The sequence below is a fragment of the Streptomyces sp. A18 genome, assembly GCF_059026065.1.
Genome location: NZ_JBWLKL010000006.1, coordinates 1 through 222224 on the forward strand (window position 1 = coordinate 1; position 222224 = coordinate 222224).

The window sequence follows — 222224 nt, forward strand, 5'->3', positions numbered from 1 at the left end:
GCTGTTGAGTTCTCAAGGAACGGACGCTTCCTTTGTACTCACCCTCTCGGGCTTTCCTCCGGGCGCTTCCCTTCGGTATTTCGTGTTTCCAACCCTACCAGATCCGTTTTCCGTTCCGTTCCCGGTTCGGATTTCATTTCCAGTGGCCGTTGGAGGGCCTTTGCCTTTCGGCGTGCTCACTACGTTAGCGGATTCCCTCTGCAACTCATAATCGAGTTCCGCGGGTTCGAATTCCGGCATGCGAGCATGCGAAATAAGCCCCCGCTGGGGGGAAGTCGTAGGTAGTGGTTGGCCGCTTCCGGCTGCTGGCAGAACGCCGTACCCGGGTCAAGCGGCTCGGGCTACATTACGGTCCCCCATGGGCCGCGTCAAGTTCGGCGGCGTCGGGGCGTATGGGCCCGATAAGGGCTCACAGTCGGGTCGTTGGGGGTCCAGAAGCGCCAGGGGTGGACGGATCCATCGCCGCCGACTCCCGTGCGGGGGCCGTTGCTGACCTGGTCGGGGTGGACGGGGGCGCCCGTAAGGAGGGTGAGGGGAGAGTCCTCGTCCGCGCAGAGGTCGAGGCCGTTCAGGCTTCGGTCCACGTCAAGGGCTGTGGCCAGGCGCGCCGGGCCTTTGGCCAGTTCCCTGTCGTTGCGGGCCGAGAGTCGACGCTTGCGGGCGATCTCGGCGCCGGTCGTGATCTCCCCGGCCCGGAGCAGCACTCCGCTCGCCATTCCCTCCGGTCCGCACACCACGTTGAGGCAGTGCCACATTCCGTAGGTGAAGTAGACGTACGCGTGTCCGGGCGGACCGAACATCACGCTGTTGCGGGCGGTGGGTCCGCGATAGGCGTGTGATCCGGGATCGGCCTCGCCTGCGTACGCCTCCACCTCTGTCAGGCGCAGCTCGATCGGACCGTCCGGTGAGGTGCGGACGAGGATGCGGCCCAGGAGATCCGGGGCGACATCGAGGACAGGGCGCTCGAAGAAGTCTCGTGTGAGGGGCGTACGGTCAGGGGCCTCGATCATGGCGTCCGAGACTAACGGAGACGGTCTGGGAGACGGTCTGTACGGGTGGCTGGTCACCGGCCGGACGGATTGCCAGGGTGAGGCGCGGAACCGGACGTGGGTTCACCGCGTTTGTATGGATCAAGGATTGAAGTCGAGTCGAACCACAGGCGGGGCCTGGGGGAGGAGAGTCATGGGGTTCAAGAAGCTGCTTGCGAGCCTGGGTGCCGGCGGTGCGTCGGTGGAGACGGTGCTGACCGAGGTCAACGTCGTACCCGGTGGCGTGGTCCAGGGTGAGGTACGGATCGAGGGCGGGTCCGTCGACCAGGAGATCGAGGGTCTGTCCGTCGGTCTGCAGGCGCGGGTCGAGGTCGAGGGCGCCGACCAGGAGACGAAGCAGGACATCGAGTTCACCAAGGTGCGGCTCGGCGGGGCCTTCACGCTCAAGGCCGGCCAGGTGCACGCGGTGCAGTTCGGCCTCGAGATCCCGTGGGAGACGCCGATCACGTCCATCGACGGGCAGCAGCTGCGCGGGATGAACATCGGCGTGACCACCGAGCTCGAGATCGCGCGGGCCGTGGACTCCGGTGACCTGGACCCGGTCAACGTGCACCCGCTGCCGGCGCAGCAGGCCATCCTGGACGCCTTCATCCAGCTGGGCTTCCGCTTCAAGAGCGCGGACATGGAGCGCGGCCACATCCGCGGCACGCGCCAGAAGCTGCCGTTCTACCAGGAGATCGAGTTCTTCCCGCCGCAGCAGTACCGCGGCCTGAACCAGGTCGAGTTGAGCTTCGTGGCCGACGACCGCGAGATGGACGTCATCCTGGAGATGGACAAGAAGCCGGGCCTCTTCAGTGAGGGCAGCGACTCGTTCCGCTCCTTCAAGGTCGGGCTCAACGACTTCCAGGGCACGGACTGGGCGGCGTACCTCAACGAGTGGCTCTCCCAGGTCGGCAGCAAGCGCAACTGGTTCTAGGCTCGGAACGGAAGAGCTGCAGAGCTACCGCCGATCAGGAACCAACCAGGAGGTGCCGACGTGACCGAGCTCAAGAGGCCGCCGCTTCCCCATGACTTCCATCCGCCCGTGCCGTCGTTCACGGTCGTGAGCGAGGATTTCGAGCCGGGGGCGGTCCTTAAGGACGCTCAGGTCCATGCGGCCGGGAACACCTCGCCGCACCTGCGGTGGGAAGGCTTCCCGCCGGAGACCAAGAGCTTCGCCGTGACGTGCTTCGACCCGGACGCCCCCACGGGCAGCGGGTTCTGGCACTGGTCCGTCATCGACATCCCGGTGTCGGTGACGGAACTGCCCACCGGTGCGGGCAGCGGCAAGTTCGAAGGCCTGCCCGAGGGTGCGGTCCAGGTGCGCAACGACTATGGGACGAAGGAATTCGGGGGCGCCGCGCCACCGCCCGGTGACCCGGCGCACCGCTATGTGTTCACCGTGTACGCGGTGGACCAGGAGAAGCTCGGCCCGGACTCCGACGCCTCGCCCGCCGTCATCGGATTCAACCTCCGGTTCCACACGATCGGGCGGGCACAGGTGCTCGCCGAGTACGCCGCTCCCGCGTAGTAGCTGAGCGTTCACGGAACGTTTGCCCGCCCCTGGTCATGGAAGTGATCAGGGGCGGGCATTTTTTATTGCGTTGTCCATCTCGGCGCGCCCGGCGAGAGTTGATCCCAGCCCGCCAGGGGGTGGGTCGGTGTGCATACGGGAGGTGGGCGAAATGCGGGACACGCTGGTACTGAACGCGAGCTTCGAGCCGCTGTCGACGGTGACGCTGAACCGTGCCGTCGTGCTGGTCCTCAGCGACAAGGCCGTCGTCGAGCAGGCCCACCCCGGACTCCGTGTGCGCGCGGCGGCGGTAGAGATACCGGTGCCACGGGTGATCAGGCTCTGCAGGTACGTACGGGTGCCGTTCCGAAGACGGGCTCCCTGGTCGCGGCGGGGTGTGCTCGTGCGGGACCAGCACAGGTGCGCGTACTGCGGGAAGCGGGCGACGACCGTGGACCACGTGGTACCGCGGGCGCAGGGCGGTACGGACTCCTGGCTGAACACGGTTGCTTCGTGCGCGACGGACAATCACCGCAAGGCGGACCGTACGCCGGAGGAGGCGGGAATGCCCTTGTTGCGGCAGCCCTTTGAGCCGACTCCTGCGGACGCGATGCTGCTCGCTCTGGGCAGGGACGGCATAGCCTCACTGCCGAAGTGGCTGGCGCAGTCGGCCGCGTAGCCGCGTGCACGTTGTTCTTGGCTGAGCGCGGCCACGCGGTGGAGCCGCATATGTGACAGTCCCGCGCCCCTACGGGGCGCTCAGTCGATCGGCGGCTGTTCGCGGCGCTCCTTGGGGGCGCCGCCCGAGCCGCCGCCCATGGGGTTGAAGTTGCCGAGCGCGCCGCCGAGGCCCTTGAGGGCGTCGCCGATCTCGCTGGGCACGATCCAGAGCTTGTTCGCGTCGCCCTCGGCGATCTTCGGGAGCATCTGGAGGTACTGGTAGGAGAGCAGCTTCTGGTCCGGGTCTCCGGCGTGGATGGACTCGAAGACCGTACGGATCGCCTGGGCCTCGCCCTCCGCGCGCAGAGCCGCGGCCTTGGCCTCACCTTCGGCGCGCAGGATCGCGGACTGCTTCTCGCCTTCCGCGCGCAGGATCTCCGACTGCCGTACACCTTCGGCCTGGAGGATCGCGGCGCGCTTGTCGCGGTCGGCGCGCATCTGCTTCTCCATCGAGTCCTGGATGGAGGTCGGCGGCTCGATGGCCTTGAGCTCGACGCGGTTGACGCGGATGCCCCACTTGCCGGTCGCCTCGTCGAGGACGCCGCGCAGCGCCGCGTTGATCTCCTCGCGGGAGGTCAGGGTCCGCTCGAGGTCCATGCCACCGATGATGTTGCGCAGCGTGGTGACGGTGAGCTGCTCGATCGCCTGGATGTAGCTGGCGACTTCGTACGTCGCGGCGCGGGCGTCGGTCACCTGGTAGTAGATGACCGTGTCGATGTTCACCACGAGGTTGTCCTGGGTGATCACCGGCTGGGGCGGGAACGGGACGACCTGTTCGCGGAGGTCGATGCGGTTGCGGATCGAGTCGATGAACGGGACGACGATGTTCAGGCCCGCATTCAGCGTCCGTGTGTAGCGGCCGAAGCGCTCGACGATCGCCGCGCTGGCCTGCGGGATGACCTGGATCGTCTTGATCAGGGCGATGAAGACCAGCACCACCAGAATGATCAGGACGATGATGATTGGTTGCATCGTTGTTCCCCGTACCCCTCTTGCCTCGGTGTTCCCGGAAGATCCGCAGAGCCGGAACGCGGGTCGGCGAAGATCTTGCTGCTCGAGTCTGTCAGACCGCCGCACACCCCGTGGTCGATTCACATGACGATGGCCGTCGCTCCGTCGATTTCGACGACATCCACCTCGCGCCCCGCCTCGAAGCTCTGCGCGGTGTCGAGTGCGCGGGCCGACCAGATCTCGCCGGCGAGCTTGATCCGTCCCCCGGAGGCGTCGACACGTTCCAGGACGACAGCCGTCTTGCCCTTCAACGCCTCCACTCCCGTGGCCAGTTCGGGCCGTTGAGCTCGATGCCGCGCCGCCACGGGGCGTACGACCGCGATGAGCGCGACCGACACCGCGGCGAAGACGACGACTTGGAGCACGATGCCGCCGCCGAGGCCCGCGGTCACGGCGCCCGCGACGGCGCCCACGGAGAGCATGCCGAACTCCGGCATCGCGGTCAGTACGAGCGGGATTCCGAGCGCGGCGGCGCCGATCAGCCACCACACCCATGCGTCGATGTCCACATGGTCATGGTAGGACCGCGGGACCTTCCCGCACAGGGCACGTGATCTATCGGCCGGAGCGGGCGCGGGAGTTCGCGCCGGTGTCAGCCGAGCGGGAGGCCCTGCGCGCTCCAGCGCTCGCCGCGCTCCTCGACCACCAGGGGCAGTCCGAAGCAGAGCGAGAGGTTCCGGGAGGTCAGTTCGAGCTCCAGCGGGCCCGCGGCCATGATCTTGCCCTGACGGATCATCAGGACGTGGGTGAAGCCGGGGGCGATCTCCTCGACGTGGTGCGTGACCATGATCATCGAGGGGGCGATCGGGTCGCGGGCGAGACGGCCGAGGCGGCGTACGAGGTCTTCGCGGCCACCGAGATCGAGGCCCGCGGCGGGCTCGTCCAGGAGGAGCAGCTCGGGGTCGGTCATCAGGGCGCGCGCGATCAGGGTGCGCTTGCGCTCTCCCTCGGAGAGGGTGCCGAACTTGCGCTCCAGGTAGTCGGTCATCCCGAGGCGGTCGAGGAAGGCGCGGGCGCGCTGCTCGTCGATGTCCTCGTAGTCCTCGTGCCAGCCGGCCGTCATGCCGTACGCGGCCGTGAGCACCGTCTGGAGCACGGTCTGGCCCTTGGGCAGCTTCTCGGCCATCGCGATGCCGGCGACGCCGATGCGCGGTCGGAGTTCGAAGACGTCCGTGCCGGGCTTGCCCAGGGTCTCGCCGAGAATGGTGGCGGTACCGGTGCTCGGGTAGAGGTAGCTGGACGCGACGTTCAGGAGGGTGGTCTTGCCCGCGCCGTTCGGGCCGAGGATGACCCAGCGCTCCCCCTCCTTGACCGACCAGGAGACCTGGTCCACCAGAGCCCGGCCCTCGCGGACCACGGATACGTCCTCCAGCTCCAGTACATCGCTCATGAGCGCGTTGTCTCCCAATGTCAGTCTCGGCTGTCGCTCGCGTCTGTGGACGCAATCCCCTGGGAGAAAACCTACGCCACCGGTCGGGCACTCCAGCCCTTAGCCCGGTCCTTAGGCTGTACGCATGCTCTCGGAACCACGCTCAGGACGCTTGGCGGCATGGGGAAATGCCCTGCTTGCCGGACTTGTCTCGCCGGATGACGCGGTGCTCGCGATGGTCGGCGACGACGCCGTGCACCGGGTCGAAGGCCTCCCCGGCGAGTCGGGGCCCGTCGGTCTCACGCTCGCACTCGGAAGACTGCGCACGCTCGGGGTGACCGGACTGCGGGTCGCGCTGCCCGCGCCGGGCCATCCGCTCGGCCTGAGCGGGCCGCCCGCCTTCAACGCGCGGGCCCTGGACGCGGAGGAGGCGGTCGTCGCCTACGGGGCGCCGTACGGCCTTGTGCCCGAGGTGTCCGAGGCGGGCCCCGAGGGCGATGTGCACGTGGAGGTCCTCTGGCACTGCCTGCCCGTACGGGAGGCGCCGCCCGCCGACGTGCCCTCGCTGAGCGAGGCGGAGCGCGAGCTCGCGGAGGCGCTGCGGGATGCGACGGAGGTGCTCTCGCGGCTCGACGTGGCCGGCTCGGGGCCGGTCGCCGAGGCCGCGGTTGACGCGTACCGGGCGCGGGCGGAGCGGGGGCGCGAGGCCCTGGCGCCGGGATATCCGCCGCGCGCGGTACGGGTGTTGGAGCTGGCCCAGCGAGTCGGCCTGCTGATCTCGGTGGCGTACGAGAACGGCCACGGCGGCGCTGTGAGCGCCTCGGAGATGGCGGCGAGGGGGGCGGCGTTGCGCCCCGTGGAGCGGACGGCTCGGCGGGCGCAGGTGGCTGCGTACAACGCTTACGTGGAGGAGCGGGAGCGGGGCTGAGCCCCGCTGCCCGGGGGCGGCCGTGGCTCCGGGGCCGTTTGTTCCGGAGAGACTGTCGACTGCGGCACCGTCGTAGCTGATCGCGCAGTTCCCCGCGCCCCTTTGGGGCGCAGTCCGCGGCCCCGGGGCTTGCCCCGGGGCCGCGGCTTCGGGGTGCGTCAGTGGTTGACGCCGAGGTTGCCGAAGGCCGGGTTGAGGGCGCCGATGACGGACACGGTGTTGCCCACGGCGTTCACGGGGACGTGCACCGGCGCCTGGACGAGGTTGCCCGAGCCGACGCCCGGCGACTTCACGGCCTTGCCGTTGGCCTGCGCACCGTCCGTGGCAGAGGCGAGACCGGCACCGGCGACGACGAGGCCACCCGCCACCATCGTGACAGCAGCGGCCTTCTTCAGGTTCTTCACTTCTGGACCCTCCTAGCGATCGCTGCGGCCAGCCGCCGCAGCACGCACTGGAGAACGGCCGGGCGACGCACAGGTTGCGCCAAACGGGGGACATCCACACGACGGTATGAATCTCAGTCCGGAACGCGACGGTCCGCATTGTGGGTTGACGGAGTGCGCCGGAGCGTGGATCAGCCGGTCACACCATGTCGTACGGCCCACAGCGCGGCCTGGGTGCGGTCGGCGAGGTCCAGCTTCATCAGGATGTTCGACACGTGGGTCTTGACGGTCTTCTCGGAGAGCACCAGGGCACGCGCGATCTCACGGTTCGAGCGACCGTCGGCGATGAGCCCCAGGACCTCGCGCTCCCGCTCGGTGAGCGAACCACCCCTTCCCTGCCCGGTGTTGGACTCCTCCTGGGAGAGCAGCGCCCCCGCCACCTCGGGCTGGAGGAGCACGTGCCCCGCGTGCACGGAGCGGATGGCGCCCGCCAGGGCCTCCGGGTCGACGTCCTTGTAGACATACCCCGCGGCGCCCGCGCGCAGGGCCGGGACGACCGTGCGCTGCTCGGTGAAGCTGGTGACGATGAGCACGCGCGCGGGGTTGGCCAGTTCGCGGAGCTTGCGCAGCGCCTCGACGCCGTCCATGCCCGGCATCTTGACGTCCATGAGGACGACGTCCGGCTTCAACTTCTCGGCCTGCTCGACCCCTTCGGCGCCGTCCGACGCCTCGCCCACGACCTCGATGTCGTCCTGCACCTCGAGGAACGTACGCAGACCGCGGCGGACCACCTGGTGGTCGTCGACCAACAGCACCCGGATCCCTGTCTTCGGATGGAACACAGCGTCAGCCACCGGGAACCTCCATCTCGATCGTCGTGCCCTTTCCGGGCTCCGATTCCACGGTCAGCCGTCCGCCGACCCCGCCGGCCCGGTCCCGCATGGAGACCAGGCCCAAGTGCCGCCCCGCGCGGCGGATCGCGCGCGGGTCGAAGCCGCTGCCGTCGTCCGTGACGCTCAGCACGGCTCCCGTGCCGCGCCGCACCAGGGTCACGCACACGTGTTCCGCGCCGGAGTGGCGCAGGGCATTGTGCAGTGCCTCCTGGGCGACGCGCAGCACCGCCTCCTCCTGGGCGGCGGGCAGCGCGCGAACAGTGCCGCTCTCGAAGGTGACTTGGGCGGAGTGCGCACGGTCGAGGACCTGCGTGTGCGTGCGCAAGGTGGCCACCAGGCCGTCCTCGTCCAGGGCGGCGGGGCGCAACTCCACGACGGCGGCGCGCAGTTCGTCCGCGGCCTCGGCCGCGAGCGCGGCCACCTGCTGGAGTTCGCCCTTGGCGCGCGAGGGGTCGCGGTCCACCAGTGCGGCCGCGGCCTGGGCCGTCAGGCGCAGCGAGAACAGCTTCTGGCTGACGGCGTCGTGCAGTTCGTGGGCGAGGCGCGAGCGCTCCTCGGCGATGGTCAGCTCGCGGCTGCGTTCGTAGAGCCGGGCGTTCGTGAGGGCGATCGCGGCGTGCTGGGCGAGGATCGAGAGCAGCTCTTCGTCTTCGGCGGTGAAGCCGCAGCCGCCGTCCGGCTTGGGACAGGTCTTGTTGGCGAGGAAGAGCGCGCCGAGTGTCTCTTCCCCGTACCGGATCGGCAGGCCCAGGAAGTCCGACATGTCCGGGTGGGCGGACGGCCAGCCCTCGAAGCGCGGGTCCTTGCGCACGTCGGCGAGGCGCTCGGGCTCGGCCTTGCGCAGCATCGCGGCGAGGATGCCGTGCTGACGCGGCAGGGGACCGATGGCACGCCACTGCTCGTCGCTGACGCCGTCCACGACGAACTGGGCGAAGCCGCCGTGGTCGTCCGGGACGCCGAGCGCCGCGTACTCCGCGTCGAGCAGTTCGCGGGCCGAGACGACGATCGTCTTGAGGACGTCGCGCACCTCGAGCTGTCTGCTCATGGCGAGAAGCGCGGAGCTCACCGCGTTCAGGCCGGACCGATGACCTTGGCTCATGGCCTCACCGTACCGGCGGGGTGTGACAGCGCGTATCGGACCTGTGGCGGCCGCCGCCTAGGCCCGTGGGCGTAGGCCCAAGGGCCCTGAGCCGTTGCGGCCCGCGCACGAGGCGCCGGGGGCGGGTCCGTTCCTACCGTGAGGGCATCCGCTGGAGAAGCGGCTGCTGGGCGACCCGAGGGGACGGATGTCATGCCGGTAGCGATCATCACGGGGGCTTCGAAGGGACTCGGGCGTGCGCTGGGCGCGGCGCTCGCCGAGCGGGGGTGGGATCTGGTGCTCGACGCGAGAACGGCATCCGCGCTCGATGAGGCCGCACGGGACCTGGCGGGGCGCGGCACGCGCGTGGAGGCCATCGCCGGGGATGTCACGGATGCCGCGCACCGGGCTGATCTGGTGGCCGCGGCGCACAAGCTGGGCGGTCTCGATCTCCTGGTGAACAACGCGAGCGCGCTGGGCGCGGAGCCTCTCGTACGCCTGGAAGGGCTCACGCTCGACGGGCTGCGGCAGGCTCTGGAGACCAATGTGGTGGCCGCTCTGGGGCTGGTCCAGGGGGCGCTGCCCCTGTTGCGGGCCTCGGGGGCGGGGGCGGTGGTCGACGTCAGCTCGGACGCGGCCGTCGAGCCGTACGAGACGTGGGGCGGGTACGGAGCGTCCAAGGCCGCTCTCGATCATCTGTCGGCGGTCCTTGCCGGGGAGGAGCCGGGGATCAGGGTGTGGGCGGTCGATCCCGGTGACATGCGGACCGATCTCTACGAGGCGGCCGTTCCGGACGACGACGACTTCTCGGGGCGGCCGTCGCCGGAGACGGTGGCGCCGGCCTTCCTGCGGCTCCTCGACGAGCGGCCTGCCAGTGGGCGCTACGCCGCCTCCTCTCTCCTGGACCTCCGATGACACTGGCCGTGCGGGTGCCCGATGAGCTGTCGGCCCGTATCCCCGCCGAGCAGCGGGGCCAGGGGCTCGGCAGGGACGCGGTGCGGCTGCTCGTGTCGCGCGGGACGGAGGTCTCGCATCACGCGTTCGCCGACCTGCCCGTACTCCTGCGGGCCGGGGACCTGCTGATCGTGAACACCTCACAGACGCTGCCCGCCGCGGTCGACGGAACAGTCACGGCCGACGGAACCGCAAGGCACGCGCGCGTGGTGGTGCATTTCTCGACGCGGGGCGACGACGGACGGTGGGCCGTCGAGTTGCGGGATCCGGACGGCCGGGGCACCACGCGGGCGCGCGCGGGCGGGCCCGCGGATTCAGTCGTGCGGCTCCCCGGTGACGTACACCTCGTTCTCGACGAGCCGCTGGCCCCGGGGAGCGGGCGGTTGTGGTGGGCCAGGGTGTCGGCCGACGTGCCCGCGCTGCTGCGGCGGCACGGGCGCCCCATCCGCTACTCCTATACAGAGAGGGATCAGCCCCTCTCCGCCCACCAGACCGTGTTCGCGCTGCCGTCCGCCGACGGGACGGGCAGCGCGGAGATGCCGAGCGCGGCCCGGCCGTTCACCGCGGGCCTGGTGGCGCGCCTGGTGAGCCGGGGTGTGCAGTTCGCGCCGGTCACGCTGCATACGGGGGTGGCCTCACCCGAGGCGCACGAGCCTCCGTATCCCGAGCTCTTCGAGGTGCCCGAGGCTTCGGCGCGGCTCGTCAATGCCGCGAGGGTGGGTGGCGGGCGGGTCATCGCGGTCGGCACGACGGCCGTGCGCGCCGTCGAGTCCGCCACGGGGTCCGACGGGGTGGTCCGGGCGGCGGCGGGCCGTACGGAACTCGTGGTGACGCCCGAGCGTGGCGTGCGCGTGGTGGACGGGCTGCTCACGGGGCTGCACGAGCCGCAGGCCTCGCATCTGCTGATGCTGGAGGCGATCGCGGGCCGGGCCGCGGTGGACCGGGGTTATGCGGAGGCGGTACGCCGTCTCTACCTGTGGCACGAGTTCGGCGACGTGCATCTCCTCCTTCCGGAGGATGCTGCTCACGCAGAGAGTTGCGACGGCAACTGTTGGTGAGGCTGTTACGTGTTCGATGTGAGCCCGCGCATAGGACGCACGTCACGTACGAAGTCTCCTAGTGGATGCAATATCCCTTTATGCGCGGCGGTGCAATGCCGTCAAAGGGTACGGCGCACCCCCTGATCCACTACCTGGCTTCGTACGTCACTGCTTTGCCACAGAATTTTGCGGCCGCTAAGAATTGCACCCGTCGCTCGGCGCCGCGGTCTCGCACCGCGGCGTTTGTGCCGGGTAAGCAATGTCCCCGCCGGCCAGAGCGACCTCCGCGATTCGAAGAGGTCCATCTCCCATGTCCAAGCTCAGCACCCCCGGTCATAGTCGCCCCGCGCCGACCAAGACCCAGAAGTTCACGATCGCCGGTGTCGCCACGCTCGGCGCCGCTGCCCTCGCGTTCTCCCTCGTGCCGGGCAGTGCCGATGCCGGAACCCAGACGCAGAGCGTCGAGGCCGCCCCGGTGGCCTTCAAGCAGAACGCCGACGCCCAGCAGGCCGTCGAGGCCGGTGTCATCAAGCAGCACACCGCCGTCGACAAGCAGGCGAAGGACGCCGCTGCCGCGAAGGCGAAGGCCGCGGCCGACGCCGCCGCGAAGAAGAAGGCCGACGAGCAGGCCGCCGCCAAGAAGAAGGCCGAGGCCGACCGCAAGGCCAAGGAAGCCGCGAGCCGTGCCGCCGCGCGCAAGCCGGTCTACGCCAACAACCTCGACGGCTGGATCCGCCAGTCCCTGGACATCATGAAGTCCAAGGGCATCCCCGGTTCCTACGAGGGCCTGCACCGCAACATCATCCGTGAGTCCTCGGGCAACCCGAACGCCAAGAACGGCTGGGACATCAACGCCATCAACGGCACCCCGTCCGTCGGCCTGCTCCAGGTCATCCAGCCGACGTTCAACGCGTACCACGTCGAGGGCACGTCCACGAACATCTACGACCCGGTCGCCAACATCACGGCCGCGGCCAACTACGCGGCCGACCGGTACGGCTCGATGGACAACGTGAACGGCGCCTACTGAGCCTGATCCCTGATCAACGGACCTCTTCGCCGAGGCTCCACAGACGCCGAAGGGCGGCACCCCGCACGGGGTGCCGCCCTTCTCGTCTGCCCGCGGGCAGCTGCTTACTTGCGCATGACCTCGGGCTCGTGGCGGCGCAGCAGTCGCGCGACCGCGAAGCCGCAGGCGATGCCGATCAGGAGCAGGATCGTGATGTTCATGCCCCACTGCCCGGCCGTGTGCTCCCACAGCGGGTCGAGGTCGCCCGGCTTCTTCGGGTCCCACGGCGGCATGAGGTGCGCCAGGTCAAGCGTGGAGCCCGCACCGGCGATGGCCCAGCGCGAGGGCATCAGCCAGGCGAACTGTTCCAGGCCCGGCGAGCCGTAGACCTGGAAGAGCACGCCCGTGAAGACGACCTGGACGATCGCGAACATCACCAGGAGCGGCATGGTCTTCTCGGCGGTCTTCACCAGCGAGGAGATCACCAGGCCGAACATCATCGAGGTGAAGCCCAGGGCGATGATGACCAGGCAGATCTCGACGGCCGGGGGCATGATCAGGCCCTCTTCCGGCATGTCGCGCGTGGCGAAGCCGATGCCGCAGATGATGACGCCCTGGAAGGCCGTGATCACGCCGAGGACGATGACCTTGGACATCAGGTACGCCGAGCGGGACAGACCGGTGGCCCGCTCCCGTTCGTAGATGACCCGTTCCTTGATCAGCTCACGTACGGAGTTGGCCGCGCCGGAGAAGCACATGCCGACCGCGAGGATCAGCATGATCGTGCCGGCGTCGCCGTTGAACTTCGACGGCGGCTTGGGCGGGCCGAGCCCGAAGTCGGCGGGGATGACGACGCTGACGATGCCGAGGACGGCGGGCAGGATCACCATCAGACCCAGGAAGCCCTTGTCGGACGCGATCACCGAGCTGTAGCGGCGGATGAGGGTCCACAGCTGCGAGCCCCAGCCCTGCGGCTTGGGCGGCCTGATCGCCTGCGGAGGCGGCATGTGGACGGACTGCGGGGCCACGGCGTCGATGTCGGCGGCGTACATCTGGTAGTGCTGCGAGCCCTTCCAGCGGCCCGCCCAGTCGTAGTCGCGGTAGTTCTCGAACGCCGAGAAGACGTCGGCCCACGTCTGGTAGCCGAAGAAGTTGAGCGCTTCCTCCGGCGGACCGAAGTACGCGACCGAGCCGCCCGGCGCCATCACCAGGAGCTTGTCGCAGATCGCGAGCTCGGCGACCGAGTGCGTGACGACCAGGACCGTACGGCCGTCGTCGGCGAGGCCGCGCAGGAGCTGCATGACGTCGCGGTCCATGCCCGGGTCGAGGCCGGAGGTCGGCTCGTCCAGGAAGATCAGCGACGGCTTCGTGAGCAGCTCGAGGGCCACCGACACACGCTTGCGCTGGCCACCGGAGAGGGAAGTGACCTTCTTCTCCTTGTGGATGTCCAGCTTCAGCTCGCGCAGGACCTCGTCGATGCGCTGCTCGCGCTCCTGCTCGCTGGTGTCCGAGGGGAAGCGCAGCTTGGCGGCGTACTTGAGCGCCTTCTTGACGGTCAGTTCCTTGTGCAGGATGTCGTCCTGCGGGACCAGACCGATGCGCTGGCGCAGCTCGGCGAACTGCTTGTACAGGTTCCGGTTGTCGTAGAGGACGTCACCCTTGTTGGCGGGCCGGTAGCCGGTGAGCGCCTTGAGCAGGGTGGACTTTCCGGAGCCCGAGGGGCCGATGACCGCGATGAGCGACTTCTCCGGGACGCCGAAGGAGACGTCCTTGAGGATGTCCTTGCCGCCGTCGACCGTCACCGTGAGGTGGCGCGCGGAGAAGGAGATCTCACCGGTGTCGACGAACTCCTCGAGCCGGTCGCCGACGAGCCGGAACGTCGAGTGACCGACGCTGACGATGTCGTTCGGGCCGATGAGGGCCGTGCCCGACTTCGCGACCGGCTGACCGTTGATGTACGTGCCGTTGTGCGAGCCGAGGTCGTGGATCTCGAAGCGGCCGTCCGGAGTGGCCGTGAACTCGGCGTGGTGGCGGGAGACCTGGAGGTCGGAGACGACCAGTTCGTTCTCCAGGGCGCGGCCGATGCGCATCTTGCGGCCGAGCGCGAGCTGGTGGAACGTCGTCGGGCTGCGGTCTCCGTAGACCGGCGGGGCCCCCGCGACACCGCCGGAACCCGCACCGGGGCCCTGCTGCTGCGGGACCTGCGGTTGCTGGGGCTGCTGGTGCTGAGCCTGCTGCTGTGGCTGCTGCCAGCCCTGCTGCTGGGGCATCTGCTGCTGCGCCTGGTACTGCGGCGCCTGCGGCTGGGCTGCCTGCTGCTGGGATGCCTGAGCGGCCCAGCCGGGTCCGCCCTGCTGCTGCGCCTGGTGTTGCGGCACCTGATGAGCGGGTGCCTGCTGAGCGGCCTGCTGCGGTGCGGAAACGGCGGCGGCGCCGGAGGCACTGCCCGACACATTCAGCCGCGGACCGTCGGTCGCGTTGCCGAGGTTCACCGCCGAGCCGGGGCCGATTTCCATCTGGTGGATCCGCTGGCCCTGCACAAAGGTGCCGTTGGTGCTGCCGTGGTCCTCGATGACCCAACTGCGGCCGCTCCAGCTGATCGTGGCGTGACGCCAGGACACCCTGGCGTCGTCAAGCGCGAGATCTCCCTGCGGATCACGTCCGAGGGTGTACGACCTGGATGGATCGAGCGTCCAGGTCCTTCCATTCAATTCCAGTACGAGTTCCGGCACTCCAGCCCCACTGAGTTGTCCCCCGAGCTAGCCCCCGTCATGGGGAGTCTAGGGATGTCGAACATCGGGAGGAACTATTTCAGGCGGAGGCCTCTGACCGAAAGTCGGGCCTTGTGAAGACTGCGTACGGGCCTGAGCGACCGCCCCGTTGACGGGGCAGAAACCGCCCCGGAGAGTAGTAACCGCCCATGAGTGCGTACGGATCATGCGCATTGCACACATCCCGTACGAATGGGGCGACGCGGTGCGAGTCGGGGGGTCCTTCATGGAGACCGGCGGGAAACGGGCCGAAGACCGGGGTGTGCGGTGGGGCGATGTGCTGCTGTCCGCGATCGCCGCCGTGAGCTGGGCTCTTGTCGGCATGGCCGGTACGGCCGCGCTCGGCCTGCACCTCCTCGGCGCGGACGCGGTGGGGTCACTGGGGCCGATGACGGCGGCTGTGGTGGCGCTGGGCGCGGGCGGCTCGGTCACGCCGTCCGGTGACGTATCGGCGTTCGGACTCGAAGGTGCCGAGGCGACCACCGCGATCGACATCGCGCCGCTGGGCGTGGGCCTCGCGGGCGCGGTCCTCCTTGCGTATTTTTTCCTACGTTCCTTGCGCGGGACGGGAGTTGCGATCACGGCCGCCGAACTGGCGGCGCGCGCGGGCGCCGTGATCGCCCTCTTTCTGGCGATGCTCGGCGGGTTGGCATGGGCGGGTCACGACATCATCACGATCGACGGCGACCAGCTGGGGATCGACAAGGGCATCGACGAGGGGATCGACCAGCTCCCTGACGACATCACGGACAAACTCCCCGACGGGCTCGGTGACATCGGCGGTCTGCTGCCCGACCGGCTCGGCGACCTCGCGCAGGCGAAGGCGGCGGTCGGCTTCACCGTGGACACGGGCCCGACGCTGCTCGGCGGCGCGGTGTGGGTGACCGGCGTCCTGCTGATCGCGCTGCTCGCCTCACGTCGTACGCCGCTGCCGGGCGGGTGGGACGCCGTGCACCGCGTGCTGCGGCCCGCGACGTCCGCGCTGGTCACGGTGGTGCTCATGGCGGTGGTCGCCGGGCTCGCGGCGGCGCTGTACGCGATGATCGGCGACGCGCATCCCAAGCGGATCGCGGGCGCCGCGCTGCTCGGGGCCCCGAACGGGGTGTGGCTCGGGGTGCCGATCGGGCTCTTCGTGCCGTGGGACGGCGAGGCGACGGGTGAGCTGGCGAAGCTCCTTCCCGATCCGCTGGACGACTTCCTGTCGGGGTCGGGCGGCTCGGGGACCGAGGCGGTGACGCTGGGGCGGCTCGCCGAACTCGACAGCAGGGTCTGGCTCCTGGGCGTCGCGGCGGCCCTGATGATCCTCTTCGCGGGGGTGCTCACGGCTGTCCGCACTCCCTACTTACGTGGCGAGACGGGAGCTCTGAGGTTCGCGGGGCAGTGCGCCGTGCGGCTCGGCGTGGTGACGGCGCTCGCACTGCCGTTGATGGTGTGGCTGACGGGAGTGTCCGCGGATGCCTCACTCTCGGTGCTCGGCTTCGACGCGTTCGGGGCGGGGATCGAGCTGCACGGGCAGCTGGGGGCGGCGGTGCTTCTCGGGGCGGCGTGGGGCGTGGGTGCGGGGGCGGTGGGGGCGGTGCTTGCTGTGGCCAGTGGGGCTGCGGGCGGTCGGGTCGCGCCGTTCGCCCTCGCCGGGGAGGTGCGTGAGGCGGTGCCGCCGGCGGAGGTGGCGACCCCTGCTGCGGGGCCGTACAGCCCCAGCGATCCCTACCGGCCCGCGAACCCTGACACGAACCCCTACCTCCGGCCGCCGCGCGATGTCTCCGGGGCGCCGACACAGGTGGGGCCGATCATGCCTCCCCCGCAGCCGAGGCCGCGGCCCCGTTCCTCGGGCGACGGCGACTGGCCACCGCCGCCTCCCCCGCCGCCACCGCCTCCGGGGCAGGGCCCTCCGGGCGGAGGGAGGCGGTAGCGCCGCTTCTCCGCCTGGCGGTGGGGCGTTCCTGCGTCGCCGCGAAGCGGGCGGGACGGGAACGCCCCACCGGCCGGCAGACGAAGACCCGCCCCTCTCCCCCCACCGGGAGGTGTCCGGCACGCGGACCACCCCGGCGGCCGAGCCGCGCCGCCGGATACGGTGGGCTCACCATGAGCGCTCCGCAGCCCCCGCAGCCCGCCGATGTCCCCACGCTCCTCGTCAAGATCTTCGGCAAGGACCGTCCCGGAATCACCGCTGGACTCTTCGACACCCTCGCCGCCTACTCCGTCGACGTCGTCGACATCGAGCAGGTCGTCACCCGTGGCCGCATAGTGCTGTGCGCGCTCGTGACCGCGCCGCCGGCCGGCCTGGAGGGTGACCTGCGATCCACCGTGCACAGCTGGGCCGAGTCCCTGAAGATGCAGGCCGAGATCATCTCGGGCATCGGTGACAACCGCCCGCGTGGCCTCGGCCGTTCCCACGTCACCGTGCTCGGCCACCCGCTCACCGCCGAGTCGACCGCCGCCATCGCCGCCAGCATCACCGGCACCGGCGGCAACATCGACCGTATCTTCCGGCTCGCCAAGTACCCGGTCACAGCGGTCGAGTTCGCCGTGTCCGGCACGGAGACCGAGCCGCTGCGCACCTCCCTCGCCCTGGAGGCCGCGCGGCTCGGCGTGGACGTCGCCGTCGTCGCCTCGGGGCTGCACCGCCGGGCCCAGCGGCTCGTCGTGATGGATGTCGACTCGACCCTCATCCAGGACGAGGTGATCGAGCTCTTCGCGGCGCACGCCGGCTGCGAGGACGAGGTCACTGAGGTCACCGCGGCCGCGATGCGCGGCGAACTGGACTTCGAGCAGTCGCTGCACGCCCGCGTGGAGCTCCTCGCCGGGCTCGACGCCTCGGTCGTCGACAAGGTCCGCTCCGAGGTCCGCCTCACCCCCGGCGCCCGCACCCTGATCCGTACGCTCAAGCGCCTCGGCTATCAAGTGGGCGTCGTATCGGGCGGGTTCACCCAGGTCACCGATGATCTGAAGGAACGTCTCGGCCTCGACTTCGCCCAGGCCAACACCCTGGAGATCGTCGACGGCAAGCTCACCGGCAAGGTGACCGGCGAGATCGTGGACCGCGCGGGCAAGGCCCGTCTGCTGCGCCGCTTCGCCGAGGAGGCCGGGGTCCCGCTGGAGCAGACCGTCGCGATCGGCGACGGCGCCAACGACCTCGACATGCTGAACGCGGCCGGTCTCGGTGTCGCCTTCAACGCCAAGCCCCTCGTCCGCGAGGCCGCGCACACCGCGGTGAACGTCCCGTTCCTCGACACCGTCCTCTACCTCCTCGGCGTCACCCGCGAAGAGGTCGAAGCGGCGGACACGCACACCGACTGACGCACGTACGCCGACGGGCCCCGGAACCGCTGCGGTTCCGGGGCCCGTCGGCGTACGTGCGTCGGGTGAGGCCTATTCGGAGGGCGCCCAGTAGTCGGCGAGCGTGCCGACTCCCGGCTCCAGGGCCTTCCACGAGCCGGAGTACGTCAGGACGGCGAAGGCCGAGGTCGGAAAGCCGCGTCGGTCCATCCGGGTGCGGGCGTCACCCTCGGCGTCCCCGGCGAGAATGTCGGCGAGCCCCTGCACTCCGGGGTTGTGGCCGATCAGCACGACGTTCTGTACGTCGTCCGGGGTTTCGTTGAGCACGGCGATCAGCTCGCCCGGAGAGGCCTCGTACAGCCGCTCCTCGTAGACGGTCTTGGGCCTGTGCGGCAGCTCATGGACGGCGAGCTTCCATGTCTCGCGGGTCCTGGCGGCGGTCGAGCAGAGGGCCAGGTCGAAAGGGATGCCGCTGTCGGCCAGCTTGCGCCCGGCGACGGGGGCATCCTTCCGGCCGCGCTCCGCGAGCGGACGCTCGTGGTCGGACACCTGCGGCCAGTCGGCCTTCGCATGCCGGAAAAGGACAATCCTGCGGGGTTCTGCGACGCTCATGCGTCCCAGCTTCGCATGAAAGGCGGCAGCGGGCGCAAGGAGTTGGCGCGCTCCCCCGGCACGGGTGACCGCGTCCGTCAGGGGCAGGTCACGGGGTCGTACGGAAGACCGTCTCCTGGATGCGCTCGAGCACGTGCGTCACCACCGGCTCGCCGCTCGCCGCGTGTGCGTCGGCGGGGTTCAGTATCAGCAGGAGCAGGGCGGCGAAGGCGACGGCGGGCAGGGCGATGGCCCACCACGGAAGCTGGATCTCGACGCTCGCGGAGTCCTTGCGGGCTCCCGGGTGGCACCGAGTGTGCGAACGGGCCGACATGCCGCCTCCGTGGTCTTCGAGTCCTGCGCGCCGCGTCTTCGCGGCCACATCTCGAAGGTACGGATCCGGCAACCCTCAGCACATCCGGTGATCCACCCACTTGACCCTGACACTGACCCCCTAGGGGATGGTGGTGCTAGCCCCACCATCCGCTCCGCCGGGGGCAGTTCACGGCGAGGCGATGGAGGCGATGATCCCGATGATCACGGTGATGCCGATCATCGCGCCAAACACGATGAGCAGCTTCTTCTGGCCGTTCGGGGGGTTCGGATCGAGCACAGGCATGCGAAGAGTCTCGCACCCTTCGTCCGACGCGTCGCCGCCGGGGTTACGAGAGTGACCCCCGCCGGGGTCACGGGAGCGACCACCGCCAGGGTCACGGGAGCAAGGCCGCCGTGGTCGCGCGAACGGCCGCCCCCGAGTCGCGGGAGCGGCCGTTGCCCGCATCAGGCTGCCGCCGCGACCTCGTCCTCGACCGTGCGGTTGCGGCCCGCCAGGATGCCCACCACGATCTGCGGCACCATCAGACCGGCCATGAGCGCGATCGGCAGCTCCCAGCCGCCGCTGTGCTGGTAGAGCACGCCCACCAGGAGCGGCCCCGGGATCGAGATCAGGTAACCGGTGCTCTGCGCGAAGGCCGACAGCTTGGCGACGCCCACGCTGCTCTTGGCCCGCATGCCGACCATGGTGAGGGCCAGCGGGAAGGCGCAGTTGGAGACGCCGAGCAGCAGGGCCCAGGCCCAGGCGCCGCCCTGCGGAGCGAGGTAGAGACCCGCGTAACCGGCGAGTCCGCAGGCGCCGAGCACGACCACCACGGGGCCCTGGTTCGGCAGCCGTGTGGCGACCCGCGGGATGACGAAGGCCAGCGGCACGCCCATCGCCATGATGACGGCGAGGAGCACGCCGGCCTCCCCCGCCGGGACACCCGCGTCACGGAAGATCTGCGGGATCCAGCCCATCGTGATGTACGCGGCGGTCGCCTGGAGCCCGAAGAACACGGCAAGCGCCCACGCCGTACGGCTGCGCGTGATGCGCAGGCCCGCGTCCTCCTGGCGCACCTCGGAGCTGACGTGCTCCGGGGCGGCGGACGCGGCACTCTTGTCCCGCACGAGCGGCACCCACGGCACGACCGCGACGACGGCGAGCGTCGCCCACACCGCGAGCCCGGACTGCCAACTGCCGCCCAGGGCATCGGTCATGGGCACCGTGATGGCCGCGGCGAGCGACGTGCCGAGCGCGAGCGCCATCGAGTAGAGCCCGGTCATCGAGCCGACCCGGTCGGGGAACCAGCGCTTGACGATCACCGGCATCAGGACGTTGCTGACCGCGATGCCCATGAGGGCGAGCGCGCTCGCGGCGAGGAAGCCTGCGGTGCCGCCGAGGAAGGGGCGGATCGCCAGGCCGGTGGCGATCGCGACCATGCCCGCGCAGACCACGGCGCTGGGGCCGAACCGGCGGGCGAGGCGCGGCGCCATCACTCCGAAGACCGCGAAGCAGAGCGGCGGGACGGAGGTGAGCAGTCCGGCGAGCGAGCCGCTCATGCCGAGCCCGTCACGCACCTCTTCGAGGAGGGAGCCGAGGCTGGTGATGGCCGGGCGGAGGTTGAGGGCGGCCAGGACGATGCCGACGATGACGAGACGCGTGGCCCACGCGCGCGTGGGGGGCTGTTTCTCCGCTGCCCCGGTCGCCGCGTCGGTACGTATCGGTGTCGGTGTCGGTGTCATCGTCGTGGATTCCTCACTAGCCATGGGGCCATCATAGAATCATGGGATGATTGGCTGTCCAATCCCTTGCCGCTGTTTTCCGTCACACCACTGCCTCCGCTCCCCCTGTCACCGCCACATCGCGTACGAAGGAACGTCATGCCGCTGACCACCCCGCACCGCTCAGCGCTCTCCGAGCAGGTCATCGCCGAGCTGCGCAACCAGATCTCGTCGGGAGAGTGGCCGGTCGGCTCCCGCATCCCCACCGAACCCGAGCTGGTCGAGCTGCTCGGCGTGGCACGCAACACCGTCCGCGAGGCGGTCCGCGCCCTGGCGCACAACGGCCTCCTCGACATCCGCCAGGGCTCGGGCACCTATGTGGTCGCCGAGAGCGAACTGGCCGGCGTGATGCAGCGCAGGTTCGCCGACGCGGATCCGCGGCACATCGCGGAGCTGCGCAGCACCCTGGAGTCGAGCGCGGCGAAGCTGGCCGCGCAGCGGCGCACGGAGCGCGACCTCAAGCAGCTCGACGCCCTCCTGGAGCGGCGCGAGGAGGCCTGGGAGTCGGGCGACGCGGAGGCCTTCGTGACGGCCGACGCGACCTTCCACCTGGCCGTCGTGGCCGCGTCCCACAACGACGTGATGACGGCGATGTACGCCGACCTCGGCGAGGTCATGCGGGACTGGCTGCGCGAGGACGTCGGCGAGAAGCTGACCGTGGAGAGCCACATGGACCACGCCCGGCTCGTCGACGCGATCCGGGAGAACGACGCCGAGGCGGCCGCCAGGGAGGCCGCCGCCTATCCGTTCATGTGCCGCCCGGAGCTGTTCACTTCTGGTGACTGACCCAGACGGACCGGATCTCCTTCCAGCACCGCCCGGTGAGCCGCACGGTCTGGGCGGGCCCTGCCTCCACGGAGACGCCGTCGCTGTCGATGTCCCACCACTGCTCGCACTCCACGTGCAGCCGGACCCGGTCGGTCTCGGGGTACGGGTTGTGGCAGTGCACGACCACCTCCGAGCCGTTGACCCTGGTGCGGCACTCCGCGCCGAACGGCCGGGGCTCGACCTCCACGCGCGCGCGTGGAGGCTTCGCCTCTCCGACGGCATGCGACGCGGCGCCGTACGGCAGGGCGATCAGCAGGGTGAGAGCGGCGAGCACCGCAGGAGGTGACGGGCGCACACCTCAGGGTGCGCGCTTGTGCCTCGGCCGCGCCTGGCCAGTGGGCCGAACGGGGGACGCCCCGCCTCCCGCGAGACACGGGGGACGGGGCGTCAGGAACGTACGAAATGCCTGCTCAGGCACCCATCATGTGCACGCCGCCGTCGACGTGGATGATCTCGCCCGTGGTCTTCGGGAAGAAGTCCGAGAGCAGCGCGACGATGCCGCGGCCCGCGGGCTCGGCGTCCGCCATGTCCCAGCTCAGCGGCGAGCGGGTGTTCCAGACGTCCGCGAGGTCGGCGAAGCCCGGGATGGACTTGGCCGCCATGGAGCCGAGCGGGCCCGCGGAGATCAGGTTGCAGCGGATGTCCTCCTTGCCCAGGTCACGGGCGAGGTAGCGGTTCGTGGCCTCCAGGGCGGCCTTGGCCGGGCCCATCCAGTCGTACTTGGGCCATGCGAACTGCGCGTCGAAGGTGAGGCCGACGACCGAGGCGCCGCCCTCGAACAGCGGCCGGCAGGCCATGGTGAGCGACTTCAGGGAGTACGCCGAGACGTGCATCGCCGTCGCGACGTCGTCGAAGGACGCCTCGAGGAAGTTGAAGGCACCCTGCGGGGCGAAGCCGATGGAGTGCACGACGCCGTCGAGGCCGCCGAGCTCGTCCTTGACCAGGCCCGCGAGCCGGTCCAGGTGCTCCTGGTTGGTCACGTCCAGCTCGATGACCTTGGCGGGCTTGGGCAGCTTCTTGGCGATGCGCTCGGTGAGCGTGGGCCGCGGGAAGGCGGTGAGGATGACCTCGGCGCCCTGCTCCTGCGCGACCTTGGCCGCGTGGAACGCGATGGAGGACTCCATCAGAACGCCCGTGATCAAAATCTTCTTGCCGTCGAGAATTCCGCTCATGGTGATCAGTGACCCATGCCCAATCCGCCGTCAACGGGGATGACGGCTCCAGTGATGTACGAGGCGTCGTCCGAGGCGAGGAACTTCACCGCGGCGGCGATCTCCTCGGGCTGCGCGTAACGGCCGAGCGGCACCTGCGCCATGATGTTCGACCGCTGCTCGTCCGTGAGCACCTTGGTCATGTCGGTGTCGACGAAACCGGGCGCCACGACGTTGAAAGTGAGGTTGCGCGACCCGAGCTCACGGGCCAGGGAACGCGCGAAGCCGACCAGACCGGCCTTGGAGGCGGCGTAGTTCGCCTGCCCCGGACCACCCATCAGACCAACGACGGAAGAGATCAGCACGACGCGGCCCTTCTTGGCGCGCAGCATGCCGCGGTTGGCGCGCTTCACGACACGGAAGGTGCCGGTGAGGTTGGTGTCGAGGACGGACATGAAGTCCTCCTCGGACATGCGCATGAGGAGCTGGTCCTTGGTGATCCCGGCGTTGGCCACCAGGATCTCCACCGGACCGTGCTTCTCCTCGATCTCCTTGTAGGCCTGCTCCACCTGCTCGGTGTCGGTGATGTCGCACTTGACTGCGAGGACTCCGAGCTCGGCAAGCTCCTGGGGTGGTTCACCCGAGCGGTAGGTGATCGCGACCTTGTCGCCGGTGTCGGCGAAGACGCGGGCGATGGCGAGGCCGATGCCCCGGTTTCCTCCGGTGACGAGAACCGAGCGGCTCAACGGATCACCCTTTCGATAGCGGTCTGGTACCTCGAAAACCTATCGGTACGGTGCTCCATACGGAGAATCGACCACCGACAGTGGCGTACCGGACTCACTGTCGGGTCCCTACAGAAATCTCTGGCCGCCGGGCCCTCACGCGCGACATGATCTGACCGACCGGTGCCGACAGCAGGGAGACATCCGTGCCTCATTCCATCGATGAAGCCTTCACGGCGCTGCCGCTGCGGGCTCTCGCCGACGCCGCCCTCGCCCGCGCGCGTGCCCTGGGCGCAGACCACGCGGACTTCCGCCTCGAGCGGGTACGCAGCGCGTCATGGCGGCTGCGGGACGCCAGGCCGTCCGGCACGTCGGACAGCACGGACCTCGGCTACGCGGTCCGCGTGGTGCACGGCGGTACCTGGGGGTTCGCCTCGGGCGTCGATCTGACGATGGACGCGGCGGCGAAGGTCGCGTCCCAGGCCGTGGCGATGGCCAAGCTCTCCGCGAAGGTCATCAAGGCGGCGGGCTCCAAGGAGCGGGTGGAGCTGGCCGACGAGCCGGTACACGCGGAGAAGACCTGGATCTCGTCGTACGAGATCGACCCGTTCTCCGTGCCGGACGAGGAGAAGAGCGGGCTGCTCGCCGAGTGGAGCTCCCGGCTCCTCGCCGCCGACGGCGTCTCGCACGTCGACGCCTCGCTGCTCACCGTGCACGAGAACAAGTTCTACGCGGACACGGCGGGGACGGTGACCACGCAGCAGCGCGTGCGCCTGCACCCGCAGCTCAACGCGGTCGCGGTGGACGAGACGAGCGGCGAGTTCGACTCGATGCGGACCATCGCGCCGCCGGTCGGGCGCGGCTGGGAGTACCTCACCGGCACCGGCTGGGACTGGGACGCGGAGCTCGCGCGCATCCCGGAGCACCTCGCCGAGAAGATGCGGGCGCCGAGCGTGGAGGCGGGCTCGTACGACCTGATCGTCGACCCCTCGAACCTCTGGCTGACCATCCACGAGTCCATCGGCCACGCCACCGAGCTCGACCGCGCGCTCGGTTACGAAGCGGCGTACGCGGGGACGTCGTTCGCCACCTTCGACCAGCTCGGCAAGCTCGCGTACGGCTCGTCGATCATGAATGTGACGGGCGACAGGACCGCCGAGCACGGCCTGTCGACCATCGGGTACGACGACGAGGGCGTGGCCGCGCAGTCCTGGGACCTGGTGAAGGACGGCACCCTGGTCGGCTACCAGCTGGACCGGCGGATCGCGAAGCTCACCGGCTTCGACCGCTCGAACGGCTGCGCGTACGCGGACTCCCCCGGCCATGTGCCGGTGCAGCGCATGGCGAACGTGTCGCTCCAACCGGATCCCGGCGGGCTCTCGACGGAGGACCTGATCGGGGGTGTGGACCGGGGCATCTACGTGGTGGGCGACCGGTCCTGGTCGATCGACATGCAGAGGTACAACTTCCAGTTCACCGGGCAGCGCTTCTACCGCATCGAGAACGGCCGCATCACCGGCCAGCTGCGCGATGTCGCGTACCAGGCGACGACCACCGACTTCTGGGGTTCGATGGCGGCGGTCGGCGGCCCGCAGACGTACGTCCTCGGCGGCGCCTTCAACTGCGGCAAGGCCCAGCCGGGCCAGGTCGCGGCGGTCTCGCACGGCTGCCCCTCGGCCCTGTTCCGAGGCGTGAACATCCTCAACACGACGCAGGAGGCAGGGCGATGACCTCTCGTACGAACGGCACGAACGGTTCGAACAAGCCGCACGAGATCGTCGAGCGCGCCCTCGAACTGTCCACGGCCGACGGCTGCGTCGTCATCGCCGACGAGCACTCGACGGCGAACCTGCGCTGGGCGGGCAATTCCCTGACCACGAACGGCGTCACCCGCGGCCGCACCCTCACCGTCGTCGCGACCGTCGACGGCAAGGAAGGCACCGCATCCGGCGTCGTCTCGCGCTCGGCCGTCACCAAGGACGAGCTGGAGCCGCTGGTGCGGGCGGCCGAGCACGCCGCGCGCGGGGCAGGGCCCGCCGAGGACGCGCAGCCGCTGGTGGCCGGGGCGAAGGAGTCCGCGGACTTCAGGGACGCGCCCGCCGAGACGTCCTCCGCGGTCTTCGCGGACTTCGCCCCGGCGCTCGGCGAGGCGTTCGCCACGGCCCGCGCGGGCGGGCGTGAGCTGTACGGCTTCGCGAACCACGAACTCGTGTCGAGCTATCTCGGTACGTCGACGGGGCTGCGCCTGCGGCACGACCAGCCGGGCGGCACCCTGGAGGTCAACGCGAAGTCCCCGGACCGCACGAAGTCGGCGTGGGCGGGGCGCGCGACCCGGGACTTCAAGGACGTCGACCCGACGGCGCTCGACGCGGAGCTCGCCAAGCGTCTGGGGTGGGCCCAGCGGCGCATCGACCTGCCCGCGGGGCGGTACGAGACGCTGCTCCCGCCGACCGCCGTCGCGGACCTCCTGATCTACCAGCTGTGGTCGGCTTCGGCCCGGGACGCGGCCGAGGGGCGGACGGTGTTCTCCAAGCCTGGCGGCGGCACCCGCGTCGGCGACCGGCTCGCCGAGCTGCCCCTGACGCTGCGCAGCGACCCGAACGAGCCGGGCCTGGAGTCCGCCCCGTTCGTGCTCGCGCACGCGTCGGGCGGCGACTCGTCCGTGTTCGACAACGGGCTTCCGCTGGCCGCCACCGACTGGGTACGCGCGGGCGAGCTCGCGCATCTGACCAGCACCCGGCACAGCGCCTCCCTGACCGGCCTGCCGGTGGCCCCGGCCATCGACAACCTCATCCTGGACGGCGGCACCGACCGCTCCCTGGAGGAGATGGTCGCGAGCACGGAGCGCGGGCTTCTCCTGACCTGCCTCTGGTACATCCGCGAGGTCGACCCGGCCACCCTGCTGCTCACCGGGCTCACCCGCGACGGCGTCTATCTCGTCGAGAACGGCGAGGTCGTGGGCGAGGTGAACAACTTCCGCTTCAACGAGTCGCCGGTGGACCTGCTCTCGCGGGCCGCGGAGGCCGGGCGCACGGAAAAGACGCTGCCCAGGGAGTGGGGCGACTGGTTCACCAGGGCCGCGATGCCCGCCCTGCGCATCCCCGACTTCAACATGAGCTCGGTCAGCCAAGGCGTGTGACGCCCATAGACTGGCCGGTACCAACCGGTACCGGCCGGAAGCTTTTCCCAGCAGCCTTTCAAGGAGACACAAGACCGTGACGGACATCGTCGACGAGCTGAAGTGGCGCGGGCTTTTCGCCCTGTCCACTGACGAAGATGCACTGCGCAAGGCGCTCGCGGACGGCCCCGTCACGTTCTATTGCGGCTTCGACCCCACTGCGGCCAGCCTGCACGTCGGGCACCTGGTGCAGGTCCTCACGGTGCGCCGCCTCCAGCAGGCCGGGCACCGACCACTCGCCCTGGTGGGCGGCGCCACGGGTCAGATCGGTGACCCGCGGCCGACGGCCGAGCGCACCCTGAACGATCCGGAGACGGTCGCGAACTGGGTGGCCCGCCTGCGCTCGCAGATCGAGCCGTTCCTGTCCTTCGAGGGCGAGAACGCCGCGCTGATGGTCAACAACCTGGACTGGACCGCGGGCATGTCCGCGATCGAGTTCCTGCGGGACATCGGCAAGCACTTCCGCGTGAACAAGATGCTGACCAAGGACTCCGTGGCCCGGCGCCTGGAGTCCCAGGAGGGCATCTCGTACACGGAGTTCAGCTACCAGCTGCTCCAGGGCATGGACTTCCTGGAGCTGTACCGGCGCTACGGCTGCACGCTCCAGCAGGGCGGATCCGACCAGTGGGGCAACCTCACGGCGGGCATCGACCTGATCCATCGCCTGGAGCCTGACGCCGGCGTCCACGCGATCGCGACGCCGCTGATGGTCAAGGCGGACGGCACCAAGTTCGGCAAGACCGAGGGCGGCGCCGTCTGGCTCGACCCCGAGATGACCACGCCGTACGCGTTCTACCAGTTCTGGCTGAACGTGGACGACCGCGATGTCACGACGTACTCGCGCATCCTCAGCTTCAAGTCCCGCGAGGAGCTCGAGGAGATCGAGAAGCTCACCGAGGAGCGCCCGCAGGCCCGCGCGGCCCAGCGCGCGCTCGCCGAGGAGCTGACGACGCTGGTGCACGGCGCCGACCAGTGCGCCGCGGTCATCGCCGCGTCGAAGGCGCTCTTCGGCCAGGGCGAGCTCGGCGACCTCGACGAGGCGACGCTGGGCGCGGCCCTCTCCGAGCTGCCGCGTGTCCAGGTCAGTGAGCTCGGCCCGGTGGTGGACCTCCTTGCGGAGGTCGGCCTGGTGGCGAGCAAGTCCGCGGCCCGGCGCACGGTCAAGGAGGGCGGGGCCTACGTGAACAACGCGAAGGTCGCGTCCGAGGACGCCGTACCGTCCCGCGACGAACTCCTGCACGGGCGCTGGCTGGTGCTCCGCCGGGGCAAGAAGAACCTGGCGGCGGTCGAGCTCACCGCGGGCTGACCCGCGTTCCTTTGCACGCGAGAGGGGCCGGCCCCTATGGACCGGCCCCTCTCGCGTGCCGCGTTCCCGCAGGTCAGGCGCGCTGTTTATTGCCCCTGATCATCTTGTAGAGCATGTCTCCGACGCCCACGACGACGAGGGCCGCCACAAGTTGCAGGGCATGTCGACCCCAGTCGATTCCCTTGGTGTCATCGATGCCGAACCCAGAGGCAAGCGAGTTGCCGATGATCGCGCCGATGATGCCGAAGATCGTGGTCAGCCAGAGCGGACTGTGCTGCTTGCCGGGCAGGATCGCCTTGGCGATCAGCCCCAGCACGAATCCGACGACGATGGCCCACAACCAGCTCATAGCTGCCTCCTCATCCGGCTCAACATGAGCATTACGGTCAGTCTCGGCCGATCCTCCATACGGCGCATGTCGGGCACGCCCATACGTGTCATGACGCAGACAGGACACCCAGAACAGACCTGCCCCGGTCTCGAAGGCTGCGCAGCCGCGGCGTAACGTGGAGCGCGTCCGGGCCGGGGAGCGCCCGGCTTCTTGTGAGCAGGCGGTGGAATGTGATGCGGAAGCAGAGCGGCGCCCAGGTCTTCCGGATCACAGGGGCCCGACAGGGTCTCGCGGACGACGTGCGCGGCAGGCAGCGCCGGTACGTGATCTCGATGTCGATCCGTACGCTTTCGGTCATTGCCGCGGCAGTGCTGTGGAACGTCGAGCGGCATGTCGCCCTTGTCGCCCTGGTGCTCGGCATCCTCCTTCCGTACATCTCCGTCGTGATCGCCAACGCGGGCCGGGAGAGCGTGCCTTCGCTGCCGTCGACCTTCGTACCGGCGCCGTCCCGGCCGATGATCGCGCCGCCGACGGCGCACGACGAGTCCGCGGAACCCTTCCCGGAAGCCGGCGCGGGCCCCGCGCCGGACGGGCCGGGCGCCCCGTCCGGCCACCAGAAGTGACCGTCGACGTTGCGCCAAGCTCAAGAAAAGCTCAGATCAATCATGTAGTTCCGGTGCCAGGCACCGGGTCCCCCGTGACATACTTCGTACGCGCTCCGCATCCCCCGTCGGAGCGACAGACCGACGCCGGGCAGCTCCCCCCGTGGCTGCTCGGCGTCGCCTTGTTTTGAACGCACTTGGACGTTACTCGTGAGCGACGAAACACCGATCTGTTCCGCCAAGGGCTGCCGCGCCGCCGCGGTGTGGGTGCTCGCGTGGAACAACCCGAAGATCCACACTCCGGAGCGCCGCAAGACGTGGCTCGCGTGTGAGGAACACCGCGAGCACCTCTCTCAATTCCTCGGTGTGCGCGGCATGTTGAAGGACACCGTGCCCCTCGCCGACTGGGAAGCCCCGGAGAGCTAGCCGCCGATCGCCGACATCGGGCGGTCCGGCTGCAGGAACGTCGGGTCGTCGAGGCCAGAGCCCGCCTTCTTGCCCCACATCGCGAGCTTCCATATGCGCGCGATCTCCTCGTCCGAGCCGGCTGCGTCGTCGGCGCTGTCCTCCCCATTGGCCCGCAGGGCGGCCCTCAGGTCCGTCTCCTCCGTGGCGAACAGGCAGGTGCGGACCTGGCCGTCGGCCGTCAGGCGGGTGCGGTCGCAGGCGGAGCAGAACGGGCGGGTGACGGAGGCGATGACGCCGACGCGATGCGGCCCGCCGTCCACGATCCAGCGCTCGGCCGGCGCGGAGCCGCGCTCGCCGGAGCCTTCTTCGGTGAGCTCGAAGCGCGTACGCAGCGACTGCAGGATGTCACCGGCGGTGATCATTCCGTCGCGCTTCCAGCCGTGCTGGGCGTCCAGGGGCATCTGCTCGATGAAGCGCAGCTCGTACTCGTTCTCGACGGCCCAGGCGAGCAGGTCGGGGGCTTCGTCGTCGTTCAGGCCCGGCATCAGGACCGTGTTGACCTTGACCGGGGTCAGGCCCGCGTCTCGGGCCGCTTCGAGGCCCTCAAGGACGTCCTTGTGGCGGTCGCGGCGGGTGAGGGTCTTGAAGACGTCCGGGCGCAGCGTGTCCAGGGAGACGTTCACCCGGTCGAGGCCCGCGGCCTTGAGGGCGGCCGCGGTGCGCTTGAGGCCGATGCCGTTCGTCGTCAGGGACATCCTGGGGCGCGGCTCCAGCTGGGCGCAGCGCTCGACGATGCCGACGAGGCCGGGGCGCAGGAGCGGCTCGCCGCCGGTGAAGCGGACCTCGGTGATGCCCAGCTGCGTCACGGCGATGCGGATCAGGCGCACGATCTCGTCGTCGCTGAGCAGCTCGGACTTGGACAGCCATTGCAGGCCTTCTTCGGGCATGCAGTACGTGCATCGCAGGTTGCACTTGTCCGTCAGCGAAACCCGCAGATCGGTGGCCACTCGGCCATAAGTGTCGATGAGCACGTGGGCCCCCTCCCTGATCCTGATCAAGCCAGTCTGGTTCAGATACCAACGAGCCTACGTGACGGGACTGACATCGACGGGGGCACGATCCCACGAGGAGCGGCACGGCCGCGTCGTAGAGATCTACCAACGATCTACGACGCGGCCTCTGACGTGCGCGTTCAGGCGGATCCGGACGGTATCAGTGGGCTCCGGTACCGGTGAGGGACCGTACCTCCAGCTCCGCGTACTTGCCCTTGTCCGGCTCTTCCTTCGACAGCATCGTGCCGAGCCAGCCGAGCAGGAAGCCCAGCGGGATGGAGATCAGGCCCGGGTTCTCCAGCGGGAAGAGGTCGAAGTTCGCGTCGGGGAACATCGAGGTGGGCTTGCCCGAGACGACCGGCGAGAACAGCACCAGGCCGACCGCGGCCACGAGCCCGCCGTAGATGGACCAGAGCGCGCCCTGCGTGGTGAACCGCTTCCAGAAGAGGCTGTAGAGGATCGTCGGCAGGTTCGCGGAGGCCGCGACGGCGAAGGCGAGGGCGACGAGGCCCGCCACGTTGAGGTCGCGGGCCAGGGCACCGAGCGCGATGGAGACGATGCCGATGAAGACGGTCGACCAGCGAGCGGCCTTCATCTCCTCCTTCTCGGTGGCCTGGCCCTTGCGGATGACGTTCGCGTAGATGTCGTGCGCGAACGAGGACGACGAGGCCAGGGTGAGGCCCGCGACGACCGCGAGGATCGTGGCGAAGGCGACCGCGGAGATCACGGCGAGCAGGATCGCGCCGCCGGCCGAGTCGCCGCCGCCGCCGATCTCCAGGGCGGCGAGCGGCGCCGCGGTGTTGCCCGCCTTGTTCGAGGCGATGATGTCGCCGGGCTTGAGCAGCGCGGCGGCGCCGAAGCCGAGGACGATCGTCATCAGGTAGAAGGCGCCGATGATGCCGATGGCCCAGTTCACGGACTTACGCGCGGCCTTGGAGGTCGGCACCGTGTAGAAGCGGATCAGGATGTGCGGCAGTCCCGCGGTGCCGAGCACCAGGGCGATGCCGAGCGAGAGGAAGTCCAGCTTCGAGGTGTTGCTGACGCCGTACTTGAGGCCGGGCTCGAGGAAGGCCGAGCCCTTGCCGCTGTTGGAGGCGGCGGTGCCGAGCAGGTCGGAGACGTTGAAGTTGAACTTCAGGAGGATCAGGAAGGTGATCAGCACGGTGCCCGCGATGAGCAGCACGGCCTTGACCATCTGCACCCAAGTGGTGCCCTTCATGCCGCCGATGGTGACGTAGACGATCATCAGGACGCCGACGAGGGCGACGATCAGGATCTTGCCCGCGTCGCTGGTGATGCCGAGCAGCAGCGAGACCAGGACACCGGCGCCCGCCATCTGCGCGAGCAGATAGAAGATCGAGACGACGATGGTAGAGGTGCCCGCGGCAGTGCGCACCGGACGCTGGCGCATGCGATAGGCCAGCACGTCACCCATCGTGTAGCGGCCGGAGTTGCGCAGTGGCTCGGCGACCAGGAGGAGCGCCACCAGCCAGGCGACCAGGAAGCCGATGGAGTAGAGGAAGCCGTCGTACCCGAAGAGCGCGATGGCGCCCGCGATGCCCAGGAAGGACGCGGCGGACATGTAGTCGCCGGAAATCGCCAGGCCGTTCTGGAAGCCGGTGAACTGGCGGCCGCCCGCGTAGAAGTCGGCGGCGCTCTTGGTCTGGCGCCCGGCCCACACGGTGATGAAGAGGGTCGCGACGACGAAGGCCGCGAAGAGGCTGATGATCAGCACCCGGTGCTCGGAGGCGTCGGACGTCGCGGCCAGGACAGTGGTGTTCAGCGCGGGGCTCATGCGCCGCCCTCCAGACGGGACTTGATTGCCTCGGCCTTGGGGTCGAGCTTCGCGTTGGCGTGGCGCGAGTAGAACCAGGCGATGAGGAACGTGGTCAGGAACTGCGCGAGGCCGAGGACCAGGGCGACGTTGATGTTGCCGAACAGCTTGGTGCCCATGAAGTCGCCCGCGTAGTTCGAGAGCAGGACGTACGCGAGGTACCAGACGATGAAGGCGACGGTGAGCGGGAAGGCGAAGGAGCGGTGCGCCTTGCGGAGTTCACCGAACTCGGGGCTCGCTTGCTCCTCGAGGAATTCTGCCGTGGTCGGCGCGTGCGGAGTGGGGGCTTCTCCGTCCTTGGACGGTGGGGATGCTTCGGGGGCCACGGAGTCTCCTCGTGGTGCGGGTGCGGTGGGGACGGACAGCTGATCCATTGACTCTCTCTGATCCGGCAGTGACGCGGATCACGTGAGCCACGGATGGCGATGCTAAGGCCATGGGACGTGATCCGACAGGGGTCGATGTTGCTTCTGTTTCTTGTTCAACGTCACGGCGGCGCGCCCGGCGCGGTGAAGCGCGCTGCTTTCTTCCGGAATCCATTGCTGGCCTGGGAGTTCGGGGGATAGCTTCACCCCGTACAACCCGTCATGTACCTGCCCGATCACAGATGTGCTCGGGCAGTTCACGTATCCGGATGATGTGGAGATCCCATGGCTCATCTGCGTTCCAGACGCCGCATCGCGCTCACCGTGCCCCTCGGTATCGCGCTCGCGGCGTCGGTCGGCTTCGCTCCGGGCGTCGCGACCGCGGCCCCCGTCGACGCACCCGCCACCGCGTCGGCGAAGGCCGAGGCCCCGAAGCTCGCGTACGTCGTCAACACCCGCACGGACTCCAAGACGATCGCGTACGTCAAGAAGGCGATCGCGAGGGCGGACGGCTCGGTCGTCGTCGCGTACCCGAAGATCGGCGTCATCGTCGCGCACTCGGCCAACCCCGACTTCGGCAAGCAGATACGCAAGGTCAAGGGGGTCCAGTCCGCCGGCGCGACCCGCACCTCGCCCCTGACGGCGGCGGGCACCACGGAAGAGGGCGCCCCGTCCTTCGTGTCCAAGGCGGAGGCCAAGTCGCAGGGTCAGCAGGCCGCTCCGGACGCGGAGCCCCTGGAGGCCGACCAGTGGGATCTGCGCGCGATCGGCGCCGACAAGGCAGCGAAGATCAACCCGGGCAGCAAGAAGGTCACCGTCGGCGTCATCGACACCGGAGTCGACGACACACACCCGGACCTCGCGCCCAACTTCTCGGCCTCGCAGTCGGCGAACTGCGTCGGCGGCAAGGCGGACACCTCACCCGGCGCCTGGCGCCCGGAGAAGCCGGACCACTACCACGGCACGCACGTGGCCGGCGAGATCGCCGCCGCGCGCAACGGACAGGGCGTCGCGGGTGTCGCGCCCGGCGTGAAGGTCGCGGGCATCAAGGTGGCCGACCCGGTCAGCGAGTTGTTCTACCCGGAGAGCGTGGTCTGCGCGTTCGTGTTCGCCGCCGACAAGGGCATCGAGATCACGAACAACAGCTACTACGTGGACCCGTGGCTCTACAACTGCATGGACGACCCGGACCAGCGTGCCATCGTCGACGCGGTCAACAGGGCCCAGCTGTACGCCCAGAAGAAGGGCACCCTGAACCTGGCGTCGGCGGGCAACTCCAACCACGACCTCGCGTCGGACGAGATCCTGGACGACTCGAGCCCGGACGACTCGACGCCGGTGCCGCGCACCATCGACCCCTCCGAGTGCTTCGACCTGCCGACGCAGCTGCCGGGCGTGGTCACGGTCAGCGCGACGGGCGTGAAGGACCTCAAGTCGTACTACTCCACGTACGGCAAGGGCGTCATCGACGTCGCGGCCCCCGGTGGCGACAAGTACCAGATCCCGGGCGACACCCCGTCGAAGGACGGCCGCATCCTCTCCACGATGCCGGGCAACAAGTTCGCCTGGCTCCAGGGCACGTCGATGGCATCGCCGCACGCCTCGGGCGTGGCCGCGCTCCTGAAGTCGACGCACCCCAAGGCGAGCCCCGCCGAGCTCCAGCGGCTGCTCAAGAAGCAGGCCGACAACCCGGGTTGCCCGACGGAGCCGTACGACCCGGACGGTGACGGCAAGGTCGACGCCGTCTGCGAGGGCGGCAAGAACAAGAACGGCTTCTACGGAAGCGGCATCGTCGACGCGCTCGACGCCGTGCGGAAGTAGCAGGCACGCAAGGCGAGTAGGGCCGGGCGGCCGCGTGCCGCCCGGCCTTTCGCGAGAGGATCCCGTTCCATGTACGAGTACAAGGACTCCCGGTTCGTCGTTTCCGGCACGGAGCACTGGGTGCCGTGGCCCGTCCGTCCCCGGTGGCAGCTGGTGCTCGGTTTCGTCTGCATGGTCGCCTACGTGCCGTTGTGGTGCGCGCTCGCGGTGGTGGTGATCGCCGGGGTCATCGTGGTCCTGTTCCTCGCGGAGATCGTCGAGGCGGTCAGCAGCTCGGGCGAGAGGAAGCTGAACGCCCTGTCGGACCGCATGCTGGATCGTCTCGGACTGCCCGACTGGTGCGTGACCTGGCCGGAGCTGCGCCACGAAGGGGACACGGACCACTACCGCGCCCGGGTCGACAAGGTCATCGGCCGCTGGACGACGCAGGCTTCCGCTCCCCGAACGCCCAAGACGCGCCCGCCCGTCGAGTGCGAGATCCCGTGGCGCGACTACCGCGGCGTGGGCGGCGGTTACGTGGTCGAGGCCGCGGCCGCCCAGGGGTGGGAGCTGCGGCCGTCGCACCCTGAGGAGTCGATCAGGCTGTGGTGGTCGGCGGCCTCGCACGCCGCTGCGGATACACGTGCCGAGGAAACGGGCACCACGCACTGACCGACGCGGCATAGTGCATGCATGACGCACACACCGATGGCCGGTACGCGGGCGGCCTGGGCCGCACTCGGCGGCGACCCCGCGCTCCTCTCCCGTGTCACGCCCGTCGTGCGGGACGGCGCGCTGCCCGCGAGGCTCCCCGTCCGCGAGCTGGCCCGTGGCTGCGTCGGAGCCTGCGCGCTGGCCGCCGCCGAGCTGACAGCGGCCCGTACGGGACAGGCCGTGGCCGCGGTGCGGGTCGACGACGGGGCGGTGGCCACGGCGTTCACCAGTGAGCGGCATCTGCTCGTGGACGGGCGCGCACCCGCCACCTTCGCGCCCTTGTCCCGCTTCTGGCGCACCGGAGACGGCTGGGTGCGGACACACGCCAACTACCCCCACCACCGCAAGGCCCTGCTGGCCGTGCTCGGGCTCTCCGACGCCACCTCCGTGGACGCAGCGGACGCAGCGGACGCCGTGGCCGCGCGGCTCGCGGAGCGGTCCTCCCTGGACGTCGAAGACGCCGTGTACGCCGCCGGGGGACTCGCCGTGGCCCTGCGTACGCCCCAGGAGTGGGCCGCGCACCCGCAGGGCGTCGCGGTGGCGGAGCGCCCGCTGCTGAGCCGCGAGCGGGTCACTGAGGGGCCCGCACGGCCCCTCCCGGCCCTCACCGGCTCCCCCGCGCTGCCCGCCGCCGGGCTCCGCGTCCTCGACCTCACCCGGGTCATCGCGGGCCCGGTCGCGACCCGCACGCTCGCGCTGCTCGGCGCGGACGTGCTGCGCGTGGACCCGCCCCGGCTGCCCGAACTCCCGGACCAGCACGCGGACACCGGATTCGGGAAGCGGTCCACGACGCTCGATCTGGCGGTCCACGCCGATCGGCGTACGTTCGACGAGCTGCTCGCACGGGCCGACGTGGTCGTGACCGGCTACCGGCCCGGCGCCCTCGACCGCTTCGGGCTCACCCCGGAGGCGCTTGCCGAACGCGCCCCGGGTGTCATGGTGGCGCAGCTCTCGGCGTGGGGCTGGTACGGGCCGTGGGCGGGGCGCCGCGGTTTCGACAGCCTGGTGCAGGTCGCCACGGGGATCGCGGCGGCCGAGGGGGCACAGGAGCCCGGCGCGCTGCCCGCCCAGGCCTTGGACCACGGCACGGGCCATCTCCTCGCGGCGGCCGTCCTGCGGTCGCTCACCGAGCGGACGGCGGGCGAGGGCGGGACCCGGTGCGTACGGCTCGCTCTCGCGCGGACGGCGGGGTGGCTGCTGGCGGGGGACGGCGCGGACGAGCCCGGACGAGCTGATGCCTCGTACGAGGGTCCCGGCCCCTGGCTGACCGGGACGGACGGCCCGCTGGGCCGACTGCGTTACGCGCTGCCTCCGGTGAGCTTCGCGGGCGGTCCGGTCAACTGGGCGTCCCCGCCAGGACGTTGGGGAGCGGATACGCCCGAATGGCGCTGAGAGGAACCCGTCGGGCGGAATGGGATTCCGCCAGTTGTTTGCCAGGACTTGCCCGTTAAGGGTGCACCTGGTGAAGATCTTGTGGTGAGTTCCATACAGCCGTCCGCCGACCCCGGCGGCGAGGGCACGGCGGACGCGGTCGCCACCGCGCCCCCCGCCTCTCGTGGCGCACCGCGCCGCCGCCCCTCGACGGGCCATGCCGTCGCCGTGCTCGTCCTGGTGACCGCCGCCGCGCTCGTCCCGCTGCTCGGCCCGTCCGCCGCGCTGAACGGCACCGGCGAGGCGCAGGCGCCCGGCACGGCCGGGATCACGTTCCTGCGGACGGTCATGTTCGCCGCGCTGTGCGTGCAGTTGGGCGAGGTGTACGCGATCCGGCTCGCCCGCAGGGTGCCGGGAGCACCTCTGGACCGTGAGCCGCGGAGCTGGGCGGCGTACGCGGCGGGCGCGGGCCTCGTCGCGGCGCTCGGCCTCGCTTCGGTGGTGGCCAACGGCAATCTGGTGCCGCAGCAGCTCTCCGACATGGACCTGGGCGGTCTCTACGCCTCGCGGGACGGCAGGCTCGCGCTCCTGGAGGTCAACGCCTTCATCGTCGCGCTGCTGTGCGCGCGCTCGCGCCGCCCGTCCACTGCGGCGCTTCCGCTGGCCGCGGTGATCGTGGCCGAGGCCCTGCGGGCGCACCCTCCGGCGGAGGACACCCCCCTCATCGGCACCGGCCTGACGCTGGTGCATCTGACCTGCGGGGTGCTGTGGGCGGGCGGCCTGCTGCAGGTGCTGCGCATGCTGCGCCTGTGGCGGACGACGGCGCCGGAAGCGGGCGCGGCCGTACTGGGGCTCTACGCGCGCGTGGCGGCCGTGCTGTTCGCCGCGATCACCGTGACGGGGGTGTTCAGCACCCTGCGCCGGATGCCGGCAAGCACCGTCCTCGACCAGCTGACGGACACGGCCTATGGGCGCACGCTGCTCGCCAAGGTGCTCCTCGTGGTGGCCGTGGCCGTCCTCGCGCTGCTCGCGCGCCGACGGCTGCGCAAGGCCGCGGACCCGGTCTCCGCTTACTCCCCCGCGCGTGGTGAGGTCGTCGCGCTCGGGGTCGTGGTGACTGTGTCCGCGCTCCTCACGGCGTTGCCGCTGCCGATTCGCTGGTGAGGCGCACGGGCCGCTCGGCCTGCGCCCCAAGGACGCCCAGTACGCCTCTGACCAGGAGGAACTGCGCGGCGATGTACGTGAGCATGATCCAGAAGTCGGGGCGCGGGGCCTGCGGCCACTCGGCGACGCCGGTCGCGATGAGGGTGTCCGACAGGAGGAAGAGCGCGCCACCGGCGGCCGCGGTGAGGCCAAGTCTCGTGGCGGCGAACGCCATCGCGGTGAGCAGGAGGCTGTAGCCCGCCACCGGGCCGCGCATGTCCGGCGGGAGGTCGGGCCACAGGAGCGTGACCGTGGCGATGAGGGCGGCGGCGTACGCGGCCACCAGCAAGGCGCCACGCGCGCGTGGCGTGCCGTGGCGCCTGAAGAGGGTGAGGTAGCAGATGTGGCCCGCGGCGAAGGAGCTCATGCCCGCGAGGAACGCGGGGTCGGCGTCGAAGAGAAGGAGGGTGTCGCCTCCCCAGCCGAAGAGGAGCGCGACGGCCAGGAGGCGCGGGCCTTTGACCACGAGGACGTACGCCGCCAGGAGCGGCATCAGGAGGGGCTTGAAGAGGATGTGCCCCGTGTCCGAGTCCGCCAGGAGCGCCGCCAGGTCGCCCAGTGCCGCCAGGGCGAACGCGGCCAGGAGCAGGTGTGCGCGCCTGCCCACCACCGGTGCGGGACTCATGCCACGCGCTCCGGCACCGGCTCGGGAGCCTCCTGGGGCTGCCAGCCGGGGCCCCGGAACAGCCTTCCGCCCCGCTCGCGCCAACTGGTGGCCTTCCTGAGGTCCTTGGCGATCGCCACGTACTCGTGCGTGGCCACTCGCAGCGGGTTGTACGTGGTGATGTTCTTCGTGAGGCCGTAGACCGGGCGGTCCGTCTCCGCGACCCAGGAGCCGAAGATGCGGTCCCAGATGATCAGGATGCCGCCGAAGTTGCGGTCCAGGTAGCCGCCCTGCGACGCGTGGTGGACACGGTGGTGGGAGGGGGTGTTGAAGACGAACTCGAAGGGGCGCGGGAGCTTGTCGATGCGTTCGGTGTGGATCCAGAACTGGTAGACGAGGTTCGCGGACGAGCAGAACGCGAGCGCCGCCGGATGCACGCCGAGGGCGATCAGCGGGACGTAGAACGGCCAGACCGTCAGGCTCGTCCAGGGCTGGCGCAGCGCCGTCGTGAGGTTGAACTTGCGGCTGGAGTGGTGCACGACGTGGCAGGCCCACAGGATGCGGATGACGTGGTGCCCGCGGTGCGACCAGTAGTAGAAGAAGTCCTGCGCGAGCAGCATCAGCGGGATCGTCCACCACAGGACGGGGATGTGCAGCGGCGTCAGCGCGTAGATCGCCGTGTAGATCGCGACGATCGGGATCTTCCACAAGAGGTCGAAGGCCAGGCTGCCCAGCCCCATGGTGACGGAGGTGGCGGCGTCCTTCGTCTCGTACCCGGCTTCGTCCTCGTCCGGATGGATCCGGTGGCTCACGATCTCCACGACCGTGAGCAGCACGAACGCAGGTATGGACCACAGCACGACATCGGGCAGGTTCGGCGGCATGCGAGCACCGTAGAGGCCGCTGGTCGGCCGCCGCTAGACGTAGTTACCGACAAGTATTACCAGCGGTAAACAAGTGGATGTTGGTGACCTCCGCCAAAAGCGGGCGCTCAGACAGACGCCGACGCTCACACGCCGACCGCCCCGAGCAGCGCACCCGCCCCGTACGTCACCGCCATCGCGAGCGCCCCTCCCCCCATGTTGCGCAGCACGGCGGGCCGCACGTCCGCGGAGCCGAGCCGCGCGCTACTCCAGCCCGTCAGGGCGAGCGCACAAAGGACCGAGACGACGGTGACCCCCAGGCGCCAGTCGGCCGGCGGCAGCACGATCGCGAGCAGCGGAAGCAGCGCGCCCACCGTGAAGGCCACGAAGCTGGCCCAGGCGGCGTGCCAGGGGTTGGTGAGTGCGTCGGGGTCGATACCGAGCTCCACGCGCGCGTGCGCCCGCAGCGCATCCCGCTCGGTGAGCTGCCGAGCCGCCTCCCTCGCCACGTCGCGGCTCAGCCCGCGGTCCGCCAACATGTCCGTCAGCTCGGCCAGTTCGGCCTCGGGCTGCTCGCGCAGCTCGCGCTTCTCCATGGCGAGCGCGGCCTTCTCGGAGTCGCGCTGGGTGGAGACGGAGACGTACTCGCCCGCGGCCATCGACATCGACCCGGCGAGCAGCCCGGCGAGACCGGCCGTGAGCAGCGTGCTCCGATCGCCCGTCGCGCCCGCCACGCCGACGACGAGACCCGCCGTGGAGACGATGCCGTCGTTGGCCCCGAGCACGGCGGCACGCAGCCAGTTGAGGCGCGAGGCGAGGGCGCCGCCATGTGCTTCGTCGTGTTCAGGTGCCTGATCGCTCACCCGGGGAGGGTCTCACCCCCGGGTGAGCGACCAGGCGGGGGCACGCCGTCACCGGGCCCGTACCGTCACCAGACCCGTACCGACCCTCCCGGAGCGAACACCGGACTCGTCGCTCCGGCCGGTGTCTCCGTCAGGGGTTCGTCGAGTTCCTGGACCGTCGGCCCGACCTTCGCGGCGACGGCGTCGAGCCGCTCCAGGTCGAAGCCGTACACACGGGCCGCGTTGCCGCCGACCATGGCCGCTATCTCGTCCTTCGGAAGGCCCGCGTAGGCGATGCGGAGGCCTTCGCGCGAGAACGGGTGCGTGCCTTCGTCGTGCGGGTAGTCGCTCCCCCACATGATCTTGTCGAGGCCGATCCTGTCCCTCATCCGCGCCTCGTGCGGGCGCATGAAGCTCGCGCCGACGAAGCAGTTCTCGCGCCAGACCTCGGACGGACCCTTGCCCATCGCATCGGCGAGCCCCGCGCCGAACTTCGACTCCGCCGTGTCCGCCGAGTCCGCGCGCGACGCCGCCGCGACCAGGCGCCCGTGGTAGTAGTCCAGCATGTCGAGCACGCCCGGGATCCATCCCGAGCCCTGCTCGGTGAGCACGAGCCGCAGCTCCGGGTGGCGGCGGAAGGCGCCGCCGAACACCAGGTGCCACAGCGCCCGGTGCGAGAACCACGTCGTCTCCACCATGAAGACGGCCCGCGCGGCCGGTTCCTCGCCCAGCGGCGGCGAGGCCGATCCCGCATGGTGGTTGACCGGCACGCCGCGCTCGGCGCAGGCCGCCCAGATCGGGTCGTACGTCGCCGAGTAGAGCTCGGCGAGTCCGCTGCCCGGCGGTGTGCCGGGCAGCAGGAGACCGCCCTTCAGGTCCGCGTCGGCCGCCCAGTGGATCTCCTTGACGGCCTCGTCCACGTCGTTCAGGAGGATCTGGAAGACGCCCGCCCTGCGGCCGTCTGCCGCGGCGCAGAAGTCGGCGAGCCAGCGGTTGTGGGCGCGCAGGCCGGCCCAGCGCTGCTCGAACTCCTCACGCGTGGGCGCCGGTGCCATCAGGGAGGCGCTCGGGAAGAAGGGCGGGATGGTGTTCGGGAAGACGACCTCGGCGACGATGCCGTCCTGTTCGAGCTCGGCGAGGCGACGGTCCGAGTTCCAGTTGCGGTCGGCGGTGTCGGCCAGCAGGTCCTCGTAGGGATTGACGTAGGTGGCCGCCCACGCGTCGAACGCGTCGTGGTGGCGGGACTCCAAGTAGGGCTTGTAGTCCAGGAGATCGGCGCCCGCGTGGCAGTCCGCCGAGATGACGGTGTAGCGCTCCGCGGTCATGTCGGCCGTGCGCTGTGCGCTCATGTGTCCGCCCCCAGTACCGGGAAGTCGTGGTCGGTCAGCCAGTGGCGGCCCACGTCGCGCGAGCGCGCCCAGGAGGCCTCGACGGCCGACTGGGCCGCGTCCTCGGTGGACTGGCCGAGATCGGCGGGCGTCGGGCCGATGCGGCGGGCCAGCGGCGCCAGCTTCTCGGTGTCGAAGCCGAAGACGTCCGCCGCGGCCAGGCCCAGCATCCGGCGGGTCTCCTCCACCGGGATGTCGTGGAAGGTCTTCTTCAGCCACGCGCGCGTGTCGGGCCAGGTCCCTTCGGGGTGCGGGAAGTCGCTGCCCCAGAGGATGTTGTCGACGCCGATCTCGTAGCGCTGGGCCAGTTCACGGCGCTTGGTGTTGGTGGCGCAGACGAAGATCTGTCGGTCCAGGTACTCGTGCGGAGGCCGCTTGAGCTCGGCGAACGGGGAGAGCTTCTTGCCGCCGTGCGCGCCCAGGTAGAGGCGGTCCATGAACCACAGGAGGTTCGGCAGCCACCAGCAGCCGGACTCCGCGACACCGAACTTCAGCCCCGGATGCCGCTCGAAGACGCCCGACCAGAGCATGAACCACAGCGGCCGCGCGGGCCACCAGGTCACCTCGGAGACGTAGATCCCCAAGTGGTCGCCGTACTCGTGGCGGGGCGCCGCCCCGGAGTGGGTCACCACGGGCATCGCGCACTCGGCCGCCGCCGCCCACACCGGGTCGTAACGGCGGTCGTGGTAGGGCGCCTTGTCGACCCACATGGAGGGGATCATCAGCGCGCCGAGCCCGGACTCCTTGGCCCGGTGGACCTCGGCGACGACCCGGTCGACCTCCCCCGTGATGGGCAACAGGGCGACACCGCAGTGCCGTTCGGGATGCTCCGACACGAAGTCGGCGAGCCAGCGGTTGTGCGCCTGCGCGCCCGCCATGCCGAGCTCGGGGTCCTGGTCCCCGGAGAGGCCGAGTCCCACCCCGAAGGGCGCGGCCGTCTGACTGTCCACGGCGTCCGCGTCGGGGAAGACGACCTCGGCGGCCACCCCGTCGCCGTCGAGCTCCTTGAGGCGCTGCGAGGTCTCCCAACCGCCGCGCAGGCCCTCTTCGTTGTCCTGGAACCACTTGGCGGCGAAGGCGTCGTTGCGGATGCCGAGCCGGGTCGCCTCCGCGCGGCGGACGTCGCGCTCCCCCAGAAACCGGTCGAAGTCCCGGTGGAAGCGGCTGTCGAGATAGGGCCGGTACTCCTCGGTGGGGAGTCCTGCGTGGCAGTCGGAGGAGATGATCAGGTACGGGTCGTTCTGCTGAGCCGTCATCACACGTCCCTCAGTCAGTCGAGGATGAAACTTTCCAGATACGCCGGATCGGAGCGGTCGAGCATCGAACGCGACCTGGCCTTGATCTGCCGGTCGCTGTGCTCGCTCTGCGGAAGCAGCCAGAAGCGGCCGGCCGCGATGCCATCGGCCACGAAGTCCGCCACCTGCTCGACCGGGGTGAACTCCACCTCCTGGCCCGCGTCCCTCATCGCGCTCTCCCACTGGTCGAGGCTGCGGTACGGGGTCTTGCGGGGACGGGACTTGGCGTACCGATCGGGACGGTTGCGGTGCGACTCCCACAGCCCCGTGCGCAGCATGTGCGGCCCCGGGAAGAGCACGGAGGCGCCCACGCGCGCGTGCTCCGCCTTCAGATGGGCGTACAGGGACTCCGTCATCGTCACGACCGCCGCCTTGGTGACCGCGTACACCGACGCCGTCGGCAGCGGGGCGATGCCGCCGTCACCGGAGGAGGTGTTGACGACATGCCCCGGCTCACCACCCGCGATCATCCGGGGCACGAAGGCCTGGATGCCGTGGAAGACACCCCACACGTTGACCTCGAAGGCCCACTTCCAGTCGTTCGGCTCGTGCTCCCACATGCGGCCCTCGGCTCCCGAGCCGACCCCCGCGTTGTTGCACAGCACATGGACGGCGCCGAACTTCTCGTACGCCGCTTCGGCGAGCGCGAAGACCTGCTCGCGCGAGCCGACGTCGACCACGCGCGCGTGCACGCTCGCCCCGTCCTCGCGCAGCCCGGCCGCCGCCTTCTCCAGGGCGCCTTCCTCGACGTCCGCGAGGACCACCTTCAAGCCGTCCGCCGCGAACCGCCGCGCCATGGCGAGGCCGATGCCGCTCGCCGCGCCCGTGACGACGGCGACCTGACCTTCCCGCAGCTCCATCTCAGACGCTCCCCTCGGGCGGGCCGTCGAGGATCTGCTGCGGGTCGTCGTAGCGCTGGTGGATGTAGGGCAGCAGCGCCTGCGCGCTGACCCGCTCGGCCACCCGGCCCTTCTGGTCCGTGGTCTTCTCGCCGATGGTGATCTCGACGACCCGTCGTACGGGCAGGTCGGCGACCGGGTCGTACATCGACTCGCGCAGGACGACGTCCCCGGTGATGCCCTCCAGCTTGCGGACCTTCTCGTTGCGCACGCAGTGCACGAGCACCGGGTCCGCGTCGAAGCCCGAACCATCCACCGCGGGAAGGAACTTGAAGTAGAAGTCCGTCTTCTGCACCGGCTCCGGAAGCGGCAGGTCGCCGCTGACCGCGCCGCGCACCTCCACGAAGGCGATGCCGTGCCGCGCCAGCGAGGCGCGGACGACGAGACCGTCGCGCTGCACCTCGACCTCGCCCAGCTTCTTCGGCTCCCCGAAGACCTCACGCCCGCCGATCAGCGCCCGCTCATGGGTCATCGGCATGACCAGCGGATACCAGCCCTCCACCCCGCCGTGCTCGGCGGCGACGGCCACCGAGCCCGCACCGAGCGGATACCCGGGCAGTTCGACCTTGCTGATGTTGGCCCGCACCAGAGGGCGGGCCGTGGGCTTCAGCGGTGGCGGCAGGACGGCCGCCACCGCGTCCGGATCGCTCTCCCAGACGGCCACCACACCGGTGGACCAGATGTCGGGCAGCTTCGAACTCGCGGTGCGCGCCGCGGCGATCTCCGCCTCGGTGCGCGCCCCATAACGTACGCGTGCCATGTCGTACCACCCTTCGTCAGGACTACAAGAGGTCTTGCGGGCGGTTCTGTAACACAGTTACAACAGGAGGCGTGAAGAGTGAAGAGACGCGTGCGCATCCGGATCGGGAACGCGGCCATCTCGACCGGGAACAGGTCCTGGCCGCCGCCACGGCCCTCGTCAAGCAGCACGGCCCGCAGGCCCTGACGATGCGCAAGCTCGCCGCCGAACTCGGCACCGCCGTCACCTCGATCTACTGGCACGTCGGCAACCGCGAGTCGCTCCTGGACGCCCTCGTCGAGCGCACCCTCGCCGACCTCGGCGCGATCCACCCCACGGGCCGCACCCCCGACCGGCGCATCGTCTCCGTCGCGCGCGCCCTGCGCCGACAGCTGCGCGACCACCCGCACCTCGTCGCGATGGTGCACGAACGCGGCCTCACCGAGCGGATGTTCCTGCCCGCCCAGCAGGTCCTCGTCCACGAAGTCCACGCGGCGGGCCTGCGCGGCACCCGCGCTGCCGACGCCGTACGCGCCGTCCAGGTGCACGTCGTCGGCCACGTCCTGGTCGAGCGCAACCGCGAACGCGCGCCCGTGCAACGGCCCGGTGAGGAGGAGCTGTGGGGCGCCCGGACCGCCGAACAGGACCCGGCACTCGCCCGCGCGCTCGCCCGGCCCGTCGCCCCCGAGGCGCTGTTCACCCTTTCGGTGAGGGCACTGGTGTCCGGGCTCCTCGGTACACCGACCCGCGCGACCACGCCTCCCGGCGACGGAATCGGCCACGTCACCGACCCGCGCCTTGGACCGGGGACCTGACTGTCAGTCGCGGCCCGTATCCTCATGGACCATGCTCGAAGACCAGACGACCGCAGCGTCCGCAGCCACGTGGCCGGCCGCGTACCCAACGGGGTACGCGGTCGTCGACGTCGAGACCACAGGCCTCGCCCGCGACGACCGCATAGTGTCGGCTGCCGTCTACCGAGTGGACGCCCAGGGCGAGGTGGAGGACCACTGGTACACGCTGGTCAACCCCCAGCGTGACCCCGGACCCGTCTGGATCCACGGCCTCACCAGCGAGCTCCTCGCGGACGCACCGCTCTTCAAGGACATCGCCGACGAGTTCGCGGCGCGCCTCGCCGACCGCGTCCTGGTCGCGCACAACGCGGTCTTCGACTGGTCCATGATCGCCAGGGAGTACGCACGCGCGGAGCTCACCGCCCCCGTGCGCCAGCGCCTGTGCACCATCGCCCTCTCCAAGGAGCTGCGCCTCCCGCTGCCCAACCACAAGCTGGAGTCGCTCGCCGCGCACTTCGGGGTCGAACAACGCAACGCGCACAACGCCCTCGACGACGCGCGCGTGCTCGCCGAGGCGTTCCGGCCCAGCCTCAAGGCCGCGGCGAGCGGCGGGGTGCGGCTGCCGCTCCTGGAGTGCCGTCCACTCACCGAGTGGTCCGACGGCGCGCCCCGAATCGTCCGCCAGCCGACCGGGCCGGGCTCCGCCGGGGCAGCGGGCCCGTCGTATTCCTCGTACGGCCCGGGGAGTTGGCGCCCCTCACGCAAGCGGCCCGCCTGCCCCTACCCCAACCCAGGACGGTACGAACCGGGCAAATCACTCCAACAGGGCATGCGTGTCGCGTTCTCCGGCGACACCTCCATCGAGCGCGAGCTGCTCGAGGACCGCGCGGTCGAGGCAGGTCTGCACATCGCGACGAGCGTGTCGCGACTGACCAGCCTGCTCGTCACGAACGACCCCGATTCGGGCACGTCCAAGACCGTGAAGGCACGGTCGTTCGGTACGCCCGTCATCGACGAGGCCGCGTTCGGCCAGCTCCTCCAGGACGTCGCTCCGGCGGCGGAGGGCTGAGCCGCCGATGGGCGCGGCAGACGGGTGATTGTCGGACCGGCCACCGCCTGCTTGCTCGCATGCGGGCGCCGCGCGTCCCACCCTGTGGCGCATGGCACGTTGCGAGGTCTGCGGAAACGACTACGGCATGTCCTTCGAGGTTCATGCACAAGGGGCAGTACACGTCTTCGACTGCTTCTCCTGCGCCATTCACCGCATGGCGCCCATCTGTGAGCACTGCCGCTGCCGGATCATCGGCCAGGGCGTGGAGGCCGACGGGCAGTGGTACTGCGGTGCGCACTGCTCGCGGGCGGAGGGGCAGGTGGGGATCGTCGACAGGGTGTGACCCGGCCCCTCCCCCGCGGGCCTCTCGGGCTCCCGCAGCTCTGTTGCGGAGTACCCCACTCCCAGGCACCCCACGACCGAGTTGTACCGTCGTGGGGTGTACCGCTTCCTGTTGTCCCGGCAGTGGGTGATCCTCACCCTCATCGGACTCGTCCTCATCCCCACGATGATCGAGCTGGGCTTCTGGCAGCTGCACCGCCACGAGCACCGCGTCGCGCAGAACGCACAGATCTCCAAGGTGCTCGACGCGAAGCCGGTACCGGCAGAGCAGCTGACGTCGCCCGGCCACTCCGTGACGAGCTCCGAGCGCTACCACCGGGTGAGCGCGCGCGGGACGTTCGACACCGAGCACGAGGTCGTGGTGCGGCGCCGCACGAACTCCGACGAGGAGATCGGCTTCCACGTCCTGACCCCGTTCGTCCTCGACGACGGCAAGGTCCTGCTGGTCAACCGGGGCTGGATCCCGGCGAACGGACCGCAGACCGCGTTCCCCGAGGTCCCCGCGGCGCCCAAGGGCGAGATCACCGTCACCGGCCGCCTGATGGCCGACGAGACGTCCGCGGAGAGCGGCATCAAGGATGTGCAGGGGCTGCCGGACCGTCAGATCATGCTGATCAGCAGCGGGCAGCAGGCGCACAGCCTCGGCAAGGAGGTGCTCGGCGGCTACATCGAGCTGACCTCGCCGGAGCCCGCCGACGACTCCCCCCAGCTGATCGGCGAGCCCGAGCACGGCGACATCGGGCCGCACATGGCGTACGCCGTCCAGTGGTGGCTGTTCTGCTCGGGCGTCCCCATCGGCTGGGTGGTCCTGGTGCGCCGGGAGGTACGGGACCGCAGAGCGGCCGCCGCGGAGGCAGCGCCCGTGGCGGAGTCGACGCCGGCTGCCGTCTAGCGGGCCTCGCGTTCCGTGGCTGGGACGCGGCAGGATAGGGGCCATGGATCTTGGACTGAAGGACCGCGTCTACGTCATCACGGGTGCCACCCGGGGCCTGGGCAACGCCGCCGCGCGTTCCCTGGTCGCGGACGGCGCGAAGGTACTGATCACCGGCCGGGACGAGAAGACGGTCGCCGAGGCGGCCACCGAACTCGGCGACAACGCCCGTGGCCTCGCCGCTGACAACGCCGATCCGGCCGTCGCCGGTCGGCTGATCGCCGCCGCGCGCGAGCACTTCGGGCGCTTCGACGGTGTGCTGATCAGTGTCGGCGGGCCCGCGCCCGGTTTTGTCGCCGACAACACGGACGAGCAGTGGGAGTCGGCCTTCGAGTCCGTCTTCCTCGGAGCGGTGCGCCTCGCCCGGACCGCGGCGGAGGAGCTCGGCGAGGAGGGTGTCATCGGCTTCGTCCTCTCCGCCTCCGTGCACGAGCCGATTCCGGGCCTGACCATCTCCAACGGCCTGCGGCCCGGACTCGCGGGCTTCGCGAAGTCGCTCTCCGACGAGCTCGGGCCCCGGGGCATCCGAGTCGTGGGGCTGCTTCCGTCCCGTATCGACACGGACCGGGTGCGGCAGCTGGACGGCCTTTCCGCGGACCCCGAGGCGACGCGCGCGGGCCACGAGTCGCGGATCCCGCTGCGGCGGTACGGCACTCCGGAGGAGTTCGGGCGGACGGCGGCGTTCCTGCTGTCGCCCGCGGCGTCGTACCTGACGGGGATCATGCTGCCGGTGGACGGCGGGGCACGGCACGGGTTCTGAACCTTCCCGTATGAGGCGTCGGCCGGGCTGGAATCTCCGGCCCGGCCGACGCCTCGTACAGGCGCCTCATACAGGTCGTACAGGCCGTACAGGCCGTACAGGAACCCTCAACTCACCCGCTCAGCCCGATGCTTCACGGCCCGCAGCTGCACCACCGCGGGCAGCCGGGCCAGCCCCGCCGAATCCCTCGCATGCGTCAACGCCTCGACGGAGAGCAGGTGCAGCGCGTCCCCGGGCATCGCGTGGGGCTCCAGGAGCAGGGACACCCGCGCTTCGGGGGCGTTGCGGCGCCCGGTCAGGGAGACCGCGGCCCGCTGCACTCCCTCCAGCGACTCCGCCTCCCCCACGAGCACGCTCTCCAGGGCCCGTCCGCGCAGCAGCGCGCCCTCGCCGTCCCCGGTCTCCACGAGGACCTCGGCCAGCCTCCGCCGACGCAACTGCGCCACCAGCCACCACAGGGCGAGCAGCAGGAGCACCGCGAGCACGGCGATCACCGTGGGCCAGAACCAGCCCTCGTCACGCCACCGCGCCCGGTCCGCGTCGCTCAGCAGGACGTCACGCTTCCCGTCGTGGACCCACCACGACGGCGGCGAAGCCCCAAGCCCGACCGCGAGGACCGAGCCGCCCCCGAGCACCAGGGCCAGGCCGATCAGGCCGAGCACCACACGGTTGACCGTCTTCAGCATCGCGTGCTCAGCCCTTCCTGCCAGGCCGTGCCACCCGGACGGAGAGCGCGGGCCCGCGGGCGAGGCCCAGGTCCCTGATCCCGTCGGCCAGCGTGGTGTCCAAGTCGCTTCGTACGTCGTCGAGTTCACGGAAGTGCGAGACCGCGTGCACATCCACCTTGGAACGCGTCATGCGGACCCGCACCGACTGCACGCCGGACACGTCCATCGCCCGGTCCCGCAGCACCATCGCGGCGGCGCCCCGATGCAGCCCCGCCCGTACGTCCGCGTCCCCGCGGCGCATCGCGAGGACCGCCCGGAGGCCGGGCGTCACGGCGAGCACGATCAGCCAGATCCCGGCGGCCGCGGCCACCCCGGCGCCGATGAGGACCGCCATGTCGTCCAGGGGCCGCTCGGCGAGTTCGCGGGCGAGGTCGCGCCGCCAACCCAGGGCGGAGTGCCCGGCCCGCACCGCGGCGATGTCGTACAGCAAGAGCCCCGCGCCGCCGAGGAGCAGCAGCGCGATGACGGCGGCGGGCACACGCCGCGGTGACCAGAAGCGGGTCGCCTTGGTCTCGTCGGCCAGTGTGGGCGGCGGGTCGTAGGACGCGGCGGACGCCGACTGGTCGAGCTCGCTCTCGGCGCGTTCGACCACGGGCAGCGGCTGCGTACCGCCACCCCCGCCCGCGCCCTGAGACCCCTGAGCCTCGCTCATCGCGTCCTCCCCTGTGCCGCGGCGTGCACGTGGGCCGAGTGCAGCCGCTCCACCTGGACCGCGACCTCGGGCACTGCCATCCCCGCCAACGCCTCTACCCGCTGGGTGACTCGGCGACGCACGGCACCGCACTGTCCGCCGATGTCCGAGGGGTAGTCCAGCTCGACGCTGACCCGGACGCGGGCGACATCATGGCGTACGTGGACGGTCGCGTGCGGCGGCGAGCCGTCCGCGGGCACGTGCGTCAGCGCCTCACGTGCCGCCTGCGCCGCGATCTTCGCGACGACCCGGTCGGCGATCCGGGTCGCGCCGCGCTCCCCGGGCGCGACCTGTGCCACGGCTCACCGCCGCCGGTCGTCGCCACGGGTACGGAAGAAGTCGCCGACCTCGATGTCCCCCTCGAGGAACCGGCCCGCGACAAACCCTATGGCGCCCAGGGCCGCCACCAGCAGAAACGCCCCGAACCCGCCGAAGTACCCGGCGAAGCCGAGCGCCATTCCGGCCACCATGCCGATCACGGCCATGCTCATCGTGCGCTCCTAGCGTTACTGAAGGCGGCCTTGTGGCTCATCGTCTTCCTCGTCCGGGAGCTTCACATCGCTCACCGCGATGTTGACCTCGACGACCTCGAGACCGGTCATGCGCTCGACCGCCCCGATGACGTTCTCGCGCACGTCGCGCGTGACGTCCGCGATCGAGACGCCGTACTCGACGACGATCTCCAGGTCGAGCGCCGTCTGCACCTCGCCGACCTCGGCCTTGACGCCCCGCGAGACGGACTTGGTGCCGGAACCGCCCGGGACGCGGTCGCGCACGGCCCCGAAGGTCCTGGCGAGCCCGCCGCCCATCGCGTGCACGCCGTCGACGTCTCGGGCCGCGAGCCCGGCGATCTTCTCGACCACGCCGTCCGCGATGGTGGTGCGCCCCCGGGTGGCGGGGTCGCCGCCGCCTCTCTTGGTCGTACTGCTCTGCCCCGCCGCCTCGTCCGGGGATGCCTTCGTGAGGCCCTCCTGCGGCCGGTTCCGCTGTCCGGTGTCGGTCATCGCCGTCTGTCCCTTTCGAAAGGGGATCTACTCCTTCGCCCACACTAAGTGCGGTTACGTCCCCGCGCGCCAGGGATGCGGCAGGCTGGGGCAATGACCGGGAACGGATGGACTGAGGCGGTACGGCGGCAGCTCGGCCTGGGCCGGGTTCTCCCCTTGGGAGGGCCGGGCGACGGCTCCTGGCTGACCGAGGCGTGTGCGGACGGAGTACTGCGCCATGCGGCGGAACAGGTGAACGGCGTACGGCTCGGCGCCCTGCGGGTGGCGCTCGCCGATCCGTCGACGGCGTACGCCCCCTCCGTGCCCCCGCCGCCGAGCGCACTGCCGCCGGGGCCGCTGCGGATCACGGCGGAGTTCGCGGCCGAGCCGAGCGAACCGCTGCCCGCGGCGGCGGCCCGGCTGCGGGCGGCGCTGTTCGCGGCCGCCGACGAGCGGCTCGGCCTGGCGGTCGAGGAGGTGGACCTCAGCGTGACGACGCTGCTCGACGCGGGGCAGGTCCCCGTGGACGTACCGACGGACACGGAGACACCGCCGGACGGCGCGCAGGCGGCCCCCGGAAGCGGGGACGAGGCGCGCGCGGCCAGCGCGGCCCTCGAAGTGCCGGGCGTGCGGCGGCTGACGGGCGCGCTCGGCGGCTTCGGCCGCGCCGTCCATCTGGACGATGCGCCGGCGGCGGACACCGCTCTGCCGCGCCGCCACGCGCGCGTGGAGTTGGCGACGGACCGCGAACACCGTGCCTTGGACGTGGCGCTCGCGGTCCGCGCGGCGGTCGGCGACGCGCTGACGGACCACCCGTCGGTGGCCGTCCTGGTCACCGCGGTGGAGTGAGGGTCAGTCGCCGAGCCCCGCCAGGTCCCGCAGACGGCGTCCCTGCGCTGCACGCTCGGCGGTGCGCTGCTCCTCGTACGTCCGGCCGGGCACGCCCTGGAGCAGCGCCTTGGTCTCGATGACCGCGTCGCGGGGCGCGGCAAGCAGCGCGGCCGCCAAGTCGCTCACGGACGCGTCGAGTTGGTCGGCGGGCACGACAAGGTTGGCCAGGCCGACGCGCTCGGCCTCGGGCGCGTGGACGAACCGCCCGGTGGCGCAGATCTCCAGCGCGCGGGCGTAGCCGACGAGCCCCACGAGGGGGTGCGTGCCGGTGAGGTCGGGCACCAGGCCGAGGCTGGTCTCGCGCATGGCGAACTGCACGTCGTCGGCGACGATCCGCAGGTCGCAGGCGAGCGCGAGCTGGAAGCCCGCACCGATGGCATGCCCCTGCACGGCGGCGATGGACACCACGTCACTGCGCCGCCACCAGGTGAACGCCTCCTGGTACTCGGCGATCGTCGCGTCGAGGACGCCGTCGTCACCGCGCGCCAGATCGATGAAGGACGGCTCACCGTCGAAGCCCTCGGGCGTGAACGCCTGGCGGTCGAGGCCCGCGGAGAAGGACTTGCCCTCACCGCGGAGCACGACGACACGGACACTGCCCGGCAACATCCGGCCTGCCTCGGCCAACGCCCTCCACAGCGCGGGAGATTGGGCGTTGCGCTTGGCCGGGTTGGCCAGCGTCACCGTGGCGACGGCCTCGTCGACAGTCAGGCGTACGCCGTCCTTGTCGAGTACCGGTGCGGATCCGCCGAGTTCACTGCCGGGCGAAACCATGGGAGCCTCCGATGGTGGTGTGCAGTCGGTCCGGACGCATGTTCGCGCCCGTAAGTGACTGCACAGTAACCACCCGGCCGATCAGGGGATCGACCGGGTGGCCACCGTCGAAGCCGGTGAACCGCCCGCAGCCGTCAGCCGGCTGCGGCCTTCTTGCCTCGCGTCGCCCCGCCGCGTCCCCGCAGCGTGACTCCGGACTCACTGAGCATCCGGTGCACAAAGCCGTACGAACGGCCGGTCTCCTCGGCCAACGCCCGGATGCTCGCACCGCCGTCGTACTTCTTCTTCAGGTCTGCCGCGAGCTTGTCGCGCGCGGCGCCGGTTACCCGGCTGCCCTTCTTCAGAGTCTCGGCCACCCGTGCCTCCTCGTGGGAAGTGCGCTCTGGACTTCTCATGATCACCCCTCCCGGGCTTCCTGGCCACCCATTCGGCAAGGTCCGTACGACGAGCTTTCCCGCCGGGGAAGGGGGCACCACGAGCGGAATTAACGATTCCGCGCGTCGAATTCCGTACGGCCGAATGGGTTGCGGGCAGAAGTGCCAGGTCAGCGCGGTGGCAGAGGAGAAACGGGGCTGAGGCCATCGCCGCAAGGGAAATCCGTGTATCCCACACTTCGGTACGAGGAGACCTCACACAGATGAAGGATCACGGCTCGGCCGAATGATCCATACGCAGTGGATCAGTTATTCGATCAACCCATGTGGACGCTCAGGCGAGCGCGACCAGATCCGCGTAATCCTGGCCCCACAGGTCCTCGACACCGTCGGGCAGCAGGATGATCCGCTCCGGCTGGAGCGCGTCCACCGCGCCCTCGTCGTGCGTGACGAGGACGACCGCGCCCTTGTAGGTGCGCAGGGCGCCGAGGATCTCCTCGCGGCTCGCCGGGTCGAGGTTGTTCGTGGGCTCGTCGAGCAGCAGCACGTTGGCGGACGAGACCACCAGGGTCGCGAGCGCCAGACGGGTCTTCTCGCCGCCGGACAGGACGCCCGCCGGCTTGTCGACGTCGTCGCCGGAGAAGAGGAACGAACCGAGCGTCTTGCGCACCGCCACGAGGTCCAGGTCGGGGGCTGCCGAGCGCATGTTCTCCAGGACCGTGCGCTCCGGGTCGAGGGTCTCGTGCTCCTGCGCGTAGTAGCCGAGCTTGAGGCCGTGGCCCTCGATGACCTGCCCGGTGTCGGGCTTCTCGGCGCCGCCGAGCAGGCGCAGGAGCGTGGTCTTGCCCGCGCCGTTCAGGCCGAGGATGACCACGCGCGAGCCCTTGTCGATGGCGAGGTCGACGTCCGTGAAGATCTCGAGCGAGCCGTACGACTTGGAGAGCCCCTCGGCCATCAGCGGGGTCTTGCCGCAGGGCGAGGGATCCGGGAAGCGCAGCTTGGCGACCTTGTCGCTCTGGCGCACCTCCTCCAGGCCCGCGAGGAGCTTGTCGGCGCGCTTGGCCATGTTCTGCGCCGCGACCGTCTTGGTGGCCTTCGCGCGCATCTTGTCGGCCTGCGAGTGGAGCTGGGTGGCCTTCTTCTCGGCGTTCTGGCGCTCGCGCTTGCGGCGCTTCTCGTCGGACTCGCGCTGCTGCTGGTAGAGCTTCCAGCCCATGTTGTAGGCGTCGATCTGGGCGCGGTTGGCGTCCAGGTAGAAGACCTTGTTGACGACCGTCTCCATCAGGTCGACGTCGTGGGAGATCACGATGAAGCCGCCGCGGTACGACTTCAGGTAGTCCCGCAGCCAGACGATCGAGTCGGCGTCGAGGTGGTTCGTCGGTTCGTCGAGGAGCAGGGTGTCGGCGTCCGAGAACAGGATGCGGGCCAGCTCGACGCGGCGGCGCTGGCCACCGGAGAGCGTATGGAGGGGCTGGCCGAGCACGCGGTCGGGGAGGCTGAGCGCGGCGGCGATGGTGGATGCCTCGGCCTCGGCGGCGTAACCGCCCTTGGTGAGGAACTCCGTCTCCTGGCGCTCGTACTGCTTCATCGCCTTGTCGCGGGTGGCGCCCGAGCCGTTGGCGATGCGCTGTTCGTTCTCGCGCATCTTGCGGATCAGGGTGTCGAGTCCGCGGGCGGAGAGGATGCGGTCGCGGGCGAGCACGTCCAGGTCGCCGGTGCGGGGGTCCTGCGGGAGGTAGCCGACCTCGCCGGAGTTGCTGATGGTGCCGCCGGCCGGGACGCCTTCACCGGCGAGACACTTGGTGAGCGTGGTCTTGCCCGCTCCATTGCGGCCCACCAGGCCGATGCGGTCGCCCTTGGCGATACGGAAGGTGGCGTTCTCGATGAGGATGCGGGCGCCGGCGCGCAGCTCGATGCCGGAAGCGGTGATCACGGACAGACTCCTGGGCAGGGGTGGGTATGGACGGCGGAAGGGCTAGCAAGGTGGTGCCGCGCGCAGCGCGCCGTTGAAAGGGCGGTGGCGGGCTGGCGGGCGGGCGATCACGCCGTCTAATGCACGAGGAGAATGGCCATGAGGCCAATTCTAACGGGGCGGCGCAAGCTCATTTTCTGCCCGGGTGCCCACGCCCTCGGGGGCGCCGCCCGGCAGCTCGTTGCCCAGGGGCGTTCGCCGGGGCACGATCCGCCCGAGGTCGTCCACCGCGATCAGCTGCGACGTCCACGGCGTCGCGGCGTCGCCGCAGGGCTGGGCGACCATCAGGGCGCCACCGTGCCGCACGGAACGGGCCGGCTCGAAGGCGCAGCCCCGGTGGGCGGGCAGCACCCAGCGCAGGTCCCCGTCGGCACTGCGGTAGGCGGCGATGCGCTGCGGGGTGACGACGGCGAGCATGCGGCCGCGGGGGTCGAGCGGCTGCAGGACCCCGGCGGCGCCGCGGGCGGCCGGAGAGCGCAGCCAGGGGGCGCTGCCGGGGATGGCGCGGTGCCAGCGGACGGAGCTGCCGTCGGCGCGCGCGGTGTCGGTGACCAGGCCGTCGCTCCAGAGGGCGATGGCGTGCCCGGGGGTGGGGAGCAGGGCCAGCGGGCGGGCCCCCTCGCGGCTGTGGGTCCAGCGGGGGCTGCGTGTCACCGGGTCGTACGCCTCGACCGCGCGGCCCTTGGCGCGCAGCTCGGGGGCGGCCTCGGAGTCGGCCACGCGCGCGTGGACGGTGAGGTGGTCTCCGTAGGGGGCCGGTCGCGAGTGGTGGGCCGCGGTGATGAGAGGCAGCGCGAGGAGGCCGAGGACCACCGGGAGCGCGAGCCGGGAGCCGCGGCGTGCGGGCACCGGCCTTGCGGGCCCGGATCCGGACACCTCGAACGGCACGACGGACACGACTCCCCCTCTTCGGCACCTCTGCCGGTACCTCTTGCCTGCGCCTCTGCCTGGACCTGTACCTCTGTCGGCGCCTCTGCCCACGGAACAGGCGCAGAGCGTAGCGGCGTGATCACCGTGCGACCCCGGGCGGCGGTCGCGACACGGTGCGCCGTCCGGCGAGGGTCCCCCGTTCGGACCCCCGTCCGACGCCGCACGGAGTGGGGCATATCAGGATGAAGGCGCCGACATCTCGGCACAGGGCGGCCGGACGCCGCCCCCGGATGCGAGGCAGAGGGTGGTGCGCCCATGCAGTTCGACGACGACGCCAATCTGGACACGTCCGAGGTACAGGACGTGCGGGGCAGCCGCGTTCCCGGCGGCAAGGCGACGGTCGGCGGCGGCATCGCGGGCCTGATCGCGCTGCTCCTGGGGCTGTTCTTCGGGGTCGGCCCGGACCAGCTCGGCCTCTCGTCGGGCAACGAGGAGCCGGCCGCCACCTCCTCGTCCCTCGCGCAGGTGCAGCAGACCTGCCGTACGGGCCAGGACGCGAACACCAAGGAGGACTGCCGGACCGTGGCGGTGGTCAACAGCGTGCAGGACTACTGGCGCGCGGAGTTCCGGCGCAGGCAGGCGAGCTACACGCCCGCGTCGACCGTCCTGTTCACCAGCCGGGTGGGCACGGCGTGCGGCGCCGCGACGTCGGCGGTCGGCCCGTTCTACTGCCCCGGTGACCGCAAGGTCTATCTGGACCTGGGCTTCTTCGAGGAACTGCGGACGAAGTTCGGGTCCAGCGGTGGTCCCTTCGCGCAGGCGTACGTCGTGGCACACGAGTACGGGCACCACGTGCAGAACCTGATGGGGACGCTGCAGCGCTCCCAGGACGGGCGTACGGGACGCGACAGCAACGCCGTGAAGGTGGAGCTGCAGGCCGACTGTTACGCGGGGGTCTGGGCGCGGCACGCGACCCGTACCCCCGACGACAAGACGGGCAAGCCGCTGATCACCAGCCTCACCGAAGCGGATATCCGCGAGGGCCTGGACGCGGCGGCCGCGGTCGGCGACGACCGCATCCAGGAGAAGTTCCAGGGCCGGGTCACGCCCGAGTCCTGGACGCACGGCTCGGCCGAGCAGCGGCAGCAGTGGTTCTACCAGGGCTACCGCACCGGCGACATGGCGCAGTGCAACACCTTCCGGTGAGGTGCTGCTCCGCTACACCCCTCCGGTGTGCACCTGGAAGGCCGCGCGCCGCACGGCCTTGGCGAGCGCCGGGTCGGGGTGGGCCGCGGCGAGGGCGACCAGGACCTGGACCGTGCGGGGGTGGCCGATGCGGCGGACCTCGTCCAGGAGCGCGGGCACCGTGGGCTGCACCGCGGACTCCAGGTGACGGATGAGCAGATGGGTCTCCCCGTGGTCGGCGACCGCCGCGGCGGTGTCCACCCACAGCCACGTCGACTCGTCCCGCGTCAGGACCAGGTGGACGTCCTCGGGGTCGGCGCCCTCCTGCTCGGCGAGCCAGATGAGGGCGTAGGGCCGCAGCGGGGTCTCGTCCACGACGGCCCGCACCTCCGCCTCGGCCGGGGCGCCGACCACCCGCAGGGCCTCGAAGGCGAGGCCGCGCAGCAGGGCGTCCTCGCCGCGGGCGGCGTCCAGGAGCTCGGTGACGGCGCTGCCGACGGGACGGGCGGCGAGCCAGGCGCGGTACTCGGAACGGGCGGCGTTCGGGCGCAGGCGCGCGCAGCCGCGGAGCATGTCATCGGCGGACTGCTCGATGTTGCCCGCCGGGCTCTGCGCGGCGACGCAGATCTGCTCCAGCTTGACCCAGACCGCCCAGCTGCCGAGCGGGGTGAGCGTGGCCTGCCCTTCGGCGTACGTGAGCGCTCCCACGGCGGCGAGGCCGCGCAGCGCCCAGTCCAGGAGGGTGGCGAGGGCCGGGGTCTCGGCCGGGTCCACCGGCTCGGGCTGCGGGCCGTAGGGGATCTCGCAGCGTTCGGTGCGCAGTTCCGTGACGCGCTGGTCCAGGAGGTCCAGGAGCTGCGTCACGGGGACCGGGCCCGCCGAGAGCTGCAGCAGGGTGAGGAGTTGCGGCATGGCCTCGACGGTCTCGGCCACGGTGGGGGGCGCCAGTTCGCGTGATGCCGCGTGCGTGAGCGACCAGGCGTCGAAGAGGGCGACCCAGCCGCGCAGCACGGCGGCGTCGTCGCGGTCCCAGGCGCGCAGCCGCCAGCCGGGGCGTGCGATGTCGCCGTGCACCTCGATGAGGCCGGCGAGGCGTGCGGTGTCCCAGTCGGCGCGGACCTGATCCGGGGTCAGCGCCAGTTCGGCCGCGGCCCGTTCGGCCGTGGTGGCGGAGAGAGTGCCCCGGGTGCCTTTGGCCGGGGCGGCTCCTGTGGCCGCGGCCCCGTCGGGCACTCCCGCGGGCCTGCCTCCCGGACGCAGGGAGGCGTCGGCCCAGCGGGCGACCCGCACGGCGGCGGCGAGGCGCGCCCGTGCCATCCGGGCCAGTTCGCCGGGGGCGGGCGTGCCCTCGGGGGGCCGGGGCGCGGGGCGGCGCGAGCGCTGCTGTGTCACTGCGCCGGGGGCTGTCAGGGGTCGCGCTGCGCCGCGCTCGACCCCCGTTCGCCTCTCGGCCCTCGGGGACTGGGCGCGGACGAGTCGGAGCCTTGAGTCGCGCGGGATACGGGACGTCACGGGAGCAGTCTTCCTGTTGACGGTCCGAAAACCCAAACGGAATGCTTTGGTGACGCTCCGCAACGCTCGGTCGAGGGGGTCGCGCCCGCTACATGAGGGGCGTGAGGAAGCGCCGCAGCGCCTCTTCGTAGCCCGCGGGGTCGGCGTTCCACATGGCTCCGTGGGGCGCATCCGGAACGGTGTGGAGAGTGACCAGCTCCGGTCGCCGCTCGGCCAGTTGACGGGAGAGCGCCCAGGGGGCGATCACGTCGTCGGGGCCGTGGAAGAGGAGGGTGGGGACCTTGAGCACCTCGGGGTGGGCCGCCTCCAGGATGCGGTCGCCGCGCAGGCCCGTGCGGCCCTGGGCGGCGCGCACCGCGAGCGGCAGGAGGGGACCCGGCGTGCGCCGGGCCGCGGCGAGCGCCCGCAGCGTGGTCTCCCAGTTGAGCACCGGGGAGTCCAGGACGAGTCCGCTGATCCGCTCGCGCAGGGCCGAGTACGCGGCGGCGTGCAGGGCCATGGCGGCCCCGGTGGACCAGCCGTGCAGGATCACGTTCTCCGCCCCGTAGCGCACGGCGTAGCGGATGGCCGCGTCCAGGTCGCGCCACTCGGTCTCGCCGAGGTGGCCGAGGCCGTCCGGGGAGCGGGGCGCGCCGATGTCTCCGCGGTAGGCGAGGTCGAGCACGGGGAACTGCTGGCGGTGCAGGAAGTCCATGACGACCATGGGGTGCTCGCGGGTCGTGCCCAGGCCGTGCACGGTGATCACCCAGGTGTCGCGGACGCCCGGCACGAACCAGGCGGGCAGGCCGCCGAGTTCGCCGGGGATGTCGACGTCCGCGTGGTCGATGTCAAGGGCGGCGTGCGGGTCGCCGATGTGGACCTGCGGGGTGAGCCAGACCTTGTCGCCGGGGTCGAGGGAGCCGTGCGTGACGCGCTCCAGGCGGCGTACGACGGTGTCCGCCGCGTGCGGCGCGGAGTCCAGGACGGGGCCGATCACGGCATGGCTGCCGTTGCCGCTGAGGCCGTACGTGCCGGGGCGGAGGCTCGCGAGGGCGCGGGTCAGGGCGACCTGGCCCGCGGCCGTGGAGTGGACCGTGAGCCGGGGCTCGGTCGGCAGAGGGCGGCCCGCGGGTGCTTTCAGGGCCGCGTTGCTGGCGAACCGGCCCGCGGCGACGGCGGCTGCGCCGCCCAGGAGGGCGGTGGTGACGGCGGTGACGGCCGTTGCCGTCGCTTTGGCTGGGCGCACCTGCTCAGTGTCGGGCCCGGGGTGAGCCAGGGCCAGTGGGCGGGGCCCGCGGAGTGATGGCAGCCCTGGACGGGCCCCGGAGTGGTGCGGCCCCTGGGCGCGACGCCCGCCTCAGCGCTGCCCGTAGCCCCGCAGCCTGTCCTCCGCTTCCCTCAGCTGCCCCGCGGACAGGAGCGTCGGGGCGTGCCCCGGGATCGCGCTGGCCGTCAGCCAGAGGCGGGACATCCATTCGAGCTGTGCCGTGCGGTCGTACGCCTGGTCCAGAGTGTCTCCGTATGTGATGGTTCCGTGGTTCTGCAGCAGGCAACCTGTGCGCTCCCTGAGGGCCCGGAGCATGTTCTCGGCCAACTCGTCGGAGCCGTACGGCGCGTACCGGGCGACCCGGACCGGGCCGCCGAGAGCCGCCGCCATGTAGTGGATGGGCGGGAGCTCGGGGACGAGGGTGGAGACGGCGGTGGCGTGCACCGCGTGGGTGTGGACCACGGCTCCGGCGTCCGTGGTGCGGTAGACCGCCAGGTGCATGGGCAGTTCGCTGGTCGGTGCGAGGTCACCGAAGAGCTGGTTGCCGTCCACGTCGACACCGACCGCGTTCTCGGGCCCGAGGCGGTTGTACGGGACGCCGCTGGGGGTGACCAGGATCGTGCCGCCGACGCGCACCGAGACATTGCCCGACGTGCCGACCACCAGGCCGTCCGCCACCGTCCTGCGGGCCGCGGCCACCAGCTCGCTCCACGCCCGCTCCATCGCGTCCCGCCGGTCTTCGCCCCGCTGCTCCGTCATGCGGTGATCCTGCCAGCCGCGGCACGTGGCTTGCGATCGACCAGCGTTCAACGATCTTCCAGTACCCTCCGGGGGATTTGTCATGCACGTCGCCATCCGGGGGGAAATATGGCTCGTGACCACAATCCGTCCCGTCGCAGGGCCCGAGTCATCGCGGCCTCAGTAGCGACGCTGGCCCTTGGGGGGACCGCCCTCGCCGAGATTCCGGTTTCGGCGGCGGGCAAGCCGAAGGGACACGACGTCTCGTCGCACCAGAAGAACGTCAACTGGCAGAAGGCGAAGAGCAAGGGCGCGCGCTTCGTCTACGTGAAGGCCACCGAGTCCCACACGTACCGCAACCCGTACTTCGACCAGCAGTACAACGGCTCCCGCGGCGCGGGCATCATCCGCGGCGCGTACCACTTCGCCGTGCCGAACAAGTCGTCGGGCAAGAAGCAGGCCGCGTACTTCATGGACCACGGCGGCCGGTGGCGCGCGGACGGCTGGACGCTGCCGCCGGCCCTCGACATCGAGCACGATCCATACGGCTCGCGGAAGTGCTACGGCGTCAGCAGGACCGGCATGGTCAACTGGATCAAGTCCTTCAGCAACGAGGTGAAGCGGCAGACGGGGCGGCGCCCCGTGATCTACACGACCACCAAGTGGTGGAACGACTGCACGGGCGGCAGCCGCGCCTTCGGTTCGAATCATCCGCTGTGGCTGGCGCGCTGGTCGTCGACGTCCGGGGCGCTGCCCAAGGGCTGGTCGTACCTGTCGATCTGGCAGTACGACAACAGCGGCAGCCTGCCGGGTGATCAGAATCTCTTCAACGGCTCGCTGAACCAGCTGAAGGGGTTCGCCCGGGGGTAGTCGGGCACCCTTGGAAGCCCGGATTCCGGGCCTCGTGCCGCCGCTCCGGGCGATCTCCGTCAGGGCCGTGACGGAACCGGAGTGGCGGTGCCTCGATTTGGGTCACCACACGGCCCGACCCAGTTCACTTTCCGTTCACCCGGGTTGCCTACGTTCCACTTGCCACTGACGTCCAACAGAAGCCTGGGTAAATGGAACACATCACGCTTCTCCTCGGGATCGTGATCGTTACCGCTCTCGTGTTCGACTTCACGAACGGTTTCCACGACACAGCCAACGCGATGGCTACCACCATCTCGACTGGCGCTCTCAAGCCCAAGACGGCGGTGGCCATGTCCGCCGTGCTGAATCTGGTCGGCGCTTTCCTGTCGGTCGAAGTCGCCAAGACGATCTCTGGCGGCATCGTCAACGAGGACGGACTGAAGACAGAGGTGATCTTCGCGGCCCTGGTCGGCGCGATCCTCTGGAATCTGCTGACGTGGCTGGTGGGCCTGCCCTCCAGCTCCTCCCACGCACTCTTCGGCGGCCTCATCGGCGCCGCTGTCATGTCGATGGGCTGGTCGTCGATCGACGGCGGCACCGTCGTCACCAAGATCCTGATCCCGGCCCTCGCCGCGCCCCTCGTGGCCGGCCTCGCCGCGATGGTGGCCACGCGCCTGACGTACCGCATCGGGCGCAACACCGACACCAAGGCGACCGCCAAGGGCTACCGCACCGGTCAGATCGCCTCCGCGGGCCTCGTCTCGCTGGCGCACGGCACGAACGACGCGCAGAAGACCATGGGCATCATCACGCTCGCCCTGGTCACCGGCGGTGTCCTGAACCCGGGCGCCAACCCCCCGATGTGGGTCATCGTCTCGGCCGGTGTCGCCATCGCGCTCGGCACCTACCTCGGCGGCTGGCGCATCATCCGCACCATGGGCAAGGGCCTCACAGACCTCCAGCCGCAGCAGGGCTTCGCCGCCCAGACCAGCGCCGCGACGGTCATCCTGGCCTCCTCCCACATCGGCTTCTCCCTCTCCACCACGCAGTCCTGCTCCGGTGCCGTGATGGGCGCGGGCCTCGGCCGCAAGGGCGGTGTGGTCCGCTGGTCCACCGCGACCCGCATGTTCGTCGCCTGGGGCCTCACGCTCCCGGCCGCCGGCCTGGTCGGCGCGGGCGCGGAGTTCCTCACCAAGCAGGGACCCTGGGGCATCGCGGCCACCGCCGCGCTCCTGGTGGGCGGCTCGGCCGTCATCTGGGTCCTGTCCCGGCGCAACGCCGTCGACCACACGAACGTCGCCGACGACGAGATCGGCGGCCCCTCGGCCGGCGAGCCCGCCGGTGTCGTGACCACCGCGATGGCCGCCGTCACTCCGCCGCCCACCGGGTCGGCCACGACGGACTCGGACGTCGACCCCGTCAAGGCCACCATCCCGGCCCCGACCGGCACCGTGGCGGACCCCGCCCGGCCCGCCACGGTGTAAGGAAAAGTCAGCATGGACATCGACTGGGCAGCTCTCGGCTCCGTGTTCGGAGTCAGCCTCGGTGTGACGGTGGCCCTGGTGGGCCTGTTCACCCTCGGCATCGTCGGCCTCTCCAAGCACGAGGCGGCAACGTCCGGTGCCGCGTCCGCCACGGGCGGCACCGCCCCCGCGGCGGCACGCACGGGCGCGTACCTGTGCTTCGCGCTCTGCGCGGCGGCCGTGGCGTACGGGATCTATCTGATCGTCGCCTGACGACGATCACGGCCTCACAAGAGCCGGGAACAAGAGCCGGGTGGGACGCACCTCAGGGTGCGTCCCACCCGGCTTTCGCGTGTCCGCGCATCCCTCCTTTCACACGTACGAGCGCATGCGATGCGGCGAAGTGACATATGGCATAATGGCATCGAGCTGTCTGCTAGCGTCGGCTGCACATATCGCCACCTGCCTTATGTCAAAACTCTCAACAGCCGTGACGACAGCGAGGAGCCACCATGTCGAGGGATGTCGACCCGAGCCTGAATCGCCGCAGGCTGCGCATCGCACTCCGCAAGGCCCGCGAGGCCACGAAGCAGTCACAGGGCCAGGCCGCCCACGCACTCGACTGGTCGCTGTCCAAGATCATGAGGATCGAGCAGGGCACGGTCAGCCTCTCCGTGACCGATCTGCGCGCGCTTCTCCAGCAGTACGGGGTGAGCGACCCGGAGCTCACCGAGGAGCTCGAAGAAGCCGCCCGCGGATCCAAGGGCGCCAGCTGGTGGAGCCAGTACCACGACATCATCGGGCCTCAGTTCAGCCAGTACTTGGGGTACGAGAGCGCCGCCGCGTCCTTTCGCACGTACAACCCGATCATCGTGCCCGGCCTTCTGCAGACGGACGAGTACGCGATGGCACTCCTCGCCCCGCGCGTCGACGAGGCGCGGGCGCGGAGGATCGTGGAGCTGCGGACAGCGCGCCAGGAGCGCGCCCTGGAGGGCGAGAACCCGCCCTTCACGTTCTTCGTCGTAGACGAGGCCGCACTGCACCGGCAGATCGGCGGACCACGCGTGCAGCGCGCCCAACTGCAGCGCCTCATCGACATCTCCGCGCACCCGAAGGTGTCCCTCCAGGTACTGCCGTTCACATCGGGCGCCCACTACTCCACCCTGAGCAGCTTCATCCTGCTCGGCTTCCTCGACGACGAGGACCTGCTCTACCTGGAAGCCCAGGGAAACCAGTCGATCCGTGACGACCACGAGCTGATCGTGCGTCACCAGGAGTGCTTCGAATCCCTCCGCGAGACCGCATGCGCCGGAGAGACCGCCATCGACCTGATCCATCGGATCAGGGACGGCATTGACAGCAGCTGACCTCCCGGCCCAAGGAGTCCGGGAGGAGCGAGGAGGCCTCAAGATGCCAGCCGCGTTGCGAGAGTGGTGGTGTGAGGTCCTCGCGGCCATCAGGCGGCCACTGTGGGGAAGCGGTGGTTCGGGTGGTGCGCAAGGTGGCGGTGGGGCCTCCACCGGCAGCCCCGCGGGCCCGACCGCCGATGCCACCGGCGGCGCCGCTCTCGGACAGACACCGGCCGACGGCCCCTCGTACAACCAACTCGTCCGCGAAGCAATGACCGACCAGGGCCGTACGGACCGGATGGACACGCTGGACCGCCATCGCACGGACGACAACGTCCGGCTGTTCACGACCAGGATCGTCTACTGCACCGGCTGCATACTCGTTCTGCTGGTGACACTCACCGGAGTGCTCGTCGTCCTGGGCGCCGTCGGCATGACGGGCTTCTGGACGGTCGGCTCGGTGATCGCCGTCTTCTCGGCCCCGGTGATCGCGCTGAGTCGCCAGCTCGCGAAGCTGATCTCACAGGCCGGGGAAATCCCCACGCTCAGCGACGACCGCCGCGCTGTGATTCCCGCTCAGCGGCCCGAGCCCAAGGCAGACGATCCTGCCTGAACTCGGCGAAGCCCCACCACAGGCCCACGGACACCGAGGCCACCGCGGCCACGAGGACCCAGATGGCCAGCCGCGCCGCCGTCCCCTCGACCAGCAGGGAAGCCGCCACGCCGACCAGGGTGACGGCCGCACCGAGCAGCGCACACCCCGCCGCGACCGCGACAACACCGGACGCCTTCCCCTTCCCCCCGTGCACACCGCTCACCAGGTGCCGTACTTCAGCGAGATGATGCTCAGTCATCCTGTCCCCCCTCCCTCTCCCCCGCGCCGCCGAGAGCGTTCAGGAACGCTTGCCAGCGCTCGATGGAGAAGACGACGCGTGGCCCCGACGGGTTCTGCGAATCACGGACGATCACCGCTTCCCGCGCGAGGGCGACTTCGACGCAGTCTCCTTCGTCCCCGCTGAAGCTGCTCCTGCGCCACAACCGTCCGGACGACTTCTCATGGGACACGCCGACCTCCCCCTACCGGAGAGTCGGTATCCCGCACGATAGCGCCGTGATCTCCGCAGGCCGACAGCTCTGCCGAGAACCACCGCACCACGTAACGACCCGGACCAAATCACTCGTGGACCGCTCTCCCGTTGTCGTGTTCCAGTCTAGGAAAGTTCAATTTCCAGGCCTAGGGAGAAATCGGCCCCATGTGGGCCTCGGCACACTCTCCCGTCCCAGGTCAACGGCAAGTTGACGGGCGTTCGCGGGCGTGGTGGACTGCCGGAGCCATTACGGCGGCAGGAGAGGAAGCCGGTGCGAATCCGGCGCGGTCCCGCCACTGTCATCGGGGAGCTGCCTCCTCGGAAGCCAGGAACTCTCGCCCGTCGGTCACGTCGAACCAGGGCGCGGACACCCTGAGTGAGGACATATCGCCATGCGCGGCCGCCCGTTGCCGGTCTCTGTGCCCCTGCCCGTCCAGGCCGGGCCCCTCGCTCCTCTCCACGTCCCGGCCGGCTGAACGCATGCGTGCCGATCGCGACTTCGCGTACGGCGCCGCCGCCGGCCTCCTCGGTGATCTGCTCCTCGGCGATCCTCGCCGCGGGCATCCGGTCGCCGCGTTCGGGCGGGCGGCGGGCGCCGTCGAGCGTGTGCTGTGGCGTGACCACCGGGGGTGGGGCGCGCTGCACGCCGTGGTGTGTGCCGGGGGTGCGGCCGGTGCCGCCGTCCTGGTCTCTTCTCTTGTACGTGACTCACGTGCCGCGTCCGTCGCGCTGACCGCCGCCACGACTTGGGCCGTGGTCGGCGGGACCTCGCTCGGACGTGAGGCGCGGGCCGTCGGCGGAGCGCTCGCCGCCGGGGACATCGAGGTGGCGCGGGAGCGGCTGCCGCATCTGTGCGGGCGGGATCCGCAGGCGCTCGACGCCGACGGCATCGCGCGGGCCGTGGTCGAGTCCGTCGCCGAGAACACGTCCGACGCCGTGGTCGGGGCGCTCGTGTGGGGCGCTCTCGGCGGGGTGCCGGGGCTCGTCGCCTTCCGGGCCGTCAACACGCTCGACGCGATGGTCGGGCACAAGTCCGTGAAGTACCGGCGATATGGGTGGGCTTCGGCCCGCATGGACGACGTCCTGGGGTGGCCGGGCGCCCGGCTCACCGCAGTGCTCGCCGCTGCCGCCGGGGACGCTCCGAGGGGAGCGCTGCGGGCCTGGCGCGCGGACGCCTCGAAGCATCCGAGCCCGAACGCGGGGCCCGTCGAGGCCGCCTTCGCCGGGGCGTTGGGCGTACGGCTCGGGGGGACCCTCTCGTACGGAGGCCGGGTGGAGCACCGGCCCGTCCTGAACACGGACGGGCGGGCCGTCGAGGTGGCGGACATCGAGCGGGCCGTGCGGTTGTCGCGGCAGGTCGGGCTGCTGGCCCTTGGGGTCGCGGCAGTGGTGAGCACTATGCGGAAAGGCAGGGCCTGATGAGTGGTGGGCTGCTCGTTGCCGGGACCACGTCCGACGCGGGGAAGAGCGTCGTCACCGCCGGGATCTGCCGGTGGCTGGCCCGCAAGGGGGTCTCCGTCGCGCCCTTCAAGGCGCAGAACATGTCCCTCAACTCCTTTGTCACGCGCGAAGGCGCCGAGATCGGGCGGGCCCAGGCCATGCAGGCGCAGGCGGCCCGGGTCGAGCCGAGCGCGCTGATGAACCCCGTGCTGCTCAAGCCGGGCAGCGACCGCAGCAGTCAGGTCGTCCTCATGGGCAAGCCCGTGGGCGAGATGACCGCGCGCGGCTACCACGGCGGGCGGCAGGAAGCGCTGCTCTCCACCGTCATGGGATGCCTCGAAGAGCTTCGGGGCAGCTATGACGCCGTGATCTGCGAAGGCGCGGGCAGCCCCGCCGAGATCAATCTGCGGCGTACCGACATCGTGAACATGGGGATCGCGCGGGCCGCCCGCTTCCCCGTCGTGGTCGTCGGCGACATCGACCGCGGTGGCGTCTTCGCCTCGTTCTTCGGGACGACGGCGCTGCTCGCCGCCGAGGACCAGGAACTGATCGCCGGGTATCTCGTGAACAAGTTCCGGGGCGACGTCTCGCTGCTCGAACCCGGGCTCGACATGCTGCTCGGGCTCACCGGGCGGCGTACGTTCGGTGTGCTGCCGTTCCAGCACGGCCTCGGCATCGACGAGGAGGACGGCCTTCGGGTGTCCCTGCGGGGTGCCGTCAGGGAGTCCGTCGTCGCTCCCCCGGTCGGTGAGGACGTGCTGCGGGTCGCCGTCTGCGCCGTACCCCTGATGTCCAACTTCACGGACGTGGACGCCCTGGCCGCCGAACCGGGCGTCGTCGTGCGGTTCGTGGACCGGGCCGAAGAACTCGTGGACGCCGATCTCGTGATCGTGCCGGGCACGCGCGGCACCGTGCGCGCCCTGGAGTGGCTGCGCGAGCGCGGCCTCGCGGACGCCATCGCGCGGCGCGCCGCCGAGGGGCGGCCCGTGCTCGGGATCTGCGGTGGCTACCAGGTGCTCGGCGAGCACATCGAGGACGACGTCGAGTCGCGGGCGGGGGCCGTGGACGGGCTCGGCCTGCTGCCCGTGCGCGTGCGGTTCGCGCGCGAGAAGACCCTCGAACGGCCGGTCGGCGAGGCACTCGGCGAGCGCGTCGAGGGGTACGAGATCCATCACGGCGTCGCTCAAGTCCTGGGCGGAGAGGCGTTCATCTCTGATGGCGATGGACACGGCTTGGACGGCTGCCGGGTCGGCGAGGTGTGGGGCACGCACTGGCACGGCTCCCTGGAGAGCGACGCGTTCCGGCGCCGCTTCCTGACCGAGGTCGCCCGCGCCGCAGGGCGCCGCTTCGTGCCGGCGCCCGACACCAGCTTCGGCGCGCTGCGCGAGGAACAGCTCGACCTGCTCGGCGATCTGATCGAGGAGCACGCGGACACGGACGCGCTGCTCGGCCTGATCGAGAACGGCCCCCCGTCCGGCCTCCCCTTCATCGCACCGGGGGCACCCTCATGACCCGCGGAGGGGGACGCGCGCGATCCGCCGTCCCCTGCCCCGCCCCGAACCACGCAATGGAGGCCTTGTGAGCACCCCCTATCCGTTCACCGCTCTCGTCGGGCAGGACGACCTGCGGCTCGCCCTGCTGCTCAACGCGGTGTCGCCCGCCGTCGGCGGTGTCCTCGTCCGCGGGGAGAAGGGCACCGCCAAGTCCACTGCCGTGCGCGCCCTTTCGGCCCTGCTCCCGCAGGTGCCCGTCGTCGCCGGATGCCGCTTCTCCTGCGACCCGGCCGCCCCCGATCCCGCCTGCCCCGATGGCCCGCACGACGTCGGCGGTGCCTCGGTGCGGGACGCGCGGATGGTCGAACTTCCCGTCGGTGCCTCCGAGGACCGTCTGGTCGGGGCGCTCGACATCGAGCGGGCGCTCTCCGAGGGTGTGAAGGCCTTCGAGCCCGGCCTGCTCGCCGACGCCCATCGCGGCATCCTCTACGTCGACGAAGTCAACCTGCTGCACGACCACTTGGTGGACCTGCTCCTCGACGCCGCCGCCATGGGCGCCTCGTACGTCGAGCGCGAGGGCGTGTCCGTGCGGCACGCGGCGCGGTTCCTCCTCGTGGGCACCATGAACCCCGAAGAGGGCGAACTGCGCCCGCAGTTGCTCGACCGGTTCGGGCTCACCGTCGAGGTCGCCGCGTCGCGCGAGACCGATCAGCGGGTCGAGGTCGTACGGCGGCGGCTCGCGTACGACGACGACGCGGAGGGCTTCGCCGCGCGGTGGCACGACGACGAGTCCGCGCTGCGGGAGCGGATCGTCGCGGCGCGGGCGCTGCTGCCCCAAGTGCGGCTCGGCGACGGGGCGTTGCGGCAGATCGCGGCCACCTGTGCGGCCTTCGAGGTCGACGGGATGCGGGCCGACATCGTGATGGCGCGTACCGCGACGGCGCTGGCCGCCTGGGCGGGGCGCGGTGACGTACTCGCCGAGGATGTGCGCCAGGCCGCTCTCCTCGCGCTTCCGCACCGGCGCCGGCGCAACCCCTTCGACGCTCCGGGGCTCGACGAGGACAAGCTCGACGACACGCTGGAGCAGGCGGACGACGGCCGGCACGAGGAGAACGCCGGGAACGACGGGGACGACGATCCCGAGCCCGACGGCGACGGTCCCGGCGGTGGCGGGCAGCCGCCCCAGGGCGGCCCCGACACGCCTGACGTGCCCGACCAGCGTGCTCCGCATGACTCTCCGGCCGACGACGGCGAGAGCGGCCCACAGGACGGCCCACAGGAGCAGGAACCCGCGCAGGCCCCCGCCGCCGGTGGCGGTGCCGGGGAGCAGCAGGCCGTGCGGGCCTCCGAGCCCTTCCGTACGAAGATGCTGAGCGTCCCCGGCCTCGGTGAGGGTGCCGCGGGGCGCCGCTCGCGGGCGCGGACCGAGCACGGGCGGACCACCGGGGCCCGGCGGCCCCAAGGGGCGCTCACCAAGCTGCACTTGGCGGCCACCGTGCAGGCGGCGGCCCCGCATCAGCGCGCGCGTGGGCGCTCGGGTCGTGGGCTCGTCGTACGACGGGACGATCTGCGGCAGGCGACGCGGGAGGGGCGTGAGGGGAACCTCGTGCTCTTCGTCGTCGACGCCTCCGGGTCCATGGCCGCGCGGCAGCGGATGAGCGCCGTGAAGGGCGCGGTCCTCTCGCTGCTGCTCGACGCCTACCAGCGGCGGGACAAGGTCGGGCTCGTCACCTTCCGCGGGAATGACGCCGAGGTGGCGCTGCCGCCCACCTCGTCCGTCGACGCCGCCGCCGCCCGGCTGGAGACGCTGCCCACGGGCGGGCGTACGCCCATCGCGGCCGGGCTGCTCAAGGCGCACGACGTGCTGCGGGTGGAGCGGCTGCGGGACCCGGCGCGCCGTCCGCTGGTCGTGGTCGTCACGGACGGCCGGGCCACGGGAGGCGTGGAGCCGGTGGCCAGGGCGGGGCGTGCCGCGCGGCTGTTCGGGGCGGCCGGGATCGCATCCGTGGTCGTCGACTGCGAGTCGGGGCACGTACGGCTCGGGCTCGCGGGACAGCTGGCGGGCGAGCTCGGCGGGACGGCCGTGACGCTCGACGAACTGCGGGCGGAGTCCATCGCCGGGCTCGTCAAGGACGTACAGGGAACTCATACGAGGAGCGTGGCCTGATGCCTCAGGGACAGCCGAACGTGGTGCCGGACGACGGGCTCACCACGCGCCAGCGGCGCAATCGACCGCTGGTGATGGTGCACACCGGGATCGGCAAGGGGAAGTCCACCGCCGCTTTCGGGATGGCGTTGCGCGCGTGGAATCAAGGGTGGTCCATCGGGGTCTTCCAGTTCGTGAAGTCGGCGAAGTGGAAGGTCGGCGAGGAGAACGCCCTGAAGGTGCTCGGCGCGAGCGGTGAGGGCGGCTCCGTGGACTGGCACAAGATGGGCGAGGGCTGGTCGTGGATCCAGCGCGCGCCCGCCGATGGCGAGTTGAGCAACGAGGAGAAGGCCCGCGAGGGCTGGGAGCAGGTCAAGCGTGACCTCGCGGCGGAGACGTACCAGATGTACGTCCTCGACGAGTTCGCCTACCCCATGCACTGGGGCTGGATCGACACGGACGAGGTGATCGAGGTCCTCCGGAACCGTCCCGGCCATCAGCATGTCGTGATCACCGGGCGCAACGCGTCGGACGCCCTGATCGAGTTCGCCGATCTCGTCACCGACATGTCCAAGGTCAAGCATCCGATGGACGCCGGTCAGAAGGGTCAGAGGGGCATCGAGTGGTAGCTCGCCTCGTCGTCGCCGCGCCGTCCTCCGGGTGCGGCAAGACGACCGTGGCCACGGGTCTGATGGCCGCGTTCTCGGAAGCCGGGCTCGCCGTGTCCCCGCACAAGGTGGGTCCCGACTACATCGATCCCGGGTATCACGCGCTCGCCACCGGGCGCCCCGGGCGGAATCTCGACGCCTATCTGTGCGGGCCCGCGATGGTGGCACCCTTGTTCAACCACGGGGCCCGCGGCAGCGATCTCGCCGTGGTCGAGGGCGTCATGGGGCTGTACGACGGGGCTTCCGGGCAGGGTGAACTCGCTTCCACCGCGCATGTGTCGAAGCTGCTCCGGGCCCCTGTGGTCCTCGTCGTCGACGCGTCCTCGCAGTCCCGCTCCGTCGCCGCGCTGGTGCACGGCTTCGCGTCCTGGGATCCCGAGGTGCGGATCGGGGGCGTGATCCTGAACAAGGTGGGGTCCGCGCGCCACGAGGAGCTGCTGCGGGACGCGCTCGACGAGTCCGGGGTGCCCGTCCTGGGCGCGCTGGGGCGGGTGCAGCAGGTCCGGGCGCCCGCACGGCATCTGGGGCTCGTCCCGGTGGCCGAGCGGCAGCTCGAAGCCGTCGAGTCGGTGGCCGCCCTGGCCTCACGGGTACGCGAGGGCTGCGACCTGGAGGCGATCCTCGCGCTGGCGCGCAGTGCGCCCGCGATGACCGGTGGGACGTGGGATCCGGCCGCCGCCGCTCCCACGGCGCAGGACGGGCCGCGGGCCGCTGCCCGTCGTCCGGTCGTCGCCGTCGCCGGTGGCGCCGCGTTCTCCTTCTCGTACGCCGAGCATGCCGAGCTGCTCACCGCCGCGGGCGCCGAGGTCGTCACCTTCGATCCGCTGAACGACGAGGAGTTGCCGGCCGACACCGCCGGACTGATCATCGGGGGCGGGTTCCCCGAGGTGTACGCGCCCGAGCTCTCCGCCAACGAGCCGCTGCGGAAAGCCGTCGCCGAGCTCGCGCTGAGCGGGGCGCCCGTCGCCGCCGAATGCGCCGGACTGCTCTACCTGACCCGGGAGTTGGACGGAAAGCCGATGTGCGGCGTGCTCGACGCGCACTCCCGGATGTCCGAGCGGCTCACCCTCGGCTACCGCGAGGCCGTCGCCGTGTCCGACAGCCCGCTCGCGGCCGTCGGGACCCGGATGCGCGGGCACGAGTTCCACCGCACCGTCGTCGAACCGGGCGCGGGTGCGGCTCCCGCCTGGGGCATGCACTCCCCTCAACGGCGCGTCGAGGGCTTCGTACAGCAGGGTGTGCACGCGAGTTATCTGCACACGCACTGGGCCGCCGACCCGGGCGTCGCCCGTCGGTTCGTGGAGAGGTGCGCGGGATGACGGGCACGCCGGCGGGGGCCGGGCGGCGGGACGGGGCATGGTGACCCCGGTCCGTGTCATGGCCTCACTCCGCGATGCCCACCACCAGCCAGATGAACGCCGCCCCGGCCACCGTGCACAGCAGCGTCGAGCGCGCCGGATGCTCGTGGTGCGCCTCCGGCAGGATCTCCGCGGCGGCCAGGTAGAGCAGCGCGCCGCCGAAGAAGCCGAGATACACGCCGAGCAATTGCTCCGGAATGGTGAACAGGAGCGTCGACGCGGCGCCCGCCACCGGGGCAACCGCGTCCGCGAAGAGCATCGCGATGGCCTTGCGGCGGGCGTTCCCGTACAGACTGGTGAGCGTGTACGTGTTGAAGCCGTCCGCGAAGTCATGGGCGATGACCGCGAGCGCCACCGCCACCCCCATGCCGCCGCCCACCTGGAACGCGGCGCCGATCGCGACACCGTCCATGACGCTGTGTCCGACCATCGCCCCGGCCGCCGTCAGGCCCACCTGCGGGACCCGGCCGTTCGCGTGCTCGTCCGCCCCGTGGGCCGCCTGGCGGCCCGCGAGGAGGCGTTCCACCAGGTGCGCGAGGAGGAAGCCCGCGACGAACAGGAGCAGCGCCGCCGGTACGCCGAAGACCGGCTCGCCCGCGGCCTCCAACGCCTCCGGGAGCAGGTCGAGTCCGACCACGCCGAGCATCAGACCGCCCGCGAGTCCCAGGACGAGGTGGCGCCGGTCAGTGACCCGCTGGGCCGTCCAACCGCCCACCAGAGTCATCACAAAGGCGCCGAGCGCCACGAACACGGCCATGCGCCCTTGCTAGCCGATCGACCCCCTGCCTCGCACATCCACATCCACTTGTGACTCGGACACCACCCGTTCTTCACTCGTACGAGAGGAATCCCCACCCATGGCCGACACCGTCCACGAGCGGGCCGCCGCGTCGCGTGCCGGGAAGGCCACATCGTGATCACTGTCATCGGTACGGGGACGGGGGCGCCGCTCGACGCGGCGGCCCTCGACGCGGTGCGGACGGCGGGGCTCGTCGTGGGGGCCCGGCGGCACATCGACGCCGCCGGGCTGCCGCCGGGGACGGCCCGGGTGGTGATGGGGCCGCTCGCTCCCGCGCTCGACGCCGTCGAGGAGCACCTGGCGAAGGCGGACGGGGCGACGGAGGGCGGCGGTGTCGTCGTGCTCGCCTCCGGGGACCCCGGGTTCTTCGGGATCGCGCGGGCGCTCGCCGAACGGTTCGGGTCCGCGGAACTCGACATCCGGCCCGGCGTCTCGTCCGTCGCCACCGCCTTCGCGCGGATCGGGCTGCCGTGGGACGACGCGGTCGTGGTCAGCGCGCACGGGGTCAGCGGGCAGGAGGACAGCGGGCACGCGCGTGATCTGCGCACCGCCGTGAACACCTGCCGCGCGCACCCCAAGGTGGCCGTCCTGACCGGCCCCGGCAGCGGCCCCGCCGAGCTCGGCGCCGAGCTGATGCGCCGCACCGACTCGCGCACCCTCGTCGTCGCCTCCGCCCTGGGCGACCCGGAGCGGGAGCGGGTCGAGCGGGTCACGCCCGCCGAGGCCGCGGGACGCGACTGGGGCACCGGGGCAGACGTCGTGCTCTGCCTGGACGAGGAACGGGCCGTCGCGCCCGTGCGCGCCCATGCCGGTTCCCGCCTCTCTCCGGCCCAATGGGCCCTGGACGAGGGCGAGTTCACCCACAGCACGTCGGTGATCACCACGTTCGAGGTGCGGGCGCTGGCCCTGGCCCGGCTCGGGCCGCGCCTGGGTGACCTGGTGTGGGACATCGGCGCGGGGTCCGGTTCGGTCGCCGTGGAGTGCGCGCGGTTCGGCGCGGCCGTGGTGGCCGTGGAGAAGACCCTCGACGGCGTCGAGCGCGTGCGCGCCAACGCCGCCGCGCACGGCGTGGACGTGCGGGCCGTACACGGGGCCGCGCCCACCGTCCTGTCCGATCTCTCGGATCCGGACGCCGTGTTCATCGGCGGCGGCGGTCGTGAGCTGCCTGCCATAGTGACCGCGTGCGCACGGCGGTCACGGCGGGCCGTCGTCGTCGCCACGGCGGCGATCGACCGCATACCGGCGGTGCGGGCGGCGCTGAGCGGTGCCGGGTACGACTGTGACGGCGTACTGCTGCAGTCTTCGCGGCTCGCGCGGCTGCCCGGCGAGGTCTCGCGGCTGGCAGCGGCCGACCCGGTCTTCCTGCTGTGGGGCACACGCCCTTCAACTCCCCTTCCGCAAGGTGCGGTTCGGTGACCGGCCCGTCCACCGCCGCAGCGGGCTCGTCTCTCGTGGTGGGCATCGGCGCCGGGAAGGGCGTGCCCGCCGAAGAAGTACGCGGACTCATCGAGGACGCGCTCCGGGACGCGGGGCTCTCCCCCGCCTCCGTCGCCGCGTTGGCCACGGTGGACGCGAAGGCCGGGGAGCCCGGCATCGTCGAAGCGGCCGCGCGGCTCGGCGTGCCGGTCGTGACGTACACGGCCGACGAGTTGGCCCGCGTCGACGTGCCGAACCCGTCCGACGCGCCGCTCGCCGCCACGGGTACGCCCTCCGTGGCGGAGGCCGCCGCGCTGAGCGGCGGCGGTGAACTCCTCGTACCCAAGCGGAAGTCGGCGCCCGAAGGCCGGGCGTCCATGGCGACCTGCGCGGTGGTGCGCCGACCCGGATCCGCGGGCCTGCGCGTGCCCCACGCGTGCGCATCTCGCCCCAACGAAACAGGCAAAGCAATCAAGGAGTCCACCGAGTGACCACCCCGCCCGCACTGCTCATCGCCGGCCACGGCACCCGGGACGAGGCCGGGGCGGCCGCCTTCCGGGACTTCGTGGAGGAACTGGCCCGCCGCAACTCCGAACTCAGCGTCGCCGGTGGCCTCGTCGAACCGTCGTCGCCACCGCCGCGGCTGGGCGAGGCGGTCGCCGACCTCGTGGAACGGGGCTCGAAACGTGTCGCGGCCGTCCCGCTGACGCTGGTGCCGGCCGAGCACGCCGAAGGTGCCGTGCGGGCGGCGCTCACCCCCGAGCAGGAGCAGCACCCTGGCGTCTCCTGCACCTACGGCCGCCCCATCGGCCCGCACCCCTCGCTCCTGAAGGTCCTCGGCCGCCGTCTCGATGAGGCGCTCGGCGGCTCGGCCCGCACACCCCAGGACCGCGCGAACGTCACGGTATTGCTCGTCGGTCAGGGTGCGACCGACCCGGCCGCCAACGCCGAGGTCCACAGGGCGGCGCGGCTGCTGTGGGAGGGGCGCGGTTACGCAGGCGTGGAGACGGCGTTCGTGTCGCTCGCGGCGCCGGACGTGCCGTCGGGCCTCGACCGCTGCGTGCTCCTCGGCGCGCGGCGCATCGTGGTCCTGCCCTATTTCCTTCTCGCGGGCGCCCTGCCGGAGCGGCTCGTCCAGCAGACGGAGGGCTGGGCGGCGGCGCACCCCGACATCGATGTGCGCTCGGCGGACGTGATCGGCCCCGAGGAGGAGCTGCTCGACCTCGTGATGGAGCGCTACAGGGAGGCGGCCGAGGAGGAGCAGCGGATGACCTGCGGCTCATGCGGGTGCCACGGCGCGGCGACGAGGACTCATGCGTACTCCCACTGAGCACATGGAACCCACTGAACACGAGGACGGGCCCGATCTCCGGCATCACGGGGATGCCGAGGTCCGGGGCGCCGCGGACCTCACCGACCTCGCGGTGAACGTCCGCGCGAACACCCCGCCCGCCTGGCTGAAGCAACACCTCGCCGCCTCGCTCGACGGCCTGGCCGCCTATCCGGACGGCCGTGCGGCGCGGGCGGCGGTTGCGGCGCGGCACGGCGTGACCCCGGACCGGGTGCTGCTCACCTCGGGCGCGGCGGAGGCGTTCGTACTCATCGCACGCGCCCTGAAGGTACGTCAGCCCGTGGTGGTCCACCCGCAGTTCACCGAGCCCGAGGCGGCGCTGCGGGATGCGGGGCACGTGGTGGGGCGGGTACTGCTCCGCGAGGAGGAGGGGTTCCGCCTCGCGGGGGCGCAGGTGCCACAGGGCGCCGATCTCGTGGTGATCGGCAATCCGACGAACCCGACGTCCGTCCTCCATCCGGCGGCCTCGATCGCCGAACTCGCCCGCCCTGGGCGGATGTTGGTGGTGGACGAGGCGTTCATGGACGCGGTGCCCGGTGAGCGGGAGGCGCTGGCGGGCCGTACGGACGTGCCGGGGCTCGTGGTGCTGCGGAGCCTCACCAAGACGTGGGGCCTTGCGGGGCTGCGGATCGGCTACGTCCTGTCCGACCCGGAGACGATCGCGACGCTGGCGGCGGCGCAGCCCTTGTGGCCGGTTTCGTCGCCCGCGCTCGCAGCGGCGGAGGCGTGCGTGGCGCCTGCGGCGCTCGCGGAGGCGACTGCGGCGGCGGAGCGGATCGCCGCCGATCGGGCCTATCTCCTGGGCGGGCTGCGGCAGTTCGCTCCCTACGGGGTGCGGGCCGTGGAGGACGCCGACGGACCCTTCGTCCTGCTCCGGGCGCCTGAGGCCCCCGTCCTCCGCGCTCGGTTGCGGGAGCAGGGGTTTGCCTTGCGGCGGGGCGATACGTTTCCGGGGCTCGGGGTCGAGTGGCTGCGGGTCGCGGTGCGGGATCGGGGGACGACCGATCGGCTTTTGGGGGCGGTGGGGGTGGCGTTGGAGGGCTGACGCCCCGGGTGCTTCGGCTGCCGTCATCACCGGCTTCGCCGAGTTCGTCCTCGAACGCCGGACGGGCTGGATATGGCCCGTCCGGCGTCCGAGGCCCCCGCGGGGCCCCGCCTCAGCCCTTACGCACCCGCCGAGCCATCACAACCGCCCCGCCCCCTGCCGCGAGCAGCGCCGCCCCGCCACCCAGCAGATACGGAGTGGCCGAATTCCCCCCGGTCTCGGCGAGGTTCGCCTCAGCCGGCTTCTCCGGCTTCGCGGCAACCGGCTTCTTCCCCGCACCCCCCTGCGGCTCCACCGGAGCCGAGGGCTTCGGCTCCGCCACGGCCGCCGCGGGCGCCTCGCACGACGCGCCCGCCAGCGTCACCGTCCCCTCCACCTCCGCGACATTCAGCTTCAGGGGGTTCACGGACACCTTCAGCTCCAGCGCGGACGCCGCCGCCGTACGCGACGTCGTGTGCGTCTTCGACAGGTCGAGCCGCACCTCTCCGACCCCCGGCACCTTCACCTGGGTCGTGCCGCCCGCCGACAGCGTGACCTTCTTGCCGAGCACCGTCACCCCGCCCAGCAGGTTCGCCTCGGCGACCGGCCGCTTGCCCGCCGCGCAGACCGCCTTGGACGTCACCTGCTCGACCTCGATCAGGGAGAGCAGGGGCAGACCCGGTACGTGCATCCTGGCCCGCGCGATGTTGCTGTACCCCTCCGCCTTCCCCTTCTCGGCGGTCGCCTTCGCGGTGGCGACGTCCGCCCGCAGCACGCTGAACGCCTGCCCGCCGTTGACCCCGTCGAGCTTGGCGGTGAGCGCGGTCTTCTCGGCACTGGCCGGCGCCTGCACTTCGTTGAGCGAGACCCTGAGCGGGACGTTCACGGTCTTGTTGAGCAAGGACACGTCGAGCCCGGTGCGCAGCACGACGGCGTTCGCGCGGCCCTTGTCGCCGCCCGTCGCCGAGGCGGGACCCGCGGCGGCGAGCACCATGGGCCCGGCCACGAGAGCCGTGGCGGTGGCGATCACGCCGAGGCGGCGTGCGGGCAGGCGGAAGGTGTTGCTGTTCAAGGTGGTGGAACCCCCACAAGAGTTACGGAGCCGCCGGGAGCGTCGCGCTTCGCTGGATGGGGACATCGCTTGAGCGCGACCCCGGCAACATCGACAGAGGGAATCTTTACGCACTGAGAGTGAATAGCCAGCGACCGAGCGTGAGTTCACTCCAAAGGGAGGTTTCCGCCCCTGCTTTCGAATCTTTCGGCACGTGCGTTCCCCACAGTCACCCGAGCAACTCCCTGGCTCGAACACATCGGTTGACGCCGGGGCCATGGCGGAATGATGTGTAACGAGCCGCGTGCCGTGCGCGTAACGCTCCGTCAATATGAGGCAGATGGGACACATGAGGAACACGGAGCGCATGGAGCACACGAGCGACGAGGCGTGGTCCGCGCAGAGTGAGTACGCGGTGCGGTTCGAGTGGGGGCCCGAAGGCGCCCGGCGGCTCGTGGCGGGCGGGGACGTGGCGTGTCTGGTCGTGGTCGACGTGCTCTCGTTCACGACTGCCGTGTCCGTCGCGGTGGACACGGGGACGGAGGTCTTCCCCTACGCGTGGCGGGACGAGAGCTCCGTCGCCTTCGCCGCCGAGCGGGGCGCCGAACTGGCCGTGGGGCGGCGGGCGATGACCGCCGGGTCACCGTGGTCCCTCTCCCCCGCCGCACTGCGCCGGGCGCCCTTCACGCCCCGCCTCGTGCTGCCCTCGCCCAACGGGTCCGCGATCGCCGCGGCGGTGGGCACCTCCGGTGCGGTCGTCGCTGCCGGGTGCCTCAGGAACGCGGCGGCCGTGGGGAGTTGGCTCGCGGGGCAGGGGTACGGGGTGCCCGAGCGTCCGGTCGCGGTGGTCGCCGCGGGTGAGCGGTGGGGCGACGGGGGGTTGCGGCCCGCCCTGGAGGATCTGCTGGGGGCGGGGGCCATCGTCTCCGCGGTCGCCTCCGCGGTTGTCTCCTCGCATGTCCCGCCGGTGAGCGGAGCCGGGGTCTCCCCGGAAGCCTCCGCGGCGGCTGCGTCGTACGCGTCCTGTGCGGATGTCGCCTCCACGGTCGCCGACTGCGCGTCGGGGCGGGAGCTGCGGGGCTACGGCTTCGCGGAGGATGTGGCCGTGGCCGTGGAACTGGGGGCTTCGGAGCGGGTGCCGGTGCTGGTGGACGGGGCGTTCACGGCCCCGAACACCGGACGGGCTGAATAAGCTCGGGCTGAATAAGCCTGCCCGGCCTACCCCACCACCCTCCCGTTCAGCACGACCCTCCGCGGATTCCCCAACACCCCCACGTCCTCCCGCGGATCGGCCGCGTACACCACCAGGTCCGCCGGCGCCCCCTCCTCCAACCCGGGCCTCCCCAGCCAGGACCTCGCCCCCCACGTCGTCGCCGACAGCGCGTCCACCACCGGGATCCCGGCGCGCCTGAGCTCGGCCACCTCGGCGGCGACGAGACCGTGGGCCAGCGAACCCCCGGCGTCCGTACCCGCGTACACGGGCACGCCCGCGTCGTAGGCGGCCCGCACCGTGTCGTAGCGCCGCTCGTACAACTGCCGCATGTGGCGCGACCACTTGGGGAACTTCGACTCGCCACCGTCGGCCAGCGCCGGGAACGTCGCGATGTTCACCAGCGTCGGGACGATCGCGACGCCCCGCTCGGCGAAGAGCGGGATCGTCTCCTCGGTCAGGCCCGTGGCGTGCTCGATGCAGTCGATGCCCGCCTCCACCAGGTCGCGCAGGGAGTCCTCGGCGAAGCAGTGCGCCGTCACCCGCGCGCCCAGGCGGTGCGCCTCGGTGATCGCCGCCTCCACCTCGGGCCGGGGCCAGCACGCCGTCAGGTCTCCCGCATCGCGATCGATCCAGTCGCCGACCAGCTTGACCCAGCCGTCGCCGCGTCGCGCCTCCCGGGCGACGTACGCGACGAGGTCGGGGGGCTCGATCTCATGGGCGTAGTTGCGGATGTAGCGGCGCGTGCGCGCGATGTGGCGGCCCGCCCGGATGATCTTCGGGAGGTCCTCGCGGTCGTCGATCCAGCGGGTGTCCGACGGTGAGCCCGCGTCGCGGATGAGGAGGGCTCCGATCTCGCGGTCGGTCAGCGCCTGCTTCTCGGCCGTCGCCGCGTCCACCGGGCCGTGCGCGTCGAGGCCCACGTGGCAGTGCGCGTCGACGAGCCCGGGGAGGGTCCAGCCCTGGATCGTCGTGACGTCCGTCGCCCCGACCGGACGGTCGTACGTCACCCTGCCCCCGACCACCCACAATTCGTCCCGGACGTCGTCCGGTCCGACGAGCACCCGCCCCTTCACGTGCAGCACCGTGTGATCGCTCATGTACAGCAGCTTAGGAGCCTGTCGGTACGCTCGTTCCGGCAACCCGAACGAACTCGTGAGCGAAGTGAGCAGTGAAGTGAGCAGCACCGTGACGACGCACCCCTTCCTTGACCTGGCACCTCTCAGTGCCCAGCACTTCGCCTCCATCGAGGAGCGCGTCGCCGGGCTGCTCTCCACCTCGCAGGACGTCGTGATCATGCAGGGTGAGGCGCTGCTCCCCTTGGAGGGCTGTATCCGGGGGGCGGCGCGGCCCGGCACGACCGCGCTGAACGTCATCACCGGGCCCTACGGACAGACGTTCGGGAACTGGCTGCGGGACTGCGGCGCGACCGTCGTCGATCTCGCCGTTCCCTTCCACACCGCCGTGACGGCGGAGCAGGTCCGCGACGCGCTCGCCGAGCACCCCGAGATCGACTTCGTCTCGCTCGTCCATGCCGAGGCCGCCACCGGCAACACCAATCCCGTCGCCGAGATCGGTGAGGTCGTCGCCGAGCACGGCGCCCTCTTCATGCTCGACGCCGTCGCCTCGGTGGCCGCCGAGCCGCTGCTTCCGGACGCGTGGGGCGTGGACCTGTGCGTGATCGGTGCGCAGAAGGCGATGGGCGGCCCCGCGGGTGTGTCGGCCGTCTCGGTGAGCGAGCGGGCCTGGACGCGCCTCGCCGCCAATCCGCAGGCGCCGCGCCGCTCCTACCTCTCCCTCCTGGACTGGAAGGAGCGGTGGATCGACGGCGGGCGCAAGGCACTGCTGCACGCCCCGGCCCAGTTGGAGATGCTGGCCCTCGAAGCGTGTGTGGAGCGCATCGAGGCGGAGGGGCTCGACGCGCTGATGGCGCGGCACGCCACCGCAGCCGCGGCGACCCGCGCGGGCGCGATCGCACTGGGCGGCGGCCTCGAGCCGTACGTCCACGAGGCGCAGGACGCCGCCCCGGTCGCCACCACGCTGCGGGCCCCGGCCGGTGTCGACGCCTCGGAGCTCGTCGCCAAGGCGCTCGCGGCGGACCCGGTGCTTCCGCTGGTCGCCGGTGGCGGCGCCCTTGCCACGGAGATGATCCGGGTGAACCACTACGGTCCGGACGCGACCCGTGGCGTCGTGCACGCCTCGCTCGCCGCTCTGGGCGCCGCGATGGGCGAGGCCGGTCTCGCAGTGGACCTCGAAGCGGCACGGCGCGCGGTGACGGCCGCCTGGCGGTAGGCGCCCGCCCGCCACGGGGCAGCACGGGGTGCCCCATGGCGACAGCGAACAGCGGCCGTCCGAAGCGGCCGGCGGGAATCCTGGTCCACCTCATCGAGGAGTACGCGCGACACAACGGTCACGCCGATCTCCTCAGGGAGGGAATCGACGGAGCGACCGGGCCGTAAATACTCTACGTAAATTCACGGACGCATTCTCACCGCTTCTTTATCCACTTTATGAGCACAGCTTCCCGTATTCTTCTGCCCGCTTTCCAGAGAGCTAAACACTAAGATTTCGACAGGGCGAAGTCTCACAATACGGACATGCTTCGAGGGAGTTACGGTTCTGTGACGTACTCCACATCGCGAGCGGTATGCCCCCTATGACCCGCTCAAAATAGGCCATAGCGCCGGGGATTCCTGCGGGCGCGCACCCCCGCGTGATAACACATCAGGCGCTCCGAAGTAACCCCTCCCGGCGATGCAATTAAAGAAATTGCTCGGTAAATTCAATCCGCATGACCGCTGCACAAGCCGATCTACCGACCGACCTGCAAGCGAATTACCTGGAAATGCCCGAGGGGTTGCGCATCGACACCCCCGACGTCGCCGACGGCGCCGCGATCTGGCGGATCGCCCGCGACTCGAAGGTGTTGGACCTCAACTCCTCGTACAGCTACCTGCTGTGGTGCCGCGACTTCGCGGCGACCTCCGTGGTGGCCCGGGACGCGAACGGTGAGCCCGCGGGGTTCATCACCGGCTACATCCGGCCCGAGCGGCCGCGCACCCTGGTGGTCTGGCAGGTGGCCGTCGACCAGGCGCACCGAGGCCGCGGCCTTGCCGGTGCGCTGCTCGACGGGCTGACCTCCAAGGTCGCCGCCGACCGTGAGCTGGTCTCGGTCGAGACGACCATCACGCCGGACAACAAGCCCTCCGAGCGGCTCTTCACCTCCTACGCACAGCGCCACGGAGCGTCCGTCGAGCGCACCGTGCTCTTCGATGCGGGGCTCTTCCCCGAGGAGGGGCACGAGCCCGAGGTCCTGTTCCTGATCGAACCAGTCGGCTGAGTTCCGCTCTTCCCCCCACGCACCACCCGTCACCCCCCACTCCCAAGACTTTCCATCTCCCAGGAGATCTGCTGTGACCATCACCCAGCCCGACCTGAGCGTCTTCGAGACCCTGGAGTCGGAGGTGCGCAGCTACTGCCGCGGTTGGCCCACTGTCTTCGACCGTGCGCAGGGCAGCCGCATGTTCGACGAGGACGGCCACTCGTACCTCGACTTCTTCGCCGGGGCCGGATCGCTCAACTACGGCCACAACAACCCGGTCCTCAAACGCGCCCTGATCGACTACCTGGAGCGCGACAGCGTCGTCCACGGTCTCGACATGTCGACGACCGCCAAGCGCGCGTTCCTGGAGTCCTTCCAGAACATCATCCTGCGCCCGCGTGACCTGCCGTACAAGGTCATGTTCCCGGGCCCGACGGGCACCAACGCCGTCGAGTCCGCGCTGAAGCTGGCCCGCAAGGTCAAGGGCCGCGAGTCGATCGTGTCGTTCACGAACGCCTTCCACGGCATGTCGCTCGGCTCCCTCGCGGTGACCGGCAACGCCTTCAAGCGCGCCGGCGCGGGCATCCCGCTGGTGCACGGCACGCCGATGCCCTTCGACCGCTACCTCGAGGGCAAGACCCCCGACTTCGTCTGGTTCGAGCGCCTCCTGGAGGACCAGGGCTCCGGCCTCAACCAGCCCGCCGCCGTGATCGTCGAGACGGTCCAGGGCGAGGGCGGCATCAACGTCGCCCGCGCCGAGTGGCTCCGCAAGCTCGCCGACGTGTGCGAGCGCTGGGACATGCTCCTGATCGTCGACGACATCCAGATGGGCTGCGGCCGTACCGGCGCGTTCTTCTCGTTCGAGGAGGCGGGCATCACGCCGGACATCGTGACGGTGTCCAAGTCCATCAGCGGCTACGGGATGCCGATGGCGCTGACGCTGTTCAAGCCCGAGCTCGACGTCTGGGAGCCGGGCGAGCACAACGGCACCTTCCGCGGGAACAACCCGGCGTTCGTCACGGCCGCCGCCGCCCTGGAGACCTACTGGTCCGACGGCCCGGCCATGGAGAAGCAGACGCGCGCCCGCGGCGAGCAGGTCGAGGAGGCGTTCAAGGCGATCGTCGACGAGAACCCCGGCGCCATCAAGGAGTACCGCGGCCGCGGCCTGGTCTGGGGCATGGAGTTCCTGGACAAGTCGCGCGCCGGAGCCATCGCCAAGCGGGCCTTCGAGCTGGGCCTGCTCATCGAGACCTCCGGCCCCGAGAGCGAGGTCGTCAAGCTCCTTCCGGCGCTGACGATCAGCGCCGACGAGCTGGACGAAGGACTGCGCACGCTCGCGCGTGCGGTTCGCGAGACCGCCTGATCGGTGCGGGACACCGCCGGGCGGGTGCACCGCACCCGCCCGGCGGCTCTCGGGCCGAGTCTTCACCGTCGTAAGAGAAAAGGAACCAACTCACCGTGATCGTCCGTTCGTTCAAGGACATTGAAGGCACCGACCGGCACGTCAAGTCCGCGTCGGGCACCTGGGAGAGCAAGCGCATCGTCCTCGCCAAGGAGCGGGTGGGCTTCTCGGTCCACGAGACCATCCTGTACGCGGGTACGGAGACGTCCATGTGGTACGCGAACCACATCGAGGCCGTCGTGTGCACCAAGGGCGAGGCCGAGCTGACCGACGACACGACCGGCAAGAAGTACACGATCACGCCGGGAACCATGTACCTGTTGGACGGGCACGAGAAGCACACGATGCGGATCAAGGAGGACTTCCACTGCATCTGTGTCTTCAACCCGCCCGTCACGGGTCGTGAGGACCACGACGAGAACGGCGTGTACCCGCTGCTCACGGAGCCGGAGCCGGAGTCGGCAGCCTGAGGGCTGCAGGCACCCCCCGAATCTCCCCCGCCGCCCTCTTCCTCTGGGCGGCGGGGGTGTACATCCCGGAAAGGGCCGTACGAGAGGAGAGGCAGGCAACACCATGACCACCGCACCCGAACGCACCGCCGACCTGTACCCGACGCGAGGCACCGAAGAGGTCCTCATCGAGCGCAAGGACCCCGTCGTGTGGTCCGAGCCGGGTACGCCGGGGCCCATCGTGGCCGATGAACTGGCGGGGTTCGAACGGGACGGATTCCTGGCGATCGACCAGCTCATCACGCCCGACGAGGTGAGCATCTACCACGCCGAGCTCGAGCGGTTGATCGACGACCCCACGATGCGGGCGGACGACCGCTCCATCGTGGAGCCGCGCTCCCAGGAGATCCGCACCATCTTTGAGGTGCACAAAATCAGCGAGCTGTTCGCGAAGCTCGCAGCCGACCCGCGAGTGGTGGGTCGGGCCCGGCAGATCCTGGGGTCCGACGTCTACATCCACCAGTCCCGGATCAACGTCAAGCCCGGGTTCGGCGCCACGGGGTTCTACTGGCACTCGGACTTCGAGACCTGGCACGCCGAGGACGGCCTCGCGAACATGCGGACCGTCTCGGTATCGATCGCGCTCACCAAGAATCACGACACCAACGGCGGCCTCATGATCATGCCGGGGTCGCACAAGACGTTCCTCGGCTGTGAAGGCGCGACGCCGAAGGACAACTACAAGCGGTCCCTGCAGATGCAGGACGCGGGCATTCCCTCGAACGAGACGCTGACCAGCCTCGCCTCGGACTACGGCATCCGGCTCTTCACCGGTGAGGCGGGTTCCGCGACCTGGTTCGACTGCAATGCCATGCACGGTTCGGGGGACAACATCACGCCGTTCCCGCGAAGCAACGTCTTCATCGTGTTCAACAGCGTGGAGAACACCGCGGTGGAGCCGTTCGCGGCGCCGGTCCGGCGGCCGGATTACATTGGGGCTCGGGACTTCACTCCGGTGAAGTAAGCAGTCTCGTAGGAGAGTTGGCCCGGCACCTGGGGGTGCCGGGTCGAACTTGTCTCTGCTTACACGGCGGGGTAGTCCGCTTACAGGGCGGGGTAGTCCGTGTAGCCCTTCTCCGTGCCGCCGTAGGACGTCGTTGTGTCAGGCGCGTTGTACGGGCCTCTTCGGGGCGAAGGGCGGGCCCCCGTCCTGCCTTCCTGGCGCCCCGGCGCCCGGCGCGCCAGGGTTCAGCCGGAGAGCACGTCGAGGATTCGGTCCACGTCCGCCTCCGTGTTGTACAGATGGAACGAGGCTCGCAGGTGCCCCGCCCGCGCGGACGTGATGATCCCGGCCCGGCTCAACTCGGGCTCCCTGTCAGCGAGTCCGGGGACGGAGACGATGGGTGAGGTGCCCGGCACCGGAGTGTGGTCCAGGGCCGCGAGACCCGCGCGGTAGCGGTCCGCGAGCGCCATGTCGTGCGCGTGCACCGCTTCGATGCCGGTCTCCTCCAGGTACGCCAGTGCCTGAGCCGCCCCGTGGTACGCGAGGAACGCGGGGGGCTCGTCGAAACGGCGGGCGTCGGGGGCCAGTTCCGACAGCGGGCCGTACGTGGAGTTCCAGGTGTCCGCCGACGCGAGCCAGCCACCGTGCAGCGGGACGAGGGACTCCTGCGCCTCCTCGCTCACCGTCAGGAACGACGTACCACGCGGACAGAGCAGCCACTTGAAGGCGCCGGTGACGGTGTAGTCGTACAGGCTCGCGTCGAAGGGCAGCCAGCCCGCCGCCTGTGTCGCGTCGTTGAGGATGCGGGCACCGTGGGCGGCGGCCGCCGCGCGTACCGCCGCGTCGTCGGCGATGCGGCCGTCGGCCGACTGCACGGCGGAGTACACGACCAGGGCGGTGGTGGGGCGGACCGCCTCGGCGAGCTCTTCGAGGGGTGCGTACCGGATCTTGAGGTCGCCACGCACCACGAAGGGGTTGATGATCGAGCTGAAGTCCCCCTCGGGGAAGAGGACTTCGGAGCCGGGCCGCTGCGCCGCCGCGATCAGCCCGGAGTGGACGGCGACCGAGCCGCCGCCCGCCACGCGCGCGTGCTCCACGCCGACGAGCCGCGCGAAGGACTCACGGGCGGCCTGCACGATTCCGAAGTCGCCCGAGCCGCCGCGTCTGCCCGCGCCGTTCTCGGCCGCGAGGTCCTGGATGGCCGCGACGGCGCGTGCGGGCAGCAGGCCGCAGCTCGCGGTGTTCAGATACGTCGACGTGGGCGCGAACTCGGCGCCGTTGTTGATCCCCATGGGGCCAACTCTCGCGCCCGACCGCGCCCACGTCCATCGCCGATGCGTGGAGTCGTCCTCTTAGCAGTGCTTACGCGTCCCTGCCTCCGGTCTGCGGGACCTCGCAGCCGTCGGGTCCGCAGGCGTCACCGTCCGCGAGGGTGGTGAGCGGCGAGCGGTTGCCCCACGCCTGCTCGAGTGCCTGCGCGAAGACGTCGGCGGGCTGGGCGCCGGAGACGCCGTACTTGCGGTCGAGGACGAAGAACGGCACGCCGTTCGCGCCGAGTTCGGCGGCCTCGCGCTCGTCGGTGCGTACGTCGTCGGCGTAGCGGGACGGGTCGGCGAGCACCGCGCGGGCCTCGTCCGCGTCGAGACCTGCCGCGACCGCCAGCTCCACGAGCCGCTCGTCGTCGTCGAAGACGGAGCGCTCCTCGGCGAAGTTGGCCCGGTAGAGGAGCCCGATCAGCGCGTCCTGCCTGCCCCGCTCCTTGGCGAGGTGGAGGAGGCGGTGCATGTCGAAGGTGCTGCCGTGGTCGCGGCCCTCGGTGAGGTAGTCGAGGCCTTCGGAGGAGGCGTTCACGCCGAGGTTCCGCTCGGCCTCCTTGGCCTGCTCCTCTCTCATGCCGTACTTCTTGGCGAGCATCGGGATCACGGGCCCGCTGTCGCCCTTGGCGCGCGAGGGGTCGAGCTCGAAGGAGCGGTGCACCACCTCGACGTCGTCGCGGTGCGGGAAGGCGGCGAGTGCCTTCTCGAAGCGGGCCTTGCCGACATAGCACCAGGGACAGGCGATATCGGACCAGATCTCGACGCGCATGTGACTAGCTCTCTTCAGGTCGAACGGTAGTGCGGAGGATCCCTCCGGTCAGTTGAAGAACGTACGACTCCGCCCGCTCATTCCCCGACCGCCGGCAGGGACAGCCGCATCCGCAGGTGCGTGTCCGCACCCTCGCCCTCATCCGCCGCCTGCCAGCCGTGGCGGACGTAGAAGGCCTGGGCGCGCCGGTTCTCCCGGTGGACGTCCAGGGTGGCCGTCCGGACGCCGTCGGCACGCCACTCCTCCACGCACGCGGCGTGCAGGTCCGTGCCCACGCCCGCGCGCCAGCGGTCGGGGTCGACGTGGAACTGGAAGAGCACGACGGTGTCCGCCGCCGCGCCCTCGGGCGTGCGGAAGGACGCGACGCCCACGATCCGGCCCGCACGGACCGCGCACAGCACATGCCCGTCACGGCGCTCGACGGCTCCTCGCCACATCGCTGCCCCGTCGACGCCTTCGTCCGGCGTCCCCTCGGGGTAGTACGTGGCGCGGGCGCGGGCGTGCAGGGCCGCGAGGGCCGGGGCGTCGGCGGGGAGGGCGGTGCGTATGACGGTCGGCATCACGGTCCGCGTCGTCGTGGGGGGTGCTGATGGGATCACGCTGCGATAGACGTGTTCCGGGACTCTTGAGTTCCGAGGCGGCTGAACTGGGCGCGGTAGGCGCTCGGCGTGAGCCCGGTGCGGCGCACCAGGTGGCCGCGGAGCGAGTCGGCGGTGCCGAGCCCGCAGGCCTGCGCCACCTGGTCCATGGCGAGCGACGTCGTCTCCAGGAGCTCCTTCGCCCGCTCGATGCGCTGGTGAAGCAGCCACTGCAGCGGGCTCACGCCGCTCTCCGCGTGGAAGCGCCGGGTGAGGGTGCGCACGCTCACGCCCGCCCGCCGGGCGAGGTCGGTGAGCGTGAGCGGCTCGTCGAGGTGGCGCATGGCCCAGCCGCGGGTGTCGGCGCAGGCGTCGCCGCGCTCGGGCGGCAGCGGGGTCTGCGTGAACTGGGTCTGGCCGCCGGGGCGCACGGGGGCGACGAGTGCGGCCCTGGCGACCTGGTTGGCGACGGCCGCACCGTAGTCGGTGCGGATGATGTGCAGGCACAGGTCGATCCCGGCGGCATACCCGGAGGACGTCATGACCTGCCCGTCCTCCACGTACAGGACGTCGCCCTTGAGGTCGAGCGCCGGATAGCGACTGCGCAGCTCCTCGGCGAGCTGCCAGTACGTGGTGGCACTGCGCCCGTCGAGCAGCCCCGCCTCGGCGAGCACGAAGGCACCGCTGCAGATGGAGGCGATGCGCCGCCCCGCGTCGGCGGCCTCGCGGACGGCGGCGACGGTCCGCGGGTCCGGTTCGTAGCGGTGTCCGGTGCCCGCGACGAGGAGCGTGTCGGCATCGCGTACGGCGTCGAGCCCGTGCTCCACCTGGAGGCTGAGCCCGCCGGTGGTGGCGATGGTGCCGGGCTCCGGGGTGCAGACGACCACCTCGTATCCGGGCCCGCCCGCGACCTCGACCTTCTCGAAGAGCATCTCGGGAATCGCGAGATTGAACATCGACACAGGTGAGGGCGCGATGACGGCGACGCGGTGGGGCCGGCGTGACCCGTGGGCGGACTTCGGGCGGGGCATGGCCAGAACCTCCGGAGGTATGGCATTCAGGCCACTACTGTATCCGTGCCGCCGTCAGCAGACTCATGGACATGGCAACGAACGACCTCGATCTCCACCTCTCTCAAGGCTCCCGCGCGGCGGGGCACTTGACGGAACCAGCCCCCGCTGGGGCACCCCGCAAGGGCCGCACCTCCCCCGGCCTCACCCTCACCGCCGCCATGCTCGGCTTCGCCCTGATCACGCTGGACGCCTCCGTGGTGAACGTGGCGCTGCCCGCGATCGGCGACTCCCTGGGCGGCGGCATGTCCGGGCTCCAGTGGGTCGTCGACGCCTACACCCTCGCCTTCGCCGCCCTGATGCTCTCCACCGGCGCGCTCTCCGACCGGATCGGCGCGACCCGTGCGTACGCGATCGGCATCACGGTGTTCACGGCCGCCTCGGTGGCCTGCGGCCTCGCGCCGTCCCTGCCCGCGCTGATCGGCGCGCGGGTGGTGCAGGGGGTGGCGGCCGCGGTGGTCCTGCCCGCCTCGCTCTCCCTCGTGCGCCAGGCCTACGAGGACGCGGCGCGGCGGGCGCGTGCGGTGGCGATGTGGGCGGCGGGCGGTTCGGTTGCGGTGGCGCTTGGCCCGGTGGCCGGCGGCGCGCTGACCACGGCGTGGGACTGGAGCGGCATCTTCTTCATCAACGTCCCCCTGGGCGCGGTGGCGCTCGTACTCCTGCTGCGGGCGCCGCGCTCGGAGCGTCGGCCCACGCCGCTGGACGTGCCGGGGCAACTGCTCGCGGTCCTGACCCTGACGGCCGTGACCTTCGCGGTCATCGAGGGCGGCACGACAGGCCTGATCGCCCTGGTGATCGCGGTGGCGGCGGCACTTGTGTTCCTGCGGACGGAGGCGCGACAGCCGCACCCGGTGGTGCCACTGACGCTCTTCCGCGACCGGACGGTCGCGATCACGGTCGCCGCAGGGGCCGCGTGCAGCGTCGCCTTCTACGGTCTCGTCTTCGTCTTCAGCCTCTTCTTCCAGGAGGTGCAGGGGCGTTCGGCACTGTGGGCCGGGCTGATGTTCCTGCCGATGACGGGGCTCATCGCGGTCACGAACGTCGTGGCGGGGAAGCTGGCGGCGAGGGTGGGCCCGCGGCTCCCGATGCTGGCGGGCCAGTCGCTGGCCGTACTCGGCCTGCTGGCACTGCTCTTCGCCGACGCGGGGACACCCGCGCTGGTCCTGGCCTTCCTGATGGTGCCGCTGGCGCTGGGATGCGCACTGACGATTCCGCCGCTCACCGCGGCGATGATGGAGGCAGTGCCCGCGGAGCGTGCAGGGCTCGCCGCGGGGGTCCTCAACTCGGCCCGGCAGGTGGCCGGGGGCCTGGGGATCGCGGCCTTCGGGGGCCTGGTGGCGGGGGACTTCGTCGCCGGGATGCGCATCAGCCTGTTGATCGCCGCGGGGTTTCTGGCGGCTTCGGCGGTGGCAACGCTGGGGCTGCGAAAGGGGCGTTGACCTCTTCCGGGTATCTCGAGGGACGTCCTCGCCGAGCTGGACGGCGTGGTGGCCTGGGGCGGTGACTTCAAGACGCCCAAGGAGTCCCACTTCGAGATCGCGACGACGCCCGGCCATCCGAAGCCGAAGGGCGTGTCCCGCACGATCCACCGGTGGAACTCCGGTCCGGGCAGTGAGGGTGCGGGAGCGACGGACGCGTTCACTCCGGAGCGAAACAGCGCGGCCCGTTCCTTCCGGGCAGGCTGAAATCCGCGGCCCCCGGGGTGCTCAAGAACCGTCCCTCAGGCCCCGGGGCCAGTTCGGGCGGAACTCGATCCCGTCGTACGTCACCACGCACCCCTCCCCCACCGGCGACTGCGCCATGAAACCGACCAGGGCCGCACCCGCCGTCTTCTCCTCGCCCAGGGAGAAGATCCGGACGAACGTCCACCGTTCGCCGTCCAGCGACGCGTGGAACGCGAACGCTCCTCCCGTGCGGCTGATGCGGAGCCAGACCGTGCTGCCGTCCACCACGAACGCGTTCGCGTCGTCGGAGCGGCCGCGGGTGACGACCGTGCAGACCGTCGCCTCGTCCGGCGACCGCTCCAGGCAGAGCTTCGCCCACTCCCGGTCGCCCACGTGCAGATAGAGCACGCCCGCGTCGAACGCCGCCGCGAAACCGACCGTCACCCGCGCGATCAGCTGGAAGTCCCCCTCGGGCGCACCGAGGAGACGTGGCGCGTCCGATGCGGGGTCCAGGGCCTCGCCCGTCGGCGGCACGAAGCGGTCCTGCCGGGAGCCCGCCCACCCGGTCAGCACCCCGTCCTCGTACGACCAGTTTCCGTCGGGGCCGTACGAGCGCAGGGAGAAGGGCAGTTCGGGGATGTTGACGTCCATGGGCGTCAGTGTTCCAGGCGCCCGTCGTAGCGACGCGGCAGCCCCAGCGGATTGTCGTCCCGCAGCTCCGGCGGGAGCAGCGCGGCAGGCGTGTTCTGGTACGCGACAGGGCGCAGCCAGCGCTCGATCGCCGTACCGCCCACGGAGGTGGAGGTGGACGTCGTCGCCGGGTACGGCCCGCCGTGGTGCTGCGCGGGCGCCACCGCGACCCCGGTCGGCCACCCGTTGACCAGCACGCGTCCGGCCAGCGGCGTCAGTTCCGCGAGCAGCGCGGCGCCGCCGCCCTCGCCCGCGGCCTCTTCGGCCGACAGCTGCACGGTGGCCGTGAGGTTGCCGGGGAGGCGGGTCAGCACCGAGGTGATCTCCGCCTCGTTCTCGTATCGGGCGACTACCGTCACCGGGCCGAAGCACTCCTCCAGGAGCAGGTCGTGCTCCCCGGACTCGGCGAGCTTCGCCGCCGGGACCGTCAGGAAGCCCGCGCTCACCGTGTGCTCGCCGCCCGCGCCCGGCGTCACCGGCGCGTCCACGCCCGGCAGCTCGCCCCGCTCCTTCACGCCCGCCACGAAGTTGTCCCGCATCCGGTGGTCGAGGAGCACCCCGGCCTCGGTGTCGCTGACCGCCTCCGTCAGGGACTTGAGGAAACGGTCGCCGCCCGCGCCCGCCGGCGCGAAGACCAGGCCCGGTTTGACGCAGAACTGGCCGACGCCGAGCGTCATCGAACCCGCGAGGCGCGCCCCGATCTCCTCCGCGCGCTCGACAGCCGCCGACTCGGTCACGACGACCGGGTTGAGGGAGCCCAGCTCGCCGTGGAAGGGGATCGGCACGGGACGGGCCGCCGCCGCGTCGAAGAGGGCTCGGCCGCCGCGGATCGAGCCCGTGAAGCCCGCGCCGGACACGAGCGGGTGCCTGACCAGCTCGACACCGGCCTCGAAGCCGTGCACGAGCCCGAGGACACCCTCGGGGATGTCGTGCAGGGCCGCGGCCCGCCGCAGCGTCGCCGCCACCAGCTCGGAGGTGGCCGGGTGGTCCGGGTGCGCCTTGACGACCACGGGGCACCCCGCGGCGAGCGCGCTCGCGGTGTCGCCGCCGGGCACGGAGAAGGCGAAGGGGAAGTTGGACGCGGAGTAGACGGCCACGACGCCCAGCGGGATCTTGTAGCGCCGCAGGTCCGGGATGGGCGGGGTCGCGCTGCTGTCGGGGTGGTCGATGACGACGCCGAGGAAGCCGCCCTCGTCGACCACGTCCGCGAAGGCCCGCAACTGATAGCAGGTGCGTGCGAGTTCACCGGTCAGCCGGACGGGACCGAGCGCGGTCTCCGCGTCCGCGGCCTCCACCAGGTGATCCTTGGCGCCATCGAGCAGTTCGGCCGCTGAGCGCAGGAAGGCCGCGCGTACGGTGCGGTCGGCGAGGGCGTCCTGGGCGGCCAGTGCGCCGCGCACCGCCTGATCCACCTCTTGGGCTGTGGCTTCGACCGCAACCTGTTCGCGCTGCTTCCCGGTTCGGGGGTCGACACTCCAGACTGGTGCTGCTGCCACCGCGGGCTCCTCCAGAGGTGATGCCACAGATGTGCTTACAGATGTGCTGCCACCCACCTGGGCTGTTCGATATGCTGAACGCTGTCTCCGATGATGAATAGCGGAGACTTCGGAGACTATTTCTCGTCGAACTAAGGGGTCAAGGGCGATGTCGGCTGGCGAGACTGGCGGGGCGCAGGTCAAGTCCGCGGTGCGGACGGTGGAGTTGCTCGAATACTTCGCGGGCCGCCCCGGAATGCACTCCTTGGCCGCCGTCCAGGAAGCCGTCGGGTACCCCAAGTCCAGCCTCTACATGCTCCTTCGTACGCTGGTCGAGCTGGGCTGGGTGGAGACGGACGCGACGGGCACGCGGTACGGCATCGGGGTGCGCGCCCTGCTGGTCGGTACCTCGTACATCGACGGTGACGAGGTCGTGGCGGCGGCGCGTCCGACGCTCGACCGCCTCTCGGACGACACCACGGAGACGATCCACCTGGCGCGCCTGGACGGCACGAACGTCGTGTACCTCGCCACGCGCCAGTCGCAGCACTACCTGCGCCCCTTCACGCGGGTGGGCCGCCGCCTCCCCGCGCACTCGACGTCGCTGGGCAAGGCGCTGCTCGCCACCCACACCGACGAGCAGGTCCGCAAGATGCTGCCGGAGACGCTGCCCGCGCTGACCGAGCACACGATCACCGACCGCGAGAAGCTGATCGAGGAACTGCGGACGGTGCGCGAGCAGGGCTTCGCGGTGGACCGCGAGGAGAACACGCTGGGGCTGCGCTGCTTCGGCGTCGCGATCCCGTACCGCACGCCCGCGCGGGACGCGATCAGCTGCTCCGTGCCGGTGGCTCGGCTGACGCCGGCGCACGAACAGATGGTGAAGGACGCGTTGTTCGACGCGCGGGACCGGCTGACGCTGGCCACTCGTAGACTTTGAGCATGGTGAGCACAATGAGCATGGATGTCAGTCTGCGCCCGGTGCACGACAGCGATCTCCCGGTCTTCTACCGGCAGATGAACGATCCGGAGGCCAACCGCGTCGCGGCCTTCACCTCGCCGAAGTCAGCGGACTGGACGCATTTTGAAGCCCACTGGAAGGGGCTCCGGGAGTCGGGTGCCGTGGTCGCCCGCACGGTCCTCGCGGACGGCGATGTGGTGGGCAGCGCGGCGGTGTACGGGGAGCCGGGCGAGCGCGAGGTCACGTACTGGATCGACCGCGCGTACTGGGGCCGCGGCCTGGCGACGGCCGCGTTGCGGGCTCTCCTCACGGAGGTGCCCGAGCGCCCGCTGTACGCGCGGGCGGCGGCGGACAACGCGGGTTCCCTGCGGGTGCTCGAGAAGTGCGGCTTCCGGGTGACAGCCGCCGCACGGGGCTTCGCGCATGCGCGGGGCGAGGAGATCGACGAGGCGGTGTTGGTGCTGGGGTAGAGGGCCCTGCGGGGCTTTCCCCCATCCCACCCCTTCCCGGCTGTACCTATCAGGGGCTCCGCCCCAGACCTCGCTCCTCAAACGCCGGAGGGGCTAGAAATGGCCCGTCCGGCATTTGAGGACGAACCCGGTGAAAAGGAAGGGCCCTCCCCCGCACGGCGGACCCGGATCGTCGGCACGCAGGACGTGCCCGGCGCCCCGCGCCGGAAGCGTAGGGCGCATGAGACAGGCCCTGCGCACCGCCGCCATCCTCGCCGCCCTCCCGTACCTCACCCTCAAGCTCGCCTGGATCGCGGGCAGTCACATCGGCATCCCCGAGGGCAGCAGGCTCCTCGAGCACCGCACCACCATGATCTTCGCCAACGGCCTCACGCTGCTCATGGACGCGAGCGTCATCGTCCTCGCCCTGCTCCTGACCCGCCCCTGGGGCCTGCGGACTCCCGCATGGCTGCTCGCGTTCCCCATGTGGGCCGCCACCGGGCTGCTGACGCCGATCATGGCCGGCTTCCCGCTCCAGCTCCTGGTCAAGGCCCTCGGCGGCACGGTCAACGAGCCCTCGGAGGACGGCGGCAGCGACGGCGCCTTTCTCCACGAGTGGGTCTTCGGCGTCGTCTACGGCGGCTTCATCCTCCAAGGTCTCGCCCTCGGCACCCTGTTCGTCCGCTACGCACGGGACCGCTGGGGACACATGTGGCGGGGCCACGTCCGGGACCTGCCCCGCGGGGCGTCCAAGGGCGCCCGGACCACCGCCCTAGTCGCGCTCCTCCTGGCCCTCGCCCCCGCAGCCCTGCACCTCCTGTGGGCCACCGGCTCCACCGTCGGCCTCAACGAGGCCCGGATCGAGGAGCGTACGACCGACTTCTACGTCCTTGAGGCGCTGGATCTGCTCTACCTCGCCGCAGCCGTGGCCGGCGGGCTGCTCATCGTCTTCCGGCGGGCTCCCGCGCTGCCCGTCAAGGTGCCGCTCGCGCTCGCCTGGCTCGGCTCGGGCGCGGTCGGCTGCTGGGGCGGCTGGCTGCTGTTCGCCTCGCTCGGCGGCGTCGACGACATCGCCGAGCAGCCGACGACGCCGATGATCCTGACCTACGCTGTGCAGATGATCATCGGGGCGCTTGTGGTCACTCTCGGGGTGCGTTTCTTCACGGAGCGGGCGAACACGGCCGCCCTGGAGGCGAACGCCGCTGCCCCGGAGGCGAACACGGCCGCCCCCGAAGCGCGGCATCCGGCGTGAAGGCCCTCGCAACTCTCCGACAGGCCCTCCGGCGGGCCCTGACGCCCCTGTTCGGACGGCGGGCACGGCGCCGTTGGATCCACCTCATCCTCGGCGGCGCGCTCGCCATGCCGTACGTCTTCGTGGGTTCGTTCATCGTCGGTCCGCTGCTCGGCGAGGACAACGTCTTCGGCTCGCTCACCGCCCAACTCTCCATGTTCGCCGTGGGGTTGCCGCTCGCCGCGATCACCGCGCTCTTCCCGCTCACCCGGCCCATGTCGGTGGCCGCCGTGCGCGCGCTGTGCGAGGTGCCCGGCGACGCGCTCGCCGACGGACCCGCACGGTCCCGGCAGGAGCGCGGGCGCACCGTCGCGTGGTTCACGCTGCACCTCGGGTTCGGCGGGATCATCAGCGGAATGTCCCTCGCGCTCGCGCCGTTCGGAGCGGTGCTCATCGCACTGCCGTTCACGGCGGCGTTGCGGGACAGCAAGGTCGGGATGCCCGAACTCTTCGGCAAGGGCTGGGTGCTTGCCCTCTCCCCGGTCGCCGGGATCCTCTCCCTCCTCGCCCTCGCGGGGTGCGCGGCGGCGGCCGGGGGCCTGCTCGCGCGCTGGGCGCCCGGACTCCTCGGGCCATCGCCCGCCGACCGGCTCGCGGCGGCCGAGCAGCGCGCGGCCGACCTCGCCGTGCGCAACCGGCTCGCACGGGAGCTGCACGACTCGGTGGGGCACGCCCTGAGCGCCGTCACGCTGCAGGCGAGCGCCGCCCGCAGGGTCCTCGACCGCGATCCGGAGTTCGTCCGCGAGGCGCTGGCCGCGATCGAGGAGACGACCCGGCGCACGGTGGGTGAACTCGACGCCGTCCTGGGGGTGTTGCGGGAGGGTGGCGGCGATCAGGCGAGCCCGACCGCTCCCGCGCCCACGCTCGACGCCGATCTCGACGGCCTCCTCAAGCGCATCCGCGCGGGCGGCCTGCGGGTGAAGGCGACGGTCGAGCTGGGCCCCACGGGCGCGGACGCCCTGCCCCCGATGGTGTCCCGCGAGGCCTACCGCATCGTCCAGGAGAGCCTGAGCAACGCACTGCGGCACGCGGGCCCCGACGCCCCGGTCACCCTGCGGATCGCCCTGGACGGCCCCGACCTGGAGATCGTCGCGGAGAACCCGCTGCCCCACGGCACCCCCGCGCCCCGCCCCGGCGGCGGCCACGGCCTGCGCGGCATGGCCGACCGGGCCAGGCTCCTCGGCGGCACGGTCCGATCGGGCCCCGCCGACGGGGTGTGGCGTGTGCACGTACGACTCCCCCTGAAGGCATCCGCATGACGACCGACCCGAAGGGACCCGTACGAACATGACCGAGACGGCCGCAGCCCCCATCCGCATCGTGCTCGCCGACGACGAGCGCATGGTGCGCACCGCCCTGCGCGTGATCCTCTCCGCCGAGCCCGACCTGGAGGTCGTCGGCGAGGCCGCGAGCGGCGCGGAGGCGGTGTCCGTCGTGCGCGAGCTGAAGCCCGACGTGGTGCTCATGGACGTACGCATGCCGGAGATCGACGGCATCCGGGCCACCGAGCAGATCCTGCAGACGCATGCCGACCCGCCGCGCATCGTGGTCGTGACGACCTTCGAGAACGACTCCTACGTGTACGAGGCGCTGCGCGCCGGGGCCTCCGGGTTCCTCCTGAAGCGGGCCGACGCGGACTCGCTCGTGCAGGCGGTGCGGCTCGTCGCACGCAGCGACTCGCTGCTCTTTCCCGCGGCGGTGCGCGCCCTGGCCGCCGAGCACGCGCGCGCGAAGCCCGCTCCGCCGGCCTGGGTGGCCAGGCTGACGGGGCGCGAGAGCGAGGTCCTGCGGCTGATGGCGGCGGGCCTGACGAACGCGGAGATCGCGGGGCGGATGGGCGTGGGTCCCGCGACGGTGAAGACGCACGTGGCGGCGGTGCTCGCCAAGACGGGGGCGCGGGACCGTACGCAGGCGGTGATCGCGGCGTACGAGGCGGGCTTCATGGACGCCGGCTGACCCTCCGGTCCGGTGTCCCGCAGTATGAGGAATCTCTAAGAAACCCGGCAGACCGGAACGAATGCGTCCGTGTCGCTCGTCCTTTCACGGGATGAACAAGACGATCAGGCACGCCTCGGTCTTCACGCTGCTGCTCGTGGTCGCCCTCCTGGTGCGGGCGACGTGGGTGCAGTTCCACGACTCGAAGGCGCTCGCGGACGACAAGCTGAACCGGCGGAACGTGATCGAGCAGTACGCGAACCCGCTGGGCGACATCATCGTGGGCGGTGAGGCCATCACCGGCTCCGAGCGGACGAAGGGCGGCGACCTCGCGTACAAGCGCACCTACAAGGACGGCGATCTGTACTCGGCCGTCACGGGCTACAGCTCGCAGGTGTACGGAGCGACGCAGCTCGAGGGCATCTACAAGGACATCCTCGACGGCACCGACATACGGCTGAAGAACCCGCTGGACGCGGTCACGAACAAGCGCGCCGATCCGGGTGACGTGGTCACGACGATCGACCCGGCGGTGCAGAAGGCCGCGTACAAGTCGCTCGGCGACAAGAAGGGCGCGGCCGTCGCGATCGACCCGAAAACGGGCAAGATCCTCGGCGTGGTGTCGACCCCCTCGTACGACCCCTCGGACATCAGCGGTTCCACGGACTCCAAGGCGTGGAAGTCACTGACGGGCGACGAGGACAAGCCGCTGGTCAACGGCGCGCTGCGGCAGGCGCTGCCGCCGGGCTCGACGTTCAAGCTGGTGGTCGCGGCGGCGGCGCTCGAGGACGGGCTCTACGGCTCGGCGGACACCAGGACCGACAGCCCGAACCCGTACACGCTGCCCGGTACGTCCACCGTCCTGACGAACGAGAACGCGAGCGCACCGTGCGAGGACGCCGACATCCGTACGGCCCTCCAGTACTCGTGCAACAACGTCTTCGCGAAGCTGGCGGTCGACCTGGGCCAGGACAAGGTCAAGGCGATGGCCGAGAAGATGGGCTTCAACACCGACAAGCTGGACGTGCCGGTGCGCGCGTCCGAGAGCGTCTATCCGTCGGACATGGACAAGGCCCAGACCGCGCTGACCGGCATCGGCCAGTTCGACGTCACGGCGACGCCGCTGCAGATGTCGATGGTCTCGGCGGCGATCGCCAACGGCGGTGAGCTGGTCTCGCCGCACATGGTGTCCCAGACCACCGACTCGGACGGCGACGTCCTCGATTCGTACGACGACCCTGACTCGGAACGCGTGATGAGCGAGAGCACGGCGCGTGAGCTGCAGTCGGCGATGCAGACGGTCGTCGACAAGGGCACGGGCTCGAACGCGCAGATCAGCGGCGCGGAGGTGGGCGGCAAGACGGGCACGGCCCAGCACGGCGAGAACAACAGCAAGACGCCGTACGCGTGGTTCACCTCGTACGCCAAGGGCAGCGACGGCAAGGAGGTCGCGGTGGCGGTCATCGTCGAGTCCTCGGACGCGGCGAGGTCAGAGGTGAGCGGCAACGGCCTGGCGGCACCGATCGCGAAGGCGATGATGTCGGCGGCGCTGAAGTCGTAGCCCCGCCTGCCCCGCGGGGTGCCGATCAAGAGTGACGGCACCCCGCGGAGGTCAACGGCGCGAACGCCAGACCTGCCGGCCCCACAGCGCCGCGAACGGAACCAAGGCCCCCGCCAGCAGCCCTCCGACGAAGCCGAGCCCGCTGCCCGCGTCACCGTCATCGACGGCAACGGCAACCCCCGCCAACACACCGGCCACCGCCACGACAGCCACCAGCACATAGAACCGCCGGCTGTAGAACCGCCCCCGGCCCGGCGCCCCGGGCGGCGCCGGAATCTCCGCGTCAGGCCCAAGGCTCGCAGCCAGCGGCCGCTTGAACCACGCATAGACGATCCAGTTCCCACAGGCCTCCCAGCCGTCGGGAGCCAACCGCTCGTCCAGTCCCTCCCGCCCCCGCGTGACCAGCTCACGCCGGTACTCCCAGCGCTGCGGCCGCTCCAGGTCCCGGTGGCTGACGAAGCGCCCGAGCGCGTCGACCCGTTCGACCTCCCACCCCTCGTCGCCGAAGCGGTTCAGCAACTCCTCGTCGACGTACGTGTCGGCGGCCCACCGCCACGTCTCGACGTGCGCGCCGGGGGCCTCGGGTTCCTGTCCCCCGGCAGGCACCAGCTCGCGGGCGAACTCCTCCGCGGGCCCGAACTCGGCCTCCGGGTCCGCGCCGCCCGACTCCTCCAGATGCGCCCGCAGATCGGCGACGGTCGCCTCGACGTGATCGGCGGGTGCCCCCTGCTCCCGCAACAGCGCGGCGAGTTCGACGAAGTAGCTCATCGCACACCTGCCTTCGCGAGCACCTCACGTACGGATCCGTCGAAGGCGAGCCACAGCCCGCCCTGCTCGCCGAGGGTGGCGCGCCCGGCGTCCGTCAGGGAGTAGTAGCGCCGGCCGGGCCCCTTCTCGGTGGCCCGGAACTCGGCAGCGACCAGGCCCGCCTCCTCCAGGCGGTTGAGCACGGGATAGAGCGTGCCGCCCTTGATCTGACCGAAGCCGGCGGCGCCGAGCAGCTTGGCGATCTCGTAGCCGTAGCTCTCGCCGTCGGTGAGGCTTGCGAGTACGAGCAGATCGAGTACGCCCTTGAACCAGCTGGCTCTGCGATCGGTCTTCGCGCCTCCGGACATGGGTGCGGCCATGGTCAGTTGCCCTTCGGGGTCGGCACGTGCGTGGGCACGGAGCCGATCGGCTCCGGCACGGGGAGCGTCAAGTCCCTTACCGAGAGGGCGATATGGATGACGATCGGCAGCACCAGGCTCCCGGTCGTCACATAGAGCCCGGCGAACACCGCCCCGACGCAGCCGAAGGCGATGACACCGCTGCGGCCCTGGTAGAAACCGGCGGCGGCGTACACGAGGGCCGATAGGGCCGCGGCCACATAGATGTTGAGGTCGAGCACGCCGACGCCGAAGGCGATCAGGAGCCCGCGGTAGACGAGTTCGGCGCAGACGCCGTCGGTCACGGCGACGGCGATCGCCAGGCGGCGCTCCTGTGCCGTGCGCGGCAGCATCGCCTGGATGGATGCGAGCCCCGGCACGTTCCTGCCGCCTTCGGCGAGGGCGCGCATCTTCCGCCCGGACACCACCGAGATCGCTGCGATCACGACGATGACGACGGCGGTGGACACCGGCGATTCGGGCGCCGCGATGCCGAGGTCGGACGCGTCCATACCCGGCGAGAGCAACAGGGCCGCCACGGCGAGCGCCGCGAAGACACACCAGAAGGCGAGCACGAAGGTGAAGTAGCCGACGAGAGCGCGGGGTTCGGTGTCGCGGCGGCGGGCCAGCGAGGCGTAGAGGCGGCGGCCGAACCAGGGCTCACCGAACAGCAGATAGGCGCCGAGCACGGCCGTGAGGGCCGTGGACGCGGCCGAGAAGTCAGGCGAAACGGTCATGGTGGGATCCCCCTTCCCGAAAGGGGCCGCGACGGACGTGCCGCGCGACCCCATGAGCATGTGAGCTACCTAGACCGTAAAGCGACCTAGTCAGGAATGCAACCTATCTCGCGATGCCGACTCCACCTCGGCATCGGGCAACGGGGCCTACTCCACGAAGTACGTCGGGTTCGGCAGCTTGTACGTCTTGTCCGCGTACCCGCCCGCGAGGTCGGAGACCTGGTCGCCGAAGCTGCCGACGATGTCGTAGCCGGTCGACTCGATGTGCTTGCGGGTGCCTTCCTTGAACTGCACCGTGGTGCACTCCCACTTGGCGGGCGTCGCGCAGTGGCTCAGGTAGGCGGGCGGGGCGGTCTTGTTCTTGGTGAAGACGTGCGTGGTGTCGAGCTGCGTGTCGTAACCGGCCTTGGCGAGGTTGGTGACCGCGCCCGCGCGCTGCGACTCGCTCAGGCCGGTCAGGAAGAAGACCTCGACGCCCTTGCCCTTGGCGTACTTGACGAGCTCGGGCATGCCGAAGACGGCGGGACGCTTGGCCGCCTTCACGTACGCGTCCCACGTGGCGTTGTCGTAGGTGTAGTTGGTGGTCTTCTCGTAGTCGAAGCTGAGCAGTGCGGTGTCGTCCACGTCGAGGACTATCGCGGGCTTCTTGCCGTGGCCGCCGCTCTTCCCGCCGCGCCCCTCGGCGCCGTGCGCGGCGGCCTTCCTGATGCCCTTCTTCGCCTTCGCCTGGATGCGCGCGAGGTCCTTGGCGTACGGGCTGTCGGGCGAGGAACGCCAGACACCGTCGGCGTCCTGGTACGCGCCGTAGTAGTCGTCGATCTCACCGACGAGCACGCCGATGTTCTGGGGTTCGGCGGTGTGCCGCGCCGAGGCGTTGTCGGCGGTGGCTGCACCGGTGCCGTACAGCGTGGCGCCTGCGACGGCGCATGCGGTGGCGATGCCCGCCACCCGTAGGGACTTCCGCATAGGTCGATTTCTCCGGATCAGGGTCTCGGGGTCAGGGGCAGAGTCGGTGTAGACCCACCGAGTTCGAGCAGGTCAACGCCTGTCTACGCGCACTGTCTACGCGCATCACACGCAACCTCGCGAGACCCTTTACCCGATCAATACCTGATCCGGAGAAACCCCTGGTGCCGCGGGCCCGACCCCTACGCGCCGGGCCTCCAGCCCGGGTCGCGGCCGCTGAGGCCGATCACACGATCGAGGAGCGGCGCGTCGTCCGGCACCGGGACCACGGCCCCGAACAGGCTGTCCCCGGACGAGCCGCCCTCCTCGGGCGTGAGCAGCGCCTCGGCCACCGAGAGACTCGCCTCGTCGGGGGCGTACGTCTGGCCCGTGGCCCGTGCCAGGTCCCAGCCGTGTACGACGAGTTCGTCCATGGCGACGGCGCCCGCGACGGCACCCGGCAGATCGATGCCGCCCGCCCGGGTCATGCCCTCCCACGCGGCCGGGTCGCGCCACGCCTCCACCAGCTCGTCAAGGAGCTTCGGCAGGGCGGCACGCCACTCGGGGCCGACGTCCGGCACGACGTCCCCGGGAACCTGGTCGAGGTGCGGCCCGAGATCCTTGCGCGCGGCATCACGGAACGCACCGGTCAGACCGACCAGATGCCCAAGGAGATGGCGCACCCGGTACTCCGGACAGGGCGTGGGCCCCGCCAGCTGCTCGTCGGTGATGCCTTCCGCGACGCCCGCCACAAGCCGGGCCTGCGGTGCGAAGTCGATCATGTCCGTCATGGATCCTCCCGATTTCCGGCAGCCCTGTACCGCGGACCGCTCCTGCCGTGTAGACCGGCCCGACGCCCGGAACTCATCGCCGGGCCCGCACGGACACCCGGGCGGGCGAACTACTTCACGTCCGCCCAGCGCTTGATGGTCGCCGTGGCCTCGGCCTGATCGGCGGCCGGCAGCTTGGCGATGGAGGCGCCGTGGTTGGAGCCGGGGGCCTCGTAGCGGTACGAGTCGCGGTGGCTCGGCGTGAACTTCTCCGCGCTCCACGGGTCGTTCTCGCCGTAGATGAACATCATCCGCTGGCCGCGGGTCTTCACCCAGCGGTCGACGTCGGCGATGGTCCTGTTGTGGTACGAGCCGCGCATCGCCTCGGGAAGCACCGAGTTGGGCTGGTAGATGTCCGGGTAGTGGCGGACGTCCTTGAGGTGCTTGAACTTCAGGTCGGCCCAGCCGAGTTGGGTGGCAGCCTGACGGTAGTAGGGGCCCGTGCCGTTCGTGCCGAGGCTCTCGTCCTGGTAGACGCTGAAGCCGTGCTTCTTCGACCAGTCGTAGAGCTCGTCGTCGCCTGCCTTCTTGGCATCGGGCACGGTCGGGCAGTCGTCGGCGGTGCCGCTCTGCCAGAAGTTCCACACCTGGTCGAGCACCGCGAACTCGTAGGCGCGGTCGGTGGTGCCGAGCGTCTCCTCGAAGGTGTCGCCGTTGGCCTTCGCGTCCGCCTCGAACTTGGGGAGCAGTGCCTCACGGCGTACGAGCATCTCGCGCTGCACCGCGTTGAGCGCGGCCCGGCACTCGGCCGTGCCGACCGTCCTGAAGAACCGCTCGTAGCCGCTGTCGTCCGTGTTGTTGGCGTCGTTCGGCGCCACGAACGCGACGACCGCGTCCAGGTCGTCGGGGTAGAAGCGCTCGTGGTACGTCGCCGTCATACCGCCCTTGCTGGCGCCCGTGCCGAGCCACTTGCCCTTCTCGATGCCGCGCAGGGCCTGGGTGAGGCGGTGCTCGTCGGCGGCCTCCTGCTGGACGGTGAGCTTGGACCAGTCGGAACCGGTCGCGCCCGAGGGCCGGGACTGCTCGAAGTAGCGGTGCTCGACGCTGACTTGGTTTGCGTCGATCAGCTTGGTGAGGGCAGTGGTGTTGGACGCCAGGGTGTAGCCGCCGGTGTAGAGGACGGTCGGCTTGTCCGTGGACTTGTGCCAGAGCGTGGCGCGCTGGGTGAACGTGCCGGCGCCGGGGTCACCGTGGTCGACGGGCTGGGCGTACGTGAGCGTGTAGAAGGGGTGGCCCTCCTTGTCGGCCACGGAGACGACCTTCATGCCGGGGATCTTCTCCAACTGCTCCCGGATGTCGGTCTTGCCGTCCGCCGCGGTGGGTCTCTCGCCGTCCTGCGCGGCCGCGGGCACCGCCCCGCCGAGTACGGCCGCGCCTGCCATCAATCCGGCACAGACCAGCGCGGATATCCCCTTGATGCGCACCTTGACTCCTCGTCCTGTGGTCGCCGCTCGTCCGCTCGTGGCCGGAGCGACGGTGTTGTGGTGCGCGGATGGTAACCGGTTCCACTTGGAGTGCGACAGGGGCCATTTGCGGTGCGCCGAGGGCTACTTGAGGTGCTCCAGAGCCTTGGTCACGTGCGCGAGATCCGCGTCGGACGCGAGGCCCGCGTGGTAGAGGCGCAGTTCGTCCGCTCCCAGCGTGACCGCCTGCTCGGCGTCGGCGGCGAGAGTGGCGGGGCTGCCGCCCATGCCGGAGACGACGGTGAGGTTCGCGGCGAGGATGGTGCGGTCGGATCGGTGTTCGTCGAAGGGCTCAAGCGCCTGGGCGCCGCCCGTGCAGGGCACGACCACGCCGTCGGCCACGGAGAGGATGTGCCGCGGGTCGACTCCGGCGTTGGCGCCGCAGTGGTACGCCACCGGGTCGGCGTGCAGCAGCACTTGGAAGCCGTCCGGGGCAGCGGAGCGCACGGCCGCGATCGCCGCCTCCTGGAGCGTGCGGGCGGTTTCCTCACGCCACGCGCGCGCGCCCGCCGCCGTCTCGGCGCCGAGGAGCTCCTCCACCGCCGCCCAGCCGCCCGGGGTCTCGTCGCCCCGCCACACGGACTCCAGGGCGCGGCGGACCGCGGCAGCCGACTCGTCGGGGGAGAGCCCCTGCTGTGCGTACCCCGCACGGCAGTCCGCGCAGAAGCACAGCGACATCAGGTACTGCCCGGCCTCGCCGAGCGGCACTCCCGCGATCTTGTCGTGGGCGTGCAGATGCGCGAGGCCGTACCAGCCGAGGGACTCCAGTTCGGTGCCGCGCGCGCCGGGGCGCACGGCGGCCTCCGCCGCGAGGTCGACGAGGTACGCGCGCGTGGCGGGCCGTGCGATGCAGGGCGCCCAGGGGTAGCGGTCTCCGTAGGCGTTGACCACCGAGGTGTCCGGATGGTCGGCGCCCATACGGGAGTTGTGGGCAAGGACCACCCAGGTGTGCACGTCGAGCCCCACGCCCGCGAGCGCGTCGGCGGCTGCTCCGTAGGCATCACCCGGGGCCCAGCTCCCGGCCGCGTACGGGCGCAGCTCTCGTCCTTCCCACCGGTCGCCGGGCTCGTACAGGACCGCCGCGTGCTCGGCGGTGACGATGCGATGGCGGGGGTGGCGGGGCGTCAGCGCGCGCGTGGAGTGGTAGGCGGAGGCGAGGGTGACCTGCTGGACGCCGAGGTCCGCGATGCGGGCGGGCGCTCCGGGGTCACCGACGACGTCCCAGGGGTACAGGAAGGCGGAGGTCCTCACGCGCTCTCCTCCCGCAGGATGGCGCGCCCGCGCTCGGTCAGTTCGGCGAGGCGCTTGATGTGCTCGTCGGCGGGTTCGTGCAGCGGCGGCCGCACCCCGCCGACGTCGAGGCCGGACAGGCGTACGCCCGCCTTGACGAGGGAGACCGCGTATCCCCGGCCTTCGCTGCGCAGCTCGACGAAGGGCCGGTAGAAGCCGTCGACGAGCCGGTTCACGAGGGCGTCGCCCTCGGCGGTGCCGGCGTTGAAGGCCCGGTGGAAGGCGAGCGCGATGTCGGGCGCGAAGCAGAAGACCGCCGACGAGTAGAGCGTCACGCCGATGCCCCGGTAGGCGAGCCCGGTCAGCTCGGCGGTGGGCAGACCGTTGAAGTAGAGGAATTCCTCCGGGACTTCGGCACGCACGGCGCTGACGATGCGCTGCATCAGGTCCATGTCGCCGAGGCCGTCCTTGAAGCCGATGATCCCCTCGGTACGGGCGAACTCGACCACTGTCTCCGGGGTGAACACGGCGTTGTCGCGCTGGTAGACGATGACGTCGAGGGAGGTCGCGGCGGCCAGCTCGGCGTAGTGCCGCAGCAGCCCCTCCTGCCCGGCCACGACGAGGTAGGGCGGCATGGCGAGCAGCCCGTCGGCACCCGCCTCCTCGGCGAGCTTCGCGTACCGCACGGCTAGCGCGGTGCCGTAACCGGCGCCCGCGACCACCGGCACCCGCCCGGCCGACTCCTCGGCGGCGGCTGCGACGCACGCCTGGAACTCCTCGGGCGTCAGGGCGTGGAACTCGCCGGTGCCGCAGCAGGCGAACACGGCCGCGGCGCCCGCTTCGATCCCCGCGCGCACGTGCGCGCGGAAGAGGTCGAGGTCGATGGAGCCGTCCGGTCCATAGGCGGTGACCGGGAAGAACAGCGGCCCGCTGGGGATGTCGAGTCGAGCGGCGAGGGGTGCTGACGTCACGGGCTCTCCCTAAGCGTGCACGTTGCCGCGCACATTCCTGTGCACGTTTCTGATCCACGTCCATATTTCTGAACGCATCCACGCTAAGCCGCCCCTTGACCCCCGGTCAAGCGCCAAGGTCCACACGGGAACCGCGATTCGAGAGCGGATTCACCGCCTCCGTACGACACTTGACGAGGAGAGGTGCAGCTCTTTAGTTTGTCCACGGATGTGAATGCTGTACGCGCACACGAACTCACGCGCAGGCGAACCCACACGCACAGCCCTACGCCGTCGAACGCGGCCGCTGATCCGAGGAGACCCCCGCATGCCCGCTCCCCGCACCATCCTGCTCACCGGCGCCGCAGGCGGCCTCGGCACCTTGATGCGCGGGCTCCTTCCGGCCTACGGCTACGAACTCCGGCTGCTCGACGTGCGGCCCATCGAGGCCGAGCCGGACGCGATCACGGCGGACCTCGGCGACAAGAAGGTGCTGCGGGAGGCCGTGCGGGGTGTCGACGCGGTCATCCATCTCGCGGGCATCTCCCTGGAGTCCTCCTTCGACAAGATCCTGCGGGCGAACATCGAGGGGACGTACAACCTCTACGAGGCGGCGCGCGAGGAGGGCGTCCGCCGTGTCGTCTTCGCGTCGTCGAACCACGCGGTGGGGTACACGCCGCGGCCCGTCGGCGAGGATCCGCTGATCGCGGTGGACACGCCGCGCCGTCCCGACACCTTCTACGGCCTGTCGAAGTCCTTCGGCGAGGATCTCGCCCAGCTCTACTGGGACAAGCACGGGATCGAGACGGTGTCGGTGCGGATCGGGTCGTGCTTCCTGGAGCCGTCGAGTGTGCGGATGCTGTCGGTCTGGATGAGCCCCGGCGACGGGGCCCGCCTCTTCCACGCGGCGCTGACCGCTCCCGCTGTGGGGCATGCGGTGGTGTACGGATCGTCTGCGAATACGCGGCTCTGGTGGGATCTCTCGTCGGCGCGGGCGCTGGGGTACGAGCCGCAGGATGACTCTGAGCAGTACGCGGAGAAGCTGGTCGCTGAGCAGGGGGAACTGGATCCCGGGAACCCGGACCACGCGAACCTGGGGGGCCACTTCTGCACGAACCCTCCGGTGTGGCCGTACTGAGGGGATTCTTTCCCCAACCCCGCCCCTTCCCGAAAACCGGACCGGCGGGGGAAATCTCAGCCCGTCCGGCGTTTGAGGACGAACTCGGCGGAGCCGGTGATGAGGGCACGCAAGGCCCCCGCGCCAGAGCGGGTTTTTGGGAAGGGGCGGGGTTGGGGAAAAGAAAGCCCTGAACCCCCAAGCGGGCAGCGAACGGGCACCCTCCACCCCCCGAACGGGCACCGCCCGAGCCCGAAGCAGAGGCCATGGCCCCGCCAAACGGGCACAGCCGGGCACCATCGCCCCCGCTCCGAGCCTGTTCACACACCCCGCCCCGCTGTAGAACTTCCCCACAGGGCCCGAACGGGCACAGCGAGGGAAGGAGGCGGCACCCATGACCGCGGAAGAGCGACAGCGGGAAATCGTCCGGGCGGCACGGACCTCCGGCTCCGTCGACGTCACGGCTCTCGCCACCAGACTCGGTGTCGCCAAGGAAACCGTCCGCCGTGACCTCCGCGCCCTGGAGGACCACGGCCTGGTCCGCCGCACCCACGGCGGCGCCTACCCCGTGGAGAGCGCGGGCTTCGAGACGACCCTCGCGTTCCGTACCACCATGCACGTCCCGGAGAAGCGAAGGATCGCCACGGCCGCCGCCGACCTCCTCGGCGACGCCGAAACGGTCTTCGTCGACGAGGGCTTCACCCCGCAGCTCATCGCCGAGGCTCTGCCCGAAGCCGCCAAGGGCCGCCCCCTGACCATCGTCACCGCGTCCCTGGCCACCGCCGGCGCCCTCGCCGAGGCGGACAACATGTCCGTCCTCCTGCTCGGCGGACGCGTCCGCCCCGGCACCCTCGCGACCGTCGACCACTGGACGACGCGCATGCTGTCCGGCTTCGTGATCGACCTCGCCTACATCGGGGCCAACGGCATCTCCCGCGAGCACGGCCTGACCACCCCCGACCCCGCCGTCAGCGAGGTGAAGACGCAGGCCATCCGCGCGTCACGGCGCACCGTGTTCGCGGGCGTGCACACCAAGTTCGGGGCGGCGAGCTTCTGCAGGTTCGCGCATGTCGGTGAACTGGAGGCCATCGTCACCAGCACGCAGCTGCCCGCGTCCGAGGCGCACCGCTACTCGCTCCAGGGCCCGCAGGTCGTCCGCGTCTGAACCGGACCCCCTTTCCCATTTGCCCCCTTCCCCCCTCCCGTTTCCCCTGTCCCTCGCACCTTTCGTGATCCCGCACGCCCGAATTCACCCCGCACCCACCCCATACGTCCCCATACGTCCAGGAGCATCCATGCGAACCCAGAGCCGACGGAGGTCGCGCGCACTCGCCGCGGCAGCCGCAGGGACGCTGCTTGCCCCGCTGCTCTCCGGCTGCTGGGCCGGAGCCGGCGGGACCGGTTCAGGCGGCGACTCCATCAACGTACTGATGGTGAACAACCCGCAGATGGTCGAACTGCAGAAGCTCACCGCCGCCCACTTCACCAAGGAAACGGGCATCAAGGTGAACTTCACGGTCCTGCCCGAGAACGACGTCCGCGACAAGATCAGCCAGGACTTCGCCAACCAGGCGGGCCAGTACGACGTCGCCACGCTCAGCAACTACGAGATCCCGATCTACGCCAAGAACGACTGGCTGCACGAGCTCGGCTCGTACACCCGCAAGGACCAGGCGTACGACGAGAAGGACGTACTGCCGCCGATGCGCCAGTCCCTCACCGGCGACGACGGCAAGCTCTACGGGCAGCCCTTCTACGGAGAGTCGTCCTTCCTGATGTACCGGAAGGACGTGTTCAAGAAGGCCGGGCTCACCATGCCCAAGCACCCCACCTGGCAGCAGGTGGCAAAGCTCGCGGCCGACGTGGATGGTGCCGAGTCCGGGATGAAGGGCATCTGTCTGCGCGGCCTTCCGGGCTGGGGCGAGCTGATCGCGCCCCTGACGAGCGTGGTGAACACCTTCGGAGGCACGTGGTTCGACAAGGACTGGAAGGCCCGGCTCGACTCCCCCGAGTTCAAGAAGGCGACGCAGTTCTACGTGGACCTCGTCCGCGAGCACGGGGAGTCCGGGGCCGCACAGTCCGGCTATGCCGAGTGCCTGAACAACCTCACCCAGGGCAAGACCGCCATGTGGTACGACGCCACGGCCGCCGCCGGTTCGCTGGAGTCCGCCAAGTCCCCGGTCAAGGGCAAGATCGGCTACGTACCCGCCCCCGTGGAGAAGACCAAGAGCTCCGGGTGGCTCTACACCTGGGCGTGGGGTCTGCAGAAGGCATCGCGCAACCCGGACAAGGCCTGGAAGTTCGTCTCCTGGGCGTCCAGCAAGGAGTACGAGGAGCTGGTCGGCGAGAAGATCGGCTGGTCCAACGTGCCCGCGGGCAAGCGCGCCTCGACGTACGAGAACCCCGAGTACCGCAAGGAAGCCGCCGCCTTCCAGGACGTCACCCGCGCCGCCATCGAGGGCGCACGGCCGCGCGACCCGGGCGTGCAGCCCCGGCCCGCGCCCGGCATCCAGTTCGTCGGCATCCCCGAGTTCACCGACCTCGGCACGAAGGTCTCCCAGGAGATCAGCGCGGCCATCGCCGGGCGCCAGTCCGTCGGATCGGCCCTCAAGAAGTCACAGAAGCTCGCCGAGAAGATCGCCGAGGAGTACGAGGGACGATGACCGCCACCGCGAGTACCACCTCCGTCGCGCCCACCACAGCGCGCGCCCCCGGACCCAAGGCACCGGGAAGGCTGCGCGCCTGGGCCACCAGGGCCCCGCTGCTGCCCGCCCTGATCTTCATGGTCGTCGTGACCCAGCTGCCGTTCGTGGCCACGCTGGTGATCTCCTTCTTCGACTGGAACGCCCTCTACCCCGACGCCCGCAGCTTCGCCGGGTTCGACAACTACTCCGAGGTCCTCACCGACCCGGACCTGCGCAAGTCCGTCCTGACGACCATCGTGCTCACGGCCACCGTCGTGATCGCCAGCCTCGTCATCGGCCTCGGGCTCGCGCTGCTCCTGGACCGGAAGTTCCGGGGCCGTGGAATGGTGCGTACGTTGCTCATCGCGCCGTTCCTGCTGGTGCCGGTGGCCGCCGCGCTGCTGTGGAAGCACGTGCTCTACAACCCCGAGTACGGCCTGTTCAACGGCCTCCTGAACTGGGTGGGCGGAGACGGCGCGGCCCAGCCCGACTGGGTGTCCAACACCCCGCTGATCGCCATCGAGGCCTCCCTGATCTGGCAGTGGACGCCCTTCATGATGCTGATCCTGCTCGCCGGGCTGCAGAGCCGCGACAGCGAGCTCATCGAGGCGGCCCGCATGGACGGCGCGGGCAACTGGCAGGTGTTCCGCTACCTGACGCTGCCTCATCTGCGCCGCTATCTGGAGCTGGGGGCGCTGCTCGGCTCGATCTACATCGTGCAGAACTTCGACGCGGTCTTCACGATCACGTCGGGCGGCCTGGGCACGGCCAACCTGCCCTACACCGTCTACCAGAGCTTCTACCAGGCCCACGAGAACGGTCTGGCGTCCGCCGCCGGTGTCCTCGTCGTCATCGGATCCATCATCATCGCGACCTTCGCGCTGCGGGTCGTCTCGTCCCTGTTCCGTGAGGAGGCGTCCCGCGCATGAGCACCGCCGTGACGCGTGTACGTAACCAGCCCGCAGGCCGCTTCCGTATCCGGGGGTCGGCCGGCCTCGGCCTCGCCGCCTGGCTGGCCGGGATCCTGTTCTTCCTGCCGATCGCCTGGATGACGCTGACCTCCTTCCACTCGGAGGAGGACGCCGCCACCAATCCACCGTCGCTCGCCGCCTCGCTCACCCTGGACGGCTACCGCGACTTCTTCGGCAGCGGCGGCGGCGCGAGCCCCTGGCCCTCGCTCATCAACTCGACCGTGGCGTCGGTCGCCTCGACGCTGCTCGTGCTCGTCCTGGCGCTGCCCGCCGCGTACGCGCTCTCCATCAGGCCGGTGAAGAAGTGGACGGACGTCCTGTTCTTCTTCCTGTCGACGAAGATGCTGCCGGTCGTGGCGGGCCTGCTTCCGATCTATCTCTTCGCCAAGAACGCCGAGATGCTCGACAACATCTGGCTGCTCGTCATCCTCTACACGTCGATGAACCTGCCGATCGCGGTGTGGATGATGCAGTCCTTCCTCGCCGAGGTGCCGGTCGCGATCATCGAGGCCGCGCAGATCGACGGGGCGCGCCTGCCCACCATCCTCACGCGTGTGGTGGCCCCCATCGCGCTGCCGGGGATCGCGGCGACGTCCCTGATCTGCTTCATCTTCAGCTGGAACGAACTTCTCTTCGCACGGGTGCTCACGGGCGTCGTCGCCCAGACCGCACCCGTGTTCCTGACCGGCTTCATCACCAGCCAGGGCCTGTTCCTGGCGAAGGTGTGCGCCGCGTCGCTCGTGATCTCCCTGCCGGTGCTCGCCGCGGGGTTCGCCGCCCAGGACAAGCTGGTCCAGGGCCTGTCGTTGGGAGCCGTCAAGTGAAGGCCGCCATCATCGAGTCCGTCGGCAAGGCTGTCGTCGGCGAGGTGCCCGACCCCACTCCGGGGCCGCGCGAGGTCGTCGTCGAGGTCGCCGCGTGCGGTCTGTGCGGGACCGATCTGCACATCCTGCAGGGCGAGTTCGCGCCCACGCTGCCGGTGGTGCCGGGGCACGAGTTCGCCGGGGAGGTGGTGGGCCTCGGCCGCGAGGTCACGGAGCTCGCGGTCGGCGACCGGGTCGCGGTCGATCCCTCGCTCTACTGCTACGAGTGCCGCTACTGCCGCACCGGTCACAACAACCTCTGCGAGCGCTGGGCGGCGATCGGCGTCACCACGGCGGGCGGCGCGGCGCAGTACGCGGTCGCGCCCGTCGCGAACTGTGTGCGGCTCCCCGAGAACGTACGCACCCAGGACGCGGCCCTCATCGAGCCGCTGTCCTGCGCGGTGCGCGGCTACGACGTGCTGCGTGCCCGGCTCGGTGCCCACGTCCTGATCTACGGCTCCGGGACGATGGGCCTGATGATGCTGGAGCTCGCCAAGCGCACCGGGGCGGCGAGCGTGGACGTCGTGGACCTCAACCCGGACCGCCTCGCCACGGCCCGGCAGTTGGGCGTATCGGGGTCCGCCGCGGGCGCCGACGATCTTGAGCGGCCGCAGGGCTGGGACATCGTGGTCGACGCCACCGGGAACGCGAACGCGATCCAGGACGGACTCGGGCGAGTCGCCAAGGCCGGGACGTTCCTGCAGTTCGGCGTCGCCGACTACGCGACGCGGGTCAGCATCGATCCGTACCGCATCTACAACCAGGAGATCACCATCACCGGGTCGATGGCGGTGCTGCACAGCTATGAGCGGGCGGCGGAGCTGTTCGCCGCGGGCGTGCTTGACCCGGATGTGTTCATCAGCGACCGGATGCCGCTGGACGCGTACCCCGACGCGCTGGATCGGTTCGCCTCCGGCCTCGGCCGGAAGATCGTGGTGGTGCCGTAGGAAGGCGCCACGCGGGCTGTGCCGGAGGGGCTGCGAACCGGCCCCTCCGGCATTCAGGTAGCCCGGGAAAGAATCTTGCGCGGGTAAGGGAACGGCAAAGCCGGGACGTTCGTTACCCCGGACATGACCGCTATGACACCCGGCTCGAACATCCCCCTCGCCGCCACCCGCGTGGCGGTGGACGTCGCCGCACCGGTGCGGCTCGACGTATCGGGCCTGCTGCTCACCGCCGACGGCAAGGTGCGCTCGGACGACGACTTCATCTTCTTCAACCAGCCCGCAGGACCCGGCGTGACCTACACGTCGGGTGGCGGCACGACCCCCGACAAGATCACGGTGGACACCACCGCCGTGCCCGCCGGCATCGAGAAGATCGTCGTCACCGCCAGCCCGGACGCGGCGGGCCAGACCTTCCAGGGCGTCGAGCCCACCGCCACCATCCGCAACGCGGACGACGGTTCCGTCCTCGCCACGTTCACGCCCCCGCAGCTCGGCGGCGAGACCGCCCTGGTGATCGTCGAGGTCTATCTGCGCAACGGCGCGTGGAAGGCGCGCGCCGTCGGTCAGGGGTACTCGAACGGCCTCGCGGGCATCGCGACGGACTTCGGCGTCTCGGTCGAGGAGCCCGCGACCCCGGCCGCTCCGGCCGCCGCCGCACCCGCCGCTCCGATGGCGCCCCCGTCCGGCGCCCCGGTCCAGGGCCCGCCCCCGCCGGTCGCCGACCCGCGTCTGGCCGCCCCGGCCGCGCCCGCCGCTCCCCCGGCGCCCGCAGCCCCCGCGCCCGGTGCCGGGAAGATCAACCTGGACAAGGGCCGGGTCAACCTCCAGAAGAACCAGACCGTGTCCTTGGTCAAGGGCGGCAAGCCGCTGCTCTCGCAGGTCAAGATGGGCCTCGGCTGGGAGCCCGCGTACGGCGGCAAGGACATCGACCTGGACGCCTCCGTCATCGCGTACGGCCCGCAGCGCAACCACGTGGACAGCTGCTACTTCGGCAAGCTGTCGATCGTGAACGGCGCGATCAAGCACTCCGGCGACAACCTCACGGGCGAGGGCGGCGGTGACGACGAGGTGATCGTCGTGGACCTGGGCCGCCTGCCGCAGGACGTGACGGGCCTGGTCTTCACGGTGAACTCGTTCTCGGGCCAGAAGTTCACGCAGGTCGCCAAGGCGTACTGCCGCCTCCTGGACGCGGGGACGGGCGAGGAGCTGGTCCGCTTCGACCTCACGAACGCCGAGGCGCAGACGGGCGTGATGATGGCCAAGCTGATCAAGCAGTTCACCGGAGAGTGGGAAATGACCGCGATGGGTGACTTCGTGAAGTCACGGACCGTGCGCGGAATGGTGAAGCCCGCGGCGCAGGCGCTGTAGCCGCGGCGAGACATGTGCAGGGGCGGTCACCGGGAGTATTCGTCCTGGCGACCGCCCCTTTGCCGTGCGCAGATCAGGGGATCAGAGCTTGGCCAGCTTGGGATACGGGCTCAGGAACCGTCCCTGGCGGCCTGCGAAGTCGATGACCACCGCTTCCTCGCCTTCGACTCCGACGATCCGTCCGAGTCCGTACTGGTCGTGCGAGACCCGGTCGCCCACGGCGAACTGCTCGATGGGCGGTGCGGGCGGCGGCGGAACGTTAAAGGGGCTGTTCGGCAGGTGGCGTCGGGTACCGGGGGGCCTCGTCATGTTCTGAGTATGCGCCCTCCGGACCCCGGCGCACCATGCTCCGACCTCACACGGTCCTCACATCGGCATCAAACCGACACACAATTTCCCGTTCCCCGTAGCGTTACGTAGTTACTCCGTGGCACCGCGCGCACATGTGTGCCCCAGGCGCCCCGATCAGACCATGCCCCGATCAGAACAAGGCGCTGTAGGCGTTCAGGGCCGGCTGACCGCCGAGGTGCGCGTACAGGACGGTCGCGTCGCGTGCGATCTCTCCCCGGTCCACCAGGTCGATCATCCCCGCCATCGACTTTCCCTCGTAGACCGGATCGGTCACCATCCCCTCCGTGCGGGCCGCGAGCCGCATGGCGTCGAGGGTCGCCTCGTCGGGGAGGCCGTAGGTGCCCGCGTGGTAGCGCGCGTCCAGCTCGATGTCCAAGTCCTTCGCCTCCGCCTGTACGCCGATGAGTTCGGCCGTCCCGCGCGTGATCCTGCCGATCTGCTCGCGGGTGCGGTCGGGGTCGGCGGAGGCGTCGATGCCGAGGACACGGCGGGGACGGCCGCCTTCCTCGGCGAGCGCGGCGAACCCCGCGACCATGCCGGCCTGCGTGGACCCGGTCACCGAGCAGACCACGACGGTGTCGAAGAAGACACCCAACTCCTCCTCCTGCTCGGCTACTTCATACGCCCAGCGCGCGAAGCCGAGGCCGCCGAGCCGGTGCTCGGAGCAGCCCGCCGGGATCGCGTACGGCCTGCCGCCCGCTTCCTCGACCTCGCGCACCGCCCGCTCCCAGCTCTCCTTGATGCCGATGCCGAATCCGGCGCGTACGAGGCGTACGTCGGCGCCCGCGAGCCTGCTGATGAGGATATTGCCGACCTTGTCGTAGACGGCGTCGGGCCAGTCGACCCAACTCTCCTGGATCAGCACGCACTTGAGCCCCGCGCGGGCGGCGACGGCCGCGACCTGACGGGTGTGGTTGGACTGGACGCCGCCGATCGACACAAGGGTGTCGCAGCCCTGGGCCAGCGCGTCGGCGACCAGATACTCCAGTTTGCGGGTCTTGTTGCCGCCGTACGCGATGCCGGAGTTGCAGTCCTCCCGCTTGGCCCAGAGCGCGGCGCCGCCGAGGTGGTGGGTGAGGCGGTCCAGCGGGTGGACGGGCGAGGGGCCGAAGAGGAGGGGGTAGCGGGCGTAGGAGTCGAGCGGTGCGGGCACGGGCGGCCTCCGGGGGTTCAGGGGTGGGCGAGCTCTTCCAGGACGCGCCAGATCTCCGTGGTGACGGCCACCGCCGCGTCCGCGTCGCCGTCCGCGCACGCGTCGATCAGCCGTTCATGCAGTTCGGCGGAGCCGCAGGCCACGCCCTCACCGAAGCGCTGCCTCTCCAGGCGGCGGATGAGGGGGGTGTACCGGGTGATGGTGGCCGCCGCCGCGCGGTTGCCACAGGCCGTGACGAGGACGCCGTGCAGGTCGTCGTCGGCCCGCAGCGCGCCCTCCACGTCGCCGGACCGCACGGCCGCCGCGAACCGGCGGTTGGCCGCCCGCATCGCGTAGAGGTGCGAGGGCTCCAGGTGGGGCACCGCGCTGCGGGCGGCGAGTTCGTGCATGGCGCGGACGACGGCCGCCGCGTCCCTGACGTCGGCCGCGTCCAGGGGCGTCACGCGGGTGTGGCTCTGGGGTTTGGTCTCCAGGAGGCCCTCGTCCACGAGGCGTGAGAACGCCTCGCGGACGGGCGCGCGGGACAGGCCGAGCGACGCGGCGAGGTCGGCGTCCCGCACGACGCTGCCGGGCGGGATGTCCCCGCCGACGATCGCGTCACGGATCGATGCGTACGCCTGGTCCCTGAGAAGGGTGCGGCGCACCGGTTGCATGGCTCCCATGAACTGAAATGTTAGATACCAATCCCCGCCGCGGACAAGGGCCTTGACCTGACTACCGCAGCCACGGCCACTCGCTCGAAGAGCCCGCTTCGAGCAGCTGCACCATCCGGAAGGCCGCGTCCGAAAGCCCCCCGAACACATGGCGGTTGCCCGTGCCGGACTCGCCGTGACCCACCCGGTGACCCGCCAGGTTCCAGGTGTAGACCGGAATGTGCGCCGGAACCTGCTCGGTCGGGTCGCCGTGGTGGTTGTACGCCGCCTGCTCGTCGGTGACGATCAGGACGCGGTCGTGCTTCTTGTAGAAACGGCGTACCGCCTCCGTGGTGTTCGTGCCGCCGAGGCTGCCGAAGCGCTCAAGCACCTTCAGCACGGACTCACCCTCGCGGTACTTCACCTGGGCGCTGCTCGTGCCGAACTCGACCAGGTCCGCGTCCGCCGCCCGCAGCGCGAGCGCCGTGCCGAAGACCGCGGCCGCGTCCGCGCGGTTGAGCTGCGAGCGGTCCGAGAGCGGCGACCACATCGATCCCGACCGGTCGACCAGGATCAGCGAACGGCCGGGCAGCGCGGGCACGTTGGCCAGCGAGTGACCGAGGGCCCGCTCCAGCGGATACGCCCAGCGCAGCGACGGCGCGTGCTGGTACGCGGCGAGGTAGCGGAAGGGGAACTGTCGCGACCTCGCGACCTCCGCCGGGTCCGAGAGCTTCGCCGCGACGACGGCCGCCACCTCGTCCGAGACCCCCGCTTCGTCGAAGTTCCGCAGGTTGCGGACGAGCGCCATGGCGCCCATGGACGGAATGACCGCTTCCCATGCAGCCTTGTCCATCGGCCCCTGCAGCCAGCCCGCCAGAGCCTCCCAGGTCAGGCCCGCGGCGGCGAGCCGCTCGGCGCCGCCGGCGCCGGTGACCACCGCGCGCCGCTCGTCGACCGGCACCGCCATCAGCGCGCGGTGAGCGGACAGGATGCGGGTGGACGCGGGCGGTACGGCGGAGTCGGGGTTGTGGCGGCGGTCGAGCGCGTACTGGAAGAGGTCGCCCTGCCACGGCTTGTCCGGGTCGGGCGCGGCGTGCACGAGGTTGAGGATGTCGCCGAAGCGGTAACCCTTGGACGCCGTGTCGTACTTGAGCAGCGCCTTCTCGCCGTACAGCCGGCGTACGGCGTCGGCGATACCGCGCTTGACGGGCTTGGGGACGTTCCGGCCATACGTCGCCGTCCAGTAGCCGAGCAGCTCGCCGGGCTCGTCCGGGCGGCGCAGCACGGAGGCGACGACCCAGCGGTTGGCGGGACCGTCGGTGGCACCGGCGTCGAGGCGCGCCTTGACGTACTCGGCGGCGCCGACGATCGAGGCCGTACGCATGTTGCCGTCACCACGCAGCCAGCCGAGCAGGCCCGCGGTCCACTGCGGGTCCTCGACGGCGAGGCGGCGTACGAGCGCGGAGAAGCGGTCGTCGCGGTCGCCGCCGCTCTCGTAAAAGGTCCGCTGGGAAACGAAATTCGCCACCGCGAGCAGAAAGAGCTCGGAGCGCGGGTCCCGGACAGCTCCTCGGCCGCCCTCGTGGGTCGGCGCGGTGCGTCCGGTCGACTTCACGACGGAAGTGACGAGCGCCTTCGCGGACTTGGTGTTGAAGCGTGCCATTGGTGAATTCCCCCGAATTCGGAATTACTGGGGAGGCGGCACGGCAGAGAAGGGCACACCGATGACGGAACCGAGCGTGACCTGCCGCTGAGCCTCCCGAGATCAAAGTGGCTGCGGCGTGTTCTCTTGGAAGGAAGTAGCCGCTGCCCGCGCACCGGGAGGTGCGTGAAATACGTGAAGTCTTGGGTGTCCAGAGTTCCAGTCCGGCTGAACTGACGATGGTGCTCTAACCCCTGAGCTACTCCGGCCTGTTGGTGCCGGAGACGGGACTCGAACCCGCCCGCTCCCCATTATGAGTGGAAGTAAGTCCTGCCTTCGCACCTGGACGAGCTTCACTTTAGGAGAGCGAACTGGCGGGGCACCAATGCTTTTCCGTGCAACCGTACGATGGCCCACAGGCGTCGCACAGATCGTCCGTAGGGGCGGTCGTGGCGGAGGGGGAGCCGGGGCATGGCACAGGCGGCGGCGCGGCGCGAGCCGGCCGAGGTCGGCGGATATCGGATCGTCGCGCCGCTCGGCGAGGGCGGTATGGGGCGGGTGCGCCTGGCGCGTTCGGCGTCGGGGCGGCTGGCTGCCGTCAAGACGGTGCACGAACACCTCGCCGCGGAACCGGAGTTCAGGGAGCGCTTCCGCAGGGAGACCGTGGCCGCGCGCGCCGTCGCCGGGCCCTTCACCGCGGCTGTCCTCGACGCCGACCCGGACGCGGCACAGCCGTGGCTCGCCACGGAGTTCTGCGCGGGCCCCGACCTGACGGCGGCCGTCGCCGCGCACGGGCCCCTCGGCTCCGCCGAACTCGCCGTACTCGGCGCGGCCCTCGCGGAGGCGCTTTCCGGGGTGCACGCGGCGGGGCTCACGCACCGCGACCTGAAACCGTCGAACATCGTCATCGGCCGCGACGGCCCGAAGGTCCTCGATTTCGGCATCGCGAAGAGCGCGGCCGACGAGAGCCTGACCGCCGTCGACGAAGCGATCGGCTCGCCCGGCTTCATCGCCCCCGAGCAGCTGGCCCGTGACGGCCGCCCCGGCCACGCGGCCGATGTGTTCGCCCTCGGCGCGGTACTCACGCTCGCCGCCACGGGCCGTGCCCCTTTCGGTACGGGCGGCGCCCCCGCGGTCCTGTACCGCACGCTGCACGACGAACCGGACCTGGAGGGCGTCCCGGGCGCCCCCTGGCACACGTTCCTCGGCCGCTGCCTGGCCCGAGACCCGGCGGACAGACCGACGGTCGGCGAAGCGCTTGCCTGGTGCGGGGCACGGGCCGGCGACACGCCGTGGTGGGAGCGGGAGCCGGTGTCGGGGCTCGTGCGACGCCATGAGGACGAGATCGCGGAGCTGGTCGCGGGCCTGGAGGAACAGGCCGTGGAAACCCCGACCCCGACCGGGGGCAGGGCCCGCCCGCAGGACCACGCCCCCTCCGACACGCGGCCCTCCGATACTCCGCCCTCGCCGCCCTCCGGCACCCGGCACCCCGGACCCCCCTCCCGCCGACGCCTCTTCGCCTGGACCGGCGCCGCCCTCGCCACCACCGGCGTCACCACCGCCACGGCCATCGCGCTCAGCCAGGGCGGCGGAGGCGACTCGGCCGAGAAGCCGGGCGCCCCGCGTGCGCGGCTGCCGAAGGGGCGGGTGCGGTGGAGGATCGGTGTCGGTGAAGTCGCCTACGGGGGCTCGCTGTTGCGCAAGGGAGACGATCTCTACGTCGTCGACGACGCTGCCGTCACGCGCCTTGACGCGGCGGCCAGCACCGTCCGCTGGGAGTATCCGGCGGAGGACCTGCGGGGCGTGGACACCCATGGCGATCTGGTCTACGTACTGCGCGACCCGCTCTTCGAACCGGAACTCATCGCCCTGCGCGAGGCCACGGGCCGCAAGGCCTGGGACTCGGGCCTGCTGTCCCGCCATCCGCACCGCCCCCGGCCCACGTTCAGCGCCGGGCCCAGTGACCTGGAGGGGAACGAGGGGCAGTTCATCGTGGCAGGCGACGTGGTCTGTCTGCTCACCTACGCCGCGTACGGCACCGCACAGGCGCGGCGCACCGCCTCGGACCGGAAGTGGCGTGCGTACGGCTTCGATTCCCGCACGGGAGAGCCGCTCTGGTTCCACGGCGGCAGCGCGGGCGAGGTGATCGGCGCCGATCAGGCGGGCGGACGCATCGCCCTGGCCGTCTCCGCGAACCCGGGCATGCCCGGCACGGACGAGTACGCGGACGGCGATCCGCTGGTCGTCCTGCGTGCCGCGCGCGGCACGGTGGAGAAGGAGATCAAGGGCGGCGCGCGGCGCCCTTGGGTCCACCCCGGCGCCGAGGGGACGCGCTACGACACGCAGCGGGAGAAGATCCGGGCCATCGACCTCTCCACCGGCCGTGCCCGCTGGACCCGTCCCGCGGACACCGCGTCGGGGGTCACCCCGACCGCCGCGAACGGCCTGGTGCACGCCCCTTTGACGGACGGCGTCCGCGCGTACGACGCGGCGTCGGGCGCTGTCCGCTGGACCCGCACGGGCTTCCGCGTACTGGACGAGACGCCGCTCGTCTCGGACGGCCTGGTGTACGTCGCCGGGCCGGAACCCGGCGGTTCCGGCGAGCCGGTCTGGGGTCTGTACGCCCTGGACGCGGCCACGGGCACCCCGAAGTGGGGCCTCCCCCTGGACGCCGTCACCTCCGTCGACCTGGTCACTGCGGGCACGGGCCTCGTCCACCTGTGCGCGGACGGCACGCTGTACGCGATCAGCGGCCCGGAGCGGCCATGACCACTGACCGCCACGACCGCCGCCCGCCCCTGCCCGGCACCCCGGAGCGACCATGACAGCCGCAGCGCCTCCCGGCGGGACAGCCTCCGCGCTGCCCGGGACCCCTCTCCTGCCCGGTGACCCGGTGCGTCTCGGTGGGCATCGCATCGTGCGGCGGCTCGGATCCGGCGGGATGGGGCAGGTCTATCTGGGACGGAGTCCCGGCGGGCGGCTCGTCGCCGTGAAGACCGTGCATGAACACCTGGCCGCCGACCCGCACTTCAGGGAACGGTTCCGTCGTGAGGCCATTGCCGCGCGTTCCGTGACCGGGGCGCACACCGCCGCCGTGCTCGACGCCGACCCGGACTCCGCCGTGCCGTGGCTCGCCACCGCGTTCCTGCCGGGAGTGACGTTGCGTCAGGCCGTCGCCGCCGGTGCGCCGTTCGGTGCGGGAGCCGCCCGGTCGCTCGGCGCCCACCTGGCCGAGGCCCTGGCGAGCGTTCACGCGGCGGGCATCGTGCACCGTGACCTCAAGCCGTCGAACGTCCTGCTCACCGCCGACGGACCGCGCGTCATCGACTTCGGCATCGCGCGTGCCGCGGGCGACCGGGTGCTCACAGAGGCGGGGGCGATGATCGGCACTCCGGGGTTCATGGCACCGGAACAGATCGACGGGTCCCCGGCGGGGCCACCCGCCGATGTGTTCGCGCTCGGCGCGGTGCTGACCTTCGCCGCCTCCAAAGAGCATCCCTTCGGCTCCGGGCCCGTGGCGGTGCTGCTCTACCGCGCCACGCACGAAGAGCCCGACCTCACCGGCGTACCGGAGAAGGGCGGGCTGCGCGATCTCGTCGCGGAGTGTCTGCGCAAGGACCCGGCGCTGCGGCCGTCCGTGCCCGACGTCCTGGCGCGGGCCTCGGATCCGGCAGCCCCGCTGTGGTGGCGCGACGAGCCGCTGCGGTCCCTGATCTCCCCCGGCCGCCCGCGCACCGAATCCGCCGGGCGGCCCTCCCCCGCGCCGGAAACGAAGCCCACCCGGCCCGCGCCGACACCCGCTCCCACCAGGCCCGAACCCGTCGACCGCGCCGACGCCGTCGCCGCCGCCGTCCGTTCCGAACGCCGCCGGACCCTTGCCCGCCGCTCCGTTCTCGCCCTCACCGGCGCGGGCTTCGCCGGGCTCCTCGGCTACGGGATCTCGCACTCCTCGCCGGACCAGGGCTCGGACGACGAGGACGCCGGGCTGCGCGTCGAGAAGGGCTCACGGCGCCCCGGCAAGATCCGGTGGACGCTGCTCACGGACGGCGGCCGCATCGATGCCGCCCTGCTCAGCGGGTCGACGCTGCTCGTACACGGGGCCAAGCCCTACGCCGACTCGGAGGGCCTGGTCCACGCCGCCGACGCCCGCACCGGTGAACGGCGCTGGCAGTCGTTCGACACCGCTGCCGAGGCACCGGAGATGTGGGGCGTTCTCGAAGGCCTGCTGATCGCGCCCGAACTCATGGACCAAGTACGGGACTTGACGAGCGGCGCCCCCTGGAAACCGGAAGGGGCCTGGTCGCCGGAGACTCGATGGTTCACCGTCGCCGATCGGCGCCTGGTCGCACTCGGCAGCAGGAAGGAGAGCTCGACGGGGCAGACCCTGCGCTCCCGCGCGCTGCCCGCGGGCGGCTCACCCTGGGCACGCGACGACGCCGTCGTGGACTGGCACAAGCCCGCGGTCTCCGGATCCGCGCTGTTCCTCGCGCCCACGCCCTCGCCCATCGGCGGCAAGCCGCTCTGCCTGGACGCCGCCACCAGACGCACCCTCTGGACGTACGAAGGACTCACGGGCGACGACCAGGTCCTCGCCGCCCCCGTCACCCTGGCCGCCGACCGGTTCGCCCTCCTCACCGAGGAGAGCGAACTGCACGTCATCGGCGTACGCGACGGTCGCCGGCTGCACAGCGCCGGCATGAGGGTCTCCGCGGGGCGCGGAAGCACGGCCCTCGGCCACGTCCCCGGCGACGGCGGGCGCCCCGGCACGGGCCTGCTGCTCGCCGGCGGAGCGGGGCGGCTCATCGGCTTCGACCCGGTGGACGGAGTGACCCGCTGGACCGCACCCACGGCCGGGCTCGATGCCTGCTGGCGGCGGCTGCCCGGCGGCGGGCACGGCCCCGTCACCGCCGACGGCGTCCTGCTCCACTGGACCAACGACAAGACCCTGCAAGCCGTCGACCTCACCAGCGGCAGGAGCCTGTGGCTGAATACGTTCGGCGCGACCGCGCAGCTCCCCCCGGCCGTCGCGGACGACACCGTCTACGCCACCGCGGGCGGCGTCTGCCGGGCACTGACCCTGCGCGGCGGCAAGGTGATCGAGGAGTGGCCGGTGGACGGCGAGGTCACCGACCTCGCCGCCGACTCCGCCGGGTGGTACGCCCGGGTCGACGACGGCTCCGTGCGCGCCGTCAACGCCATGGGCTGACCTCAGTGGCGCTGGCGCCGCCACGGGCCGGTGATCGCCAGCAGGATGCCGGGGGACTGGATGCTGGCGTAGAGCGTCTTGCCGTCGGGCGAGAACGTGACGCCTGCGAATTCGCTGTAGGAGGGCTTCTCGGGCGTGCCCGCATTGAGTTCGTTGCGCGCGATCGGGTACGTACGGCCGCGCTCGGTCGCCCCGAAGAGGTGCTGAACGCCGCTGCCGTCCTCGGCGATGACGAGGCCGCCGTACGGGGAGACGGTGATGTTGTCGGGACCGTCGAAGGCGCCGTCCTTGGCGGGGTCCGCGTTGACGCCGAGGAGGACCTTCAGGGTGAGGGTGCGGCGCCCGGGGTGGTAGAACCACACCTGTCCGTCGTGCTGGACGGGGCTCTCGTCGCGGGCGAACGACGCGACGATGTAGACGCCGCCGTCACCCCACCACATGCCTTCGAGCTTGCGGGCACGCGTGATGTCGCCGTCGTCGAACTGCTCGCGCACCGGGACCGTGCGGGCGTCGCGGTCGGGGACCTCCACCCAGTCCACGCCGTACACCGTGCCGATCTTGGTGGCGCGGGACAGGTCGTCCACGAAACGGCCGCCGGAGTCGTAGCACTTGGGCGCCTTCAGTACGCCCGCGTCGTCGGAGAGGGTGCGCAGCCTGCCGCGGCCGTGCTTGAAGCCGTGCGGCGGGGTCCAGCGGTAGAGCAGGCCGTTGGGCTCGTCGGCGTCCTCGGTGAGGTAGAGGTGGCCGCGCTTGGGGTCGACGACGACCGCTTCGTGGGCGTAGCGGCCGAGGGCCTTGATCGGCTTGGGGGCGCGGTTGGCGCGCCGGTCGTAGGGGTCGACCTCGAAGACGTAGCCGTGGTCCTTGGTCATGCCGTTCTGGCCGGCCTTGTCCTCGGTCTCCTCGCAGGTGAGCCAGGTACCCCAGGGAGTGCTGCCGCCCGCGCAGTTGGTGGCGGTGCCCGCGATGCCGACCCACTCGGCGACGTGTCCGTCGCGGCGGACCTCGACGACGGTGCAGCCCCCGGACGCGGCGGGGTCGTAGACGAGACCCTCGGTCAGCGGGACCGGGTGCGGCCACTTGGAGCGGGGGCCGCTCAGCTCATGGTTGTTGACGAGCAGCGTCACGCCGCGCGGGCCCTCGAAGGTGGCCGTTCCGTCGTGGTTGGACGGCGTGAATTCGCCGGTCTCCAGCTTCGTCTTGCCGCTGTGCGTGAGGACGCGGTACGAGAATCCGGCGGGCAGCGCGAGCAGGCCCTTGGGATCGGGGACGAGAGGGCCGTAGCCGGGGGCGCCGCCGAGGAGGTCGTCGGCGGCGCCCTCCGTCGTCTCGTCGGCGGCGAGCGCGCCGGGTGCGGTGGCGAGCGCGCCGACGCTGCCGACCAGCGCGACCCCCGCTCCGGTGATCGCGGAGCGTCTGGCGAAGTCCCTGCGGGTGAGCGACATGATGTCTCCTGAGGCGCGTACGGGCGGGCTACGGGCTGACGGTGCACGTGCTGCGACTCTCGGCCTCGTACTTCCAGTCTCGGCCGGGCTGCTGTCGGCGTCACGTTCCCGCTCACGTATAAACAGCGGTTGAACGCCGTCCGACGTCGAGGGGCCTCCTTCCATGAACCTGCCTGCCACCGGCCGCCGTGTCCTGATCAGCGGAGCCTCCCGAGGTCTGGGCAGAGCCCTCGCGCAGGCCTTCGCCACCAGCGGCGACCGCGTCGCCGTGCACTACGGCTCGCGCGAGGAGGAGGCGCGCGCGACGCTCGCCTCGCTCAAGGGCGACGGACACGTGTTGGTGGGCGGGGATCTTTCGGACCCGGCGGGCGCGGCGGACGTCGCGGGGCGCGCGGCCACCGCGCTCGGCGGCCTGGACGTCCTGGTCAACAACGCCGCCGTGAACCTGCCGCATCCCCTCGCCGACACGTCGTACGAGGACTGGGCGGCGCTGTGGCAGCAGCACGTGTCCGTGAACCTCCTGGCCACGGCGAATCTCAGCCACCTGGCCGCCCGCCGGATGATCGACCAGGGCACGGGTGGCCGCATCGTGAACATCGGCTCGCGCGGCGCGTTCCGCGGGGAGCCCGACCACCCGGCGTACGGGGCGACCAAGGCGGCCGTCCACGCGCTCGGCCAGTCCCTCGCGGTGTCGCTCGCGCCGTACGGGATCGCGGTGGCGTCGGTGGCCCCCGGCTTCTTCGAGACGGAACGGGTGGCGCACCGGCTCAGCGGGGACGAGGGCGCCGCGATCCGCGCGCAGAGCCCCTTCGGGCGTGCGGGCACGGCGGACGAGATCGCCGCGGCCGTGCTGTGGCTGGCCTCACCGGTCGCGGAATGGGCGTCGGGCACGGTGCTCGATCTCAACGGAGCCTCGCATCTGCGCACCTGACCGAGAGGTTGGAAGAATCTTCGTAAAGAAGGTCATCGAGCGCGGATCACCCCTAAAGCCAAGATTTCGTGTGGAATGCCTTGACCCGCCATCCACACAGCAATAGACATCCCCTACCTGCATCACCCGTTGGGGGAGGCGAGCCGCGTGGACGCGTCGCAGGCACGCAGCCTCCATGAGGACCGGCTGATGAAGCTGGCCAATGTCACCGGTGTCGGCATCGGCAAGGACGACGGCTCGGGGACGGACGTGATCGTCGTGTTCGTCACCCGCAAAGTGCCTCGTGACCGGCTCCGGGACGAAGACGTGGTTCCGGAAGTGCTCGAAGGCGTCCCCGTGCGCGTGCTCGCCATCGGCGAGCCCGCGGCGCAGTAGGACGCCCGCGGAAGCGGACCGGAGCTCCACCCTTCAACCAAGGGGAAGAGGTGGTCTGGCGTGGTGAGCCAGCCCGAATTGATGCGAGGACCCACCGGCGGTCAGCTCAGCGACAGCTCGCGCCAGCAGGCGAAGGGGGACTTCCTGGGCCCTCAGACATCGCTGGCCAACGTCGTCGGCTTCGGCCACGGCGTGAAGTGGACCGAGGGCGAGCCCACGGGTGAACCCGCGGTTCTCGTGTTCGTGACCCAGAAGGTTCCGGAGTCCATGCTCCCGGAGCGGGACGTCATCCCGTCCCAGATGGACGACGGCACCCCCACCGACGTCATCGCCGTCGGCCACGTCGCCGCGCAGCGGCAGCAGCGCAAGTCGGGCCGTGCCGAGGACCGCTCGGCGACGTACGGCCCCGACGGCGGCGTGAGCGAACAGCTCGCGGGCCTCTCGCAGCCCAGTCTTGAGGAACTCGGCGGGCTCGGCGCCTTCGAGCCGCAGCTCCTCAAGCGCCGGATGCGCCCGTGCCCCGCGGGCGCATCGGTCGGCAACGTACGCGTGACGGCCGGCACGCTCGGCAGCGTGGTCTACGACTTCCTGCCCGGCGCCTCCGTCGACCCGCCGGGCTCCGGCCTCGGCGTGCCGGCGAAGTTCTACATCCTGTCCAACAACCACGTGCTCGCCGACTCCAACCGCGCCCAGCTGGGCAGCGCGATCGTGCAGCCGGGTGTCTTCGACGGCGGCCAGGACCCGGCCGACCGCATCGCGACCCTGGAGCGCTTCATCACGATCCAGTTCGCCCCGCAGATTCCACTGGAACGGCACAACAACGTCGTCGACGCCGCGCTCGGCACCGTCGACTTCCAGGACGCGACCCGCGAGACGTACTTCAGCGGCGCACCGCGCGCCTGGCGCCGCAAGGCCAATGTCGCGGTCGGCGACCTGGTGAAGAAGACCGGCCGTACGACGAACATCTCCTTCGGTCGGATCATCGCCGTCGATGCGACCATCGACGTCAACTACGGCACGGCGGGCACGGCCCGCTTCAAGGACCAGATCCTGACGACGAACATCTCGGCGGGCGGCGACTCGGGGTCCCTGGTGACCTCGCTCGACAACGTCGCGATGGGCCTGCTGTTCGCCGGTTCCTCGACCGTCACCGTGCTCAACCACTTCGAGAACGTCCGCGCGCTGCTGCGGGTCGAGGTCTCGGAACTACTGGCCTGACCGGTCGCACCACGAGAGGAGGGCTTTCATGACCACTCAGGCACGCAAGCAGAAGGGCCGGGCCCGCGGGGAGCACCACTTCCACAATCCGCAGGGCGCCGAGGTCAAGACGCGCGACGAGGCGTTCGCCGCGACCCAGGAGGTGTCCGCGGAGGCGGTCACCACCACCTGCAAGCTGGAGCTGCACAACGGCGCGATCACCTTCGCCATGGAGGTGAAGTTCAACCCGAACACCTACCCGCACGTGGTGACCGGCGGCCAGATCACCGCCGGCATCTGCGGCGCCCCCTGGGAGATCACGGGCGGCCTGATGGGCGACACCATGCGCCTGGACGCCAAGCGCACGGGCCAGGGCTCCTGCGCCGACACGATCACGATCGTCGGCGAGTACCAGAACCCGCCGGCGTACCGGGGGACGTACGGCTTCAACGGCGCGACGTCCTCGTTCAAGCACACGACGCTGTATCAGTGCTGAGCTGTAGCGGCGCTGAGCTGAGGCAGTGCTGAGCTGAGCTGAACCAGCAGCGGCCGGGCAGGACAATTCCAGCCCGGCCGCTGTCGGCGTCACATCCCTTGCTGCGAACGCGCCTTGAACGCCGCCTTGCGGGCTTCCTTGGCCACCTTCTTGTCGGGGTGCAACCGCCCCATCGCCTCGAGGACATCCGCGGTGGCCGGGTGCTCGACCCGCCAGGCCGCGGCGAAGAAGCCGCTGTGCTGCTGCGAGAGGCCCTCCACGAGCCCCTGCAGCTCGTCCGAGTTGCCCTCGGCGGCGAGCTGCGCGGCGATCGTGTCGATGGTCAGCCAGAAGACCATCGACTCGGAGGGCGGGGGCACGTCCGCGGCCCCGTGCTCGGCCAGCCACACCCGGGCGAGCCCACCGAGCTCGGCGTCGTCGAGCACCTCCCGGAGGGCGGGCTCCGCCTCGCGGCCCACCAGCGAGAGCGCCTGCTGGCACCGGAGCCGCCGCAGCGGCGCCCCCTCGTCCCCGCCGCGTGCCGCGGCCAGCAACTCCCTTGCCGCGTCCAGCGGTTCGTGCCGGGCGAGCCACAGCTCGATCTCGGCCTGCGCCGCGGCCTGCGGGAATCCGGCGGTCCCTTCGAGCAGCGCGTCGGCGCCCTTGTCGGCGAGGTCGCCGACCGCGGGGGCGTCCACGCCCGCCTCCAGCATCCGCGCCCGGATGCCGTACACACCGAGCGGGGTCAGCCGGACCATGCCGTACCGCGTGACGTCCTCGTCGTCGTCCGGCAGGGGCGCCTCGGCCTCGTCGATGTCGACCATGAGGGCCTCGTCGACCGGCTGGTACTCGATGAGTCCCAGCGGCTCGAAGAGCCGGAACTGGTCGTCGAGCTTCATCATCGCGTCCGACACCTGCTCCAGGACGTCGTCCGTCGGCTCGCCCATGTCGTCGGGCACGATCATCGACGCGGCGAGCGCGGGCAGCGGCACCGGCCCCTCGCCCGCACCGGCGTCCCCGGCGGTGAGCAGGTACAGGTTGCCGAGCACGCCGTCCAGGAAGTCCGCCTCCGCCTGCGGGTCCCAGCCGAGCTCCTCGAAGTCGATCTCGCCGTTCTCCTCCAGGACGTCCAGGAGGTTGTCCATGTCGGGCACGGTCGCGTCCCCGTACACGGTGTCCAGGGCGCCCAGCCAGACACCGAGGATGTCCTGCGGGGTGCCGGACGTGAGCGCGGCGAGGTCCTCGCCCGCGGTCACCGTGCCCGGCGCGTCCTCACCCTCCGACTCGTCCGCGTCCGTGACGTCCACCAGGCCCGTGTCCACGGCCACGCGCCAGGCCTCGCTCGCGTGCGCGGCGGCGTCCGGGTCGTCCGCGTCCAGGCCCAGCTCCGCTACGGCGGCCGGCAGCTGCTCCTCGACCAGCTCGCCGCCCGCCCCGACCCGGGTGTCGGGTCCGGCCCAGCGGGCGAGGCGCGCGGCGCGGGAGAGCAGCGGCGTGGCGAGCGCGGCCCGCGCGAGTTCCGCTTCGGAGTGCAGCAGCACCGGCGGCAGGGTGGCGGGACTTACGGACATCGGCTGGTTCTCCTCCGAAGGATGGGGCGTCCCCTGCTCGAGCGAGGTCGAGTGCCCGGGGAAAGGTCGGCTGGACCGAAGCCTAGACGGATTTGGCCCCATGCCGCCCGGTTCATGTCCCTGTCAGAAGACATACACGGCGAGAACACCCGCCGAACCTTGACAACTCCCCTGGCCACACAAGAGATTGACGCGCGTAGAGCGCTGGGTCGCCGCACCGCCGGTGGCCTTCTCCCTCACCCTCACCCTCATCCGGAGTCACTCCATGCCGCACATATCCCGTGCCACCCGGCCCGCCGTGAGATCCGCCGCCGTCGCCACCGTCGTGGCGACCGCCCTCGCGGCCGGTCTGCTCGCCGTGAACTCCTCGTCCGCGTCCGCCGCCGAGGTCCGCGTGCACGACATCCAGGGCACCACCCGCCTCTCGCCCCTCGCCGGGCAGCAGGTCACGGACGTGACGGGCATCGTGACCGGCGTCCGCGCGTACGGCTCGAAGGGCTTCTGGATCCAGGACCCGAAGGCCGACGGCGAGCCCGCGACCAGCGAGGGCGTCTTCGTCTACACCGGGTCGGCCGCCCTGACCGTGAAGGCCGGTGACGCCGTCCGCGTCTCCGGGACCGTCACCGAGTACGTCCCCGGCGGCGAGTCGTCCGGCAATCAGTCCCTGACCCAGCTCACCAAGCCGACGGTCGCGGTCGAGTCGTCCGGCAACGCGCTGCCCGCGCCCGTCACGGTGAACGCCGAGTCAGTGCCGTCCGCGTACGCCCCCGACGGCGACCCCGGAGACGGCGGCGGTATCAACGCACTGCCCCTGAAGCCCCGCTCGCACGCCCTCGACCTGTACGAGTCCCTGGAGGGCATGAACGTACGCGTCGGCACCTCGCGCGTGGTCGGCGCCACGGATCCGTACTCGGAGCTGTGGATCACCGTGAAGCCGCACGAGAACCCGAACCGGCGCGGCGGCACGGTGTACAAGTCCTACGACGACCAGAACACCGGACGCCTGCAGATCCAGCAGCTGGCGCCGATCTCCGAGCAGCCCTTCCCGAAGGCGAACGTCGGCGACACGCTCTCCGGTGGCGCCGAAGGCCCCCTGGACTTCAACCAGTTCGGTGGTTACACGCTGGTCGCCCGGACGCTCGGCAAGGTCACGGACAAGGGCCTCGAACGGGAGAAGACGCGGCGGCAGGCCAAGGGTGAGCTCGCTGTCGCGACGTACAACGTCGAGAACCTCGACCCCGGCGACCCGCAGACGAAGTTCGACGCACTGGCGCGGGCCGTCGTCTCGAACCTCGCGTCGCCCGACATCCTCGCCCTGGAGGAGATCCAGGACGACAACGGCGCGAAGAACGACGGGACCGTCTCGGCGGAGGCGACCCTGAAGAAGTTCGCGGACGCGATCGTCGCCGCGGGCGGTCCGCGCTACGAGTGGCGGTCCATCGACCCGGAGAACAACAAGGACGGCGGGGAGCCGGGCGGCAACATCCGCCAGGTGTTCCTCTTCAACCCCGAGCGGGTCTCCTTCAAGGACCGGGGCGCCGGGGACGCGACGACGGGCACGGATGTCGTACGTTCCTCCGGACGCGCCGCGCTGACCCTCTCCCCCGGGCGCATCGACCCGGCGAACACGGCATGGGCGGACAGCCGCAAGCCGCTGGCCGGTGAGTTCACCTTCCGGGGGCGCAGTGTGATCGTGGTCGCCAACCACTTCGGGTCGAAGGGCGGCGACGAGGGCCTCACGTCGCGGCACCAGCCGCCGGTGCGGTCGTCGGAGGCGAAGCGGCTGCGGCAGGCGCAGGCGGTGAACGCCTTCGTGCGGGACGTGCGGAAGGTGCAGAAGAGCGCGGACGTGGTGGTCGTCGGCGACGTGAACGACTTCGAGTTCTCGGAGACGACTGCCGCGCTCGAGGCGGGAGGCGCACTGAAGTCCGCCGTCAAGTCCCTTCCCCGGTCGGAGCGTTACTCGTACGTCTACCAGGGCAACTCGCAGGTCCTCGACCAGATTCTGACCAGCCCGGGTGTGGGACGCGCCGGGTCGAAGGGCTTCTCGTACGACAGCGTGCACATCAACGCGGAGTTCGCCGAACAGAACAGTGACCATGACCCGCAGGTGCTGAGGTTCAAGCCGTGACCAAGGGTCACGCGTAGAGCCTGAGCAGCCAGTCCCGCCAAGCCATTTCGGTGCCCTTGGCGTCCGCCTGCGGCGCGAAGTCGTGGATGCTGACGCCCACCGGGGCACCGAAGTGGTTGCGGCCGAAGAAGCGGTGGAGCGCGGTGTCGGTGCGCAGGCCGATGAAGTGCCGGCTGCGGAAATCGACCACCGCGTCCAGGGGTTCGCCGGGGGCGTCCACGCGTACGCGGGCGCCTTCGGACGCGTCGTCGGGCAGGCCCAGGCGGCGGCCCAGTCTGGCGAAGGCGTCCGGGGCGCTGGAGGGGGCGGGGCCGTCGACGGTGGTGAAGGTGACGGCCAGGCCTTTGAAGTACGTCAGGTACTGGCGCAGGGTGTGCAGGTAGAAGTCGGTGTGCTTGCGGGCCCCCTCGAACTGGTTGTCCCAGTCCTCGGTGAAGACACCGCTGTGGATGTAGCGGACCCAGGAGCGGCGGCCGCCGTCGCGGGGCTCGATGGTGCGGTCGAGCTGGTTGACGCTCTGGCCTGGCGGGAGGCCTTCGGGGTCGTCGACGCGGTCGGTGAGGCGGTGCGGTGGCTCCCAGTGGGTCACGACACCGCCGTAGGGGGCGACGCCGCCCTCGCGGGGTTCGTACTCCACCATGGGCCACAACCAGCTGCCGGTGTCGGTGGTGAACGCGTCCCAGACCTCGGCAGGAGAAGCATCGACCTCGAACTCCCGCTCGATCTCGAACTCCTTGCCCGCGGTCATGGCGACTCCCTGACGTCCCACATCGCTTCAACATCCCACCACCGCCCCTTCCCGTCCAGGGCCTCGGTGGTGCGGGGGAAGGGATGCGCGACAGCAGGGCGGGGAGTGCGTGATGGGTGAGGAAAAATCGCCACGCTCCCTGCGTACCGCGGCGAGAGTTCAGTTGGGCTCGATCGCGTACACCAAGCGGTACCTGCCCTCCTCGGGCAGCCCCTCCCCGCTCTCCCACTCCTCGTAGCGGAGCACACGCCCGCCGTCCGTCGTCACATGGAAGTGGACGGAGATCAGGCCTGGCGCCGCCTCCGCCCCGGCCTCCCCCTCGGCGATCACGACCGCCCCGGCCGTCCTGACGTCTCCGGCCGCCCGCGCCACCCCGTCCCGCAGCCGCGTCTTGTGCAGCCCAAGCCGTTCGATGCCCGGCACGGCCTCGTCGATCTCGGCGTTCCGCTCGTCCCTGCCGTGGGCGAAGAAGTCCCGGTACGCCCCCTCGTCCCGCCAGTGCGAGCGGTGCGCCACCGTCGAGCCGTCCGCGCCGGCGTACACGGTGTACGAGAGCAGGCCCTCGTGCGGCCACGGACGGCTCCCCCAGGCCGTGGCGATCGCGTCGACCGTCGCCCGCTGCCGCTCCGGCGTGCCCGTGCTCCAGGTGCTGAGGAAGACGAGTCCGCCGTCCGCGCGGGCCGGGTCGGGGAGGGTGGTGGCGTCGACGTGTGCCTTCATGGCCTGCTCCTTCAGCGTGTGGACGGGCCCTGCGCGGCCCGCTGCCCACACTCTGCGACCTCAAGTTCGCTTGAGGTCAAGTTCGCTTGAGGTCAAGTTCGCTTGAGGTCAAGCTCGTTCGGAAGAGGCCACCGGGGCCAGGTCCGGCCGCTTCGCCGCACGGCCATCGCCCGACGAGCGCCCCCGGACGCGTCGCCACAGCCAAGGCCCCATGAACCCCGCGAACCACGTCGCCTCCGCCGCCACCGCCCGCAGCGCGGAGATCGGGGGCGGCGGGGGCAGCAACGGACCTTTCCAGTCCTCGTGGCCGGGGACGCCCAGCGCGTCCGCCATGCCGGCGGCGATCCGGGCGTGCCCCAGCGGGCTCGCGTGCAGGCGGTCGGTGCTCCACAGGCGGGGGTCCGTGGTGACCCGGTGCGGGAACGTGTCGAGGACGACGACTCCATGGCGGTCCGCGGCCGCGCGGATGCGGGCGTTCAGGTCGAGGACGCGGGGCAGTGCCCTGCGCGCGAGCGGCGAGATCCGCCCGAGGTCGGGGAACGTCACGGTGGCCACGCGCGCGCCCGCCGCGGTCAGCTCGGTGAACATGTCCTCGATGTCACCGGCCACTTGGGCCGCGTCGAAGCCGGGGCGCACCAGATCGTTCATGCCCGCCATGACCGTGACCAGATCCGGGCGCAGCGCGAGGGCCGGGGCCAGCTGCTCGGCCTTGATGCGGGCCGTCAGCCTGCCCCGCACGGCGAGGTTCGCGTAGCCGAACTCCGGCTTCCCCTCGGCCAGGATCTCGGCGAGGCGGTCGGCCCATCCGCGGTATCCGTGCACCTCGTCACCGTCGCCGACCCCCTCCGTCTGGCTGTCGCCCATCGCGACATAACGGGTGTACGCATGCGTCGTCATGGCCCGAGCCTCTACCCGAAGCCATGGCACGTCAACGCGACCCCGACCACCGGGCACCTCACTGCCCAGAGGAGGTGACCGCCGCCGTCCACCAGGAGGACTTCACCGGTGATGTACGAGGCGTTCACCAGGTCGAGGACCGCGTCCGCGATGTCCCGCGGCCTGCCCACGCGGCGCAGCGGAAGCCTCGCGGCCGTCTCCTCCATCGCGGACTCGACGCCCTCCACCCCGTCGAACGACAGGGTGTCGATCATGCCGGACGGTGCGTCACCGGCTCTTCTCGTCCCCCGCGAGGCGCGCCAACTCCCCCTGGAACAGATCGAGTCGGGCCTGGAGCAGCGCCGCCTCCGCGACCAGTTCGGGCACCCCCATGGCCTCGGACGGCGATCCCGGTACGGACTCGGGGCGCGCCCCGGTGACCGTGAGCCCCTCCCCGGCGAGGCGCGCGAACTCCGCCAACCGCAGCGACGTACGCCTGCCGGCGCAGGCACCGCACGCCCCCTCGACCACCCGCCACCCCGGCCTGCCCCACCCGGCGTCCGCGAGGACCGAGGCCCGCGCGCCGCAGCCGCACGGCCGCACCGTCACCGTGCGCACCCGCTGGCGCGCGTAACGGAAGCCGCGCTCGAAGCGAATGTAGGCGCCGAGCACCGTCACTTCGAGCAGCGCAGCCCCGCGGTGCTCGGCGGTGCACAGGAGCGCCTCCGCCGCCGCGCGTTCGTTGACGCAGTGGAACCCGCAGTCGCAGCGGCGGTGCGGGGCCGCGTGCCGCCGCCCGTAGACGCAGCGGGCCTCGTCGAGCGCGCCGTAGGGCAGGGCCGCGCCCAGGGAGATGCCGGTGAACCCCGCACTCGCGCCGTCCTGGGACAGCGCGAGGCGGGCGATCTTGTATCCGGTCGGCGGCTCCTTCGGGCGTTCCGCGGGGAGCCGCAGCCTCATCGGACCGCGGGGACCTCGGCCACCGGCTGCTGCTCAGCGGCGATGGCCGGGCCGGTCTCCGGCTCCGCACGCTCGGGCGCTTCCTGCCGCGGCTGCTCCTGCGGGTCTTCCTCGGCGATCCCGGTGGCGAGTGCTTTGCCCAGCCTCATGACGCCTCCTGTGGTCGACTGCCGTCCGACCCATGGTGGCCCATACGGGGGCGAGTTGGCACTAGGGTCTGTCCTGCTCGCGGCAACCTCGTAGCATTCCTGCCGCACATCTCGTAGCAGAATTAAGTGGAGCTTCAGCGTCGGCGTACCGACACTGCCTCTATGACCTCACCCTCATCGACGGCCCCTCCCTTCGGCCGCGCCCTCTGTGCGATGATCACGCCCCTCACGGACGACGGCCTGCTCGATCTCGACGGCGCCCAGTCGCTCGCCGAGCGCCTGGTGACCGAAGGCTGCGACGGTCTCGTCCTGTCCGGCACCACCGGCGAGTCCCCCACCACGTCCGACAGCGAGAAGGCCGCGCTCGTGCGCGCCGTCGCCGAGGCGGTCGGCGACCGGGCCTCGATCGTCGCGGGCGTCGGCAGCTATGCCACCCGGCACACGGTCGAGATGGCTCTGCAGGCCGAAAAGGCGGGCGCGGACGCCCTGTTGGTGGTCACGCCCTACTACAGCAAGCCGCCGCAGGACGCCGTCGAGGCCCACTTCGTGGAGGTCGCCGACGCGACAGGGCTCCCGCTCACGCTCTACGACATCCCGGGGCGCACCGGGACGCGCATCGAGCCGGAGACGATGCTGAGGCTCGCGGAACACCCGCGGATCGTCGCCGTGAAGGACTGCGCGTACGACCTGATGGGCACCCAGAAGGTCATGTCCCGCACCGACTTGGCGTTTTACACCGGCTGCGACGAGTTCATCCTGGCGCTGTATGCGGTGGGCGCCGCGGGATACGTCAGCACGGTCGCGAACGTCGTTCCGCGCCAACTCCGCTCGGTCATCGACGCGTTCGACGCGGGCGACACGGCCGGGGCTCGTCGCCTCCAGCAACAGGCCATCGAACTCATCGAGTTGATGATGGGCGCGGGCCTCCCGGGAACGGTCACCTCCAAGGCGCTGCTCGGTGCGCGCGGCCTGCCCGGCGGCCCGGTCCGCGCACCGCTGCTGCCCGCAGGCCGCGAGGCGACCGATGGGCTGCTCGCCGCATACGACAGGCTGCTCGCCGCGTACGAAGCGCCGTGACGCGGCCCGCGGCGGTGATTCAGCCCGCGGCGGGGAAACCGCCGGCCTTGGTCCACAGGAGCGTTTCGCCGCCCCTGCTGAACGTGACCTTCTTGCCCCCGGTGGCGACGGCGATCTTCTCCCAGCCGTCGAAGTCCTTCGTGAGGTGCGTGGCCCACTTCGTCAGCGGGCCCGTGGCGACCGCGGCGACCGACTCGGTCGGCGGCTCGCCGTCGGCGCAGTACACGCCGAAGTCCCCGAAGGCCGCGACGGTGCCGTCCTTGGCCTTGAGCGTGATCCCCTGACAGGCGTCGGTCTTCGTCTCGTACACGACGGCCGACTTGGACCAGCCCTTGGCCTTGGGGCTGTAGTCCTGCACGAGGAGCCCCTTGCCCTTCATGTAGTGCATCGCCACGCGACGCCCGTCGGCGAGCTTGACCTGCGCGTTGAAGGGGCTCGGGCTGCCGGTCCAGTGGATGTCGCTCTTCTCCAGCGGATAGGAGTGATCGCCCGTCGACACCGGGCTGACCTGCTGCGGCGCACCCCGGCCCGCGTCCTCGGCCCGGCCATCGCTCTGACCGCATCCGGCCACGAGCCCGAGTGCCGCCACTGACCCCAGGGCCAGGGCCCTGATCCCCGCTCGGTGCATGTCTGACTCCTGTCGTCCCGCACGGCCTGCGTCCGTGCTGGGAGGGCAGCATACGCAAGAGCGCCCTCCGGAAGACCGGAGGGCGCTCCGCGGGGCGGCGATGATCAGTTGTTGCTGTGCAGGACGTCGTTCAGGCCGCCCCAGACCGCGTTGTTCGGGCGGGCCTCGACGGCGCCAGTGACCGAGTTGCGGCGGAAGAGGATGTTCGAGGCGCCGGAGAGCTCGCGGGCCTTGACGATCTGTCCGTCGGGCATCGTGACGCGGGTGCCCGCGGTGACGTACAGACCGGCCTCGACGACGCACTCGTCGCCGAGCGCGATGCCGACGCCCGCCTCGGCGCCGATCAGGCAGCGCTCGCCGATGACGATGCGGACGTTGCCGCCGCCGGAGAGGGTGCCCATCGTGGAGGCGCCGCCACCGATGTCCGAGCCGTCGCCGACGACGACACCGGCGGAGATGCGGCCCTCGACCATGGAGGTGCCGAGCGTGCCCGCGTTGAAGTTCACGAAGCCCTCGTGCATGACGGTCGTGCCCTCGGCGAGGTGCGCGCCGAGCCGCACGCGGTCGGCGTCGGCGATGCGGACGCCCTTCGGCGCGACGTAGTCCGTCATGCGCGGGAACTTGTCGATGGACGTCACCGCGAGGTGCAGGCCCTCGGCGCGGGCGTTGAGGCGGACCGTCTCGACGTCGTCCACGGCGACCGGGCCGAGCGAGGTCCAGGCGACGTTGGGCAGGAAGCCGAACTGGCCCTCCAGGTTCACGCCGTGCGGCTTCACCAGGCGGTGGCTGAGCAGGTGCAGACGCAGGTACACGTCGTGGGCGTCGAGCGGCTTCTCGTCGAGGGACGCGATGACCGTACGTACGGCGACGATCTCCACGCCCCGCCGGGCGTCCGGGCCGATGGCCTTGGCTGCGCCCTCGCCGAGCAGCTCCACGGCACGCTCGGCGGTGAGCCGCTCGGAGCCGGCGGGGCCCGCTTCGGCGACGAGTTCGGGCGCGGGGAACCAGGTGTCGAGAACGGTGCCGTCGGCGGTGATGGTGGCGAGGCCTGCGGCGACGGCGCCGGTGGTGCGGGAAGTGTTCGTGTCGGTCATGGGGAAAACCTAACCGGCGGCGCGCCGCGCGGGCGAACCGGTCTCAGGGTCCGGGCCGGGAGCCCGGCCCCGTGGAAGGACCGGGCCGCGATGACGTACAGCCACGGCCGGGCGGCTGCGCGCTCGCGGTCGTAGCGGGCCCTCGCGCGAAAGGCGATGAGGAAGGTCTCCGCCGTGATGTCGTCGGCCGCGCCGTCCCCGAGACGGCGGGCCGCATAGCGGTGGATGTCCGGCGCGTACCGGTCGTAGAGGCGCGCGAAGACCTCCGGCCGCTCCAGCGACCGGGTGACGAGTTCGGCGTCGTCATCCTTGTCGGCCGGCGGGTCGGCGGGGTCGGCGGTCCGGTCACAGGGTCTCCCCGTCGTCGGTGTGGCGCTGGGCCTTACACCTCCTGTTGCCCGAAGTCCCCGCGCGGGTTCACGCATGGTCCCCCGCAGCCTGCCGCGGGCCTGTGCGCGGGGGAAGACACCGGTCAGCCGCCCGGCGCCAGCAGCCGGTCGAGCATCTCCCGCGCGAAGCCCTCGTCGTACGGAGTGTCCATCAGGAGCACTTGCAGGCACATTCCGTCCATCAGGGCGACGAGCGCCCGCACGGTGACCGGATCGACGCGTTCCGCGAGCGCGTCGCCGATCCCCCGGCACCACTCGGCGGCCACCGGCCGCAGCGCGGGCCTGCGCAGGGCGGCGAGGTAGAGCTCGTACTCCAGCTCGACCCCCGCGCGCTCCCCCGCGAGCCACTCGCCGAGCAGCCCGGCGAGCTCTTCCGCCAGGTCGGCCCGCGGGTCCTCGAACGCGCCGCTCGTGACCACCGCCTTGGCGAACCCCTCGTTGGCCTGCCGCAGCGCGGCCACCAACAGCTCGTCGAGTGTCTTGAAGTGGTACGTGGTCGAGCCGAGCGGCACATCGGCCTCGGCGGCGACGGACCGGTGGCTGAGCCCGCCGATCCCCTTCTCTCCCGCCACCCGGATCGCGGCGTCGATGATCCGTTGGCGCCGCTCGGGGTCGTAGCGCCGGGCCATCAATGCGCTCCGCCGAGGTTGAGCACGACGACGCCCGCGATCACCAGAGCGATCCCGGAGATCTTGACAAGCCCTGCGGACTCGCCCATGAAGAGCATCCCGATGGCGGCGACCGCGGCGGTCCCTGTCCCCGCCCAGATCGCGTACGCCGTGCCGACGGACAGCGTCTTCAGGGTCTGCGCGAGCAGGGTGAAGGCGATCAGATACCCGGCGACGGTGATCAGCGAGGGCCAGAGCCTGCTGAACCCCTCGCTGTACTTCATGGCCGTCGTCCCGGCCACCTCCGCCACGATGGCCGCGGCCAGCAGTCCGTATCCCATGCGTACGAGTGTACACAACGTTGCGTACGGGCGTACACAACGGCGGTGGGCGGAAAGGTTAAGGTGACGCGATCGCTGTGGGGGGCCCACAGGGAACTCACGCCGAGAACGGCACGACACCACGGAGCGCAAGAGCGATGTCAGACACGTCGGGGTGGGGGCCACCGGGGCCACAAGGACCTCAGGGGCCGCAGGGGCCTCAGGGGCCTGGGCCTCAAGCGCCGCAGGGGACGTATCCGCAGGGGCCGCCATATCCGGGGCCCTACGGCGGTCCGCCCGGCTGGGGCTGGAACGGCGGCTGGGCGCCCCCGCCGCCCCCGCCGCCCAAGCCCGGCGTCATCCCCCTCGCCCCACTGGACATCGGCAGCATCCTCGGCGGCACGTTCGCCACGATGGGGCGGTACGCGAAGCCGCTCTTCGGCACCGCGGCCGCGGTGTACGGCCTGCTCGCCGTGGTCATGACGGCGGCGGCAGTGCTCGCCTACATATCCGTACGTGAGCACTTCCAGGCGCTGATCGACTCCGACGCGACGTTCACCTGGGACCACGGCAGGCCGCTCCTGATCGCGTTCGGCGCGGTGTGGCTGGTGGGCCTGCTCGCCACGCTGGTGGTCAACTCGTTCATCCAGGCCTCGTGCGCGGCCACGCTGCACGAGGCGGTCCTCGGCCGCCCGGCGACGTTCTCGGCGGTCTGGCGCAGGGCGTGGTCGCGGACGCCGTCCGTGGTGGGCGTGACCCTGCTGCTCGCCCTCATCCTGATGCTGCCGTTCGGCGTGGGCGCGCTGCTCTTCGCCAGCCTCTTCGTCCTGATCCTGAACGGGTGGATCGTCCCGTTCCTCGTGCTCTTCCTGCTGATCATCGTCGTGACCCCGCTTGCGGCCTGGTTGTACGTGCTGTTCGCCCTCGCGCCCGCCGCGGCGACCCTCGAAACGGCGGGCCCGCTCCGGGCGATGCGCCGCTCCGCACAGCTGGTCCGCGGGGCCTGGTGGCGCACGTTCGGCATCTCACTGCTGGCCGCGGGCATCGTGGCCGCCGTGTCCCTGGCGGTGCGCATCCCTCTGCAGTTCGCCACGCCGGCCCTGTCCCCGGTGGACCCGGACAGCTCCGCCTCCGCCGTCCTGCTCGATCAACTGCGCTCGCAGCTCGGCCTGTACGCGCTGTTCACCCTCGTCGTCATGTTCCTCACGCAGCTGGCCGCCAGCGTGTTCCTGCCTCTGGTGACCGCCGTGCTCTACGTCGACCGGCGCATCCGCAAGGAAGGCCTCGCGGACACGCTGACGCGAGCGACGGACGCGTCCGTTCAGCAGGACGCGTCCGTCTAGCAGCCCCGGGCCAGAACGCGGTTCGGCCCCCTGCGCTCTCGCGAGCACAGGGGGCCGAACCGTAAGAACTGCCTTGTCACGACCTCAGACGTTGAACCCGAGCGCACGAAGCTGCTCGCGGCCGTCGTCCGTGATCTTGTCCGGGCCCCACGGCGGCATCCAGACCCAGTTGATCCGGAGCTCGTTGACGATGCCGTCGGTGGCGGACTTCGCCTGGTCCTCGATGACGTCCGTCAGCGGGCAGGCCGCCGACGTGAGCGTCATGTCGATCGTCGCGATGTTCGCGTCGTCGACGTGAATGCCGTAGATCAGGCCGAGGTTGACGACGTCGATGCCCAGCTCGGGGTCGACCACGTCGTACAGCGCCTCGCGGACCTCTTCTTCCGAGGCCGGCTTGGTCAGCGTCTCGTTCTCGCTCATGCGGTCTTCCTCTCAGCGACGTCTTCGGTACCCAGCGCCTGGGCCGTCGCGTCCTTCCACGCCATCCAGCTCAGGAGAGCACACTTCACACGCGCCGGGTACTTCGAGACCCCGGCGAACGCGACGGCGTCCTCAAGGACCTCCTCCATCGCGTCGTCCGGCTCCAGCTTGCCCTTGGACTGCATCAGCTCCAGGAACACTTCCTGGATCTTCTGCGCGTCCGCGAGCTCCTTGCCGACCAGGAGGTCGTTCAGGACGGACGCGCTGGCCTGGCTGATGGAGCAGCCCTGGCCCTCGTACGACACGTCGGCGATCGTCGACCCGTCGTACTTCACGCGCAGCGTGATCTCGTCGCCGCACGTCGGGTTGACGTGGTGCACCTCGGCGTCACCATCACGCAGACCGCGCCCGTGCGGGTGCTTGTAGTGGTCCAGGATGACTTCCTGGTACATCGAATCCAGCTTCACGTTCCCAGGCCCCTCAGCCGAAGAAGTTCCGTACGTGCTCCAGGCCGTCGATCAGCGCGTCGATCTCGCCGGGCGTGGAGTACAGATAGAACGACGCTCGCGTGGTCGCAGGAATTCCGTAGCGGAGGCAGACGGGGCGGGCGCAGTGGTGACCCACGCGGACCGCGATGCCTTCCTCGTCCAGGACCTGGCCCACGTCGTGCGGGTGGATGTCGCCGAGCGTGAAGGAGATCGCGGCGCCGCGGTCCTCGGCCGATGCCGGGCCGATGATCCGGAGGTCGGGGACCTCGAGGAGGCGCTTGACCGCGTACTCGGTGATCGCGTGCTCATGAGCGGCGATCTTGTCCATGCCGATCGCGGAGAGGTAGTCCACGGCCGCGCCCAGGCCGACGGCCTGGGAGACCGGGGGCGTGCCCGCCTCGAACTTGTGCGGCGCGGGAGCGTACGTCGACGAGCTCATCGAGACCGTCTCGATCATCTCGCCGCCGCCGAGGAACGGCGGCAGGTCCTCGAGGAGTTCCTGCCGTCCCCACAGGACGCCGATGCCCGTCGGGCCCAGCATCTTGTGGCCGGTGAAGGCCACGAAGTCGGCCTGCAGCGCCTGCACGTCGAGCACCATGTGCGGGGCGGCCTGCGAGGCGTCGATGAGGACGAGCGCGCCGACCTCCTGCGCACGGCGGACGATCGCCTCGACGGGGTTCTGCGTGCCCAGGATGTTCGAGACCAGGACGAAGGAGACGATCTTCGTCTTCTCCGTGATGACCTCGTTGATGTTCGACAGGTCGAGCCGGCCGTCGTCCGTGAGACCGAACCACTTCAGCTTCGCGCCCGTGCGCTGCGAGAGCAGCTGCCACGGCACGATGTTGGAGTGGTGCTCCATCTCCGTGATGACGATCTCGGTCTCGTGGTCCACGCGGTAGGGCTCGTCGGCCCAACCGAGCATGTTGGCCACGAGGTTGAGCGACTCCGAGGCGTTCTTGGTGAAGATCACCTCGTCGCGGCTCGGCGCGTTGATGAACGCCGCGACCTTGTCACGGGCGCCCTCGTAGAGCGCCGTGGCCTCCTCCGCGAGGACGTGCACGCCGCGGTGGACGTTGGCGTTGTGCTTCTCGTAGTACTCGTTGAGTACGTCGAGCACCTGGCGCGGCGTCTGGGACGTCGCCGCGTTGTCCAGGTAGACGAGCTTCTTGCCGTCGTGGATCGTGCGATCCAGGATCGGGAAGTCCTTGCGGATCGCCTCGGTGTCGAGGAGGCCGGAGAGCCCCTGGTGGGCCACTGTCACGCGGATACGCCACCCTTCGTGTACTTCTCGTAGCCCTCGGCCTCGAGAGTGTCGGCCAGCTCGGGGCCGCCGGACTCGACGATCCGGCCCGCCGAGAAGACGTGCACGAAGTCGGGCTTGATGTAGCGCAGGATGCGCGTGTAGTGCGTGATCAGCAGGGTGCCGACCTCGCCGGTCTCGCGGACGCGGTTGACGCCGTCCGAGACCTGACGCAGGGCGTCGACGTCCAGGCCGGAGTCGGTCTCGTCGAGGATCGCGATCTTCGGCTTGAGGAGCTCCATCTGGAGGATCTCGTGGCGCTTCTTCTCACCGCCGGAGAAGCCTTCGTTCACGTTGCGCTCGGCGAAGGCCGGGTCCATCTGGAGCGTCTCCATCGCGGACTTGACCTCCTTCACCCAGGTGCGCAGCTTGGGGGCCTCGCCGCGGATCGCCGTCGCCGACGTACGCAGGAAGTTGGAGACCGAGACGCCGGGGACCTCGACCGGGTACTGCATGGCCAGGAACATGCCGGCGCGGGCGCGCTCGTCGACGGACATCTCCAGGACGTCCTCGCCGTCGAGGGTGACGGTGCCCTGCGTGATCGTGTACTTGGGGTGACCCGCGATGGAGTAGGCGAGCGTCGACTTGCCGGAGCCGTTCGGGCCCATGATGGCGTGCGTCTCGCCCTGCTTCACGGTGAGGTCGACACCCTTGAGGATTTCCTTGGTGCCGTTCTCGACCTCGACGGAGACGTGCAGGTCGTGGATTTCAAGCGTTGCCATGTGCCTCAGGACTCCTGGGTGACGGAGACGAGCACATCGTCCCCTTCGATCTTTACGGGGTATACGGGGACGGGGCGCGTCGCGGGGAGACCGGACGGCTTGCCGGTGCGGAGGTCGAAGCTGGAGCCGTGCAGCCAGCACTCGATCTGACAGTCCTCCACCTCTCCCTCGGAGAGGGAGACGTTCGCGTGCGAGCAGATGTCGTGGATCGCGAACACCTCGCCCTCGGTGTGGACGACCGAGACCGGCGTGCCGTCGAGTTCCACCCGCTTCGGGGTGTCCTCCGACAGCTCGCTCAGGCCACAGGCGCGTACGTAGGTCATGCCGCGGACGCCTCCAGCTCCTCTTCGATCTTGGCGAGGAGGCGCTCTTCGACGTCGGGCAGGCCGATCTGCTGGATCAGCTCGGCGAAGAACCCGCGGACGACCAGGCGGCGCGCCTCGCCCTCCGGGATACCGCGCGACTGCAGGTAGAAGAGCTGCTCGTCGTCGAAGCGGCCGGTCGCCGACGCGTGTCCCGCGCCGACGATCTCGCCGGTCTCGATCTCGAGGTTCGGCACGGAGTCGACGCGGGCGCCGTCGGTCAGAACGAGGTTGCGGTTCATCTCGTACGTGTCCGTGCCCTCGGCCGCGGCCTCGATGAGGACGTCGCCGATCCACACCGCGTGGGCGTCGTCGCCCTGGAGCGCGCCCTTGTAGACGACGTTCGACTTGCAGTGCGGCTGGTTGTGGTCGACCAGGAGGCGGTGCTCCTGGTGCTGGCCCGCGTCGGTGACGTACAGACCGAGGAGCTCGGCCTCGCCGCCCGTGCCCGCGTACTCGACGCGGGGGTGCAGGCGCACGACGTCGCCGCCGAAGGTCACGACGACCGACTTGAAGGTGGCGTCCCGGCCGATCAGCGCGTTGTGCTGCGCGACGTGCACGGCCTTGTCGTCCCAGTCCTGGACGGAGACGACGGTGAGCTTGGCGCCGTCGCCCAGGAGGTAGTCGACGTTGGCGGCGAGCACGGCGTCACCGGTGTGGTCGATGACGACGAGGGCCTCGGCGAACGCGCCCACCTCGATGACCTGGTGCGCGAAGGCGGTACCGCCCTCGCCGTGCACGGCGATGCGGATCGGCTCGGTCAGGACCGTCTCCTTGGGGACGGTCACCACCGAGGCCTTCTCGAAGGAGCCGTAGGCCTGCGCGGCCACGCGGTCGACGGGCTTGCCCGCCTTGCCCACGCGGGCGTCGTCACGGCCGACGGTCTCCTGGATCACGCCGGCCGGGGCCGTCACCTCGACGCGGATGCCGCCGGTGGCGACCGCCGTGCCGTCGTGCAGCCCGCGCAGGCGCTCGAGCGGCGTGAACCGCCACTCCTCCTCGCGGCCGTGGGGGACGGGGAAGTCCGCCACGTCGTAGGACGGGGGAGCGCTCATGCGGGTGGCGACGGTGGACTCTGCGGCCACCGCGATGGACCCGGCGGTCGTGGACCCCACGGGGATGTTCTGAGCCTCAGCCATGGCTGTCGTCGTGCTCTCTCTCTGCGTAAGAAATCTGCTCGCTACGGGGGACGCGGCCGGTCTTAACCGACCGAGCCCTCCATCTGCAGCTCGATCAGCCGGTTCAGCTCCAGGGCGTACTCCATGGGCAGCTCCTTGGCGATCGGCTCGACGAAGCCGCGCACGATCATCGCCATGGCCTCGAACTCCGTCAGACCGCGGCTCATCAGGTAGAAGAGCTGGTCGTCGGAGACCTTGGAGACGGTCGCCTCGTGTCCCATGGAGACGTCGTCCTCGCGGACGTCCACGTACGGGTACGTGTCCGAGCGGGAGATCGTGTCGACGAGCAGTGCGTCGCAGAGCACGTTCGACTTCGATCCGGCCGCGCCCTCGCCGATCTCGACGAGACCGCGGTAGGAGGTGCGGCCACCGCCACGCGCCACGGACTTCGAGACGATGTTCGAGGACGTGTTGGGCGCCATGTGGACCATCTTGGAACCGGCGTCCTGGTGCTGGCCCTCGCCCGCGAAGGCGATGGAGAGCGTCTCGCCCTTGGCGTGCTCGCCCATGAGGTAGACGGCGGGGTACTTCATCGTCACCTTGGAGCCGATGTTGCCGTCGATCCACTCCATGGTCGCGCCCTCGTACGCCACGGCGCGCTTGGTGACCAGGTTGTAGACGTTGTTCGACCAGTTCTGGATCGTCGTGTAGCGGCAGCGGCCGCCCTTCTTGACGATGATCTCGACGACGGCGGAGTGCAGGGAGTCCGACTTGTAGATCGGCGCCGTGCAGCCCTCGACGTAGTGGACGTAGGCGTCCTCGTCCACGATGATCAGGGTCCGCTCGAACTGGCCCATGTTCTCCGTGTTGATGCGGAAGTAGGCCTGGAGCGGGATCTCCACCTGCACGCCCTTGGGGACGTAGATGAACGAGCCGCCGGACCACACGGCGGAGTTCAGCGAGGCGAACTTGTTGTCACCGACGGGGATGACCGTGCCGAAGTACTCCTTGAAGAGCTCCGGGTGCTCCTTCAGAGCGGTGTCCGTGTCGAGGAAGATGACGCCCTGCTCCTCCAGGTCCTCGCGGATCTGGTGGTAGACGACCTCGGACTCGTACTGAGCGGCGACACCGGCGACGAGGCGCTGCTTCTCCGCCTCGGGGATGCCGAGCTTGTCGTACGTGTTCTTGATGTCCTCGGGCAGGTCCTCCCAGGACTCCGCCTGCTTCTCCGTGGACCGCACGAAGTACTTGATGTTGTCGAAGTCGATGCCCGACAGGTCCGAGCCCCAGTTGGGCATGGGCTTCTTGTCGAAGAGCCGCAGGCCCTTGAGGCGCAGCTTCGTCATCCACTCGGGCTCGGACTTCTTGGCCGAGATGTCCTTGACGACGTCTTCATTGATGCCGCGCTTGGCGGAGGCCCCGGCCACGTCGGAGTCGGCCCAGCCGTATTCGTACGTGCCCAGACCCTCGAGTTCGGGGTGGGCAGTCTCCGTGGGGAGCGTCATGCGGGGTTCCTCCCGGCCGTGCTTGCGGATGCGTTGTCAGTGGACTCTGGGGGTTGCGAGGCGTTGCGGGGAATGAATGTCGTGCAGACGCCGTCGCCATGGGCGATGGTGGCGAGCCGCTGGACGTGCGTCCCAAGGAGGGCGGAGAAGATCTCCGTCTCCGCCTCGCAAAGTTGTGGGTACTGCTCGGCGACATGGGCGACCGGGCAGTGGTGCTGGCACAGCTGCTCGCCTACGGGAGCGCTGCGGGCCGTAGCAGCGTACCCGTCGGCGGTCAACGCCTTCGCGAGAGCCTCCGTGCGCTGCTCGGGGGGCGCCGCCTCGACCGCCTTGCGGTAGGCCAAGGCCTGGGCGGCCATCCGGTCGCGGGCGAAGTCGACGACCGCGGCTTCGCCGTGCCGCTCGCTGATCCAGCGCAGGGCGTCGGCGGCGAGCTTGTCGTACGACTGGTCGAAGGCGTCCCGGCCGCAGTCGGTCAGCGCGAAGACCTTGGCGGGGCGCCCGCGGGTGCGTGCGCCGTAGATCCGCTGCTCGCGGGGCTCGACCACGTTCTCGTGGGCGAGCGTGTCGAGGTGCCTGCGGACGGCTGCCTGGGTCAGACCGAGGCGTGCGGCGAGGTCGGCCACCGTGGAGGGGCCGTGGTCCAGGATGGAGCGCGCGACCCGGTTGCGCGTAGACCGCTCCCCGGTCGCGAGTTCCTCCTGCGGAGCCTCGCCAACGTTTTTCACAACGCCATTGTTGCGTAATTCCTCAGAGCCTGACAACCCGCGTCCGGATCGCGGTCCGGTGCGCTGCATCACTTAGGCATACCTAAACTGACCTGCGGAAATGATCACTGATCGATCAAATCGGTGGCGCGCGTCGGCCGGAGCGAGGAGACTCCCCGACCATGTCCACACCCCCTCCCACCGGCCCTTTGTGCACGCGCGCGTCTCTCGCGGACGACCTCCGCGGGCTCGGCGTGCACCCCGGCGAGACCCTCCTGACGCACTCCTCGCTGAGCGCTCTCGGCTGGGTCAGCGGCGGCCAGGTGGCCGTCGTCCAGGCACTTCTGGACGTACTGGGCCAAAAGGGAACCCTCGTGGTCCCCACGCAGTCCAGCGACAACTCCGACCCGGCCGAGTGGGGAAACCCGCCCGTGCCCGAGTCCTGGTGGCCCGAGGTTCGCGCGTCGATCCCGGCGTACGACCCGCTCACCACCCCCACGCGCGCCATGGGCGCGATCGCCGAAGCCGTACGCACCTGGCCCGGAGCCCTCCGCAGCGACCACCCGCAGACCTCGTTCGCCGCGGTCGGCCCCCGCGCGGAGGAAATCCTGGCGGGCCATGCGCTCGACTGCCGCCTCGGCGAGCGCAGCCCGCTGGCCCGCCTGGAGGAATCGGGCGCCCGGGTGCTGCTGCTCGGCACCGGCTTCGACACCTGCACCTCCTTCCACCTGGCCGAGTACCGGATCCCCGCCCCCGAGGTCGAGAACTCCTTCGCGGTGATGACCCCGGAAGGGCGCCGCTGGACGACGGTGCGCGAGACCTCCATCTCGGAGGAGCGCTTCGACGAACTCGGCTCGGACTTCGAGCGGGACCGCCCTGTGGCGCGCGGCACGGTGGGCGCGGCGACGGCCCGCCTGTTCCCGGTGGCCGACGCGGTCACGTACGCACAGGGCTGGCTGGACACCCACCGCTCGCGGGCCGAGTGGGCGGGCTGACAGCCCCCTGCCCGCGCCCCTTCTCCCCCTCTCTAGACTTCCCGCCATGGGAAATGAGTCCGTCGTCCAGGTCACCGGCCTGGTCAAGCGGTACGGCAAGAAGACCGCGGTGGACGGCCTCGACCTCCGGGTCCGCGCGGGTACCGTCACCGCGGTCCTCGGCCCGAACGGCGCCGGGAAGACCACCACGATCGAGACCTGCGAGGGCTACCGCAGGCCGGACGCGGGCACGGTCCGCGTCCTCGGTCTGGACCCGGTCCGCGAGGCCGGCGCGCTGCGCCCCCGCATCGGCGTGATGCTCCAGTCCGGCGGCGTCTACTCCGGCGCACGCGCCGACGAGATGCTGCGCCACATGGCGAAACTGCACGCGCACCCCCTGGACGTGGGCGCGCTGATCGAGCGCCTGGGCCTGGAGAGCTGCGGCCGCACCACCTACCGGCGCCTGTCCGGCGGCCAGCAGCAGCGCCTCGCGCTGGCCATGGCCGTGGTCGGACGGCCCGAACTGGTCTTCCTGGACGAGCCGACCGCGGGCCTGGACCCGCAGGCACGCCGGGCCACCTGGGATCTCGTACGCGATCTGCGCACCGACGGCGTCAGCGTCATCCTCACCACGCACCACATGGACGAGGCCGAGCAGCTCGCCGACGAGGTGGCGATCATCGATGCGGGCAAGGTCATCGCCGAGGGCACCCCGGAAGAGCTGTGCCGCGGCGGCGCCGAGAACACCCTGCGCTTCTCCGGACGCCCCGGACTCGACGTCGGCTCCCTGCTCAAGGCCCTGCCGCCGGACTCCGCGGCGGCCGAACTCACCCCGGGCGCCTACCGCGTGAGCGGCACGGTCGACCCGCAGCTGCTCGCCACGGTCACCTCCTGGTGCGCCCAGCACGGCGTGATGCCGGAGAAGATCGCCGTCGAACGCCACACCCTGGAAGACGTCTTCCTGGAGCTCACAGGCAAGGAGCTGCGCGGATGAGCGCCGCCGGTACGTACACACCGAAGCCGGGCGCCGCCCCGCTCCCCCGCATGATCGCCGCGCAGGCGCTGCTCGAGACGAAGATGCTGCTGCGCAACGGCGAACAGCTGCTGCTCACCGTCGTCATCCCCACGCTCCTGCTGGTCCTCTTCAGCGCGGTCGACATCGTCGACACGGGCGACGGCAAGGCCGTGGACTTCCTCGCGCCCGGCATCCTCGCCCTCGCCGTGATGTCGACGGCGTTCACCGGCCAGGCCATCGCCACGGGCTTCGAGCGCCGCTACGGCGTCCTGAAGCGGCTCGGCGCCTCGCCGCTGCCCCGCTGGGCCCTGATGGCGGCGAAGACCCTGTCGGTCCTGGTCACCGAGGTCCTGCAGATCGTGCTCCTGACGGTGATCGCCTTCGCCCTCGGCTGGTCGCCGCACGGCAACCCCTTCGCCGTACTGCTCCTCCTGATCCTCGGCACCGCGGCCTTCTCCGGGCTCGGTCTGCTGATGGCGGGCACCCTGAAGGCGGAGGCGACGCTCGCCGCCGCGAACCTGGTCTTCCTCCTGCTGCTCGTGGGCGGCGGGGTCATCGTGCCCCTGGACAAGTTCCCGGACGCGGCCCAGTCGGTGCTCGGCCTCCTACCCATCTCGGCGCTCTCGGACGGCCTGCGGGACGTCCTCCAGGACGGCGCGGGAATGCCGTGGGGGAACCTCGGGATCCTTGCGGTCTGGGCGGTCATCGGACTCGGGGCCGCGGGCAAGTTCTTCCGCTGGGAGTAGCCAGAGGGAAGCCAGAGGCGTAAGCCGCGTCACAGAAGCACCGGATACGTCCCCCTCGTGAAGCCGTGCACAAGCGGCCCCCTACGATGGTCCCCGTGCCAAACGTGACCCGAGCCGACGCCGTCTCCGCCGTGCGCAACCCGCTCGCCTTCATCGCCGAACGCTGGACCCCGCAGCAGCGGACCGTCCGGCACGCGGCCCTCATCTCGCTCGCGATGACGGTGTGCATCGTGGTCACCGGCGGCGCCGTCCGCCTGACGGGATCGGGCCTCGGCTGCCCGACCTGGCCCAAGTGCACCGACGAGTCCCTGACGGCCACCCACGAGATGGGCTTCCACGGGTACATCGAGTTCGGCAACCGCATGCTGACGTACGTGCTGTGCGCGGCCGTCGGCTGGGCGATCATCACGGCACGCTCGCAGAAGCCGATGCGGCGCAGCCTGACGCGGCTCGGCTGGGCGCAGTTCTGGCTGGTCATGGGCAACGCCGTGCTCGGCGGCATCGTGGTCCTCGTCGGTCTGAACCCGTACACGGTCGCGGCGCACTTCCTGCTCTCCACCGCCCTGATCGCGGTCGCCGTCACGATGTGGCAGCGCACCCGCGAGGGCGACGGCGACGTACGCCCGCTGGTCGGCAAGGCCGTGGCGCAGCTCGTGTGGTTCCTGGTCGCGGCGTCCGTGCTGCTCATCGCGGTCGGCACGGTCGTGACGGGCTCCGGACCGCACGCCGGTGACTCCAGCGAGGTGCCGCGCATGGGCTTCGACTGGGAGACCGTCAGCAAGCTGCACGCCGTGCTCGCCTGGATCGTGGTGACGCTGACGTTCGCCCTGTGGTTCGTCCTCAAGGCGGTCGACGCCCCGAAGGGCCCGCTGCACCGCACCCGCGACCTGTTCCTGATCCTGCTCGCCCAGGGCGCGATCGGCTACGTCCAGTACTTCACGGACCTGCCCGAGATCCTGGTCGGGCTGCACATGTTCGGCTCCTGCGTGGTCTGGATCGCCGTGATGCGCGTCCTGCTCTCGCTGCGCGAACGGCCGTACACGACGGCGGAGGTCCCGTCCCAGAGCGGCGACCCCCAGCTGTCGGCGGTCTGAAGCACCGTTCCGTCAGTTCTCCGAAAGCCCGTACACGCGCCGCGCGTTGCCCGCCGCCACGAGCCCCGCAACGCGCTGCGCGTCCGGCAGCGACCACGCCCCCTCGGTGACCCACCCGCCGAGCACGCGCCCCAGCGCCTCCCCGAAGAGCCGCGCTCCCACCACGTGCAGTTCGGGAAGCCCGTGCGCGCCGCTGGAGAACAGCAGCTTGCCGAAGGGCGCGAGTTCCAGGATCTCCGCGAGCACGGCCGCCGCGCGGGCGCCCGTGCGCACCAGGGCGGGGCCCAGATCCGCGTACACGTGCGGGAAGACGCCCGCGAGGTCCGCGGCATTGCGGTGGTACGGATAGCCGTGCAGCAGGACCAGATCGGTGCCGAGCCCCGCGGTCGCCCGCGCGAAGCCGCCGAAGTACCCCTGCGGATCACCGGCCCCCGCGTGCAGTTGCAGCGGACGCCCCGACGCGACGGCGATCCACAGCAGATGCCTGAGCAGTACGGGGTCCTGCAGCGCCCCGCCCACCTGCCGTCGTGCGAGCCAGCGGTCCGCCGCTCCCCGCACCTCGCCGGGACCCGGCGGTTCGGGGGCCAGGGCGAGACTGCGCCGCACGCCCGCGACGGAGGTGAAGGCCACGGCTCCAGCGGCTGCCGCGTGCACGGACTCGGCGAGATTGGCGAGGAAGGAGTCGACCGTGCCCGAGGTGTCGGCCACCTGTTCGGCGAGTAATTCCAGGCGGACGATCTCGTGGGCGTCGGCGGCTCCGGTGGACGCCATCTCACCGGGCCCCGTGAGATCCCCCGGCAGCCCCGTGTCCACGAGATACGTCGTGATGCCGCTCCCCCGCAGCAGCCGCCGCCCCGCCTCCAGGACGCCCAGGTCTCGGCGCCGGGCGAGATAGCGGGCCGGCGGGCAGTGCGGTTCCAGGCCGAGCAGAGGGGGACACCAGCGGCGTACGGCGAAGCCCGTCTGGGTGTCGAAGAAGGTGGTGCCGGGCGCGGGCGGGCCCTCGCCCCGGCCGAGGTGGGCCTCGAAGGTGCCGAGGCCCAGCTCCGTGCGCAGCACCCCGTGGCAGTACTGGTCCACCAGGGACGGCGTTTCGATCATCCGGGCTCCCAGTAGGCGGACCGTGCTCCTACGGTCCTAACGGGTGACCCGGGCGTCGGGTGTTGCTTTTCGCCAGTCTGTCATCGGCCGGACCCTCAGCCGTTGCTCGGACCGCCCAGCTGAATGCCCGCCATCCGCGACCACTCGTAGGGGCCGGTCTTCACCTTGGCCGCGAAGTCGCCGTCGAAGTCCTCGTGGACGGTGATCCCGGCCTTCTCGACGGCGCTCTGCGCGATCGCATGGGTGGGCGCCACCAGGTCGCCCCAGCCGCCGTCCTCGCCGACCAGGACGATGCGGGTGCCCTCGTGCCCGATGTACGCGATCTGCCCCTCGGCACCGCCGTGCGCCCGAGCGAAGGAACCGATCTGCTTGGCCAGCTTCGCCGCTCGGCGCTCGGCCTTGGCGGCTTGCTTGCTGTCCTCAGCCTGCTCTGTCTCTGCCATGGACAGGATGCTACCGACGGGTAGATCGTCTGGCGACGGGCGGGTGACGTGGCGTGGGCCACGCGCGTCTATCGGAGGAAGGGGTCCACCGCGACCGCCACGAACAGCAGCGAGACGTAGGTGATCGACCAGTGGAAGAGCCGCATCTCCTTGAGCTTGCCGCCCGTGACCTCGGCCTTGGCGCGGTTCTGCAGACCGTGCGCCTCCCACAGCCACCAGCCGCCGGTCACCAGGGCGACCACCGTGTAGAACCAGCCGGTGTAGCCGAGGGGCTGCAGGAGCAGCGAGACGGCGACCATCACCCAGCTGTAGAGGACGATCTGACGGGCGACCACCTTGTTCGAGGCGACGACCGGCAGCATCGGCACGCCCACGCGCGCGTAGTCGTCCTTGACCTTCATGGACAGCGGCCAGTAGTGCGGCGGCGTCCAGAAGAACATGACGAGGAAGAGGATGACCGGCGCCCACGACATGGAGTTGGTGACGGCGGACCAGCCGATGAGGACCGGCATGCAGCCCGCGATGCCGCCCCAGACGATGTTCTGCGAGGTCCGGCGCTTCAGGATCATCGTGTAGACGACCACGTAGAAGAGCAGGGCACCGAGGGCGAGCCAGGCGGACAGCCAGTTGACGGCGAGGCCGAACAGCAGCGTGGAGGCCACCGCGAGCGCGATGCCGAAGGCGAGGCACTCCCGGGGGCTGACCATGCCCGTGACCAGGGGCCGCTGGGACGTACGGTCCATGAGGGCGTCGATGTCACGGTCGATGTACATGTTGAGCGCGTTTGCGCCGCCCGCCGAGAGGTAGCCGCCCAGGCAGGTCACGAAGACCAGCCAGAGGTCGGGCACCCCCTGCTCGGCGAGGAACATCACCGGAACGGTGGTGATCAGGAGGAGTTCGATGATTCGCGGCTTGGTCAGCGCCACGAACGCCATGACACGGGCCCCGAGCGGCCGGTGGCTTGGGCTAGAGCTCGTCCCAATTGCTCCCGCTGGACGGGATTCAACGGCCGTCACGCACACCCCTGACAGAGACTTCCCAGCAAGCCGCGTCGGACGTTCAGACATGAAGATCCGGTAAAGGCTCGCGCGTACCACGCCACTGTAGACGTTGCCCATACCTCGCCCTTCGCGGGGGTGGGGTCGTGTTGAGCGATGTGTTGAAGCGCCCGAAACACGGCCACGACACCCGTTCAGATGAGCGGTGCCGCACTCGTTGTGAGAGTCCAGATGAGCGGCTCCGAGATCACATGGTGAACACCGTGGATCCCTTTCGGGAGGCGGATCCCGACGCACCCCGGCAGTCTGGAATGACTCGAAAAAATGCACGTCTTTACAGCGGTAGGCTCGACATCGGCCGGTGGGATCTACATCGCCGGCATTCGACATGTGGAGAGGAGCCCTGACTCAGGGTGAGCACCAAGCCGACCACCACAGACCTCGAGTGGACCGAACTGGACCAGCGGGCTGTTGATACTGCCCGTGTCCTGGCCATGGACTCCGTACAGAAGGTCGGCAACGGCCATCCGGGTACGGCCATGAGCCTCGCGCCTGCCGCGTACACCCTCTTCCAGAAGGTGATGCGGCACGACCCCGCGGACGCCGAGTGGACCGGGCGCGACCGGTTCGTTCTTTCCGCGGGCCACTCGTCCCTGACCCTCTACATCCAGCTCTACCTGGCCGGCTTCGGCCTGGAGCTCGATGACCTGAAGGCCTTCCGCACCTGGGGTTCGAAGACCCCCGGTCACCCGGAGTACGGGCACACCACGGGCGTGGAGACGACGACGGGCCCGCTCGGCCAGGGCGTCGCGAACGCCGTGGGCATGGCGATGGCCGCCCGTTACGAGCGTGGCCTGTTCGACCCGGAGACCGCTGCCGGCGAGTCGCCGTTCGACCACCACATCTTCGCGATCGCCGGTGACGGCTGTCTCCAGGAGGGCATCTCCGGAGAGGCCTCGTCGCTGGCCGGGCACCAGAAGCTCGGCAACCTCGTACTGCTGTGGGACGACAACCACATCTCCATCGAGGGCGACACCGAGACCGCGGTCTCCGAAGACACCATGAAGCGGTACGAGGCCTACGGCTGGCACGTCCAGCGCGTGGAGCCCAAGGAGAACGGCGACCTCGACCCGGCCGCCCTCTACCAGGCGATCCTGGCCGCGAAGGCGGAGACGGAGCGCCCCTCGTTCATCGCGATGCGCTCGATCATCGCCTGGCCCGCGCCGAACGCGCAGAACACCGAGGCCGCGCACGGCTCGGCGCTCGGCGACGAAGAGGTCGCGGCCACCAAGCGCGTCCTCGGCTTCGACCCGGAGCAGAACTTCGAGGTCGCCGACGAGGTCCTCGCGCACACGCGTGCGGCGCTCGACCGCGGCCGTGAGGCCAAGGCCGAGTGGGAGAAGGGCTTCGCCGCCTGGCGCACCGCCGACTCCGCGCGCGCCGCCGAGTTCGACCGCGTCGCCGCGGGCGAGCTCCCCCAGGGCTGGGAGGAGAAGCTCCCGGTCTTCGAGGCGGGCAAGGGCGTCGCGACGCGTGCCGCGTCCGGCAAGGTCCTGCAGGCGCTCGGCGCGGTGATCCCCGAGCTGTGGGGCGGCTCCGCCGACCTCGCGGGCTCGAACAACACCACGATCGACAAGACGTCGTCGTTCCTACCGGTGGGCAACCCGCTGCCGGAGGCCGACCCGTACGGCCGCACGATCCACTTCGGCATCCGCGAGCACTCCATGGCCGCGGAGATGAACGGCATCGCGCTGCACGGCAACACCCGCATCTTCGGCGGCACCTTCCTGGTGTTCTCCGACTACATGCGCAACGCCGTCCGCCTCTCCGCTCTGATGCACCTGCCGGTGACGTACGTGTGGACGCACGACTCCGTCGGTCTCGGCGAGGACGGCCCGACGCACCAGCCGGTCGAGCACCTGGCCTCGCTGCGTGCCATCCCGGGCCTGAACGTCGTCCGCCCGGCGGACGCGAACGAGACCGCTGTCGTGTGGCGCGAGATCCTCAAGCGCTACACCAAGGAGTTCGGCAAGGGCGCCCCGCACGGCCTCGCGCTGACCCGTCAGGGCGTGCCGACGTACGACCGCGAGGTCACCGAAGGCGCCGTCAAGGGCGGCTACGTCCTGTTCGAGGCCGAAGGCGGCACCCCCGAGGTCGTCCTCATCGGCACCGGCTCCGAGGTGCAGCTCGCCGTCGAGGCGCGCGAGCAGCTCCAGGCCGCGGGCGTTCCCACGCGTGTCGTCTCGATGCCGTGCGTCGAGTGGTTCGAGGCGCAGGACCAGGGGTACCGCGACAGCGTTCTGCCGCCGTCCGTCAAGGCGCGCGTGGCGGTCGAGGCGGGCATCGGCCTGACCTGGCACCGCTTCGTGGGCGACGCCGGTCGCATCGTCTCGCTTGAGCACTTCGGTGCCTCCGCGGACGGCAAGGTGCTGTTCCGTGAGTTCGGGTTCACCGGCGACGCCGTGGCCGCCGCAGCCCGGGAATCGATCGACGCCGCTCAGCGCTGACGCCGACATACGACCAAGTAGGAGATGTAATCCCATGACAGACGCACTCAAGCGCCTCTCCGACGAAGGCGTCGCGATCTGGCTGGACGACCTGTCGCGCAAGCGGATCACGTCCGGCAACCTCGCCGAACTGATCGACCAGAGCCACGTGGTGGGTGTCACCACGAACCCGTCGATCTTCCAGAAGGCGATCAGCAGCGGTGACGGTTACGAGCAGCAGCTCACCGACCTCGCCGCCCGCAAGGTCACCGTCGAAGAGGCCATCCGCATGATCACGACGGCGGACGTCCGTGACGCCGCCGACATCCTGCGCCCGGTGTTCGACGCGACGGGCGGCCAGGACGGCCGCGTGTCCATCGAGGTCGACCCGCGCCTGGCGCACAACACCGAGGCGACGGTCGCCGAGGCCAAGCAGCTCGCCTGGCTGGTGGACCGCCCGAACACGCTCATCAAGATCCCGGCAACGAAGGCGGGCCTGCCCGCGATCACCGAGGTCATCGGCAAGGGCATCAGCGTGAACGTGACGCTGATCTTCTCGCTGGAGCGCTACCGCGAGGTCATGGACGCGTACCTGGCGGGCCTGGAGAAGGCGAAGGCCGCGGGCCTGGACCTCTCCAAGATCCACTCGGTGGCGTCCTTCTTCGTGTCCCGCGTGGACACCGAGATCGACAAGCGCCTCGACGCCCTTGGCACCGACGAGGCCAAGGCCGTCAAGGGCAAGGCCGCGCTCGCCAACGCCCGCCTGGCGTACGAGGCGTACGAGGACGTCTTCTCGTCCGACCGCTGGGCCGCGCTCGACAAGGCGCAGGCCAACAAGCAGCGTCCGCTGTGGGCCTCGACCGGCGTCAAGGACCCGGCGTACAAGGACACCCTGTACGTCGACGACCTGGTCGCGCCGAACACGGTGAACACGATGCCGGAGGCGACCCTGGAGGCCACCGCCGACCACGGCCAGATCACGGGCAACACCGTCGCCGGGACGTACGACGACTCGCGCGGCGAGATCGAGGCCGTCGAGAAGCTCGGCATCAGCTACGACGACGTGGTGCAGCTGCTCGAGGACGAGGGCGTCGAGAAGTTCGCGGCGTCCTGGAACGACCTGCTCAAGTCCACCGAGGCGGAGCTCAAGCGCCTCACCCCTTCGGAGGGCTGACCATCTTGTCAAGCAGCAATCCGCTGCGTGACGCCGCAGACCGACGGCTCCCGCGTATCGCGGGGCCGTCGGGCCTGGTCATCTTTGGCGTCACGGGCGATTTGTCCCGTAAAAAGCTGATGCCCGCTGTCTATGACCTCGCCAACCGAGGCCTTCTTCCGCCGGGCTTTTCCCTCATTGGTTTCGCCCGCCGCGAGTGGCAGGACGAGGACTTCGCGCAGGAGGTGCACGACGCGGTCAAGGAGCACGCGCGCACGCCCTTCCGCGAGGAGGTCTGGCAGCAGCTCATCCAGGGCATGCGCTTCGTCCAGGGCAACTTCGACGACGACGACGCCTTCGAGCAGCTCAAGGCCACCATGCAGGACCTCGACAAGGCGCAGGGCACGGGCGGCAACTTCGCCTTCTACCTCTCCGTGCCCCCGAAGTTCTTCCCGCAGGTCGTCCAGCAGCTCAAGAAGCACGGGCTCGCGGACGCCCCCGAGGGCTCCTGGCGCCGCGGGGTCATCGAGAAGCCCTTCGGGCACGACCTGGCGTCCGCCAAGGACCTCAACTCGATCGTGCACGAGGTGTTCGCCCCGGACCAGGTGTTCCGGATCGACCACTACCTCGGCAAGGAGACCGTCCAGAACATCCTGGCGCTCCGCTTCGCCAACCAGATGTTCGAGCCGATCTGGAACCGGTCGTACGTGGACCACATCCAGATCACCATGGCCGAGGACATCGGCATCGGCGGCCGGGCCGGCTACTACGACGGAATCGGCGCCGCCCGTGACGTCATCCAGAACCACCTGCTCCAGCTGATGGCGCTGACCGCGATGGAGGAGCCCGCCTCCTTCGACGCGGACGCGCTGGTCGCCGAGAAGGCGAAGGTACTGGGCGCCGTGCGGCTGCCCAAGGACCTCGGCGAGAGCACGGTCCGCGGGCAGTACGCCGCGGGGTGGCAGGGCGGCGAGAAGGCCGTCGGCTACCTCCAGGAAGACGGCATCGACCCCAAGTCGAAGACCGACACCTACGCGGCCATCAAGCTGGAGGTGGACAACCGCCGCTGGGCGGGCGTCCCCTTCTACCTCCGTACGGGCAAGCGTCTGGGCCGCCGCGTCACCGAGATCGCGGTCGTCTTCCAGCGCGCGCCCCACTCCCCCTTCGACCACACGGCGACGGAGGAGCTGGGCCAGAACGCGATCGTCATCCGCGTCCAGCCCGACGAGGGCATCACGGTCCGGTTCGGCTCGAAGGTGCCCGGCACCTCGATGGAGATCCGCGACGTGTCGATGGACTTCGCCTATGGCGAGTCCTTCACCGAGTCCAGCCCGGAGGCGTACGAGCGCCTGATCCTGGACGTCCTGCTCGGCGACGCCAACCTCTTCCCGCGCACGGAGGAGGTCGAGCTGTCCTGGAACATCCTCGACCCGATCGAGGAGTACTGGGACAAGAACGGCAAGCCCGCGCAGTATTCGTCGGGGACCTGGGGCCCGTCCGAGGCGGACGAAATGCTCGCACGAGACGGACGGAGCTGGCGTCGCCCATGAGGATCGACCTGACGGACACCACATCCAGCAAGATCAACAAGGCGCTCGTGAAGGGGCGCAGGGCGATCGGCACCCCGGCCGTCGGCATGGTGCTCACCCTCGTCATCGTCACCGACGAGGAGAACGCCTACGACGCCCTGCGGGCCGCCAACGAAGCGTCCCGCGAGCACCCCTCGCGCACGCTGGTCGTCATCAAGCGCGCCGCGCGCTCGCCCCGTGACCGTACGACGTCGCGCCTCGACGCCGAGGTACGGGTCGGCGCGGACGCGGGCACCGGCGAGACGGTGATCCTGCGTCTTTACGGCGAGGTCATCAACCACGCCCAGTCGGTCGTCCTGCCGCTGCTGCTCCCCGACGCCCCCGTGGTCGTGTGGTGGCCGGTCAACGCGCCGCTCAACCCGGCCAAGGACCCGCTCGGCGCGCTCGCCCAGCGCCGCGTCACGGACACGTACGCCGCGGAGCAGCCGATCCACGAGCTGACCGCGCGCGCCGACGCCTACAGCCCCGGCGACACGGACCTGTCCTGGACCCGGATCACCCCGTGGCGCTCGATGCTCGCCGCGGCGCTCGACCAGATCACCTGCAAGGTGACGGCGGTCGAGGTGGAGGGCGAGGAGTTCAACCCGAGCTGCGAGCTGCTCGCCATGTGGCTCGCGGACCGGCTGAACGTCCCCGTCAAGCGCTCCCTCTCCTCGGGCCCCGGCCTGACCGGCGTACGCATGGACACCGACTGCGGTCCCATCGTGCTCGGCCGCGCCGACGGCTCCCTCGCGACGCTCTCCATGCAGGGGCAGCCCGACCGCGCGGTGGCGCTCAAGCGCCGCGAGACGGCCGAGCTGATCGCCGAGGAGCTGCGGCGTCTCGACCCGGACGACACCTACGCGTCCGCGCTGAAGTTCGGCGTGGACCGGCTGGGTGAGCCGGCCGAGGAGACCACGGTTCCCGTGGTCGAGGAGCCCGCCGAGGCGGCCAAGAAGTCGGCACCGGCGAAGAAGACCGCGGCCAAGAAGGCGGCGGCGAAGTGAGCGCGGCCCCGCAGCTGGTCGTGCACCGCGACAAGGAGCTGATGGCGCAGGCCGCGGCGGCCCGCCTCATCACGAAGATCGTCGACGCGCAGGCCGCCCGCGGCTACGCGTCGGTGGTCCTCACCGGTGGCCGCAACGGCAACGGCCTCCTTGCCGCGCTGAGTTCGTCCCCGGCCAAGGACGCGATCGACTGGTCGCGCCTCGACCTGTGGTGGGGCGACGAGCGCTTCCTGCCGGACGGCGACCCGGAGCGCAACTACACCCAGGCCAAGGAGGCACTGCTCGACTCGGTGCCGCTCAACCCGGCCCGGGTGCACCCGATGCCCGCGTCGGACGGCGCGTACGAGGTGGACGCGGCAGCCGAGATGTACGCCGCCGAGCTCACCGCGGCGGCGGGGCCCGAGGACCATGGTCCGGTGCCGACGTTCGACGTGCTGATGCTGGGCGTCGGTCCGGACACCCATGTCGCCTCGCTCTTCCCGGAGTTGCCCGCGGTCCGTGAGACGGAGCGGACGGTGGTCGGCGTGCACGGCGCGCCCAAGCCGCCGCCCGTCCGCATCACGCTCACGCTCCAGGCGATCCGCTCGGCCCGTGAGGTGTGGCTGCTCGCGGCGGGCGAGGACAAGGCGAACGCGGCGGCGATCGCGCTGTCGGGCGCGGGCGAGGTCCAGGCGCCCGCCGCGGGCGCGTACGGCAGGTCGCGGACGCTGTGGTTGCTCGACTCGGCCGCGGCATCGCAGCTGCCGCGCGATCTGTATCCGCCGGCTTCTCCCTGAACGGCGTCTCCACAGCAGTACGGCCCGGTCCGCCTCCTCGGAGGCGGACCGGGCCGTACTGCTTTCAGTGGCTCAACGCCCCCGCAGGTCGCGGTACTTGGCGACGAGCGCCGTCGTCGAGCCGTCGAGGTCCGGCACGTCCGCGCCCTCGGTCAGAGCCGGCTCGATGCGCTTGGCCAGGACCTTGCCGAGCTCGACGCCCCACTGGTCGAAGGAGTCGATGTTCCACACGGCGCCCTGCACGAACACCTTGTGTTCGTAGAGCGCGATGAGTTGACCGAGAACCGACGGTGTCAGCTCCTTGGCGAGGATCGTCGTCGTCGGGTGGTTGCCCTTGAACGTCTTGTGCGGGACGAGTTCGTCCGCCACACCCTCGGCGCGCACCTCGTCGGGCGTCTTACCGAAGGCCAACGCCTGCGTCTGCGCGAAGAAGTTGGCCATCAGGAGGTCGTGCTGGGCGACCAGGCCGGGCAGCAGATCGGCGACGGGCTCGGCGAAGCCGATGAAGTCGGCCGGGATCAACTTCGTGCCCTGGTGGATGAGTTGGTAGTACGCGTGCTGCCCGTTGGTGCCCGGCGTGCCCCAGACCACCGGTCCGGTCTGCCAGTCGACCGGCTCACCGTCACGGCCCACCGACTTGCCGTTGGACTCCATGTCCAGCTGCTGGAGGTAGGCGGTGAACTTGGAGAGGTAGTGCGAGTACGGCAGGACCGCGTGCGACTGGGCATCGTGGAAGTTGCCGTACCAGATGCCCAACAGGCCGAGCAGCAGAGGCACGTTGGACTCGGCGGGCTCGTTGCGGAAGTGCTCGTCGACGAGGTGGAAGCCGTCGAGCATCTCGCGGAAGGCGTCCGGGCCGATCGCGATCATCAGCGAGAGACCGATCGCCGAGTCGTACGAGTAGCGGCCGCCGACCCAGTCCCAGAACTCGAACATGTTGGCCGTGTCGATGCCGAAGTCGGAGACCTTCTCGGCATTCGTCGACAGGGCCACGAAGTGCTTGGCGACGGCGCTCTGGTCGGCGCGCAGGCCGGTGAGGAGCCAGTCGCGCGCGGACGTCGCGTTCGTGATCGTCTCGATCGTGGTGAACGTCTTCGAGGCGATGATGAACAGCGTCTCGGCCGGGTCCAGGTCCCGCACGGCCTCGTGCAGGTCGGCGCCGTCGACGTTCGACACGAAGCGCACCGTGAGGTCACGGTCGGTGAAGGAGCGAAGCGTCTCGTACGCCATGGCGGGGCCGAGGTCGGAGCCGCCGATGCCGACGTTGACGATGTTCTTGATCGGCTTGCCGGTGTGCCCGGTCCACTCGCCGGAGCGGACCTTGTCGGCGAAGGCGGCCATCTTGTCGAGCACGGCGTGCACGGCGGGCACCACGTTCTCGCCGTCGACCTCGACGACCGCGTTCCGCGGGGCGCGCAGCGCGGTGTGCAGGACGGCGCGGTCCTCGGTGGTGTTGATCTTCTCGCCGCGGAACATGGCGTCCCGCAGGCCGAAGACGTCGGTGGCCGCGGCGAGCTCGCGCAGGAGCGTCAGCGTCTCGTCCGTGACGAGGTGCTTGGAGTAGTCGATGTGCAGGTCGCCGACCTGGAGCGTGTACCCCGTGCCGCGCGCCGGATCCTTGGCGAACAGCTCACGCAGCTGCACCTCCCCCAGCTGCTCCCGGTGCTTGCCGATCGCCGCCCACTCGGGCGTCTGGTTGAGCCTGGCGCGGCTTTCTGCGTTCATCTCGGACTTCAGCCTTCTCTCGTACCTGTGTACGTACCTTGCCCCGCTGCACGTTCCAACCTAATTGATCAGGGCCCGGTATGAGATGTCTGCAGCTGTCTGTCCGGACACGTGCCGGTAAACGTCACGTGAAAGCGTGAAAAGACGGCCGGTCCATGAAAAGCGCAGCGGCCGGACATCAGAAGATGTCCGGCCCTCGTCGCAAGTCCTAGATCTCGCCTCGCAGTTTGGCGAGCGCCTCCGCGAGAATCGCCTCGCCGTCCGCGTCGCTGCGCCGCTCACGTACGTACGCCAGGTGCGTCTTGTACGGTTCGGTGCGGGGCGGGTCCGGCGGGTTGTCCCGGTCCTGACCGGCGGGGAAGCCGCAGCGGGGGCAGTCCCAAGTATCGGGGACCTGCGCGTCGCTGGCGAAGCTGGGCACCGTCTCGTGTCCGTTGGAGCACCAGAAGGAGATGCGCAGTCGCGGCGCGGACTCACCGCGCTCGGCCTCGCCCATCGGCCCCGCCCCGACCCGACTTCCACGGATCGCGTTGCCACTTGCCACGGTCGTAACTCCCTGCGTGATGGTGCTGCTGCGGGCGCCTCAGTCTACGTAAGGCCCAACGCGCGTCCAGTGTTCGGAGTTACACCCTCACCCCGACACGCAAGCCCCATGATAATCCGCGCTGGTGAGCGCGCACCGTACATGGGGCTTTAAGCGAAGCTTTCGCAAGGTGGCAATCAAGCCGCTTTCGCGGTCAGTTGTTCACCTTCATCAACAGACCGAGCACGACAATGCACGCGAACCAGAGAAGACCGACCACGACAGTGATGCGGTCGAGGTTGCGCTCGGCGACCGAAGAGCCGCCGACGGACGACTGCATGCCGCCACCGAACATGTCGGACAGGCCGCCGCCCTTGCCCTTGTGCATCAGCACAAGGAGCATCATCAGCAGACTGAACGCGATGAGGGCGATCGAGAACCCCATAACCACGGCTGGACCAACTTCCTCGGATCTGAATCTGCTCTGTATCGACGACGGGGGCCGGATGCCTCGCCCAGCGAAGCGGCCCGGCCCCCGCAAGGGTACGACGTATCGGCGCTACCGCATACTCACTGGTCGCGGAACCGGACGATCTTGACGAACTCGTCCGTGTCGAGCGCCGCGCCGCCCACCAGGGCACCGTCGACGTCGGGCTGCGCCATGATCGCGGCCACGTTGCCGGACTTCACGGAGCCGCCGTACTGGATGCGCACCTTGTCGGCGAGCTCCTGCGAGTACAGCTCGGCGAGGCGGCCACGGATCGCGCCGCAGACCTCCTGGGCGTCCTCGGGGGTGGCGACCTTGCCGGTACCGATGGCCCACACCGGCTCGTACGCGATGACGATGGACTCGACGTGCTCGGCGGACACGTCCTTGAGGCCGCCGTCGAGCTGGGCCAGCGTGTACTCGATCTGCTGGCCGGCCTCGCGGATCTCCAGGCCCTCGCCGATGCAGAGGATCGGGGTCAAGCCGTGCCGGTAGGCGGCCTGCACCTTGCCGTTGCAGATCTCGTCGGTCTCGTCGTGGTACTGACGGCGCTCGGAGTGGCCCACGGCCACGTATGTGCACTTCAGCTTGGAGAGCATCGGGCCCGAGATCTCGCCGGTGTAGGCACCGGTGTCGTGCGCCGAGATGTCCTGGGCGCCGTACTTGATCTTGAGCTTGTCGCCGTCGACCAGGGTCTGCACCGAGCGGAGGTCGGTGAAGGGGGCGAGGACGGCGACCTCGACGGCCTCGTAGTCCTTGTCGGCCAGGGCGAAGGCGAGCTTCTGGACGTGGGCGATGGCCTCGAGGTGGTTGAGGTTCATCTTCCAGTTGCCCGCCATCAGCGGGGTACGCGTAGTCATCAGGTGTCAGTTCTCCAGTGCGGCGAGGCCGGGGAGCGTCTTGCCCTCGAGGTATTCGAGGGAGGCGCCGCCGCCGGTGGAAATGTGGCCGAATGCGTTCTCGTCGAAGCCCAGGATCCGGACGGCCGCGGCGGAGTCGCCACCGCCGACGACCGTGAAGGCCGGGGAGTCGAGGAGGGACTGGGCGATTGCCTTGGTGCCCTCGGCGTAGTCGGGGTGCTCGAAGACGCCCATCGGTCCGTTCCAGAAGACGGTGCCCGCGTCGGCGAGCTTCGAGGCGTAGAGCTTACGGGTCTCGGGCCCGATGTCCAGACCCTCCTGGTCGGCCGGGATGGCGTCCGCGGCGACCGTGGTGGGGTGGGCCGGAGCCTTGGTCTTCAGGTCCGGGAACTCGGTGGAGACCAGCACGTCGACGGGGAGGACCAGCTCGACACCGCTCTCCTCGGCACGCTTGACGTACTCCTTGACGACCGGAACCTGGTCCTCCTGGAGGAGGGAGATGCCGACCTCGTGGCCCTGGGCCTTGAGGAAGGTGTACGCCATGCCACCGCCGATCAGAAGACGGTCGGCCTTGCCGAGCAGCTGGTCGATGACGGCCAGCTTGTCGGAGACCTTGGCGCCGCCGAGCGCGACGACGTACGGACGCTTGACGTCCTCGGTGAGCTTCTTCAGGACGCCGACCTCGGTGGCGATGAGGTAGCCCGCGTAGTGCGGCAGACGCGCCGGAAGATCGAAGACGGAGGCGTGCTTGCGGTGCACGGCACCGAAGCCGTCGCCCACATAGACATCCGCGAGGGCGGCGAGCTGGTCGGCGAACTCGCCGCGCTCGGTGTCGTCCTTGGACGTCTCGCCCGCGTTGAAGCGGAGGTTCTCGATAACGGCGACCTGGCCGGGCTCGAGACCGTCGACCGCGTCGCGCGCGGCGGGGCCGACCGTGTCCTGGGCGAACGCCACGGGCTTGCCGAGGAGTTCACCGAGGCGCTCGGCGGCGGGAAGCAGCGAGAACACCGGGTCCGGGGCGCCCTTGGGGCGGCCCAGGTGCGAGGCGACGATCACCTTGGCGCCCGCTCCCGCGAGCTTGGTGACCGTCGGCAGGACGGCGCGGATGCGGCCGTCGTCGGTGATGGTGCCGTCGGCGAGCGGCACATTGAGGTCGGCGCGGACGAAGACCCGCTTGCCTTCGGCCCCTTCTGCGATGAGTTCGTCGATCGTCTTCATGGCTGGACTCCAGGACTCCTTAAGAGGGCTGACGTGCAACAAGGCCCGGACCACGCAGTATTGCGCGGTCCGGACCCTGTGCTCACATCGAGGTGCCTGCTCTGATGCTGATGCTTAGAGCTGACCGCCGACGAAGACCGTGAGGTCGACGAGACGGTTGGAGTAGCCCCACTCGTTGTCGTACCAGCCGAGGATCTTCACCGTCTTGCCCTCCTGGACCATGGTCAGGGAGGAGTCGAAGGTGCAGGAGGCCGGGTCGCTGACGATGTCGGACGACACGATCGGGTCCTCGGTGTAGAAGAGGATGCCCTTGAGGGCGCCGTCGTCGGCGGCCTTCTTGAACGCGGCGTTGACCTCGTCCTTGGTGACCTCGCGCTGCAGGTCGACGACGAGGTCGGTGGCGGAACCGGTCGGGACCGGGACGCGCATCGCGATGCCGTCGAGCTTGCCCTTGAGCTGCGGAAGGACCAGAGCAGTGGCCTTGGCGGCACCGGTCGTGGTCGGAATGATGTTCTCGGCGGCGGCGCGGGCGCGACGCAGGTCCGAGTGCGGGAAGTCCAGGATGCGCTGGTCGTTGGTGTACGCGTGGACCGTCGTCATCAGGCCCTTGACGATGCCGAAGTTCTCGTCGAGAACCTTCGCCATCGGCGCCACACAGTTGGTGGTGCAGGACGCGTTCGAGATGACGTGGTGGTTGGCCGCGTCGTACTTGTCCTGGTTGACGCCCATCACGATGGTGATGTCCTCGTCCTTGGCCGGAGCCGAGATGAGGACCTTCTTGGCGCCACCAGCGATGTGCTTCTCGGCATCGGCCTTCTTGGTGAAGATGCCGGTCGACTCGATCACGATGTCGACGCCGAGCTGACCCCACGGGATGTCGGCGGGGTTGCGCTCGGACAGCACCTTGATGGTGTGGTTGTCGACCGTGATGGTGTCCTCGGTGTGCGACACCTCGGCCTTGAGACGGCCCAGGATGGTGTCGTACTTCAGGAGGTGCGCCGTAGTCGCGGTGTCACCCAGGTCGTTGACAGCCACGATCTCGATGTCCGCACCCTGCTCAAGCAGCGCCCGGAAGTAGTTGCGCCCGATGCGGCCGAAGCCGTTGATGCCTACGCGGATCGTCACGAACCGATCTCCTCGTTGGTACGCCGGTTTCAGACGCCGGCGAGTTGTATGGGATGTCCCCGACCGCCTCCGACCCTACCTCTCTGATGGCCTTTGGGTGACATCGACAGGGGGTCCGGACGGCACGGTGGCCCGTACCCCCGAGTAGGGAGGACGAGCCACCGGGAACCAGGTACTGACTACGCAGCGTCAGCGGCGCAGATGTGCAAGGGATGCGCCCATAAGAGCGGCCCTTTCGGCGTTTCCGGGTACGTGCTCGAACCCGAAGCCGAGCAGCACGCTGTCACGCGCTGTGACGACCGCATAGGGCTTGTAGAGCTCCCCGGTACGGGCCCAGTCACCCGTGATGTTGGGGCTTCCGGGGGGTGCCGGAGCGACGCTCCAGGTGCCGAGCGAGGCGTCGAATCCCTCCGTCTGTGTCGCGTTGCCCCCTATCACGAGCTGGGCGTTGTCGGCAAAGAGGCCGCGGCCCCCGCTGGAGGGGTCCGTGACCGAGCTGAGCGCCACCTCGATCGTCTTGCCCGCGTAGGCGCTCAGATCGAAGGTGACGGGCTTCCAGCCGCCGGAGGATCCGGTGAAGCTGTTCCAGGCGCCGCTGGTGCCCGACGCGGTGCAGCCGGTCGCCGACTGCGTCAGGTAGCTGCGCAGGAACGGGTGGCCGTTGATGAAGAACCCGGCCCCGCACTCGGCGGGCACGGCCTGGGACGAGTTGCCGTTCGAGTCCGGCAGCGTGGTCCAGTCGTCGGCGCCGGTGGTGTGCGCCTCCAGGATTCCGTGGTCGTAGCCGGCCTCGAGGTTCCAGTTGAGCGCGAACCGCAGCTCCGGCTTGTCCGCGGCCGTGACCCCGGTCAGGTCGATGGTGCGGGTCAGCCGCTTCCAGTCCTGGTCGGCGTGGGCGGCCGATGCCATGCCCTGGCCCTCGAAGGGTGCGTACGGGTTGCTGATGCCGGGGTAGGTGCCTGCCGCCGCGCTCTTGAACTGCGGGAACTCGTCGGCGGGCAGGCTGTCGGACGTGACGGTGTAGCGGCCCGCCTTGTCCAGCGGGTTGGAGTCGGCCGCGGCGAGCGGCGTCCGGACGCCGTCGAGCGCACCACTGCCGGTGAAGCCGGCGGCGCCGGGTGCGGAGAGGCGTTCGTACGCGCCGAGGTAGTACTGCGCGAAGTCGTCGGAGAACGCGTCCCCGAGGTCCACGTTCGAACCGGTGCGTTCACCGGACTCGATCAGCTTGCCGCCCTCGTTGAGGTAGGCGCGCAGGGCGAGTTGGGTGGCCGCCGACGGCACCGGGTCTCCGGTGTAGTGCACGACCGCGGAGAAGTGCGACAGGACGCCGAGCGGGTGCGGTGCGCCGCGCTTGGCGACGTCCCAGACGACGGCCGAGCGTCCGTTGGCCTTCAGTGCGTCGACGTACTTCTGGGCCTGCTTGGCCGTCGCGCCTTCCTCGGCCACGACGAGGGTGTTCGCCTTGGCGCGCTCGGTGACGGTGTAGGTGAAGTGCGGGCTCTCCGTGCGCCCCTTCTTGGTGCGGCCGGTGAACCACACCTCGACCTTGTCGCCCACGCGGGCGTCCTCGGCCTCGGCGCGGTACTGGTCGAAGTGGAGGTTGTCCTCACCGCCGTACGTCTCGCCGCCCTTCCAGGCCCTGAGGTCCTCGTCATGCGTACGTCCGCCGTTGACGCGGTAGTTGAGCTCCTTGTCGCGCACCGACTTGCGGGCGGTGACGGCGACTTCCTGGTCCCCGCCGCGTGCGTACGAGTCCGTGAAGGTGTCCGGCGTGAAGTCGGGGGCCTCGATGCCGGTGACGGAGACCGGCTGGTCGGGGTGGCGTGCGGTCTCGGCGACGGCGAGCGCGAAGGGGATGTTCTTCGCGAACTCCTGCTGGATCAGCTTCTCGTCGTCCGGGAAGGTGAAGATGGAGGCGCAGTCCTCGGGCTTCCAGGGGTCGTTCGGGTCGAGGTTGGAGACCGTCTGGCAGGTGGACATCTCCGGCGTGAACATCGAGAAGCCGTTGACGTTGCCCGCGTGGCCGTCCGCCTCGCCGTTGGTGGTGTAGAGCTCCGAGGCGACCTGCGGGTGGTAGCCGGGGACGGCGGGCTTCTCCGGGGTGCCGTTCAGCGCCTTGTAGAGGACGTCGTCCGGGGTCGGCGTGGCGACCTGCCAGCCCACTCCGTACAGGAGCAGCTCGGCCGCCGAGTGGTAGTTGATCCCGTACTCGAAGCCGATGCGCTTCTGGAAGCGGTCGAGGGCCTTGGTCTCGGGCTCGGAGATGGGGCCCGTGCCGCGGTAGGTCTCCGATGAGGGCGCCGGGGACGAACCCTCGTTGTCGTAGCCCCACTTGTAGGCGAAGTTGCGGTTGAGGTCGACGCCGTCGCCCGCCGCGATCTTGCCGTCGCCGTCGATGTCGCGGAGGTTCTTGCGCCACTGGCGGTCGCCGTCGGCGGCGTGCGTGAAGTCGTAGCCGTCGGGGTTGGCGGAGAGCACGAACCACAGCTCGGTGGAGTCCACGAGCTCGGTGATGCGCTGGTCCTTGCCGTAGTTGTCGAGGTAGTGGTGCATCAGGCGGCGGGTCATCTCGGGGGTGATCCACTCGCGCGCGTGCTGGTTGGACAGGTAGAGCGTGGAGGGCTTGGAGCCGTCCTTGGACTTCTTGGCACCCTTGGAGAGCTTGAGCGCGAGGATGTCCTGGCCCTTGAGCGACTTGCCGATGGAGACGACCTTGGTGAGGCCCGGGTTGGCCTGACCGGTCTTGACGATCTCCTCCTTGAGGCCGCCCTCACCGCTGTACGGCCGGAACACGCCGTCCCCCGCGGCCTTGAGCTTCTGCTCCGTGGCGGCGGAGACCTTCTGCTCGGTGAGCTCGACGCCCTCGCGCTGCACGCCCTTGGCCTGCGCCTCGGTCAGATAGACCTCGACGCGGGCGCTGCCGCGATCGGGGGCCTGCCCGGCGAGCTCGTGGGCGTCCTGGCCCGCCTGGATGAGGATCGGGATCTGCTTCTTGGTGACCTCGGCCTCGTAGACCTTCACGGCCGCCGGATCGTCGGTGGCCGGGGTCTTCGCCCCGCTGTCGGCCTGGGCGTTCGGCACGGCGACGAGGCCGCCGACGAGCAGCGCGCCCGCGGCGACGACGGATCTGAAACCGGCTCTGGATCTCTTGGATCTCTCTCTTCGTCTCATGAGCCCCCCTTGCGGTTGTCCGGCACATTTGTGCGCGAACGCCAGGCTCGTGACACTTCATGATCATGTCAATATGGCGTGAAGGGCGGCATTCAAGACGACGCGAAGAAGCCGCCGGGGCCTCTGTGGCCCCGGCGGCTCAAGTGACGTGCGAGGGCGGTCAGACCGCCATGTTGTCGGCGAGTTCCTCGCTCAGATTGGACTCCGTACCCGGGATCCCCAGGTCCTGTGCCCGCTTGTCCGCCATGGCGAGCAGCCTGCGGATACGGCCCGCGACCGCGTCCTTCGTCAGGACCGGCTCGGCGAGCGCGCCGAGCTCCTCCAGGGAGGCCTGCTTGTGCTCCATGCGCAGCCGTCCGGCCGCCGCGAGGTGCTCGGGGACCTCGTCGCCGAGGATCTCCAGGGCGCGCTGCACGCGGGCGCCGGCGGCGACGGCCGCGCGGGCCGAGCGGCGCAGGTTCGCGTCGTCGAAGTTGGCCAGGCGGTTGGCCGTGGCGCGCACCTCGCGGCGCATCCGCCGCTCTTCCCAGGCGAGCACCGACTCGTGGGCGCCGAGCCGGGTAAGCAGGGCGCCGATCGCGTCTCCGTCCCGGACGACGACGCGGTCCACGCCGCGCACCTCACGGGCCTTGGCCGCGATCTGCAGCCTGCGCGCGGCGCCGACCAGGGCGAGCGCCGCCTCCGGACCCGGGCAGGTCACCTCAAGGGACGAGGAGCGCCCCGGCTCGGTCAGCGAGCCGTGCGCCAGGAACGCCCCGCGCCAAGCCGCCTCGGCGTCACAGGTGGCCCCCGAGACCACCTGTGGCGGCAGCCCCCTGATGGGGCGGCCACGGCCGTCCACGAGGCCCGTCTGCCGGGCCAGCTGATCGCCGCCCGCCACGACCCGTACGACATAGCGCGAGCCGCGCCGCAGCCCGCCCGGAGCCATCACGATCAGCTCCGAGCTGTGCCCGAAGATCTCGAGAATGTCCCGCTTCAGCCGTCGCGCGGCCATCGCCGTGTCCAGCTCCGCCTCGATCACGATGCGGCCGCTCACCAGGTGAAGGCCGCCCGCGAACCGCAGGATGGCCGAGACCTCTGCCTTTCTGCAGCAGGTCCGGGTGACGGGAAGCCGGGAGATCTCGTCCTTCACCGCTGCCGTCATCGCCATGGGCCGATCCTTCCATGCATCCGAAAAATACGGTCGTACGCGGTGGCCAGGAGCTCCGGATCGTGCCTCGGAGTGCCATCGTGCCTGGCCACCGGCGCCAGCTCGACCGTGGCGCCGAGCCGCTTGGCGGCATCGGTGAGTGACTCACGGTCGGGCACGGCGGCGTCGTCGGCCAGCACCACGTCCAGGGCGAGTTTAGGGGCGTGTCGGGCCAAAACCTCCAAATGACGCTGCGGAGAGAACCCATCGGTTTCACCGGGTTGCGGCGCGAGGTTGAGCGAGAGCACCCTGCGGGCCTTCGTCTCGATGAGCGCGTCGAGCAGTTCGGGGACGAGCAGATGGGGGATCACCGAGGAGAACCACGAGCCGGGGCCGAGCACCACCCAGTCCGCGTCGAGCACCGCGGCGACCGCTTCGGGGACGGCCGGCGGGTCGCGCGGGACGACGTGCACGGACTGCACCTCACCCGGGGTGAGCGCCACCGTGGCCTGCCCGCGCACCGTGTCCACCTCGTCCGGGCGCTCCGGGTCGTGCCCCTTGACCAGGGCCTGCAGCTCCAGCGGGACCGCGGACATGGGCAGCACACGTCCGTGCGCGCCGAGGAGCTTGCCGACAAGGTCGAGGGCCTGGACGTGGTCGCCGAGCTGCTCCCACAGGGCGACGATCAGCAGATTGCCGACCGCGTGCTCGTGCAGATCGCCCTTGGACTGGAAGCGGTGCTGGATGACACGCGCCCAGGTCTGCCCCCAGTCGTCGTCCCCGCACAGGGCGGCGAGCGCCTTGCGCAGGTCGCCGGGCGGCAGGACGCCCAGCTCGTCACGGAGCCGCCCGCTGGAACCGCCGTCGTCGGCGACGGTGACCACGGCGGTGAGATCACCGGTGATGCGGCGCAACCCTGCCAGTGACGCGGACAGGCCCATCCCGCCGCCGAGCGCCACCACCTTGGGCTGAGTGCCCCGCTTGCGGCCCAGACGGTTCAGCCGCAGTGAAGCCTTCACTCTCGCCCCATGTCCCGATGGACGAGGACGGTCTCGACGCCCTCGGACACGAGGCGCGCTGCGAGCTTCTCCGACATGGCGACGGAGCGGTGCTTGCCGCCCGTGCAGCCGACCGCGATCGTCACGTAACGCTTGCCCTCGCGGCGGTACCCCGCGGCGATGAGCTGGAGCAGCTCGGCGTACCGGTCGAGGAACTCCTTGGCGCCCGGCTGGTTGAAGACGTACGCCGCCACCTCTTCGTTGAGCCCGGTGTACTGGCGCAGCTCCGGGACCCAGTGCGGATTGGGCAAGAAGCGCATGTCCACGACGAGGTCCGCGTCGACCGGCAGGCCGTACTTGAAGCCGAAGGACATGACGGTGGCCCGCAGCTCGGGCTCCTCCTCGCCCGCGAACGATGCGTCCATCTTGGCGCGCAGCTCGTGCACGTTCAGGCTGGACGTGTCGATCACCAGGTCGGCGTCGCCGCGCAGCTCGCGCAGGAGCTCACGCTCGGCCGCGATGCCGTCCACGATGCGGCCGTCGCCCTGCAGCGGGTGCGGGCGGCGGACCGACTCGAAGCGGCGCACCAGGGCGTCGTCCGAGGACTCCAGGAACACGATCCGCCGGGTGACGTGCTTGGCCTCCAGGTCCGCGAGGGACTGGCGCAGATTGTCGAAGAAGCGGCGGCCTCGTACGTCGACGACGACCGCGATGCGGGCGACGTTCCCCTGCGAGCGGGCGCCGAGCTCCACCATGGTGGGGATCAGCGCGGGCGGCAGGTTGTCGACGACGAACCAGCCGAGGTCCTCGAGACACTTCGCCGCGGTGCTGCGTCCGGCTCCCGACATGCCGGAGATGATCACCAGCTCGGGGACCACCTCGGCGGTCTCACCTGGCGTGATGGTCGTGCCCGTACTCACTTGCTCGCCGCCTTCGTCGTGCTCGTTCATGTCTCCTGCCCCCGTCGTTCCTCTGAGGTGCCCGCGGACACGGACTCCTCGCCATCGCTCGAGGATCCCGCGCTCGCGGGCTCCTCCTCTTCAATGATCTCTCCGGTCGCCGTGTTCACGGCGGGTGCCACGGGTGCCGCGGCGGCCAGGGCCCCGACGATGGCCTCGGCCGTCTTGCGGCCTATGCCCGGAACCTCACAGATCTGATCGATTGTCGCGGATCGCAGCTTCTTCACCGAACCGAAGTGCTTGATCAGCGTCTGCTTGCGCGCCTCGCCCAGGCCCGGCACGGCATCCAGCGGCCCGGCCTTGAAGCGCTTGGCACGCTTGGCGCGCTGATAGGTGATCGCGAAGCGGTGCGCCTCGTCGCGTACCCGCTGGAGAAGGTACAGGCCTTCGCTCGTGCGCGGCAGGATCACCGGGTCGTCGTCGCCCGGCACCCAGACCTCTTCGAGGCGCTTGGCGAGGCCGCACACCGCGATGTCGTCGATGCCGAGCTCGTCCAGGGCCCGCTGGGCGGCAGCGACCTGCGGCTGGCCGCCGTCCACGACGACGAGCTGGGGCGGGTAGGCGAAACGCTTGGGGCGGCCGTCCTCCTCGGTCAGGCCCTCCTGCTCGCCGTCGGGGTCCCACTCGCCCGTCTTCTCCTTGTCGGAGAGATATCGCTTGAAGCGGCGCGTGAGCACCTCATGCATGGAGCGGACGTCGTCCTGACCCTCGAAGCCCTTGATCTGGAAGCGCCTGTACTCGCTCTTGCGTGCGAGGCCGTCCTCGAAGACGACCATCGAGGCCACGACGTCGTCACCCTGGAGATGCGAGATGTCGTAGCACTCGATGCGCAGCGGGGCGCTGTCCAGTTCGAGCGCCTCGGCGATCTCCTCCAGGGCGCGGGAGCGGGTGGTCAGGTCGGAGGCGCGCTTGGTCTTGTGCAGCACGAGCGACTGCTGGGCATTGCGCGCGACGGTCTCCATGAGCGCCTTCTTGTCGCCGCGCTGCGGGATGCGCAGCGAGACGTTCGAACCGCGGCGCTCAGTGAGCCACTCCTGGACGGGCTCTATGGGGTCGGGCAGCGCGGGGACGAGGACTTCCTTCGGTACGGAGTCCCCGCTCTCCTCTCCATAGAGCTGCTGGAGGGCGTGCTCGACGAGGTCACCGCTGGTGACCGCCTCGACCTTGTCGGTGACCCAGCCGCGCTGACCGCGGACGCGGCCGCCGCGTACGTGGAAGATCTGGACGGCCGCCTCCAGCTCGTCCTCGGCGAGGGCGATGAGGTCGGCGTCCGTGGCGTCGGCGAGGACGACGGCGCTCTTCTCCATGGCCTTCTTGAGGGCCCCGATGTCGTCGCGCAGGCGGGCCGCCTTCTCGTACTCCATGTCGTCGGCGGCCTCGGCCATCTGCCGCTCGATCCTGCGGATGTACGCGCCCGTGCGCCCCGTCATGAACTCGCAGAAATCCTCGGCGAGTTCACGGTGCTCCTGCGGGGTGACCCGCTCCACGCAGGGGGCTGCGCACTTGCCGATGTAGCCCAGGAGGCAGGGGCGGCCGGTGCGCTCGGCGTTCTTGAAGACTCCGGCCGAGCAGGTGCGGACGGGGAACACCCGCAGGAGGAGGTCCACGGTGTCGCGGATCGCCCACGCGTGGCCGTACGGACCGAAGTAGCGGACGCCCTTCTTCTTCTGGCCGCGCATCACCTGCACGCGCGGGAACTCTTCGTTCATCGTCACCGCGAGGTACGGATAGCTCTTGTCGTCGCGGTACTTGACGTTGAACCGGGGGTCGTACTCCTTGATCCAGGAGTACTCCAGCTGCAGCGCCTCGACCTCGGTGGAGACCACCGTCCACTCGACGGACGCGGCCGTCGTCACCATCGTGGCCGTCCGCGGGTGCAGGTTCGTCAGGTCCTGGAAGTAGCTGGCCAGGCGCTGGCGCAGGCTTTTCGCCTTGCCGACGTAGATCACCCGGCGGTGTTCGTCGCGGAACCGATAGACCCCCGGCGAGTCGGGGATCTGTCCCGGCTTGGGGCGGTAGCTGGAGGGGTCTGCCATGCTCCACACCCTACTGGCGGGGGCTGACAGTCAGGGCTCGGAGGGGGTGCCCCGCCCCGCCCGGATCCCACCGGCCTGAGCCCTCGCTTTCCGCTCGCCGGGGGCGTCCGCGCGACGCCTGGAGCCCGCCCCCCGAGCCTGTGCCCTTGAGCCCACCCGCCCTGAAGGGCGGGTGGGCGGTGGGGAACCCCCGGCCGGAGGCCGGGGGCGGTCAGCCGTGCTGCCGGGTGCGGCGGTGGCGCAGTACGGCCGCCGCGGAGAGGCCGAGGGCGGCCAGGGCACCCGCTCCGGCCGCGGAGGAGGCGACCGTCCCGGGGCCCTCGGCCGAAGCCGCGGCCCGAGCCGGCGCCGGAGCCGCCGGGGGCTCCGTGGCCCGCTCCTTCGGGGCGAAGCCCCCCGCCTTGCCGGACCTCGCGTACGCGGACCCCGGCAGCTTGTCGGCGTACGCGGCGTGCACGCGCTTCTGATAGGCGGCGACCGAAGCCCCGCCCGCGCCCACGGCACGCTGCGCGTCCGCGTCCAGCGGTAGCACCCGGCCCCGCCCCTGGACGTACCAGGCGTTGATCTGCGGTTCGTGGAAAACGGTGCCCCCGGGGAGCTTGTCGGCGCCCACGCGCGCGTAGTGCGTCTCGTCGTCCCCGGTGGCGATGTTCACGACCTGCCAGGAGCCGCCCTGTTTCACCGCCCACAGGGAGGCTTCCTGCCCGTCGGAGGAGACCGCCTTGCTGGCGAGGAACTCCACGCGGGCAACCGGCGCGCCCTTCTTGCCGGCGACGAACTCCGGGGAAAGGTAGCGCACGGGCACGGCCTCGCCGCCCCGCACGCGCGGATCCGCCGCGGCCTTGCTGACGGCCCCTTCCCGGGCGAAGAAGCGGGAGAGCGTCTCGAGGGTCTTGGGTGCGCTCGCGGCGTCGTGGGCCGCCTCACGGGAAGCGGCGGAGGCGTCCGAAGGACCGGAGTCCGCGGTGGCGTGCGGCGCCGCGAGGCCGAGCAGCAAAGTGGCCGCCGATCCGGCGAGCGTGGCCCTCAGCAGGTGACGTGGAAGGTGACGGTTCATCGCGCTCACGCCCCGATCCGGTACAGCGAGTGGGTCCAGGAGAAGGTGTTGTTGTTGACGTACCAGCTGTGCGAGGCCCAGTTGTAGCGGTTGTTGGAGGGCCACGGGTCGCCCCAGTAGACCCAGCTGCTCGCGTCGTCGTACCCGTAGAGGACGTGCATGTGACCGCCGCCGTTCGACCACAGGATGCGGGTCTCGACCGGACGGCCCGCGTTGATCTCGGCCTGCACGGTCGGGTAGCGCAGCCAGCCGTTGACGTAGGAACCGGGGTTGATCCCCGCCCACTCCAGGCCGTTCTGTACGTTGCCCAGCGTGGCCTGGTTGTTGGGGCACTCGGTGTTCTGGCTGCGCCCGAAGGCGGCGTTGCAGAACTGGTTCTGGCTGTAGTTCTTGCCGTAGAAGGTGGCGATCGTGTTCCCGCCGGCGGCCCAGCACCAGTTGGTCTTCTGCTGGGCCTGCATCGTGATGTTCAGGCGCTTGGCGGCGAGAACGGACGGGTCGTCGGGGGCGGCCGTGGCCGTGGCCGCCGGCGCGGCGACCAGGGCCGCCGCCACGAGGGCGAGCGCGGACAACCGTCTGCGTCCGCTGTACCTGCTGATTCGTTGGCGCATCGCGTTCCTCCCGAGCGGGGGGTGAGGGGTGGAGGAGCGCGTCCGGACGCTGCGATTGAGCATCGAGTGTTGTCGGGTGCAGGTCAACAAGGTTCAATGCGGGATTACTTGGGCCGTGAACGGCGGCGTACGGATGTGAACACCCCTCGTACGTCCACCTGGTGGCCTGCCCCGACCGGCGCGTACGCCCGGACGGCCGATGTGAATGTTCACAGAAGGGTCTTGCGATGCGGCACGGCACACAGCTCGCGGACGGCGCGCCTGCGGACCTGGAGGCCGCCCTGCGCACCGGCCCCTTCCACGTGGCGCTGCGGGCCGCGATCGCCGCACGGCGCCTTCCCCTGCAACGCGTACGGCATCATCTCGCGCGGCAGGGCGTCAACGTCGGTGTGACGAGCCTGAGTTACTGGCAGCAGGGTGCGCGACGCCCCCAGCGCACCGAGTCGCTCCGCGCCGTGCGCGCCCTGGAGGAGATCCTCGAACTCCCCGAGGAGTCACTGATCCGGCTCCTCGCCAAGCCCTCCCAGCACACCGACTGCGAACGCCCCGCCGCCCGCTCCTACCGCTCCCTCCTGGAATCGTCCGACGTCCTCCAGGAGCTGATCACCGGTCTCGGGTCACCGCTCGACGGCGGCCTGCACACCGTCGGCCACCACGAGCGGGTACGGATCGGCGGGCGCCGCGAACTCCTTGGCCGCGACTCGCAGCACGTGGTGCGGGCCCACCGGGACAACATCGACCGCTACCTCGCGATCTACCGCGGCGACCCCGGCTGCGTACCGGACCACATCGACGTCCACGCCCTGGAGAACTGCCGCACGGGACGGGTGCGCCGGCACCACGAGACGGGTGTCCTCGTCGCCGAACTGCTCTTCGACGCGCGCCTGCGCGCGGGCGACACACACCTGTTCCGCTACGGCTTCGAGGACGGCACGGCGGGGGCGGCCACCGAGTACTTCCGGGGCTTCACCTTCGCGGGCGGGCAGTACGCCCTCCAGGTGCGGTTCGACGAGGGCGCACTGCCCGTACGCTGCCACCGCTTCGCCCAGCATTCGCAGGCCGCGCCGCGCGGCGGGCGCCAGGAACTGACGCTGAGCGGGAGCCACCGGTCGGTGCACCTCGTGGAGCCGCAGGTGCGGGCCGGGATCCTGGGGATCGCGTGGGACTGGGAGTGAACACGGCCAGGGGCTGAACGGCCGCGCCGCCCCTCAACCCGCGACGATCTTGCCGTCCTCCACCTTCACCGGCAGCTCCTCCAGCGGCCTGACCGCGGGGGCGTGCAGCACCTTGCCGTTCGTGGCGTCGAACTGGCTGCCGTGGCAGGGGCAGATGAGCTTGTGTCCCTCGAGCTTGTTGATGGGGCACTTCTCGTGCGTGCAGATCGTGCTGAACGCCTTGTACTCGTCGTCCGCGATGCGGCTCACGACGACGTTCTCGCCGGTGTAGAGCTTCGATGCGCCGACCTCCACCTCGTCGGACTTCCCGAGGTCCACGGGCGCGGTCGGCGCCGAGCGGTTGGAGCCGCCGTCACCATCGCCGTCGCCGGAAGAGCAGGCCGTGATGCCCAGACCGGCGGCCGGGACGAGGGCGGCGGCGCGCAGCACAGCGCGGCGGGCGGGGGGCGGCGTGCCGGGCATGGAATCTCCACAGGTCAGGCGCTTCGGTGACGGATCAGACCATACCGCTGGGGCACCGTTTGCCCGCGTTGGGCGCGGCCGTGCCCGAGTGCCGCCCGTGTCGGGCCGGGTCGGCCGGTAAGCCCTAGCCTGTGGCGGAAGCCGGGGAGCACGACCGCTGAGCCGAGAGGAACCACCCGTGATAGTCGTCGCAGGAGAGGCCTTGATCGACCTCGTCCCACAAGGACCCGCCGGCGTCGGCGCCGGATTGCCCGCGCTCGCCCCGCGGCTCGGCGGCGGCCCGTACAACACCGCCGTGGCCCTCGGCCGCCTCGGCTCCCCCGTCGCCTTCTGTTCGCGGATCTCGGCCGACGCGTTCGGCGACGCGCTGGTCGACGGGTTGCGGGCCGCGGGTGTCGAGGTGTCGTACGTCCAGCGGGGCGCCGAGCCGACGACGCTCGCGGTGGCCTCGATCGGCGCGGACGGCTCCGCCGGATACTCCTTCTACGTCGAGGGCACGGCGGACCGGCTCTTCACGGCCCCGGAGCGGCTGCCCGACGGCGTACGCGCGGTGTCGTTCGGCACGTGCTCGCTCGTCCTGGAGCCGGGCGCGAGCGCGTACGAGGAGCTGATGCGCCGGGAGGCGGCGCGGGGCGTCTTCACGGCGCTCGACCCCAACGTCCGTGCGGGTCTGATCCCGGAAGCGGACGCCTACCGGGCCCGGTTCAAGAACTGGCTGCCTTCGGTCTCCCTGCTCAAGTTGTCCGAGGACGACGCGAGTTGGCTCGGCGGCACGCCGCGGGAGTGGCTCGCGTCCGGCCCTGGCGCGGTGGTGATGACGCGGGGCGGCGAGGGACTCACCGTCTTCACGCGGGACGGCGACGAGTGGTCGGTGCCGGGCGAGCAGGTCGACGTGGTGGACACGATCGGAGCGGGCGACACGGTCAACGCGGCCCTGCTGCACGGGCTTTCCACACGGGACGCACTGTCCGTTGAGTCACTCGCCGGGCTCGGCGAGGACAGCTGGGCCGATGTCCTGCGCTTCGCGGCACGCGCGGCGGCCGTCACCGTGTCCCGCGCTGGGGCGGAGCCGCCGTACGCGAAGGAGTTGGGGTGAGGGCGGTCGGTCCCGTGCTCTGAGGCCAGGGGGGCCGGGACGCATGCCCCTGCCCTGCGGCTGGGCTGGGCTGGGCTGGGCTGGGTATCGATAGCCTGAACCGGCCTCCTGCCGGGGCGGGGCCGGGCAGGGCGGAGTCGGCGTGAGGCTCTCAGCCCGTCACCGCGCGGAGGCCGCCCGGCCGACGGCCGTTGAGGCGGTCGAGCGCGGCCGACGAGGCTTCGTCGGCCGGGAGGTGGACGACCAGGCGCTGGCCGTCGGCGTCGGGCAGGGTCAGCGTCTCGTACGCAAGACGCACCGGACCGACCTCCGGGTGCGTCATGCGTTCGACGCCGCTGGGCCGGGGCAGCCGCGGCACGACCTTCATGCGGTCCGCGAAAGGGGCACCGGCGATGACGGTCAACTCGTCGGCGAATCCCTCGGCGTGGGGGTCGCTCAGCATGGACCCGACCCGCAGCAACGCGACCTGCTCGTCGGCGACGCCGTCCCACTCGGGGTAGGCGGCACGGGCCCGCTCGTCGGTGAACAGGAACCGGATGAGGTTGGGCCGCTCGTCGTCGAGGAGCCCCATGGGCCCCACGATCCGCTCGTAGCCCGAGGTGTACGCGAGGACGTCGCTCAGCCGGTTGAGCAGGACGGCGGGGGCCGGTTCCAGACGGTCGACGAGCGCCCGCACGGTGGGGCGCACCGACCGGGACGGCTCGCTCACCGTCGGACAGCAGGGGTCGCCGCTCTTCTCCTTCTCCAGGCGGCGCAGGTGGAAGCGCTCCCCCACGGAGAGCCGCAGGGCGTCGGCGAGCGCGCCCATGACCTGCGCTGACGGGTGGCGGTCCCGGCCCTGTTCGAGGCGGGCGAGGTACTCGACACTGACGCCGGCGAGCGTGGCGACCTCGGAGCGGCGCAGGCCCGGTGTGCGGCGCCGGGGTCCTGTGGGGAGCCCGACATCGGCGGGCGTGACCGCTTCACGGCAGGTGCGCAGGAAGGTGCCCAGCTCGTTGTCGCTCACCGGCCGAACGTACCAGCCGCCGGCGGACCGGATCGTGGCCCTGTCACTACCAGTCTCGCCTCGGCCTTCCTCACTCGTCGGCTGCCTCGCATCGTGGATGGCATGACTAGCGACCACACGAGTACCGCCACCGCGACGACCGCGCTTCCGCTCCCCGCGGGGAGCTGGGAGATCGACCCCTTCCACTCCGCCGTCAACTTCACCATCCGCCACCTCGGGATCTCGAAGGTGCGGGGCCGGTTCACGGAGGTGACGGCCGGTCTCGTCGTGGGCGAGAGCGCCGAGACCTCGTCGGTGACGGCGACCATCGCCCTGGCGTCGATCGACACGGGCAACAAGGACCGCGACGCGCACGTCCGCGCGCCGGACCTGCTTGACGTGGAGCGCCGCCCCACGATGACGTTCCGCTCGACGCGGGTCATCGGCAAGGAGGACGAGTGGACGTTGGAGGGCGAGCTGACCATCGGTGACGTGACGCGGCCGATCACTCTCGCCGTCGAGTTCGGCGGACTCCAGGCCTTCCCCGGCGACGACCGGCGCCATGCGGGCTTCGAGGCGACCGGGGAGATCAGCCGAGGTGACTACGGGCTCGACTTCGGCTCCGGGCTGCTCGGTGACGTGGTGAAGATCCAGCTGGACATGCAGTTCCTGGAGCCGCAGGCCGCGCCCGCCGCAGGCTAGCCAGCGGGGGCCTCCGGCCGCTCGACGGGGCCCTCGGCTGGTCGACAGGGCCCTCGGCTGGTCAGCGGGTGGCCGCGTCTCCCCCGCCGTCCGTGAAGGCGCCGTGCCGACCCGCCCCCCGCGGCGAACTTCGCCGCGCCGTCCGCCGCCTCGGCGAGGGACCGCAGGCCGTGGCGGAGTTCACCCGCCATCGCGTCCTCCTCGGTCAGGCCCTCTTGTTCCCGTACGGAGAGCCGGTCGTTCCTGAGGCAGGTCTGGGGGAACGCGGCGATCTCGGCGGCGAGGCGTTCGGCCGCGGCGCGGGACGTGCCCGGCGGCACGGTCCGGTTGACCAGGCCCATCGCAAGGGCCTCCGGGGCGGGGACGGGGCGGCCGGTGAGCACCAGGTCCATGGCCCGGCTCTCGCCGATGAGTCGGGGCAGCCGCACGGTCCCGCCGTCGATGAGCGGGACGCCCCAGCGGCGGCAGAAGACTCCCAGTACAGCGTCTTCGTCGGCGACCCGCAGATCGCACCAGAGCGCGAGCTCCAGGCCTCCGGCGACCGCGTGCCCGGAGATCGCCGCGATGACGGGCTTGGAGAGCCGCATGCGGGTCGGCCCCATGGGCCCGTCGCCCTTCTCGGTCACCTCGTTCCCGGTCGGCGTCCCGATGGCCTTGAGGTCCGCACCGGCGCAGAACGTACCGCCCTCGCCCCACAGCACGGCGACGGACGCGTCGGGATCGGCGTCGAAGTCACGGAACGCGTCGGCGAGGGCCTGGGCGGTGGGCCCGTCGACGGCGTTCCGCACGTCGGGACGCGACAACACGATGGTGGTGACGGGTCCTTCACGTTCAGTGCGTACGGTCATGCGGCCAAGGCGACCACGTGAACGGGCCGCCGGACAAGGGGATGAGCTTGTCCGGCGGCCCGTTCACAGCGCGTCGTCAGCGCCCCTTCAGGAGCGGCGCCCCACAGGGGCGCGGGGCTGCGACATCAGCGGCTCCGCCGCGGGGCGCGACCAGCCACCACGCTCCGGGGACGGGGATGCGCGGCTACATCAGGCCTTACGAGCCTTGGTCGCCTTCTTCGGGGCAGCAACAGCCTTCTTCGTGGTGGCCTTCTTGGTGGTGGCTTTCTTCGCCGTGGCTGTCTTGGCGGCAGCCTTCGCCGTCGCCGACTTCTTCACCGCCGCCGAGGCCACCACCTTCTTCGCTGCGGCCTTCCGCACCGGTGCCCGCCCCTGTGCAGGAACCTCCGCGGTCAAGATGTTCTGCAGGAACTTGCCCGTGTGGCTCGTCGGAACCCCGGCGACCTCCTCGGGCGTGCCCTCGGCGACGACCAGACCGCCGCCGTTGCCGCCCTCGGGGCCCATGTCGACGACCCAGTCCGCGGTCTTGATGACGTCGAGGTTGTGCTCGATGACGATGACCGTGTTGCCCTTGTCGACCAGGCCGGACAGGACCGTGATCAGCTTGCTGATGTCCTCGAAGTGCAGACCGGTGGTCGGCTCGTCGAGTACGTAGACCGTCCGTCCCGTCGAGCGCTTCTGGAGCTCGGAGGCGAGCTTCACGCGCTGGGCCTCACCACCGGAGAGGGTCGGCGCGGGCTGGCCGAGCCGGACGTACCCGAGGCCCACGTCGTTGAGCGTGCGCAGGTGCCGGGAGATGGCAGGCACCGCCTCGAAGAAGTCGAGCGCCTCCTCGATCGGCATGTCCAGGACCTCGGCGATGGACTTGCCCTTGTAGTGGACGTCCAGCGTCTCGCGGTTGTAGCGCGCCCCGTGGCAGACCTCGCAAGGGACGTACACATCCGGCAGGAAGTTCATCTCGATCTTGATCGTGCCGTCACCGGAGCAGTTCTCGCAGCGACCACCCTTGACGTTGAAGGAGAAGCGGCCGGGGAGATAGCCCCGGACCTTCGCCTCCATCGTCTCCGCGAAGAGCCTGCGGACGTGGTCGAAGACTCCGGTGTACGTCGCCGGGTTCGACCGCGGGGTGCGACCGATGGGCGACTGGTCGACGTGCACGACCTTGTCGACGAGGTCGTCGCCGTCCACGCGCGTGTGCCGTCCGGGCACGGACCGTGCGCCGTTCAGCTCGCGCGCCAGGTGCGTGTAGAGGATGTCGTTCACGAGCGTCGACTTGCCGGAGCCCGAGACACCCGTGACGGCGGTGAGGACGCCGAGCGGGAAGGAGACGTCGATGTCCTGGAGGTTGTTCTCCCGGGCGCCGTGCACCGTCAGCCGGCGGGTGGGGTCCGCGGGGCGGCGGATGTCCGGCACCGGGATGGACTTCTTGCCCGCCAGATACTGCCCGGTCACCGAGTCCGGGTTGTCGAGCAGCTCCTTCATGGAGCCGCTGTGCACGACCTTGCCGCCGTGCTCGCCCGCGCCGGGGCCGATGTCGACGACCCAGTCGGCGACCTTGATGGTGTCCTCGTCGTGCTCGACGACGATGAGTGTGTTGCCCATGTCGCGCAGGCGCACGAGGGTCTCGATCAGGCGGTGGTTGTCGCGCTGGTGCAGGCCGATGGACGGCTCGTCCAGTACGTAGAGCACGCCGACGAGGCCCGAGCCGATCTGCGTGGCGAGGCGGATGCGCTGGGCCTCGCCTCCGGAGAGGGTGCCCGCGGCGCGGTTCAGCGAGAGGTAGTCCAGGCCTACGTCGACCAGGAACCGCAGCCGTTCGTTGACCTCCTTCAGGACGCGCTCGGCGATCTTCTTGTCGCGGGCGCCCAGCTTCAGCTCGGCGAGGAAGTCCGCGCAGTCGCTGATGGACATCGCGGCGACCTCGGCGATGGACCTGCCCATGACCGTGACGGCCAGGACGATCGGCTTGAGTCGCGTGCCCTCACAGGTGGGGCAGGGCACCTCGCGCATGTAGCCCTCGAAGCGCTCGCGGCTCGTGTCGCTCTCGGCCTCGCTGTGGCGGCGCTTGACGAAGGGGACGGCGCCTTCGAAGGCGGTGGTGTAGACCCGCTCGCGGCCGTACCGGTTCCGGTAGCGCACCTCGATCTGCGTCTTGTGGCCGTTCAGGAGGGCCTTCTTGGCGCGCTGCGGGAGTCCGGCCCAGGGCATGTCCGTGGCGAAGCCGAGCGCGTCGGCGAGCGCGCCGACGAGCCGCCCGAAGTAGTCCTTCGTGTGGCCGTGCGACCAGGGGTGGATGGCGCCCTCGTCGAGGGACTTGTCCTCGTCCGGGACGATCAGCTCGGGGTCGACCTCCATGCGCGTGCCGATGCCCGAGCAGTCCGGGCAGGCGCCGAAGGGCGAGTTGAAGGAGAAGGAGCGGGGCTCGAGCTCCTCGAAGGACAGGTCGTCGTACGCGCAGTACAGGTGCTCCGAGTACATGCGCTCACGCTCGGGGTCGTCCTCGGGGAGGTCGACGAAGTCGAGGACGACCATGCCGCCGGCGAGGCCGAGCGCGGTCTCCACGGAGTCGGTCAGGCGGCGCTTGGCGGAGTCCTTCACCGTGAGGCGGTCGATGACCACCTCGATGGTGTGCTTCTCCTGCTTCTTCAGCGTGGGCGGCTCGGAGAGCTGGATCGTCGTGCCGTCGACCCGCGCGCGGCTGTAGCCCTTCGTCTGGAGGTCGGCGAAGAGGTCGACGAACTCGCCCTTCCGCTCGCGGACCAGCGGCGAGAGGACCTGGAAACGGCTGCCTTCCGGCAGTTCCAGGACCTTGTCGACGATGGCCTGCGGGGACTGCCGTGCGATGGGGCGCCCGCACTCGGGGCAGTGCGGCTTGCCGATGCGCGCGAAGAGCAGGCGGAGGTAGTCATAGACCTCCGTGATCGTGCCGACCGTGGAGCGCGGGTTGCGCGAGGTCGACTTCTGGTCGATGGAGACCGCGGGCGAGAGGCCCTCGATGAAGTCGACGTCCGGCTTGTCCATCTGACCGAGGAACTGCCGGGCGTACGAGGAGAGCGACTCCACGTACCGCCGCTGGCCCTCGGCGAAGATCGTGTCGAACGCGAGCGAGGACTTGCCCGACCCGGAGAGCCCGGTGAAGACGATGAGGGAGTCGCGCGGGAGGTCGAGCGAGACGTTCTTGAGATTGTGCTCGCGCGCGCCACGGACGATGAGACGGTCGGCCACGCCGGTCCGCACCTTTCTAGAGAGAAGTGACAGGGGCGGGACCCCCGTCATTCACAGACTAGGGCGAGCCACTGACAACGCCGGGGCGGATGCCCTGGTTGATAACAAACCCGGACCACCAAGAATGCCCGATGCCGCACCCGACCATATAGCACGTGCATTCGATTTGCGGTGCCGCTCGGAGACCTTCACCCGAACGTGTGGCGCGACTATCGTCGGGCGCATGATTGATCATGCGCCCGACCTGGCGTCTGTACGTGACGCGACCGACCGGCTGCTCACAGCAGCCGCGAAACTGAACAACGATTCGACCGCGGAGCCGTCACGCCTTCCGGGCTGGACCCGCGGCCACGTCCTCGCCCACCTCGCCCGGAACGCGGACGCGCTCGTCAATGTCCTCGCCGGGCGGCCCATGTACGTCAGCGGGGACGCACGGGACGCGGACATCGAGCGGGACGCGCCGCGGCCGCTGGCGGAGCAGCTGCTCGACGTGCGGGAGTCCGCGGAGCGCTTCGAGGCCGCGGGCGCGATCCCCTCCGACTGGTCCCGCACCGTGGAGCTGCGCAACGGAGTCACTGACTCGGCGGCGAACGTGCCCTTCCGGCGGTGGATCGAGGTCGAGCTGCATCACGTGGACCTGGGGATCGGCTACGAGCTGGAGGACCTCTCGGAGGAATTCACGCAGCGGGAGATCGACTTCCTCACCAACCGGTTCCGGAACGCCCGGGGGCTGCCCGCGCTGCTCATCAGGCAGGACGACGGCCGGGGGCACTACACGGGACGCGTCGAGGGCGCCACTCTCGAACAGATCAAGAGCGGCTACGAAACCCCCGTGGACATCACGGTCACCGGCCGCCAGGCCGACCTCCTCGGCTGGCTCTCCGGCCGTCGCGACGGCTCCGCCTTGACGGCCGAAGGCGGCCTCCTGCCCGCCCTGCCCCCGCTATAGGCTGAGTCACATGACGTACAGCGGAGCAGTGAAGGTCGGCGGCGGCGCGGACGTGCACGAGCTGCAGGACCTGATGATCTCGAAGGTCGCGGTCGGCCCGATGGACAACAACGCCTATCTGCTGCGCTGCCGGGCCACGGACGAGCAACTCCTGATCGACGCGGCGAACGACTCCTCGACACTGCTCACGCTGATCGGTGACGACGGCATCGCGTCCGTCGTCACCACCCATCAGCACGGCGATCACTGGCAGGCCCTCGCCGCGGTCGTCGAGGCCACCGGCGCCCGGACCTACGCGGGGCGCGAGGACGCCGCCGGCATCCCCGTGCCCACGGACGTCCCGCTCTCGGACGGCGACACCGTGAACGTCGGCCACGTCTCGCTCACCGCGCGCCACCTCGTGGGCCACACGCCGGGCTCGATCGCCCTCGTGTACGACGACCCGCACGGCCACCCGCACGTCTTCACCGGCGACTGCCTCTTCCCCGGCGGCATCGGCAACACGCACCAGGACCCGAAGGCCTTCGCGAGCCTGCTGGACGACGTCGAGACGAAGATCTTCGGCGCGCTGCCCGACGAGACCTGGGTCTATCCCGGACATGGAAACGACACGACGCTGGGCACCGAGCGCCCGCACCTTCAGGAGTGGCGCCGGCGGGGCTGGTGAGCCCCGTACGCCCTCGGGTTCAGGCCGCGCCGACCAGCGCGGCCACCCGCTCCACCGCGAACGCGTACCCCTGCACACCGCACCCCGCGATGACGCCGTCCGCGCGCTGGGAGACGTACGAGTGGTGCCGGAACGCCTCACGCTGATGGATGTTGGAGATGTGGACCTCCAACACCGGCATTCCGTCACAGGTGTTGAGCGCGTCCAGGATCGCCACTGACGTGTGCGAGTACGCGGCGGGGTTGATGACGATGCCCGCGTGGTGCTCGCGTGCCTCGTGGATCCAGTCCACCAACTGACCCTCGTGGTTGCTCTGCCGGAGATCCACGGTGCCACCGTGCGCGGCCGCCGCCTTGGCGCACAGCGCCTCGACGTCGGCGAGCGTGTCGGAACCGTAGATCTCGGGCTGGCGCTGGCCGAGCAGGTTCAGATTGGGGCCGTTCAGGATCATGATCGGGGCGTTGGCAAGAGTGCGCGTCATGCCGTCAGCGTACTGAGGAAGCTCCCCACGCCTCCGCACGCCCCCGTAGCCGGCCGTCACGCTGGGTAGTTGACGCGGCATGGGGCAGTGGAAGCTCACGGCGTGACCGACGGGCGCAGTGGAAGCTCACGGCGTGACCGCTAGCTCCAAGTACGCCGCGAACAGCACCAGATGGACGCCGCCCTGAAGGAGCGTGGCGCGCCCCGGCACGACTGTGAGCGTGCCGACGATGACGGTGAGCGCGAGCAGCACCATGTGGGTCGGGCCGAGCCCGAGCACCAGCGGCCCGGAGAGCCAGATCGATGCGACCGCGACGGCCGGGATGGTCAGGCCGATGCTGGCCATCGCGGACCCGAGGGCGAGGTTGAGGCTGGTCTGCACCCGGTCGCGGCGGGTGGCGCGCACGGCCGCGATGGTCTCCGGGAGCAGCACGAGCAGCGCGATGATCACGCCGACCACGGAGTGCGGCATTCCTGCGCTTTCCACGCCGGACTCGATGGTCGGCGAGACCCCCTTGGCGAGACCGACCACGCCGATCAGCGCGAGGGCGAGCAGGCCCAGGCTGATCAGGGCGGTGCGGGTGGCGGGCCCCGAGGCGTCCTCGGAGTCGATCACCTCGCCCTTGCGGGTGATCGGCAGGAAGTACTCGCGGTGCCGCACGGTCTGGGTCGTCACGAACAGGCCGTACAGGACGAGCGAGGCGAGGGCGGCGAAGACGAGCTGCGCCGTGGAGAACTCCGGGCCCTGCTTGGACGTCGTGAAGGTCGGCAGGACCAGGCTGAGGGTGGCGAGCGTGGCGACGGTCGCGAGAGCGGCGCCCGTGCCCTCGGGTTGGAAGATGACGACGCGGTGGCGGAGGGCGCCCACCAGCAGGCACAGGCCGATGATGCCGTTGCAGGTGATCATGAAGGCGGCGAACACGGTGTCGCGGGCCAGGGTCGCGCTCTTGTCGCCGCCGTCGGCCATCAGGGTGACGATCAGCGCGACCTCGATGATCGTCACGGCGACCGCGAGGACGAGCGAGCCGAAGGGTTCACCGACGCGGTGCGCGATCACCTCGGCGTGGTGCACGGCGGCGAGCACGGCCCCGGCGAGCACGAGCGTCACCACGGCCACGACCACGCCCGGCAGCTCGCGCCCCCAGGTGAGGGCGAGCAACACGACGGCGAGAACCGGTACGGCCGCGGTCCACTGGGTGGCGAAGGTCCGGAGCCGCGTGATCATGCCTCCGATGCTGCACCGGGGGCCGTGGCCCCGCTACTTCAGGGCGACAACTTCAGGGCGACGCGAACCCCGGTGCACGCGAAGTGGCCCGCGACGATCCGTCGCGGGCCACTCCCTGGTGCCGACTGTTACGTACGAAGCCGTCAGGCTTCGATGCTGTCCTTCGGGTTCTCGTCGGCCGCGGTCTCCGCGGCCTCCTTCTCCGCCTGCTTCTTGGAGGCGATGAGGCTCGTGATCGTCGTGATGACCAGGACACCGCAGATGACGCTGAGCGAGAACGGGATGGAGATCTCGGGGACGTGCACCCCGTTCTCGTGCAGTGCGTGCAGGACCAGCTTCACGCCGATGAAGCCCAGGATGACCGAGAGGCCGTAGCTGAGGTGGACCAGCTTCTTGAGCAGTCCGCCGATGAGGAAGTACAGCTGGCGCAGACCCATCAGGGCGAAGGCGTTCGCCGTGAAGACGATGTACGGGTCCTGGGTGAGACCGAAGATCGCGGGGATCGAGTCCATCGCGAAGAGCACATCGGTGGTGCCGATGGCGAGCATGACGATCATGAGCGGCGTCATGATCTTCTTGCCGTTCTTCTGGATGAACAGCTTGGTGCCGTGGTACTGGTCGGCGACGCCGAACTTCTTCTCGGCGGCCTTCAGGAGGCGGTTCTCCTCCCACTCCTCTTCCTCTTCGCTGGAGCGCGCCTCCTGGATGAGCTTCCAGGCGGTGTAGATCAGGAACGCACCGAAGATGTAGAAGACCCAGGAGAAGTTGGCGATGACCGCGGCGCCGGCGGCGATGAAGATCGCTCGCAGGACGAGCGCTATCAGCACACCGAAGAGCAGCACCCGCTGCTGGAGATGGCTGGGCACCGAGAACTTCGCCATGATCAGGATGAAGACGAAGAGGTTGTCGACACTGAGCGACTTCTCGGTGATGAAGCCCGCGAAGAACTCGCCGGACGCCTTGCCGTCGCCCCAGATGAGCAGGCCGACGCCGAAGAGCGCGGCCAGCACGATCCAGACGACCGTCCAGATCCCGGCTTCCCTGATCGAAACGTCGTGCGGCTTGCGGCCGATGAAGAAGTCGGCCGCGATCAGGGCACTCAGACCAAGAATGGTGAGCACCCAAAGGGTCATTGAAACGTCCACTGCGCCTCCGGCGTCGTACGGCTACTGATCAGCGTCGTCGCTGCCGGAGGTCTCTTCCACCCGGGGCGGCTCACCGCCCCACGGGCCGACGCCCCGGGACCGATGGCGGTCCGTATTGACGGGCACGTCGCGTTCGGGAGTACTCCCCTCCGCTGCAAGAAGAGTACGCGAAACACCAAGATTTAGTAAAGGCGATGGCAAGTAAGGGCCAAAAGCCCAGGTCAGGCTGGCCAAAAGTCGCTTTACCGGCAGCCGCCGAGACGGCTCACCTGCCCCTGCCGACTCCGCGGACCCGCCGGACCCGCCGACGCGTCAGCGACCGCCCGTGCGGCGGGCGTGTGCGACCTGCTCCAGGACCTGCTGGAGCACCCGGCTGCCGGGTGGCGTCATCGGCGGCTCGTACGTCCACGCATGACCGACCCAGGGGTCGGCGAGGTGGTCGTCGGCCACCGGGGTCAGGCGCATGAGCGCGCGCCAGAGGGGGTCGAGCAGCGGGCCGTACTCGGCGGCGTCCTCGCGGTCGGCGACCATCATCAGGTGCACGCCGACCGCAGGGCCCTCGTCCGCGAGATAGCGGAGCTGGGTCACGGCCCGGTCGTCGAAACCGTGCGGGAAGTCGTTGACGATCAGGAGCTGCTCGGCGATGTCCAGGTCCGGCGGCAGCGCGTCGGCGGCGCCCGCGCGGATCGCCATCTGCACCAGGTCCACGCGCTGGGTGAGCTTGGCGAGCACGGCGGAGACGCCGGCCGCGCCGGAGGCCGGGGGCTCGGCGAGGACCCCCGCCGTCACCAGCGGGGAGAGCGCGCCGGCCGCGGAGCCCGCAGCGTCGATGACGTGCACCGTGAACTCGCCCGCCGGATAGACCGCGAGCAGCCGCGCCGCGTGCGCGACGGCGCTGTCCATGGCGAGGCGGCGCAACTGGTCCGCGTCGGCCAGGGAGTCCGTGCCGGACGAGCGGCCGCTGTCGATCCACAGGCCGCGCTCCAGGGGCAGCCTGACCAGCATCGGAATGTGCAGTTCGGGGCGCTCGGGCAGGTGGAGGTCGCCCAGGCGCAGCGCCATGGGGATCTCCATGGGCGTGCGGTAGGCGTGCCAGACGGGGCTGTCCCATCCGGCGTACGCCAGGGGAAGGGCGGGCTCGACGACCTCGGACTCGGCGGCGAGCTGGCCCAGGTCGCGGTCGAGAGCCTCCCTCGCCCGGTCGACGAGCAGGCCGTGCTTGGCGCGGGCGGCCTCGCGCGCGACGTCCCCGGTGTTGCCGATGCGGCTGCGCGGGTCGGAGAGGACCTTGTCCAGCTCCTGGTCCATGCGGGACTCGGCGAAGTCGACGGCGCTTCGGTACGCGGCCGTGCTGCGGGCCAGGTCCTCGAACATGCCCCACACCTGGTTGTAGAGGCGTTCCTCCATGGACCAGCCCGTCGCGTCGCCCGCCACCGGCTGGGCGCTCCTGCCCGGCTCGGCCGGTGCCGCGGTCGGCGGGGGCGGCGGGGGTGTGCTGGTCCGACGGCTGGGGTGGGTGTAGTTGACGGGGGCGCCGGCCGCGGCGCTCGCGTCGCCCGGCTGGTGCGTCGCCGGGGTGCTCGGCTGGGGGGCGGCGGTGCCTGCGGTGCCGTCCGGGCGCGGGGCTCCCTGGCCGGGGGCGGCGGTCTGTCCCGTCGTCCGCACGCGGGCCTCGTCCGAGGGGCGGGGCGGCGGCGCGGCGACCGAGCGTGCGAGGCCCTGGGCCACCGCTTCGTTGATCGTGCCCGCCAGTTCGTGGGCCTGCGGGAGGCCCTGGTCGGTGAGCATGTCGGCGAGGCCGCCCGCGTACCCCTGGCCGACCGCGCGTACCTTCCACGCGTCCTGCCTGCGGTAGAGCTCCAGGGCGACGACGGCGGACTCGGCGTCCAGGTCGGTGATGGTGTAGCTGGCGACCTCGGTGCCGTCCAGTGCCGTGACGGCGACGAAGGGGGCGGCGAGGGAGCCGAAGCTGACAGGGCCGCCCACGCCGACGGGCAGCGCGAGGAGGACGTTGACCCGGTGCACCGCTTCGGGAACGGCGCCGAGGTCCACCGCGAGGCGGTGGTCGGCGGCAGCCTGCCTGGGCACTTCGAGCCCCGGCAGCGTGGGTGAGCCGGGATGGGCCACCCAGTCCGTGCCGCGCACCTTGCCCTGTTCGTCGCTGAGCGTGACCCCCGCCACGATCGGCTTGCCGATCGAGACCCGGATCTCCAGACGGGTCTCGGGAAGCGGGTGGTTCTGCCCCCGGACCAGCTCGGCCGTCATCGCCTACGTCCCCCTCGTGCCCTCTGTACTTATCGGTGCCGCGTGTCTACAGGTGCGGCAGGATCGACGGCATCAGGTCCTGGAACGTGCGGCCGTTCGCCGGGTTGCCGATGGCCGTCATCTGCCAGCCCGCGCCCGCGCGGTGGACCTTCGCCATGATCTGCGCGGTGTACTGCCCGCCGCCGTCGAGGGTGTAGCGAGCGAGCTCCTGGCCGTTGGTCTCGTCGACCAGGCGGCAGAACGCGTTCTGCACCTCCTGGAACGTCTGGCCCGTGAAGGAGTTCACCGTGAAGACGATCTGGTCGATGTGGACCGGGATCCGCGCCAGGTCGACGAGGATCGCCTCGTCGTCCCCGCCCTGGCCGACGCCGCCGACGAGATTGTCACCGGTGTGCCGCACGGAACCGTCGTCACTGACGAGGTGACGGAAGAACACGACGTCCACCGGCTGCTTGTCGGCGAACAGGACCGCCGACGCGTCCAGGTCGACCTCACGCGTGCGCGTGCCGAACAGGCCGCGCCTCGGGGCCGCTTGCCAGCCGAGCCCCATGCGCACCGCGGTCAGGGCGCCCCCGTCGTCCTTCTGCAGGTTGATGGCCTGACCCTTGGTCATGTTGACCGTCACGCGCTGTCCCCTCTCGAACTGCCCTGAGCAACCGCCGGTCTGTGCGGTTGCCCAGCACCCTATGCAGAGGCACTGACAGCGCCCCACCGCGGGCAGCACTTTGTGTCGGTCTTGCAACACACCAGGCAGTACGCCTAGGCCTGCCCCGCCTCCCTCATCTGCCTGAGCTCCTTCTTCATCTCTGACACCTCGTCACGCAGCCGTGCCGCGATCTCGAACTGGAGGTCCCCGGCGGCCACGCGCATCCGCGCGGTCATCTCCTCGATCTGCTCGGCCAGTTCGGCAGCGGGCCGGTCCGTGGGCACCTTCTCGGCGGCTGTGCCCTTGGGCGCCTTGGCGGCCTTGTTCGCCTTGCCGCCGAGCGCGGGCACCGGAGCCTTGCCGGCCGTACCCGCGTCGGACCCCTTCGCCTTGCGGTAGTCCGTGCCCAGCAGCTGCTCCGTGTCGACCTCTTCGCGCGCGATCGCCGACACGATGTCGTTGATCTTCTTGCGCAGCGGCTGCGGGTCGAGTCCCTTCTCCTTGTTGTACGCGATCTGCTTCTCGCGGCGGCGGTTGGTCTCCTCGATGGCCTGCTCCATCGCCGGGGTGACCTTGTCCGCGTACATATGGACCTGACCGGAGACGTTTCGGGCCGCACGGCCGATCGTCTGGATCAGTGAGGTGCCGGAGCGCAGGAAGCCCTGCTTGTCGGCGTCGAGGATCGACACCAGGGAGACCTCGGGCAGGTCGAGGCCCTCACGCAGGAGGTTGATGCCGACCAGGACGTCGTACTCACCGGCGCGCAGTTCGCGCAGGAGCTCGACGCGGCGCAGGGTGTCGACGTCGCTGTGGAGATAGCGGACCTGGATGCCCAGTTCGAGGAAGTAGTCGGTGAGGTCCTCGGCCATCTTCTTGGTGAGCGTGGTGACCAGGACGCGCTCGTCCTTCTCGGTGCGCGTGCGGATCTCGTGCACCAGGTCGTCGATCTGCCCCTCGGTGGGCTTGACCACGACCTCGGGGTCGATCAGGCCGGTGGGGCGGATGATCTGCTCCACGAAGCCGTCGCCGCGCGACAGCTCGTACTTCCCCGGGGTCGCCGAGAGGTAGACCGTCTGGCCGATGCGGCCGAGGAACTCCTCCCACTTCAGCGGGCGGTTGTCCAGCGCGGACGGCAGCCGGAAGCCGTGGTCCACCAGGGTGCGCTTGCGGGACGCGTCCCCTTCGTACATCGCGCCGATCTGCGGGACCGTGACGTGCGACTCGTCGATGACGAGGAGGAAGTCCTCGGGGAAGTAGTCGATGAGGGTGTTCGGGGCGGAGCCGGGCTCGCGGTCGTCGAAGTGCATCGAGTAGTTCTCGACGCCGGAGCAGGAGCCGATCTGGCGGAGCATCTCCAGGTCGTACGTCGTGCGCATGCGCAGGCGCTGGGCCTCCAGCATCTTGCCCTGCTTCTCCAGCTCGGCGAGGCGCTCGGCGAGCTCCTTCTCGATGCCGGTGACGGCCTTCTCCAGGCGCTCCGGACCTGCCACGTAGTGCGAGGCCGGGAAGACGTACAGGTGGTCGTCGTCGCTGATGACCTCGCCGGTGAGGGGGTGCAGCGTGGAGAGCGCCTCGATCTCGTCACCGAACATCTCGATGCGCACGGCCAGCTCTTCGTAGACCGGGAAGATCTCGATGGTGTCCCCGCGCACCCGGAAGGTGCCGCGGGCGAAGGCCACGTCGTTCCGGGTGTACTGGATGTCGACGAAGCGGCGCAGGAGCTGGTCGCGGTCGATCTCGTCGCCGACCTTGAGCGACACCATCCGGTCGACGTACTCCTGCGGGGTGCCGAGGCCGTAGATGCAGGAGACGGAGGCGACCACGATCACGTCACGCCGGGTGAGCAGCGAGTTCGTCGCGGAGTGGCGCAGGCGCTCGACTTCCTCGTTGATCGAGGAGTCCTTCTCGATGTACGTGTCCGACTGAGGGACGTACGCCTCGGGCTGGTAGTAGTCGTAGTACGAGACGAAGTACTCCACCGCGTTGTTCGGGAGGAGCTCTCGGAACTCGTTGGCCAGCTGGGCGGCCAGCGTCTTGTTCGGCGCCATCACGAGGGTGGGGCGCTGAAGCTTCTCGATCATCCACGCGGTGGTGGCGGACTTGCCGGTGCCGGTCGCGCCGAGTAGGACGACGTCCTTCTCACCTGCGTTGATGCGCCGCTCCAGGTCGGCGATGGCCGCCGGCTGGTCGCCGCTTGGCGTGTAGTTGCTGACGACCTCGAAAGGCGCCACCGTGCGTTCGATGTTGGATACGGGCCGCATGGAACCCACCGTACGACCCCGCACTGACAACGGGGTCGGATCACCGGCTCTGCGGGGTCTTGGGGCCGGGGCGCGGTGGTGGCCTGCGGCTGACCCGCGGGTCGTGCCGGTCGCCCGAGCGCGGGACGGGATAGGGGCCGCGCTGTCCTTGTGCGGCGCTCTGGAGCTCGGCCTTGCCCATCACCATCAGTGGGTCGAACATCACGATGACGCCCGCGAGGAGCAGGAAGGCGAGCGGGCCGATCATCATGGGCGCGAGCAGCTCGGCGGGCGAGTCACCGCCGGTCGGCGAACCGGTCGAGCTGTGCAGATGGACGCTGAGGGCGGCCATTCCCACGTAGTGCATGCCGCTGACGGCAAGACCCATGATGAGGCTCGCGCCCAGGCTCCAGAGGAAACCTCTGACCTGTGCGGCCGCCCATAGGGCCGCGGTGGCGGCGACCACGGCGATCACGACGGACGCGGAAACGGTGAGGGTGTTGTACTCCAGCGTCCCGCGCAGACGCATACCGGCCATTCCCAGATAGTGCATCGACGCGACACCGAGGCCGGTGATCGTTCCACCGGTGAACAGCGCCGTACCGGTCGCGCCGCGGTAGCCCACGATGAAGATCCCGATGCCGACCATGACGATGGCGACGGCGAGACTCGCGAAGGTCAGCGCCTTGTCGTAGTGGATCGGGGCTTCCTCGACGGTGAAGCCCATCATCGCGATGAAGTGCATCGTCCATATGCCCGAGCCGATCGCCGCCGACCCGAGGGCGAGCCATCCGGGCCTCCAGGAGTGCGCGACGAGAAGCGACCTGGTGGTACAGCGCAGGCCGAGCGCTCCGCCGAGACACGCCATGAGGTACGCCGCAACCGGCGTGACCAGTCCATAGCTGAAACCGTCAACCGTGCCCTGCATGCGCGCCAGCCCTTCCGCCTGCTGTATCCGAATGCCCGGGAATGCCCCAAGTGGCCCCAGCCGACCGTCTACTGACAGGCCATGGGCTGACGCAGAGAGTAAAGCTCACTCCGGAACCTGCGAACGATTTTCCGGGAAAGAAACCCGGCTGTCTCCGTTCAACCTGTGGCCATCCTGCACCTGTCTCGCGTTGGCCGTGGACTGTCACTCTCATCCGGTCCGTGCCCGAACATCGCGAGGAGTCACCGTTGTCCACACGCGTCGCCGCTGCCACCACCGCCGCTCTTCTCGGAGCCGGTGCACTCGTCCTCCCCTCAGCCACCGCCCACGCCGCCGACCGGCCGGCGGCGCAAGAATCCGCGCAGCCGTCCGCGCAGACGTCCGCCTCGCACGACCGACCGCTCGTCGTCGCGCACCGGGGCGCTTCCGCGTACGCGCCCGAGAACACTCTTGCAGCCATCGACAAGGCTGCTGACATGGGGTTCCGCTGGGTCGAGAACGACGTCCAGCGCACCAAGGACGGCGAGCTCGTGATCATGCACGACGACACCCTGACGCGGACGACGAACGTCGAGCAGCTCTTCCCGGACCGCGCACCGTGGAAGGTCGCGGACTTCACCGCGGCCGAGATCGCCAGGCTGGACGCGGGCAGCTGGTTCAGTTCCAAGTACGCGGGACAGCGGGTGCCGACGCTGAAGCAGTACATGAACCGGGTCTCGCGCAACCACCAGAAGCTCGTCTTCGAGTTCAAGAAGCCCGAGCTGTACCCGGGCATCGAGAAGCAGGGCCTCGACGTCCTGCGCAAGACGGGCTGGCTCGACCGGCACCACGTCAAGAGCAAGCTCGTCATCCAGAGCTTCAGCGCGGCCAGCGTCAAGACGGTCCACAAGCTGCGGCCCGACGTCAAGACCGGCTTCCTCGGCACGCCCGCGGTCGCCGATCTGCCCGAGTACGCCAAGTTCTCGGACCAGATCAACTCGACGCACGGCTCCATCTCCCGTGAGTACGTCGCCGCGATCCACGCGCTCAAGGGTCCGCACCACAAGCCCCTGGAGATCTTCACCTGGACCGTGAACGACGCGGCCGCCGCGCAGCGGGTGGCGGGCTTCGGCGTGGACGGCATCATCACGAACACGCCGGACGTCGTGCGCAAGGCGATCTCCGACTGACGGGCGTCTCCGACCGACGGCGTCTCCGACCGACGGCCGTCTCCGGCTGACGGAGATCCGCCGCGGGGCGGCGTTGTCAGTGCCCGGTCGTACGGTGGTCCACATGAACGCCACAGGGCAGCACGGGCAGGGCCGTCCGGATCGGGACGACCCGCGGCAGGTGGTGTGGGCCGTCGTCGCGAGCGACATCGGCCCCCTGCTGCTGGCCGCGACCGACGACGGTCTGGTCAGCGTCGTCTTCCACGCCACGGACGAGGTGCGCGACAAAGTGCTCGACCGGCTCGGCGCCCGGCTGGGGGCCGAGCTGGTCGAGGCAGCCGACGCACCGCTCATCGCCGAGTCCATACGCCAGCTCACGGCCTACTTCGCGGGCGAGCGGCACGACTTCGAGCTGCCGCTCGACTGGTCGCTGATCTCCGGGTTCAACCGCCAGGTCCTGCGCGAGCTGACGACCGTTCCGTACGGCGCCGTCGTGGGCTATGGAGACCTGGCCCGCCGCGTCGGCCAGCCCGGCGCGGCCCAGGCGGTCGGCATGGCGATGGGCGCCAATCCGCTGCCGGTCGTGGTGCCGTGCCACCGGGTGGTCGAGAGCGACGGCGGCATCGGCGGGTTCGGGGGCGGCGTCGAGACCAAGCGGCAGCTCCTCGCCCTGGAGGGCGTGCTTCCGCAGCCACTGTTCTGACGCACCCGGCGGACCGCGGACAACTCGGTTTCCCGCGTACGAACGTCCTGGCACACTGCGTCAGTGACTTCGACCCTCGACGCTCCTGACATACCCGCGCCAGAGGCACTGCCCGCCCTGCGCCGCCGTACCACCGCGGTGCTGGTCTCCAGCCAGATACTGGGCGGGCTCGGGGTACCGATCGGCATCGCCCTCGCGCCGATGCTCGCCACCGAGGTGAGCGGGACGGAGGCGCTGTCCGGCCTCGCGCCCACCGCGTCCGTGGCCGGCACGGCGCTGCTCTCGCTGCCGCTGGCCGCGCTGATGACGTCGCGCGGGCGGCGGCCAGGCCTCGTCCTCGCGTATCTGATCGGCGCGCTGGGAGCGGGACTCGTGGTCCTTGCCGCCGTCGTCGACAGCTTCCCGCTGCTGTTGCTCGGCATGGCGGGCTTCGGTGCGGGCTCGTCGGCCAATCTGCAGGCCCGCTTCGCCGCGGCCGACCTGGCCGAGCCCGACCGGCGCGGCCGTGCCATCTCCCTCGTCATCTGGGCCACCACCATCGGCTCGGTCCTCGGCCCGAACATCGCGGCGCCGACCAGCCGCGCCTTCTCCGGCACCTCCATACCCGAGGCGGCGGGCCCCTTCCTCTTCGCCGCCGGGATCTTCGCCTTCGCCGGTCTCGTGGTGGCGGTACTCCTTCGGCCCGACCCGCTGCTCACCGCCCGCGCGCTCGCCCCGCAGGAGAACCAGTCCGCGCAGAGCCGCTCGCTGCGGGCCGGGGTCGCCGCGGTGGCCGCGTCACCGATGGCACGGCTCGCCCTGGTGACCGTGGCCGCGTCCCACACGGTGATGGTCTCGATCATGGTGATGACCCCGGTGGACCTGGGGCACCACGGGGCGAGCCTGCAGCTGGTCGGCCTCGTGATCAGCGGGCACATCGCGGGCATGTACGCGCTGTCGCCGGTGATGGGCTGGCTCTCCGACCGGTTCGGCAGGCTCTCCGTGATCGGCCTCGCGGTCGGGCTGCTGTGCTGCGCCGCGCTCCTTGCCGGCACCGCGGGGCCCAGCCACGGCCAGACCGCCGCCGGTCTCTTCGTGCTCGGCCTCGGCTGGTCCGCGGGCCTGGTCTCCGGCTCCGCGCTGCTCACCGACTCGGTGCCGCAGCCCGCCCGAGCCGCCGTGCAGGGCCTGTCGGACCTGACCATGAACACGGCCGCGGGCATCGGCGGCGCGGCGGCCGGCCTGATCGTCGCGCGGGCGAGCTACGGCTGGCTCAACCTCATCGGCGTCTGCGTGCTGCTGCCGATGGCGGCGCTGGCGCTGCGGCGGGCGGTCAAGAAGCCGGAGGCCACGGCCGGGGGCGGTGTCACGGGAGCGTGATGTGGTACGCCTTGCGCAGCGTCTCGTGCACGGTCCACGTCGTACGGTCGCCCTCGCGCAGGACGGCCGCGTCGCCGGGGCCGACCTCGATCACGTCGCCGCCCTCGACCGCGATCGTGGCGCGGCCACTGACGACTACAAAGAGTTCGTTGGCCTCGGTGTCGGTGACCACGCCGGGCGTGATCTGCCAGATGCCGCGCAGCTGCTTGCCGTCGGCCGACTCCCACAGGACCTTGCCGGTGACCTCCGGGGTGCCGGAGACGATCTGCTCGGGGTCGAGCGGCTCCGCCTCCAGGTCGACATCCGGGATGTGCACGGCGAAGGACGGCGCAACAGCTTGATCATTCGTGGTCATGGCCGGTCACCCTAGCCGGGGCCTGTACGGCGGTCCGAAAGGGGTCAGCCTTCCGCACCCTCAGGATCCTCTCCGTAGTGCCGCGCCTCGAAGATGTTCGCGTCCGGGTCGCGGAAGTAGAAGCTGCGCCGGGCCTTGCCGCGGGCGCCGAACGCGTTCTCCGAGATGTCCGACACCGGCGTCCCGCGCTCCTCCAGACGGGCGCGCAGCGCCTCGAAGTCGCTCTCCGACAGAGCGAGGCAGACGTGGTTGACCGGGTGACCCGCGCTCTTGTCCGCCTCCGGCACGACACTCATGCGCTCGACGAGGGCGAGCGGGGCGAGGTCGAAGATCGTCTCTTCGTTGAGCCGTACGGAGGGGAACGAGACCGTGCCCTCCGCGAACTCGGCGACGCGCAGTGGTTCGAGGCCCAGCACCTTCTCGTAGAAGTCGGCTGCCGCCACGGGGTCGCGCACCCACAGGACGACGTGGTCGAGACGTGTCGTGTTGTCCGTCATGCCCCCAGGCTGCTGTCCCGCCCCCGGCGCCGCAAGGGTTTGACGGGGCACGCCGACCGCCAGGGATGAGGGAAGACCCGACAGGCAGGAGGCAGGCCCGTGTTGGTGGTGCCCGACGTGGTGGTGTCCGACGAGGTACAGGCGGCTGTGGCGGACCGGCGGCCCGTCGTCGCCCTGGAGTCCACGATCATCGCGCACGGGCTGCCGCGCCCGCGCAATCTCCAGGTGGCGGGTGAGCTCGAAGAGATCGTACGCGCGGAGGGCGCCGTCCCCGCGACGATCGCCGTCCTGGACGGGCGCCCTCATGTCGGCCTGGACAAGGAGCAGTTGGAGCGGGTCGCGAACGAGGACGGCATCCGCAAGCTGGGCCACCGCGACCTGGCGCTCGCCGTCGCGGCGGGCGTGAGCGGGGCGACGACCGTGTCCGCGACGGCGCTGCTCGCCGCGCGTGCGGGCGTACGGGTGTTCGCCACGGGCGGGCTGGGCGGGGTGCACCGGGAGTGGGTGGTGACGCAGGACGAGTCCGCCGACCTGGGGCTGCTCGCCCGGACGCGCATCACGGTCGTCTGCGCGGGCGTGAAGTCGATCCTGGACGTGCCGGCGACGCTGCAGCGCCTGGAGACGCTGGGCGTCGCGGTGGCGGGGTACGGGACGGACCGCTTCCCCGGCTTCTACCTCACCGACTCCGGGCATCCAGTGGACTGGACGCTGCGTACGCCCGCGGAGGTGGCTGCGGTGATGCGGGCCCAGGACACGGTCGGAGGCCCGGAGTCCGCGCTGCTCGTGGCGAACCCCGTGCCGGAGTCGCAGCAGCTCGATCCCGCGCTGCACGCGCGCGTGCTCGCCGAGGCGTTGGAGGCGTGCGCCGAGCGGGGCATCACCGGCCAGGCGGTCACGCCGTTCCTCCTCGACCAGCTGGTGCGGCGCACCGATGGCGCATCGCTCAGCGCCAACCTCGCGGCGGTGCGGGGCAACGTACGGCTCGCGGGGCGGATCGCGGCGGCCTGGGTGGAGCGGTGAGCGTGTGGGGCGGGCCCGGGGGAGCCGGCGGAACTGGCGGGGAGGCCCTGCTGGTCGTGGGCGACATCGTCACGGACATCGTCGCGCGGCACCGTACGCCGCCGGTGCCCGGCACGGACACGGCGGCGGCGATACGTACGGTGCCGGGCGGCGCGGGCGCCAATGTGGCGTGCTGGGCGGCTTCGTGGGGCTGCCCTGATGTACGACTCCTGGGGCGGGTCGGGGTGGAGTCGGCGACGTGGCACGAGGAGGCGCTCACGCGCGCGGGGGTGCGTTCACGGCTCGTCGTGGACTCCGACGCGCCTACGGGGACGGTGATCTGCCTGGTCGACGGAGGCGAGGGGGCCGGGGCCGAACGGACGTTCCTGACGGACAGCGGCGCGTCGCTGCGCCTGTCGGACGCGGACTGGTCGCCCGCGCTCCTGGACGGCGTGGGCTGGCTTCACCTGTCGGGGTACTTGTTCTTCGCGGCCCCGAGCCGAGCGCTGGCCGAAGCGGCAAGGACGACGGCACGCGCGCGTGGCGTGCCGGTGAGTGTGGATCCGGCGTCGGCGGGGTTCCTCGCGGAGGTGGGGGTGGAGCGGTTCCTGGCGGCGACGGAGGGGGTGGATCTGCTGCTGCCGAGTGAGCGGGAGGCGGGGTTGCTGGCGGCGGGGTCGGCAGGGCCGGCGGAGGCGGCGTCGAGGCTGAGTCGTCGGTACCCGGTCGTGGTGGTCAAGCGGGGCGCTGCGGGTGCGCTGGTCGCCGTGGACGGTGAAGTGCGGGCCGAGCTCCCCGCACTGCCTGCCGCGGCGCGGGACTCGACGGGGGCGGGGGACGCGTTCACGGGGGCGCTCCTGGCCGCACGCCTGGCAGGCGCGGGGCTCTGCGAGGCTTTGGCGGAGGGGTGTCGGGCGGGAGCTCGGGCGGTTGAACTGGTGGGCGGGAGGCCGGGTTAGGCACTGCGCGTGTCCCACCTGCGGAGGCCCACCCACCCGACTGCTGCACGACTTCCCCACCCACCCCACGCAGTTCGCCCGCAGGGCAATCGGGCAGGTGGGTGGGGAGGGCTTGTTCGGCCAAGGGTCGGCCGCGGGGTAGCGGCCGGGAGAGGGCGGCATCGTTCAGCCGGTGGCGTCAGCCCTTTCTGCCCCAGGCCGAGATCAGCGGGGACGTCGCCAGATCCATCGGCTCCGTCGCGATGTTCGCGAGGTGGTCGGTGATGTCGTCCTCCGTGGCCAGGCCCGCGGACGTCAGGGCCGTGCGGGACTGCTGGATCGTGGCCGTCTCCAGGGCCGCGCAGGCCGGCGAGGTCAGGGGGAAGTACGCGTCCGCCTCCACCTGCCGCAGGCCCGCCGCACGCAGCAGCCGGGGCAGCCCGCGCCCGTACGCGAGGTCGGCGCCACGCTGGGTGAGCAGCGCGTGCCGCAGGCGGTTCGCCAACTGTTGCGCCGGCCCGTGCTCGTCCGGACAGGGCAGGGGCTGCAGGGCCGGGTCGGCCTCCTCTACCAGGAGGCGGCCCCCGGGCCGCAGCGCCCTGATCATCGACCGCAGGGCAAGTTCACGGTCCGGCACCCCGGCGAGGACCAGCCGCGCGTGCACGAGGTCGAAGCCCTCGATGGGCGGCGCGTCCGCCCCCACGTCGTGCCTGCGCACCTCGACCGGCGGGCGCGCGGCCGACGTCTGCCAGGAGATGTCCGCGTCGGTCGCGAGGACCCGCCCCGTGGGCCCGACCCGCTTGGCGAGCCAGGAGACGACGGAGGTGCCACCCGCGCCGACCTCCCAGCAGCGCCACCCCGGCCCGATGCCGAGCCGCTCCATGTGCCGGAAGGTCGTGGGGTCGAAGAGCGCGGAGAAGGCGGCGGAGAAGGCGTCAGAGCGCTGACCCGCACCCGTTCCCTCGGCGTGCCGATTCCGATTGCCGGTCAGATAGCCGTCGATGAGCGTCATGTCGCGATTGTCCCAACAATCCCGCTTGCTCCGGGGAGGCGGCTCCGAGCGCCTGGAGCGGAGTATTCCGTTCCCACAGGCTCTGCCCGCACTGTCGGAACGTACTGGCAGACTGGCACGTCACGTCACAAGAACGAGGAGCCACGCATGTCGATGGCAGGCAACCTGCGAAAGGTAGGAAACCTCCGCAAGGTAGGCGGCCTGCGGAAAGTCGCGCGGGTCGCCCAGTTCGTGCGCAAGCACGGCCGAGTCGACCTGAGCCACCCCGCCCGCTCCCCACTGGGCTCGGCGGTGGTGAAGTGCGTGACGTACCGGCACGGCGTGCGCCAGGAGGGCAGCCGCGATCTCGTCGAGGAGGTCGAGAGCGTTCGCAAGAAGGGTGACGGTTTCGTCTGGCTCGGGCTGCACGAACCGACGGAGGAGGAGTTCGCGGGCATCGCCGACCTCTTCGACCTGCACCCGCTCGCCGTGGAGGACGCGGTCCACGCCCACCAGCGGCCGAAGGTGGAGCGGTACGACGAGACGCTGTTCGCCGTGTTCAAGACCGTCTGTTACGTGGAGCACGCCGAACTCACCGCGACCAGCGAGGTGGTGGACACCGGCGAGATCATGGTCTTCGTCGGGAAGGACTTCGTGATCACCGTGCGGCACGGCCGCCACGGCTCGCTCGGCCCGCTGCGCGAGGAGCTCGAGTCGGCGCCCGAGCAGCTCGCCAAGGGCCCGGCGGCGGTCCTGCACGCCCTGGCCGACCACGTGGTGGACGACTATCTCGTCGTGACGGACGCGGTGCAGGCCGACATCGACCAAGTGGAGATGGACGTCTTCTCCAAGGAGGGGGAGCGCGCCGACCCGGGCCGCATCTACCAGCTCAAGCGCGAACTGCTCGAACTGAAGCGCGCCGTGGTGCCACTCGGCCGCCCCCTGCAGATCCTCGCCACTCAGCCGATGCATGTGGTCGCCCCGGAGATACAGGCCTACTTCCGGGACGTCGACGACCACCTCAAGCGGGTCACGGAACAGATCGCCTCCTTCGACGAGCTCCTGAACTCCATCCTCCAGGCCCACCTCGCGCAGGTGACGGTCGCGCAGAACGAGGACATGCGGAAGATCACCGCCTGGGCCGCCGTGATCGCCGTGCCGACGATGGTCTGCGGCATGTACGGAATGAATTTCGACCACATGCCCGAACTGCACTGGAAGTACGGGTACGGCCTGGTGATGGGCCTGATCGTCACCATCTGTTTCGCGCTCTACCGCGGCTTCCGCCGCAACGGCTGGCTCTAGGCCGTACGGGTCATGCCGCCGAGCGGCACGGCCCCGCCGACGTAGAGGGGCCCGCGGTCAGCCCTTGGCGTACACGCTCTCGACCCAGCTCGCGAGCTGGTCGTCGGCCAGGTGCGTGGCGAGGTCCGCCTCGCTGATCATGCCGACCAGGCGCTTGTTCTCGATGACCGGCAGCCTGCGGATCTGGCTGCCCTTCATCTCCTGGAGTACCTCGTCGACGTCCGCGCCCGAGTCGATCCAGCGCGGCGTGCCCTTGGCCATGTCGCCCGCGGTCACCCGGGACGGGTCGTGCCCCATCGCCACGCAGCCGACCACGATGTCGCGGTCGGTGAGGATGCCGCAGAGCCGCTCGTTCTCGTCACTGATGGGCAACGCGCCCACGTCGAGCTGACGCATCAGTTGTGCGGCGCGGTCCAGGGTCTCGTGTGCGGGGATCCACTGGGCGCCGCGGTGCATGATGTCTCCGGCGGTGGTCATGAGGTACCTCCCGGTGCCGGACGGCCGGCGCGGCGCGGAGGCACCGCTAGTCCCGGCGCCCTTCATTCTCGCCGCGCCCCCGAGGGTCCGCACGCCGAGACAAGGCGGGTCACGTCCGCCCGCCGCTCCACGCCGGATGCCGGGGATCGTCCGCGCGTACGACGACATCCGCCGCCGCACCGGGATCCGACTCCGTCTCGTACCGCTCGAAGGCGGGCAGCGTCCATCGCTCGCCCTCCGGCGTACGTCGCCGCAGGGCGCCCGGCGACAGGCTCGTATGGACGGTCAGGTCGAAGGGGAACCAGTGGCCGAGCAGCATCGGTCCGTGCAGCAACAGCAGTGCTCCGGGCTGGAGTTGTACGTATGGGCTGCGCGTCGCACGGTCCGTGGCCGGGTCCCACAGGTCGGGCAGCACCCTGCCCGTGCCGCCCGGATCCAGCGGCCCGAAGACCTCGCGCCAGAGGGCCCCGGTGTCGAACCAGCCGCTGTAGTACGCCTCCACGTCCTCGCGCCCGTATTCGAGGCGCAGCGAGGCCGGGCGCAGGAAGCCTTCCGTGCCGACGACCAGCGCGGACCGCCCGCGCACCCGCAGCACGTCGGCCACGCTCCGGGCCAGCTCGCCCGGCCTGCCCGCCGGGGCCCCGTCGAAGGCGACGCGGGGCCAGGGGCTCGCGTCGGCGGCCTTCAGGTCCAGCAGGCGGTCGGCGAGGGCGTCCGTGAGCCGGTCCCAGGTGATCGCTTCGAGTCGCACGCACCCCATGATGCCGGGCCTTGAGGTCGTGATGCCGGGGGCTTCCGGCTCTCCCCCGCCGCGGTACGCACCCCGCTGACCGGGGAATGAACCCTTCATGGCACCAACTCGCCTCGCCCGGACCGGACTTCTCGCCATCCAGCCCCTGAAGCGCCGCCACTGCGCGGAATGCCGCGGCGGACCGCTCACCCTCCTGGTCATCGAGGACGCCGAGCCGCGCTGCCTGGACTGCGCCGACCTGGGTCATCTCGTCTTCCTGCCACGCGGCGACACCGCGCTGACGCTCCGGGCCCGCACGGGGAGCGGGCTCTCGGCGGTGGTCGTCCGGTTCAACCGGCGCCAGGGACGGTACGAACGTCAGGGCGTGCTCGTCGAGGAGGCTGCGCTCGCGCGGGCCGAGGAGCGGTGCCTCGCGGACGCGGAGGCACGGGCGCGCCGCCGGGCACGGGACGCGGCGCGGCGGGCCGCGGAGGACGTCCGCTTCACGGCCGCCTTCTCGGACGAGATACGCCGCCTCTTCCCGGGGTGCCCCGATGAGCGGTCCCTGGCGATCGCCGCGCACGCGTCCGTGCGGGGCAGCGGACGCGTGGGGCGGAGCGCGGCGGGGCGTGCGTTGTCCGCCACCGCGGTCACGGCGGCGGTGGTGGCCGCCGTCCGGCACACGGACACTCCGTACGACCGCCTCCTCATGAGCGGGGTCCCCCGGGGCGAGGCCCGCCACCCCCTCACCCCCCGCACTCCCCGCACTCCCCGACGGAGGACGCCCCCCGCCCAAGCCCCAGGGCCGGACTCCCGCTTATGCGCCCGCGCGCCCCACGCATGGCGCCCTCCCCGGTCCGGGCAATTCACTTGTTATGCAGGGCCGCGCCATGGAGTATCACAGCGGCTCGCTCACCTGACGGCTGCCTTACTCAACGCGGGAGTTGCCATGATCGAGGGACCATACTTCGTGCTCGTCGTTCTGGGCGCGCTCGCCTGCGGCCTGGTGGCCGGAGCGTTCGTCGCGTTCTCGACGTTCGTGATGCAGGGTCTGGCCGCGCTGCCCCCGGCGCAAGGCATCGCCGCGATGCAGTCGATCAACGTCAAGGCGCTCACCGCCGGGTTCATGACCGTGTTCATGGGCGCCGCCGGCCTCAGTGCCGTCGTCGCCGTCGTCACCTTCGTGCTCTGGCCCGACGAGGGCACCGTCGAGCTGCTGCTCGGCAGCGCGCTGTATCTGTTCGGCTCGTTCGGGGTGACCGTCGCCGCGAACGTTCCCCGCAACGACGCCCTCGCGAAGCTGGACGCGCAGGCGCCGGAGAGCGCGGAACGGTGGCGTACGTACGTCAGTGAATGGACCATGTGGAACCACATCCGGGTGGGGGCCTCCCTGGCCGCCTCGGCATCCTTCATCCTCGCCCTGACGTGACCTGAGCAGCCCTGCGCACGGCTGCGCAGCCCTGCGCAGCCGTGCGCAGCCCCGAGCAGCCCGCTGCCAGCCCGCCGCCGCCCCGCGAGCTGCCGCGCCCGCCGACCCGTCGTACAGTGGCCGAAAGCCTGCGAAACCCGCGAGAAGGCACGCGAGGGAGACGGCCATGGCCGACCCCAAAGGCTTCCTCACCACCCCCCGCCAGGAATGGCCGCGCCGGTCCGTCGGCGAACGGGTCAAGGACTGGGACGAGATCCACGTCCCCGGCGCGCTGCTGCCCATCGTCGAGCGGCAGGCCGACCGCTGCATGGACTGCGGCATCCCCTTCTGTCACGACGCCTGCCCGCTGGGCAATCTGATCCCCGAGTGGAACGAACTCGTCTCGCGCGCCGACTGGCGCGCGGCGGCGGACCGGCTGCACGCCACGAACAACTTCCCCGAGTTCACCGGCCGCCTCTGCCCCGCCCCCTGCGAGACCGGCTGCGTCCTCGCGATCAACCAGCCCGCAGTGACCATCAAGAACATCGAGGTGGCCATCGCCGACCGTTCCTGGACGGACGGCCTCAACCCGCCCCGCCCGCCGGACCGGCACTCGGGCAGGACGGTCGCCGTCGTAGGGTCCGGCCCGGCCGGACTCGCCGCGGCACAGCAGCTGACGCGGGCCGGGCACACCGTCGCCGTGTACGAGCGCGAGGACCGCGCGGGCGGGCTCCTGCGGTACGGGATCCCCGCGTTCAAGATGGAGAAGCACCACCTGGAGCGGCGCCTCGCGCAGATGCGGGACGAGGGCACGGTCTTCCGTACGTCCGTCGCGATCGGGCGGGACATCGGCGCCGCGGAGCTGCGGGCCCGGTACGACGCCGTGGTACTCGCCGTCGGCGCCACCGCCTGGCGTGAACTCGACGTACAGGGGCGGGAGTTGACCGGCATCCAGCAGGCCATGGAGTACCTGCCGCTCGCCAACCGCGTGTGCGAGGGGGACATCGACACCTCCCCGCTGTCCGCCGCCGGGAAGCACGTGGTGATCGTCGGCGGCGGGGACACCGGAGCGGACTGCCTGGGCACGGCGGTGCGCGAAGGGGCCGCCTCCGTCACGCAGTTGGACATCTACGAGCGGCCGGGGGACGTACGCGACGAACTGGCCGAGCCGTGGCCGACGTACCCGAAGGTCTACCGTCTCTCCGGCGCGCACGAGGAGGCGGGCGAGCTGCGTACCGCACCCGCGGCGGACGCCGACGCACGCCTGTTCGCCGCGTCCACCCTCCACTTCACCGGCGACGGGGCGGGCCGGGTGAGCGCCCTGCACCTGACCGAGGTCGACGCGGAGCGCCGCCCGCGCCCCGGCACGGAACGCGCGCTCCCCGCCGACCTCGTGCTCCTGGCGCTGGGTTTCTCCGGCCCGGAGCGGACACCGGGCGGCCTGGTCGACCAGTTCGGCCTGGACGTCGAGGCCCGCGGCACCCTCGCCCGTGACGAGGGCTTCGCGACGAACGTGCCGGGCGTCTTCGCGACGGGCGACGCGGCACGCGGCCAGTCACTCATCGTGTGGGCCATCGCCGAGGGCCGCGCGACCGCGGCCGCCGTGGACCGGTGGCTGACGGGTGCGACCCGGCTCGCGGCGCCGATCGGGCCGTACGACCGGCCGATGACCGTGTAGGCGTCAACCCTCGGACACCCCCGAGCACTGCTCCGTCAGCCTCCCCGGAGCACTGCTCCCACCCGCCCACGCGCGGCTCACGACAACAGGAAGTCGGCTTCCCCCGCCTTCGCCCCCTGGATGAACGCGTTGATCTCGCCGTACGTGTAGATCAGCGCGGGACCGTCAGGATCGGCCGACTGGCGGACCGCGACCCGGCCGTCGGCCAGCTTCATGGCCTCCAGGCAGTTGCCGCCGTTGCCGCCACTCCACGGCTTGTGCCAGCCCTCGCTGCCGAGGTCACGGGCGGGCATGCCGTTGTAGATCCGCGTGTCGTCCCGGGACTCGGGGCGGGATCCGGCTCCGGGTTTGCCCCCGGGGCGTGTGCCGGCTCGGTGTCGATCCATTCACAGCTCCTTGCGGAGGTCCCGGAGGATCTCCTTTGTGCGATGTGCCGTCGCGGCTTGCGCCGCCATGCGGTCCATGACCTCGAGGTGGGTCGCCACCTCGGTGCGCGCGTCCAGATAGACGGCGCCGGTCAAGTACTCGCTGTAGACCATGTCCGGCAGTTCCGCCATGGCGAAGCGGAAGAGCACGAACGGTCCGTACGTGCCCGGGTGCGGACCCGCCGCGAACGGCGCGATCTGCAGCGTCACATGAGGAAGTTCGACGGCATCGAGCAGCTTGTCGATCTGCTCGCGCATCACATCGGAACCGCCCACCGGTCTGAGCAGGGCGGTCTCGTCCATCACGATCCAGACCCGTGGCGCGTCCTTGCGCGTGAGCAGTGACTGGCGCTCCATCCGCAGCGCCACGTACCGCTCGATGTCCTCGGGGCGGGTCTGGCCGATCGCCCCGGAGCGCATCACACCACGCGCGTACTCCTCGGTCTGCAGCAGGCCGGGAACGAAATGAGGTTCGTAGGACCTGATCAGGCTGGCCGCGCCCTCCAGGCTGACGTACATGCTGAACCAGCCCGGCAGGATGTCGTGGAACCGCTGCCACCAGCCCGGCTTGTTCGCCTCCTCGGCGAGCGTGACGAAGGCATCGGCCTCGTCGTCGGCCACGCCGTACGACTTCAGGAGCAGCTGGAGATACGGGATCTTCAGCGCGACCTCGGCCATCTCCATGCGACGGACCGTGGCGGGGGCGACGCGAAGGATCCGCGCCGCCTCCTCTCGCTTGAGGCCTGCACGCTCGCGCAGGTCCTGCAAACGACGGCCTAGGACGACCTGGCCGACGGTCGGCGCGGACCGCGGTTCGCTCACGTCCTACCTCCACGTACTCCACGTAATGCCAATTCACTCCGCACCTGGAGCCGTTGCGAGCAGTGTGCCATGTGCCGTCTCGAAGGAACACGCCACTGTGCACTTTTCAGAGTGGGTCTTGCCAAGGTGTTCCCGGCGGGGCGATAGTGGATGGCGTGACTCCGCCCGCGCCGTTACACACAGCTGCCGCCGAAGCCCCCGTTGGCATGTCCGCCGACGCGTGGGCCGATGGCCGCTCCGAGCTCTGCGTCAGCTTCGCGCTCGCGCCACGACCGGGCTCCGCCGCGCAGGCCAGACAGCTGGCGAAGGCCCAGCTCCTGGGCTGGGACATCGGCGAGGACGCCCGTGACGCGGCGGCCCTCGTGGTGTCCGAGCTGGTCACGAACGCGATCGTGCACACCGCGAGCCACCGCATCATCTGCGAGCTCTGCACCGGCCCCGGAACGCTCCGCATAGCTGTACGTGACGACGGATACGGATCAGGTGTTCCGCGGCCCGCCCAGGAGGGGCCTGACGCCGACGATGAGCACGGGAGGGGATTGCTCCTCGTCGAGGCGGTGAGCAGCGCGTGGGGCGTGCGGGACGAGGGTCCCGGAGCAGGCCTCACCGTATGGGCGGAACTGCGGGCGTGACGTGACTGAGAGTGCTGGTGCGGGCGTGAGGACGACGTGGGCGGGGGGCGTGTGAGCACGGTGACGGTGCGGCGGATGTTGGATCTGGACACACTGGTCCGCCTCGAACGGAGGCGGGCCGCCGCCGCCTCGCCACCGCCGCCGACGCGGCTCGCCGTCCCGGACGGGATGTCGCAGCCTCTGGGGTGTGACGCGGTGTCCGTGCCTTCGCGGTTCGGGCCCCGGCTGATGGCGCGACTGCCTCGTGTGGGGTGTGTGTACGAGGACGTGGACGCGGCGCGGTGGTGGTGGATCGTGCCCGCGGACTCCGATGTCGCCCTGGAGTGGCCCTCCCCCGCGTATTACGCCGCGGGAGCCGTGGTGCCGGGCGCCCGGCGCGCTCCCTCCTTGATCCACAGCCCCTCCGGGGGCGAGGTTCCTTATACGCCGCCGATTCCGCTGTACCTGGCCTGGTGCGGGGCCGCGGGGGCTACGCCGGCTTGGTCTCGGGCCGTACGGGCCTAGCCTGGCCCCTGGGCCTTGGGCGGGCTTCTCCCCAGCCCCGCCCCTTCCCGACCGTGACATTTGCGGCTCCGGCGCGGCCCGGGGCCCTGCTCTGGCGCGGAGACGTTGCTCTGGCGCGGAGGCCTTGAGCGCCGTCATCACCGGCTCCGCCACGTTCGTCCTCAATCGCCGGACAGGCCGAAAACCCAACCGAACCCCCGCCGGGGCGGCACCCTCCCGCGGGCACCGCCCCGTCCCCTCACCCCTCCACTGCGGCCTCCACGGCTGCGACCACCTTCCCCGGCGCCTCCATCTGCGCCATGTGGCCCGCCCCCTCGATCACGCGGACGGCGGCCCTCCCCTCCAGGGACGCCGCGTTGGACGCCGGGATCACCTGATCGGCCGCGCCCCACACGGCGACCGTCCGTACGCCGTCCGGCAGCAGGGAGCTCACGTCGAGCGCCGCACCGCCGCCCGGAGCCACCAGCGTCGGCAGGAGCGTACGGAGCGCCGCGTCGACGCCGTCCAAGCGCTTGTACCTCAGGAGGTCGTCCACCAGCTGCCGCGTCACCAGGCCCTCGTCGGCGAAGAGCTTGCGCAGGTGCGGACGGAGTTCGCGCCGCGTCCCCGCCTCCGCGAAGCCCTGCAGGTAAGAGGCGTCCACATCAGGGCCGTACCCGGCAGGCGCGATCAGCGTCAGCGAGCGGATCCGGTCGGGTACGCCCGCCGCCACCGCCGTGACCACCGCGCCCCCCAGCGAGTGGCCCACCAGATGCGCCCGCTCGATGCCGAGCGCGTCGAGGAAGCCGGTGACGACCGTCGCCAGCGAGGCGAGGCTGCCGTCCCCCACGTCCTTGCCCGACTCTCCGTGACCGGGCAGGTCGAGCGCGTACACGGTGTGCCGCGCCGCGAGCGGCTCCTGCACGAAGAGCCAGGAGTTCTTGTCGCCGCCGTACCCGTGCACGAGGACGATCTCCTCGGTGCCGTTGCCCGACGTCGCGTACGCCAGCGGCCTGCCGGCCACCTCCGCGACGCCGCTCACCGGGCTGCCCTCGTCCTCGGCGGGCACCCCACGCGCCAGCTGCTCCCGCGCCTCGGCGGCCACCCGCTCGATCTCGTCCTCCGGGACCTCGAGTGCGGCGATGACCGCGATCACACAGCCGACGGGCGCCTCGCCGCCCGCCTCCGCGACGATCCGCCGCAGGACTCCGCCCCGTGGCGCCTCGAGGGTGCCCGCGATCTTGTCGGTGTCGATCTCGGCCAGATCGTCGCCCTCCGCCACCTCGTCGCCCTCCCGCGCGATCCACTCGGTGATCTTTCCGGTCTTCATGGACAGGCCCCACTTGGGCATGGTGACCCGCTCGACCATCGGCATACTCACGGGCTCCCTCACGGCTTCCAGTCGACGACCGACTTGACCGCGGCCAAGACCCGCGCGGCGTCGGGTATATAGAGGTCTTCGAGCGCCGGGCTGAACGGCACCGGCGTGTGCGGGGCTGTCACCGTCTCGATCGGCGCGCGCAGCGCCCCGAAAGCCTCGCGCGCGACGAGCGCCGAGATGTCGGCCGCCATCCCGCAGCGCGGTCCCGCCTCGTCGACGACGACGAGGCGCCCGGTCGCCGCGACGCTCTCCAGGATCGTGTCGGCGTCCAGCGGGCTGGTCGTGCGCGGGTCGATGATCTCGCAGCTCGTGCCGGACGCGGCCAGCTCGGCCGCGGCCTCGGAGGCGACGGCCACCATGCGGCCGAGGGCCACGATCGTCACGTCCCGCCCCTCGCGCACGATGCCCGCCTCGCCGAAGGGGATCGTGTAGCTCTCGGCGGGGACCTCGCCCACCACGTCGTACATCGCCTTGTGCTCGCAGAAGATCACCGGGTCGTCGTCCCTGATCGCCTGGATCATCAGCCCCTTCGCGTCGTACGGGGACGACGGCAGGACGACCTTCAGTCCGGGCACGGCCGTGAAGGCCGGGTACATCGCCTGCGAGTGCTGGGCCGCCGCCCGAAGGCCGGCCCCGTACATCGCGCGGATGACCACGGGGGTGACGGCCTTGCCGCCGAACATGTACCGGAACTTCGCCGCCTGGTTGAAGATCTGGTCGAAGCACACCCCCATGAAGTCGATGAACATGAGCTCGGCGACCGGCCGCAGGCCGCGCGTCGCGGCGCCGATCGCCGCGCCGATGAACGCCGACTCGGAGATCGGAGTGTCCAGGACCCGTCCGGGGAAGCGCGGATGGAGCCCCTTCGTCACCCCCAACACCCCGCCCCAGGCATCGGATTCACCGGGTGCCCCCGCGCCGCCCGCGTTGTCCTCCCCCATGACGACGACCGAGGGGTCGCGCTCCATCTCCTGCGCCAGTGCTTCGCCCAGCGCCTCGCGATAGCTGATGCTGCGTGCCACGGTCGACTCCCCTCAGAGATACGAGATGTAGACGTCGGTCTCCAGATCCGCGCCGGTCGGCAGGGGCGCCGACCGCGCTTCCGCGACGGCCTCGTCGATCAACTGGGCGACCTCGGCGTCGATCGCGTCGAGCCGCGCCACCGGCACGTCGCCCGCCACGCGCTCCCGGAAGCGCTTGATGCAGTCGAGTTCGGCGCGGGCACGGCGCACCTCGTCCGCCCGGTACTTCTGCTGATCGCCCTCGAAGTGACCGTAGTAGCGGGTGAGTTGGACCTCGATGAGGGTGGGCCCTCCCCCGGCACGCGCCCGCTCGATCGCCTCGCCCGCCGCCTCGTGCACCGCGAAGAAGTCGAAGCCGTCGACCGTGACCCCGGGCATCCCGAAGGCCGCGGCGCGGGCCGCGATGGAGCCGCCGCCCACGGACCACTCGGCCGAAGTCGCCTCCGCGTAGCCGTTGTTCTCCGCGACGAAGACGGCGGGCAGCCGCCAGACGGACGCGAGGTTGAGGGATTCCAGCGTGGTTCCCTGGTTGCTGCCGCCGTCCCCGAAGAAGGCGACGCCCACGCCGCCGTCCCCGCGCACCTTCGCGGCGAGCGCGGCCCCGCAGATGAGGGGCGGTCCGCCGCCGACGATGCCGTTGGCGCCGAGCATGCCCTTGGAGAGGTCGGCGATGTGCATGGAGCCGCCCTTGCCGTGACACGCCCCGGTCGTGCGCCCGTAGATCTCGGCCATCATCGACTTCACGTCGACGTGCTTGGCGATGCAGTGGCCGTGGCCCCGGTGCGTGGAGGCGATGACGTCACGGTCGTCGTCGAGGTGGGCGCACACACCGGTGGCGGACGCCTCCTCACCTGCGTACAGGTGGACGAAGCCGGGGATGTCGCCGGTCGCGAACTCCTCGTGGAGGCGCTCCTCGAAGTCCCGGATCGTGCGCATCGTGCGGTACGCGTCAAGGAGTGCGGCACCGTCCAGGCCGTGCTCGTAAGGGACTTGAGGTGTCCGGAGAGTGTCGGTCACGGAATAACTCCTTTGCCTGCGCGGGTGCGGAGTTGCCTGCATGGGGTATGGCACTGCGGGCCCGGCGAACCGGCAACAGTTGCCCGGGGTTGCAATCCCGCACAGGACGTACGCAAAACGGAGAAGGAGAAGCAGACGAACGACAAGCAGAGCAACACCCAGAAAACGGACAGCACCCAGAGTCCGGACAACGCCCCGAAACAGGAGGGCACTTCGGAGTCGGAGTCGCTGCTCTTCGGCGGGCCCCTGCGCTACGACACCGGCTGGGCCCAGCACGAGGAGGCCTTCCTCCAGTTGGGGTTCCGGTCCATGCTGAAGCGGCTGCCCGCGCTGCTCGCCGCCAGCTTCCGGCTCGCCTGGCAGGCCGACCGGCGTGCCGCGCGCATCGTCATCGGTGCCGAGGTGGGCCGCGGACTCGCCCAGGCGGTGAGCCTCCTCGCGGTCAACAGCGTCCTCGGCCGCCTGATGACCGACGCCCCGATCGCCGACCGGCTGCGAGGTGCGGCCCCCGCCCTGGTGACGGTGGCCTGCGTCCTGTTCGTCGCGGCGCTGCTGCGCGCCGCGTCGACGTACGCGACGGGCCGGCTCGAACCAAAGGTCGAACGCGTCGCCACGGAGCAGTACTTGGAGAGGGCCGCGTCGGTGGAGCTGTCGGCCATCGAGGACGACGCGTTCCACAAACTGCTCGACACCGCGCAGTACGGCGCGTCCTCTGCCCGCCGCATGATCGGCATCTCCACGCGCGTCGTGAACGCGTTGATCTCGCTGATCGCGGCGGCGAGCGTGCTGACCGTCCTGCACCCCTTGCTGCTTCCGCTCCTGGTGACGATGACTCTGCCGAGCGCGTGGAGCGCGCTGACGATCGCCCGGCGCCGCTACGTCTCCTTCCACGCCTGGGTGCAGCACGCCCGCGCGGGACGCCTGATCGGCAGCCTGCTCACGGAGGCGCGGGCCGCCCCGGAGATCCGAGTGCACGGCGTGGGCCCTTTCCTGCTGCGGCACTTCCGGTCCATGTCGGAGGCCGCGGAGGAGGAGCAGGCGCGACTGGCCCGGCTCGCCGCCCGTACGGGTCTGATCGCGGCGGCGTGGACGGGCCTCGCCACGGTGGCGACGTACGCCACGCTCGGCGGGCTGCTGCTCGCCGGGGCGATGGCGCTGTCCGTCGCGGGCACCGCCGTCATCGCGATCCGTACCGGCGCGTCCAATCTCGACACGCTCGTCCTGGAGATCAACTCCCTGCACGAGGACGCCCTGTTCGTCGGTGACCTGGAGCGCCTCTTCGTGGAGGCGGCGCAGCGCGCGATCCCGGTCGGCGGCGCCGAACTGCCGCCCGACCCCCGGGAGATACGGTTCGAGAACGTCACTTTCCGCTATCCGGGCACCTCGGGGAGAGACGCGCTCAGCGATGTCTCCCTCACCCTGCCCATGGGGAAGATCGTCGCCCTGGTGGGCGAGAACGGCTCCGGCAAGACCACGCTGGTGAAACTGCTCGCCGGTCTGTACGCGCCGAAGGACGGCCGGATCCTGTGGGACGACGTCGACGCGGCGACCGCGGACCGGCATCAACTGGCCGAACGCATCGCGATGGTGGCGCAGGACTTCAAGCGCTGGCCGTTCACGGCGCGCGTGAACATCGCGATCGGCCGTTCGTCGGTGCCGCTCACGGACGAGCGGATCGGCGCTTCGGTCGGGGAGGCAGGCGCCGGGGACGTCGTGGCCGATCTGCCGCGCGGCCTCGACACGTTGCTGGCGCGCGCGTTCACCGGCGGGCACGAGCTGTCGGGCGGTCAGTGGCAGCGGCTCGGCATCGCACGCGCCGCGTACCGGCGCGGCGGCATCCTCATCGTGGACGAGCCGACGGCCGCACTCGACGCCCGTGCCGAGCTGGAGGTCTTCGAGAAGATCAGGGCACTCGCGGGGACGGGCCAGACCGTCATCCTCATCACCCACCGCCTGGCGTCGGTGCGCCACGCGGACCTGGTCCATGTCCTGGACGGAGGGCGCCTGGTGGAATCGGGCACACCGGACGAGCTCCTGCGGACGGGTGGTGTCTACGCGGAGCTGTACGCCCTGCAGGCCGACCAGTTCACGGCGAAGATCCCCTCACCGAACGGGCACCCCGAGCGCTGATGTCTCAGGCCGCGGCCGCCACCTCGGGGACGGTCTCGCGCACGATCACCAGGAAGGCGTCGGATGCGAGGTCCATCACGACCTCCGCCCGCTGGCCCTCCATACGGCGGGCCCGTGCGAACTCCTCAGCGGGCCACGATCCTCGCGGCCCACCGGCCGGAAAGCGTTCCAGTACCACTCGGCTGTTCATCATCGTCCTTCTGCTCCCCCGTCGGCAGTCCTCACGGACTCTCACGGAGTAGAACGCGCCGAGGGGCGGAAAGGACTCGCGACGTGACGGACCTGACACCTGGTTGTGTCCGTTCCTCACATCTCGTACTCGTCGTGATACCTCACCCGGCCGCTGCCCGCAGGAGCCCCGAGGCCCGTCGCCCGGCCCTTCGGCTCCTCCCACTCCTCCTGCCGGCCGAGGGCGGTGAGGTCGAGGAGGCTGGAGTAGGAGGCCACCCAGTCGAGGCCGCGCGCGTACGTCGAGTACGTGTGGAAGACCCGGTCGCCGTCGCGCAGGAAGCAGCTGAGGCCCGGCTGCTCGTGGGCTTCGTCGCCCTCGCCGACGGTGGCGTCGAAGTCCCGGTTGAAGTCGCTGTCGTTCGAGGAGTACCAGGGCACCGTCCAGCCCATCCGTGCCTTGAACGGCAGGATCTTGGTGAACGGCGCCCGGGAGACGGCGATGAAGCTCGTGCCGCGGGCCCGCAGATGGGCGAGGTGACCGATCTGGTCGAGGAAGGCCGAGCAGCTGCGGCAGCCCGCGTCCCACTCCGGGGCGAACATGAAGTGGTAGACGATGAGTTGGGCGTCTCCGTCGAAGAGGTCGAACAGCGTCGCCTTGCCGTCGGAACCGTCGAACAGATACTCCTTGTCGATCTCCACCATCGGGAGCCGGCGCCGCTCGGCGTTGAGCGCGTCACGCGCCCGCGTCTCCGCCTTCTCCTTGGCGAGCAGTTCCTCGCGCGCGGCGAGCCACTCCTCGCGTGTGACGATGCCGGGAAGTCCCATGGTCACTCAGTCCCTCCTGCGGACCCGCCCCTCGGATCCGTGCTTCTCGTGAGGGGTGACCTGCGGGATCGCCGGAACTCATCGGTCCTGGCGAAGAATCTTGAAAAGAATTCGGGACGTCATCGAAGCGGTCCAGGCCCGGAAGTCCGGGCGGTGATCGGGCGGCACTCCCAGGAGGTCGCAGATGACGCTGATGCGTACACCCTGGGCAGCCGAACAACTCCCCTCGCTCTCAGCCCTCGTACTCCTGGATCCGCTTCCCGTGGCTGCGGTCGATCAGGGCGGGCAGTTCGGCGCCCAACTCCCGGACGATGTCCGGCACATCGAGGGTCAGCAGCCGTCGGTCGCGCATCAGGATCCGCCCGTCGACGATCGTCGTGGAGACGTCCGCCGAGCGCGCGCCGTGCACGAGCGTGGCCGCCAGGTCGTGCACGGGCTGGGTGTGCGGCCCGTCCAGGTCCACGAGGACGATGTCGGCGCGGCGGCCCGGCGCGAGGCTGCCGATCTCGTCGCCCAGGCCGACGGCCCGCGCACTCTGCAGCGTGGCGTGGTCGAGTGCCTGGCGCGCGGTCAGCCAGGCCGGGTCGCGCTCGGTGGACTTCTGCACGAGTGCGGTGAGTGCCATGGACTCCCATACGTCCAGGGTGTTGTTCGACGCGGCGCCGTCCGTGGCGAGGCCCACGGGGATGCCGATCTCGCGCAGGGCGCGCACGGGCGTGGTGTCCCAGCCGAACTTGAGGTAGCCGCGCGGCGCCGACGCCACGGCGACGCGGCCGGTGCCATGCCGCAGCACGGCCAGGTCCCGGTCGAGGATGCCGGTGCCGTGTGCGATGAGGACGTCGACGTCGAGCAGTCCGGTGCGGTGCAGGATCTCGATGGGGGTGCGGCCGTGGCGCTCCAGGCTGTTGTCGGTCTGGGCGCGGTTCTCCGAGGCGTGCAGATGGACCATGAGGCCGTGCTCGCGGGCGAGTTCGGCGGTCGCGGCGAGGTCCACATCGTCGACGGTGTACGGGGCGTGCGGGGCGAGCGAGGTGGTGATGCGCCCGTCGGCCGCGCCGCGCTGCCGCAGTGCGAACTCCAGGGAGGCGGCGCGCCCTTCGGGCCCCTGCGAGGAGAAGAAGGCGGCTCCGAGGTTGGCGCGCAGACCGCTGTCGGTGACGGCGTCGGCGACGGTGTCCATCGAGAAGTAGTGGTCGGCGAAGGTCGTCACCCCGCCGCGGATCATCTCGGCGCAGGCGAGCCGCGCGCCGAGCCCGACGACGCGGTCGGTCAGATTGGACTCGATGGGCCAGATCCAGTCGTTGAACCACTCGTGTGCCGGCAGATCCTCCGCGAGGCCGCGCAGGGCCACCATCGGCGTGTGCGTATGGCAGTTGATCAGTCCGGGCAGGGCTGCCTGGCCGCGTGCGTCGATGTGCTCGGCGGCCTGGAGTCCGGCCACGGCAGGGGTGGTGGTGACGGCGTCGATGCGTCCGTCGCGTACGACGAGGGCCGCGTCGTCGAGGAATCCGACCTGGCCCCTCTCGTCGTGGACGAGGGCCGTGCAGCCCGTGATGACGAGGTCGGCGGGGCCGTGCGCGGGAGGCGGCGTCATCTCTTCAAGGTACGGGGAGTGCGCATCCCGTGCCCTGTCGCGTCGCCGGTTTCGCGGGCACGCTGACGGCAGCCCCGTCAAACCACCGACCGCGCGCGAACAGTGGGAGCCCGCCATGCTCGTCGGCACCTGGAACCTGGAGAACCTCTACCGGCCCGGCGGCACGTTCGGGCCCAAGGACAAGGCCGCGTACGAGGCGAAGCTGGCCTCGCTCGCGGCGACGATCAAGGCGCTGAACCCGAGCGTGCTGGGTGTGCAGGAGGTCGGTGACCCGGAAGCGCTCACGGATCTGGCCGGGATGCTGGAGGGCACCTGGCACACCACGCTGTCGGAGCACGCGGACGAGCGCGGCACGCGGGTCGGCTTCCTCAGTCAGCTGCCGGTGTTCGTCGTGGCCGACGAGACGCCCTTCCCGGCGCCGATGCGACCGGTGCAGGTCAGCGACGCGGGCAAACCCGTGGCGCAGGCGGGGCGTGGGGTGCTCGCGGTGACGGTGACGACGCGTGCCTTCTTCTTCGACGCGGCCGTCTGCCATCTGAAGTCGAAGCTGCTCTCGTACCCCGGCGGGCGCTTCCAGCCGCGGGACGAGGGTGAGCGGGCCCGCTTCGGGGCGTACGCGCTGTACCGGCGTGCGGCCGAGGCGACGCTCGTGCGCGCGCTGGCCGACCGCCTCCTGAAGGGCGACGGCCGCCATCACGACGTGGTGGTGCTCGGCGACCTGAACGACGAGGTGTCGGCCGCGACGACTCAGATCCTGCTCGGCCCGCCGGGCTCCGAGATCGGCACGCCCGGCTTCGACCAGCCGGACAAGGGCGACGCGAAGCGGCTGTGGAACGTGGCCCCGCTCATCCCGGCCGAGCAGCGCTACTCCCGCATCCACGCGGGACGCCGCGAGCTGATCGACCACGTCCTGGTGAGCCGCGGCCTGCTGAATCTGGTGACGGCGGCGGGCACGGGCGTGCCGGGCTCGACGGCGACCGCGCTGCCGTCGGTCGGGGACGAGGACCCGTCGGAGCGCAGGAACGCGACGGGCTCGGACCACGCGCCGGTGTGGATACGGATCGAGCGCTAGCCCCGGCCGCCTTGTCACCCCCTAGCCGCGCGGGACCACCGTGGAGAGGACTCCCGGCAGCGGATACCAGTCCGACGACACGATGCTGGCGTGGCCGCGCGCGAGGAGGGCGACGCGGTCACGGGCCTGGGTCTCGGTCGGGTTCACGGAGTCGATGGCCGGGGCGACGTTGTGGGCGTCGGTCATGACGACCAGATAGCGCCGGTCGGCGTACCACTTGGTGTCGATGGCGCCGCCCGCGTACGCGGACGCGTCACCGTCGAACAGCACGAACCAGGGCCGGATCGCCGCGTCCGTGTACCGCCCGCGCGGGTCGCCCGCCTCGGCGCCGAGCACGGCGGGGAAGGCGGCGGCCTCACCGAGCCGCCCGGCCGCCGCGAGGTCGCGCAGATGCGTGGCGTACTCGCGGTCGGTCCACAGGGTGTCGGCCGGGTTGCCCTGCTCGACGGTGCCGGGGATGAGCTCGACGATGAACTTCCCTGCCAGAGCGCTCCGTTGGGGCCAGCCGTCGCTCCGTACGGCCTCGTCGAGGTTGGCGTGTCCTCCGGTGAGCTGACCGGGACGGTAGACGGCGTCGCCCAGCTTGCCGGTCAGGAGGGCGTCGAGGTCGGCGGGCCCGCGGCCGTTCTTCCCCTGGAACCCGTCCTTCAGCTCGACCTTGACGAGGATGGGCCGGTGGCCGGGGTGGGCGTCGTGCCAGCTCTTCATGTCCGCGAGGCATCCGGAGAGGCTCTGGTTGCGCGGCTTGGTGCGCAATTCGGCCGGACTCGCGGCGTTCTCGCAGTTGTTGTCGTTCCCGACCGGGTTGCTGTGCGAGACCCGCCAGCCGCTGCCGAAGGCATTGGTCCACACGTCGAGTTCGAGCATTCCGGCGCCGGAGTCGAGGGCGTCGGCGAAGTACGGGTACTTCGACTTCTCATAGGCGTTGTGGACGCCGACGCCGGTGGTGGACGTGTACGGCGACTGCGGCGCCGGGTCGTCGACGGCGAGACCGGTGCCGCTCGCGGCCCCCGCGCCTCCGAACGCCAGTGCGCCCGCCGCCGCGACCGCCATGGCAAGGCCTGCCCCTGTACGTGCCTTCATGCCGGCTGCCCCTTCACTTCTTCGGCCAAGTCCCATGAAACGTATGGGAGTTGTGTGTCGGAAGGGAAGACGGCGACTTACGGGCAGGGAGAGAGATCCAGCCGTGCGGACGCGAGGGAGGGGGCGGGGCTGTGGCGTGTCCGCTACCGTCTGCGCCCGTTATGGATCAACGTACTCAGAGATCCACGGAGATCCACAGAGATCCACACGCCTGTGGAACACGAGATCCACACGCCCGCAAAGACCGACGTAGAGACTGATCTGCCCCTCCCCCGCAGAAACAGAAAGGGATCAGCCGCCATGCCTCTCGCCCTCTCCCGCATCTCCCGCACCCGTCTCGCCGCGGCCACGGCCGCCGCGGCGGTGCTCGCCGTCGGCGCCCCGGCCGCGTACGCCTCGTTCGACACCGAGACGCGCGGGACCGGCACGCCCACCACGTCCCAGGTGGCGCGCGGCGAGGCCTACACCGAGACACGGCTCCTCTTCGGGACCGAACGCCCCGACGGCGGACCCGATGTGACGGACGAGCAGTTCATGGAGTTCATCGACGACGAGGTGACGCCGTCGTTCCCCGACGGGCTCACGGTGCAGGACGGCCGCGGCCAGTGGCGGGACTCGAACGGCAAGATCGAGCGTGAGCGTTCGTACGAGCTGATCCTGCTGTATCCGACGAAGCAGGCGCACAAGCGGGACGCCCTGATCGAGGAGATCCGCGAGGACTACGTGAAGGAGTACGCGCAGGATTCGGTGGCACGGCTCGACGACAAGGTGCGCGTGGACTTCTGAGGGCTCACTCCCTGGCCGCGGTGGTCACGCCACCACGGTGAGCTCCGCGAGCAGCTCGTCGAGGCGCTCCGCGTGCCGCCGCGGCAGGCGTCCCGTGTCGTCGACGTGCACCGCGCAGGCGGTCGTCGTGTCGACGAGGCGTTCGAGGGTGGCCGCCACCCGCTCCGAGCCCTCGGAGTGCTTCGCCAGGGTGGGGAGTTCGGCGGCGGCCAGGTCGATCGCGGCGCGCGCCTCGGCCAGGGCCCGGTAGGCGTCGCGCCGCAGGGCCCAGCGGGCGGCGCGGTGGTCGGCGCCCGCGGGCCCAGCCTCGCCGGCGCCGCTCAGGACGTGGCGCAGATACGCGTGCGCGGACTCGCGGGCGGCGGCGAGACGGTCCTGCACGCGACCGCCGCGCTGCGCGGGCCACGGCAGATGCCCGACGAGCAGGACGATCCCGCAGGCGAGCAGCGTCTCGCCGATCCGCCCCCAGGAGGCCTGCGGCTCCCCGCCCACCATGACGAGGGCGAGGACGAGGACGGTGACCACGGCGGTCTGGGCGGCGAAGTGCCGCGTGGCGACGGGAATCAACGCGCCGCACACGGCGACCGTGATGACAAGCCCGGCGGGCCGCGGCAGCAGGGCGGCGAGCCCGGCGAAGAGGAATGCGCCGAGGACGGTGCCGAGCGCGCGGCACAGCACGCGCGAGACCAGCGGCCCTAGGTCGGGCTTGACCAGGAAGACGGCGGTGGCGGGCAGCCAGTACCAGTGCGGGTGGTGCAGGGCCTGCGCGACGGCCACGCTCGCCCCGAAGCAGAGCGCGACCCGCACGCCGTACTCGCGCCCGCCGGGACCGGCCGCCGTGCGCAGTACGTCGAGGGGGCCGCGCTTGTGGCCGTGCGGAGGTCGGGCGTTGCCGCTGTCGAAGGCTTCGGCGGCGTGCAGCAGGGCGTCGTCGAGGGCGCGGAGCCCGGCGCCCTCGCGGGCGGGCGCGGGCAGCGGACCGCACGGGACACCGTCACGGACGGCGGCGGCGAGGCGGCGCGGCCCTTCTCCGGCGCGCCCCGGCAGCGGCTCACCGGACCAGGCGAGCGCGGTAGCGGCTTCGCCGAGCGGCAGGGCGGCGAGGTACTGCGCGTGCAGCCGCCGCTCGGCCGCGGAACTGGCGTGCCGCCGCAGGCGCGGCCCGGAGAGGGCGTCCTGTGCGTGGTCGAGGGCGGCGGTGAGGGCGGCGCGGCGGGCGGTGGAGCGGGAGGTGCCGACGGAGTCGAGGAGTGCGGCGACGGCTTCGTAGACGGCAAAGACGGCGGCGCGCTCGCCGTCGAGACGGTAGGGCCCGGCAACTCCCTTGCGACCGTCGGGCGACGGCAGCACGAGCC

At 70.7% G+C, this 222224-nt stretch carries 219 protein-coding genes, 4 pseudogenes and 1 riboswitch (1 of these 224 running past the window's edge); of the genes and pseudogenes, 99 read left to right on the forward strand and 124 right to left on the reverse strand.

The genetic code is table 11. The features are described from left to right. Positions 1-368: 368 nt before the first annotated feature. Positions 369-1010, reverse strand: a complete 642-nt coding sequence (locus tag AC5P1C_RS11880) for a DNA-3-methyladenine glycosylase (protein ID WP_493865720.1) — start codon at positions 1008-1010, stop codon at positions 369-371. Positions 1011-1182: 172 nt separating this feature from the next. Here AC5P1C_RS11880 and AC5P1C_RS11885 point away from each other — a divergent pair, with 172 nt between their 5' ends. The 3 genes from AC5P1C_RS11885 (at position 1183) to AC5P1C_RS11895 (ending at position 3220) form a co-directional block, all read left to right on the forward strand. After that, on the forward strand, positions 1183-1965 hold the full coding sequence (locus tag AC5P1C_RS11885) for a sporulation protein (protein ID WP_493865721.1): 783 nt from the start codon (positions 1183-1185) through the stop codon (positions 1963-1965). Between the two features lie 60 nt (positions 1966-2025). Beyond that, positions 2026-2559 carry a YbhB/YbcL family Raf kinase inhibitor-like protein gene (locus AC5P1C_RS11890; RefSeq protein ID WP_493865722.1) on the forward strand — a complete coding sequence of 178 codons (534 nt, stop codon included), beginning with the start codon at positions 2026-2028 and terminating at the stop codon, positions 2557-2559. 154 nt (positions 2560-2713) lie between these two features. Then, positions 2714-3220, forward strand: a complete 507-nt coding sequence (locus AC5P1C_RS11895; protein ID WP_493865723.1) for an HNH endonuclease — start codon at positions 2714-2716, stop codon at positions 3218-3220. Between the two features lie 80 nt (positions 3221-3300). Here AC5P1C_RS11895 and AC5P1C_RS11900 read toward each other — a convergent pair whose 3' ends face one another. The 3 genes from AC5P1C_RS11900 to AC5P1C_RS11910 form a co-directional block, all read right to left on the reverse strand. Beyond that, a complete protein-coding gene (locus tag AC5P1C_RS11900; RefSeq protein ID WP_249590768.1) occupies positions 3301-4233 on the reverse strand; it encodes an SPFH domain-containing protein in 933 nt (310 codons plus the stop codon). A gap of 119 nt (positions 4234-4352) precedes the next feature. Continuing rightward, on the reverse strand, positions 4353-4781 hold the full coding sequence (locus tag AC5P1C_RS11905) for an NfeD family protein (protein WP_493865724.1): 429 nt from the start codon (positions 4779-4781) through the stop codon (positions 4353-4355). A gap of 83 nt (positions 4782-4864) precedes the next feature. After that, positions 4865-5662 (reverse strand): ABC transporter ATP-binding protein, encoded by a 798-nt coding sequence (locus AC5P1C_RS11910; RefSeq protein ID WP_493865725.1) that lies wholly within the window; start codon positions 5660-5662, stop codon positions 4865-4867. A 124-nt stretch (positions 5663-5786) separates the two neighbouring features. Here AC5P1C_RS11910 and AC5P1C_RS11915 point away from each other — a divergent pair, with 124 nt between their 5' ends. Further along, positions 5787-6569, forward strand: coding sequence for an Rv1486c family protein (locus tag AC5P1C_RS11915; protein WP_493865726.1), 783 nt, complete (start codon positions 5787-5789; stop codon positions 6567-6569). Positions 6570-6727: 158 nt separating this feature from the next. Here AC5P1C_RS11915 and AC5P1C_RS11920 read toward each other — a convergent pair whose 3' ends face one another. From AC5P1C_RS11920 to AC5P1C_RS11930, 3 genes are all read right to left on the reverse strand, one after another. After that, on the reverse strand, positions 6728-6973 hold the full coding sequence (locus tag AC5P1C_RS11920) for a chaplin (protein WP_493865727.1): 246 nt from the start codon (positions 6971-6973) through the stop codon (positions 6728-6730). Between the two features lie 170 nt (positions 6974-7143). Then, positions 7144-7806: a response regulator gene (locus tag AC5P1C_RS11925; protein ID WP_493865728.1), complete on the reverse strand. Its 663-nt coding sequence runs from the start codon at positions 7804-7806 to the stop codon at positions 7144-7146. Continuing rightward, on the reverse strand, positions 7799-8944 hold the full coding sequence (locus tag AC5P1C_RS11930) for a GAF domain-containing sensor histidine kinase (protein WP_493865729.1): 1146 nt from the start codon (positions 8942-8944) through the stop codon (positions 7799-7801). Before AC5P1C_RS11930 ends, AC5P1C_RS11925 begins: the two co-directional genes overlap by 8 nt. Before the next feature lie 192 nt (positions 8945-9136). Here AC5P1C_RS11930 and AC5P1C_RS11935 point away from each other — a divergent pair, with 192 nt between their 5' ends. The 3 genes from AC5P1C_RS11935 (at position 9137) to AC5P1C_RS11945 (ending at position 11947) form a co-directional block, all read left to right on the forward strand. Continuing rightward, complete coding sequence (locus AC5P1C_RS11935) at positions 9137-9838, forward strand: SDR family NAD(P)-dependent oxidoreductase (RefSeq protein WP_493865730.1); 702 nt, start codon at positions 9137-9139, stop codon at positions 9836-9838. Further along, positions 9835-10935, forward strand: a complete 1101-nt coding sequence (locus tag AC5P1C_RS11940; RefSeq protein WP_493865731.1) for an S-adenosylmethionine:tRNA ribosyltransferase-isomerase — start codon at positions 9835-9837, stop codon at positions 10933-10935. The genes AC5P1C_RS11935 and AC5P1C_RS11940 overlap by 4 nt, the downstream gene beginning before the upstream one ends. Before the next feature lie 292 nt (positions 10936-11227). Continuing rightward, positions 11228-11947, forward strand: coding sequence for a transglycosylase SLT domain-containing protein (locus AC5P1C_RS11945; protein ID WP_493865732.1), 720 nt, complete (start codon positions 11228-11230; stop codon positions 11945-11947). 104 nt (positions 11948-12051) lie between these two features. Here the strand turns inward: AC5P1C_RS11945 and AC5P1C_RS11950 are convergent, their stop codons facing one another. Next, positions 12052-14658, reverse strand: coding sequence for an ABC transporter ATP-binding protein/permease (locus AC5P1C_RS11950; RefSeq protein WP_493865733.1), 2607 nt, complete (start codon positions 14656-14658; stop codon positions 12052-12054). A 265-nt stretch (positions 14659-14923) separates the two neighbouring features. On the opposite strand from AC5P1C_RS11950, the gene AC5P1C_RS11955 reads away from it, so the two are divergent. Further along, complete coding sequence (locus tag AC5P1C_RS11955; protein ID WP_493866049.1) at positions 14924-16609, forward strand: streptophobe family protein; 1686 nt, start codon at positions 14924-14926, stop codon at positions 16607-16609. Between the two features lie 173 nt (positions 16610-16782). Continuing rightward, the gene (gene serB / locus AC5P1C_RS11960; RefSeq protein WP_493865734.1) at positions 16783-17997 is read left to right on the forward strand and encodes a phosphoserine phosphatase SerB; all 1215 of its coding nucleotides are present in this window, start codon (positions 16783-16785) and stop codon (positions 17995-17997) included. A 72-nt stretch (positions 17998-18069) separates the two neighbouring features. Here serB and AC5P1C_RS11965 read toward each other — a convergent pair whose 3' ends face one another. The 4 genes from AC5P1C_RS11965 to AC5P1C_RS11980 form a co-directional block, all read right to left on the reverse strand. After that, complete coding sequence (locus tag AC5P1C_RS11965) at positions 18070-18588, reverse strand: SixA phosphatase family protein (protein WP_493865735.1); 519 nt, start codon at positions 18586-18588, stop codon at positions 18070-18072. Positions 18589-18676: 88 nt separating this feature from the next. Continuing rightward, the gene (locus AC5P1C_RS11970) at positions 18677-18949 is read right to left on the reverse strand and encodes a hypothetical protein (protein ID WP_493865736.1); all 273 of its coding nucleotides are present in this window, start codon (positions 18947-18949) and stop codon (positions 18677-18679) included. Between the two features lie 120 nt (positions 18950-19069). Then, positions 19070-19186, reverse strand: coding sequence for an SGM_5486 family transporter-associated protein (locus tag AC5P1C_RS11975; RefSeq protein ID WP_493865737.1), 117 nt, complete (start codon positions 19184-19186; stop codon positions 19070-19072). Positions 19187-19347: 161 nt separating this feature from the next. Continuing rightward, entirely contained in the window at positions 19348-20649 is a 1302-nt protein-coding gene (locus tag AC5P1C_RS11980; protein WP_493865738.1) for a CynX/NimT family MFS transporter, read from the reverse strand. A gap of 114 nt (positions 20650-20763) precedes the next feature. Here AC5P1C_RS11980 and AC5P1C_RS11985 point away from each other — a divergent pair, with 114 nt between their 5' ends. Beyond that, positions 20764-21450 carry a FadR/GntR family transcriptional regulator gene (locus AC5P1C_RS11985; protein ID WP_493865739.1) on the forward strand — a complete coding sequence of 229 codons (687 nt, stop codon included), beginning with the start codon at positions 20764-20766 and terminating at the stop codon, positions 21448-21450. Here the strand turns inward: AC5P1C_RS11985 and AC5P1C_RS11990 are convergent. From AC5P1C_RS11990 to fabG, 3 genes are all read right to left on the reverse strand, one after another. After that, positions 21434-21766 carry a hypothetical protein gene (locus AC5P1C_RS11990; protein ID WP_493865740.1) on the reverse strand — a complete coding sequence of 111 codons (333 nt, stop codon included), beginning with the start codon at positions 21764-21766 and terminating at the stop codon, positions 21434-21436. The two genes, AC5P1C_RS11985 and AC5P1C_RS11990, sit on opposite strands and share 17 nt — an antisense overlap. 136 nt (positions 21767-21902) lie before the next feature. Then, positions 21903-22664, reverse strand: coding sequence for an enoyl-ACP reductase FabI (fabI, locus tag AC5P1C_RS11995; RefSeq protein WP_493865741.1), 762 nt, complete (start codon positions 22662-22664; stop codon positions 21903-21905). A gap of 5 nt (positions 22665-22669) precedes the next feature. Next, complete coding sequence (fabG, locus tag AC5P1C_RS12000; RefSeq protein WP_493865742.1) at positions 22670-23389, reverse strand: 3-oxoacyl-[acyl-carrier-protein] reductase; 720 nt, start codon at positions 23387-23389, stop codon at positions 22670-22672. Between the two features lie 185 nt (positions 23390-23574). Here fabG and AC5P1C_RS12005 point away from each other — a divergent pair, with 185 nt between their 5' ends. The 3 genes from AC5P1C_RS12005 to tyrS all read left to right on the forward strand — a co-directional run bounded on the left by AC5P1C_RS12005 (position 23575) and on the right by tyrS (position 27852). Next, the gene (locus AC5P1C_RS12005; protein WP_493865743.1) at positions 23575-25098 is read left to right on the forward strand and encodes a TldD/PmbA family protein; all 1524 of its coding nucleotides are present in this window, start codon (positions 23575-23577) and stop codon (positions 25096-25098) included. Beyond that, positions 25095-26507 carry a metallopeptidase TldD-related protein gene (locus AC5P1C_RS12010; protein ID WP_493865744.1) on the forward strand — a complete coding sequence of 471 codons (1413 nt, stop codon included), beginning with the start codon at positions 25095-25097 and terminating at the stop codon, positions 26505-26507. Before AC5P1C_RS12005 ends, AC5P1C_RS12010 begins: the two co-directional genes overlap by 4 nt. A 76-nt stretch (positions 26508-26583) precedes the next feature. Further along, on the forward strand, positions 26584-27852 hold the full coding sequence (gene tyrS / locus AC5P1C_RS12015) for a tyrosine--tRNA ligase (RefSeq protein ID WP_493865745.1): 1269 nt from the start codon (positions 26584-26586) through the stop codon (positions 27850-27852). 73 nt (positions 27853-27925) lie between these two features. Here tyrS and AC5P1C_RS12020 read toward each other — a convergent pair whose 3' ends face one another. Continuing rightward, positions 27926-28201, reverse strand: coding sequence for a GlsB/YeaQ/YmgE family stress response membrane protein (locus AC5P1C_RS12020; RefSeq protein ID WP_493865746.1), 276 nt, complete (start codon positions 28199-28201; stop codon positions 27926-27928). A 215-nt stretch (positions 28202-28416) separates the two neighbouring features. Between AC5P1C_RS12020 and AC5P1C_RS12025 the strand changes: the two genes are divergently transcribed. Further along, the gene (locus tag AC5P1C_RS12025; protein WP_493865747.1) at positions 28417-28806 is read left to right on the forward strand and encodes a DUF3099 domain-containing protein; all 390 of its coding nucleotides are present in this window, start codon (positions 28417-28419) and stop codon (positions 28804-28806) included. A 189-nt stretch (positions 28807-28995) separates the two neighbouring features. After that, on the forward strand, positions 28996-29211 hold the full coding sequence (locus AC5P1C_RS12030) for a hypothetical protein (RefSeq protein WP_493865748.1): 216 nt from the start codon (positions 28996-28998) through the stop codon (positions 29209-29211). On the opposite strand, the gene moaA is transcribed toward AC5P1C_RS12030, so the two are convergent. From moaA to AC5P1C_RS12045, 3 genes are all read right to left on the reverse strand, one after another. Then, complete coding sequence (gene moaA / locus AC5P1C_RS12035; protein ID WP_493865749.1) at positions 29208-30224, reverse strand: GTP 3',8-cyclase MoaA; 1017 nt, start codon at positions 30222-30224, stop codon at positions 29208-29210. The two genes, AC5P1C_RS12030 and moaA, sit on opposite strands and share 4 nt — an antisense overlap. Before the next feature lie 181 nt (positions 30225-30405). Next, the gene (locus tag AC5P1C_RS12040) at positions 30406-32040 is read right to left on the reverse strand and encodes a monocarboxylic acid transporter (RefSeq protein WP_493865750.1); all 1635 of its coding nucleotides are present in this window, start codon (positions 32038-32040) and stop codon (positions 30406-30408) included. Continuing rightward, positions 32037-32405, reverse strand: a complete 369-nt coding sequence (locus AC5P1C_RS12045) for a DUF485 domain-containing protein (protein ID WP_493865751.1) — start codon at positions 32403-32405, stop codon at positions 32037-32039. Before AC5P1C_RS12045 ends, AC5P1C_RS12040 begins: the two co-directional genes overlap by 4 nt. Before the next feature lie 324 nt (positions 32406-32729). On the opposite strand from AC5P1C_RS12045, the gene AC5P1C_RS12050 reads away from it, so the two are divergent. The 4 genes from AC5P1C_RS12050 to AC5P1C_RS12065 all read left to right on the forward strand — a co-directional run bounded on the left by AC5P1C_RS12050 (position 32730) and on the right by AC5P1C_RS12065 (position 37493). Then, the gene (locus AC5P1C_RS12050; protein WP_493865752.1) at positions 32730-34265 is read left to right on the forward strand and encodes a S8 family peptidase; all 1536 of its coding nucleotides are present in this window, start codon (positions 32730-32732) and stop codon (positions 34263-34265) included. Positions 34266-34334: 69 nt separating this feature from the next. Then, positions 34335-34916 carry a hypothetical protein gene (locus AC5P1C_RS12055; protein WP_493865753.1) on the forward strand — a complete coding sequence of 194 codons (582 nt, stop codon included), beginning with the start codon at positions 34335-34337 and terminating at the stop codon, positions 34914-34916. Between the two features lie 21 nt (positions 34917-34937). Next, positions 34938-36350 carry a CoA transferase gene (locus AC5P1C_RS12060; protein ID WP_493865754.1) on the forward strand — a complete coding sequence of 471 codons (1413 nt, stop codon included), beginning with the start codon at positions 34938-34940 and terminating at the stop codon, positions 36348-36350. Positions 36351-36434: 84 nt separating this feature from the next. Continuing rightward, positions 36435-37493, forward strand: coding sequence for a CopD family protein (locus AC5P1C_RS12065; RefSeq protein ID WP_493865755.1), 1059 nt, complete (start codon positions 36435-36437; stop codon positions 37491-37493). On the opposite strand, the gene AC5P1C_RS12070 is transcribed toward AC5P1C_RS12065, so the two are convergent. The 7 genes from AC5P1C_RS12070 to AC5P1C_RS12100 form a co-directional block, all read right to left on the reverse strand. Continuing rightward, positions 37462-38157, reverse strand: coding sequence for a lysoplasmalogenase (locus AC5P1C_RS12070; protein WP_493865756.1), 696 nt, complete (start codon positions 38155-38157; stop codon positions 37462-37464). The two genes, AC5P1C_RS12065 and AC5P1C_RS12070, sit on opposite strands and share 32 nt — an antisense overlap. Continuing rightward, a complete protein-coding gene (locus tag AC5P1C_RS12075; protein WP_493865757.1) occupies positions 38154-39020 on the reverse strand; it encodes a sterol desaturase family protein in 867 nt (288 codons plus the stop codon). Before AC5P1C_RS12075 ends, AC5P1C_RS12070 begins: the two co-directional genes overlap by 4 nt. Positions 39021-39145: 125 nt before the next feature. Beyond that, positions 39146-39862, reverse strand: coding sequence for a VIT1/CCC1 transporter family protein (locus AC5P1C_RS12080; protein WP_493865758.1), 717 nt, complete (start codon positions 39860-39862; stop codon positions 39146-39148). 65 nt (positions 39863-39927) lie between these two features. After that, the gene (locus AC5P1C_RS12085; protein WP_493865759.1) at positions 39928-41190 is read right to left on the reverse strand and encodes an amidohydrolase family protein; all 1263 of its coding nucleotides are present in this window, start codon (positions 41188-41190) and stop codon (positions 39928-39930) included. Further along, the gene (locus AC5P1C_RS12090; RefSeq protein WP_493865760.1) at positions 41187-42485 is read right to left on the reverse strand and encodes an amidohydrolase family protein; all 1299 of its coding nucleotides are present in this window, start codon (positions 42483-42485) and stop codon (positions 41187-41189) included. The genes AC5P1C_RS12085 and AC5P1C_RS12090 overlap by 4 nt, the downstream gene beginning before the upstream one ends. A gap of 14 nt (positions 42486-42499) precedes the next feature. Next, complete coding sequence (locus AC5P1C_RS12095; RefSeq protein WP_493865761.1) at positions 42500-43384, reverse strand: SDR family NAD(P)-dependent oxidoreductase; 885 nt, start codon at positions 43382-43384, stop codon at positions 42500-42502. 1 nt (position 43385) lies between these two features. Beyond that, complete coding sequence (locus AC5P1C_RS12100) at positions 43386-44183, reverse strand: acetoacetate decarboxylase family protein (protein ID WP_493865762.1); 798 nt, start codon at positions 44181-44183, stop codon at positions 43386-43388. Positions 44184-44254: 71 nt separating this feature from the next. On the opposite strand from AC5P1C_RS12100, the gene AC5P1C_RS12105 reads away from it, so the two are divergent. The 5 genes from AC5P1C_RS12105 to AC5P1C_RS12125 all read left to right on the forward strand — a co-directional run bounded on the left by AC5P1C_RS12105 (position 44255) and on the right by AC5P1C_RS12125 (position 48040). Further along, entirely contained in the window at positions 44255-44977 is a 723-nt protein-coding gene (locus AC5P1C_RS12105) for a TetR/AcrR family transcriptional regulator (protein ID WP_493865763.1), read from the forward strand. A 31-nt stretch (positions 44978-45008) separates the two neighbouring features. Further along, entirely contained in the window at positions 45009-46025 is a 1017-nt protein-coding gene (locus AC5P1C_RS12110; RefSeq protein WP_493865764.1) for a DEDDh family exonuclease, read from the forward strand. 91 nt (positions 46026-46116) lie between these two features. After that, a complete protein-coding gene (locus AC5P1C_RS12115) occupies positions 46117-46350 on the forward strand; it encodes a metallothionein (protein WP_135331724.1) in 234 nt (77 codons plus the stop codon). A gap of 96 nt (positions 46351-46446) precedes the next feature. Then, positions 46447-47241: an SURF1 family cytochrome oxidase biogenesis protein gene (locus AC5P1C_RS12120; RefSeq protein ID WP_493865765.1), complete on the forward strand. Its 795-nt coding sequence runs from the start codon at positions 46447-46449 to the stop codon at positions 47239-47241. 43 nt (positions 47242-47284) lie between these two features. After that, positions 47285-48040 (forward strand): SDR family oxidoreductase, encoded by a 756-nt coding sequence (locus AC5P1C_RS12125; protein WP_493865766.1) that lies wholly within the window; start codon positions 47285-47287, stop codon positions 48038-48040. Between the two features lie 107 nt (positions 48041-48147). Here AC5P1C_RS12125 and amaP read toward each other — a convergent pair whose 3' ends face one another. The 5 genes from amaP to AC5P1C_RS12150 are packed head-to-tail and all read right to left on the reverse strand — an operon-like array spanning position 48148 to position 50463. Further along, the gene (gene amaP / locus AC5P1C_RS12130; RefSeq protein ID WP_493865767.1) at positions 48148-48726 is read right to left on the reverse strand and encodes an alkaline shock response membrane anchor protein AmaP; all 579 of its coding nucleotides are present in this window, start codon (positions 48724-48726) and stop codon (positions 48148-48150) included. Between the two features lie 7 nt (positions 48727-48733). Beyond that, a complete protein-coding gene (locus AC5P1C_RS12135; RefSeq protein WP_493865768.1) occupies positions 48734-49420 on the reverse strand; it encodes a DUF6286 domain-containing protein in 687 nt (228 codons plus the stop codon). Then, the gene (locus AC5P1C_RS12140) at positions 49417-49758 is read right to left on the reverse strand and encodes an Asp23/Gls24 family envelope stress response protein (protein ID WP_493865769.1); all 342 of its coding nucleotides are present in this window, start codon (positions 49756-49758) and stop codon (positions 49417-49419) included. Before AC5P1C_RS12140 ends, AC5P1C_RS12135 begins: the two co-directional genes overlap by 4 nt. A 3-nt stretch (positions 49759-49761) precedes the next feature. After that, positions 49762-49950, reverse strand: a complete 189-nt coding sequence (locus AC5P1C_RS12145) for a hypothetical protein (protein ID WP_493865770.1) — start codon at positions 49948-49950, stop codon at positions 49762-49764. Positions 49951-49965: 15 nt separating this feature from the next. After that, on the reverse strand, positions 49966-50463 hold the full coding sequence (locus AC5P1C_RS12150; RefSeq protein WP_493865771.1) for an Asp23/Gls24 family envelope stress response protein: 498 nt from the start codon (positions 50461-50463) through the stop codon (positions 49966-49968). Between the two features lie 93 nt (positions 50464-50556). Between AC5P1C_RS12150 and AC5P1C_RS12155 the strand changes: the two genes are divergently transcribed. Then, positions 50557-51291 carry a nucleopolyhedrovirus P10 family protein gene (locus AC5P1C_RS12155; protein ID WP_493865772.1) on the forward strand — a complete coding sequence of 245 codons (735 nt, stop codon included), beginning with the start codon at positions 50557-50559 and terminating at the stop codon, positions 51289-51291. A gap of 3 nt (positions 51292-51294) precedes the next feature. On the opposite strand, the gene AC5P1C_RS12160 is transcribed toward AC5P1C_RS12155, so the two are convergent. From AC5P1C_RS12160 to AC5P1C_RS12175, 4 genes are all read right to left on the reverse strand, one after another. After that, complete coding sequence (locus AC5P1C_RS12160; RefSeq protein ID WP_493865773.1) at positions 51295-52107, reverse strand: enoyl-CoA hydratase/isomerase family protein; 813 nt, start codon at positions 52105-52107, stop codon at positions 51295-51297. 134 nt (positions 52108-52241) lie between these two features. After that, positions 52242-52463, reverse strand: coding sequence for a helix-turn-helix domain-containing protein (locus AC5P1C_RS12165; protein WP_055550175.1), 222 nt, complete (start codon positions 52461-52463; stop codon positions 52242-52244). 352 nt (positions 52464-52815) lie between these two features. Further along, entirely contained in the window at positions 52816-54414 is a 1599-nt protein-coding gene (gene abc-f, locus AC5P1C_RS12170; protein ID WP_493865774.1) for a ribosomal protection-like ABC-F family protein, read from the reverse strand. Positions 54415-54564: 150 nt separating this feature from the next. Then, positions 54565-55350, reverse strand: a complete 786-nt coding sequence (locus AC5P1C_RS12175) for a PQQ-binding-like beta-propeller repeat protein (RefSeq protein WP_493865775.1) — start codon at positions 55348-55350, stop codon at positions 54565-54567. A gap of 288 nt (positions 55351-55638) precedes the next feature. Here AC5P1C_RS12175 and ypfJ point away from each other — a divergent pair, with 288 nt between their 5' ends. Next, on the forward strand, positions 55639-56529 hold the full coding sequence (gene ypfJ / locus AC5P1C_RS12180; RefSeq protein WP_493865776.1) for a KPN_02809 family neutral zinc metallopeptidase: 891 nt from the start codon (positions 55639-55641) through the stop codon (positions 56527-56529). 12 nt (positions 56530-56541) lie between these two features. Here the strand turns inward: ypfJ and AC5P1C_RS12185 are convergent, their stop codons facing one another. From AC5P1C_RS12185 to AC5P1C_RS12195, 3 genes are all read right to left on the reverse strand, one after another. Beyond that, positions 56542-58020, reverse strand: a complete 1479-nt coding sequence (locus AC5P1C_RS12185; protein WP_493865777.1) for a hypothetical protein — start codon at positions 58018-58020, stop codon at positions 56542-56544. 88 nt (positions 58021-58108) lie between these two features. Beyond that, entirely contained in the window at positions 58109-59245 is a 1137-nt protein-coding gene (locus AC5P1C_RS12190) for an alpha/beta hydrolase (RefSeq protein ID WP_493865778.1), read from the reverse strand. A gap of 111 nt (positions 59246-59356) precedes the next feature. Further along, positions 59357-60025, reverse strand: coding sequence for a class II aldolase/adducin family protein (locus AC5P1C_RS12195; protein WP_493865779.1), 669 nt, complete (start codon positions 60023-60025; stop codon positions 59357-59359). Between the two features lie 108 nt (positions 60026-60133). Here AC5P1C_RS12195 and AC5P1C_RS12200 point away from each other — a divergent pair, with 108 nt between their 5' ends. The 5 genes from AC5P1C_RS12200 (at position 60134) to AC5P1C_RS12220 (ending at position 64281) form a co-directional block, all read left to right on the forward strand. Beyond that, the gene (locus tag AC5P1C_RS12200; RefSeq protein WP_493865780.1) at positions 60134-60874 is read left to right on the forward strand and encodes a lysozyme; all 741 of its coding nucleotides are present in this window, start codon (positions 60134-60136) and stop codon (positions 60872-60874) included. Between the two features lie 191 nt (positions 60875-61065). Further along, positions 61066-62340, forward strand: coding sequence for an inorganic phosphate transporter (locus AC5P1C_RS12205; protein WP_493865781.1), 1275 nt, complete (start codon positions 61066-61068; stop codon positions 62338-62340). A 12-nt stretch (positions 62341-62352) separates the two neighbouring features. Beyond that, positions 62353-62592, forward strand: coding sequence for a hypothetical protein (locus AC5P1C_RS12210; protein WP_493865782.1), 240 nt, complete (start codon positions 62353-62355; stop codon positions 62590-62592). Positions 62593-62831: 239 nt separating this feature from the next. After that, positions 62832-63686 carry a helix-turn-helix domain-containing protein gene (locus AC5P1C_RS12215; RefSeq protein ID WP_493865783.1) on the forward strand — a complete coding sequence of 285 codons (855 nt, stop codon included), beginning with the start codon at positions 62832-62834 and terminating at the stop codon, positions 63684-63686. A 43-nt stretch (positions 63687-63729) separates the two neighbouring features. Further along, positions 63730-64281 carry a hypothetical protein gene (locus AC5P1C_RS12220; RefSeq protein WP_493865784.1) on the forward strand — a complete coding sequence of 184 codons (552 nt, stop codon included), beginning with the start codon at positions 63730-63732 and terminating at the stop codon, positions 64279-64281. Here AC5P1C_RS12220 and AC5P1C_RS12225 read toward each other — a convergent pair. Continuing rightward, a complete protein-coding gene (locus AC5P1C_RS12225) occupies positions 64214-64522 on the reverse strand; it encodes a hypothetical protein (protein ID WP_493865785.1) in 309 nt (102 codons plus the stop codon). The two genes, AC5P1C_RS12220 and AC5P1C_RS12225, sit on opposite strands and share 68 nt — an antisense overlap. Further along, entirely contained in the window at positions 64515-64733 is a 219-nt protein-coding gene (locus AC5P1C_RS12230; RefSeq protein ID WP_493865786.1) for a DUF397 domain-containing protein, read from the reverse strand. Before AC5P1C_RS12230 ends, AC5P1C_RS12225 begins: the two co-directional genes overlap by 8 nt. 245 nt (positions 64734-64978) lie before the next feature. After that, a riboswitch (cobalamin riboswitch) is annotated at positions 64979-65113 on the forward strand. Between the two features lie 123 nt (positions 65114-65236). Between AC5P1C_RS12230 and AC5P1C_RS12235 the strand changes: the two genes are divergently transcribed. The 5 genes from AC5P1C_RS12235 (at position 65237) to AC5P1C_RS12255 (ending at position 71822) form a co-directional block, all read left to right on the forward strand. After that, entirely contained in the window at positions 65237-66175 is a 939-nt protein-coding gene (locus AC5P1C_RS12235) for a cobalamin biosynthesis protein (RefSeq protein WP_493865787.1), read from the forward strand. Beyond that, a complete protein-coding gene (locus AC5P1C_RS12240) occupies positions 66175-67707 on the forward strand; it encodes a cobyric acid synthase (protein WP_493865788.1) in 1533 nt (510 codons plus the stop codon). The genes AC5P1C_RS12235 and AC5P1C_RS12240 overlap by 1 nt, the downstream gene beginning before the upstream one ends. Before the next feature lie 67 nt (positions 67708-67774). Further along, a complete protein-coding gene (locus tag AC5P1C_RS12245) occupies positions 67775-69856 on the forward strand; it encodes a putative cobaltochelatase (protein WP_493865789.1) in 2082 nt (693 codons plus the stop codon). Next, on the forward strand, positions 69856-70464 hold the full coding sequence (gene cobO, locus AC5P1C_RS12250) for a cob(I)yrinic acid a,c-diamide adenosyltransferase (protein WP_493865790.1): 609 nt from the start codon (positions 69856-69858) through the stop codon (positions 70462-70464). The genes AC5P1C_RS12245 and cobO overlap by 1 nt, the downstream gene beginning before the upstream one ends. Further along, positions 70458-71822, forward strand: coding sequence for a cobyrinic acid a,c-diamide synthase CobB (locus tag AC5P1C_RS12255; protein ID WP_493865791.1), 1365 nt, complete (start codon positions 70458-70460; stop codon positions 71820-71822). The genes cobO and AC5P1C_RS12255 overlap by 7 nt, the downstream gene beginning before the upstream one ends. 64 nt (positions 71823-71886) lie before the next feature. Here AC5P1C_RS12255 and AC5P1C_RS12260 read toward each other — a convergent pair whose 3' ends face one another. Further along, positions 71887-72618, reverse strand: a complete 732-nt coding sequence (locus tag AC5P1C_RS12260) for a ZIP family metal transporter (protein WP_493865792.1) — start codon at positions 72616-72618, stop codon at positions 71887-71889. 156 nt (positions 72619-72774) lie between these two features. Between AC5P1C_RS12260 and cbiE the strand changes: the two genes are divergently transcribed. The 4 genes and pseudogenes from cbiE to cobC all read left to right on the forward strand — a co-directional run bounded on the left by cbiE (position 72775) and on the right by cobC (position 76472). Continuing rightward, the gene (gene cbiE, locus AC5P1C_RS12265; protein ID WP_493865793.1) at positions 72775-74076 is read left to right on the forward strand and encodes a precorrin-6y C5,15-methyltransferase (decarboxylating) subunit CbiE; all 1302 of its coding nucleotides are present in this window, start codon (positions 72775-72777) and stop codon (positions 74074-74076) included. Between the two features lie 29 nt (positions 74077-74105). Then, positions 74106-74504, forward strand: a pseudogene (locus AC5P1C_RS12270) (cobalamin biosynthesis protein); the annotation flags it as partial. A 59-nt stretch (positions 74505-74563) separates the two neighbouring features. Beyond that, positions 74564-75406 carry a sirohydrochlorin chelatase gene (locus tag AC5P1C_RS12275; protein WP_493865794.1) on the forward strand — a complete coding sequence of 281 codons (843 nt, stop codon included), beginning with the start codon at positions 74564-74566 and terminating at the stop codon, positions 75404-75406. A gap of 4 nt (positions 75407-75410) precedes the next feature. Then, positions 75411-76472, forward strand: a complete 1062-nt coding sequence (cobC, locus tag AC5P1C_RS12280) for an Rv2231c family histidinol phosphate aminotransferase CobC (protein ID WP_493865795.1) — start codon at positions 75411-75413, stop codon at positions 76470-76472. Between the two features lie 112 nt (positions 76473-76584). On the opposite strand, the gene AC5P1C_RS12285 is transcribed toward cobC, so the two are convergent. After that, the gene (locus AC5P1C_RS12285) at positions 76585-77523 is read right to left on the reverse strand and encodes an SCO1860 family LAETG-anchored protein (RefSeq protein WP_493865796.1); all 939 of its coding nucleotides are present in this window, start codon (positions 77521-77523) and stop codon (positions 76585-76587) included. A 346-nt stretch (positions 77524-77869) separates the two neighbouring features. Here AC5P1C_RS12285 and AC5P1C_RS12290 point away from each other — a divergent pair, with 346 nt between their 5' ends. After that, entirely contained in the window at positions 77870-78694 is an 825-nt protein-coding gene (locus AC5P1C_RS12290; protein WP_493865797.1) for a 2-phosphosulfolactate phosphatase, read from the forward strand. Positions 78695-78720: 26 nt separating this feature from the next. On the opposite strand, the gene AC5P1C_RS12295 is transcribed toward AC5P1C_RS12290, so the two are convergent. Continuing rightward, on the reverse strand, positions 78721-79812 hold the full coding sequence (locus AC5P1C_RS12295; RefSeq protein WP_493865798.1) for an amidohydrolase family protein: 1092 nt from the start codon (positions 79810-79812) through the stop codon (positions 78721-78723). 55 nt (positions 79813-79867) lie between these two features. Between AC5P1C_RS12295 and AC5P1C_RS12300 the strand changes: the two genes are divergently transcribed. The 6 genes from AC5P1C_RS12300 to thpD all read left to right on the forward strand — a co-directional run bounded on the left by AC5P1C_RS12300 (position 79868) and on the right by thpD (position 84909). Next, positions 79868-81004: a pyridoxal-phosphate-dependent aminotransferase family protein gene (locus AC5P1C_RS12300; RefSeq protein WP_493865799.1), complete on the forward strand. Its 1137-nt coding sequence runs from the start codon at positions 79868-79870 to the stop codon at positions 81002-81004. Between the two features lie 35 nt (positions 81005-81039). After that, entirely contained in the window at positions 81040-81171 is a 132-nt protein-coding gene (locus AC5P1C_RS12305) for a mycothiol transferase (RefSeq protein ID WP_493865800.1), read from the forward strand. 332 nt (positions 81172-81503) lie between these two features. Next, positions 81504-82052: a diaminobutyrate acetyltransferase gene (gene ectA, locus AC5P1C_RS12310; RefSeq protein ID WP_493865801.1), complete on the forward strand. Its 549-nt coding sequence runs from the start codon at positions 81504-81506 to the stop codon at positions 82050-82052. A 73-nt stretch (positions 82053-82125) separates the two neighbouring features. Beyond that, positions 82126-83397: a diaminobutyrate--2-oxoglutarate transaminase gene (gene ectB, locus AC5P1C_RS12315; protein WP_493865802.1), complete on the forward strand. Its 1272-nt coding sequence runs from the start codon at positions 82126-82128 to the stop codon at positions 83395-83397. Between the two features lie 95 nt (positions 83398-83492). Next, complete coding sequence (locus AC5P1C_RS12320; protein WP_493865803.1) at positions 83493-83906, forward strand: ectoine synthase; 414 nt, start codon at positions 83493-83495, stop codon at positions 83904-83906. Positions 83907-84009: 103 nt separating this feature from the next. Next, positions 84010-84909, forward strand: a complete 900-nt coding sequence (gene thpD, locus AC5P1C_RS12325; RefSeq protein ID WP_493865804.1) for an ectoine hydroxylase — start codon at positions 84010-84012, stop codon at positions 84907-84909. A gap of 224 nt (positions 84910-85133) precedes the next feature. On the opposite strand, the gene AC5P1C_RS12330 is transcribed toward thpD, so the two are convergent. The 4 genes from AC5P1C_RS12330 to AC5P1C_RS12345 form a co-directional block, all read right to left on the reverse strand. Next, on the reverse strand, positions 85134-86180 hold the full coding sequence (locus AC5P1C_RS12330) for an aminotransferase class V-fold PLP-dependent enzyme (RefSeq protein ID WP_493865805.1): 1047 nt from the start codon (positions 86178-86180) through the stop codon (positions 85134-85136). Between the two features lie 70 nt (positions 86181-86250). Further along, positions 86251-86973, reverse strand: coding sequence for a DsbA family oxidoreductase (locus tag AC5P1C_RS12335; RefSeq protein ID WP_493865806.1), 723 nt, complete (start codon positions 86971-86973; stop codon positions 86251-86253). A 77-nt stretch (positions 86974-87050) separates the two neighbouring features. Continuing rightward, positions 87051-87533 carry a GNAT family N-acetyltransferase gene (locus AC5P1C_RS12340; RefSeq protein WP_493865807.1) on the reverse strand — a complete coding sequence of 161 codons (483 nt, stop codon included), beginning with the start codon at positions 87531-87533 and terminating at the stop codon, positions 87051-87053. A gap of 35 nt (positions 87534-87568) precedes the next feature. Beyond that, entirely contained in the window at positions 87569-88582 is a 1014-nt protein-coding gene (locus AC5P1C_RS12345) for a GlxA family transcriptional regulator (RefSeq protein WP_493865808.1), read from the reverse strand. 71 nt (positions 88583-88653) lie between these two features. Between AC5P1C_RS12345 and AC5P1C_RS12350 the strand changes: the two genes are divergently transcribed. Both AC5P1C_RS12350 and AC5P1C_RS12355 read left to right on the forward strand, forming a co-directional pair. Beyond that, the gene (locus tag AC5P1C_RS12350) at positions 88654-90060 is read left to right on the forward strand and encodes an MFS transporter (protein ID WP_493865809.1); all 1407 of its coding nucleotides are present in this window, start codon (positions 88654-88656) and stop codon (positions 90058-90060) included. Positions 90061-90105: 45 nt separating this feature from the next. Continuing rightward, entirely contained in the window at positions 90106-90306 is a 201-nt protein-coding gene (locus tag AC5P1C_RS12355; protein ID WP_493865810.1) for a hypothetical protein, read from the forward strand. A gap of 21 nt (positions 90307-90327) precedes the next feature. On the opposite strand, the gene AC5P1C_RS12360 is transcribed toward AC5P1C_RS12355, so the two are convergent. Then, positions 90328-90936, reverse strand: coding sequence for a DUF1349 domain-containing protein (locus tag AC5P1C_RS12360; RefSeq protein ID WP_493865811.1), 609 nt, complete (start codon positions 90934-90936; stop codon positions 90328-90330). Positions 90937-90941: 5 nt separating this feature from the next. Then, positions 90942-92471: an aldehyde dehydrogenase (NADP(+)) gene (locus AC5P1C_RS12365; RefSeq protein ID WP_493865812.1), complete on the reverse strand. Its 1530-nt coding sequence runs from the start codon at positions 92469-92471 to the stop codon at positions 90942-90944. Between the two features lie 148 nt (positions 92472-92619). Here AC5P1C_RS12365 and AC5P1C_RS12370 point away from each other — a divergent pair, with 148 nt between their 5' ends. From AC5P1C_RS12370 to AC5P1C_RS12395, 6 genes are all read left to right on the forward strand, one after another. Then, positions 92620-93390: an IclR family transcriptional regulator gene (locus AC5P1C_RS12370; protein WP_160504308.1), complete on the forward strand. Its 771-nt coding sequence runs from the start codon at positions 92620-92622 to the stop codon at positions 93388-93390. Positions 93391-93410: 20 nt separating this feature from the next. After that, positions 93411-93881, forward strand: coding sequence for a GNAT family N-acetyltransferase (locus tag AC5P1C_RS12375; RefSeq protein ID WP_493866050.1), 471 nt, complete (start codon positions 93411-93413; stop codon positions 93879-93881). Between the two features lie 220 nt (positions 93882-94101). Continuing rightward, positions 94102-95112, forward strand: coding sequence for a hypothetical protein (locus AC5P1C_RS12380; protein ID WP_493865813.1), 1011 nt, complete (start codon positions 94102-94104; stop codon positions 95110-95112). Then, complete coding sequence (locus AC5P1C_RS12385; RefSeq protein ID WP_493865814.1) at positions 95109-96410, forward strand: sensor histidine kinase; 1302 nt, start codon at positions 95109-95111, stop codon at positions 96408-96410. Before AC5P1C_RS12380 ends, AC5P1C_RS12385 begins: the two co-directional genes overlap by 4 nt. Before the next feature lie 28 nt (positions 96411-96438). After that, on the forward strand, positions 96439-97107 hold the full coding sequence (locus AC5P1C_RS12390) for a response regulator transcription factor (RefSeq protein WP_493865815.1): 669 nt from the start codon (positions 96439-96441) through the stop codon (positions 97105-97107). A gap of 91 nt (positions 97108-97198) precedes the next feature. After that, a complete protein-coding gene (locus AC5P1C_RS12395) occupies positions 97199-98647 on the forward strand; it encodes a peptidoglycan D,D-transpeptidase FtsI family protein (RefSeq protein WP_493865816.1) in 1449 nt (482 codons plus the stop codon). A 51-nt stretch (positions 98648-98698) separates the two neighbouring features. Here AC5P1C_RS12395 and AC5P1C_RS12400 read toward each other — a convergent pair whose 3' ends face one another. From AC5P1C_RS12400 to AC5P1C_RS12435, 8 genes are all read right to left on the reverse strand, one after another. Beyond that, on the reverse strand, positions 98699-99415 hold the full coding sequence (locus AC5P1C_RS12400) for a hypothetical protein (RefSeq protein ID WP_493865817.1): 717 nt from the start codon (positions 99413-99415) through the stop codon (positions 98699-98701). Continuing rightward, positions 99412-99774 (reverse strand): PadR family transcriptional regulator, encoded by a 363-nt coding sequence (locus AC5P1C_RS12405; RefSeq protein WP_493865818.1) that lies wholly within the window; start codon positions 99772-99774, stop codon positions 99412-99414. Before AC5P1C_RS12405 ends, AC5P1C_RS12400 begins: the two co-directional genes overlap by 4 nt. Before the next feature lie 2 nt (positions 99775-99776). Beyond that, on the reverse strand, positions 99777-100529 hold the full coding sequence (locus AC5P1C_RS12410; RefSeq protein WP_493865819.1) for a CPBP family intramembrane glutamic endopeptidase: 753 nt from the start codon (positions 100527-100529) through the stop codon (positions 99777-99779). Positions 100530-100676: 147 nt separating this feature from the next. After that, entirely contained in the window at positions 100677-101495 is an 819-nt protein-coding gene (locus tag AC5P1C_RS12415; protein ID WP_493865820.1) for an HAD family acid phosphatase, read from the reverse strand. Between the two features lie 182 nt (positions 101496-101677). Beyond that, complete coding sequence (locus AC5P1C_RS12420; RefSeq protein WP_493865821.1) at positions 101678-102265, reverse strand: TIGR03086 family metal-binding protein; 588 nt, start codon at positions 102263-102265, stop codon at positions 101678-101680. 110 nt (positions 102266-102375) lie between these two features. Next, positions 102376-103728, reverse strand: a complete 1353-nt coding sequence (locus AC5P1C_RS12425; RefSeq protein ID WP_493865822.1) for a S28 family serine protease — start codon at positions 103726-103728, stop codon at positions 102376-102378. A 123-nt stretch (positions 103729-103851) separates the two neighbouring features. Then, positions 103852-105018, reverse strand: coding sequence for a hypothetical protein (locus AC5P1C_RS12430; protein WP_493865823.1), 1167 nt, complete (start codon positions 105016-105018; stop codon positions 103852-103854). Continuing rightward, on the reverse strand, positions 105015-105968 hold the full coding sequence (locus AC5P1C_RS12435; RefSeq protein WP_493865824.1) for a 5-dehydro-4-deoxyglucarate dehydratase: 954 nt from the start codon (positions 105966-105968) through the stop codon (positions 105015-105017). The genes AC5P1C_RS12430 and AC5P1C_RS12435 overlap by 4 nt, the downstream gene beginning before the upstream one ends. Before the next feature lie 307 nt (positions 105969-106275). Between AC5P1C_RS12435 and AC5P1C_RS12440 the strand changes: the two genes are divergently transcribed. The 7 genes from AC5P1C_RS12440 (at position 106276) to AC5P1C_RS12470 (ending at position 113897) form a co-directional block, all read left to right on the forward strand. Then, entirely contained in the window at positions 106276-107085 is an 810-nt protein-coding gene (locus AC5P1C_RS12440) for an NAD-dependent epimerase/dehydratase family protein (protein WP_493865825.1), read from the forward strand. Between the two features lie 373 nt (positions 107086-107458). Beyond that, positions 107459-108229 carry a DeoR/GlpR family DNA-binding transcription regulator gene (locus AC5P1C_RS12445; RefSeq protein WP_493865826.1) on the forward strand — a complete coding sequence of 257 codons (771 nt, stop codon included), beginning with the start codon at positions 107459-107461 and terminating at the stop codon, positions 108227-108229. Positions 108230-108359: 130 nt separating this feature from the next. Further along, positions 108360-109727: an ABC transporter substrate-binding protein gene (locus tag AC5P1C_RS12450; protein ID WP_493865827.1), complete on the forward strand. Its 1368-nt coding sequence runs from the start codon at positions 108360-108362 to the stop codon at positions 109725-109727. Beyond that, positions 109724-110677 carry a carbohydrate ABC transporter permease gene (locus AC5P1C_RS12455; RefSeq protein WP_493865828.1) on the forward strand — a complete coding sequence of 318 codons (954 nt, stop codon included), beginning with the start codon at positions 109724-109726 and terminating at the stop codon, positions 110675-110677. The genes AC5P1C_RS12450 and AC5P1C_RS12455 overlap by 4 nt, the downstream gene beginning before the upstream one ends. Continuing rightward, a complete protein-coding gene (locus AC5P1C_RS12460; RefSeq protein WP_493865829.1) occupies positions 110674-111543 on the forward strand; it encodes a carbohydrate ABC transporter permease in 870 nt (289 codons plus the stop codon). Before AC5P1C_RS12455 ends, AC5P1C_RS12460 begins: the two co-directional genes overlap by 4 nt. Then, positions 111540-112529: a zinc-dependent alcohol dehydrogenase family protein gene (locus tag AC5P1C_RS12465; protein ID WP_493865830.1), complete on the forward strand. Its 990-nt coding sequence runs from the start codon at positions 111540-111542 to the stop codon at positions 112527-112529. The genes AC5P1C_RS12460 and AC5P1C_RS12465 overlap by 4 nt, the downstream gene beginning before the upstream one ends. Before the next feature lie 132 nt (positions 112530-112661). Beyond that, positions 112662-113897 (forward strand): TerD family protein, encoded by a 1236-nt coding sequence (locus AC5P1C_RS12470; RefSeq protein WP_493866051.1) that lies wholly within the window; start codon positions 112662-112664, stop codon positions 113895-113897. Between the two features lie 81 nt (positions 113898-113978). On the opposite strand, the gene AC5P1C_RS12475 is transcribed toward AC5P1C_RS12470, so the two are convergent. The 4 genes from AC5P1C_RS12475 to AC5P1C_RS12490 all read right to left on the reverse strand — a co-directional run bounded on the left by AC5P1C_RS12475 (position 113979) and on the right by AC5P1C_RS12490 (position 117696). Beyond that, positions 113979-114206, reverse strand: a complete 228-nt coding sequence (locus tag AC5P1C_RS12475) for a CarD family transcriptional regulator (RefSeq protein WP_135329399.1) — start codon at positions 114204-114206, stop codon at positions 113979-113981. 172 nt (positions 114207-114378) lie between these two features. Further along, complete coding sequence (locus tag AC5P1C_RS12480) at positions 114379-115401, reverse strand: 1-aminocyclopropane-1-carboxylate deaminase (protein ID WP_493865831.1); 1023 nt, start codon at positions 115399-115401, stop codon at positions 114379-114381. 17 nt (positions 115402-115418) lie between these two features. After that, positions 115419-116063, reverse strand: coding sequence for a GntR family transcriptional regulator (locus AC5P1C_RS12485; RefSeq protein ID WP_493865832.1), 645 nt, complete (start codon positions 116061-116063; stop codon positions 115419-115421). Positions 116064-116115: 52 nt separating this feature from the next. Then, positions 116116-117696 (reverse strand): TROVE domain-containing protein, encoded by a 1581-nt coding sequence (locus tag AC5P1C_RS12490; RefSeq protein WP_493865833.1) that lies wholly within the window; start codon positions 117694-117696, stop codon positions 116116-116118. Between the two features lie 450 nt (positions 117697-118146). Between AC5P1C_RS12490 and AC5P1C_RS12495 the strand changes: the two genes are divergently transcribed. Next, a complete protein-coding gene (locus tag AC5P1C_RS12495) occupies positions 118147-120444 on the forward strand; it encodes a protein kinase domain-containing protein (RefSeq protein ID WP_493865834.1) in 2298 nt (765 codons plus the stop codon). A gap of 52 nt (positions 120445-120496) precedes the next feature. Next, positions 120497-122881 carry a protein kinase domain-containing protein gene (locus tag AC5P1C_RS12500; protein WP_493865835.1) on the forward strand — a complete coding sequence of 795 codons (2385 nt, stop codon included), beginning with the start codon at positions 120497-120499 and terminating at the stop codon, positions 122879-122881. A gap of 2 nt (positions 122882-122883) precedes the next feature. Here the strand turns inward: AC5P1C_RS12500 and AC5P1C_RS12505 are convergent, their stop codons facing one another. Next, positions 122884-124326: an alkaline phosphatase PhoX gene (locus AC5P1C_RS12505; RefSeq protein ID WP_493865836.1), complete on the reverse strand. Its 1443-nt coding sequence runs from the start codon at positions 124324-124326 to the stop codon at positions 122884-122886. Between the two features lie 163 nt (positions 124327-124489). On the opposite strand from AC5P1C_RS12505, the gene AC5P1C_RS12510 reads away from it, so the two are divergent. The 4 genes from AC5P1C_RS12510 (at position 124490) to AC5P1C_RS12525 (ending at position 127325) form a co-directional block, all read left to right on the forward strand. Next, complete coding sequence (locus AC5P1C_RS12510) at positions 124490-125257, forward strand: SDR family NAD(P)-dependent oxidoreductase (protein ID WP_493865837.1); 768 nt, start codon at positions 124490-124492, stop codon at positions 125255-125257. 147 nt (positions 125258-125404) lie between these two features. Continuing rightward, the gene (locus AC5P1C_RS12515) at positions 125405-125632 is read left to right on the forward strand and encodes a hypothetical protein (protein WP_493865838.1); all 228 of its coding nucleotides are present in this window, start codon (positions 125405-125407) and stop codon (positions 125630-125632) included. Positions 125633-125695: 63 nt separating this feature from the next. Next, positions 125696-126850 (forward strand): chymotrypsin family serine protease, encoded by a 1155-nt coding sequence (locus AC5P1C_RS12520; RefSeq protein WP_493865839.1) that lies wholly within the window; start codon positions 125696-125698, stop codon positions 126848-126850. Positions 126851-126878: 28 nt separating this feature from the next. Continuing rightward, a complete protein-coding gene (locus AC5P1C_RS12525) occupies positions 126879-127325 on the forward strand; it encodes a hypothetical protein (protein ID WP_493865840.1) in 447 nt (148 codons plus the stop codon). Positions 127326-127414: 89 nt separating this feature from the next. Here AC5P1C_RS12525 and AC5P1C_RS12530 read toward each other — a convergent pair whose 3' ends face one another. Next, the gene (locus tag AC5P1C_RS12530) at positions 127415-128875 is read right to left on the reverse strand and encodes a hypothetical protein (protein WP_493865841.1); all 1461 of its coding nucleotides are present in this window, start codon (positions 128873-128875) and stop codon (positions 127415-127417) included. Positions 128876-129140: 265 nt separating this feature from the next. On the opposite strand from AC5P1C_RS12530, the gene AC5P1C_RS12535 reads away from it, so the two are divergent. Continuing rightward, positions 129141-131006, forward strand: coding sequence for a DUF8508 domain-containing protein (locus AC5P1C_RS12535; RefSeq protein WP_493865842.1), 1866 nt, complete (start codon positions 129141-129143; stop codon positions 131004-131006). A 7-nt stretch (positions 131007-131013) separates the two neighbouring features. On the opposite strand, the gene AC5P1C_RS12540 is transcribed toward AC5P1C_RS12535, so the two are convergent. The 6 genes from AC5P1C_RS12540 to AC5P1C_RS12565 all read right to left on the reverse strand — a co-directional run bounded on the left by AC5P1C_RS12540 (position 131014) and on the right by AC5P1C_RS12565 (position 134459). Continuing rightward, positions 131014-131754 carry an SRPBCC family protein gene (locus AC5P1C_RS12540; RefSeq protein WP_493865843.1) on the reverse strand — a complete coding sequence of 247 codons (741 nt, stop codon included), beginning with the start codon at positions 131752-131754 and terminating at the stop codon, positions 131014-131016. 159 nt (positions 131755-131913) lie between these two features. Further along, positions 131914-132474, reverse strand: a complete 561-nt coding sequence (locus AC5P1C_RS12545) for an antibiotic biosynthesis monooxygenase (RefSeq protein WP_493865844.1) — start codon at positions 132472-132474, stop codon at positions 131914-131916. A 108-nt stretch (positions 132475-132582) separates the two neighbouring features. Continuing rightward, complete coding sequence (locus AC5P1C_RS12550; protein WP_493865845.1) at positions 132583-133371, reverse strand: SGNH/GDSL hydrolase family protein; 789 nt, start codon at positions 133369-133371, stop codon at positions 132583-132585. 11 nt (positions 133372-133382) lie between these two features. Further along, the gene (locus tag AC5P1C_RS12555) at positions 133383-133625 is read right to left on the reverse strand and encodes an SDR family oxidoreductase (protein WP_493865846.1); all 243 of its coding nucleotides are present in this window, start codon (positions 133623-133625) and stop codon (positions 133383-133385) included. A gap of 13 nt (positions 133626-133638) precedes the next feature. Next, entirely contained in the window at positions 133639-134310 is a 672-nt protein-coding gene (locus AC5P1C_RS12560) for a hypothetical protein (RefSeq protein ID WP_493865847.1), read from the reverse strand. Continuing rightward, positions 134307-134459, reverse strand: coding sequence for a hypothetical protein (locus AC5P1C_RS12565; RefSeq protein ID WP_493865848.1), 153 nt, complete (start codon positions 134457-134459; stop codon positions 134307-134309). The genes AC5P1C_RS12560 and AC5P1C_RS12565 overlap by 4 nt, the downstream gene beginning before the upstream one ends. A 162-nt stretch (positions 134460-134621) precedes the next feature. On the opposite strand from AC5P1C_RS12565, the gene dapA reads away from it, so the two are divergent. Then, a complete protein-coding gene (dapA, locus tag AC5P1C_RS12570) occupies positions 134622-135536 on the forward strand; it encodes a 4-hydroxy-tetrahydrodipicolinate synthase (RefSeq protein WP_493865849.1) in 915 nt (304 codons plus the stop codon). 19 nt (positions 135537-135555) lie between these two features. Here the strand turns inward: dapA and AC5P1C_RS12575 are convergent, their stop codons facing one another. From AC5P1C_RS12575 to AC5P1C_RS12595, 5 genes and pseudogenes are all read right to left on the reverse strand, one after another. Beyond that, positions 135556-136164 carry a hypothetical protein gene (locus AC5P1C_RS12575; protein ID WP_493865850.1) on the reverse strand — a complete coding sequence of 203 codons (609 nt, stop codon included), beginning with the start codon at positions 136162-136164 and terminating at the stop codon, positions 135556-135558. Between the two features lie 104 nt (positions 136165-136268). Next, on the reverse strand, positions 136269-137258 hold the full coding sequence (gene dapD, locus AC5P1C_RS12580; protein ID WP_493865851.1) for a 2,3,4,5-tetrahydropyridine-2,6-dicarboxylate N-succinyltransferase: 990 nt from the start codon (positions 137256-137258) through the stop codon (positions 136269-136271). 83 nt (positions 137259-137341) lie between these two features. Further along, positions 137342-137607 (reverse strand): annotated as a pseudogene (locus tag AC5P1C_RS12585) (RNA polymerase sigma factor); the annotation flags it as partial. 123 nt (positions 137608-137730) lie between these two features. Continuing rightward, a complete protein-coding gene (locus AC5P1C_RS12590; protein ID WP_493865852.1) occupies positions 137731-138276 on the reverse strand; it encodes a TetR/AcrR family transcriptional regulator in 546 nt (181 codons plus the stop codon). Then, positions 138276-138596: a DMT family transporter gene (locus tag AC5P1C_RS12595; protein ID WP_493865853.1), complete on the reverse strand. Its 321-nt coding sequence runs from the start codon at positions 138594-138596 to the stop codon at positions 138276-138278. The genes AC5P1C_RS12590 and AC5P1C_RS12595 overlap by 1 nt, the downstream gene beginning before the upstream one ends. A gap of 137 nt (positions 138597-138733) precedes the next feature. Between AC5P1C_RS12595 and AC5P1C_RS12600 the strand changes: the two genes are divergently transcribed. After that, a complete protein-coding gene (locus AC5P1C_RS12600; protein ID WP_493865854.1) occupies positions 138734-139918 on the forward strand; it encodes a hypothetical protein in 1185 nt (394 codons plus the stop codon). 84 nt (positions 139919-140002) lie between these two features. Here AC5P1C_RS12600 and AC5P1C_RS12605 read toward each other — a convergent pair whose 3' ends face one another. From AC5P1C_RS12605 to AC5P1C_RS12640, 8 genes are all read right to left on the reverse strand, one after another. Continuing rightward, positions 140003-140338 (reverse strand): metal-sulfur cluster assembly factor, encoded by a 336-nt coding sequence (locus AC5P1C_RS12605; RefSeq protein ID WP_160504340.1) that lies wholly within the window; start codon positions 140336-140338, stop codon positions 140003-140005. After that, positions 140335-140805: a Fe-S cluster assembly sulfur transfer protein SufU gene (gene sufU, locus AC5P1C_RS12610; protein ID WP_493865855.1), complete on the reverse strand. Its 471-nt coding sequence runs from the start codon at positions 140803-140805 to the stop codon at positions 140335-140337. The genes AC5P1C_RS12605 and sufU overlap by 4 nt, the downstream gene beginning before the upstream one ends. 13 nt (positions 140806-140818) lie before the next feature. Further along, complete coding sequence (locus tag AC5P1C_RS12615; protein WP_493865856.1) at positions 140819-142087, reverse strand: cysteine desulfurase; 1269 nt, start codon at positions 142085-142087, stop codon at positions 140819-140821. After that, positions 142084-142848, reverse strand: coding sequence for a Fe-S cluster assembly ATPase SufC (sufC, locus tag AC5P1C_RS12620; protein ID WP_493865857.1), 765 nt, complete (start codon positions 142846-142848; stop codon positions 142084-142086). The genes AC5P1C_RS12615 and sufC overlap by 4 nt, the downstream gene beginning before the upstream one ends. Positions 142849-142853: 5 nt before the next feature. After that, entirely contained in the window at positions 142854-143171 is a 318-nt protein-coding gene (locus tag AC5P1C_RS12625; RefSeq protein WP_493865858.1) for a bifunctional 3-phenylpropionate/cinnamic acid dioxygenase ferredoxin subunit, read from the reverse strand. Next, a complete protein-coding gene (sufD, locus tag AC5P1C_RS12630) occupies positions 143168-144349 on the reverse strand; it encodes a Fe-S cluster assembly protein SufD (RefSeq protein ID WP_493865859.1) in 1182 nt (393 codons plus the stop codon). The genes AC5P1C_RS12625 and sufD overlap by 4 nt, the downstream gene beginning before the upstream one ends. A gap of 62 nt (positions 144350-144411) precedes the next feature. Further along, the gene (sufB, locus tag AC5P1C_RS12635) at positions 144412-145833 is read right to left on the reverse strand and encodes a Fe-S cluster assembly protein SufB (protein WP_493865860.1); all 1422 of its coding nucleotides are present in this window, start codon (positions 145831-145833) and stop codon (positions 144412-144414) included. Beyond that, positions 145830-146561, reverse strand: coding sequence for a helix-turn-helix transcriptional regulator (locus tag AC5P1C_RS12640; protein ID WP_493865861.1), 732 nt, complete (start codon positions 146559-146561; stop codon positions 145830-145832). Before AC5P1C_RS12640 ends, sufB begins: the two co-directional genes overlap by 4 nt. 161 nt (positions 146562-146722) lie before the next feature. Here AC5P1C_RS12640 and AC5P1C_RS12645 point away from each other — a divergent pair, with 161 nt between their 5' ends. From AC5P1C_RS12645 to AC5P1C_RS12660, 4 genes are all read left to right on the forward strand, one after another. Next, the gene (locus AC5P1C_RS12645; protein WP_493865862.1) at positions 146723-147535 is read left to right on the forward strand and encodes an AAC(3) family N-acetyltransferase; all 813 of its coding nucleotides are present in this window, start codon (positions 146723-146725) and stop codon (positions 147533-147535) included. Positions 147536-147581: 46 nt separating this feature from the next. After that, on the forward strand, positions 147582-148508 hold the full coding sequence (locus tag AC5P1C_RS12650; RefSeq protein WP_493865863.1) for an ABC transporter ATP-binding protein: 927 nt from the start codon (positions 147582-147584) through the stop codon (positions 148506-148508). Further along, the gene (locus AC5P1C_RS12655; RefSeq protein WP_493865864.1) at positions 148505-149275 is read left to right on the forward strand and encodes an ABC transporter permease; all 771 of its coding nucleotides are present in this window, start codon (positions 148505-148507) and stop codon (positions 149273-149275) included. The genes AC5P1C_RS12650 and AC5P1C_RS12655 overlap by 4 nt, the downstream gene beginning before the upstream one ends. A gap of 86 nt (positions 149276-149361) precedes the next feature. Further along, positions 149362-150369, forward strand: a complete 1008-nt coding sequence (locus AC5P1C_RS12660; protein WP_493865865.1) for a COX15/CtaA family protein — start codon at positions 149362-149364, stop codon at positions 150367-150369. Positions 150370-150381: 12 nt separating this feature from the next. On the opposite strand, the gene AC5P1C_RS12665 is transcribed toward AC5P1C_RS12660, so the two are convergent. From AC5P1C_RS12665 to AC5P1C_RS12675, 3 genes are all read right to left on the reverse strand, one after another. Further along, positions 150382-151470: an amidohydrolase family protein gene (locus tag AC5P1C_RS12665; RefSeq protein WP_493865866.1), complete on the reverse strand. Its 1089-nt coding sequence runs from the start codon at positions 151468-151470 to the stop codon at positions 150382-150384. A gap of 95 nt (positions 151471-151565) precedes the next feature. After that, positions 151566-151913, reverse strand: a complete 348-nt coding sequence (locus tag AC5P1C_RS12670) for a hypothetical protein (RefSeq protein WP_493865867.1) — start codon at positions 151911-151913, stop codon at positions 151566-151568. Positions 151914-151981: 68 nt separating this feature from the next. Then, positions 151982-152935, reverse strand: coding sequence for a heme o synthase (locus AC5P1C_RS12675; RefSeq protein ID WP_493866052.1), 954 nt, complete (start codon positions 152933-152935; stop codon positions 151982-151984). A 389-nt stretch (positions 152936-153324) separates the two neighbouring features. Here AC5P1C_RS12675 and tkt point away from each other — a divergent pair, with 389 nt between their 5' ends. From tkt to pgl, 5 genes are read left to right on the forward strand one after another with little or no spacing between them, the layout of a single operon-like run. Beyond that, on the forward strand, positions 153325-155418 hold the full coding sequence (tkt, locus tag AC5P1C_RS12680; protein ID WP_493865868.1) for a transketolase: 2094 nt from the start codon (positions 153325-153327) through the stop codon (positions 155416-155418). 34 nt (positions 155419-155452) lie between these two features. After that, a complete protein-coding gene (tal, locus tag AC5P1C_RS12685; RefSeq protein WP_493865869.1) occupies positions 155453-156571 on the forward strand; it encodes a transaldolase in 1119 nt (372 codons plus the stop codon). A 5-nt stretch (positions 156572-156576) separates the two neighbouring features. After that, the gene (zwf, locus tag AC5P1C_RS12690; RefSeq protein ID WP_493865870.1) at positions 156577-158100 is read left to right on the forward strand and encodes a glucose-6-phosphate dehydrogenase; all 1524 of its coding nucleotides are present in this window, start codon (positions 156577-156579) and stop codon (positions 158098-158100) included. Beyond that, entirely contained in the window at positions 158097-159125 is a 1029-nt protein-coding gene (gene opcA, locus AC5P1C_RS12695) for a glucose-6-phosphate dehydrogenase assembly protein OpcA (protein WP_493865871.1), read from the forward strand. Before zwf ends, opcA begins: the two co-directional genes overlap by 4 nt. Beyond that, positions 159122-159901 (forward strand): 6-phosphogluconolactonase, encoded by a 780-nt coding sequence (pgl, locus tag AC5P1C_RS12700; RefSeq protein ID WP_493865872.1) that lies wholly within the window; start codon positions 159122-159124, stop codon positions 159899-159901. The genes opcA and pgl overlap by 4 nt, the downstream gene beginning before the upstream one ends. 72 nt (positions 159902-159973) lie before the next feature. Here pgl and pgi read toward each other — a convergent pair whose 3' ends face one another. From pgi to AC5P1C_RS12765, 13 genes are all read right to left on the reverse strand, one after another. Next, a complete protein-coding gene (pgi, locus tag AC5P1C_RS12705; protein WP_493865873.1) occupies positions 159974-161626 on the reverse strand; it encodes a glucose-6-phosphate isomerase in 1653 nt (550 codons plus the stop codon). Between the two features lie 208 nt (positions 161627-161834). Next, positions 161835-162170, reverse strand: a complete 336-nt coding sequence (locus AC5P1C_RS12710) for an RNA polymerase-binding protein RbpA (protein WP_078077905.1) — start codon at positions 162168-162170, stop codon at positions 161835-161837. Between the two features lie 193 nt (positions 162171-162363). Next, positions 162364-162594, reverse strand: a complete 231-nt coding sequence (gene secG / locus AC5P1C_RS12715; RefSeq protein WP_160504358.1) for a preprotein translocase subunit SecG — start codon at positions 162592-162594, stop codon at positions 162364-162366. A gap of 125 nt (positions 162595-162719) precedes the next feature. Next, complete coding sequence (gene tpiA / locus AC5P1C_RS12720; RefSeq protein WP_493865874.1) at positions 162720-163496, reverse strand: triose-phosphate isomerase; 777 nt, start codon at positions 163494-163496, stop codon at positions 162720-162722. Positions 163497-163502: 6 nt separating this feature from the next. Continuing rightward, complete coding sequence (locus AC5P1C_RS12725; RefSeq protein ID WP_493865875.1) at positions 163503-164714, reverse strand: phosphoglycerate kinase; 1212 nt, start codon at positions 164712-164714, stop codon at positions 163503-163505. A gap of 114 nt (positions 164715-164828) precedes the next feature. Next, positions 164829-165839 (reverse strand): type I glyceraldehyde-3-phosphate dehydrogenase, encoded by a 1011-nt coding sequence (gene gap / locus AC5P1C_RS12730; protein WP_361188387.1) that lies wholly within the window; start codon positions 165837-165839, stop codon positions 164829-164831. Between the two features lie 189 nt (positions 165840-166028). Then, the gene (locus AC5P1C_RS12735; RefSeq protein ID WP_493865876.1) at positions 166029-169010 is read right to left on the reverse strand and encodes a M14 family metallopeptidase; all 2982 of its coding nucleotides are present in this window, start codon (positions 169008-169010) and stop codon (positions 166029-166031) included. Positions 169011-169170: 160 nt separating this feature from the next. Further along, on the reverse strand, positions 169171-170160 hold the full coding sequence (gene whiA / locus AC5P1C_RS12740) for a DNA-binding protein WhiA (protein WP_493865877.1): 990 nt from the start codon (positions 170158-170160) through the stop codon (positions 169171-169173). After that, complete coding sequence (locus AC5P1C_RS12745) at positions 170151-171266, reverse strand: gluconeogenesis factor YvcK family protein (RefSeq protein WP_493866053.1); 1116 nt, start codon at positions 171264-171266, stop codon at positions 170151-170153. Before AC5P1C_RS12745 ends, whiA begins: the two co-directional genes overlap by 10 nt. Beyond that, positions 171155-172087, reverse strand: a complete 933-nt coding sequence (gene rapZ / locus AC5P1C_RS12750; protein WP_493865878.1) for an RNase adapter RapZ — start codon at positions 172085-172087, stop codon at positions 171155-171157. The genes AC5P1C_RS12745 and rapZ overlap by 112 nt, the downstream gene beginning before the upstream one ends. Beyond that, positions 172084-174132, reverse strand: coding sequence for an excinuclease ABC subunit UvrC (gene uvrC / locus AC5P1C_RS12755; RefSeq protein ID WP_493865879.1), 2049 nt, complete (start codon positions 174130-174132; stop codon positions 172084-172086). The genes rapZ and uvrC overlap by 4 nt, the downstream gene beginning before the upstream one ends. Before the next feature lie 211 nt (positions 174133-174343). Then, positions 174344-175189: a hypothetical protein gene (locus AC5P1C_RS12760; RefSeq protein WP_493866054.1), complete on the reverse strand. Its 846-nt coding sequence runs from the start codon at positions 175187-175189 to the stop codon at positions 174344-174346. 5 nt (positions 175190-175194) lie between these two features. Then, positions 175195-175800: a papain-like cysteine protease family protein gene (locus AC5P1C_RS12765; protein WP_493865880.1), complete on the reverse strand. Its 606-nt coding sequence runs from the start codon at positions 175798-175800 to the stop codon at positions 175195-175197. Between the two features lie 227 nt (positions 175801-176027). Between AC5P1C_RS12765 and AC5P1C_RS12770 the strand changes: the two genes are divergently transcribed. Then, positions 176028-176975, forward strand: coding sequence for a hypothetical protein (locus AC5P1C_RS12770; protein WP_493865881.1), 948 nt, complete (start codon positions 176028-176030; stop codon positions 176973-176975). A gap of 33 nt (positions 176976-177008) precedes the next feature. Here the strand turns inward: AC5P1C_RS12770 and AC5P1C_RS12775 are convergent, their stop codons facing one another. Further along, positions 177009-177437 carry a Rieske (2Fe-2S) protein gene (locus AC5P1C_RS12775; RefSeq protein ID WP_493865882.1) on the reverse strand — a complete coding sequence of 143 codons (429 nt, stop codon included), beginning with the start codon at positions 177435-177437 and terminating at the stop codon, positions 177009-177011. 178 nt (positions 177438-177615) lie between these two features. Between AC5P1C_RS12775 and AC5P1C_RS12780 the strand changes: the two genes are divergently transcribed. Then, the gene (locus AC5P1C_RS12780; RefSeq protein ID WP_493865883.1) at positions 177616-178533 is read left to right on the forward strand and encodes a carbohydrate kinase family protein; all 918 of its coding nucleotides are present in this window, start codon (positions 177616-177618) and stop codon (positions 178531-178533) included. 151 nt (positions 178534-178684) lie between these two features. Here the strand turns inward: AC5P1C_RS12780 and AC5P1C_RS12785 are convergent, their stop codons facing one another. Then, on the reverse strand, positions 178685-179539 hold the full coding sequence (locus AC5P1C_RS12785; RefSeq protein ID WP_493865884.1) for a helix-turn-helix domain-containing protein: 855 nt from the start codon (positions 179537-179539) through the stop codon (positions 178685-178687). Between the two features lie 102 nt (positions 179540-179641). Between AC5P1C_RS12785 and AC5P1C_RS12790 the strand changes: the two genes are divergently transcribed. After that, complete coding sequence (locus AC5P1C_RS12790; protein ID WP_493865885.1) at positions 179642-180220, forward strand: YceI family protein; 579 nt, start codon at positions 179642-179644, stop codon at positions 180218-180220. 61 nt (positions 180221-180281) lie between these two features. Here AC5P1C_RS12790 and AC5P1C_RS12795 read toward each other — a convergent pair. Then, a pseudogene (locus AC5P1C_RS12795) lies at positions 180282-181068 on the reverse strand (crotonase/enoyl-CoA hydratase family protein). A 189-nt stretch (positions 181069-181257) separates the two neighbouring features. Next, positions 181258-184293 (reverse strand): excinuclease ABC subunit UvrA, encoded by a 3036-nt coding sequence (gene uvrA / locus AC5P1C_RS12800; RefSeq protein ID WP_493865886.1) that lies wholly within the window; start codon positions 184291-184293, stop codon positions 181258-181260. A gap of 223 nt (positions 184294-184516) precedes the next feature. Here uvrA and AC5P1C_RS12805 point away from each other — a divergent pair, with 223 nt between their 5' ends. Then, the gene (locus AC5P1C_RS12805; protein WP_493865887.1) at positions 184517-185242 is read left to right on the forward strand and encodes a maleylpyruvate isomerase family mycothiol-dependent enzyme; all 726 of its coding nucleotides are present in this window, start codon (positions 184517-184519) and stop codon (positions 185240-185242) included. Positions 185243-185252: 10 nt separating this feature from the next. After that, positions 185253-185909, forward strand: a complete 657-nt coding sequence (locus AC5P1C_RS12810; protein ID WP_493865888.1) for an MBL fold metallo-hydrolase — start codon at positions 185253-185255, stop codon at positions 185907-185909. Between the two features lie 19 nt (positions 185910-185928). Here AC5P1C_RS12810 and aroQ read toward each other — a convergent pair whose 3' ends face one another. The 7 genes from aroQ to AC5P1C_RS12845 form a co-directional block, all read right to left on the reverse strand. Then, on the reverse strand, positions 185929-186390 hold the full coding sequence (gene aroQ, locus AC5P1C_RS12815) for a type II 3-dehydroquinate dehydratase (protein WP_363314384.1): 462 nt from the start codon (positions 186388-186390) through the stop codon (positions 185929-185931). 126 nt (positions 186391-186516) lie between these two features. Continuing rightward, the gene (locus AC5P1C_RS12820; RefSeq protein ID WP_493865889.1) at positions 186517-187614 is read right to left on the reverse strand and encodes a calcium:cation antiporter; all 1098 of its coding nucleotides are present in this window, start codon (positions 187612-187614) and stop codon (positions 186517-186519) included. Between the two features lie 143 nt (positions 187615-187757). Further along, positions 187758-188747: a TerC family protein gene (locus AC5P1C_RS12825; RefSeq protein ID WP_493865890.1), complete on the reverse strand. Its 990-nt coding sequence runs from the start codon at positions 188745-188747 to the stop codon at positions 187758-187760. Between the two features lie 324 nt (positions 188748-189071). Further along, entirely contained in the window at positions 189072-191024 is a 1953-nt protein-coding gene (locus AC5P1C_RS12830; protein ID WP_493865891.1) for a TerD family protein, read from the reverse strand. 46 nt (positions 191025-191070) lie between these two features. Next, positions 191071-191649: a TerD family protein gene (locus AC5P1C_RS12835; protein WP_367040717.1), complete on the reverse strand. Its 579-nt coding sequence runs from the start codon at positions 191647-191649 to the stop codon at positions 191071-191073. Positions 191650-191783: 134 nt separating this feature from the next. Continuing rightward, positions 191784-193931, reverse strand: a complete 2148-nt coding sequence (gene uvrB / locus AC5P1C_RS12840) for an excinuclease ABC subunit UvrB (protein WP_493865892.1) — start codon at positions 193929-193931, stop codon at positions 191784-191786. A gap of 40 nt (positions 193932-193971) precedes the next feature. Next, a complete protein-coding gene (locus AC5P1C_RS12845) occupies positions 193972-194838 on the reverse strand; it encodes an MHYT domain-containing protein (RefSeq protein ID WP_493865893.1) in 867 nt (288 codons plus the stop codon). A gap of 248 nt (positions 194839-195086) precedes the next feature. Between AC5P1C_RS12845 and AC5P1C_RS12850 the strand changes: the two genes are divergently transcribed. The 3 genes from AC5P1C_RS12850 (at position 195087) to AC5P1C_RS12860 (ending at position 198048) form a co-directional block, all read left to right on the forward strand. Further along, entirely contained in the window at positions 195087-196007 is a 921-nt protein-coding gene (locus tag AC5P1C_RS12850) for a glycerophosphodiester phosphodiesterase (protein ID WP_493865894.1), read from the forward strand. A 103-nt stretch (positions 196008-196110) separates the two neighbouring features. Next, a complete protein-coding gene (locus tag AC5P1C_RS12855; RefSeq protein ID WP_493865895.1) occupies positions 196111-196689 on the forward strand; it encodes a methylated-DNA--[protein]-cysteine S-methyltransferase in 579 nt (192 codons plus the stop codon). A gap of 63 nt (positions 196690-196752) precedes the next feature. Continuing rightward, positions 196753-198048 carry an MFS transporter gene (locus AC5P1C_RS12860; RefSeq protein ID WP_493865896.1) on the forward strand — a complete coding sequence of 432 codons (1296 nt, stop codon included), beginning with the start codon at positions 196753-196755 and terminating at the stop codon, positions 198046-198048. On the opposite strand, the gene AC5P1C_RS12865 is transcribed toward AC5P1C_RS12860, so the two are convergent. Together AC5P1C_RS12865 and AC5P1C_RS12870 are read right to left on the reverse strand one after the other, a co-directional pair. Beyond that, complete coding sequence (locus AC5P1C_RS12865) at positions 198035-198403, reverse strand: cupin domain-containing protein (RefSeq protein WP_493865897.1); 369 nt, start codon at positions 198401-198403, stop codon at positions 198035-198037. The two genes, AC5P1C_RS12860 and AC5P1C_RS12865, sit on opposite strands and share 14 nt — an antisense overlap. 44 nt (positions 198404-198447) lie before the next feature. Next, the gene (locus tag AC5P1C_RS12870) at positions 198448-198900 is read right to left on the reverse strand and encodes a VOC family protein (protein WP_493865898.1); all 453 of its coding nucleotides are present in this window, start codon (positions 198898-198900) and stop codon (positions 198448-198450) included. 108 nt (positions 198901-199008) lie between these two features. Here AC5P1C_RS12870 and AC5P1C_RS12875 point away from each other — a divergent pair, with 108 nt between their 5' ends. Together AC5P1C_RS12875 and AC5P1C_RS12880 are read left to right on the forward strand one after the other, a co-directional pair. Continuing rightward, positions 199009-199920 carry a pseudouridine-5'-phosphate glycosidase gene (locus AC5P1C_RS12875; RefSeq protein ID WP_493866055.1) on the forward strand — a complete coding sequence of 304 codons (912 nt, stop codon included), beginning with the start codon at positions 199009-199011 and terminating at the stop codon, positions 199918-199920. 2 nt (positions 199921-199922) lie between these two features. Next, entirely contained in the window at positions 199923-200858 is a 936-nt protein-coding gene (locus tag AC5P1C_RS12880; protein ID WP_493866056.1) for a carbohydrate kinase family protein, read from the forward strand. A 178-nt stretch (positions 200859-201036) separates the two neighbouring features. On the opposite strand, the gene AC5P1C_RS12885 is transcribed toward AC5P1C_RS12880, so the two are convergent. Continuing rightward, complete coding sequence (locus AC5P1C_RS12885; protein WP_493865899.1) at positions 201037-201849, reverse strand: methyltransferase domain-containing protein; 813 nt, start codon at positions 201847-201849, stop codon at positions 201037-201039. A gap of 147 nt (positions 201850-201996) precedes the next feature. Here AC5P1C_RS12885 and corA point away from each other — a divergent pair, with 147 nt between their 5' ends. Then, positions 201997-203133 (forward strand): magnesium/cobalt transporter CorA, encoded by a 1137-nt coding sequence (gene corA / locus AC5P1C_RS12890; RefSeq protein ID WP_493865900.1) that lies wholly within the window; start codon positions 201997-201999, stop codon positions 203131-203133. Between the two features lie 57 nt (positions 203134-203190). Here corA and AC5P1C_RS12895 read toward each other — a convergent pair whose 3' ends face one another. Both AC5P1C_RS12895 and AC5P1C_RS12900 read right to left on the reverse strand, forming a co-directional pair. Further along, on the reverse strand, positions 203191-203610 hold the full coding sequence (locus AC5P1C_RS12895) for a CBS domain-containing protein (RefSeq protein WP_249590581.1): 420 nt from the start codon (positions 203608-203610) through the stop codon (positions 203191-203193). A 109-nt stretch (positions 203611-203719) separates the two neighbouring features. Beyond that, positions 203720-204370: a nucleoside/nucleotide kinase family protein gene (locus AC5P1C_RS12900; RefSeq protein WP_493866057.1), complete on the reverse strand. Its 651-nt coding sequence runs from the start codon at positions 204368-204370 to the stop codon at positions 203720-203722. Between the two features lie 88 nt (positions 204371-204458). Between AC5P1C_RS12900 and AC5P1C_RS12905 the strand changes: the two are divergent. From AC5P1C_RS12905 to AC5P1C_RS12915, 3 genes and pseudogenes are all read left to right on the forward strand, one after another. Further along, a pseudogene (locus tag AC5P1C_RS12905) lies at positions 204459-205079 on the forward strand (DUF2293 domain-containing protein); the annotation flags it as partial. 210 nt (positions 205080-205289) lie between these two features. Beyond that, positions 205290-205769 (forward strand): anthrone oxygenase family protein, encoded by a 480-nt coding sequence (locus AC5P1C_RS12910; protein WP_493866058.1) that lies wholly within the window; start codon positions 205290-205292, stop codon positions 205767-205769. 166 nt (positions 205770-205935) lie between these two features. Continuing rightward, positions 205936-207426 (forward strand): glutamate synthase subunit beta, encoded by a 1491-nt coding sequence (locus tag AC5P1C_RS12915; RefSeq protein ID WP_493865901.1) that lies wholly within the window; start codon positions 205936-205938, stop codon positions 207424-207426. Between the two features lie 77 nt (positions 207427-207503). Here AC5P1C_RS12915 and AC5P1C_RS12920 read toward each other — a convergent pair whose 3' ends face one another. After that, on the reverse strand, positions 207504-207719 hold the full coding sequence (locus tag AC5P1C_RS12920) for a DUF397 domain-containing protein (protein WP_383272964.1): 216 nt from the start codon (positions 207717-207719) through the stop codon (positions 207504-207506). 93 nt (positions 207720-207812) lie between these two features. Then, positions 207813-208673 (reverse strand): Sco1979 family transcriptional regulator, encoded by an 861-nt coding sequence (locus AC5P1C_RS12925; RefSeq protein ID WP_493865902.1) that lies wholly within the window; start codon positions 208671-208673, stop codon positions 207813-207815. A gap of 206 nt (positions 208674-208879) precedes the next feature. Between AC5P1C_RS12925 and AC5P1C_RS12930 the strand changes: the two genes are divergently transcribed. Together AC5P1C_RS12930 and AC5P1C_RS12935 are read left to right on the forward strand one after the other, a co-directional pair. After that, a complete protein-coding gene (locus tag AC5P1C_RS12930; protein ID WP_493865903.1) occupies positions 208880-209305 on the forward strand; it encodes an ATP-binding protein in 426 nt (141 codons plus the stop codon). Between the two features lie 75 nt (positions 209306-209380). Further along, positions 209381-209809, forward strand: a complete 429-nt coding sequence (locus tag AC5P1C_RS12935) for a hypothetical protein (protein WP_493866059.1) — start codon at positions 209381-209383, stop codon at positions 209807-209809. Positions 209810-210047: 238 nt separating this feature from the next. Here the strand turns inward: AC5P1C_RS12935 and AC5P1C_RS12940 are convergent, their stop codons facing one another. Genes AC5P1C_RS12940 through AC5P1C_RS12950 form a run of 3 tightly spaced genes read right to left on the reverse strand, consistent with a single transcriptional unit; the run spans position 210048 to position 213208 of the window. Continuing rightward, entirely contained in the window at positions 210048-211163 is a 1116-nt protein-coding gene (locus AC5P1C_RS12940; RefSeq protein ID WP_493866060.1) for an acetoin dehydrogenase dihydrolipoyllysine-residue acetyltransferase subunit, read from the reverse strand. A 14-nt stretch (positions 211164-211177) separates the two neighbouring features. Then, positions 211178-212191, reverse strand: a complete 1014-nt coding sequence (locus tag AC5P1C_RS12945; RefSeq protein ID WP_493865904.1) for an alpha-ketoacid dehydrogenase subunit beta — start codon at positions 212189-212191, stop codon at positions 211178-211180. A 12-nt stretch (positions 212192-212203) separates the two neighbouring features. Beyond that, positions 212204-213208 (reverse strand): thiamine pyrophosphate-dependent dehydrogenase E1 component subunit alpha, encoded by a 1005-nt coding sequence (locus AC5P1C_RS12950; RefSeq protein WP_493865905.1) that lies wholly within the window; start codon positions 213206-213208, stop codon positions 212204-212206. 309 nt (positions 213209-213517) lie between these two features. On the opposite strand from AC5P1C_RS12950, the gene AC5P1C_RS12955 reads away from it, so the two are divergent. Then, on the forward strand, positions 213518-215338 hold the full coding sequence (locus AC5P1C_RS12955; protein WP_493866061.1) for an ABC transporter ATP-binding protein: 1821 nt from the start codon (positions 213518-213520) through the stop codon (positions 215336-215338). A gap of 4 nt (positions 215339-215342) precedes the next feature. Here AC5P1C_RS12955 and AC5P1C_RS12960 read toward each other — a convergent pair whose 3' ends face one another. The 3 genes from AC5P1C_RS12960 to AC5P1C_RS12970 all read right to left on the reverse strand — a co-directional run bounded on the left by AC5P1C_RS12960 (position 215343) and on the right by AC5P1C_RS12970 (position 217928). After that, on the reverse strand, positions 215343-215528 hold the full coding sequence (locus AC5P1C_RS12960) for a DUF8839 family protein (protein ID WP_493865906.1): 186 nt from the start codon (positions 215526-215528) through the stop codon (positions 215343-215345). Between the two features lie 116 nt (positions 215529-215644). Continuing rightward, complete coding sequence (locus AC5P1C_RS12965) at positions 215645-216334, reverse strand: DUF899 domain-containing protein (RefSeq protein ID WP_493866062.1); 690 nt, start codon at positions 216332-216334, stop codon at positions 215645-215647. 232 nt (positions 216335-216566) lie between these two features. Continuing rightward, complete coding sequence (locus tag AC5P1C_RS12970; RefSeq protein ID WP_493865907.1) at positions 216567-217928, reverse strand: amidohydrolase; 1362 nt, start codon at positions 217926-217928, stop codon at positions 216567-216569. 115 nt (positions 217929-218043) lie between these two features. Between AC5P1C_RS12970 and AC5P1C_RS12975 the strand changes: the two genes are divergently transcribed. Continuing rightward, complete coding sequence (locus AC5P1C_RS12975) at positions 218044-219000, forward strand: endonuclease/exonuclease/phosphatase family protein (RefSeq protein ID WP_493865908.1); 957 nt, start codon at positions 218044-218046, stop codon at positions 218998-219000. Positions 219001-219021: 21 nt separating this feature from the next. Here AC5P1C_RS12975 and AC5P1C_RS12980 read toward each other — a convergent pair whose 3' ends face one another. Next, positions 219022-220083, reverse strand: coding sequence for a phosphatidylinositol-specific phospholipase C domain-containing protein (locus AC5P1C_RS12980; RefSeq protein WP_493865909.1), 1062 nt, complete (start codon positions 220081-220083; stop codon positions 219022-219024). A 300-nt stretch (positions 220084-220383) separates the two neighbouring features. Here AC5P1C_RS12980 and AC5P1C_RS12985 point away from each other — a divergent pair, with 300 nt between their 5' ends. Beyond that, positions 220384-220869: a DUF3574 domain-containing protein gene (locus AC5P1C_RS12985; protein ID WP_493865910.1), complete on the forward strand. Its 486-nt coding sequence runs from the start codon at positions 220384-220386 to the stop codon at positions 220867-220869. A 24-nt stretch (positions 220870-220893) separates the two neighbouring features. Here the strand turns inward: AC5P1C_RS12985 and AC5P1C_RS12990 are convergent, their stop codons facing one another. Then, on the reverse strand, positions 220894-222224 hold the 3' portion of the coding sequence (locus AC5P1C_RS12990) for an FUSC family protein (protein WP_493865911.1). The gene runs 286 nt beyond the window's last position; the window shows 1331 of its 1617 coding nt (coding positions 287-1617); the start codon falls outside the window, past its right edge; it ends in the stop codon at positions 220894-220896.

Coding starts and splice junctions, on each gene's coding strand:
- AC5P1C_RS12090 (WP_493865760.1), bottom strand. CDS start 42,485: ATGACGGCTCAGCAGAACGACCCGTACCTGATCATCTCCTCCGACTGC.
- AC5P1C_RS12470 (WP_493866051.1), top strand. CDS start 112,662: ATGACACCCGGCTCGAACATCCCCCTCGCCGCCACCCGCGTGGCGGTG.
- AC5P1C_RS11940 (WP_493865731.1), top strand. CDS start 9,835: ATGACACTGGCCGTGCGGGTGCCCGATGAGCTGTCGGCCCGTATCCCC.
- AC5P1C_RS12790 (WP_493865885.1), top strand. CDS start 179,642: ATGACTAGCGACCACACGAGTACCGCCACCGCGACGACCGCGCTTCCG.
- serB (WP_493865734.1), top strand. CDS start 16,783: ATGAGCGCTCCGCAGCCCCCGCAGCCCGCCGATGTCCCCACGCTCCTC.
- AC5P1C_RS12805 (WP_493865887.1), top strand. CDS start 184,517: ATGATTGATCATGCGCCCGACCTGGCGTCTGTACGTGACGCGACCGAC.
- AC5P1C_RS12455 (WP_493865828.1), top strand. CDS start 109,724: ATGACCGCCACCGCGAGTACCACCTCCGTCGCGCCCACCACAGCGCGC.
- AC5P1C_RS12395 (WP_493865816.1), top strand. CDS start 97,199: ATGAACAAGACGATCAGGCACGCCTCGGTCTTCACGCTGCTGCTCGTG.
- AC5P1C_RS12490 (WP_493865833.1), bottom strand. CDS start 117,696: ATGGCACGCTTCAACACCAAGTCCGCGAAGGCGCTCGTCACTTCCGTC.
- AC5P1C_RS12135 (WP_493865768.1), bottom strand. CDS start 49,420: ATGAGCGAGGCTCAGGGGTCTCAGGGCGCGGGCGGGGGTGGCGGTACG.
- AC5P1C_RS12360 (WP_493865811.1), bottom strand. CDS start 90,936: ATGGACGTCAACATCCCCGAACTGCCCTTCTCCCTGCGCTCGTACGGC.
- AC5P1C_RS12845 (WP_493865893.1), bottom strand. CDS start 194,838: ATGCAGGGCACGGTTGACGGTTTCAGCTATGGACTGGTCACGCCGGTT.
- AC5P1C_RS12600 (WP_493865854.1), top strand. CDS start 138,734: ATGTCAGACACGTCGGGGTGGGGGCCACCGGGGCCACAAGGACCTCAG.
- AC5P1C_RS11930 (WP_493865729.1), bottom strand. CDS start 8,944: ATGAGCCAAGGTCATCGGTCCGGCCTGAACGCGGTGAGCTCCGCGCTT.
- AC5P1C_RS12885 (WP_493865899.1), bottom strand. CDS start 201,849: ATGACGCTCATCGACGGCTATCTGACCGGCAATCGGAATCGGCACGCC.
- AC5P1C_RS12820 (WP_493865889.1), bottom strand. CDS start 187,614: ATGATCACGCGGCTCCGGACCTTCGCCACCCAGTGGACCGCGGCCGTA.
- AC5P1C_RS12410 (WP_493865819.1), bottom strand. CDS start 100,529: ATGACCGTTTCGCCTGACTTCTCGGCCGCGTCCACGGCCCTCACGGCC.
- AC5P1C_RS12670 (WP_493865867.1), bottom strand. CDS start 151,913: ATGGCAGAGACAGAGCAGGCTGAGGACAGCAAGCAAGCCGCCAAGGCC.
- AC5P1C_RS11880 (WP_493865720.1), bottom strand. CDS start 1,010: ATGATCGAGGCCCCTGACCGTACGCCCCTCACACGAGACTTCTTCGAG.
- AC5P1C_RS12225 (WP_493865785.1), bottom strand. CDS start 64,522: ATGACTGAGCATCATCTCGCTGAAGTACGGCACCTGGTGAGCGGTGTG.
- AC5P1C_RS12870 (WP_493865898.1), bottom strand. CDS start 198,900: ATGACGGACAACACGACACGTCTCGACCACGTCGTCCTGTGGGTGCGC.
- AC5P1C_RS12305 (WP_493865800.1), top strand. CDS start 81,040: ATGGCGACAGCGAACAGCGGCCGTCCGAAGCGGCCGGCGGGAATCCTG.
- AC5P1C_RS12195 (WP_493865779.1), bottom strand. CDS start 60,025: ATGACGGAGCAGCGGGGCGAAGACCGGCGGGACGCGATGGAGCGGGCG.
- AC5P1C_RS12220 (WP_493865784.1), top strand. CDS start 63,730: ATGCCAGCCGCGTTGCGAGAGTGGTGGTGTGAGGTCCTCGCGGCCATC.
- AC5P1C_RS12665 (WP_493865866.1), bottom strand. CDS start 151,470: ATGATCGAAACGCCGTCCCTGGTGGACCAGTACTGCCACGGGGTGCTG.
- AC5P1C_RS12160 (WP_493865773.1), bottom strand. CDS start 52,107: ATGGTTTCGCCCGGCAGTGAACTCGGCGGATCCGCACCGGTACTCGAC.
- AC5P1C_RS12095 (WP_493865761.1), bottom strand. CDS start 43,384: ATGGAGCTGCGGGAAGGTCAGGTCGCCGTCGTCACGGGCGCGGCGAGC.
- AC5P1C_RS12775 (WP_493865882.1), bottom strand. CDS start 177,437: ATGCCCGGCACGCCGCCCCCCGCCCGCCGCGCTGTGCTGCGCGCCGCC.
- AC5P1C_RS12210 (WP_493865782.1), top strand. CDS start 62,353: ATGGACATCGACTGGGCAGCTCTCGGCTCCGTGTTCGGAGTCAGCCTC.
- AC5P1C_RS12060 (WP_493865754.1), top strand. CDS start 34,938: ATGACGCACACACCGATGGCCGGTACGCGGGCGGCCTGGGCCGCACTC.
- AC5P1C_RS12855 (WP_493865895.1), top strand. CDS start 196,111: ATGAACGCCACAGGGCAGCACGGGCAGGGCCGTCCGGATCGGGACGAC.
- AC5P1C_RS12110 (WP_493865764.1), top strand. CDS start 45,009: ATGCTCGAAGACCAGACGACCGCAGCGTCCGCAGCCACGTGGCCGGCC.
- AC5P1C_RS12865 (WP_493865897.1), bottom strand. CDS start 198,403: ATGACCACGAATGATCAAGCTGTTGCGCCGTCCTTCGCCGTGCACATC.
- AC5P1C_RS12955 (WP_493866061.1), top strand. CDS start 213,518: ATGCTGAAGCGGCTGCCCGCGCTGCTCGCCGCCAGCTTCCGGCTCGCC.
- AC5P1C_RS12390 (WP_493865815.1), top strand. CDS start 96,439: ATGACCGAGACGGCCGCAGCCCCCATCCGCATCGTGCTCGCCGACGAC.
- AC5P1C_RS12025 (WP_493865747.1), top strand. CDS start 28,417: ATGCGGAAGCAGAGCGGCGCCCAGGTCTTCCGGATCACAGGGGCCCGA.
- AC5P1C_RS12930 (WP_493865903.1), top strand. CDS start 208,880: ATGTCCGCCGACGCGTGGGCCGATGGCCGCTCCGAGCTCTGCGTCAGC.
- AC5P1C_RS12380 (WP_493865813.1), top strand. CDS start 94,102: ATGAGACAGGCCCTGCGCACCGCCGCCATCCTCGCCGCCCTCCCGTAC.
- AC5P1C_RS12340 (WP_493865807.1), bottom strand. CDS start 87,533: ATGCCGACCGTCATACGCACCGCCCTCCCCGCCGACGCCCCGGCCCTC.
- AC5P1C_RS12420 (WP_493865821.1), bottom strand. CDS start 102,265: ATGACGGACATGATCGACTTCGCACCGCAGGCCCGGCTTGTGGCGGGC.
- AC5P1C_RS11965 (WP_493865735.1), bottom strand. CDS start 18,588: ATGAGCGTCGCAGAACCCCGCAGGATTGTCCTTTTCCGGCATGCGAAG.
- AC5P1C_RS12155 (WP_493865772.1), top strand. CDS start 50,557: ATGACCGGGAACGGATGGACTGAGGCGGTACGGCGGCAGCTCGGCCTG.
- secG (WP_160504358.1), bottom strand. CDS start 162,594: ATGGGGTTCTCGATCGCCCTCATCGCGTTCAGTCTGCTGATGATGCTC.
- AC5P1C_RS12825 (WP_493865890.1), bottom strand. CDS start 188,747: ATGACCCTTTGGGTGCTCACCATTCTTGGTCTGAGTGCCCTGATCGCG.
- AC5P1C_RS12895 (WP_249590581.1), bottom strand. CDS start 203,610: ATGACCACCGCCGGAGACATCATGCACCGCGGCGCCCAGTGGATCCCC.
- AC5P1C_RS12935 (WP_493866059.1), top strand. CDS start 209,381: ATGTTGGATCTGGACACACTGGTCCGCCTCGAACGGAGGCGGGCCGCC.
- AC5P1C_RS11895 (WP_493865723.1), top strand. CDS start 2,714: ATGCGGGACACGCTGGTACTGAACGCGAGCTTCGAGCCGCTGTCGACG.
- AC5P1C_RS11910 (WP_493865725.1), bottom strand. CDS start 5,662: ATGAGCGATGTACTGGAGCTGGAGGACGTATCCGTGGTCCGCGAGGGC.
- AC5P1C_RS12655 (WP_493865864.1), top strand. CDS start 148,505: ATGAGCGCCGCCGGTACGTACACACCGAAGCCGGGCGCCGCCCCGCTC.
- AC5P1C_RS12500 (WP_493865835.1), top strand. CDS start 120,497: ATGACAGCCGCAGCGCCTCCCGGCGGGACAGCCTCCGCGCTGCCCGGG.
- ectA (WP_493865801.1), top strand. CDS start 81,504: ATGACCGCTGCACAAGCCGATCTACCGACCGACCTGCAAGCGAATTAC.
- AC5P1C_RS12555 (WP_493865846.1), bottom strand. CDS start 133,625: ATGATCGACACCCTGTCGTTCGACGGGGTGGAGGGCGTCGAGTCCGCG.
- AC5P1C_RS12920 (WP_383272964.1), bottom strand. CDS start 207,719: ATGCCCGCCCGTGACCTCGGCAGCGAGGGCTGGCACAAGCCGTGGAGT.
- AC5P1C_RS12125 (WP_493865766.1), top strand. CDS start 47,285: ATGGATCTTGGACTGAAGGACCGCGTCTACGTCATCACGGGTGCCACC.
- opcA (WP_493865871.1), top strand. CDS start 158,097: ATGAGGATCGACCTGACGGACACCACATCCAGCAAGATCAACAAGGCG.
- AC5P1C_RS12910 (WP_493866058.1), top strand. CDS start 205,290: ATGATCGAGGGACCATACTTCGTGCTCGTCGTTCTGGGCGCGCTCGCC.
- AC5P1C_RS12960 (WP_493865906.1), bottom strand. CDS start 215,528: ATGAACAGCCGAGTGGTACTGGAACGCTTTCCGGCCGGTGGGCCGCGA.
- dapA (WP_493865849.1), top strand. CDS start 134,622: ATGACCTCACCCTCATCGACGGCCCCTCCCTTCGGCCGCGCCCTCTGT.
- ypfJ (WP_493865776.1), top strand. CDS start 55,639: ATGCAGTTCGACGACGACGCCAATCTGGACACGTCCGAGGTACAGGAC.
- sufD (WP_493865859.1), bottom strand. CDS start 144,349: ATGGCTGAGGCTCAGAACATCCCCGTGGGGTCCACGACCGCCGGGTCC.
- AC5P1C_RS12495 (WP_493865834.1), top strand. CDS start 118,147: ATGGCACAGGCGGCGGCGCGGCGCGAGCCGGCCGAGGTCGGCGGATAT.
- AC5P1C_RS12205 (WP_493865781.1), top strand. CDS start 61,066: ATGGAACACATCACGCTTCTCCTCGGGATCGTGATCGTTACCGCTCTC.
- AC5P1C_RS12725 (WP_493865875.1), bottom strand. CDS start 164,714: ATGAAGACGATCGACGAACTCATCGCAGAAGGGGCCGAAGGCAAGCGG.
- AC5P1C_RS12010 (WP_493865744.1), top strand. CDS start 25,095: ATGACCTCTCGTACGAACGGCACGAACGGTTCGAACAAGCCGCACGAG.
- AC5P1C_RS12975 (WP_493865908.1), top strand. CDS start 218,044: ATGCTCGTCGGCACCTGGAACCTGGAGAACCTCTACCGGCCCGGCGGC.
- cobC (WP_493865795.1), top strand. CDS start 75,411: ATGGAACCCACTGAACACGAGGACGGGCCCGATCTCCGGCATCACGGG.
- AC5P1C_RS12440 (WP_493865825.1), top strand. CDS start 106,276: ATGCCCGCTCCCCGCACCATCCTGCTCACCGGCGCCGCAGGCGGCCTC.
- AC5P1C_RS12770 (WP_493865881.1), top strand. CDS start 176,028: ATGCGGCACGGCACACAGCTCGCGGACGGCGCGCCTGCGGACCTGGAG.
- amaP (WP_493865767.1), bottom strand. CDS start 48,726: ATGCTGAAGACGGTCAACCGTGTGGTGCTCGGCCTGATCGGCCTGGCC.
- dapD (WP_493865851.1), bottom strand. CDS start 137,258: ATGACCGACACGAACACTTCCCGCACCACCGGCGCCGTCGCCGCAGGC.
- AC5P1C_RS12445 (WP_493865826.1), top strand. CDS start 107,459: ATGACCGCGGAAGAGCGACAGCGGGAAATCGTCCGGGCGGCACGGACC.
- AC5P1C_RS12900 (WP_493866057.1), bottom strand. CDS start 204,370: ATGGGGTGCGTGCGACTCGAAGCGATCACCTGGGACCGGCTCACGGAC.
- AC5P1C_RS11975 (WP_493865737.1), bottom strand. CDS start 19,186: ATGCCTGTGCTCGATCCGAACCCCCCGAACGGCCAGAAGAAGCTGCTC.
- AC5P1C_RS12240 (WP_493865788.1), top strand. CDS start 66,175: ATGAGTGGTGGGCTGCTCGTTGCCGGGACCACGTCCGACGCGGGGAAG.
- AC5P1C_RS12260 (WP_493865792.1), bottom strand. CDS start 72,618: ATGGCCGTGTTCGTGGCGCTCGGCGCCTTTGTGATGACTCTGGTGGGC.
- AC5P1C_RS12575 (WP_493865850.1), bottom strand. CDS start 136,164: ATGCACCGAGCGGGGATCAGGGCCCTGGCCCTGGGGTCAGTGGCGGCA.
- AC5P1C_RS12985 (WP_493865910.1), top strand. CDS start 220,384: ATGCCTCTCGCCCTCTCCCGCATCTCCCGCACCCGTCTCGCCGCGGCC.
- AC5P1C_RS12400 (WP_493865817.1), bottom strand. CDS start 99,415: ATGAGCTACTTCGTCGAACTCGCCGCGCTGTTGCGGGAGCAGGGGGCA.
- AC5P1C_RS12415 (WP_493865820.1), bottom strand. CDS start 101,495: ATGCGGAAGTCCCTACGGGTGGCGGGCATCGCCACCGCATGCGCCGTC.
- AC5P1C_RS12915 (WP_493865901.1), top strand. CDS start 205,936: ATGGCCGACCCCAAAGGCTTCCTCACCACCCCCCGCCAGGAATGGCCG.
- AC5P1C_RS12530 (WP_493865841.1), bottom strand. CDS start 128,875: ATGTCCGTAAGTCCCGCCACCCTGCCGCCGGTGCTGCTGCACTCCGAA.
- AC5P1C_RS12645 (WP_493865862.1), top strand. CDS start 146,723: ATGTCCACACCCCCTCCCACCGGCCCTTTGTGCACGCGCGCGTCTCTC.
- AC5P1C_RS12235 (WP_493865787.1), top strand. CDS start 65,237: ATGCGTGCCGATCGCGACTTCGCGTACGGCGCCGCCGCCGGCCTCCTC.
- AC5P1C_RS12215 (WP_493865783.1), top strand. CDS start 62,832: ATGTCGAGGGATGTCGACCCGAGCCTGAATCGCCGCAGGCTGCGCATC.
- rapZ (WP_493865878.1), bottom strand. CDS start 172,087: ATGAACGAGCACGACGAAGGCGGCGAGCAAGTGAGTACGGGCACGACC.
- AC5P1C_RS12535 (WP_493865842.1), top strand. CDS start 129,141: ATGCCGCACATATCCCGTGCCACCCGGCCCGCCGTGAGATCCGCCGCC.
- AC5P1C_RS12970 (WP_493865907.1), bottom strand. CDS start 217,928: ATGACGCCGCCTCCCGCGCACGGCCCCGCCGACCTCGTCATCACGGGC.
- AC5P1C_RS12595 (WP_493865853.1), bottom strand. CDS start 138,596: ATGGGATACGGACTGCTGGCCGCGGCCATCGTGGCGGAGGTGGCCGGG.
- AC5P1C_RS12625 (WP_493865858.1), bottom strand. CDS start 143,171: ATGACCTACGTACGCGCCTGTGGCCTGAGCGAGCTGTCGGAGGACACC.
- AC5P1C_RS12085 (WP_493865759.1), bottom strand. CDS start 41,190: ATGAGCGCACAGCGCACGGCCGACATGACCGCGGAGCGCTACACCGTC.
- AC5P1C_RS11885 (WP_493865721.1), top strand. CDS start 1,183: ATGGGGTTCAAGAAGCTGCTTGCGAGCCTGGGTGCCGGCGGTGCGTCG.
- AC5P1C_RS12330 (WP_493865805.1), bottom strand. CDS start 86,180: ATGGGGATCAACAACGGCGCCGAGTTCGCGCCCACGTCGACGTATCTG.
- AC5P1C_RS12290 (WP_493865797.1), top strand. CDS start 77,870: ATGGAGCACACGAGCGACGAGGCGTGGTCCGCGCAGAGTGAGTACGCG.
- AC5P1C_RS12405 (WP_493865818.1), bottom strand. CDS start 99,774: ATGGCCGCACCCATGTCCGGAGGCGCGAAGACCGATCGCAGAGCCAGC.
- AC5P1C_RS12760 (WP_493866054.1), bottom strand. CDS start 175,189: ATGAACCGTCACCTTCCACGTCACCTGCTGAGGGCCACGCTCGCCGGA.
- AC5P1C_RS12980 (WP_493865909.1), bottom strand. CDS start 220,083: ATGAAGGCACGTACAGGGGCAGGCCTTGCCATGGCGGTCGCGGCGGCG.
- fabI (WP_493865741.1), bottom strand. CDS start 22,664: ATGAGCGGAATTCTCGACGGCAAGAAGATTTTGATCACGGGCGTTCTG.
- AC5P1C_RS11945 (WP_493865732.1), top strand. CDS start 11,228: ATGTCCAAGCTCAGCACCCCCGGTCATAGTCGCCCCGCGCCGACCAAG.
- tpiA (WP_493865874.1), bottom strand. CDS start 163,496: ATGACTACGCGTACCCCGCTGATGGCGGGCAACTGGAAGATGAACCTC.
- AC5P1C_RS11935 (WP_493865730.1), top strand. CDS start 9,137: ATGCCGGTAGCGATCATCACGGGGGCTTCGAAGGGACTCGGGCGTGCG.
- AC5P1C_RS12335 (WP_493865806.1), bottom strand. CDS start 86,973: ATGCGCGTCGAGATCTGGTCCGATATCGCCTGTCCCTGGTGCTATGTC.
- AC5P1C_RS12200 (WP_493865780.1), top strand. CDS start 60,134: ATGGCTCGTGACCACAATCCGTCCCGTCGCAGGGCCCGAGTCATCGCG.
- AC5P1C_RS12660 (WP_493865865.1), top strand. CDS start 149,362: ATGGTCCCCGTGCCAAACGTGACCCGAGCCGACGCCGTCTCCGCCGTG.
- uvrB (WP_493865892.1), bottom strand. CDS start 193,931: ATGCGGCCCGTATCCAACATCGAACGCACGGTGGCGCCTTTCGAGGTC.
- AC5P1C_RS12605 (WP_160504340.1), bottom strand. CDS start 140,338: ATGAGCGAGAACGAGACGCTGACCAAGCCGGCCTCGGAAGAAGAGGTC.
- AC5P1C_RS12075 (WP_493865757.1), bottom strand. CDS start 39,020: ATGCCGCCGAACCTGCCCGATGTCGTGCTGTGGTCCATACCTGCGTTC.
- AC5P1C_RS12295 (WP_493865798.1), bottom strand. CDS start 79,812: ATGAGCGATCACACGGTGCTGCACGTGAAGGGGCGGGTGCTCGTCGGA.
- AC5P1C_RS12055 (WP_493865753.1), top strand. CDS start 34,335: ATGTACGAGTACAAGGACTCCCGGTTCGTCGTTTCCGGCACGGAGCAC.
- tal (WP_493865869.1), top strand. CDS start 155,453: ATGACAGACGCACTCAAGCGCCTCTCCGACGAAGGCGTCGCGATCTGG.
- AC5P1C_RS12735 (WP_493865876.1), bottom strand. CDS start 169,010: ATGAGACGAAGAGAGAGATCCAAGAGATCCAGAGCCGGTTTCAGATCC.
- AC5P1C_RS12590 (WP_493865852.1), bottom strand. CDS start 138,276: ATGGCCCGGCGCTACGACCCCGAGCGGCGCCAACGGATCATCGACGCC.
- sufC (WP_493865857.1), bottom strand. CDS start 142,848: ATGGCAACGCTTGAAATCCACGACCTGCACGTCTCCGTCGAGGTCGAG.
- AC5P1C_RS12565 (WP_493865848.1), bottom strand. CDS start 134,459: ATGAGGCTGGGCAAAGCACTCGCCACCGGGATCGCCGAGGAAGACCCG.
- corA (WP_493865900.1), top strand. CDS start 201,997: ATGTCGATGGCAGGCAACCTGCGAAAGGTAGGAAACCTCCGCAAGGTA.
- uvrC (WP_493865879.1), bottom strand. CDS start 174,132: ATGGCAGACCCCTCCAGCTACCGCCCCAAGCCGGGACAGATCCCCGAC.
- AC5P1C_RS12510 (WP_493865837.1), top strand. CDS start 124,490: ATGAACCTGCCTGCCACCGGCCGCCGTGTCCTGATCAGCGGAGCCTCC.
- AC5P1C_RS12050 (WP_493865752.1), top strand. CDS start 32,730: ATGGCTCATCTGCGTTCCAGACGCCGCATCGCGCTCACCGTGCCCCTC.
- AC5P1C_RS12150 (WP_493865771.1), bottom strand. CDS start 50,463: ATGACCGACACCGGACAGCGGAACCGGCCGCAGGAGGGCCTCACGAAG.
- AC5P1C_RS12375 (WP_493866050.1), top strand. CDS start 93,411: ATGGATGTCAGTCTGCGCCCGGTGCACGACAGCGATCTCCCGGTCTTC.
- AC5P1C_RS12810 (WP_493865888.1), top strand. CDS start 185,253: ATGACGTACAGCGGAGCAGTGAAGGTCGGCGGCGGCGCGGACGTGCAC.
- AC5P1C_RS12765 (WP_493865880.1), bottom strand. CDS start 175,800: ATGCGCCAACGAATCAGCAGGTACAGCGGACGCAGACGGTTGTCCGCG.
- AC5P1C_RS12650 (WP_493865863.1), top strand. CDS start 147,582: ATGGGAAATGAGTCCGTCGTCCAGGTCACCGGCCTGGTCAAGCGGTAC.
- AC5P1C_RS12450 (WP_493865827.1), top strand. CDS start 108,360: ATGCGAACCCAGAGCCGACGGAGGTCGCGCGCACTCGCCGCGGCAGCC.
- aroQ (WP_363314384.1), bottom strand. CDS start 186,390: ATGACGCGCACTCTTGCCAACGCCCCGATCATGATCCTGAACGGCCCC.
- pgi (WP_493865873.1), bottom strand. CDS start 161,626: ATGAACGCAGAAAGCCGCGCCAGGCTCAACCAGACGCCCGAGTGGGCG.
- AC5P1C_RS11900 (WP_249590768.1), bottom strand. CDS start 4,233: ATGCAACCAATCATCATCGTCCTGATCATTCTGGTGGTGCTGGTCTTC.
- AC5P1C_RS11955 (WP_493866049.1), top strand. CDS start 14,924: ATGGAGACCGGCGGGAAACGGGCCGAAGACCGGGGTGTGCGGTGGGGC.
- sufB (WP_493865860.1), bottom strand. CDS start 145,833: ATGACGCTCCCCACGGAGACTGCCCACCCCGAACTCGAGGGTCTGGGC.
- cobO (WP_493865790.1), top strand. CDS start 69,856: ATGCCTCAGGGACAGCCGAACGTGGTGCCGGACGACGGGCTCACCACG.
- AC5P1C_RS11980 (WP_493865738.1), bottom strand. CDS start 20,649: ATGGCTAGTGAGGAATCCACGACGATGACACCGACACCGACACCGATA.
- AC5P1C_RS12550 (WP_493865845.1), bottom strand. CDS start 133,371: ATGACGACGCATGCGTACACCCGTTATGTCGCGATGGGCGACAGCCAG.
- AC5P1C_RS12475 (WP_135329399.1), bottom strand. CDS start 114,206: ATGACGAGGCCCCCCGGTACCCGACGCCACCTGCCGAACAGCCCCTTT.
- AC5P1C_RS12940 (WP_493866060.1), bottom strand. CDS start 211,163: ATGCCGATGGTCGAGCGGGTCACCATGCCCAAGTGGGGCCTGTCCATG.
- AC5P1C_RS12830 (WP_493865891.1), bottom strand. CDS start 191,024: ATGACGGCCGAGCTGGTCCGGGGGCAGAACCACCCGCTTCCCGAGACC.
- whiA (WP_493865877.1), bottom strand. CDS start 170,160: ATGGCGATGACGGCAGCGGTGAAGGACGAGATCTCCCGGCTTCCCGTC.
- thpD (WP_493865804.1), top strand. CDS start 84,010: ATGACCACCGCACCCGAACGCACCGCCGACCTGTACCCGACGCGAGGC.
- AC5P1C_RS12540 (WP_493865843.1), bottom strand. CDS start 131,754: ATGACCGCGGGCAAGGAGTTCGAGATCGAGCGGGAGTTCGAGGTCGAT.
- AC5P1C_RS12505 (WP_493865836.1), bottom strand. CDS start 124,326: ATGTCGCTCACCCGCAGGGACTTCGCCAGACGCTCCGCGATCACCGGA.
- AC5P1C_RS12370 (WP_160504308.1), top strand. CDS start 92,620: ATGTCGGCTGGCGAGACTGGCGGGGCGCAGGTCAAGTCCGCGGTGCGG.
- AC5P1C_RS12040 (WP_493865750.1), bottom strand. CDS start 32,040: ATGAGCCCCGCGCTGAACACCACTGTCCTGGCCGCGACGTCCGACGCC.
- AC5P1C_RS12485 (WP_493865832.1), bottom strand. CDS start 116,063: ATGGGAGCCATGCAACCGGTGCGCCGCACCCTTCTCAGGGACCAGGCG.
- AC5P1C_RS12460 (WP_493865829.1), top strand. CDS start 110,674: ATGAGCACCGCCGTGACGCGTGTACGTAACCAGCCCGCAGGCCGCTTC.
- AC5P1C_RS11915 (WP_493865726.1), top strand. CDS start 5,787: ATGCTCTCGGAACCACGCTCAGGACGCTTGGCGGCATGGGGAAATGCC.
- AC5P1C_RS12560 (WP_493865847.1), bottom strand. CDS start 134,310: ATGAGGCTGCGGCTCCCCGCGGAACGCCCGAAGGAGCCGCCGACCGGA.
- AC5P1C_RS12070 (WP_493865756.1), bottom strand. CDS start 38,157: ATGAGTCCCGCACCGGTGGTGGGCAGGCGCGCACACCTGCTCCTGGCC.
- AC5P1C_RS12020 (WP_493865746.1), bottom strand. CDS start 28,201: ATGAGCTGGTTGTGGGCCATCGTCGTCGGATTCGTGCTGGGGCTGATC.
- AC5P1C_RS12145 (WP_493865770.1), bottom strand. CDS start 49,950: ATGAGCATGGCCGTGATCGGCATGGTGGCCGGAATGGCGCTCGGCTTC.
- AC5P1C_RS12350 (WP_493865809.1), top strand. CDS start 88,654: ATGGCAACGAACGACCTCGATCTCCACCTCTCTCAAGGCTCCCGCGCG.
- AC5P1C_RS11985 (WP_493865739.1), top strand. CDS start 20,764: ATGCCGCTGACCACCCCGCACCGCTCAGCGCTCTCCGAGCAGGTCATC.
- AC5P1C_RS12345 (WP_493865808.1), bottom strand. CDS start 88,582: ATGCCCCGCCCGAAGTCCGCCCACGGGTCACGCCGGCCCCACCGCGTC.
- AC5P1C_RS12545 (WP_493865844.1), bottom strand. CDS start 132,474: ATGAAGGCACACGTCGACGCCACCACCCTCCCCGACCCGGCCCGCGCG.
- AC5P1C_RS12965 (WP_493866062.1), bottom strand. CDS start 216,334: ATGGGACTTCCCGGCATCGTCACACGCGAGGAGTGGCTCGCCGCGCGC.
- AC5P1C_RS12525 (WP_493865840.1), top strand. CDS start 126,879: ATGACCACTCAGGCACGCAAGCAGAAGGGCCGGGCCCGCGGGGAGCAC.
- AC5P1C_RS12100 (WP_493865762.1), bottom strand. CDS start 44,183: ATGGCACGCGTACGTTATGGGGCGCGCACCGAGGCGGAGATCGCCGCG.
- AC5P1C_RS12115 (WP_135331724.1), top strand. CDS start 46,117: ATGGCACGTTGCGAGGTCTGCGGAAACGACTACGGCATGTCCTTCGAG.